At 61.2% G+C, this 222,316-nt stretch carries 234 protein-coding genes, 5 tRNA genes, 1 other RNA gene and 4 pseudogenes (2 of these 244 only partly in view); 115 read left to right on the top strand and 129 right to left on the bottom strand.

Annotated elements, in window-relative coordinates; translation table 11 throughout:
- On the bottom strand, positions 1–1,155 hold the 5' portion of the coding sequence (locus Har1129_RS08695) for a DUF4365 domain-containing protein (RefSeq protein WP_151100301.1). The gene continues 699 nt to the left of window position 1, outside the view; the window shows 1,155 of its 1,854 coding nt (coding positions 1–1,155); it begins with the start codon at positions 1,153–1,155; its stop codon lies beyond the left edge, outside the window.
- 153 nt (positions 1,156–1,308) lie between these two features.
- Between Har1129_RS08695 and Har1129_RS08690 the strand changes: the two genes are divergently transcribed.
- Entirely contained in the window at positions 1,309–2,349 is a 1,041-nt protein-coding gene (locus tag Har1129_RS08690; RefSeq protein WP_151100300.1) for a hypothetical protein, read from the top strand.
- A 47-nt stretch (positions 2,350–2,396) separates the two neighbouring features.
- Here the strand turns inward: Har1129_RS08690 and Har1129_RS08685 are convergent, their stop codons facing one another.
- The 7 genes from Har1129_RS08685 to Har1129_RS08660 all read right to left on the bottom strand — a co-directional run bounded on the left by Har1129_RS08685 (position 2,397) and on the right by Har1129_RS08660 (position 7,354).
- A complete protein-coding gene (locus Har1129_RS08685; protein WP_151100299.1) occupies positions 2,397–3,332 on the bottom strand; it encodes an ArdC-like ssDNA-binding domain-containing protein in 936 nt (311 codons plus the stop codon).
- 87 nt (positions 3,333–3,419) lie between these two features.
- Positions 3,420–3,767 carry a hypothetical protein gene (locus tag Har1129_RS08680; RefSeq protein WP_151100298.1) on the bottom strand — a complete coding sequence of 116 codons (348 nt, stop codon included), beginning with the start codon at positions 3,765–3,767 and terminating at the stop codon, positions 3,420–3,422.
- A gap of 71 nt (positions 3,768–3,838) precedes the next feature.
- Positions 3,839–4,840, bottom strand: coding sequence for a DUF6610 family protein (locus tag Har1129_RS08675; RefSeq protein WP_151100297.1), 1,002 nt, complete (start codon positions 4,838–4,840; stop codon positions 3,839–3,841).
- 122 nt (positions 4,841–4,962) lie between these two features.
- Positions 4,963–5,184 carry a hypothetical protein gene (locus Har1129_RS08670; RefSeq protein WP_151100296.1) on the bottom strand — a complete coding sequence of 74 codons (222 nt, stop codon included), beginning with the start codon at positions 5,182–5,184 and terminating at the stop codon, positions 4,963–4,965.
- A 65-nt stretch (positions 5,185–5,249) separates the two neighbouring features.
- The gene (locus Har1129_RS08665) at positions 5,250–6,410 is read right to left on the bottom strand and encodes a hypothetical protein (RefSeq protein WP_151100295.1); all 1,161 of its coding nucleotides are present in this window, start codon (positions 6,408–6,410) and stop codon (positions 5,250–5,252) included.
- A 129-nt stretch (positions 6,411–6,539) separates the two neighbouring features.
- Positions 6,540–6,668: a hypothetical protein gene (locus Har1129_RS21190; RefSeq protein ID WP_255518340.1), complete on the bottom strand. Its 129-nt coding sequence runs from the start codon at positions 6,666–6,668 to the stop codon at positions 6,540–6,542.
- A complete protein-coding gene (locus Har1129_RS08660; protein ID WP_151100294.1) occupies positions 6,668–7,354 on the bottom strand; it encodes a DUF6166 domain-containing protein in 687 nt (228 codons plus the stop codon). The genes Har1129_RS21190 and Har1129_RS08660 overlap by 1 nt, the downstream gene beginning before the upstream one ends.
- 117 nt (positions 7,355–7,471) lie before the next feature.
- Here Har1129_RS08660 and Har1129_RS08655 point away from each other — a divergent pair, with 117 nt between their 5' ends.
- Positions 7,472–8,839 carry a restriction endonuclease gene (locus tag Har1129_RS08655; RefSeq protein ID WP_151100293.1) on the top strand — a complete coding sequence of 456 codons (1,368 nt, stop codon included), beginning with the start codon at positions 7,472–7,474 and terminating at the stop codon, positions 8,837–8,839.
- A gap of 350 nt (positions 8,840–9,189) precedes the next feature.
- Positions 9,190–9,531 carry a hypothetical protein gene (locus Har1129_RS08650; RefSeq protein ID WP_008458758.1) on the top strand — a complete coding sequence of 114 codons (342 nt, stop codon included), beginning with the start codon at positions 9,190–9,192 and terminating at the stop codon, positions 9,529–9,531.
- A gap of 87 nt (positions 9,532–9,618) precedes the next feature.
- On the opposite strand, the gene Har1129_RS08645 is transcribed toward Har1129_RS08650, so the two are convergent.
- Positions 9,619–10,191, bottom strand: a complete 573-nt coding sequence (locus Har1129_RS08645; protein WP_151100292.1) for a hypothetical protein — start codon at positions 10,189–10,191, stop codon at positions 9,619–9,621.
- A 207-nt stretch (positions 10,192–10,398) separates the two neighbouring features.
- On the opposite strand from Har1129_RS08645, the gene Har1129_RS08640 reads away from it, so the two are divergent.
- A complete protein-coding gene (locus Har1129_RS08640) occupies positions 10,399–11,262 on the top strand; it encodes a hypothetical protein (protein ID WP_225307787.1) in 864 nt (287 codons plus the stop codon).
- 22 nt (positions 11,263–11,284) lie between these two features.
- Here the strand turns inward: Har1129_RS08640 and Har1129_RS08635 are convergent, their stop codons facing one another.
- The 6 genes from Har1129_RS08635 to Har1129_RS21185 form a co-directional block, all read right to left on the bottom strand.
- Positions 11,285–11,680: a hypothetical protein gene (locus tag Har1129_RS08635; RefSeq protein WP_151100290.1), complete on the bottom strand. Its 396-nt coding sequence runs from the start codon at positions 11,678–11,680 to the stop codon at positions 11,285–11,287.
- A 72-nt stretch (positions 11,681–11,752) separates the two neighbouring features.
- The gene (locus Har1129_RS08630) at positions 11,753–12,118 is read right to left on the bottom strand and encodes a hypothetical protein (protein ID WP_151100289.1); all 366 of its coding nucleotides are present in this window, start codon (positions 12,116–12,118) and stop codon (positions 11,753–11,755) included.
- Between the two features lie 3 nt (positions 12,119–12,121).
- The gene (locus Har1129_RS08625; RefSeq protein WP_151100288.1) at positions 12,122–12,613 is read right to left on the bottom strand and encodes a hypothetical protein; all 492 of its coding nucleotides are present in this window, start codon (positions 12,611–12,613) and stop codon (positions 12,122–12,124) included.
- A gap of 103 nt (positions 12,614–12,716) precedes the next feature.
- A complete protein-coding gene (locus Har1129_RS08620; RefSeq protein ID WP_151100287.1) occupies positions 12,717–13,133 on the bottom strand; it encodes a hypothetical protein in 417 nt (138 codons plus the stop codon).
- 74 nt (positions 13,134–13,207) lie between these two features.
- Positions 13,208–13,870 (bottom strand): DUF6735 family protein, encoded by a 663-nt coding sequence (locus Har1129_RS08615; RefSeq protein ID WP_151100286.1) that lies wholly within the window; start codon positions 13,868–13,870, stop codon positions 13,208–13,210.
- Between the two features lie 67 nt (positions 13,871–13,937).
- The gene (locus tag Har1129_RS21185; protein ID WP_255518364.1) at positions 13,938–14,069 is read right to left on the bottom strand and encodes a hypothetical protein; all 132 of its coding nucleotides are present in this window, start codon (positions 14,067–14,069) and stop codon (positions 13,938–13,940) included.
- Between the two features lie 88 nt (positions 14,070–14,157).
- Here Har1129_RS21185 and Har1129_RS08605 point away from each other — a divergent pair, with 88 nt between their 5' ends.
- Positions 14,158–15,123, top strand: coding sequence for a hypothetical protein (locus Har1129_RS08605; RefSeq protein WP_058984734.1), 966 nt, complete (start codon positions 14,158–14,160; stop codon positions 15,121–15,123).
- Positions 15,124–15,129: 6 nt separating this feature from the next.
- Complete coding sequence (locus tag Har1129_RS08600) at positions 15,130–16,725, top strand: hypothetical protein (protein ID WP_151100284.1); 1,596 nt, start codon at positions 15,130–15,132, stop codon at positions 16,723–16,725.
- Between the two features lie 265 nt (positions 16,726–16,990).
- Here Har1129_RS08600 and Har1129_RS08595 read toward each other — a convergent pair whose 3' ends face one another.
- Together Har1129_RS08595 and Har1129_RS08590 are read right to left on the bottom strand one after the other, a co-directional pair.
- On the bottom strand, positions 16,991–17,179 hold the full coding sequence (locus Har1129_RS08595) for a hypothetical protein (protein ID WP_151102118.1): 189 nt from the start codon (positions 17,177–17,179) through the stop codon (positions 16,991–16,993).
- A 138-nt stretch (positions 17,180–17,317) separates the two neighbouring features.
- Positions 17,318–18,199 (bottom strand): hypothetical protein, encoded by an 882-nt coding sequence (locus tag Har1129_RS08590; protein ID WP_151100283.1) that lies wholly within the window; start codon positions 18,197–18,199, stop codon positions 17,318–17,320.
- Between the two features lie 144 nt (positions 18,200–18,343).
- Here Har1129_RS08590 and Har1129_RS08585 point away from each other — a divergent pair, with 144 nt between their 5' ends.
- The gene (locus tag Har1129_RS08585; RefSeq protein WP_151100282.1) at positions 18,344–19,573 is read left to right on the top strand and encodes an RNA-guided endonuclease TnpB family protein; all 1,230 of its coding nucleotides are present in this window, start codon (positions 18,344–18,346) and stop codon (positions 19,571–19,573) included.
- A 126-nt stretch (positions 19,574–19,699) separates the two neighbouring features.
- Here the strand turns inward: Har1129_RS08585 and Har1129_RS08580 are convergent.
- A pseudogene (locus Har1129_RS08580) lies at positions 19,700–19,951 on the bottom strand (transcription initiation factor IIB family protein); the annotation flags it as partial.
- A gap of 119 nt (positions 19,952–20,070) precedes the next feature.
- On the opposite strand from Har1129_RS08580, the gene Har1129_RS08575 reads away from it, so the two are divergent.
- Positions 20,071–22,608 carry a class I SAM-dependent DNA methyltransferase gene (locus Har1129_RS08575; RefSeq protein ID WP_151100280.1) on the top strand — a complete coding sequence of 846 codons (2,538 nt, stop codon included), beginning with the start codon at positions 20,071–20,073 and terminating at the stop codon, positions 22,606–22,608.
- 2 nt (positions 22,609–22,610) lie between these two features.
- Here the strand turns inward: Har1129_RS08575 and Har1129_RS08570 are convergent, their stop codons facing one another.
- The 6 genes from Har1129_RS08570 to Har1129_RS08550 form a co-directional block, all read right to left on the bottom strand.
- A complete protein-coding gene (locus Har1129_RS08570) occupies positions 22,611–22,868 on the bottom strand; it encodes a hypothetical protein (protein ID WP_225307786.1) in 258 nt (85 codons plus the stop codon).
- Positions 22,869–23,010: 142 nt separating this feature from the next.
- Complete coding sequence (locus tag Har1129_RS08565) at positions 23,011–23,835, bottom strand: IS5 family transposase (RefSeq protein WP_151100279.1); 825 nt, start codon at positions 23,833–23,835, stop codon at positions 23,011–23,013.
- 109 nt (positions 23,836–23,944) lie between these two features.
- Positions 23,945–24,631 carry a hypothetical protein gene (locus Har1129_RS08560; protein WP_151100278.1) on the bottom strand — a complete coding sequence of 229 codons (687 nt, stop codon included), beginning with the start codon at positions 24,629–24,631 and terminating at the stop codon, positions 23,945–23,947.
- Positions 24,628–25,350: a DUF429 domain-containing protein gene (locus Har1129_RS08555; protein ID WP_151100277.1), complete on the bottom strand. Its 723-nt coding sequence runs from the start codon at positions 25,348–25,350 to the stop codon at positions 24,628–24,630. Before Har1129_RS08555 ends, Har1129_RS08560 begins: the two co-directional genes overlap by 4 nt.
- The gene (locus tag Har1129_RS21180) at positions 25,337–25,462 is read right to left on the bottom strand and encodes a hypothetical protein (RefSeq protein WP_255518338.1); all 126 of its coding nucleotides are present in this window, start codon (positions 25,460–25,462) and stop codon (positions 25,337–25,339) included. The genes Har1129_RS08555 and Har1129_RS21180 overlap by 14 nt, the downstream gene beginning before the upstream one ends.
- 166 nt (positions 25,463–25,628) lie before the next feature.
- Complete coding sequence (locus Har1129_RS08550; protein ID WP_151100276.1) at positions 25,629–26,015, bottom strand: hypothetical protein; 387 nt, start codon at positions 26,013–26,015, stop codon at positions 25,629–25,631.
- A 108-nt stretch (positions 26,016–26,123) separates the two neighbouring features.
- On the opposite strand from Har1129_RS08550, the gene Har1129_RS08545 reads away from it, so the two are divergent.
- Positions 26,124–28,241, top strand: coding sequence for an AAA family ATPase (locus Har1129_RS08545; protein ID WP_191906263.1), 2,118 nt, complete (start codon positions 26,124–26,126; stop codon positions 28,239–28,241).
- Between the two features lie 31 nt (positions 28,242–28,272).
- On the opposite strand, the gene Har1129_RS08540 is transcribed toward Har1129_RS08545, so the two are convergent.
- Entirely contained in the window at positions 28,273–29,199 is a 927-nt protein-coding gene (locus Har1129_RS08540; RefSeq protein WP_151100274.1) for a hypothetical protein, read from the bottom strand.
- 54 nt (positions 29,200–29,253) lie between these two features.
- Here Har1129_RS08540 and Har1129_RS08535 point away from each other — a divergent pair, with 54 nt between their 5' ends.
- The 3 genes from Har1129_RS08535 to Har1129_RS08525 all read left to right on the top strand — a co-directional run bounded on the left by Har1129_RS08535 (position 29,254) and on the right by Har1129_RS08525 (position 34,548).
- Entirely contained in the window at positions 29,254–30,213 is a 960-nt protein-coding gene (locus tag Har1129_RS08535) for a hypothetical protein (RefSeq protein WP_151100273.1), read from the top strand.
- Between the two features lie 43 nt (positions 30,214–30,256).
- Positions 30,257–30,457 carry a hypothetical protein gene (locus tag Har1129_RS08530; protein WP_151100272.1) on the top strand — a complete coding sequence of 67 codons (201 nt, stop codon included), beginning with the start codon at positions 30,257–30,259 and terminating at the stop codon, positions 30,455–30,457.
- Between the two features lie 314 nt (positions 30,458–30,771).
- Positions 30,772–34,548 carry a hypothetical protein gene (locus Har1129_RS08525; protein WP_225307785.1) on the top strand — a complete coding sequence of 1,259 codons (3,777 nt, stop codon included), beginning with the start codon at positions 30,772–30,774 and terminating at the stop codon, positions 34,546–34,548.
- A gap of 376 nt (positions 34,549–34,924) precedes the next feature.
- Here Har1129_RS08525 and Har1129_RS08515 read toward each other — a convergent pair whose 3' ends face one another.
- The 12 genes from Har1129_RS08515 to Har1129_RS08455 form a co-directional block, all read right to left on the bottom strand.
- A complete protein-coding gene (locus tag Har1129_RS08515) occupies positions 34,925–35,896 on the bottom strand; it encodes a homing endonuclease associated repeat-containing protein (RefSeq protein WP_151100271.1) in 972 nt (323 codons plus the stop codon).
- A gap of 226 nt (positions 35,897–36,122) precedes the next feature.
- Positions 36,123–37,022, bottom strand: coding sequence for a replication factor A (locus tag Har1129_RS08510; protein ID WP_151100270.1), 900 nt, complete (start codon positions 37,020–37,022; stop codon positions 36,123–36,125).
- Between the two features lie 559 nt (positions 37,023–37,581).
- Positions 37,582–37,761, bottom strand: a complete 180-nt coding sequence (locus Har1129_RS20950; protein ID WP_225307784.1) for a hypothetical protein — start codon at positions 37,759–37,761, stop codon at positions 37,582–37,584.
- Positions 37,762–37,901: 140 nt separating this feature from the next.
- Entirely contained in the window at positions 37,902–38,243 is a 342-nt protein-coding gene (locus tag Har1129_RS08495; protein WP_151100269.1) for a type II toxin-antitoxin system PemK/MazF family toxin, read from the bottom strand.
- Positions 38,240–38,605, bottom strand: a complete 366-nt coding sequence (locus tag Har1129_RS08490; protein WP_096396394.1) for a helix-turn-helix domain-containing protein — start codon at positions 38,603–38,605, stop codon at positions 38,240–38,242. Before Har1129_RS08490 ends, Har1129_RS08495 begins: the two co-directional genes overlap by 4 nt.
- A gap of 84 nt (positions 38,606–38,689) precedes the next feature.
- Positions 38,690–39,016: a hypothetical protein gene (locus Har1129_RS08485; protein ID WP_151100268.1), complete on the bottom strand. Its 327-nt coding sequence runs from the start codon at positions 39,014–39,016 to the stop codon at positions 38,690–38,692.
- Positions 39,016–39,306 carry a hypothetical protein gene (locus Har1129_RS08480; protein ID WP_151100267.1) on the bottom strand — a complete coding sequence of 97 codons (291 nt, stop codon included), beginning with the start codon at positions 39,304–39,306 and terminating at the stop codon, positions 39,016–39,018. Before Har1129_RS08480 ends, Har1129_RS08485 begins: the two co-directional genes overlap by 1 nt.
- Before the next feature lie 73 nt (positions 39,307–39,379).
- Positions 39,380–39,925, bottom strand: a complete 546-nt coding sequence (locus Har1129_RS08475) for a hypothetical protein (protein WP_151100266.1) — start codon at positions 39,923–39,925, stop codon at positions 39,380–39,382.
- A gap of 182 nt (positions 39,926–40,107) precedes the next feature.
- Positions 40,108–40,548 carry a hypothetical protein gene (locus tag Har1129_RS08470; protein ID WP_151100265.1) on the bottom strand — a complete coding sequence of 147 codons (441 nt, stop codon included), beginning with the start codon at positions 40,546–40,548 and terminating at the stop codon, positions 40,108–40,110.
- A gap of 738 nt (positions 40,549–41,286) precedes the next feature.
- Entirely contained in the window at positions 41,287–42,171 is an 885-nt protein-coding gene (locus Har1129_RS08465; RefSeq protein WP_151100264.1) for an IS1595 family transposase, read from the bottom strand.
- A gap of 77 nt (positions 42,172–42,248) precedes the next feature.
- Positions 42,249–43,376, bottom strand: coding sequence for a hypothetical protein (locus Har1129_RS08460; RefSeq protein WP_151100263.1), 1,128 nt, complete (start codon positions 43,374–43,376; stop codon positions 42,249–42,251).
- Between the two features lie 249 nt (positions 43,377–43,625).
- A complete protein-coding gene (locus Har1129_RS08455) occupies positions 43,626–44,795 on the bottom strand; it encodes an ISH3 family transposase (protein ID WP_151100262.1) in 1,170 nt (389 codons plus the stop codon).
- Between the two features lie 150 nt (positions 44,796–44,945).
- On the opposite strand from Har1129_RS08455, the gene Har1129_RS21340 reads away from it, so the two are divergent.
- From Har1129_RS21340 to phoU, 9 genes and pseudogenes are all read left to right on the top strand, one after another.
- Complete coding sequence (locus Har1129_RS21340) at positions 44,946–45,488, top strand: transposase (RefSeq protein WP_151102115.1); 543 nt, start codon at positions 44,946–44,948, stop codon at positions 45,486–45,488.
- Between the two features lie 31 nt (positions 45,489–45,519).
- A pseudogene (locus Har1129_RS08445) lies at positions 45,520–45,759 on the top strand (hypothetical protein); the annotation flags it as partial.
- Positions 45,760–45,801: 42 nt separating this feature from the next.
- On the top strand, positions 45,802–46,560 hold the full coding sequence (locus tag Har1129_RS08440) for a helix-turn-helix domain-containing protein (protein WP_151100261.1): 759 nt from the start codon (positions 45,802–45,804) through the stop codon (positions 46,558–46,560).
- 106 nt (positions 46,561–46,666) lie between these two features.
- Complete coding sequence (locus Har1129_RS08435; protein WP_151100260.1) at positions 46,667–48,370, top strand: hypothetical protein; 1,704 nt, start codon at positions 46,667–46,669, stop codon at positions 48,368–48,370.
- Between the two features lie 482 nt (positions 48,371–48,852).
- Complete coding sequence (locus tag Har1129_RS08430; RefSeq protein WP_151100259.1) at positions 48,853–49,533, top strand: hypothetical protein; 681 nt, start codon at positions 48,853–48,855, stop codon at positions 49,531–49,533.
- A 452-nt stretch (positions 49,534–49,985) separates the two neighbouring features.
- Complete coding sequence (locus Har1129_RS21175) at positions 49,986–50,114, top strand: hypothetical protein (RefSeq protein ID WP_255518337.1); 129 nt, start codon at positions 49,986–49,988, stop codon at positions 50,112–50,114.
- Between the two features lie 158 nt (positions 50,115–50,272).
- Complete coding sequence (gene trkA, locus Har1129_RS08425) at positions 50,273–51,604, top strand: Trk system potassium transporter TrkA (protein WP_151100258.1); 1,332 nt, start codon at positions 50,273–50,275, stop codon at positions 51,602–51,604.
- A 54-nt stretch (positions 51,605–51,658) separates the two neighbouring features.
- Complete coding sequence (locus Har1129_RS08420; protein ID WP_151100257.1) at positions 51,659–51,970, top strand: hypothetical protein; 312 nt, start codon at positions 51,659–51,661, stop codon at positions 51,968–51,970.
- 126 nt (positions 51,971–52,096) lie between these two features.
- Positions 52,097–52,777 carry a phosphate signaling complex protein PhoU gene (gene phoU, locus Har1129_RS08415; protein ID WP_151100256.1) on the top strand — a complete coding sequence of 227 codons (681 nt, stop codon included), beginning with the start codon at positions 52,097–52,099 and terminating at the stop codon, positions 52,775–52,777.
- Positions 52,778–53,091: 314 nt separating this feature from the next.
- On the opposite strand, the gene radB is transcribed toward phoU, so the two are convergent.
- Together radB and Har1129_RS08405 are read right to left on the bottom strand one after the other, a co-directional pair.
- Positions 53,092–53,802, bottom strand: a complete 711-nt coding sequence (gene radB, locus Har1129_RS08410) for a DNA repair and recombination protein RadB (protein ID WP_151100255.1) — start codon at positions 53,800–53,802, stop codon at positions 53,092–53,094.
- A 54-nt stretch (positions 53,803–53,856) separates the two neighbouring features.
- On the bottom strand, positions 53,857–54,687 hold the full coding sequence (locus Har1129_RS08405) for a hypothetical protein (protein ID WP_151100254.1): 831 nt from the start codon (positions 54,685–54,687) through the stop codon (positions 53,857–53,859).
- Positions 54,688–54,850: 163 nt separating this feature from the next.
- Here Har1129_RS08405 and Har1129_RS08400 point away from each other — a divergent pair, with 163 nt between their 5' ends.
- The gene (locus tag Har1129_RS08400) at positions 54,851–55,654 is read left to right on the top strand and encodes a hypothetical protein (RefSeq protein WP_151100253.1); all 804 of its coding nucleotides are present in this window, start codon (positions 54,851–54,853) and stop codon (positions 55,652–55,654) included.
- 3 nt (positions 55,655–55,657) lie between these two features.
- Here Har1129_RS08400 and larC read toward each other — a convergent pair whose 3' ends face one another.
- Both larC and Har1129_RS08390 read right to left on the bottom strand, forming a co-directional pair.
- Positions 55,658–56,959, bottom strand: a complete 1,302-nt coding sequence (gene larC, locus Har1129_RS08395; RefSeq protein ID WP_151100252.1) for a nickel pincer cofactor biosynthesis protein LarC — start codon at positions 56,957–56,959, stop codon at positions 55,658–55,660.
- A gap of 71 nt (positions 56,960–57,030) precedes the next feature.
- Positions 57,031–57,432: a universal stress protein gene (locus Har1129_RS08390; RefSeq protein ID WP_151100251.1), complete on the bottom strand. Its 402-nt coding sequence runs from the start codon at positions 57,430–57,432 to the stop codon at positions 57,031–57,033.
- 200 nt (positions 57,433–57,632) lie between these two features.
- On the opposite strand from Har1129_RS08390, the gene Har1129_RS08385 reads away from it, so the two are divergent.
- Both Har1129_RS08385 and Har1129_RS08380 read left to right on the top strand, forming a co-directional pair.
- Positions 57,633–59,858, top strand: a complete 2,226-nt coding sequence (locus tag Har1129_RS08385; RefSeq protein ID WP_151100250.1) for a CDC48 family AAA ATPase — start codon at positions 57,633–57,635, stop codon at positions 59,856–59,858.
- 185 nt (positions 59,859–60,043) lie between these two features.
- Positions 60,044–61,057, top strand: a complete 1,014-nt coding sequence (locus Har1129_RS08380) for an NADP-dependent oxidoreductase (RefSeq protein ID WP_191906116.1) — start codon at positions 60,044–60,046, stop codon at positions 61,055–61,057.
- 19 nt (positions 61,058–61,076) lie between these two features.
- On the opposite strand, the gene Har1129_RS08375 is transcribed toward Har1129_RS08380, so the two are convergent.
- Complete coding sequence (locus Har1129_RS08375) at positions 61,077–62,219, bottom strand: CBS domain-containing protein (RefSeq protein ID WP_151100248.1); 1,143 nt, start codon at positions 62,217–62,219, stop codon at positions 61,077–61,079.
- 109 nt (positions 62,220–62,328) lie between these two features.
- Between Har1129_RS08375 and Har1129_RS08370 the strand changes: the two genes are divergently transcribed.
- Positions 62,329–62,649 (top strand): lycopene cyclase domain-containing protein, encoded by a 321-nt coding sequence (locus tag Har1129_RS08370; protein WP_151100247.1) that lies wholly within the window; start codon positions 62,329–62,331, stop codon positions 62,647–62,649.
- Between the two features lie 180 nt (positions 62,650–62,829).
- A complete protein-coding gene (locus Har1129_RS08365) occupies positions 62,830–63,321 on the top strand; it encodes an HTH domain-containing protein (protein WP_151100246.1) in 492 nt (163 codons plus the stop codon).
- 12 nt (positions 63,322–63,333) lie between these two features.
- On the opposite strand, the gene Har1129_RS08360 is transcribed toward Har1129_RS08365, so the two are convergent.
- Complete coding sequence (locus Har1129_RS08360; RefSeq protein WP_151100245.1) at positions 63,334–63,687, bottom strand: hypothetical protein; 354 nt, start codon at positions 63,685–63,687, stop codon at positions 63,334–63,336.
- A 292-nt stretch (positions 63,688–63,979) separates the two neighbouring features.
- Positions 63,980–64,054: transfer RNA gene (locus Har1129_RS08355), tRNA-Val, on the bottom strand.
- Between the two features lie 178 nt (positions 64,055–64,232).
- Between Har1129_RS08355 and trpD the strand changes: the two genes are divergently transcribed.
- Genes trpD through trpG form a run of 4 tightly spaced genes read left to right on the top strand, consistent with a single transcriptional unit; the run spans position 64,233 to position 68,096 of the window.
- Positions 64,233–65,228 carry an anthranilate phosphoribosyltransferase gene (gene trpD / locus Har1129_RS08350; RefSeq protein WP_151100244.1) on the top strand — a complete coding sequence of 332 codons (996 nt, stop codon included), beginning with the start codon at positions 64,233–64,235 and terminating at the stop codon, positions 65,226–65,228.
- Complete coding sequence (locus Har1129_RS08345; RefSeq protein ID WP_151100243.1) at positions 65,225–65,869, top strand: phosphoribosylanthranilate isomerase; 645 nt, start codon at positions 65,225–65,227, stop codon at positions 65,867–65,869. Before trpD ends, Har1129_RS08345 begins: the two co-directional genes overlap by 4 nt.
- Positions 65,866–67,476, top strand: coding sequence for an anthranilate synthase component I (gene trpE / locus Har1129_RS08340; protein ID WP_151100242.1), 1,611 nt, complete (start codon positions 65,866–65,868; stop codon positions 67,474–67,476). Before Har1129_RS08345 ends, trpE begins: the two co-directional genes overlap by 4 nt.
- Positions 67,473–68,096, top strand: a complete 624-nt coding sequence (trpG, locus tag Har1129_RS08335; RefSeq protein WP_151100241.1) for an anthranilate synthase component II — start codon at positions 67,473–67,475, stop codon at positions 68,094–68,096. Before trpE ends, trpG begins: the two co-directional genes overlap by 4 nt.
- Here the strand turns inward: trpG and Har1129_RS08330 are convergent.
- Entirely contained in the window at positions 68,093–68,278 is a 186-nt protein-coding gene (locus tag Har1129_RS08330) for a hypothetical protein (protein ID WP_151100240.1), read from the bottom strand. The genes trpG and Har1129_RS08330 overlap by 4 nt on opposite strands.
- A 134-nt stretch (positions 68,279–68,412) precedes the next feature.
- Between Har1129_RS08330 and Har1129_RS08325 the strand changes: the two genes are divergently transcribed.
- A complete protein-coding gene (locus tag Har1129_RS08325; protein ID WP_151100239.1) occupies positions 68,413–68,613 on the top strand; it encodes a hypothetical protein in 201 nt (66 codons plus the stop codon).
- Here Har1129_RS08325 and pyrF read toward each other — a convergent pair whose 3' ends face one another.
- Positions 68,614–69,447: an orotidine-5'-phosphate decarboxylase gene (pyrF, locus tag Har1129_RS08320; RefSeq protein WP_151100238.1), complete on the bottom strand. Its 834-nt coding sequence runs from the start codon at positions 69,445–69,447 to the stop codon at positions 68,614–68,616.
- Positions 69,448–69,569: 122 nt separating this feature from the next.
- Between pyrF and Har1129_RS08315 the strand changes: the two genes are divergently transcribed.
- On the top strand, positions 69,570–70,052 hold the full coding sequence (locus tag Har1129_RS08315; protein ID WP_151100237.1) for a hypothetical protein: 483 nt from the start codon (positions 69,570–69,572) through the stop codon (positions 70,050–70,052).
- 51 nt (positions 70,053–70,103) lie between these two features.
- On the opposite strand, the gene Har1129_RS08310 is transcribed toward Har1129_RS08315, so the two are convergent.
- Together Har1129_RS08310 and Har1129_RS08305 are read right to left on the bottom strand one after the other, a co-directional pair.
- Positions 70,104–70,448 carry a hypothetical protein gene (locus Har1129_RS08310; RefSeq protein ID WP_151100236.1) on the bottom strand — a complete coding sequence of 115 codons (345 nt, stop codon included), beginning with the start codon at positions 70,446–70,448 and terminating at the stop codon, positions 70,104–70,106.
- Positions 70,448–70,888, bottom strand: coding sequence for a DUF2240 family protein (locus tag Har1129_RS08305; RefSeq protein ID WP_151100235.1), 441 nt, complete (start codon positions 70,886–70,888; stop codon positions 70,448–70,450). The genes Har1129_RS08310 and Har1129_RS08305 overlap by 1 nt, the downstream gene beginning before the upstream one ends.
- A 90-nt stretch (positions 70,889–70,978) precedes the next feature.
- On the opposite strand from Har1129_RS08305, the gene Har1129_RS08300 reads away from it, so the two are divergent.
- On the top strand, positions 70,979–71,350 hold the full coding sequence (locus tag Har1129_RS08300) for a 30S ribosomal protein S8e (RefSeq protein ID WP_121513295.1): 372 nt from the start codon (positions 70,979–70,981) through the stop codon (positions 71,348–71,350).
- Positions 71,351–71,395: 45 nt separating this feature from the next.
- Here the strand turns inward: Har1129_RS08300 and Har1129_RS08295 are convergent, their stop codons facing one another.
- Positions 71,396–72,394, bottom strand: a complete 999-nt coding sequence (locus tag Har1129_RS08295; protein ID WP_151100234.1) for a phosphate uptake regulator PhoU — start codon at positions 72,392–72,394, stop codon at positions 71,396–71,398.
- A gap of 306 nt (positions 72,395–72,700) precedes the next feature.
- On the opposite strand from Har1129_RS08295, the gene Har1129_RS08290 reads away from it, so the two are divergent.
- The 4 genes from Har1129_RS08290 (at position 72,701) to pstB (ending at position 77,336) form a co-directional block, all read left to right on the top strand.
- Positions 72,701–73,720, top strand: a complete 1,020-nt coding sequence (locus Har1129_RS08290; RefSeq protein WP_151100233.1) for a PstS family phosphate ABC transporter substrate-binding protein — start codon at positions 72,701–72,703, stop codon at positions 73,718–73,720.
- Between the two features lie 82 nt (positions 73,721–73,802).
- Positions 73,803–74,813 (top strand): phosphate ABC transporter permease subunit PstC, encoded by a 1,011-nt coding sequence (pstC, locus tag Har1129_RS08285; protein ID WP_151100232.1) that lies wholly within the window; start codon positions 73,803–73,805, stop codon positions 74,811–74,813.
- The gene (gene pstA / locus Har1129_RS08280; RefSeq protein ID WP_151100231.1) at positions 74,814–76,457 is read left to right on the top strand and encodes a phosphate ABC transporter permease PstA; all 1,644 of its coding nucleotides are present in this window, start codon (positions 74,814–74,816) and stop codon (positions 76,455–76,457) included. It abuts the gene before it with no gap.
- Complete coding sequence (pstB, locus tag Har1129_RS08275; RefSeq protein WP_151100230.1) at positions 76,458–77,336, top strand: phosphate ABC transporter ATP-binding protein PstB; 879 nt, start codon at positions 76,458–76,460, stop codon at positions 77,334–77,336.
- A 25-nt stretch (positions 77,337–77,361) separates the two neighbouring features.
- On the opposite strand, the gene Har1129_RS08270 is transcribed toward pstB, so the two are convergent.
- Both Har1129_RS08270 and Har1129_RS08265 read right to left on the bottom strand, forming a co-directional pair.
- A complete protein-coding gene (locus tag Har1129_RS08270) occupies positions 77,362–78,207 on the bottom strand; it encodes a TatD family hydrolase (protein WP_151100229.1) in 846 nt (281 codons plus the stop codon).
- A gap of 54 nt (positions 78,208–78,261) precedes the next feature.
- Positions 78,262–78,708: an NYN domain-containing protein gene (locus Har1129_RS08265; RefSeq protein ID WP_151100228.1), complete on the bottom strand. Its 447-nt coding sequence runs from the start codon at positions 78,706–78,708 to the stop codon at positions 78,262–78,264.
- Between the two features lie 166 nt (positions 78,709–78,874).
- Here Har1129_RS08265 and Har1129_RS08260 point away from each other — a divergent pair, with 166 nt between their 5' ends.
- From Har1129_RS08260 to Har1129_RS08235, 6 genes are all read left to right on the top strand, one after another.
- On the top strand, positions 78,875–80,671 hold the full coding sequence (locus Har1129_RS08260) for a PAS domain-containing protein (protein ID WP_151100227.1): 1,797 nt from the start codon (positions 78,875–78,877) through the stop codon (positions 80,669–80,671).
- Positions 80,672–80,818: 147 nt separating this feature from the next.
- Positions 80,819–81,913, top strand: coding sequence for a glycine cleavage system aminomethyltransferase GcvT (gcvT, locus tag Har1129_RS08255; RefSeq protein WP_151100226.1), 1,095 nt, complete (start codon positions 80,819–80,821; stop codon positions 81,911–81,913).
- Positions 81,910–82,293 carry a glycine cleavage system protein GcvH gene (gcvH, locus tag Har1129_RS08250; protein WP_151100225.1) on the top strand — a complete coding sequence of 128 codons (384 nt, stop codon included), beginning with the start codon at positions 81,910–81,912 and terminating at the stop codon, positions 82,291–82,293. Before gcvT ends, gcvH begins: the two co-directional genes overlap by 4 nt.
- Positions 82,294–82,398: 105 nt before the next feature.
- Complete coding sequence (gcvPA, locus tag Har1129_RS08245; RefSeq protein ID WP_151100224.1) at positions 82,399–83,742, top strand: aminomethyl-transferring glycine dehydrogenase subunit GcvPA; 1,344 nt, start codon at positions 82,399–82,401, stop codon at positions 83,740–83,742.
- Between the two features lie 82 nt (positions 83,743–83,824).
- Positions 83,825–85,246 carry an aminomethyl-transferring glycine dehydrogenase subunit GcvPB gene (gcvPB, locus tag Har1129_RS08240; RefSeq protein WP_151100223.1) on the top strand — a complete coding sequence of 474 codons (1,422 nt, stop codon included), beginning with the start codon at positions 83,825–83,827 and terminating at the stop codon, positions 85,244–85,246.
- Between the two features lie 76 nt (positions 85,247–85,322).
- Complete coding sequence (locus Har1129_RS08235; RefSeq protein WP_151100222.1) at positions 85,323–89,222, top strand: PAS domain S-box protein; 3,900 nt, start codon at positions 85,323–85,325, stop codon at positions 89,220–89,222.
- On the opposite strand, the gene Har1129_RS08230 is transcribed toward Har1129_RS08235, so the two are convergent.
- The 3 genes from Har1129_RS08230 to Har1129_RS20545 form a co-directional block, all read right to left on the bottom strand.
- Positions 89,219–89,587 (bottom strand): response regulator, encoded by a 369-nt coding sequence (locus tag Har1129_RS08230; RefSeq protein WP_151100221.1) that lies wholly within the window; start codon positions 89,585–89,587, stop codon positions 89,219–89,221. The genes Har1129_RS08235 and Har1129_RS08230 overlap by 4 nt on opposite strands.
- A gap of 38 nt (positions 89,588–89,625) precedes the next feature.
- Complete coding sequence (locus Har1129_RS08225) at positions 89,626–89,829, bottom strand: hypothetical protein (RefSeq protein WP_151100220.1); 204 nt, start codon at positions 89,827–89,829, stop codon at positions 89,626–89,628.
- Positions 89,830–89,897: 68 nt separating this feature from the next.
- Complete coding sequence (locus Har1129_RS20545; RefSeq protein WP_167768497.1) at positions 89,898–90,068, bottom strand: hypothetical protein; 171 nt, start codon at positions 90,066–90,068, stop codon at positions 89,898–89,900.
- 91 nt (positions 90,069–90,159) lie between these two features.
- On the opposite strand from Har1129_RS20545, the gene msrA reads away from it, so the two are divergent.
- The 4 genes from msrA to Har1129_RS08205 all read left to right on the top strand — a co-directional run bounded on the left by msrA (position 90,160) and on the right by Har1129_RS08205 (position 93,756).
- Complete coding sequence (gene msrA / locus Har1129_RS08220; RefSeq protein ID WP_151100219.1) at positions 90,160–90,828, top strand: peptide-methionine (S)-S-oxide reductase MsrA; 669 nt, start codon at positions 90,160–90,162, stop codon at positions 90,826–90,828.
- 101 nt (positions 90,829–90,929) lie between these two features.
- Positions 90,930–91,466 carry a cob(I)yrinic acid a,c-diamide adenosyltransferase gene (locus Har1129_RS08215; RefSeq protein ID WP_151100218.1) on the top strand — a complete coding sequence of 179 codons (537 nt, stop codon included), beginning with the start codon at positions 90,930–90,932 and terminating at the stop codon, positions 91,464–91,466.
- Positions 91,467–91,565: 99 nt separating this feature from the next.
- Positions 91,566–92,540, top strand: coding sequence for a phosphomevalonate decarboxylase MvaD (mvaD, locus tag Har1129_RS08210; RefSeq protein ID WP_151100217.1), 975 nt, complete (start codon positions 91,566–91,568; stop codon positions 92,538–92,540).
- A gap of 73 nt (positions 92,541–92,613) precedes the next feature.
- Complete coding sequence (locus tag Har1129_RS08205) at positions 92,614–93,756, top strand: NAD(P)/FAD-dependent oxidoreductase (protein WP_151100216.1); 1,143 nt, start codon at positions 92,614–92,616, stop codon at positions 93,754–93,756.
- Between the two features lie 29 nt (positions 93,757–93,785).
- Here the strand turns inward: Har1129_RS08205 and Har1129_RS08200 are convergent, their stop codons facing one another.
- Positions 93,786–94,772 (bottom strand): chemotaxis protein CheW, encoded by a 987-nt coding sequence (locus Har1129_RS08200; RefSeq protein WP_151100215.1) that lies wholly within the window; start codon positions 94,770–94,772, stop codon positions 93,786–93,788.
- On the bottom strand, positions 94,769–95,674 hold the full coding sequence (locus Har1129_RS08195) for a ParA family protein (protein ID WP_151100214.1): 906 nt from the start codon (positions 95,672–95,674) through the stop codon (positions 94,769–94,771). Before Har1129_RS08195 ends, Har1129_RS08200 begins: the two co-directional genes overlap by 4 nt.
- 170 nt (positions 95,675–95,844) lie before the next feature.
- Between Har1129_RS08195 and Har1129_RS08190 the strand changes: the two genes are divergently transcribed.
- Positions 95,845–96,330, top strand: a complete 486-nt coding sequence (locus tag Har1129_RS08190; protein WP_151100213.1) for a FlaD/FlaE family flagellar protein — start codon at positions 95,845–95,847, stop codon at positions 96,328–96,330.
- 140 nt (positions 96,331–96,470) lie between these two features.
- Positions 96,471–97,565 (top strand): rod shape-determining protein, encoded by a 1,095-nt coding sequence (locus Har1129_RS08185; RefSeq protein ID WP_151100212.1) that lies wholly within the window; start codon positions 96,471–96,473, stop codon positions 97,563–97,565.
- Here Har1129_RS08185 and Har1129_RS08180 read toward each other — a convergent pair.
- Positions 97,562–97,747, bottom strand: coding sequence for a hypothetical protein (locus tag Har1129_RS08180; protein WP_151100211.1), 186 nt, complete (start codon positions 97,745–97,747; stop codon positions 97,562–97,564). The genes Har1129_RS08185 and Har1129_RS08180 overlap by 4 nt on opposite strands.
- Before the next feature lie 268 nt (positions 97,748–98,015).
- On the opposite strand from Har1129_RS08180, the gene Har1129_RS21170 reads away from it, so the two are divergent.
- Both Har1129_RS21170 and Har1129_RS08175 read left to right on the top strand, forming a co-directional pair.
- Positions 98,016–98,150, top strand: coding sequence for a hypothetical protein (locus tag Har1129_RS21170; protein WP_023843340.1), 135 nt, complete (start codon positions 98,016–98,018; stop codon positions 98,148–98,150).
- A gap of 241 nt (positions 98,151–98,391) precedes the next feature.
- Positions 98,392–100,503, top strand: a complete 2,112-nt coding sequence (locus Har1129_RS08175; protein ID WP_151100210.1) for a GH32 C-terminal domain-containing protein — start codon at positions 98,392–98,394, stop codon at positions 100,501–100,503.
- Between the two features lie 38 nt (positions 100,504–100,541).
- Here the strand turns inward: Har1129_RS08175 and Har1129_RS08170 are convergent, their stop codons facing one another.
- Together Har1129_RS08170 and Har1129_RS08165 are read right to left on the bottom strand one after the other, a co-directional pair.
- Positions 100,542–101,876, bottom strand: a complete 1,335-nt coding sequence (locus tag Har1129_RS08170) for a glycoside hydrolase family 68 protein (protein ID WP_151100209.1) — start codon at positions 101,874–101,876, stop codon at positions 100,542–100,544.
- A gap of 141 nt (positions 101,877–102,017) precedes the next feature.
- Positions 102,018–102,281 carry a hypothetical protein gene (locus Har1129_RS08165; RefSeq protein WP_225307782.1) on the bottom strand — a complete coding sequence of 88 codons (264 nt, stop codon included), beginning with the start codon at positions 102,279–102,281 and terminating at the stop codon, positions 102,018–102,020.
- A gap of 115 nt (positions 102,282–102,396) precedes the next feature.
- Between Har1129_RS08165 and Har1129_RS08160 the strand changes: the two genes are divergently transcribed.
- Positions 102,397–103,443 carry a phytoene/squalene synthase family protein gene (locus Har1129_RS08160; protein ID WP_191906117.1) on the top strand — a complete coding sequence of 349 codons (1,047 nt, stop codon included), beginning with the start codon at positions 102,397–102,399 and terminating at the stop codon, positions 103,441–103,443.
- A 91-nt stretch (positions 103,444–103,534) separates the two neighbouring features.
- On the opposite strand, the gene Har1129_RS08155 is transcribed toward Har1129_RS08160, so the two are convergent.
- On the bottom strand, positions 103,535–103,978 hold the full coding sequence (locus tag Har1129_RS08155; RefSeq protein WP_151100207.1) for a DUF6653 family protein: 444 nt from the start codon (positions 103,976–103,978) through the stop codon (positions 103,535–103,537).
- A gap of 119 nt (positions 103,979–104,097) precedes the next feature.
- Between Har1129_RS08155 and Har1129_RS08150 the strand changes: the two genes are divergently transcribed.
- The 4 genes from Har1129_RS08150 to Har1129_RS08135 all read left to right on the top strand — a co-directional run bounded on the left by Har1129_RS08150 (position 104,098) and on the right by Har1129_RS08135 (position 106,915).
- Entirely contained in the window at positions 104,098–105,339 is a 1,242-nt protein-coding gene (locus Har1129_RS08150; protein ID WP_151100206.1) for a hypothetical protein, read from the top strand.
- Between the two features lie 75 nt (positions 105,340–105,414).
- Positions 105,415–105,792, top strand: a complete 378-nt coding sequence (locus Har1129_RS08145; RefSeq protein ID WP_151100205.1) for a hypothetical protein — start codon at positions 105,415–105,417, stop codon at positions 105,790–105,792.
- 54 nt (positions 105,793–105,846) lie between these two features.
- A complete protein-coding gene (locus Har1129_RS08140; RefSeq protein ID WP_151100204.1) occupies positions 105,847–106,194 on the top strand; it encodes a TRAM domain-containing protein in 348 nt (115 codons plus the stop codon).
- A 106-nt stretch (positions 106,195–106,300) separates the two neighbouring features.
- Positions 106,301–106,915, top strand: coding sequence for a TetR/AcrR family transcriptional regulator (locus tag Har1129_RS08135; protein WP_151100203.1), 615 nt, complete (start codon positions 106,301–106,303; stop codon positions 106,913–106,915).
- A 22-nt stretch (positions 106,916–106,937) separates the two neighbouring features.
- Here the strand turns inward: Har1129_RS08135 and Har1129_RS08130 are convergent, their stop codons facing one another.
- The 5 genes from Har1129_RS08130 to Har1129_RS08110 form a co-directional block, all read right to left on the bottom strand.
- Positions 106,938–107,351, bottom strand: a complete 414-nt coding sequence (locus Har1129_RS08130) for a DoxX family membrane protein (protein WP_151100202.1) — start codon at positions 107,349–107,351, stop codon at positions 106,938–106,940.
- A 94-nt stretch (positions 107,352–107,445) separates the two neighbouring features.
- Complete coding sequence (locus tag Har1129_RS08125) at positions 107,446–108,006, bottom strand: NAD(P)/FAD-dependent oxidoreductase (protein ID WP_151100201.1); 561 nt, start codon at positions 108,004–108,006, stop codon at positions 107,446–107,448.
- Between the two features lie 96 nt (positions 108,007–108,102).
- Positions 108,103–108,852, bottom strand: a complete 750-nt coding sequence (locus Har1129_RS08120) for a pirin family protein (RefSeq protein ID WP_151100200.1) — start codon at positions 108,850–108,852, stop codon at positions 108,103–108,105.
- A gap of 335 nt (positions 108,853–109,187) precedes the next feature.
- Positions 109,188–109,262: transfer RNA gene (locus Har1129_RS08115), tRNA-Val, on the bottom strand.
- 48 nt (positions 109,263–109,310) lie between these two features.
- On the bottom strand, positions 109,311–109,580 hold the full coding sequence (locus tag Har1129_RS08110) for a hypothetical protein (protein ID WP_151100199.1): 270 nt from the start codon (positions 109,578–109,580) through the stop codon (positions 109,311–109,313).
- A 147-nt stretch (positions 109,581–109,727) separates the two neighbouring features.
- Here Har1129_RS08110 and Har1129_RS08105 point away from each other — a divergent pair, with 147 nt between their 5' ends.
- On the top strand, positions 109,728–110,675 hold the full coding sequence (locus tag Har1129_RS08105; protein ID WP_151100198.1) for an MBL fold metallo-hydrolase: 948 nt from the start codon (positions 109,728–109,730) through the stop codon (positions 110,673–110,675).
- 58 nt (positions 110,676–110,733) lie between these two features.
- Here Har1129_RS08105 and Har1129_RS08100 read toward each other — a convergent pair whose 3' ends face one another.
- The 14 genes from Har1129_RS08100 to Har1129_RS08035 all read right to left on the bottom strand — a co-directional run bounded on the left by Har1129_RS08100 (position 110,734) and on the right by Har1129_RS08035 (position 124,404).
- A complete protein-coding gene (locus Har1129_RS08100; protein WP_151100197.1) occupies positions 110,734–112,284 on the bottom strand; it encodes an NADH-quinone oxidoreductase subunit N in 1,551 nt (516 codons plus the stop codon).
- Complete coding sequence (locus tag Har1129_RS08095; RefSeq protein WP_146417130.1) at positions 112,285–113,820, bottom strand: NuoM family protein; 1,536 nt, start codon at positions 113,818–113,820, stop codon at positions 112,285–112,287.
- Complete coding sequence (gene nuoL, locus Har1129_RS08090) at positions 113,821–115,914, bottom strand: NADH-quinone oxidoreductase subunit L (protein WP_151100196.1); 2,094 nt, start codon at positions 115,912–115,914, stop codon at positions 113,821–113,823.
- A gap of 3 nt (positions 115,915–115,917) precedes the next feature.
- Positions 115,918–116,220 carry an NADH-quinone oxidoreductase subunit NuoK gene (gene nuoK, locus Har1129_RS08085; RefSeq protein ID WP_151100195.1) on the bottom strand — a complete coding sequence of 101 codons (303 nt, stop codon included), beginning with the start codon at positions 116,218–116,220 and terminating at the stop codon, positions 115,918–115,920.
- Positions 116,217–116,615 (bottom strand): proton-conducting membrane transporter, encoded by a 399-nt coding sequence (locus tag Har1129_RS08080; RefSeq protein WP_151100194.1) that lies wholly within the window; start codon positions 116,613–116,615, stop codon positions 116,217–116,219. The genes nuoK and Har1129_RS08080 overlap by 4 nt, the downstream gene beginning before the upstream one ends.
- Positions 116,612–116,881 (bottom strand): NADH-quinone oxidoreductase subunit J, encoded by a 270-nt coding sequence (locus Har1129_RS08075; RefSeq protein WP_151100193.1) that lies wholly within the window; start codon positions 116,879–116,881, stop codon positions 116,612–116,614. Before Har1129_RS08075 ends, Har1129_RS08080 begins: the two co-directional genes overlap by 4 nt.
- A gap of 286 nt (positions 116,882–117,167) precedes the next feature.
- Positions 117,168–117,629: an NADH-quinone oxidoreductase subunit I gene (locus Har1129_RS08070; protein WP_004518194.1), complete on the bottom strand. Its 462-nt coding sequence runs from the start codon at positions 117,627–117,629 to the stop codon at positions 117,168–117,170.
- A 46-nt stretch (positions 117,630–117,675) separates the two neighbouring features.
- On the bottom strand, positions 117,676–118,716 hold the full coding sequence (locus Har1129_RS08065; RefSeq protein ID WP_151100192.1) for a complex I subunit 1 family protein: 1,041 nt from the start codon (positions 118,714–118,716) through the stop codon (positions 117,676–117,678).
- Positions 118,716–120,398 carry an NADH-quinone oxidoreductase subunit D gene (locus Har1129_RS08060; RefSeq protein WP_151100191.1) on the bottom strand — a complete coding sequence of 561 codons (1,683 nt, stop codon included), beginning with the start codon at positions 120,396–120,398 and terminating at the stop codon, positions 118,716–118,718. Before Har1129_RS08060 ends, Har1129_RS08065 begins: the two co-directional genes overlap by 1 nt.
- A gap of 6 nt (positions 120,399–120,404) precedes the next feature.
- Positions 120,405–121,097 carry an NADH-quinone oxidoreductase subunit B gene (locus Har1129_RS08055; protein ID WP_004957101.1) on the bottom strand — a complete coding sequence of 231 codons (693 nt, stop codon included), beginning with the start codon at positions 121,095–121,097 and terminating at the stop codon, positions 120,405–120,407.
- Positions 121,090–121,503 (bottom strand): NADH-quinone oxidoreductase subunit A, encoded by a 414-nt coding sequence (locus tag Har1129_RS08050; RefSeq protein ID WP_151100190.1) that lies wholly within the window; start codon positions 121,501–121,503, stop codon positions 121,090–121,092. Before Har1129_RS08050 ends, Har1129_RS08055 begins: the two co-directional genes overlap by 8 nt.
- Before the next feature lie 156 nt (positions 121,504–121,659).
- Positions 121,660–122,310 (bottom strand): AIR carboxylase family protein, encoded by a 651-nt coding sequence (locus tag Har1129_RS08045; RefSeq protein WP_151100189.1) that lies wholly within the window; start codon positions 122,308–122,310, stop codon positions 121,660–121,662.
- Between the two features lie 46 nt (positions 122,311–122,356).
- A complete protein-coding gene (locus Har1129_RS08040; RefSeq protein ID WP_151100188.1) occupies positions 122,357–122,779 on the bottom strand; it encodes a hypothetical protein in 423 nt (140 codons plus the stop codon).
- Between the two features lie 2 nt (positions 122,780–122,781).
- On the bottom strand, positions 122,782–124,404 hold the full coding sequence (locus Har1129_RS08035; RefSeq protein ID WP_151100187.1) for a uracil-xanthine permease family protein: 1,623 nt from the start codon (positions 124,402–124,404) through the stop codon (positions 122,782–122,784).
- A gap of 134 nt (positions 124,405–124,538) precedes the next feature.
- On the opposite strand from Har1129_RS08035, the gene Har1129_RS08030 reads away from it, so the two are divergent.
- Together Har1129_RS08030 and Har1129_RS08025 are read left to right on the top strand one after the other, a co-directional pair.
- Entirely contained in the window at positions 124,539–125,813 is a 1,275-nt protein-coding gene (locus Har1129_RS08030; protein WP_151100186.1) for a HEAT repeat domain-containing protein, read from the top strand.
- A gap of 42 nt (positions 125,814–125,855) precedes the next feature.
- Complete coding sequence (locus tag Har1129_RS08025) at positions 125,856–127,481, top strand: phospholipase D-like domain-containing protein (RefSeq protein ID WP_151100185.1); 1,626 nt, start codon at positions 125,856–125,858, stop codon at positions 127,479–127,481.
- A gap of 18 nt (positions 127,482–127,499) precedes the next feature.
- On the opposite strand, the gene Har1129_RS08020 is transcribed toward Har1129_RS08025, so the two are convergent.
- Positions 127,500–129,413 carry a DHH family phosphoesterase gene (locus tag Har1129_RS08020; protein ID WP_151100184.1) on the bottom strand — a complete coding sequence of 638 codons (1,914 nt, stop codon included), beginning with the start codon at positions 129,411–129,413 and terminating at the stop codon, positions 127,500–127,502.
- 94 nt (positions 129,414–129,507) lie between these two features.
- On the opposite strand from Har1129_RS08020, the gene Har1129_RS08015 reads away from it, so the two are divergent.
- Both Har1129_RS08015 and Har1129_RS08010 read left to right on the top strand, forming a co-directional pair.
- Entirely contained in the window at positions 129,508–130,005 is a 498-nt protein-coding gene (locus Har1129_RS08015) for a Mov34/MPN/PAD-1 family protein (RefSeq protein ID WP_004518205.1), read from the top strand.
- Positions 130,002–130,433 carry an adenylyltransferase/cytidyltransferase family protein gene (locus tag Har1129_RS08010; protein WP_151100183.1) on the top strand — a complete coding sequence of 144 codons (432 nt, stop codon included), beginning with the start codon at positions 130,002–130,004 and terminating at the stop codon, positions 130,431–130,433. The genes Har1129_RS08015 and Har1129_RS08010 overlap by 4 nt, the downstream gene beginning before the upstream one ends.
- Here Har1129_RS08010 and Har1129_RS08005 read toward each other — a convergent pair whose 3' ends face one another.
- The 3 genes from Har1129_RS08005 to ribH form a co-directional block, all read right to left on the bottom strand.
- Positions 130,434–130,859: a hypothetical protein gene (locus tag Har1129_RS08005; protein WP_191906118.1), complete on the bottom strand. Its 426-nt coding sequence runs from the start codon at positions 130,857–130,859 to the stop codon at positions 130,434–130,436.
- 84 nt (positions 130,860–130,943) lie between these two features.
- Positions 130,944–132,104, bottom strand: a complete 1,161-nt coding sequence (locus tag Har1129_RS08000; protein WP_151100182.1) for a pyridoxal phosphate-dependent aminotransferase — start codon at positions 132,102–132,104, stop codon at positions 130,944–130,946.
- On the bottom strand, positions 132,101–132,514 hold the full coding sequence (ribH, locus tag Har1129_RS07995; RefSeq protein WP_151100181.1) for a 6,7-dimethyl-8-ribityllumazine synthase: 414 nt from the start codon (positions 132,512–132,514) through the stop codon (positions 132,101–132,103). Before ribH ends, Har1129_RS08000 begins: the two co-directional genes overlap by 4 nt.
- A 151-nt stretch (positions 132,515–132,665) precedes the next feature.
- Here ribH and Har1129_RS07990 point away from each other — a divergent pair, with 151 nt between their 5' ends.
- From Har1129_RS07990 to Har1129_RS07980, 3 genes are all read left to right on the top strand, one after another.
- Positions 132,666–134,639, top strand: coding sequence for a flippase activity-associated protein Agl23 (locus Har1129_RS07990; protein WP_151100180.1), 1,974 nt, complete (start codon positions 132,666–132,668; stop codon positions 134,637–134,639).
- Between the two features lie 25 nt (positions 134,640–134,664).
- Complete coding sequence (locus tag Har1129_RS07985) at positions 134,665–135,810, top strand: 5-(carboxyamino)imidazole ribonucleotide synthase (RefSeq protein WP_151100179.1); 1,146 nt, start codon at positions 134,665–134,667, stop codon at positions 135,808–135,810.
- Between the two features lie 109 nt (positions 135,811–135,919).
- Entirely contained in the window at positions 135,920–136,363 is a 444-nt protein-coding gene (locus Har1129_RS07980) for a plastocyanin/azurin family copper-binding protein (protein WP_151100178.1), read from the top strand.
- A 57-nt stretch (positions 136,364–136,420) separates the two neighbouring features.
- Here Har1129_RS07980 and Har1129_RS07975 read toward each other — a convergent pair whose 3' ends face one another.
- The 4 genes from Har1129_RS07975 to Har1129_RS07960 are packed head-to-tail and all read right to left on the bottom strand — an operon-like array spanning position 136,421 to position 138,874.
- Positions 136,421–137,062 carry a 30S ribosomal protein S3ae gene (locus tag Har1129_RS07975; RefSeq protein WP_151100177.1) on the bottom strand — a complete coding sequence of 214 codons (642 nt, stop codon included), beginning with the start codon at positions 137,060–137,062 and terminating at the stop codon, positions 136,421–136,423.
- A complete protein-coding gene (locus tag Har1129_RS07970; RefSeq protein ID WP_151100176.1) occupies positions 137,055–137,285 on the bottom strand; it encodes a KEOPS complex subunit Pcc1 in 231 nt (76 codons plus the stop codon). The genes Har1129_RS07975 and Har1129_RS07970 overlap by 8 nt, the downstream gene beginning before the upstream one ends.
- Positions 137,282–138,403, bottom strand: coding sequence for a hypothetical protein (locus Har1129_RS07965; protein WP_151100175.1), 1,122 nt, complete (start codon positions 138,401–138,403; stop codon positions 137,282–137,284). The genes Har1129_RS07970 and Har1129_RS07965 overlap by 4 nt, the downstream gene beginning before the upstream one ends.
- On the bottom strand, positions 138,404–138,874 hold the full coding sequence (locus tag Har1129_RS07960) for a 30S ribosomal protein S15 (RefSeq protein ID WP_151100174.1): 471 nt from the start codon (positions 138,872–138,874) through the stop codon (positions 138,404–138,406).
- A 249-nt stretch (positions 138,875–139,123) separates the two neighbouring features.
- Between Har1129_RS07960 and Har1129_RS07955 the strand changes: the two genes are divergently transcribed.
- Positions 139,124–140,536 carry a hypothetical protein gene (locus Har1129_RS07955; protein WP_151100173.1) on the top strand — a complete coding sequence of 471 codons (1,413 nt, stop codon included), beginning with the start codon at positions 139,124–139,126 and terminating at the stop codon, positions 140,534–140,536.
- A gap of 1 nt (position 140,537) precedes the next feature.
- On the opposite strand, the gene Har1129_RS07950 is transcribed toward Har1129_RS07955, so the two are convergent.
- The 5 genes from Har1129_RS07950 to Har1129_RS07930 are packed head-to-tail and all read right to left on the bottom strand — an operon-like array spanning position 140,538 to position 143,811.
- Complete coding sequence (locus tag Har1129_RS07950) at positions 140,538–141,284, bottom strand: hypothetical protein (protein ID WP_151100172.1); 747 nt, start codon at positions 141,282–141,284, stop codon at positions 140,538–140,540.
- Entirely contained in the window at positions 141,277–141,729 is a 453-nt protein-coding gene (locus Har1129_RS07945) for a hypothetical protein (RefSeq protein WP_151100171.1), read from the bottom strand. The genes Har1129_RS07950 and Har1129_RS07945 overlap by 8 nt, the downstream gene beginning before the upstream one ends.
- A complete protein-coding gene (locus Har1129_RS07940) occupies positions 141,722–142,642 on the bottom strand; it encodes a hypothetical protein (protein ID WP_151100170.1) in 921 nt (306 codons plus the stop codon). Before Har1129_RS07940 ends, Har1129_RS07945 begins: the two co-directional genes overlap by 8 nt.
- Positions 142,630–143,214, bottom strand: coding sequence for a hypothetical protein (locus Har1129_RS07935; protein WP_151100169.1), 585 nt, complete (start codon positions 143,212–143,214; stop codon positions 142,630–142,632). Before Har1129_RS07935 ends, Har1129_RS07940 begins: the two co-directional genes overlap by 13 nt.
- The gene (locus Har1129_RS07930) at positions 143,215–143,811 is read right to left on the bottom strand and encodes a hypothetical protein (RefSeq protein ID WP_151100168.1); all 597 of its coding nucleotides are present in this window, start codon (positions 143,809–143,811) and stop codon (positions 143,215–143,217) included.
- 155 nt (positions 143,812–143,966) lie between these two features.
- Here Har1129_RS07930 and Har1129_RS07925 point away from each other — a divergent pair.
- Both Har1129_RS07925 and Har1129_RS07920 read left to right on the top strand, forming a co-directional pair.
- Positions 143,967–144,038 (top strand) — tRNA-Ala (locus Har1129_RS07925).
- A gap of 303 nt (positions 144,039–144,341) precedes the next feature.
- The gene (locus Har1129_RS07920; protein ID WP_151100167.1) at positions 144,342–148,118 is read left to right on the top strand and encodes a CARDB domain-containing protein; all 3,777 of its coding nucleotides are present in this window, start codon (positions 144,342–144,344) and stop codon (positions 148,116–148,118) included.
- Positions 148,119–148,266: 148 nt separating this feature from the next.
- On the opposite strand, the gene rpl12p is transcribed toward Har1129_RS07920, so the two are convergent.
- From rpl12p to Har1129_RS07895, 5 genes are all read right to left on the bottom strand, one after another.
- Positions 148,267–148,614 (bottom strand): 50S ribosomal protein P1, encoded by a 348-nt coding sequence (gene rpl12p / locus Har1129_RS07915; protein ID WP_151100166.1) that lies wholly within the window; start codon positions 148,612–148,614, stop codon positions 148,267–148,269.
- A 17-nt stretch (positions 148,615–148,631) separates the two neighbouring features.
- Positions 148,632–149,681: a 50S ribosomal protein L10 gene (locus tag Har1129_RS07910; protein WP_151100165.1), complete on the bottom strand. Its 1,050-nt coding sequence runs from the start codon at positions 149,679–149,681 to the stop codon at positions 148,632–148,634.
- A 1-nt stretch (position 149,682) separates the two neighbouring features.
- Positions 149,683–150,321 carry a 50S ribosomal protein L1 gene (locus Har1129_RS07905; protein WP_127014732.1) on the bottom strand — a complete coding sequence of 213 codons (639 nt, stop codon included), beginning with the start codon at positions 150,319–150,321 and terminating at the stop codon, positions 149,683–149,685.
- A 243-nt stretch (positions 150,322–150,564) separates the two neighbouring features.
- Positions 150,565–151,053 carry a 50S ribosomal protein L11 gene (locus Har1129_RS07900; RefSeq protein WP_151100164.1) on the bottom strand — a complete coding sequence of 163 codons (489 nt, stop codon included), beginning with the start codon at positions 151,051–151,053 and terminating at the stop codon, positions 150,565–150,567.
- A gap of 135 nt (positions 151,054–151,188) precedes the next feature.
- A complete protein-coding gene (locus tag Har1129_RS07895) occupies positions 151,189–151,389 on the bottom strand; it encodes a hypothetical protein (RefSeq protein ID WP_151100163.1) in 201 nt (66 codons plus the stop codon).
- 158 nt (positions 151,390–151,547) lie between these two features.
- Between Har1129_RS07895 and Har1129_RS07890 the strand changes: the two genes are divergently transcribed.
- From Har1129_RS07890 to artA, 6 genes are all read left to right on the top strand, one after another.
- The gene (locus tag Har1129_RS07890; RefSeq protein ID WP_151100162.1) at positions 151,548–152,657 is read left to right on the top strand and encodes a GTP-binding protein; all 1,110 of its coding nucleotides are present in this window, start codon (positions 151,548–151,550) and stop codon (positions 152,655–152,657) included.
- A gap of 110 nt (positions 152,658–152,767) precedes the next feature.
- The gene (locus tag Har1129_RS07885) at positions 152,768–153,208 is read left to right on the top strand and encodes a TIGR04206 family protein (RefSeq protein WP_151100161.1); all 441 of its coding nucleotides are present in this window, start codon (positions 152,768–152,770) and stop codon (positions 153,206–153,208) included.
- 72 nt (positions 153,209–153,280) lie between these two features.
- Positions 153,281–154,033: a VOC family protein gene (locus Har1129_RS07880; RefSeq protein ID WP_151100160.1), complete on the top strand. Its 753-nt coding sequence runs from the start codon at positions 153,281–153,283 to the stop codon at positions 154,031–154,033.
- Positions 154,034–154,399: 366 nt separating this feature from the next.
- Positions 154,400–157,177, top strand: a complete 2,778-nt coding sequence (locus tag Har1129_RS07875; RefSeq protein ID WP_151100159.1) for a BGTF surface domain-containing protein — start codon at positions 154,400–154,402, stop codon at positions 157,175–157,177.
- A 701-nt stretch (positions 157,178–157,878) separates the two neighbouring features.
- Complete coding sequence (locus Har1129_RS07870) at positions 157,879–160,707, top strand: BGTF surface domain-containing protein (protein ID WP_151100158.1); 2,829 nt, start codon at positions 157,879–157,881, stop codon at positions 160,705–160,707.
- Positions 160,708–160,854: 147 nt separating this feature from the next.
- Positions 160,855–161,850, top strand: a complete 996-nt coding sequence (gene artA, locus Har1129_RS07865; protein ID WP_151100157.1) for an archaeosortase A — start codon at positions 160,855–160,857, stop codon at positions 161,848–161,850.
- Positions 161,851–161,874: 24 nt separating this feature from the next.
- Here the strand turns inward: artA and dph5 are convergent, their stop codons facing one another.
- Positions 161,875–162,654 carry a diphthine synthase gene (dph5, locus tag Har1129_RS07860; RefSeq protein WP_151100156.1) on the bottom strand — a complete coding sequence of 260 codons (780 nt, stop codon included), beginning with the start codon at positions 162,652–162,654 and terminating at the stop codon, positions 161,875–161,877.
- A 75-nt stretch (positions 162,655–162,729) separates the two neighbouring features.
- Here dph5 and Har1129_RS07855 point away from each other — a divergent pair, with 75 nt between their 5' ends.
- The 10 genes from Har1129_RS07855 (at position 162,730) to Har1129_RS07810 (ending at position 171,122) form a co-directional block, all read left to right on the top strand.
- On the top strand, positions 162,730–163,710 hold the full coding sequence (locus tag Har1129_RS07855; protein ID WP_151100155.1) for a class I SAM-dependent methyltransferase family protein: 981 nt from the start codon (positions 162,730–162,732) through the stop codon (positions 163,708–163,710).
- Positions 163,711–163,756: 46 nt separating this feature from the next.
- Positions 163,757–164,008 (top strand): hypothetical protein, encoded by a 252-nt coding sequence (locus tag Har1129_RS07850; protein ID WP_151100154.1) that lies wholly within the window; start codon positions 163,757–163,759, stop codon positions 164,006–164,008.
- A 61-nt stretch (positions 164,009–164,069) separates the two neighbouring features.
- The gene (locus tag Har1129_RS07845) at positions 164,070–165,617 is read left to right on the top strand and encodes a DASS family sodium-coupled anion symporter (RefSeq protein ID WP_151100153.1); all 1,548 of its coding nucleotides are present in this window, start codon (positions 164,070–164,072) and stop codon (positions 165,615–165,617) included.
- 144 nt (positions 165,618–165,761) lie between these two features.
- The gene (locus tag Har1129_RS07840; RefSeq protein ID WP_151100152.1) at positions 165,762–167,069 is read left to right on the top strand and encodes an amino acid ABC transporter substrate-binding protein; all 1,308 of its coding nucleotides are present in this window, start codon (positions 165,762–165,764) and stop codon (positions 167,067–167,069) included.
- A 5-nt stretch (positions 167,070–167,074) separates the two neighbouring features.
- On the top strand, positions 167,075–167,962 hold the full coding sequence (locus Har1129_RS07835; protein WP_151100151.1) for a branched-chain amino acid ABC transporter permease: 888 nt from the start codon (positions 167,075–167,077) through the stop codon (positions 167,960–167,962).
- Positions 167,959–169,023: a branched-chain amino acid ABC transporter permease gene (locus Har1129_RS07830; RefSeq protein ID WP_151100150.1), complete on the top strand. Its 1,065-nt coding sequence runs from the start codon at positions 167,959–167,961 to the stop codon at positions 169,021–169,023. The genes Har1129_RS07835 and Har1129_RS07830 overlap by 4 nt, the downstream gene beginning before the upstream one ends.
- Positions 169,016–169,801, top strand: a complete 786-nt coding sequence (locus Har1129_RS07825) for an ABC transporter ATP-binding protein (protein WP_151100149.1) — start codon at positions 169,016–169,018, stop codon at positions 169,799–169,801. The genes Har1129_RS07830 and Har1129_RS07825 overlap by 8 nt, the downstream gene beginning before the upstream one ends.
- Positions 169,802–169,803: 2 nt before the next feature.
- Entirely contained in the window at positions 169,804–170,553 is a 750-nt protein-coding gene (locus Har1129_RS07820) for an ABC transporter ATP-binding protein (protein ID WP_151100148.1), read from the top strand.
- 3 nt (positions 170,554–170,556) lie between these two features.
- Positions 170,557–170,970: a universal stress protein gene (locus tag Har1129_RS07815; protein ID WP_151100147.1), complete on the top strand. Its 414-nt coding sequence runs from the start codon at positions 170,557–170,559 to the stop codon at positions 170,968–170,970.
- Between the two features lie 78 nt (positions 170,971–171,048).
- Positions 171,049–171,122 (top strand) — tRNA-Thr (locus tag Har1129_RS07810).
- A 166-nt stretch (positions 171,123–171,288) separates the two neighbouring features.
- On the opposite strand, the gene Har1129_RS07805 is transcribed toward Har1129_RS07810, so the two are convergent.
- Both Har1129_RS07805 and Har1129_RS21335 read right to left on the bottom strand, forming a co-directional pair.
- On the bottom strand, positions 171,289–171,981 hold the full coding sequence (locus tag Har1129_RS07805; protein WP_151100146.1) for a hypothetical protein: 693 nt from the start codon (positions 171,979–171,981) through the stop codon (positions 171,289–171,291).
- Between the two features lie 21 nt (positions 171,982–172,002).
- Positions 172,003–172,167 (bottom strand): annotated as a pseudogene (locus tag Har1129_RS21335) (integrase); the annotation flags it as partial.
- Positions 172,168–172,564: 397 nt separating this feature from the next.
- Between Har1129_RS21335 and Har1129_RS07795 the strand changes: the two are divergent.
- Complete coding sequence (locus Har1129_RS07795) at positions 172,565–172,870, top strand: hypothetical protein (RefSeq protein WP_151100145.1); 306 nt, start codon at positions 172,565–172,567, stop codon at positions 172,868–172,870.
- 51 nt (positions 172,871–172,921) lie between these two features.
- Here Har1129_RS07795 and Har1129_RS20945 read toward each other — a convergent pair.
- The 4 genes and pseudogenes from Har1129_RS20945 to Har1129_RS07775 all read right to left on the bottom strand — a co-directional run.
- Positions 172,922–173,068 (bottom strand): annotated as a pseudogene (locus Har1129_RS20945) (NAD(P)-dependent alcohol dehydrogenase); the annotation flags it as partial.
- Between the two features lie 9 nt (positions 173,069–173,077).
- A complete protein-coding gene (locus tag Har1129_RS07785; protein WP_151100144.1) occupies positions 173,078–173,713 on the bottom strand; it encodes a PGF-CTERM sorting domain-containing protein in 636 nt (211 codons plus the stop codon).
- Between the two features lie 54 nt (positions 173,714–173,767).
- Positions 173,768–174,010, bottom strand: coding sequence for a flagella cluster protein (locus Har1129_RS07780; RefSeq protein WP_151100143.1), 243 nt, complete (start codon positions 174,008–174,010; stop codon positions 173,768–173,770).
- A 42-nt stretch (positions 174,011–174,052) separates the two neighbouring features.
- Complete coding sequence (locus Har1129_RS07775) at positions 174,053–174,916, bottom strand: heme-copper oxidase subunit III (protein ID WP_151100142.1); 864 nt, start codon at positions 174,914–174,916, stop codon at positions 174,053–174,055.
- Between the two features lie 166 nt (positions 174,917–175,082).
- On the opposite strand from Har1129_RS07775, the gene Har1129_RS07770 reads away from it, so the two are divergent.
- The 3 genes from Har1129_RS07770 (at position 175,083) to Har1129_RS07760 (ending at position 177,098) form a co-directional block, all read left to right on the top strand.
- Entirely contained in the window at positions 175,083–176,429 is a 1,347-nt protein-coding gene (locus Har1129_RS07770; protein WP_151102112.1) for a hypothetical protein, read from the top strand.
- A complete protein-coding gene (locus tag Har1129_RS07765; RefSeq protein ID WP_151100141.1) occupies positions 176,426–176,734 on the top strand; it encodes a C2H2-type zinc finger protein in 309 nt (102 codons plus the stop codon). The genes Har1129_RS07770 and Har1129_RS07765 overlap by 4 nt, the downstream gene beginning before the upstream one ends.
- Before the next feature lie 79 nt (positions 176,735–176,813).
- The gene (locus Har1129_RS07760) at positions 176,814–177,098 is read left to right on the top strand and encodes a DNA-directed RNA polymerase subunit L (RefSeq protein WP_151100140.1); all 285 of its coding nucleotides are present in this window, start codon (positions 176,814–176,816) and stop codon (positions 177,096–177,098) included.
- 2 nt (positions 177,099–177,100) lie between these two features.
- On the opposite strand, the gene Har1129_RS07755 is transcribed toward Har1129_RS07760, so the two are convergent.
- The gene (locus tag Har1129_RS07755; RefSeq protein ID WP_151100139.1) at positions 177,101–177,949 is read right to left on the bottom strand and encodes a hypothetical protein; all 849 of its coding nucleotides are present in this window, start codon (positions 177,947–177,949) and stop codon (positions 177,101–177,103) included.
- A gap of 299 nt (positions 177,950–178,248) precedes the next feature.
- Positions 178,249–179,064: an imidazole glycerol phosphate synthase subunit HisF gene (gene hisF / locus Har1129_RS07750; RefSeq protein WP_151100138.1), complete on the bottom strand. Its 816-nt coding sequence runs from the start codon at positions 179,062–179,064 to the stop codon at positions 178,249–178,251.
- Positions 179,065–179,181: 117 nt separating this feature from the next.
- Here hisF and Har1129_RS07745 point away from each other — a divergent pair, with 117 nt between their 5' ends.
- From Har1129_RS07745 to Har1129_RS07735, 3 genes are all read left to right on the top strand, one after another.
- Positions 179,182–179,373: a hypothetical protein gene (locus Har1129_RS07745; RefSeq protein ID WP_151100137.1), complete on the top strand. Its 192-nt coding sequence runs from the start codon at positions 179,182–179,184 to the stop codon at positions 179,371–179,373.
- A 93-nt stretch (positions 179,374–179,466) separates the two neighbouring features.
- A complete protein-coding gene (locus Har1129_RS07740) occupies positions 179,467–180,678 on the top strand; it encodes an FIST signal transduction protein (RefSeq protein WP_151100136.1) in 1,212 nt (403 codons plus the stop codon).
- Between the two features lie 3 nt (positions 180,679–180,681).
- Positions 180,682–181,896 (top strand): HAMP domain-containing sensor histidine kinase, encoded by a 1,215-nt coding sequence (locus tag Har1129_RS07735; RefSeq protein ID WP_151100135.1) that lies wholly within the window; start codon positions 180,682–180,684, stop codon positions 181,894–181,896.
- Here the strand turns inward: Har1129_RS07735 and purL are convergent, their stop codons facing one another.
- Positions 181,897–184,062: a phosphoribosylformylglycinamidine synthase subunit PurL gene (gene purL, locus Har1129_RS07730; protein ID WP_151100134.1), complete on the bottom strand. Its 2,166-nt coding sequence runs from the start codon at positions 184,060–184,062 to the stop codon at positions 181,897–181,899.
- A 343-nt stretch (positions 184,063–184,405) separates the two neighbouring features.
- Between purL and Har1129_RS07725 the strand changes: the two genes are divergently transcribed.
- Complete coding sequence (locus tag Har1129_RS07725; protein WP_151100133.1) at positions 184,406–184,771, top strand: hypothetical protein; 366 nt, start codon at positions 184,406–184,408, stop codon at positions 184,769–184,771.
- Between the two features lie 22 nt (positions 184,772–184,793).
- On the opposite strand, the gene Har1129_RS07720 is transcribed toward Har1129_RS07725, so the two are convergent.
- Entirely contained in the window at positions 184,794–185,117 is a 324-nt protein-coding gene (locus Har1129_RS07720; protein ID WP_151100132.1) for a hypothetical protein, read from the bottom strand.
- Between the two features lie 310 nt (positions 185,118–185,427).
- On the bottom strand, positions 185,428–185,964 hold the full coding sequence (locus Har1129_RS07715; protein ID WP_151100131.1) for a hypothetical protein: 537 nt from the start codon (positions 185,962–185,964) through the stop codon (positions 185,428–185,430).
- Positions 185,965–186,053: 89 nt separating this feature from the next.
- Here Har1129_RS07715 and Har1129_RS07710 point away from each other — a divergent pair, with 89 nt between their 5' ends.
- Positions 186,054–186,287, top strand: coding sequence for a DUF2249 domain-containing protein (locus tag Har1129_RS07710; protein WP_151100130.1), 234 nt, complete (start codon positions 186,054–186,056; stop codon positions 186,285–186,287).
- Entirely contained in the window at positions 186,284–186,601 is a 318-nt protein-coding gene (locus Har1129_RS07705) for a cupin domain-containing protein (RefSeq protein WP_151100129.1), read from the top strand. Before Har1129_RS07710 ends, Har1129_RS07705 begins: the two co-directional genes overlap by 4 nt.
- A gap of 2 nt (positions 186,602–186,603) precedes the next feature.
- Here Har1129_RS07705 and Har1129_RS07700 read toward each other — a convergent pair whose 3' ends face one another.
- Positions 186,604–186,876 (bottom strand): glutamyl-tRNA reductase, encoded by a 273-nt coding sequence (locus Har1129_RS07700; protein ID WP_151100128.1) that lies wholly within the window; start codon positions 186,874–186,876, stop codon positions 186,604–186,606.
- Entirely contained in the window at positions 186,873–187,214 is a 342-nt protein-coding gene (locus Har1129_RS07695) for a DUF2249 domain-containing protein (protein WP_151100127.1), read from the bottom strand. Before Har1129_RS07695 ends, Har1129_RS07700 begins: the two co-directional genes overlap by 4 nt.
- Before the next feature lie 32 nt (positions 187,215–187,246).
- On the opposite strand from Har1129_RS07695, the gene Har1129_RS07690 reads away from it, so the two are divergent.
- The gene (locus tag Har1129_RS07690) at positions 187,247–188,560 is read left to right on the top strand and encodes a hypothetical protein (RefSeq protein ID WP_151100126.1); all 1,314 of its coding nucleotides are present in this window, start codon (positions 187,247–187,249) and stop codon (positions 188,558–188,560) included.
- Between the two features lie 81 nt (positions 188,561–188,641).
- On the opposite strand, the gene Har1129_RS07685 is transcribed toward Har1129_RS07690, so the two are convergent.
- The 3 genes from Har1129_RS07685 to Har1129_RS07675 all read right to left on the bottom strand — a co-directional run bounded on the left by Har1129_RS07685 (position 188,642) and on the right by Har1129_RS07675 (position 189,774).
- Positions 188,642–188,938, bottom strand: coding sequence for a hypothetical protein (locus tag Har1129_RS07685; protein WP_151100125.1), 297 nt, complete (start codon positions 188,936–188,938; stop codon positions 188,642–188,644).
- 156 nt (positions 188,939–189,094) lie between these two features.
- Positions 189,095–189,394 (bottom strand): hypothetical protein, encoded by a 300-nt coding sequence (locus Har1129_RS07680; RefSeq protein WP_151100124.1) that lies wholly within the window; start codon positions 189,392–189,394, stop codon positions 189,095–189,097.
- A gap of 2 nt (positions 189,395–189,396) precedes the next feature.
- Positions 189,397–189,774, bottom strand: coding sequence for a helix-turn-helix domain-containing protein (locus tag Har1129_RS07675; protein WP_004516178.1), 378 nt, complete (start codon positions 189,772–189,774; stop codon positions 189,397–189,399).
- Positions 189,775–189,985: 211 nt separating this feature from the next.
- Between Har1129_RS07675 and Har1129_RS07670 the strand changes: the two genes are divergently transcribed.
- The 5 genes from Har1129_RS07670 to Har1129_RS07650 all read left to right on the top strand — a co-directional run bounded on the left by Har1129_RS07670 (position 189,986) and on the right by Har1129_RS07650 (position 194,905).
- A complete protein-coding gene (locus Har1129_RS07670) occupies positions 189,986–191,137 on the top strand; it encodes a multicopper oxidase domain-containing protein (protein ID WP_151100123.1) in 1,152 nt (383 codons plus the stop codon).
- A 192-nt stretch (positions 191,138–191,329) separates the two neighbouring features.
- Complete coding sequence (locus Har1129_RS07665) at positions 191,330–191,644, top strand: Htur_1727 family rSAM-partnered candidate RiPP (RefSeq protein WP_151100122.1); 315 nt, start codon at positions 191,330–191,332, stop codon at positions 191,642–191,644.
- Entirely contained in the window at positions 191,641–192,876 is a 1,236-nt protein-coding gene (locus tag Har1129_RS07660; protein WP_151100121.1) for a TIGR04347 family pseudo-SAM/SPASM protein, read from the top strand. The genes Har1129_RS07665 and Har1129_RS07660 overlap by 4 nt, the downstream gene beginning before the upstream one ends.
- Positions 192,877–193,124: 248 nt before the next feature.
- On the top strand, positions 193,125–193,811 hold the full coding sequence (locus Har1129_RS07655; protein ID WP_151100120.1) for a PHP domain-containing protein: 687 nt from the start codon (positions 193,125–193,127) through the stop codon (positions 193,809–193,811).
- The gene (locus Har1129_RS07650) at positions 193,811–194,905 is read left to right on the top strand and encodes an asparagine synthase C-terminal domain-containing protein (protein WP_151100119.1); all 1,095 of its coding nucleotides are present in this window, start codon (positions 193,811–193,813) and stop codon (positions 194,903–194,905) included. Before Har1129_RS07655 ends, Har1129_RS07650 begins: the two co-directional genes overlap by 1 nt.
- A gap of 7 nt (positions 194,906–194,912) precedes the next feature.
- Here the strand turns inward: Har1129_RS07650 and Har1129_RS07645 are convergent, their stop codons facing one another.
- Positions 194,913–195,389: an NUDIX hydrolase gene (locus Har1129_RS07645; protein WP_151100118.1), complete on the bottom strand. Its 477-nt coding sequence runs from the start codon at positions 195,387–195,389 to the stop codon at positions 194,913–194,915.
- Positions 195,390–195,433: 44 nt separating this feature from the next.
- Positions 195,434–196,408, bottom strand: coding sequence for a transcription initiation factor IIB family protein (locus Har1129_RS07640; RefSeq protein WP_151100117.1), 975 nt, complete (start codon positions 196,406–196,408; stop codon positions 195,434–195,436).
- Between the two features lie 223 nt (positions 196,409–196,631).
- On the opposite strand from Har1129_RS07640, the gene gatC reads away from it, so the two are divergent.
- From gatC to Har1129_RS07625, 3 genes are all read left to right on the top strand, one after another.
- Positions 196,632–196,910: an Asp-tRNA(Asn)/Glu-tRNA(Gln) amidotransferase subunit GatC gene (gatC, locus tag Har1129_RS07635; protein ID WP_151100116.1), complete on the top strand. Its 279-nt coding sequence runs from the start codon at positions 196,632–196,634 to the stop codon at positions 196,908–196,910.
- Positions 196,907–198,184 (top strand): Asp-tRNA(Asn)/Glu-tRNA(Gln) amidotransferase subunit GatA, encoded by a 1,278-nt coding sequence (gene gatA / locus Har1129_RS07630; protein WP_191906191.1) that lies wholly within the window; start codon positions 196,907–196,909, stop codon positions 198,182–198,184. The genes gatC and gatA overlap by 4 nt, the downstream gene beginning before the upstream one ends.
- Before the next feature lie 72 nt (positions 198,185–198,256).
- Positions 198,257–198,442: a hypothetical protein gene (locus tag Har1129_RS07625; RefSeq protein WP_151100114.1), complete on the top strand. Its 186-nt coding sequence runs from the start codon at positions 198,257–198,259 to the stop codon at positions 198,440–198,442.
- A 28-nt stretch (positions 198,443–198,470) separates the two neighbouring features.
- On the opposite strand, the gene Har1129_RS07620 is transcribed toward Har1129_RS07625, so the two are convergent.
- Complete coding sequence (locus tag Har1129_RS07620) at positions 198,471–199,574, bottom strand: glycosyltransferase (RefSeq protein ID WP_151100113.1); 1,104 nt, start codon at positions 199,572–199,574, stop codon at positions 198,471–198,473.
- Positions 199,575–199,694: 120 nt separating this feature from the next.
- Here Har1129_RS07620 and Har1129_RS07615 point away from each other — a divergent pair, with 120 nt between their 5' ends.
- Entirely contained in the window at positions 199,695–201,017 is a 1,323-nt protein-coding gene (locus tag Har1129_RS07615; protein ID WP_151100112.1) for an MFS transporter, read from the top strand.
- Positions 201,018–201,041: 24 nt separating this feature from the next.
- Here Har1129_RS07615 and Har1129_RS07610 read toward each other — a convergent pair whose 3' ends face one another.
- Positions 201,042–202,091 (bottom strand): glycosyltransferase family 4 protein, encoded by a 1,050-nt coding sequence (locus Har1129_RS07610; protein WP_151100111.1) that lies wholly within the window; start codon positions 202,089–202,091, stop codon positions 201,042–201,044.
- A 379-nt stretch (positions 202,092–202,470) separates the two neighbouring features.
- Between Har1129_RS07610 and Har1129_RS07605 the strand changes: the two genes are divergently transcribed.
- From Har1129_RS07605 to Har1129_RS07595, 3 genes are read left to right on the top strand one after another with little or no spacing between them, the layout of a single operon-like run.
- Positions 202,471–202,758, top strand: a complete 288-nt coding sequence (locus Har1129_RS07605; RefSeq protein ID WP_151100110.1) for a ribonuclease P protein component 4 — start codon at positions 202,471–202,473, stop codon at positions 202,756–202,758.
- A gap of 52 nt (positions 202,759–202,810) precedes the next feature.
- Entirely contained in the window at positions 202,811–203,059 is a 249-nt protein-coding gene (locus Har1129_RS07600; protein ID WP_151100109.1) for a YhbY family RNA-binding protein, read from the top strand.
- Positions 203,059–203,937 (top strand): mechanosensitive ion channel family protein, encoded by an 879-nt coding sequence (locus Har1129_RS07595; protein WP_151100108.1) that lies wholly within the window; start codon positions 203,059–203,061, stop codon positions 203,935–203,937. The genes Har1129_RS07600 and Har1129_RS07595 overlap by 1 nt, the downstream gene beginning before the upstream one ends.
- A gap of 346 nt (positions 203,938–204,283) precedes the next feature.
- Here Har1129_RS07595 and Har1129_RS07590 read toward each other — a convergent pair.
- Positions 204,284–204,358: transfer RNA gene (locus Har1129_RS07590), tRNA-Arg, on the bottom strand.
- A 74-nt stretch (positions 204,359–204,432) separates the two neighbouring features.
- A complete protein-coding gene (locus Har1129_RS07585) occupies positions 204,433–204,708 on the bottom strand; it encodes a DUF5798 family protein (RefSeq protein WP_151100107.1) in 276 nt (91 codons plus the stop codon).
- A gap of 79 nt (positions 204,709–204,787) precedes the next feature.
- Here Har1129_RS07585 and Har1129_RS07580 point away from each other — a divergent pair, with 79 nt between their 5' ends.
- Positions 204,788–205,201, top strand: a complete 414-nt coding sequence (locus Har1129_RS07580; protein WP_151100106.1) for a hypothetical protein — start codon at positions 204,788–204,790, stop codon at positions 205,199–205,201.
- A gap of 79 nt (positions 205,202–205,280) precedes the next feature.
- Positions 205,281–205,593: signal recognition particle sRNA (ffs, locus tag Har1129_RS07575), an RNA gene on the top strand.
- 404 nt (positions 205,594–205,997) lie between these two features.
- Here ffs and Har1129_RS07570 read toward each other — a convergent pair.
- Positions 205,998–207,680 carry an acyl-CoA synthetase gene (locus Har1129_RS07570; RefSeq protein WP_151100105.1) on the bottom strand — a complete coding sequence of 561 codons (1,683 nt, stop codon included), beginning with the start codon at positions 207,678–207,680 and terminating at the stop codon, positions 205,998–206,000.
- A 100-nt stretch (positions 207,681–207,780) separates the two neighbouring features.
- Between Har1129_RS07570 and Har1129_RS07565 the strand changes: the two genes are divergently transcribed.
- The 3 genes from Har1129_RS07565 (at position 207,781) to Har1129_RS07555 (ending at position 210,820) form a co-directional block, all read left to right on the top strand.
- The gene (locus tag Har1129_RS07565; RefSeq protein ID WP_151100104.1) at positions 207,781–208,383 is read left to right on the top strand and encodes a class I SAM-dependent methyltransferase; all 603 of its coding nucleotides are present in this window, start codon (positions 207,781–207,783) and stop codon (positions 208,381–208,383) included.
- A gap of 486 nt (positions 208,384–208,869) precedes the next feature.
- On the top strand, positions 208,870–209,733 hold the full coding sequence (locus Har1129_RS07560; RefSeq protein WP_151100103.1) for a fumarylacetoacetate hydrolase family protein: 864 nt from the start codon (positions 208,870–208,872) through the stop codon (positions 209,731–209,733).
- Between the two features lie 322 nt (positions 209,734–210,055).
- Complete coding sequence (locus Har1129_RS07555) at positions 210,056–210,820, top strand: IclR family transcriptional regulator (RefSeq protein WP_151100102.1); 765 nt, start codon at positions 210,056–210,058, stop codon at positions 210,818–210,820.
- Positions 210,821–211,490: 670 nt separating this feature from the next.
- Here the strand turns inward: Har1129_RS07555 and Har1129_RS20540 are convergent.
- Positions 211,491–211,667 (bottom strand): hypothetical protein, encoded by a 177-nt coding sequence (locus Har1129_RS20540; protein ID WP_191906119.1) that lies wholly within the window; start codon positions 211,665–211,667, stop codon positions 211,491–211,493.
- Positions 211,668–211,757: 90 nt separating this feature from the next.
- Here Har1129_RS20540 and Har1129_RS07550 point away from each other — a divergent pair, with 90 nt between their 5' ends.
- Positions 211,758–212,156 (top strand): hypothetical protein, encoded by a 399-nt coding sequence (locus Har1129_RS07550; RefSeq protein ID WP_151100101.1) that lies wholly within the window; start codon positions 211,758–211,760, stop codon positions 212,154–212,156.
- Positions 212,157–212,185: 29 nt separating this feature from the next.
- On the opposite strand, the gene Har1129_RS07545 is transcribed toward Har1129_RS07550, so the two are convergent.
- From Har1129_RS07545 to Har1129_RS07530, 4 genes are read right to left on the bottom strand one after another with little or no spacing between them, the layout of a single operon-like run.
- A complete protein-coding gene (locus tag Har1129_RS07545) occupies positions 212,186–213,226 on the bottom strand; it encodes a cytochrome b/b6 domain-containing protein (protein ID WP_151100100.1) in 1,041 nt (346 codons plus the stop codon).
- Positions 213,223–213,633: a hypothetical protein gene (locus Har1129_RS07540; protein ID WP_151100099.1), complete on the bottom strand. Its 411-nt coding sequence runs from the start codon at positions 213,631–213,633 to the stop codon at positions 213,223–213,225. The genes Har1129_RS07545 and Har1129_RS07540 overlap by 4 nt, the downstream gene beginning before the upstream one ends.
- The gene (locus Har1129_RS07535) at positions 213,630–214,292 is read right to left on the bottom strand and encodes a 4Fe-4S dicluster domain-containing protein (protein ID WP_151100098.1); all 663 of its coding nucleotides are present in this window, start codon (positions 214,290–214,292) and stop codon (positions 213,630–213,632) included. Before Har1129_RS07535 ends, Har1129_RS07540 begins: the two co-directional genes overlap by 4 nt.
- Before the next feature lie 11 nt (positions 214,293–214,303).
- A complete protein-coding gene (locus Har1129_RS07530) occupies positions 214,304–217,705 on the bottom strand; it encodes a formate dehydrogenase subunit alpha (RefSeq protein ID WP_151100097.1) in 3,402 nt (1,133 codons plus the stop codon).
- Positions 217,706–217,938: 233 nt separating this feature from the next.
- Between Har1129_RS07530 and Har1129_RS07525 the strand changes: the two genes are divergently transcribed.
- Both Har1129_RS07525 and Har1129_RS07520 read left to right on the top strand, forming a co-directional pair.
- Entirely contained in the window at positions 217,939–220,071 is a 2,133-nt protein-coding gene (locus Har1129_RS07525) for a 4Fe-4S dicluster domain-containing protein (RefSeq protein WP_151100096.1), read from the top strand.
- Positions 220,068–220,694, top strand: a complete 627-nt coding sequence (locus tag Har1129_RS07520; RefSeq protein ID WP_151100095.1) for a molecular chaperone — start codon at positions 220,068–220,070, stop codon at positions 220,692–220,694. The genes Har1129_RS07525 and Har1129_RS07520 overlap by 4 nt, the downstream gene beginning before the upstream one ends.
- Positions 220,695–220,701: 7 nt before the next feature.
- Here the strand turns inward: Har1129_RS07520 and Har1129_RS07515 are convergent, their stop codons facing one another.
- Genes Har1129_RS07515 through Har1129_RS20535 form a run of 3 tightly spaced genes read right to left on the bottom strand, consistent with a single transcriptional unit; the run spans position 220,702 to position 221,352 of the window.
- Positions 220,702–220,935, bottom strand: a complete 234-nt coding sequence (locus Har1129_RS07515; RefSeq protein WP_151100094.1) for a hypothetical protein — start codon at positions 220,933–220,935, stop codon at positions 220,702–220,704.
- Positions 220,928–221,203 carry a hypothetical protein gene (locus Har1129_RS07510; protein WP_151100093.1) on the bottom strand — a complete coding sequence of 92 codons (276 nt, stop codon included), beginning with the start codon at positions 221,201–221,203 and terminating at the stop codon, positions 220,928–220,930. The genes Har1129_RS07515 and Har1129_RS07510 overlap by 8 nt, the downstream gene beginning before the upstream one ends.
- A complete protein-coding gene (locus Har1129_RS20535; protein WP_191906120.1) occupies positions 221,203–221,352 on the bottom strand; it encodes a hypothetical protein in 150 nt (49 codons plus the stop codon). Before Har1129_RS20535 ends, Har1129_RS07510 begins: the two co-directional genes overlap by 1 nt.
- Positions 221,353–221,449: 97 nt before the next feature.
- On the opposite strand from Har1129_RS20535, the gene Har1129_RS07505 reads away from it, so the two are divergent.
- On the top strand, positions 221,450–222,316 hold the 5' portion of the coding sequence (locus Har1129_RS07505) for a hypothetical protein (protein ID WP_151100092.1). It continues 351 nt past the right edge of the window; 867 of the gene's 1,218 nt are visible here — the first part of the coding sequence; the start codon lies at positions 221,450–221,452; its stop codon lies off the right edge, out of view.

The raw sequence follows: 222,316 nt of genomic DNA, 5'->3' as shown, positions 1-222,316 counted from the left end.
GAGCGGATGATCGTGCTTCTCTTCGCCCAGCGCAGCCTTGTCCATGATCTGTAGCTGCGTGAGACGCATGATCTGGTTGGAGATATAGTCAAGCACGATAGGCAGACTGACGATGAACTCGTAGAGGTGGTCACGGTCAACCAGTTGGTTCAGCGCATCGTTGATCTCGCCGAAGATACGGATTTTTTCTTCAAGCAACTCGATCAGGGTCTCATTGAAATAATACGCGAAGAACGCATCCGTATCCTCTCCTTGGAACTTCAACGACACCAGTATCTCTTCGGTCTTCTCAAGGAGGATAAACAGCTCTGACTGGTGTTTGTGAATCTTGGTATAGTATTCGAGACCGTCTATGTCCAGATCCTGGGCGAGGTCGATGGCCTCCTCGGAGAGCTCAATGATGGTCACGGCCTCCTCTGGCTCCAGTGAATTGTATGTGTGGGTGAGGCCGACAAGGGCTTTCAGCTTGCCTTCGTCCTTCTCCGGCGCGTTGTAGACATCGATTAGCGTTTCCCGCGCTTCTTCCATGTTCCCCTGCTGCATGAGCTCCTGCGACTTGATCAGGGAATGGCCTTTGAAGCTCAACAGGCTGCTGTTGATCTCCCGATCGAGTTCACCGAGATCCGCGGACGAAAAGTTGACCCCCTCCCCCAGTCCCAGCCCCATGTTTTGACGTCGGATGATTCGCTTCTGGCTGGCAACAACAGCGTCCTTCAGGGCGTCCGTATCCCCGAACGTGTTCTGCTTGTTGACGTGGATACGGTTATAATCCTGCTCCCGCCATCCGGGTGTCTCGTTGTTCAATGTATCCCAGATGTAGTCCTGCGTCACCGTCCAGTAGAACTGGTCTGCTGCGTCGTCGTACAGCGCCAGTACAACCGGCTGTGATGTTTCTACATACAGTTCAAGATCGTCGGTCGTAAGATCGAATGTCGCCCGGTCTCCCTCGAACTCCTCGGATGCCTTCAACTGAATGTAGAAATTAATCGACCGGACTTCCTGATGGCCGTCCTCCCCCTGCTCAGTCACCGTAACCTGAAAGTCAAGCCCGAAGTCGTTATCCAAGGAATTGACGACAAACTCATCTAACCGGGAGATCAGTTCTCCTCGAGAAGCTTGTTCGAGTTGCTGGTTGCTGCTTCTCTTCTTCGCCACTGTTAGAACAGTTTTTGCCGATTATCTAAAAACCTGTGTACACCTGGAATCCTATTACCGAATGTACTCCCCGGATTCCGCCAACTGACTCGGGTACAAGCCGTCGAAACCCCATAACTCAAACTCACCCGCGCCCAACTATTCCTCGTCTGCATGTTCGAGGACTTGGACAGGGAAACGATTGAGGAGATACTCGATGCACCCGAACCCACGCTCGACCGGGACGACATCACGATCATCTACTTCGACCAGAAAATCTGGGGCCAGCTCCACGCCGGCCGCCATGATTCCGAATCAAGGCACACCGACGCCTACGAAACCGTCCGAGAAGCCGTCAAACGCGGCGATGCAATCTGCCCCTACTCTATCGCCCGTTTCCTTGAAACTGATGCGCACCACGACGATACGTTCAAGAGAGAGCTTTATGAGCTGATGATCGACCTCTCCAATAACTTCTGTATGCGGAACTACTTCGACGCCATCGGTGCTGAAATCACGGCGTATATCTTTAGACATGCCGACCTGCTGCCCGAGATCGACCCAAGTGGCCAGATATTCAGCCGCGGCCTCGTCGAACCCCACGGGCACCCTCGAATCACTAGTGACGGCAACCCAATCGATAGCGAATGGAAGGTCCACAAAATCCTTCGATCGGAGCAGGTAACCCGGCAAATGATCAAGTCTGACGATTTCTTCGACGACGTCCCAGAGCCCTGGGACGAGGAGGAGCGTGCCCAGTACGTTGAGACACTGGAATCCATTCGGAAAGAGTACGACGATATCGCCGACACCGACGAGGAACGCCGTGAACAGCTAATAATCGAAAGTTTTCGAAATGATGTACTCCCTGGTCTCCTCCATACTGCTGAGCAGATTCCACTCGACGTGGATTTACTCTCTATTATCGCCCGTGACACTGCCATCAAAGGGTTCGAGGACTTTTTTATGCAGTTTCCCACCTACTTCACCCATCTCGATCTCATCCTCGGCCGCGATTTCCACCGCCACCGCGACATCGAGGGAAACGACCTTAACGACGTTATGGCCCTTGCAGTCGCTATTCCCTACTCCGATTTCGTAGTCACCGAGAAGTTTTTCGCTGGTGTCGCTCACCAACAGAATCTCCCCGATCGGTTCGACACAACCATCCGTACCGATCTTCAGGATCTAGCCATTCACCTCACCGGAACATGAGATTGGGAAAACGACCAACAAACGAGGCGAGAACTGATTGGTGTTGATTAACTCCTAATGTCTTCCAGAACTTCAATAAGTTCTTCTGACGTTCGACTAATCCGGCCAAGGCGCTCGCGAACGACCTCGGGATCGTCCGACTCCCACGCAGCGAGGTAGAACGCTGACCCACTGGTGTCGAGCCCGCAGTACCGCCCGACGACGTACGCGACGGCTTCGGCCTCGACTTCACGTTTCGACCGCTCCGTATCGTCGTCGACATCGAAGTGGAGCAGCGCGTGTGCGTACTCGTGAATCAGCGTTCGCGCGAGGTCGGCCTCGTTCTCCCGATCACGCACCTCGACGAGCGGCTGAACGTCGACGAGGCTCAGTTGCTCGCAGATGCCCTTTGCCTCGCCGTGGGTCCACTCCTCAGTTGGAACGATCCGCACCGTCACGCCGAGGTCGTCAGCGGCGGCAGTCAACTGTTCGACGAGGTCGCCGGCGTCCCCGGTCGCTTCCGTGTCCAGGTCGGGAAGTGACTCGCCTTCGGTCTGGGAGACGTCGAAGACGGGCGCGGGCTTGAACCCGACGAGCCCCTCGGACCACTCCTCGGGCGGCGTCTCGTCGTACTCACAGTCACTGTCCTCGTGGTAGCTCGGCGAATTCTCGCACTCCGGGCACTGCTTGGAGATGATCGGCGCCCAGATCCAGATGGCCGACTCACCCTCCTTGACGTGGCGGTCGAACTCCTCCTGCCACGTCCGGTAGCCCGCCACCCGGCTCGCCTCGGGACACTGCCGCTTGATGAGGAGCGTGTTCCGGTAGGAGTAGTCGTGGAAACGACTCTGGACATCGAGCCACTCATGGAACTCTTCGCTGGCCTGCGCGTCGTCGACGCCGGCGACAAGGTCGTCGATCCACTGTTCGATGGTACTGTTCATCTCGTCTGATCGCGTGTCGGTCTGGTCGAAGGAGACCGACGAGTCTCTGGTCGTAGACATCGTGATCACCGAATCGAGTTCACGGCGACTGCGTCTGTTCAGACCGCGCCGCACCCCTCAGGGGCGTTCAAAAAACCGCTCTGTCGGTCAGCGGAGTTCGTGGCGTTCGTCAGCGAAGCCGACCGTAACGAGGTACTCGAGGAACTCGTCGAACCGCTCAACGTCGCTAGGCGTGTCGGTCGCAAGGTGACGCGCCCACTCGATGGCCCACTGGAAGGCGGGATCCGTGCCGCCCTTGCCGTGAATGTACCACCACCGGGCCGCTTTGAGAACCACTATAGGATTCGTCGGCGGCTGCTCACCGGCGAGCCCACGGGTGATGGATTCGATTTCGTCGGGGACGTCGGCGGGATCGATCTCCGCTGATTGCGTGTTGTCGATATCGACCGGGATCTCGTCGATCGAGACGTTGTCGGGACTCTGTTGTTGACTCACTGGAAGTCACCTCTGAGAGCTTTCGAAGGAGCCCTCGCCCTCTCTGGGGGCACGAAAAACAGGTCGCGAAGTCACGCCGGCGGGAGGTAGACGCTCTGTTCGCCGGCGATCTCCTCCAGGTTGTTTCGATGACGGTGGCTGAAGTAGCACTCGTAGCTGCAGTATCCACAGATAGCGCCGGTATCGTATTCGGCCACGTACGGGCCGCGGCGAGTTCGCCAGACGTTCGTCCCGCACTCGGTACAGGCGGCGTCCTCGAGATCGGCAGGACTCGGACCCTCGTACTCGACTTCGAGCCCCTCGTCTTGCGGTGTCGTTTCGGGCCAGATTCCGTGGACCCTCCAAAACTCACGGACGCGAGCGAGGCTGTGTCGCACCGTCTTTCGCACGGTGACGTGGTCGGCGTCGCGACCGCTGTCGTCCCAGCCGTCGGCCGTCCAGAACTCACCGAACTGCGCGCCGCGATGTAGCCCGTTCCAGTCGACGCCGACGATGTCGGCTGGTGGCTCGTCCGTGAGTGTCGGCCTGGTCAACTGTCGAATGGTGTCGAGCTGCTTGGGCGGACTCCCGCCGAGGATGTGGACGCGCTGGCCTCTCCAATCGGCTGGGTCGGAGAACTCGTGGGCCAGGCGGTCGGCGTATCCCCGTGAATACCCGAGGACGAGGTTCTCGGGTATCGCGTCGATTACTGCTTGGGACTTCGGAACGACGATGAGCTCGGCCTCGGGATAGCTCGCTTGGATCTCGCGAGCAGCAGCGACGTGGGCGTCGACGTCGTCGATTTCGTCGACATCCCCGATGACCCCGACCTGAGGTTCGTACTCGAAGAAACGGTCGACGAACCGCTCCAGATCGGGATTCCGGAAATCGTTGTCGAGCATCCCGACGGGGAGGCTGAGGTTCTGATACTGCGCCTCCTGGTACCCACAGTCCTCGCGAAAGCCGGGAAGGAAGCCGAAGTCGACAGCGTCGACGACAAACGGGGCTCGATGCAGAAACGCCACGTAGTCTGCCTGTCTGGCGGCGGCGATTTCGCGGGCGGTGCTGGCGCTGGAGCTCAGCTCGAGGGACATGATTAGGCTCGCGAGGCCGCTGCTGGCTGCCCCGCACCCTTTCAGGGGCCCGAAAAACCGAGGCACAGCCTGTTAACCAACAATAGGGAAATAACGCGGAGTGTGTTGGTTAAGAACAGAGCTTACTCTTCGTCCTCACGTAGCTCTTCAGCCTTCCACTTGAGCCGGCGCAGGATCTGCGTCCGATTCTGGTGGGCGTTCTCGTAGGCAACACACTCTTGGAGGGTTTCCATATCCGGGATCGTCGTGATACCGGCCTTAATCAATCGGTAATTCGGTGCTTCAAGACGCTTCTCAGGTGGGAATTCGTCGTCACTCCCGTCGCTAATCGTGGACTGTTCCATCTCGGTAGCCCTCACCCATCCAGGGCGAGAAAAACAGAACAGACGACTACATCACCGACGCGGCGTCAGGCCATCGCCTCTTGGAACCGCTCACGCAGCGCGTCCTCTCGATCTTCGAACTGCTCGACTTTCTCCTGCAGGTCGTCGCTGACGCGCTCGATGCTGGCCAGCGCTCGTTCGCCGGCCAGCGACGCCTGTGACCCGTCGTCGCCGTCCGCCTCTAACTGCTGCTCGTACGCCTGCTCGACGCGCTCGATCGTGCCTTCCGGATTGAACAGGATGTCGTTGGCGATGCGGACGTACTGATCGAGAGATGCCCCTTCTTTCCCCTGGAAGAAGTGGGTGAGTGCGTACGTCGCACCGGAATGTAGCGTCCACATATCGATCTCGAAGGGGGACGCCGCATTGGCTTCTGCATCGTCGGCGGCGCGCTCGGCCAGGTAGTCCGGGAAGCCCAGCAGGGTGTAGAACTCCGTGACGGTGAACGGGAGCTCCGAGAAGTCGAGGTCGATGTCCTGAGCGTCCCGGATGAACTCGAAGAGATCGTCGGCGACGAGTTCGACCTGTGCGAGGAGTTCCTCCCACCAGGTCCGGAAGTTCCGGACGTCGCCGACGTGTTTGATGACCTCCTTGTCGGTGAGCGAGCGCATCGTGTTCGAGCAGTAGCCATCCTGAGCGAACCCCTCAACGTAGACGGCGTGCTCGCCGAAGAAGTCGTAGCCCGACGTGACGCCCATCGTAATCGAGTCCGACCGACCGGGAAGGCGCACCTCGAGGCCGTCGAACATGATGTCCATATGGACTTCGCCGCCGCCCCGGTAGCGCCGAATCTCGCCGAACATCACCTCGCCCAGCGGGGTCCCGTCGATCGTCTCCTCGCGGAGGACCTCCTCCAGCGGCCCGTAGACGTCGACCGGGTTGATGATCGCGTACGAGTCGGTGGGCACGTGGAACAACGGATCCGTCTCCGTGTCCTCATCTCGGGCCTGCTCTCGAGCCCGACTCGGCTCGACGAGCGCGTTGAACCGCTCTGTCTCGACCCACTCGTCGGTGTAGGGATTCTGGTACGCCACGGTCGTCTCGACGGCCTGCGGAAGATCACGAACCGCCTCGGCGAAAGTCACGGGGTCTGCATCACCATGGCGCTCTCGATACCACTCGGGTAGTTCGGTGTCGGTACGTCCATCGACGCCAGCGAAGATGGTTCTGGACTCTGGATCTTTCATCTCAGTCACCTCACTTCAGGAATCCTCGTCGACGTGCGACTGCATCGTCTCGCGTCCTGCGCCCCTCTCCCGGGCGCAAAAACAACGTCTCACGAACTACCATTCGACCTTGAGAGTGTCCTCACATCTTCAGCTGTCTCCGTCGGTACGCTCCTGTCGGTCGTTGTACCGCTCCAGTTCACGCCCGATTTTCTCGAGCGCCTCGACACCACGTTCGAGGAGCTGATGGGTGGCTCGCGCCAGTCGAAGCGTCTCCATCAGTGCTCCCCCTCCGGGGGTTCGATGAGGTCGTTGCTCTCTTCGGCGAGTTCTTGGATTACCCGTTCCACGTCAGCCTCCTCGACAACTGTCCGATGTACGAGCGGGGCAGGATATGCCCGGTCACCCTGGCTGCAGAGCACGACCAGCCACTCGTCGCTTCCATCCCCGAGCACGATGTAGTGGTCGCGATCAGCGCGCTGGAACACTCTTCGATCAGGGCGAGAGACGGCTCGCCAGTTCTCGGGGAGCGTCGGTGACGGCCGTCCGCCGTCGGCGAGGGCGACGACGTCGTCGGTAAGGGTCGCCATCGCGGCGTCGATCTCCTCACCGGGGAGGTGCCAGCACGCCGCGGCACCGTCGCACTCCAGCTGTGAGACCACCTGATTCCGGAACGCGATGTAGTGCTCACGGGCGAACTGCTCATCGTCGTAGTAGTCCAGGAGGAGCGCGCACGCGAGCTGGGCGGGCCCGCTACCACTGTACCCCCACTCGAACCCGCTCGGACTGTGGTTGACGAGGTCCAGACTGCGCTCGAGGGAGAGTCGCCGATGCTCCGAGAGGCTCAGGACGACGGCTTGGCCGTCGACGCGGAAGCCGACGTATTCGGCTGCGTCTTGGTGAGACTGAGCGGGCGATGCGACTGGAACCGATTCCGAACTGGCCATAGGTACATTCCCGTTCATCGTTGCTCGCGGGCGGTTCGGTGACCCCCGCACCCCTCTCAGGGGTTCAACAAACAGGACGGCGTAGCGTTCGGCAACGTATTTGGCAGTTGCAACGTACTGTCCACATAATTGAGGATGGCTGTACTGGACGATATCTCGGGGTTCGAGTTCGAGGACGTGATGGAGGACGTGTTCCGGAACCTCGGCTACGAGAACGTCCGCCAGGCCGACCGCACGGCTGACGAGGGTCGCGACGTCATCATGGAGGAGGTCGTCGACGGCACGCGGCGTGCGATCATCGTCGAGTGCAAGCACACGGGGACAGTCGGGCGGCCGGTCGTCCAGAAGCTTCACTCGGCGATCGCGACGTTCGACTTCGACGGCCCGAAACGCGGAATGGTCGTCACGACCGGCCGGTTTACGAACCCTGCTCAGGAGTACGCCGACCGCCTCCAGCAGAACGACGACCCACATCCAATCGATCTGCTCGATGGCGAGGACCTCCGGGAGATCGCCGACGAGATCGGCCTCGACCTCTACAACGGTCGCATCGAGATTCTCTGCGACGAGACGCTCCGCCCGTACGATCCGGCCGCCGACGTCGACGCGCCCGTCATGGAGGCGTTCCGCGACATCGAGAACATCGAGGCTGCCGATCTCCCAGACCCACACTCATCGGTGACGTTCCGCCCGGTGGTCGCGGTCACCGCGGACACGAACGCTGTCTTCGAGACGTCGGTGGGCGTCATCCACCGGATCGACGACCGGACGCGATTCGTCGTCCACGCCGAACGCGGGCAGCCGCAGGTCGTCGATGAGGACGTCGGGACGCTGGTCACCGAGAATCTCCACGCGACGGTCGACCTCGATGCCGAGCAGTTCGGAGAGGTGTTCGACGACGTCGAGGAGCGGCGGTTCGGGCAGACGCAAACGGAGTACAAGGAGTGGGCCGTCGAGCGCCTCCAGCAGCATCACACGACGACGGTCACCTACACCGGCGACAACAACGTCACGTACAACAAGACCTGTGAGCCGAACCGCTCGGACATCTCTGTCCAGTCGATCGAACCAGTGTACCTCCCGGAAGTTCGGCACACTACCGACGTCCAGGAGTACACCTACCCCTACGAGTACTACGCGGCAGGCCCGTCACGAGTGACCGCCGAGAACGGCATCCATCAGTGCGTCCACTGTGACACGAGTGGCGTCACCGAGACGTACACCTACTGTCCGAACTGCGGGGCCATCGCCTGCTCCAGCCACACCAAAACGGAGCGGCTGGAAGGCGAACCGGTTTGTACGGGCTGCGCGGTGACGGAACGGTTCGCATTGAAGACGAAGTACTTCTACGACGAGGAGAATCTCGAGGCCTTCCGCGAGGAGTACGCCGCGATGCCGATCCACGAGAAGGTGATGGAGAATAAGCTCCTCACTGCTGGTGGGGGAGTAGTTACGGCTGTTCTACTACTGCTTGGCATCCTCGCACTTGGAGGTGTAATCTGAGTATCGAGGTGTCGAATTGGTTATCGCTCGGCCCAGGTCCGACGGTATTCAATAAAGTCTCGAGGATGTTGATGATCTCTCGCCCACTCTTTTGCTTCGCCAGGTGAATCACACCGCTCAGCGGTTTCGCAGAGGGTACATTTCGCTGTTACCCGAATCACCATTACAGGATTTTCTGTTTCCGGCGGCTCATCCACGTAATCCATACTGGACCAATCGGACTTATCGATTAAAACGGGTATTGTTCTCTGTTGTCCTGGCAATGGTCTGCTCTGAGCGCAAACACCTCGTTCTGATACGACCCTTTGCTCCCCCTGTCAATTTTATCGAGCAACGACTATTCTACAGGTATGCCTTCCAATCAGGTCGGAGATGAGTGGACCGTCGAGTGGATGACGCCCAAGCCGAACAGCGATGAATACCTCGATAACTTGGTGCTGAGCCCGGAACAAGCAGCTGAATACGGGGACGACCTCGTTATGGCTCTGCGTGTCGACGACGAAATCCTTCGAGAGCGGGGATTAGACCCTAAAGAACCGTTTGGCTGGAAAATCGAAAACGGTGAGCTACTGATGAAACAAATTTCTCGCCAAGCGTTTGAATGGGTCGCGGAAAGCGACCGAGAGGATTCACTCTATGCACAGCAGGTATTGGATTCTCGAGCTCGCCGGCGGATTCGTAACTCTCAGTAGCAATCTGCAAACCATTCGTTCCGAAGAATCCTATACTGGGTGCTCCTTCTCTTCAGAACTCGATCCTTGGGAGTTTCCAATTAACGATTAGCTTGGTTGGGCTAGTAGTTCGTCGACGGCGGCCGAGAGCGGTCCTTCAAACTGCCAGCTAGCCCGATCGAAGGCTTCCTCGGTCGGGCCATCCCAGCGCGGGAAGGCGGAGTGACCACTCACCTTGACAGTCCACTCGGAGGGTTCCTTGAACGGGTTCCGGGTCGGGAGTTCGACGACGTAGAGGTACTCTTCGTCGCCGTGGATGCCGTCGGCCGGATTCTCGACAACGTGTCCCAGCAGGAACATCGGCTGGTCGAGATGCCCCATATTGTCCGGGTCGAGGAGATCCGAGGGTTGGTCAGCGTGGATGCTCCGGTCACGCCCTTCGTCCACGTAGAGGGTCATCGTCGAGAGCGTGTCGAGGAACAGGAACTGGGCAGCGGCGTACGCAGCCCCGCGCTCTGTTCGTGTCTCGTCAAGCAGCTGCTTCAGCTGGTCCAGGTCATGGAGGACGCTATCGGGATACCCGTCCGAGTGGCGGTAGATTTGTGCGATGCGGTCGGTATCGGACTGTTCGCCTGCGGTCTCGATCCGTTGGATGAATCGGAGTTGACTTCGTGTCGACATCGATCACCGCCGGCGCGTGTGCGCTGGCACCCATCGCCGGCGCAGAAACAACTTCTCCTGAATCGAGTGGAGTCGCTGGAATCTCGCCGAATGGCTGTCACTGGACAACTTAAACCCGATTAAAAATGGATTCCGAAATTCGCAAGAGGGCAGTCGGGCGGGGTCCTTGCTCGGAAACTGATGCTGTTCCAGCCCAAAGGTATGCGTATGCCATCGGAGTCTGAGGGGGGCTCACCACTCCCCGATCCAGATGAAATTGCCAGGCGGGCCGAACGGCAGCGTAGTCTGTACGAGGAGGCCGCCGAGAATCCAGACCGGGTGGTACCAGCGATGTTCATCGAGGACTGCGCCCGGTGCGAAACGCTCGCCGACAAGCGGCGTCGTGAGGGCTTCTATAAACACTTCTATCGGACACTCCCTGACCGAGAGACGGCGAAGCTGTCCAGCGACGATCTCCCCGAGGAGATTCAGTCTGCTGCGCCCGTCCATCGTGCAATCGATGATACGACTCTCGAGGACGAAAGCGCCGACGTGGCCTCCGTCTCGGAGCTGTGGGAGCAGATTGGTACTGGTGAGCACCCGGGCAAGCTGTGTCAAGCTCCGTTGGTCCACTACATCGACCGTGAGGACTGCTATATCCACGCAGAGCCAACGCGGGTCGGCTTCAGCTATGGTCTCCCCGTGTTCGTGTACAAACGCCGGCAATCGGACAACCACTACGGAGTCTTCTTCTCGAGTGAGAAGGCGTATCTGTGGCTCTGTGGGTGGATTCTTCACGCAAACGGATTCTTCGACCCGAAAGAGTTCATCCCATCACTCTACTTCTTGAAGGCCTCGGACCCATCCACAGTTGCTCCTGAGCTGGTGTCCAAAACAGAAGATCTCGTGTTTCGTAACGGATTCCCCGGCATAGATGCGCCCGAAATCACAGACCTGCCGGACGGGGTCAATCTGTACCAATTCCCGTACAGCAAGGACACGTATGCGGATCAGTTTGCTCGATGGCGCCGTCTCTACTTCGACGAGCGAACCCCTCGTGGATGCGGGTCCTGCGACGTGTGTCGGGCGTAAATTCACCGCCTTAACGCGTGCTCTACGCCAGATGCGACACCTCTGATGGTTCCTCGACGTCGTCGAACTCGCCGTGCTCGACAGGTTCCCAGTCCTCACCTGGCTCTGGACTCCACCAGTCGACATTGTAGGCGCCCGGTGTGCCGAGGATCTTCACGCGCGCCGACCCATCAGGCAAGTCGCGGCGCAGTTTCTCGTCGACGTGGAGGTTCCAGGTCGTGGTAGAATCGAAGCAGGCGAGCACGGCCTCCTCGTAGCCGCGCGTCTCTCGGGATTCCTGGAGTTCGACCTGGGTGTTGCAGTTCTTGCAGAACACCCCCTCGAAGGGGATGTGAGTGAAGATCTCCTGCCCGCAGACGGGACACCAGAGGAAATCGAACAGTGCCTCACTGTGTCGGTCAAGTACTTCGAGGGTCATTGGTTGACTACCCGGTCGTACCGGGCCACCACCTCGTGCCCGGCCGAAAAACAGCGCCCACCGCTCGCTCACTCACCGTTCGGCGCCGTAGACGATGCGTGAGGGGGCTTCGTACCCACAGTTGGGGCAGTCGTACCACCGCTGGACTTTCGCCCCGTCTGCTGCCTTCTCGCCGACGCGAACGTCGTTGTTCGGACACTCCGGGCAGTTGAGGTCCGGAGCCGGCCGCTCCCGGAGTTCGTCACGGAACGACGTCGCGTCCTTCGTCTCGTACCCCCGCGACCACACCGGATAGCCGTCGACGAGGATTGCCCCACGCCATTTGTACCGGTAGGAGTCCGGGGCTCGATGCAGGACGGCTCGCGCACCGGTCTCGGTGTTCCGATACGCAAGCGTCGGCGAGCGGCTCTCGCGTCGCCAGTTGGTGATGCGAGGCATTGGTTAGAAGTGGACGTCAGCGGGCACGATCCAGAGCTCTTCACTCTCCTCGAGGAGTCGATCCAGCTGTCCACGGTGACGAATGCCGGTTCCGTGTTCGGTGTACAGGAAGATCGTCGGGCCATCGTACGCACCGACCTTGTGGAAGGCGTGCCGGGCGAGGTCCTCGTCGCGCATGATCTCCTCGTCGGCGAGCTCGTCGATGGCCTCTTTCACCCGATCGAGATTCCGTTTGAACTCTTCCTTCGTCGCCTCCCAGCCACGCTCGAGGAGGTCTTCGCCGTCATCAGAGTCGACGGGGGCTGCAGTCGGGAGCTCACCCCATCGCGCCTTCCCAGCAACGGACGTGTCTTCCTCGTCGAAACAGACGTAGTAATCGAAGACGGCGCCGGCGTGTGGGTCCGCGCCGACCAGTCGGTCGAACACCGTCTTTCCGGTGGCCAGCGCGTCGTCGTGCGTCGATGCCTCTACCAGTGCGTAAATCACCATATGCATCTCGAACACCTCGAAACGCCGACGCACCGGGGGTCGTTGCTCGCTCCAGCTGCGCCGGCACCCATCGCCGGCGCTCGAAAAACCTGCTCGTGACCGCGGATTCTCAGGCCTCGTCCGCTCGTTCGACAGTGATAGTCAGGTCGCCCGACGCGTAGTCTGCCGCGAAGTCGACCGCGAACGCGTCCGACTCGTAGGCGGTGTGGTAAGCACGGTGGCGTTCGAGCGAGCCTGTCGCCTTGAAGTGGAAGAACGCGGCCGCCGTGTAGGGCTTGCTCTGTGTTTCGACCTGCGACTCGACGGATGCGGGGAGCACGATTTGGGGCGTTTCCGTGTCGATACTCGCAGCGAACTCCTTCGCTTCCTCGACGGTTGCTTGCGAATGTGCCGGTGTCTCGCCGGTCAGCACGTTCACCGGAGTTTCCGTGTCGTCGGTGAACAGGACGTCTTCGAAGGTGTGTGTTCCGAGGATCGCCTCGGGATCCAACTCGCAGTCGTGAAACGGGTCGTCGTTTGAGGTCATCGAATCACGAGCCTATGGCGGGGCTCACCCATTCCGACCCCTGAAAAACAGCAGTTGCTACGTAGCAGATCCAACTAGGAGTGGTTGAGGCTCGCCTTCTCAAAGGGTGATTCTCCGGTCGGGATGAGCAGCTGCTGCCGGTCTCCGACCCGCTCGGCGAGCTTCCGTTTCAGGTACTGCCTCGCCGTCGACGGCGTGAAGACGCCCTTGTCGAGCATATCGCCGACGACGTCTTTGAGGGCCGCGAACTGTCCCTGTAGGTGGCCATCGCCAACCGGATCGCCGTCGTACCAGCGCACCGTCGCGAGCGCACCGTTCCCGACCGTCTCTCCCTGTTCGACCGTCTCCGAGTCGTACTGGAGTCCGAACCACAGCGTCCGGTAGGCGGTCACCTCGAACGTCGTCGACACCACGAAGAACGCCTCGTGGTGGAGGTAGTCGAGATGGTCAGCGACGATCTCGTCGAGGGTGAGCCCGGTGGCGCGGGGCTTCGGCTCGACGACCGTCGACGGCCGGTCCTCGCCGGCGAGGTAGCCGTCGACGGCTTCTGCCTCGAGGCCATCGGCCAGTTCCGCCAGCAGCTGTTTCGCCCACTTGGAGTCAGTGTCGTCGCCACCGAACGGCGTCTCAGCCGAGATTCGGTGCTTGAGCTTCAGGTTCGCTGCGCCCCAATGGCTGTAGTGGAGCGTGTACTGTCTGTCTGTGCGTTCGTACGCAACGAGCGCGCGGTGTCCCATCGAGCAATCACCTCACGGGGCGACCGCGACTGGATCACCCCGCACCCCTCCCGGGGGACGAACAACGCTACTCGTCGATCGGGTCGGGGGAACTGATGTCCGCGTGGAGGACTTCGCCGTCGCGATCGATGTACCGCTTCGCCAGTACGGAGAAGCAACACTTCGTGAACCCGGCCGTCTGAGTATCGAGTTCTTGCAAGAACTCTCGCCTTCCCCAGATTAGGTGTGACGGGAAGCAAGCGGGACGTTCACACAAGATATAATACAATTTCCTAGAAAATCGTACTATGGTTGAGGTAACGGGTATCGGCGTTTATAGCTGTGTCAAAACGGAAGGTGACGGTAACCCTGATCCTTCAACGGTAGGCGTCCTCGAAAACGAGGATTTTAACGATGACGCCGGCGCCGAGGCCTCCCGTATCTGTGAGGAGCTCATCGATACGGCACTTGGAAAGAAATACGGAGAATCTAAGAGTGCCAGGAACCACCGGTTCAGCGCTGAAGCCGAAGTGGAGCGATCCGATGATGGGGAATCAGTTCTCGATGTACTCGAGGAAGTCAGAAACGACGGGGATCTTGAGAAGTATAGCAAACATATTGCTGACTGGTATATCACCGAAATCCAATCTCGTTCTGACCTAATCATAGTCGCACCGTTCGAAGAACACGACCGCGAATTTGTGGCGGTGATTAAGACCCCGTTCCTCCCTGATGCACACGAAATCGATACCGACGAAATGTTCGTCGAGCACGAGAGAATTATCCGGGAAGAAACAGACAAGAGCATCATCTACCCCTTTTATGATGAATTTGAGGATGAGGCGGACTCTGATCGAGCGCGCGTATATCAACGGGATGGCAGTCAACACTACGCGAAATACTGGTGGCGATTTCTCCGACTCGAAGAAGAGAAACACCCTGACGAACTTGTAGAGAACTCCCTTGGTCAGCGGATGGACGAAGGGGATGGAGAGTTCGATTCGTTGGATGACTTCACCGAATTTGTCGCAGAAGAGTTCGACACCGAGGTCGGACAGGAGGCAACGGTTTCGGTAGAGATCGCGAATACCTCCTTCCAAATTCCACTGAGTGAATTTCAGCAACAAGAAAACGTGCAATTGGCGAAAGAAGGTAATACGTACTATGTCGTTCTATCGGGAACACAACCACAGATGACGGTCGGGTCCGGGAGAAACAAACGCAGCGTGTTCGATGAAATTGACGATTTGCCGCACCCCAGCGACCTCTTCTAACTGGGTATGTCTGCTGAAGTTACTGAAGTATTGCAACAGGTACAGGCCCTTGAGTCCGAGGGAGAGGTAGAAACAACGTTAGCCGACATCGGGTTTACCGTTACAGCCTCCGATCTTGACAGAAACGATTTTATTAGCGTAGTAAAGGCCGTTCACAACCATCCTGAGTGGTTTACGGATTTCGAACTCCGATGTAGTTCCCCCACAATCCGGCTCTTTGGGAAAAGTGGGACAGGGGTCATGACACATAGTGATGGATTTGAGGAACTCACCGAATTAGACTTATCTACCGACCACGACAGAGCTGAGCGCGGTTTCAACAACTACCGTGATTCAGATATTGAGCGAGCAGCTGAGTTCGCTTATACACTTGTTAACGGTCTTCACAACGATGACGGCCAAAGCGTTACAATCACAGGTATTGTAGACAAATCGGCTATTGAGGAGGAGCTGGTATCGACGTTTCCAAGCGTCCTTCAGGGCGAGATTTCCGTGTTCCTCTGGCCTGATCCAGATACTCTTGGCCAGTGGATCCAGACCAAGTCGATTACTGATGTAATTGATGCATTTTTTGCGTTCGAGAAACTGCCTATATTTGTCTTTGAAAGCTCTGTCACTCCTATTTTCGGTGCCTCGGTTGTAACATCCTTAGAGGATATCAACGAACTGGGGGGCGAGGAACTTGCTGATGGTCGTGACAAGTATCAGGAGGCTATGCAGTGTGCCCGAGAGAGCACCGTTTGGCACGACGATCTATCTCCGGTTCCTCCAGCAGCTGTAATCTCGGTCATTGACCTGATTTCTGGATTCCGTCCTGTACTCGTGTACAGCGTTTTCGGGGTGTTCTCTTCGGCAGTTGAATCCAGAAACGGCTTGATTAAGTTCATAGTCACTTCAGAGCCGACAACCTTTACAAAACAGGTCAATCCTCATGAAGTGAGTCAAGACTACGATTCATCCGCAATCGAAGAACTCGTATCTGCATACGAGATCTATGCGGAACATGAGGATAAGGCGGCGTTCCGGGATTTTTGGCGACTTGCAATTGCTAACACCTGCGATGATTTACTCGACTTGCCGAACCACGTTGACGAGGTAAGGGACTACTACAGGGATTTGCAGGTTGATGCTATCGAGAAGAACTTCGACGATCTGAGCGACGCGATTCAGCAAATTCATTCCTTTATGACCGGGCTGACGAACCGGGTTTCTGACGCGGCCACTCAGCTATCCCGCCAGATTCAGACTCTGTTGTTCACGCTCATCGGGACAATCATAGCGAATCTCTTTCTCGTTCTACGCTGGAACAACGTCACCTACGTACCACCATTCAGCCTGTTCATCCTCGCTGTACTGGTCGGCTTCTATTTCCCGCTAATTCAAGATCGGATTGAAGACCTGTCCGAACTGCGGAAGGAGGTTGAGAAAGATTATGAGATGTATGAAGCTGAGATTCGACGATTTAGCGAGCAGATTTTTGACTTCGAGGAGTTAGAAGGACGAAAGGATTCCTACATCAGAATAGCGAAGAAGAAGGAGGGATGGGCACAGGATCGGCTAGATCTGATATTCCGGTTATTGATGACCATTTGGGGGGTTTAGCAATCTGGTCTTTTGTTGGTTATGAGGCTGTGAGTATGCAGACCATCGTAGGCATCGTGTCTCTAGTCGGATTGATCGGTATCTGGTACTACCACTCTAAAAACGAATATTTCGATCTACGGTACATGGTTGGATGTGTTGCCGCAAGTTTAGGCGCTCTAGGGGTACGAATCCTAATGGTACTCGGGATTGGGGGGTTCTAACCGGCTGGCAGGGTGGATAAAACGACGCTAAGGCGATCTCCTGAGCACAACTGGAGACGCAGTTAGGAGTCTGCGTGGGCGTCCGCCCCAGCTCCGTCGCCCGGCCGCGTGAGAAGGCTCACCTCTTCCAGGAGGTCTCTCGCGGTCTCGACTCGCTTTCGATCCGCGTCGTCCAACCGGTCGACGTCGAGTCGGTTGAGATTGCTGAGTATACGATGCATCCGGTAGCCCTGTTTGAACTCTTGCTCCATCGGAAGCGCCTCACCGCTCGCCGGCGCGGAAAGACTCCCTAGCGAGATTGGCATCGGGCTTGCAGGAAATCACAGTCTTAACCAACGAAACTCGACGGTACTCGCAGATTGTTGGTTAATCGACGCCTAGCACTGGCCCTACTCGAGACCAGGTCCGTAGCGAGCCGAGCCACACACCCGGCACTCCCAGATCGGTTGTCCCGTCCATACCTCATCTGGGACTGATTCATGGGTCTTGAACCGGTGGTCGGTTGCCCGGCCACAGTTTTGACAGTCGAGTTCCTGAGCCGTCGGTACCGACCACTCCTGCTGATCAGCCCCAGCTTCGCCAGCGGATTCGGTCAGCGCCATCGCTGGAACCAGCCACACCGCGTCGTCGGCGTCGTCGAGGACCGCGTCGAGACGCGACGCGCCGCGGATGCCGTCCCCACGCTGGTCGTAGAGCCGCGTCGGGGCCTGTTCCTGACGCTCCGACGCTTCCTGCCCGCGCCACCCAGTCCGGTCACGGGCGGCACTGAGAAGCCGCTCTCCCTTCTCTGACGACACCTGTACCGCGTCGGGGAGTAAGGGCCATTGTTCGGCCAGCTGGCGCGCCGGCGCCTCGTCGAGATCGTAGATGAGCGTATAGTCGTCGACGGTCGGCTCCGCCTCGTTGGCGGAAAGGAGGTTCGCCGCGGCGCCGCCCTTCGCCACGGCGCCGTAGAACGTGGTCGACTCGACGACCAGGTGGATGATGCCGAGGACCGTCGTCGACGCTGTCTCGTTGGTGCTAGTGGCGTCACCATCGAGATGGTTGGTGAGACAGAACCGGCATTTCGTCTGGGCATCTGGGACTGACGCCCCACACGACTGGCACTCGCCGTCGGTTACCGTCGGCGCATCAGGGTAGCCACCAGCGCTCGTCGCGACGCGTTGCCGCCGGGGGGCACCTTCACACCCGTCGTCCAGCCTCGTGTCCGGAATGTGGGACGCCTCGCCGGTCGGCCGCAGTTCCTCAAAGTCGGAGTAACGACCGTTCATAGATACCACCCTGTGGAAACCGATTCCCGCAGCTGAGGGAAGGAGTGTGTTCGCTTGCCTACGCTACCGCCGTTGCCGGTGGAGGGCAGCATCCCCCACCTGACTATATTAATACATTTAAGCATAGATTGAGTTGTGAGTTGTATGGAGGTCCGTCGAACTGTCCCGGTCAAACTCGACGTGACCGACGAGCAGGCGGACCTGCTCCACGAGACGATTGACGAGTTCCTGTGGGCGGCCAATTACGTCGTGGACTCCGCGTGGGACGGCGAGTGGGCTGAAACCCGTTCGTCCGTCCTGCATGAGATGACCTATGACGAGGTTCGCGAGCAGACGCGACTCCACAGCAACCACGTCCAATCGGCTCGTAACCGTGCGGTTGACGCGCTCAAGAGCGTCGTCGCCGAGTGGAAGAACGGTGAGTACGCTTCGATTCCGACGTTCTCCTCGGCGTTCTGCGAATACAACCAGCGCAACGCCACGTTCCATGACGACCACGCCGTGTTGTCTACCGTCGATGGGCGTGTCACCGCCGAGTACGTCTTGCCCGACAAGACCCGTGACACGCCCCACTCGAAGTACCTGCGTTCTGAACGATGGGAGACGACAGGCGCGACACTCCACTATCGCCGTGGTGACTTCTACCTCCACGTTCGAACAAAGGCGGACGTGGACGATCCCAAACCGGCCGAGAACGGAACGGTTCTCGGTGTGGACCTCGGGATCGAGAACATCGCCGTCACCTCGACTGGCGCGTTCTGGTCTGCCGACGAACTCAACCACTGGCGAACAGAGTACGTCCAGCGCCGCAAATCGCTCCAAGAGTGTGGGTCGCGGTGGGCCCACGAGAACGTCCAAGCGGTCGGGCGCAAGGAGACAGGGCGTTTCGAGCAGTATCTTCACTGTGTCGCGAACGAACTCGTAGACGAGGCAGCTGAAAATGGCTGCACGGTGATCGCCTTCGAGAACTTGACGGATATCCGCGATCGGATGCCCGATGCCCGTAAGTTCCACGAGTGGGCGTTCCGTCGTCTGTACGACTACGTCTCGTACAAGGGCGAGGGACGCGGGATTCAGGTTAAGCAGGTAAACCCGAAGAACACGTCCCGACGGTGCTCGTCGTGTGGGTTCACCCACGAGGACAACCGCCCGTCGCAGGACACCTTCCGCTGTCAGTCCTGTGGATACGAGAACCACGCGGACTACAACGCAGCGAAGAACATCGGCTATCGCCTCCTTCGCAACCAAACTGGCGGCGAAGGAGGCGCACCCGTAGGCGTGCGCTTGAACACCGGGATGCTGAACGCGAACGGGATCAAACCCGTACCAGATTCGGTTAGAGCGGGAGTCCATGGTGAAAGTCCGCCTCTTTAGGTGGGCTAGGTTACAGAGTAGTCTACAGAGAACTTCGCTCGTCTTCGTGTTTAAATCGTAGCGTGGATAGAACGATGTGCAGTACAGACGGAAAGACAGTGGACTGCGTCAGGCGACCTGTTCCTCCTACGTATCTCGGTGTGCCCGGACAGTCGCCCTCGAGGCGTTCGCCACGTCCGCGGCCTCGAATTGCGTCAGCCATCGGCCCTCTTCGCGACCGGCTTTGTAGAGGCAGGCTGCGGCGAACCCGGCCGGATGGACGCCCGTCGTCACGCCGCGCTCTTCGGCCTGCTCCGCCAGGGTCCGGGCCCGCTGTCGGATTTCGTCCGGACACTCGAGGTCCGACGCAAGGCGGGGCACGAACATGTTGAGGGAGACGCGGTCAAAGCTGCTTCTGACCTGTTTTCTAAGCCCGTGGTGTTGTTGTTCGAAGCTGGTTCGTATCCCCTTGATTGACCTAACGCTGAAGAGAGTTGGTGTCGAAACCTGTGACAATAATGATTCGTGAGCGGTCTCCGGAAATAGATCTTCATTCAGTTTCTGAGGAATTGGAGTCGGTCTCTGAGGTACTATCTGCGACGCTTGATAGAGGCGGTTTAGTCGTCGAGCTGGAGGACCAGTCTCTCCGGGTGATCCCTACAGATCGTTTCCATTCGGCGGAGGGAGAGCCGGAAGACACGGACAATGTGCTGTATGCAACTAAAAACGGCTTTATCGAGCTCAGTGAGGAGGGATTCTTTCAGTACGAACTATCGGACTCCACGGACCACAGCATACTGCTAACCCAGATCGTTACTGGAGAAGGAAGCTCTAGAGAGATAGATTCGTTTGAGATGATGGATTTGCTTGCTGATGCAGGCTATTTGCCGCCTTACACTCCGGAGCCTCTGAGAGAACTGATGGCGGGTTGGGCCGTTTCAGAGAAGGACTATTCGGTGCTCGATATAGCTGCGGGAACAGGATCTCTAATGCAAAAAGCCGCTGAATACACAGAAGGCTCGAAATTGGTAGGCATCGAAATCGAACCACTGTACGCTGATTTAGCCCGTAACAGGCTAAAAGAGAATGAGAACGCCGAAATAGTTACTCAAGACTTCTTTGAATGGCAACTACCTGGGACATCTTCAGGTGACGAGGAGGCGGAGAAGTTTGATGCGGTCATTGGCGACCCGCCCATGGGAAGGCTGTTCCACGTCAGCCCAGAAAGACGTGAAAGGATCCAAAAATGGGCTCCTGGCAGAGGAAAGATCGCTTCAGCAGCCTTTGTCACTAAAGCTGTTTCACACCTGAAAGAGGGTGGTAGAGGGGCGTTCTTGCTTCCGAAAAGTGCATTGAAGCAGGGCTTATTAGAGGAGTTGACTGAAAGCTGCGGGATCCACCGGGTAATTGAACTGCCTGTTGGTCCGATAGGCAGTGCTCGTTCCACGGAGTTGGTACTGCTCACGGTAATCAAGGAAGATAGACCACGAGATGTACGTGAGACAGGGATTGGGAAATTCAATCAGACGGAGTTACCTGAGAACGCTCGGGGATTGTTCGAGCAGCCGCTCGACAAGATACTCCAGAATCGCTACAACCCCTACAACGTGGAGTTGGTAAAGGCGTCCCACGAGGATTTGGAAGGTAGGAACGTGGTGCGGATCCTGTCGAACCCGCCTATCTATGATATCATCACTTCTGACGGCTTCACTCGTTTCGGCGATCTCTCAGGTGTCGAGGCAGGAAGCGGGCTCAGTACAGGTAACAACGACTTCTTCTATTTCAGCGAAGAGGAACGGGAGGACTCCGGTATCGATGACAAGTTCTTCCGACCGGTAATCAAGAACCCATCCAGCGAAATCAGGGCTATCACCTCTGATGACATTGATCTGTACCTTCTAGATCTCCAGTCCTACACGGACGAACTCGAATCAGAGGGAGTAGAGATTACTGAAGCTAATGTAGTAGAGGAATTGAGAGAGGATGGCCACAACGAATTGGCAGAGTATATCGAAAATGAACCAAGGCGCTACAACCAGGAGGGCCCGGTATTCGAAGTAGATTATCGGGGTGTGTTCAGGAATCCAGACCTGGTTATCCCTAAGATTTTCGATAACCCGCGTTGTTACAGGGTTGAGGTTGAGGATGCGTTGTTTGATACTGCTATGATCGGATTGCAGGCAGAGACCGATGAGATACGGGATTCTCTGGCTCGGCTATTGAATACGCCGTTGTATAAGGAATTCTTCCAGACGTATGCCGATCCGATAGACTTGGACTGGTACCGGCTCAATTTTGGATCTCTACGAGATATCCCCGTTATCAAGGGTGCCCTGAGCCAGGCCCTGTTCAACCGTATGGAGCCGTTCTTCCCTCCCGAGGATGACGGAGACCTGGTCAGTTTGAACCAGCTCTTGATAGAGAGCTGTGAGAGTGATAGTGAGAAGGAATCAATCCGCCGGTACCTTGCGTCCAGAGATGATTTCGCATGGTCCTGGTTTATGACTCCATCTGAGTTTGAAGAGTTTCAACAGTTACTGGAGTCAGATGAGGAAGCAGCCCGTGAGTTCATTGTTGAACGATTTGAGGAAGAGCTTCTCGACAAGGCTCGGAATACATTCGAGAATATCGGGTTCTTTGAGGATCGGAGTGAGTTGTTGAACGACTTATTGATGGAGTTTGAGCAGGGGCATTACAGAGGTTTTCTTGCTGGTATTGTTCTCCAATTTGAGGGGGTGCTGGGAGATTTAGTGGAAGAAACAGGCGGGGAGATTATCGAGAAGGATCATGAGACGAAATTCAAGATGCCGGGAAGAGGCCGGACCCAGACGAAGAATCTGGGTAGTCTGATATCGCAGTTCTTTGATGGCGTATTCAGCACTTTCTTAGATGAGACTGTAAGGCAGAGACGTAACAAGATCGCCCACGGCGACATTATAGAGAACAGCCGCGAGCTCTCGATCTACTTCTTCATATCATTCTATGCACTCTGCAACGCTTCTCTGAACGAATACGTGCGGCTAGCTGAGGAAGATCAAATCGGAGTATCCGTCTGATATCATCCGAGCTGAACTATCCGTGACAGGAGACCCTTGTTTTGGTTGATGTTGAAGGGGAACCAGTTTTGGAGTGTTTCGTCGGCTTTGATTTGGATGTGGTTGCCGTCTTGTGTTGCGCGTGCTTCGCTGGGTAGTGTGCGGGCGTATTTTCTGACGCTGCTGTAGACGCCGAGTGAGTCGTCGAATTTGGCGATGAGGTTGCCGTTCCGTCTTTTGAATTCGTCGAAGCCAGTTTCGTAGATATCTCTGGTTGCCATTGTTCTCACCGTGTTCAGGAACTCGCCAGTACGGCGAACCCCTCACCCATCGAGGGGTCGATAAACGCTATCGAGTACGGCCCTCGGCTTAATTGGCTTGTGGTTCAGTAATGTGCTCTGTTGAATAGATGCTGAGTCACAGTTAGAGCGGTTCACAGAGCGGTTCTATGTTTGTGATGGCGAACATCAGGATGATTTCACGGAACTGCCGATACCAGCCAAGCGCTCGCACGGCATCGCCGAGCGAGCGCTTGACCGTCGAATACGAGGTTTCGGCCATCCACCGCTGAAAGTAGCCTTTTGACCGAATGAGCGCGTTATTCGCAGTGGCGTTCAGTGACGAACCACGGTAATGAACGAGGTAGTCGATATCTAGTGCGGCAATCTCGTACTCGGTGTTCCAGTCTTGGAAAGCATTGTCAGCGGCGACGGACAGCAGGTCGTCCGCGTTCCGGCGGACGACCTGCGGTCCAGTCTTGGTGTCGTGTTGCCACCGTGCAGAGATGTGCACGTCAAGCACAGCAAGGGACTCCACATCGGTTAATGTCGTCACTTTCACCGTCTGAACACTGTTTCCAGAGCGTTGGCGGTAGTACGATGAAGAGATGCGGCGGTCGAAGAACGTGCTGTCGAGTGCTGCATGACCGGACTGCGGGTGTTGCTGCGCTGAAACGCGCAGCAACGCCCGCCAGACCCACATTTTCAGCCGGTCGAAGGACTTGTAGATCGTTGTGTAGTCCGGGAGCTCGTCCTGGTCAAGATCAAGAAGCTCACGGAGTTCAGCCATATATTCCAGCCGATTCGGCGTTTCACGGTAGCTGTACTCTTCTTCGACCCGGAAACAGTGCAAGACGACGTGGACCCAGCGGGCGAACCCGCCGCTGGCGGGCTCGCCCGCGTGCTTCCCTAACGCTTGTTTAGCTAGATGCCGACACTGTTCAACGAAGTCGAGGATGTCGATCTCCATGGACAGAGTCGATTTCCTCGGCTTCATCCTTCTACTCCGTGATATCAGTAGATTAGACTGCTATTCAACACAGCACAGTAATGTACCCCTCAGACAGCTGGTTTGCCCGCTACTCCCGTGGATGGATCTCGGTGAGTTTGACGGCCCGCTTTTCACATTCCATCTCTACTCGCTCGTAGCGCCGCTGAGCCTTCGCCGTACTCTGACTATCGTCCTCTCCCTGCTGGAATAGGTTCTTGTTTGAGACGACGATGAGGTGCCTTGATTCGGCATTCGAGAGATCGCCTAGCTTGGCTAAATCCGCGGAGAAATGCGGCCACTCGTCGATATTGTTGCGTTCGAACCTCGCACCGGCGACGTCCACGTTCTTGATGTACTTGAGCTCGATTGCGTGTTTGACCGACGCGGCCGAGAAGTACTTGCTTCCGTCGATCAGGCGGACTGTGACGCTTGGGCTCTCTACAGTCGGCAGGCATTCGAGGTCATCATACTCCGACTCGTGATGCGGTTCTAGAATTGCGATATCGAGGCTCCGATTCCCGTCGCCGGACATGCCGAAATTCACCTCCGGTTGAACACTACTGATGGACTGTGGCTTCGCGATTCGGTCGAGATACTTTCGCTTATACCCGGTTGCATCGGCCGTGTTGTAGCCCCCGCGTACCTGAATCGTCGTTCCCACCTTTGCCCGTAGGAGTTCGAGGAGCCGGGCTTGAAGCGCGGTCTCGACTGTGAACCCCAGAGGTGTCTCTTGAAACTCAGCGTCTAGTCGATTGATTGCCTCCTGAACCGTCATAGTTTACTCCACGAGCTATCTGCAAGCGCGGGTGTGGTCGGGTAGTAGATACGCGGGACCTCCGGATCTGGGTCTTCTGGGACGCTCTGTAACTCCTCACTCTGCGCGGCGAGTGCGAGGGCCATTGAATCGAGAATGTCGTCTCGACGGACGTCCTTCCGGAGAGTGTCGTCAAGTACCTGTTCGTACCCGTCGTCCATGCCAGAGTGCCTCTGTTCGAGGAGGTGCCGACGGAACACGAGTCCTCGCTTCGAAGACTTCGAGTAAGCGATCGGCTGCCCGTTGAGCGCGTAGAAACAGAGCTCCGGATGACTCTCGTAGATTGGCCCGTCGTAGGTCTCGCCCACGACCTCTCGTACCTCGTTGATTTTGTCGCTGATCGCGTGGGCTTGCTGGGAGAGACCGTGCATCATCTGCTCTCGATGCATCGCGTTCGCCTCGTCGTAATCCTCAATGGCGGCTGCAGACTCACACGGCGGAAAGAACACGGAGTTACCACGGCAGCCGAGTAGGTCACGCGCTTTGATGTCGCAGCGGCGCCTACCCCCCGTCGGGAGCCCGACTGGGATATCCACGAACACTCGAGCCTCCTGGAAGTCTGATTGAACTTCCGAAAAGTCCTCGTATAGTTCCGTTTCGATGCTGCCTTCGGTAAGGGCAGTCGCGAACCATCCGTATGGGCAGGCATCGACACCGACCGCGCTCTCAGCCCTTGACATCTTCCTTGATGAGTGCGCCGATGTGCAGCCCGATGATGTCACGGGGGGCGTGGAGCTCCTGTAGCGTCGCCCCCACCTTCGCAGTATCAATCCTTTCTTCGGTCCTTGACATTCTTTCTCACAAATGGATAGACGTGGAATGAGCGTTTCGGCGAAGATTCGGGAGCGCGCTTATGAGGCATTACATGCTAGTCTTGGTTCACTCGTTTTCTGACTTGGAGTGATCATACTCAATGTAGCTGAGTGATTTTGCGAGACCCGCAGAGACAGCCCTCAACTTATCCCTCGGTTTCGGGACTGTATGCCAGTACTTCAGCGTCGATGAGACGAACCGCGTCATCGTAGAATTTTCCCTCCACGGTTCCCTCGAAGTGCTCCAAGGTCCCCTCTACTACTGCTTGTTCCTTGCCCACCTGCCGGCCCTCTTTTGGAAGCCGTCGAGCATCGTTACAGTTCGCACAGAACCGAAACCGTTGATACCAGTCTTCGTCACCCCGTTCGTGGTCTTTGACGTAGGAAATGATGACGCCATCACCACCCTCCATACTCTCCTTGCAGTTGTGGCGACCGTAGTCGACCTTCCCCATCTGTGGGTGCCCCTGACAGTGGACGACACCTCCAGTAGTGTGCTTGACGACATCCCCGATGAATTCCTCCCGATTCATTAGGTTAGAATGTTTCCTTTACACCCATTAACCTAACGAGCAGAAGAGTCGGTGTGTCCGAAGGTTCTTTCTTATCAGGCCAGAACAGTATTCCAAGAAATGCCTCGGATGCGTGAAGACGAGTTCTACTCCGTTCTTCAAGCTGTGGATGACGGTGTCCAGACTGTTCACATCTCGGGGCAACCGGGCGTCGGGAAGAGTACGTTTCTGGAGGACTTGGAAGATGAACTCTCGGAGTGGTACCGAACCCGAGTGCTCTACGTCCGTGAAGGCAACACTCCTACAACACTCTCCCAAGATCTCCTCATCGAAGCCCGAGACGCGGTCGGGACTCTCAGTGCTCTCATAAACAGAGCAACTGGGGTAAGCGTAGGAATTGGTCCTGTAAGTGGCGGTGTCTCCACCGACGACCGCGCACGACACCTTCGAAAGTTAGCCAGTCTCTCGGAGTCCGTCAACGAGTACAAACGACTCATCTTCTTCGTCGACGACGTACACAAGCTCGACGAACCGGAGGTCACACGAGACTTCCTCCGTGAACTATCTTCAACTCTCGGAGAGAACGTTCACCTCATCACGGCAGGCCGCCTGACATTTGAGGACGCTGACTACACTGTCCACCTGGAAACGTTCTCACGCGAGGAGACTGCGAACTATCTCCAAGAAGAGTACCCGAACGTCGACGACGAAACGATTGACGGCGTCTACGAGAATTTAGAGGGCCATCCCTATTATCTCGGTCTACTTAGGGAGGCTGCAGGTGACGACAGTACGTTCGAACTTCCCACAGAGGACACACGAGACTTCATCGAGAGAGCGTACCTGGACTCTATGTCGGCGGAAGAGGAAGAGTTCATTCGGAAGACCGCGGGACTTGCTGAATTGGACGAGGCCATCTGTTCGGCAGTATTGGACGATGTAAGTAGTACACAGGCTCGGCGAATCCTCGACTCTCTGAGCACCAAGGCGGTGGTTCAGGAATTAGGTCGTTCAGAGGACACTGGAGATAGAGTATTCAAAGTCCACGACCTCTTCCAAGAATTCCTCTACGAGCAACTCGATAACCCAGAACAACTCCATCGAGCAGCGTTCCAATACTACGCAGGGAGGCTCTACGATGAGGTTGAGGGGAGTGAAGCACCAATGCTGGAGGGATTCGTGTACGGGTTGCTTGGGAATGCCCACTTGGAGGAGATCTACGACGGAGACCCGGAGGTCGAACAATTTCGTGAGGAAGTAGATCGGTTGGAGTTTGAGCCTCATGAACGTCTCCAGCTCATGTTCGGGTACGCTCCATACGCACCTACTCCTGGAGACCAATCCGCTACACTGCTCGCTCTGGAATTAGATGACTATACGGAATGGATTCGTGGTCTGGAACCAGAAGATGACGGGGAAGAGCTGAAATTCGAGTTCGTCGGAGTACTGTTCGATTTGATGCGAGCCACAGTCCGACCCAATTCCGATGTCGACTTCGAGGAGTCTTCTGTGGAGATCTACGAGTCCACGTTACAGCGGGTCGAGGACTTCGACTTCGTCGCGTTCTTCGATGAAGACGAGCAAGACGCGGCCCAGATTATCCCAGACATGCTCCGTCTTTGTGTACACGTATCTGCCCACAGAGACCTTGAGGAGGGCGAACGCGACGGTGAACATCTGGCTGCAGCATACGACGTACTGGAGAAGTATGGACTGAATCGGGTTGCCATCGAGGGAGTCATTGACAACTGCCGCGAATTGGCTGAGGAGTACGAAGCAGGCGAGCAGGCGGAAGAGATGATAGAGGGCCAGATGGAGGAATTCTTCGGACAGTTTGACCAAGACGACGCGACCCGGAATACCCTCATTCGAATGCAGTCAGACCTCTACAGCGAGATGATGGAACTGGCGAACTCGGCGTTCACTGCGATGATTTCAGAGTCCGACCGCCTACTGGAGTTCATCCACGAGTGCGGTGACAGTCTGGAGCAAGCAGATAATCCATTCTTCGTTGCTGCGTGGTACTCGTTCGCTGCCCACGTCTACCGGATGTTCGCCCCGAATGCGGATTCCACAAGGGAGCTGGAAGAAGCTGCTCAGCACTATGCAGAGGTCCGTATGGAGTACGAAGAAGATCTGGATAATCCTATCTATGAAATCGAAGAGTTCGAAGTCTACGACATGGACTTCCCTGACTTGATGAACGAGATCGCCAGTAGCGATGGAGACCGCCAGCTGACGGAATAAATCAAGATCTTAGCTGCTTGCGGCGGAAAGACTACAGATCCGGATTCCTGTAAGGAGATGAGATTGCGAAGAGATCGATATCCTCAGAGATTTGTGAGATCACATTCTGAATCACCGATTCAAAATTAACATCGGCAGTCACCACCTCGTACGTATTCTCGGCAAATTTCCGGTACTCGTGGACGACTTCCTCTGCCTTGGCCGGAATGTCTTCGAGGCCTAGATCCGAGAATTCGCGGAGTATCGCGAGTGTCTGCGTTGCCATCGAGGTTAGATATGTTACGAACTCATCGGGGGTTCGGAGTGCTGCGGGCAGAATCCCCCGGATCGCGTAATGAATCTCGCTGAGCATTAGGCGATGAAGGCCTTTCAACGCCACATCTACTGAGCCAGAGAACCCACTATGACGAAGCGAGTACAGGAACCTATTGTTTAGATAACGCGTTCCCTTCCAGGCCATCCGATAATTGAGGGGAGTTGTGAACAGAATTGCTTCCGCAACGAACAAACCGATGGCGCGATAGAATTCGTGAAACCGTTTTGCAGCGATATCCTGAACTGACCCGATAGAGGTGTGCGCACGATCTAGTTTGTCTGCGCTTATCAAAAGATTGTGTCCGGCAATCACCAGTGCTACTCCGGAACTCAACTGTGCGCCCGTCATCGCAATACGAGCCAGTTTGCTGTGGCCCAGTCCGATTTGGAGGCTATCTTCTACGACTTCGACCGTCTTCCGTGTCCGTTGTAGATCTCTGTCGACACCACTGAAGAACGCTCTGATGTCTGTAGTCTCGTCAATGGCCGGCAGCTGAGGGTCGGTGATTTGATCATGAACCGAAGCCAGATCATCGGCCAGTCGGACTGACTGAACGCGTCGCTCTCCCCGTGCGTGCACTCGCAGTCCTGATCTGATGGTTGACTGAACATCAGCCACCCGTTCCGGGATCGGTTCTGCCACTATCGGATGGTTGCCCCGGAAGAATTTAAACATTATAGACAGTAGGCTGGAGTAGTGGAAGATCCGGATCGATCTACTGGCGGATTCGATCTCGAAGACCTCCGTGAAGAGGTTGCCCGTCGGAAATTATTGTTGGGTGTGGCCGTGCTGGGCGGTGGGTCACTTCTCATTACCCAATCGGATTCCACACAAAAGGAAGATACCGACGAACTCGCTCAGGCCGAAACCCGGCTTGTAGGCGTTGCTGGGCAGATCCACGACGCAGATCTTGCCAATCCTCGGGAAGCCTCTTTCCTCCACAATGAGATCACCCAAGCGGTGAAATCGGTTACTGATGCTCTCGATCAGTACGACCCGGGTGGACCCCAAACCGAGCAGCGGGTCGCCTCTCTTAATGCCGCGATAGACTACTACAACACGCTCGCGAGGACGCTCAATACAGGGACAACCCTCCTGTCACAGGTGGCTGATTCTGAACTGGAAGTACTCCACCACAAGCGAAGCCTCGGGTATGAACCTGTAACCGCATTCGACCTTGGATCATTCGAGGAGTCTATCACCCGACTTAGCCAGTCAAAAAAGGATCCTGAGACGGTCACCTCAAACGGTCGCAAGCTTGTTCCAAATCAGAGCCAAGTCATCGATTCCCTTCGCATTCAGCGTGATGTGTTCGGCCGACACCTTACTGCGCAGCAAACCTACCTTGGTACGGCCATGACGATCGAATCAGGTATCCGAGCCCACGAACAGTCACGATACGATACGGCTCGGTCCAAACTGAGTCAAGCCCGTGAGACGCTCTCATCAGGAATTCCACGAACTGAACTCTCCTACCGCTTGTCTAATGCCGGTCTTTCGCTCGAACAATACGCGACACTGTTGGACCTGCGACGTGAGGGAGTATCCAAACTGCTCAGCGTGTGTGATGAGTCCATCCCTGAGAAAGAGCGGCGTACAGTGGCCAATACAGCTCTCAATCACTTTTTCGAGGCTCGACAGGCCGTAACTAAATAAAATCCCACAGAAAACTTATGAAGCCTTCCTCAAACATACTGGTATGACCGAACAGATCGTCGAAGCAGCAGTCGCGGCTATGGTTCTAGCTGTTTGTTTCGGTGCTGCCGCTATCATTCTCGGGGCGAATGCGGGAGTTGTGAGCGGCCTGATTACCGTTGTTGTCAAGTTGGCCGCTGGTGTCGCTGTTATTGGTGTCTTTGCGGCTGTCATCCTATCCTTCGTACGGGCTGCTGCTCCCTGAGGGCCATCTAGCCCTCAATTTATCACAGGAAACTCTTTCTTCGAACTCCGAGTACGGTCGTGGCTGCCGGCCGACCGCAGGGAGGCCGGGAGCGGAGGGTGGGCGGTGGAGTCTGGGTCGGTCCGGCGCACAACAAAAAAGAATGGCACCGCACTCGCCTATTCGTCCCACCACCAGCCGCGCTCTGGGAACTATGTGGTCGGTGTAATGAACACTACTCAAGCAATGGGGAGTAAGCCAGTTCCAACCAGCAAAGGCGCTGGACCAGACTCAAAGACCGAGTATTAAACCACTCACCTGCAAAACCATCGAATATGGTTGATCCGGTCTCTATCAGCGCCAGTATTATTGCTTCTTCTACAGCGAAACACCTCTATGGGAAAGGCAAGCGAATGCACTTTCTGAATGAAGCTGTAGAAAACGCAGCTTCTCACGTAGCGGAGAGTCACGAGGGTTTGGATGCTGACGTCTTTATCACTATTTTCGAGGATGACCATGTAGTTGACCTCGTCGAAGAATTTGATGACGGAGGCGACTTGATTACTCCTTCAGATATTGCGGAGTCGTTCAACGAAGAGATGCTCGGCGAAGAGATCGAAGCTACGCCAGAGGACCTCGTGAACGAATTTCTGAATCAACTGGAGGTGGAGATCAGTGAAAACCAGGAACTTGGTCACAAGCTGATCATGGACTATTCGCAGCGAATCCACCAGCATACAGAAGATTTAGAGGAAGGTCAAACGGAGATACTTCTTGAGATCCAGGAGATAGCGGGCCGACTTCCGACGGACAAGAAATACAGGATTTTTCAGTCTATTCCGGAACGATTTCAGGAACGGCTCAACGGAGAACATCCGCATGATAGGTACGATCTCCCGTTCTTTGGCCGGGAAAGTGAACTGAATAAGATCACCGACTTCCCGAACTCCGGGGAAGACGTACTCATTCTCGCGGGACGGGCAGGGATCGGCAAGACAAGGCTCGTCGTTGAAGGCAGCCTACTCTTAGAGGCCGAAAAACCGGACTGGCAGGTATACTGGACAGATATACACGCCGGAAACATCGATGACGGACTGGAGGAACTCGAACTGGAGGATGAGAGGAACACTCTACTCTTCGTAGACGATGCCCGGAACGCGAACCAGATCAAGCGTCTGTTCGACCTCGCAGAACAGTACCAGCCCCATCTCAAACTCATATTTGCAGAGAGACCGCATTTCATCTCCTCACTACAAGATTACGGCAACCGATTCAATGATGTAGAAACGGAGACAGTCGAACTTCAGCCGTTGAACACGGAGGACGTCCACGAAATCTTACGAGAATATTACGGGGTTACTCACCCGACTACACTTGATCAGATCGTATCGATAAGTGAGGGCCTGCCTCTTTTCGCCCATCTCCTTGCGGAGCAGTTCTCCGGCGACGAACATACATCAGACCCTGTTGCCCAGGATGAATCACTTGAAACCGTCTTCGAAGACGTTCTTTCCGACATCCAGAAATTGGGGGAGCAACAAGGAGTTGGCAATCCGCAGAAGCTGGAGACCTACGTCAAGTATCTTTCTGCCATCGGTGAACTGGACACGAACAATGAGGACCTGCTACAGCAGTTCAGAGAAGCTATATCGGTGGACAGGTCCACCGAGATCGAGCTAAGGGAAATACTGACTGAAAACATCGGACTCGTGGCCGAGCATTCGAACCGTCTAACTGTCCAGCCTGATGCGCTCCAAGAATACATTGTCTACAACAGCTTCTTCTCCGACTCCCCACGCGATTACCAAGACGAAATCTACGACAACTTCAGTGAGTTCACCGGAAAGAATCAGATCAACCAGCTAGCGATAATTCACCGACGCTACAACTGTAGAGAGGCCCGGAAAACGATTCGAGACGCTCTAAATACGGAGATAGAGAACATAGGCGAATACGGATTCGCAAAAAGAGTCCGACTTCTTCGCCGGTTCAAGATTCTGGCGTCAACGCATCCCCATTACGCAATAGAACTCGTCAAAGCTGCACACCGCAAAGAACTACCAGAAGACCCGGATGAAGAACAGCTTTTCCGGAGCTCGATGTATACCGCTTCTCCAGCAGGAGATCTCATTATAGAGTCAACCGACCTGCTTTCCAACGCCTTACAGGGAGAGCCAGAAGACGCCACGTGGTGGCTGCTCTGGATTGCAGTTAATTATCCGCCTCAGTCACAGCTCCAGACCGGTAGCGCTGATCAAAAACTACGGCAGGCGCTGCGGCCAGGATTCAATAAATCTCCGGGGGCCCAGCAGAAGATTCTGGGAGTGGTCGGTGAACACTTCCTCTCGGGAGATCTCGACGACGAACTCAGACTTGATCTGCTTGATGTCATCGGAGAGGTTTCAAGCACCGAAATACACGATTTCTCTGTCGACCCAATCAACAGTTCCCAGATGCGATCCTGGCAGGGGAAAGTCCCTGTTACGGAGCCCTGGCTGGAACTCCGCGAACAAGCAGTCGCTCTTCTCATCGAGATAATCCAGGAAGATCCACACCCGGAGATACGGAAAACTGCTGCCGAGAAACTCGGGAGTTTCGAGAACTCGCAGGCCCGGTATTACGACGAACACCAAGAAGTATTCAACCAGAAGGAACTGGCCCGAGTACTCGAATTCGCCGCTGAATACGTCTCCGAAGACGAAGACTTGCCATGTATCGATGCACTGAGCCGGTTAGCCAAGCGAGAAAATGCGGATAAACTTGGAATCGAAGAGGAAACCCAGGAACTCCAGGAAGAATTAGAGGATAACGAGCGGTACCAACTTCTTCAACAAATGCGGCGCGGGGGGCCGAAAAAGATGGAGGAACGGGAAGCTGAAATCCGGAGCTTCGCAGAAGGAATCGATGAAGAGGAACTCGAACCAGGCGACTTCAAGGATATTGTCGCAGGAATTCGGGACTCCTCATTCAATCGGTTCTTCATGATACTCGCAGATGAGCGCCCGGATTTCGGCGAACAACTTCTCGAAGCAGATGATCCCGATCTCACACCCTACAAACCGCACGTCTTGATGGGGATCTGCTCTGCTGACCCTGAGAAGGGAAAGGACTTCGTCAACCAGTATATCGAAGAAGAACGGTTCAGCCTGGCTCCAGCCGGTCTCCGGTCACTAGCCACAGAGGATCTAGACTACGTACAAGAGAAAACCGAAGAACTACTAGAAAACCACTCTCCGTACTCTCCGGAACTTATCTCCGGTCTAAGCCAAGTTTTGAACGGGTACTGGGACGACCACCAAGAATGGACAGAATCAGTGCTTCGCACGCTTCTACACGATGCAGAATCACTTGACTCGCAGTCGGTAGAAATGGTGCTGCGTCCCCTCCCGTTACACAATGATGACTCAGAGAACGTAGATGGAGAAATTCTCGAAGGGGTGTTAGACTACGCCGAGAAAAGAGAAAACCTGGCCTCGGAACCACACAGCGTTCAACTCGTAATCGCAGAAGTCGCTGAGCGAAACCCAGAACAGTTCGTCAACTTCACTCTCCAACGACTGGAAAACGAATACACCGGCCTATCACTCCTACCGACACACCTGGATGTAGAAACAGACCGGATGAAAGAAGCGGACAGCTACGACGCCGCAGTAAACAAAGTCTGCCAACGGATTCTCGACACCGACTACTACACCCCTATGGCGTTTTCAGACCTCACCGCATGCTTCCCCATAGCAGATATTGCTGAACGACTCGTAGCAAGAATCCCAGATTGCTCTGAGGACCAGTTACTCCGAGTCATCTGGTATTGCAAGTTCCTCCCCGTAACCGAGAACACAGAGAAAATCTACCGTAAAGTTGTGACCGAAGGCGTTAACGACATCCGAGATGCAGAATCCGTTTCAAGCGTGATTCATGGAGCTCTATACACAGACGCTCTCGCTACTCGGAGTCTGTCCGGGGTCAGCAAAAAGGAAGACGAGATAGAGATGCTCCGCGACTGGCAAGAAGATCCTTCACTTCCATCCTCTGTCCGACTGTTCGCTGAAGAAGCTGAAGACCACCTCCTAGATAGTGTAGAGAGGCAAGAAGAGATGTACTATGACGAATAAATCCAGTTTCTCCGTAACCGTCTCTGCCTTGTCTCCCGCACCGATGCTGCTGAATTCGTTCGGATAACCCGACCTTCCCACAGACTGGGCACTCCTGCATGTGCGTTGGCGGTTGGGGCTCCCACTCTTCTAACGCGGCTCTAAGATGCTGCTGAACAGCGTCTGATTCTGCACGGGTCAATGCCTGTACCAGATGCATTCGTAGCCGCTCACGGCTTGTCGTTGAATGCTGGTTGTTCATAACGAGTTCCGGAGGACCGAACAGATGCCCTCCAGCCCTCCTGAGGGCGCAAAAACATCTCCATATGCGGATTCACCACAAGTCAACCGCAGATGTGGACTAAGGGTTTAGACGAGTTCTGACGTTATTAGCTGGCTACGAATGTCGAACGTCAGGCTGTAGTGGTGAAATCTGCTCCCACCGCGCGTGATGCTCAATACAGAGTGTGACTAGATTTTCGAGTGCATTCGCTTGCTCGTAGTCGATCTCTCCATTCTCGTCTCGGAATGACCGCAGCGGAACAATATGGTGTACGTGGAGGTCGCGTCCGTACTGGTTCCGGTGGCTTGCCCGTGTGTGGTCACAGTTCGGCCGCTGGCACTCGAACCCATCTCGTTGTACTGCTCGTTCACGCTGCTGACTCCACTTTGGCCCATACCACAAGCGATCCCGCTCTTTGCCACCGACCCACCGCGGATGGTCAGAGCCGCGAAACGGAGTATGTGGTTCGTAGCCTGCCGTCGTGATTGCTGCATCCCATCCACCGAACTCTCGAAGATAGCCCTTGATCGAGTATTGGCCGTGCTCGTCTAAATCAGCAATGGCTGGGACGTGACCGAGCTCCTCTGTGAGTCGGTGAATCTCTGCAAGAAGGTCTTCCCGTGGGATTTCTTCGTTATTTGGTTCGAACCCAGCACTCCGTAGAGCGTCGTTCCAGCTGCCAAACCGCTTGCTGGCGGTCTTCCGCGAGTACTTCCCGTGGTTGTTCATCTCGTCGACCGTTGGTGGATGGCCGAGTTGGTCGGCAAGCGCCTGGATGGCTTCGATAATCCGGTCTTTCGGGACGTTTGTGGGACGTCTGACCTCGAGACCTGCTGCCCGTAGCGCGTCATTCCACGTTCCAAAGTGACTCAGATACGTACTTCGCGAGTACTCTCCCTCGGTGTCCATCTCACTCATCTCCGGCGGATGCCCTTTCTCGGTGGCAAGCCGTTGGAGTTCGGTTATCAAGTCCTCTTCTTGGCGATCATCGCGGTGATACCACGAGATATGTCCGGCTTTCTTGCTCCCTGTTTCGAAGTCTTCCCCACAGAATTCACAGACGTACTCATGCGAATCATTGGACATGGTTGATTCAAGAGCGCGATGTTGTCGCGCCCGCACCCCTCTGGGGCTCGATAAACCCGCTCGGGTCGCACATCCCTTCCCGCGGTTTCCCGGATAAATGTTGGACTGGTGCGTAAGGTCGTGGCTGCGCGCGCAGCGACGGTAGGAGCGAGCACGGAGCGGAGGGTGGGGCGGTGGGGTCTGGGTCGGTCCGGCACACAGCAAAAAAGAAGGCAGCTCCGACTGGCTATGCTTCCCACCAGCGACCGCGCTCCGGGAAGTGGATGATGCTCCACCCCGTCACGGCCACCGAGATCCGGCCCTCGTACCAGTTCGTGGCCGCTTCGTGGATGCGCACCTTCTCGCCTTCCTCGATCCACGGCGCGTCCGATGCCTTCCAGATTGTCACCTTCGTTTGCCCGCTCTCGTCCGCGATTAGCCCGACTTGTTGGATGGCCGGCGAATCACTGTCCCAGAGCGTCTCCACACGACCTTCGATCGTGACCGTGCCGCGATCGACGTCCTCGAGGGCGTCGATGGGCACGGTGCCCCCCGGGGCCGTCTGCAACTCCTCGAACACCCGCACGACCGCACTCGTCATGTCCGTGCCGTCAACGACTGCTTCGGCCAGGCGTCGACTGATCGCCGCACGCGACCAGCCATCCACCCGCGTCGCGAGCCTGTCTGCCTCGGTGTTCACCGTCGCCAGTTCATCCTGGGAAAGTTCCGTGCGAGGATCATCCCGTTCGGGGTCGGCCATCGGGTCCACGATCGCGGCCCGCTTCTGGAACTCCCGCCGGCGCTGCTTGCTTCCTTGCGCGGCGACCTCTCGCGTGCGCTGCTCGCGACCGTCCTGCGTTCCCAGCTCGGCTTGGGCACTGATGCGCTCCAGTTCGGCTTCCCGCGCCCGAATGCGCTCTTCCTGTTCGAGGGTGACACCGTGAATTCGGTCCTCGCTCGTGTCTGCGATTCCGTCCGGGTGGTTCGCATCCACCTTCGCCTGGGTCTCCTGCTCGACCGCGGCCTCGAACTCCGGCGTCTCGTCGACGACTGGGAAGCCGTCTTCATCGACTGCCTGACCGCCCGCTTTCTCGAATGCCTGTTCATCGACCGAAACGACCTTTCCGCTAGCGTTGTTACTAGACATTGGAATCGACCTGATTCCGAAGGCGCTCACGCGCCGACTCCGCGATGCTCCTACATCGCGGTTTTCCGACGACAACGACCGACAGAACCATCTGCGCGCTCTCGCTCGCGCCTTCGCGAGCGCCCTACCGGGCGCGAGCGAGAGCGCGCCTGCATGAGGTGGCCCCAACCAGCACCGCGCGCCGACCCGCCCGAAGCGAGCGACCAGCGGAGAAAGCGTGGGGGGTGAGCAGCCACGCCGCGCAACCCCCCGCGCTTACCCGCTGGCGTCGAGGCCAGATTCACTTTAGCCCGGAACGGGCGCGGGCGGTGCGGAGAGCGCCCGCACGCCCGGAATGGTCGGTCGCGAGCGACGCGGAGGGCGGCAGCGGCGAGCGGGGCGGGCCGCTACGTACACACCTGTCCAACCGGCCACATTGCTCGGTGAGCCATCTACAGTCCTGGCGGACTCAGAAAGGGCGAGGCCGTCTCGATCGTCCCCCGACCCCGCAAGCACCGCAGGGACGAGGAGCGCAGCGGCGGTCGCGGGACGTCGAGCGGCCGAGGGCTTTCAAAGACGGCTACGGGTCCGTGTTCAGTTCACGGAGAACCTGCGTTGCGACAGTTCCGATCCGAACACCATCCAGTGCCGCCACATCGTGATCTGCAGCAGCCGTCCGAAACGGGACGCCGTCGACGAGGATCCGGCGGATGACCGCCTGGACGACTGCGTCCCCGTATCGATCGACAACCGTGGCCATCGTTTCATCGAGATGTGCATCCGGGTGATCCGTTCGCGGAGTAGCCGCACGGTCGAGCAGTCGCTCACAAACCCTGTCGACAGATGCATGCGCGGGATTGCCAGTTCGTTCTTGGACGTCGTACACGGTCGTGTGATCGGTCAGTCCTCGGTCGGTGATTCGAGATACGCTTCGAGTGCGTCGACGACGGTCTGGACGAACGACTCCTCGAGGCGGCCCTGGCGTCGAACAATCGCGGCGTGCTTCGGCGACGCGACGGCCCACGGCGAGGCGTAGCTCTGCCGAGGCATCCCGCCCTCGACCCAGTCGGTGTCGTCGAGGGGAATCCCCTCGTCGTGGGGTGTCGTCGTTAGTGTGACCGTCATATACTCCTCTTCACCGAATGGATGCGTGTCGTTGTTGAGAATCAGCCACGGACGAGGGTTCTCTCCCGACTTGAACGGGTCAGGTCCCCAGACGACATCCCCACGCTGATAGCTCATTCAGTCGCCTCGTCCTCGTCGTCGACAGCGTGCTCCAACCATTCGTCTATGTCCTCTTCACCGAAACGGTCGTTGGCCGCTCGCGTACTCTCGAGCATGCTGGCGTACGCGGCGACATCATCGACCTCACCGAGCGCCCAGTAATTGCCCTTGTGCCGGACGAGCCCTCGGTCTTCGAGGCGGGAGAGGACGACACTGATGCTCCCTGCTTTGACGTCAGTTGCGTCGCGAATCTCGCTCTGCGTGAACGCCTGGTCAGGGTGCGCAGCGAGGAAGCGCATCACGCGGTCCGCGTTCGTCTCCCCGGAGCGCTGGAGGTGGTCCTCGGGGGAGGCTTCGAAGGTCTCGATGTCGATGGGCATATGTATTTCTTTGTCGGTGAATGTATTAGGTGTATCGGCGTATTTCAACGTGATGGTGCGCGGGGCTATCGGGTGAGAAGCCAACTACTGCTCAACCATATGCTCCTCCAGGTCACGTGTCCAGTACGTCGCGAGCCCGCCCGGACTACAGCGGGCGCACAGCTGCAACGGCCCTTCGAGGTGCCCGAGTTCCACCCGGAACCGGGTGAGCGCCGCAAGCGTGTCGACGACCAGCCCACAGCCGTCACAGGCGACGTGATCGCGCTCGTCGGGATCCGGCTCCGCCTGAATCGCGCAGTCGATGCAGATCGGGTGAGTGACCCGTTCGTCCTGTCCCCAGGTGTGGGCTTCGCCAGTCTCAGTACCGGGCGGGGCGTCGCAGAACGCACAGCCGACGAGGGTCTGCTGCATCACTCGCCCTCCCCGGCGGCGTCGCGGCCGGCCGTCCAGCCACGGTGGAAGACGGCCAGCTGTATCGATGAGTCGAATGCGGCGCCGCTCGGCTCGTGGATCAATACTTGGTCCTCGGGAACCGGAGTGACGATGTCCGTGTCGATGAGGTCCTTGACCAGGTTCTGGGCAGTCGCGTCGTCGACGTCCGCCGTGTCGTCGCCGATGGCGTCGCGGTCCTGGGCGAGCTGTTCCTTCTCGAACCGTTCGTAGTCGCGACTCGTGTCGTCGTGCGGATCGGGTCCCGGCATGGTGAGTCACGCAGCGCACGCTATTGCGCGCTGCACGCCTCCTGGCGCAGATAAACAGTCAGCGCCGACAGTATCAGTCCGGTCGCGGGTCGCGATAGCCGATGACGGCGACGTCGTCGATGAACAGGACGCCCTTCATGAAGTCGAGCTTGGTCAGACTGTGCTGGTACAGGTTATGCCGGCCAAGGTAGTTCACCGGCACCACCAGACAGCCGAACTCGATCTTCGACCGGCCGTCCTTCTGGGTGCGGTACCCCTTCTGGAACTTGAGGAGGTCGTCGCTAACGTTCTTCCGTTCGCTCTTCTCGACCTCGATGGCGATGCGGGCGTCGGCGTCGTAGAGGTCGACGCTGTAGTTGAACCCCTGATGCGACCAGAGCTTACAGTTCGGGTTGTAGCCGCCGGCGGCGTCCCCTTCGTACTCGTACTGCGAGAGCTTGTCGGCGATCGCGGCATCGAAGCCGCCGACCTCTGTGTGCTTCGTCGACCCGTCGAAGACGCTTGCTGGGACGGCCTCGACGGCCGACCGAATCGACGCCAGCGCATCGTCCGGAAACGCCTCGGACGAGGTTTGGGTGCGGCGCTCGCTCAGTTTGGTGACCTCATCGACGACGACCATACTCGCTCTCGAAGAGTAGCGGCCCGATAAAACCCGTCGCGACGACCGTTCGATCCGACCGGCCGCCAGGGTTCACTCACTCGAGGAGTCGGGCGGTGGGTGGGGGCGAGGGAGTGGATCCGGTCCCAGCGTTAACCAACATTGTGTCGGTATCGGTTCGGAATGTTGGTTAAGTCTAGCTGCTACGGCGTTCGGAGCTTTCGAACTGACTTCACGACGAAGGTATCTGGCTCGCTGGCTGCTCTCTCACCTGACCGCTCCGCCGACGTCGAAGGCGACCGCGTGAGCTGAGTGATGAGCTCATCGCGAACGGCTCGTCGAGGGACGGTGGTCTCGTACCAGCCCTGCCGGTCGTCGAAGTGTCGTTTCTGGAACTGCTCGCCGACATCGTCGGCGGCGACGTACTGCGTCCGCGTCGACCGCCCGACCTGCCGGGAGATGAAGACGGCCCCCACGGTTTCGTGCGTGAGTTCGACGAGAGCACACTCCACGAGGGCGACGACCGACGCGTGATCCCGGTCGGTCGGAACCGTCATCTCGAGGTCCGCCCACGGCGCCTCACCGTCGGTGGTAGTTCCTGCCTGATGCGCTGCTCGTGACTTGCTGCGTCGTTCCGAAGCCATCGTCTATCGGGGGCACGTGATGCGCCCCGCCAGCCCCTCGCGGGGGCAACAGACACCACCGAAACGCACCCCGTCAACCTATGCGCTATATCTGATACTTCCGCGACTCCGCTACCCCTGTGATGGCCCCTCGGCCTGAGAGAGCCGGCGGCCTTCGCACATTGCATATCGCCTCTTTCTTTGGACGAAAACCGCGATATGCAAGCCGAAATAACGAACTCAAATTGCAGAAGAGGCCCGTCGGGCCGATTTGAGGGCGTAGAAAGTACCTCGACGAGTTCCGGGATAATCCTGTGATTTCAAAAATTGCTCGACGGCGGGGTAACGAAGGTGATTACGGCCGTATCTGGGTACAATGGAACCGGTACCTTACCTGTTCTGAGTCTTTCGAGGTCCTTCTGTTCGGCACTTCGAATCGAGAAATACCGCCAATTCCCCCGGTTTCGGTCGTATTAGATGCTGAAAATAGCTCGACGGGGGTTCAGAAGAATTTGATTCTAGTCTGTAGTTCAATTATTGAAATCCTGAGGGGAGTAGGTCTGTTGAAGCCTTCAGAACTAACATAACCGGCTTGATAGATGTAGAATGCTAACTGGGGAATTAAAATGCAATTAGAACTAAAAACTTGTCTTAAGAGGCTTAGCTGTCACGAATCGACGTCTCCGCCATTGTCTTCTTGGCCGTCCTCGCCTTCTTCGATTTCCTCTTTCGCTCATGGGTAGAGGATTGTTGGTGAAATCACAGCGCAGTTTTGAGGATGGTTTTGAGCGCTTCGTCGCCGGGTTTGCGGCGGACGCGCTTCCGAAGCTGTAACGCTCTGAGGTAGGGTGTGAGTTTGTCTTTGGAGACGCCTCGATGGGGCGAGAGCCACCGTCGCGCCAGCGACGCGTGGCTCTCGCACGTGTTGACGTGCACGTCTCCGTCAACGTATTCACCCTCGCCGTGGACGACGTACTGCCGGTCGAAGGCGTCGTCCCCGTCGAGTGGTTCGTACGCCCGAAAGCCGTCGGTGTAGACAGTCAGCGACTCCTGCTGGCGATCGCCGAGCAGGAGTCGAATTGTCGATTCTTCGGCGGCTTTCGCCGGGTGAACGTACTTCTCTCCTGTGCTGCGGTCGGCGAGAATGAACACTGGTGGCTTGTCCTCATGATACGTTCCACGACCGCGTGTAGACAGGCCACGCGAGCGCGACGGTCGGTCGCGCTCGCGGCCCTTCTTCCCCGCAGACACGTACAGTTCGTCGATTTCTACCGGCCCTTCTAATTGTGGCTGAGGCGCGTCCAGCGCCCGGAGGAAGCGCTGGACGCGCCGGTAGACTGTCTTGTAGGAGACGGCGAGCTCGGCATCGAGTTGCCGAATGCTCGTGTTCAGCCGGATGTAGGTGTAGACGGCGAGATACCACTTTCTGAGCGGTATCGCCGAGTATTCAAAGACCGTGCCGGTCTTGTCGTTGAACGTGCGGCCGCAATCCTTACACAGATACCGTTGAAACACCCGATAGCTGCCGTACCGAATCGCTGATTCGGCACGGCAGCGCGGGCAATAGATGCCGTCACGCCAGCGAATCTGTGCCAGCAGATTCGCGGCTCGACGTTCCGAGACGAACGTCTTCAATGGGAACATTGTTCGTCGGGTGGCGCGGTCGCGCCACCCTTGCCCGCTGTGAATTCCAGCTACTGCTCCAACTCACCAACAATCCTCTACAGAAGAGCGTCCTCTTTAATCTCTTCCTCCGTCCTCTCTACTGAAATCCCCCATCCGGAGGGGCTGTCTGGCATAATTTTCTTTTGATGCTTCAACCACTCTTCGAAAGTGCGGTCTGCGTCAGAGAGGGGCGGCGCTGGATAGCCTGTCTGGGGGGTTTCAATGGGATCGAAATAGCCTGGTAACAAGTCGACTCGGGACCGTGGGTCAAACCGTTCTTGAAGGATATCATCGATAGTCTGCATAAAGGTATCTCGAGAGACATCGAATCGTGCTGAAGAATGAAAATCAGACAAGTGCTGATCGTCTGTCTCAAAGCTGATGTACTCTATATAGAGAAGGGTTCCGAGCCAGAGTCGGAGCAAGTAATCAAAGTTGGAGTTCTCCAGTGTGGAGATACATTGGGACCAGCCGTTCCCTGCTCTCTCCCATTTGACAATCTCTTCACCGTGGTTTAACTCGTACCGGATAACTGATGATGTGGCTTCTGACATTGCGGCATAACAACACCATAACGCCCACTGCTCAGGTGAGGTCACGTGTTCACTGTCTCGGCCTATCAGCCCCTTCTGAAGCTGATTTGTACTTAGATCATCAGGTACACCCTCAACAACTTCCTTCAAGATACTGGGCAGGTATCGGAGGATTAGACTGGTGTATGGCCGATCAAAGTTTTCAGTAGGACCTCGCTGCATAACAGATTGAGCGGCCCGCCAACCCAGGATTCGTGTCCCCGTACCTGTCGCGTCCCAGAGTTTTGCCTCGGCTGCTTCTGTGAGAACCTCTGTAGATTTCTCGACTGCTTCCTTCCGGATTTTCTCACCGGTTGTTTCAAAGTTGACGTTGCTGATGAGTTTTCCGAGGCCTTGTGAACTGTGGACTACGACTGGGCCGTGGCTTTGTTCGACGGCATTGCTTCCGACGGAAGATAGTGTGTCGACGGTTGTGGATCCGGCTTCGCCCAAGTCTTCGTCTGCTGCTTTTTCACCGGCACTTGGCAGCCTATTCGTACACAGTTCCTCAAGGGAGTCTCCTACGGGTGTTTCGTCTTCGACCTGCTCTGTAGATACGAATTTTAGAAGTTCTTCGACTTGGTTGTCGATGACGTTGAGTCCTCTTGTCACAGCGGGAACGTCTCGGTCGTCGATCGCTGACCGTACGATGGATACTGGGACGAGGAAAGGGTCTCAGTACCTCACAAAGCGTCTTCGGCCAACTGCCTCTGACGAGTGAGGTCACTGCTGAAACGGTAGTCGGACCTGGCGTTGACGCTCACTCATAGCCAGTGATACCACGAAACTGTCCGAGTCGGCGGCGGAAAGCCGCCGACACGACAGCGTTGCCACTGCTCAAAGACCCGTCTAGGCCTGTGATTACCGCTCGAACCGATCGTCAGGAGGGCGGTTCGCTGGAATCGACCGCCGAACTGAGAGCGCGTTCCACGCTGCGCGGGTGACCATGCGAATGAATTCTTCGAAGGGCCACCACCAGAGGCGACGCCCGCCCCGGCGGGGCGTCGCCACGTATTCCCAGTGGAGGTACCGCCAGACGTTCTGGACGAGCAGGCTAATCACTACGAACAGCAACCGCCGAGCCTGATCGGTCACTGTCGTGGAAATCAGCGATGACTCTGACAGGCGGTACGTCGCTTCGATCCCGAACCGCTTGCTGTAATGGCGACGAGCTTGTCGCGGTGTGTCGATGAACGGCGCGTCGACGGCGTAGCCGTGACGCGCCACCCCATGGTCGTCGTAGCGCCCCATTCTGTAGGTACAGTCGATCATGACAGGGAATTCGACGGTCCACTCGTGACCGTCGAATTCCGTCGTGAGGTCGTGTTCGCTCTCACGACTCCATCCCTCCGAGAGTTCCTGCTGGATCTCGGTTCCCCATGCGATGACCGGAACCACGTAGGCGCAGTTGTGCGCCTGCATCAGCGTGAGGCACTTCCCATCGTAGAATTCACTATCGACGTACAGCGCTTTGACTTCGAAGTCGAAGTTATCGACGAGCCCAAGAAACTCCGCGAGGACACTGCTGGCGGTGTCGCCGTCGGTGAGACGGCGCACCGCCAGCGTGTAGCGTTTGTTTCGGACCCGGGCGTAGAGTGTTGCGTACGCGTGAAACGCGGTTGTTCCGTCCTTCGCTTCGCTGTAGTAGAGACCGTCTGTTTCGTCTTCGTCACCGTAGTAGGGCCGCAGGTGGAGATCAACGACGATCTCCACCTGCTCGGGGAGTACATCGAGGGTGTACTCTTGGAGAAGCGTGTTGCCAACGGTTTTGACCGTCTCAAGGTCGAATTTCGTTCGGAGGTGATAGAGGATGTCTGTACTGGATGGGCTGTCTTTACTCCGGTCACAGAGCGTGGAGATCGAGGTCCCGTCGGCGGTCGCGCCGACGAGGACCTCGTAGATATCTTCGGGATCGATATCGGCGTTCTCAGCGAGACTCACACCAAATGCGCCAGTGAGCGCGTTGACGAGAAAGTTAAGGAGCTGGTCCTCGTGGATTTCACCGTCTGCTTGCTGCTGTTGTTTGGTCACACTTCAGCAAGCAGACCTCTCAACTAACAGGCTTTGTGAGGTACTGGAGCTTGGCTATCGCCCCGTCAAGCCCAGAGAAGGTGCTGCTGAGAAAGATCCTGAAGAGAAGGAACGCTGGCTCAACGAGGAAGCTGAACAGCTCAAAAAAAGCTGACCGACGGCGAGACAATTCTTTGTATCGACGAATCGCCTTACCGTCACGTCCCAGTGACGAGCGAGCGATGGGCCAAAGAAGACTCGTATCCGACCATTTCGCCAGTCCGGAGCGACTGGCGAAAGGTCTCTGCTATCGGTGCAGTTGCACTTCGACTCGAAGAGGATGACGCACTTCAGACGAGGGTGTTCTTTCGGCTCCATCCGGATGAGAACGTGACAAGCAACCTGATTCGTGATTTTCTCCATCAGGTGCGACTGCAACTGGACGGACAGATGACGGTCCTGTGGGACCGTGCATCTGTCCATACGGCGAACAGAATAGAGCGATTCTTTGAGCGATTCGACCGGATGGACGAGATCCGCTTACCCACGGCGTGTCCTGGGCTGAACCCGTGTGAAGGAGTCTGGGACTGGTCAAAACTGAACGACATGGGGAACGTCACTCCTCGAGGATTCGAGGAGTTGATTTCTCGGACACGCTCCTCCCTTACGAAACTCCAGCATCGTGACCACATCCACCGGTGGTGCTACCACTAGGCAGAGATTGAGCTAATCGAGTCTTAGTGTATACCTTGTTCACTACCGCGATTCGTCACTGAACGTGACCGCGAATAACTCGCTTATCCGGTCAAAGGGAGACACTCAGCGCTGGATGGCTGAAGATTCGTATTTGACAACAAAGCGCTCGCTCGGCGATGCCGTGCGAGCGCTTAGCTGGTATCGACAATTCCGAGAGATTGTCCTAATGTTCGCCATCACAAACATAGAACGGCTTCAATATAGCCTCTCTATCAGAGAGTACTATTAATATAGTGATAATGGCCTTGTGCAAGGTTCGTCTGGTGTCCGTATGCGCAACACCGGCGATCAGGGGTCGACAACCGAGGCGGACCGGCCAGTTGATGGCACGGGCTACGGGCCGGCAAATCCATCGGAGACAGATGGGGAACCACGGGAGAAAAGCCTCGGTGTCGATCTGTGTTTGAGTCATCCGGAGCTGATTCTGACGGATGCAATCGAGAGCAGTCCGGATGTAACAGTCTGTCCGGAGCAAATGGTCGACGACGGTACGTCGAGCTTTCTGGTGATAGCGGCCGCAGGTGAGACCCTCGACCAGTTCGAAACAGCACTGGAGCGGGATAGCACAGTGTGTGCTCCCACGGTGTTAGACTGGACAGAGACGAACCGTGTCTATCGGATCGAGGTAGCTGACAGCGCCGTTCGTATCACGCCTTCGCTCGTCCGTGCTGGGGGACGGGCACTCAACATCGAAGGGACAGGTGGACAGTGGTTGGTACACGCACAGTTTCGGTCGCGGGCGGCACTGTCACAGTTCCGATCCGAGTGTTCCGAGCGGAATGTCACATTTAGACTCGACCGACTGTACTGGACCACCGGCGAAGCAAACGCCGGTGCGTGCGGGCTGACTGCGGATCAGCAAGTCGCACTTGAGACGGCACATAGGGAGGGCTACTTCGACGTGCCTCGCGGCATTTCACAGGCTGAGCTGGCGGACAAACTCGATATTTCCCCATCGGCGATGTCACAACGGATTCGGCGTGGGATGGATCAGGTCGTTGGATCGGAACTCGGACTATCCGATGAGTAAGTAGTTTGTATCTGCCAAGCTACCACTGAATTGTCAGGTGTGGTTAGATATGACAGGGAGGCTATATGGCAAAAGGGATATTGTCTCGCTGTGACACTCATGCGGTATGAGACGCCGAATCGTGAGCGGAATATGCGCTTTGCTTCTCCTGTTGACAGTCGCGTCTGTCTCCGTCGGTGTCGCTGCCGCCGAGAACGCCGGGCAGTATGCTGAATACACAGCACCGGGCAACGAAACAGCGCCAGCGATACAGTCAGCCCAACCCACACAGGCTACTGCGGATGGACCGAACGGGACCGTGTTCGTCTGGGAACAGCTAGACGGCGAGTGGCCCAGCGGGTATCGAATCGCCGTAACCGTTAGTTCGCCACAAGAAAGTCTCTCGGTCTGTACGCGTGCGAACGGGTCGGCGACCTGTACGTCGGTCGGCCCGAACGGAACTGCAGCCCTCACGACACCCGGAACTGCGGGACTCGATAATCTCTCTGTCTCTCTCTACAACACGAGCGCTAATGCCACAATAGATCGGCAGGCGGTGTCTCTGCAGCCGATTCAGCGTGCCGGTGATATTGATGACGACGGACTCAACAACAGCAATGAGGTATCTCAGGGAACAAATCTCACTGATGCCGACACTGACGGCGACGGGCTGTCGGACGGTGCGGAGGTCCACCAGCACGGGACGGACCCAACGGCCGCAGACACTGACGAGGACGGCGTCACCGATAGAATTGAGATTCAACAGGGCACCGATCCGCGACAGGGTGACACGGACGGCGACGGGCTATCGGACGAACGCGAGCTGGCGCTCGGAACGAACCCGACCGTCACTGATACTGACAGCGATGGATTGCCCGACCAGCGAGAGGCGTCCGGAAAGACCGATCCGACTGAGGCGGACACGGACAACGACGGCGTCGTTGACGGCCAAGAGCTAGATGTCGGCACGAACCCGGTGCAGGCCGACACTGACGACGACGGAGTCGCTGACGGGCGAGAGCTGTCTCTGGGCACGGACCCGACGGTCACAGACACTGACGGAGATGGGGTGGCAGATGGGACAGAACTCGAAACAGGGACCGTGCCCACCGAGAGCGATACGGACGGTGACGGCCTCGATGACGGAAGGGAACTGGCGGCTGGCACGTCTCCAACCACCACTGATACCGACGGCGATGGTCTCCGTGACGGGCGAGAGGTTTCGGGCCTCGGAACGGACCCGCTTGCGGCCGATTCGGACGGTGATTTCCTGACCGACCGGCAGGAAGTCGCTTGGGGAACGAACCCGAGCAGCGTGCTGACGCCAGCTTGGGTGACGAGTTCGATTCTCGGGTTCCTCGTCGGGACTGGGTTGACAATCGCGGCGATCAGGCGCGGCTGGATCGCGGGACTTTCTGTGGCGGCCAGACTGTTGATCTATCGCTGCCTCGAACTGGACCGGGAGATCATCGAAGTCAACCGTGAAATTGAGGCCACAGATAGGGCGGCCAAAACTGACGGTGCGGACGTCGACGTGGACACTGCGGCTGAAGCCTTCGAGCAAGCGAACCGGGAACTCACTCCTGACGCGCGACTCGTGAAACTGATGCTGCAAGTCGAGAGCGGCCGCATGCACCAGACCGACATCGTTGAGGCGACGGACTGGTCGAAAGCGAAGGTTAGCCGCCTCCTCTCGAAGATGGTCGACGACGACGAGGTGGTAAAGATCTGTCTCGGCAGGGAGAACCTCATCTGTCTAGAGCGGGCAACGCCCGCAGCGGCGACCTCGCCCCATGCGGGCGATGTCAGACCACCAACGCCCGGCGGATAAACCGGCTCACAGACCGGGATAGCGGATGGATAGTGGTGTCACCGTTCATTACCGGCGTGTTTCCGGCGTGCCCCCGTCAGGTACCTGTTTATCACTAGCACAGCAGTCGTAACTGAAGCCACACCAATAGCCGGCAGACACAGGGAAACAAGCATTTCTGGATTCTGCGCACCGACCACCAGCAAACGGTGGGCTCAGTCCGATATACAACCCCTGCCGCAACCGCGGATATGGACCTTTGGATACACTGTTTCCCGTCGCAGTGGCGAAACAATGCAGTATGCTGTGTGAAACAGCGATGGAACAGGGTTCCGGATCCGCAAACCCGGCATATCGGTGTAAGAGCACTTCACGACATCGTTTTATGACTCGTTGGGCCGAGTAAGGCAGTCGTTATCGACCTATTAAATCAGTGAAACAGTCGCAACCGGCGGAACAGTCGACTCGGTATATGTCGGGTGCCGGAAAAGGAACGAGCGAACATGTCGATAGCTGAAACGACTTCCGAACCCACGACAACGGAGGCCGAGGAGTCCGCGACAGCGGAGTCCACGTCGGACAGCGAACTCACCCGCGACGACCTCTTCCACGTCCTCCAGTGTCGTCGCCGCCGCCTTGTCCTCAAGTACCTCCATGAGTATCCCGGCGATGAGCCGGCCGATATGAGCGACATCGCCGAACACATCGCGGCTCTGGAGCACGACACGACGGTCGACTCGCTCCGCTCGAAACAGCGCCAGCGCGTCTACATCGCGCTATACCAGTCACACCTCCCAAAGATGGACGATGCTGGTGTCATCAACTACAATCAGGACCGCGGACTCGTCGAAGCAACCGCACTTGCGGACTCCTTCGACGGGTATCTCGACGAGGAGCCATCGCTCCTGTCGACGCCGGCGAGCGAATCCGTCGCTGATTGTGGCCGGGCGGATGCTCATACGTCGGCCGATGAGCGGTGGGCAAATAGGTATCTCGGGACTGCGTGTGCCACAGTGATTGCGGCTGGTGGACTCACACTCACTGGGACCACAGTGTCAGGCGTCGCCGTCGCGCTCGTCGTGAGCGGGGTGTTTGTAGCACTGGCGCTGAGCCATCGGCTCTCACTGTCGTCACCGCACTCACTTGCGGACCGCCTACGGGCCGCTTTCGAGACGGAGCGGTAAGCTACGAACTGGACAGATGCGTGTACACAGCGGCACATTCGGCGGGTGATAAGCGCATGCGACCGACGGTCGGACTCGACGGCGTTCTCGATACCGGGGAGACACCCGAGGCCTCAGACCAGAACGGAACTGCTTTTCGGACGCACTGCGGTTCACGCTCTCGGTCTCATATCTCTGTCCGCATCTACAACTAGTCACTGAGCCTGTCCATGTGGCTGGAAATGACAGACACGCTGACCAGCGATGGATAGTAGCCACCTATTACTTTCGTTAGATTTCCGTCTGACAACCGCTGCGTGCTGGACGGGGCCGAAGACCGAAGACCTGTGTAGTAGTTGTAGCACAGTTTTTGAGTGCGCCCTGAATTGACTGGCAGAAGTACGCGTCTACCGGGTAGATAGCGGGCGTAAAGAAGCATATAATCAAACGGTGGGAAGACGGATGAACTGCGTATGACCGACTACGCCAGTATGCGAAAGGCGATTGAAGAGACGAAAGAGTCGTTCGACGCGGTCGAACGGTTCCAACGTCGGTCAGCCCTCTGTCCTTGGTTAGACGTGTCGCTCCGGGATGAACAATAGGCACCTCGAACGCGAGATCTTGACCGATTGATCGGCAGTTGCTCACAGTTGGGTTCAGTAGCCAGTCTGCACGATGAGGCTGGCTCGCCGGCCGGATGAAAATACACTTGACCCATCGGCGGAAACCAGACGGATATGTATCAGGCGGAGGCGCAGCTGTGTATATCGTAATTGTCGGCGCGGGCGAGGTCGGTTCGAACATCGCCGAGAGCCTCGCTGAAAGCCACGAAGTCGCTGTCGTGGACATCGACCCTGACCGTGTTGAGGCCCTGATGTACGAAGCTGACGTCCTCGGTGTCGAAGGGGATGGCGCGGAACTCGACACGCTCGCGGAGGCCGGTATCGAGAAAGCCGACGTACTCATTGCCAGTACCGACGACGACGAGACGAACATCGTCACCTGCGGGACGGCGGTAACGGCTGCTGACCCGTTCACCATTTCCCGCGTCAAGAGCGCGAAGTTTCTCCGGACATGGGAGAAATCTGTGGGCGCTTTCGGGGTGGACCACATGGTCGCAACGAACCTGCTCACTGCGGAGAACATTGCCCGCGTGATCGGGCTTCCCGGCGCGCGTGATGTCGAAACGTTCGTCGACGGGCAGGTCCAGATGGGGGAGTTCGAGGTGCGTGACTCCAGTCCTATCACGAACCAGACCGTCGCGGAGGCTGACCGCTACGAGTCGCTGACGTTTGCCGCCGTCTTGCGCGATGACGAAGTCATCATCCCGCGTGGGGAGACAGTAATTAAAGCAGGTGACGATCTCGTCGTCATCGGCAGCTGTGAAAGCGTTCGCCTGTTTGCGTCTGAGATCACGCCGAAGTCGAAAACAACCCAAAACGTCCTCATCGTCGGCGGGAGTGATGTCGGCTATCACACGGCGCGACTGCTCCAAGATCGTGGCATCAAGCCGCGGCTCATCGAACAGGACCACGACAGGGCGCGCGAGCTCGCTGAGGACCTGCAGGGAACCACTGTGCTGGAGAGCGACGCGACTGACAGCGACTTTCTCGAACGGGAACACATCTCAGACGCCGACGCTGTGGTTGCGACGCTCGACAGCGACGAGAAGAACCTCCTGATGACGCTGCTGGCCAAGCGACTCGGTGCGGAGCGAACCGTCGCGGTCGTCAACTCCGGTGAATACGTCGGCCTGTTCGAGGCTGTCGGCGTCGACGTGGCCGTCAATCCCCGCGAGACGACCGCCGAGGAGATTACGCGGTTCACTCGGGAGTACGATGCAACGAAAGTCGCCATCATCGAATCCGACCGCGCCGAGGTGCTGGAAATCGAGATATCAGCCGACAGCGTCCTTGCTGGGCGGCCGATTCGGGAATCGGTGCAGGAACTGCCGACCGGCGTGGTCATCGGGGCCATCAGCCGCGACGGCGAACTGGTCATCCCCCGTGGTGACACTGTCATCGAACCCGGCGACCACGTCGTGGTGTTCGTCGAAGCTGACTGTCTAGAAGCGGTCAACGACAAACTGTAATCGTGGTAAGGCCACTCCCAAGGGACTAAGCCACGCTCTCGCCTCAGCTAGCGTATGGCTTCCGTTGCGGACCGCATCGTCCTCTCGTTTGCCCCCAGCGCCGCCGATGGAGACCCGTGGTCCGGCGTCGATACCGAGTGGCTAGCCGACGAACTCCGCGGGGACACCTACCAACAGTACCTCAGACGCGCCCACGGCGGCCCGGTAGCCGCCGGCGAGGAGTGGGACGAGTTCGTGAGTTGTGGCTGTGCAACGCCACAAGACGTGGCGCTGCGCGTCGAGCGCGTCGAGGGCGGAACGGTACTCGGCGACGCGACGACGCTGGCCGTTCAGCCCCGTGACGACGCCGAGGCAGTGCCCCAGTAGCCGTTTCTTGCTGTCGAGCGTGCCTGTCTCTACAGAGCACGCCCACCGCCACCGTCACGGCAGTCGGTATCGGGAGATATTGGGAAAAGGGAAAGGCTGATGCATACCACCAGCACATTCCGCACTATGCCACGTGATTCCTATCAGGAGGGACTGAACTCGCTCCGCGAGGATGTCCTCTATATGTCAGAGATCGTCCTCGAGCGGCTCCGGCTTGGTCTTGACGCGCTCGAACAGAAAGACGAGGAGATGGCCCGAGAGGTCATTGAGGGCGATCACGAGATCAACCAACTGTATCTCGACCTCGAACAGGACTGTATCGACCTGCTGGCGCTGCAACAGCCGGTCGCCTCCGACCTCCGCTTTATCGCCGCGTCGTTCAAGATCATTACCGACCTCGAACGAATCGGTGATCTTGCGACGAACCTCGGCGAGTACTCGCTCACTGCTGAACGCGATGTGTATCCTGAAGTCGACATTCAGGATGTCGCCGACGTGACCATCGAGATGGTCGAAAACGCTATGGAAGCCTACGGCGACGAGGACGCCGACCAGTGCTACGCCATCGCCGATATCGACGACGAGGTGGACGAACGCTGTGAAGCCGCCTCGGAGACGGTCGTACGCGACCTCATCGAGCGGGAGATAGACACTGATTCGAGCGAGGAAGACATCGAGCAGTTGATGGCCGATGTCTCGCGGCTTCTGCTGACGATTCGGGACATTGAGCGGGTCGGCGACCATGCTGTCAACATCGCCGCACGCACCCTGTACATGGTCGAGAACGACGACGACCTCATATACTGAGAGTACCTTTTTACGTCACCCCCTCTCCTCGCGCGCTCAGAGAGCGCGCTGCGGGGAGTGGGTTCGCAAAAATCTACGCTAAAAACGACCTCCGAGTCGCGGCCAAGGCCGCGCTCGGAGCGAAACCGCGCTCGCTCCGCTCGCGCGGTACGCCTTAATCACGACAGCCACAAAACCACGACAGCCACACGCCTCCCCAGCCGACTGCGTTGCTCGCCTCGCTCTGCTCGCCTGTGCGACTCGTCCCTCGCGCTTGCGACGCGGCCGTCGCCGCGACGGTGCGCGCCTGACAGCAGTATTTGTTATTGACTGACTTACTGCGGTGCGTCGGGCGTGTCGTCGCCCACAAGTCCCGAGTCGGTGATGCGGAACTGGGCTGTGTCGCCGGCCGGTTTGGCGCGGTGTTTCTCCAGCGTCGCGCGGCGGTTGCCACCCCGGAACCGATCAAGTCGGACGATTGCGCCGGACCAGTGATTCAGGGTGTGGCCGCCAAGCGCCGTCGAGCGGTCACTGTCCGGGTCGGTGAACACCTGATTCGTGTACAGGACGGCGATGTCGTGTTTGCGGGCCAATGAGAGCAGATGGGTTATCTGGCGGGCCACGTCCCGCAGCGTCTCACCGCCGTCCTCGTCATCCCGGCGGAGCCGATAGAACCCAGTCGCGCTGTCTAGCACGATGAGTTCGACCTCGGCGGCGAACTCGGCGGCGTCCTGCACGGCCTCGGACTGCTCGTCGTAGTCAAGCGCCTCAGTGATGATGAGCCGCCCGGCGAGGTCGTCGACGGTCTGGGCGGTCCCGCGTGCGCGGCCGCTGGCGACCTGCTCCATCCGGTCGGCAGAGAGCCCTTCGGTGTCGATGTACAGTGCCGCATCGCCGGCAGCGGCGACTTCCATCACCGCCGACAGGGCGAAGTTAGTCTTGCCGGCCGCCGGCGGGCCGTACACCTGCGTGACGGCGCCGCGTTCCAGCCCACCACCCAGAAGGTCGTCGATAGCGTCACACCCGGTCGGGACGTACTCGCTCACGGGCAGGGCTTGGTCAGGTTCAGATAAAAACACTGGTACCTGACGGCACTGCTGTCAGTCGTCCGAAAGCCGCTCGGCCAGCGTCCATTCGACCAGCGACACATCGTCGATTTCGGCCGTCGCGAACTGCAGGTTCGGCCCCCATCTGCGGGTGATGACGAGCGATTCGGAGTCTAAGTCGTACGACTTCAGGGTCTCCCAAGCGTAGAACCGTCTGGCGACCGGGAGTCTGATCTCCAAGCCGGCATCGGTCGCAACGGCGGTCCGGGTCCCGTCCGTCGGGAGGAGGATGAACCCGAACGGAAACAGTATCTGACCGATGTACTGGAGGGGGGTATGGTCGAACACTGCGCCGACGGCAAAGCCAATGATCGCGACGCCGGTGACGGCCCCACTGAGGTATAAGCGTCGCCGCCGTGCGGACTCGGGCCAGCTCGCTCGCCAGCGGGTCAGTTCATCTGTTCGGGCGGTGACCGCAGCGGTGTACCGCGTCTGTGCCATGACCGCGAGAGCCATTCCTAGCAGAAAGGCCAGCAGGCCGAAAAAGAACGCCAGCACGCCGCTGATTCCAGTCGTTCCCAGTGACGCAAAGCCGGCGGCGGCGTATCCGACCGCAATCGCCATCGGAAGCCAGCGTGTGCGAGTCGCGCCGAGTGTGACGGTCACCGTTGGGCGACTGGAGAGCACCCAGCCCGTCACAGCGGTCACAACGGCGAACGTCCCGATCAGCGCCACGTATAGCGCCCAGACTTCAGTGACGCCGGCCCACTCCAGAGTCGGTATGACTGGCGGTGCCAGAAGCAAGCCCAGATACGCGCCGCTGGCTCCACCAAACAGCGGGTCGGAGTCCGCAGTCTCTCGGTCAGTGACGGCTGCCGAACCCATCACTCACAGTTCACTCACCTGTCACAAAAACCCTCTTAAACGTAACCGATGCTGAGACTGCGCCTATCCGACTGTCTCGCTAAGCTTCTCGCTACTACTTGGAACACAGACGCGGATCACCGGACTCCCATATCTGTAAGTAATCGGCGTCCGAAATCCGGTCGTGATTGTCGTCGCCACCGAAGACTTCGAAGTGTACCACGGTGTCGTCAACGAGCTCCGCGACCGTGGCGTGGCGTTCACGACTATCGAGCCGGGCGACGAATGGCCTGATGGGGCGGATGTCGCGGTCATCGCGGCCGGGGAGGCAGTCGAAATCCCCGACGGCGTAGACTGTGTGCAGGCAGACCCGGACGCACCGCGTCGAGCCGTCGAAGCCGTTATCTCGACGCTCAGGGGTGGCGACGGTCGCACCGTCATCGGTATCGATCCCGGCGAGCGGCCGGGCGTCGCGATTCTCCACGGCGAGATGGTCGTCGCAGCGTTTCAGGTGCCCGCGGCGGAGGCCGGAGAGATCGTCCGTGAGGAGGTCGAGGACGCCGTCGACCCGGTCGTTCGGATTGGCGACGGCGCGCGGCTCGTCGGCGCGCGCATCATCGACGATATCCAGTCCGTGCCGGTGGAGTTGGTCGACGAGACGGGCACGACGCCGTATCTCGGCTCCGGCACGCGCGGCATGGGCGACGTGCTGGCCGCGGTCAACATCGCCCGTCTGGAGGGCGAGGAAATCGAGAGCCGGACAATCGAGCCCACGGCCGGCGAACTCCAGAAAATCAAGGACCGTTCGCGGGAGGAAAGCGACACGAACCGGGCGATCAGCGAGGAACTTGCCCGGCAGGTCGCGACCGGCGCGCTCACCGTCGAGGAGGCGCTGGTGGAACACGACAGCGACAGTTCGACTGACGAGAGCGAGGGGAAAGCCGACGAAGGAGCGGTCCACTCAGAAGACGCAACAGCCGACGAGTAGCGGCTACCCTCGGACCATCTGTTCGGCCCGCTGCATCACTTCGCGGACGGGGAGTCCGGTCGCGTCCGCGACAGCCGCGGCGTCGTCGTACTCTGCACTCACGTCGAACACCGTGCCGTCGGTGTCGCTTGCGATCTTGACCGTGACATCGAACTCCTCGCCGTCGATAGAGAGGGAAACCGTCTCGTACTCCCGGTCGGCGACCCAACGGTGACCGGCCCCGGACTCGCGGACGCCGAGTGTCCCGGTTTCCTCGGCGAGACGACGCGCGACCCGCTCGGCGTCCTCCGGTCTGCAGATGACCTTGACGATGTGGCCGGGGCGGGACTTCTTCATCGTTGTCGGCACTATCGACACGTCGCGTGCGCCGACCTCCGAGAGCGAGCGCTGGAGGTCCCCCAGCACCTCGGGTGGGGCATCGTCGACGTTCGTTTCGAGGACCGTGATTTCGTCGCGACGGAGCCGTCCCGTCCCGTCACCGACTAGCGCCCGCAAAACGTTGGGACGGTCGTCGAGGTTCCAGCCGCCAGCACCGTAGCCCGACGCGTCGATATCGAGCGGCGGCAGTGATTCAGTTCCCGCAGCGATGTGTGCGAGAATCGCCGCGCCGGTCGGCGTTGTCAGTTCCCTGTCGATGGGGCCGCCCTGCAACGACCAGTCGGCCCGTTCGGCAATTTCGACTACCGCGGGAGTCGGGACCGGGTAGCTGCCGTGGCTCATCTCTACGGTGCCGCCACCGGTCGATAGCGGCGTCGTCACGACCCGCTCGGGATTGAGGTCATCCAGCAGGAGACAGGCCCCAACGATGTCAGCGATGGCGTCGTCAGCACCGACCTCGTGGAAGTGTGTGTCGTCGAGATCCGTTCCGTGGACCGACGCTTCGGCCGCACCGAGTATCTCGAAAATCGCCAGCGCGTCCGACCTGACGCCCGCCGGCAGGTCCATCTCCTCGACGAGTTCGACGACCTCGGCGTACGTTCGGCTCGGCCCGTGGCCCTCGGCGTGGGTGTGGTCGTGGTCACCGTGGCTATGGTCGTGACCGTGGGAATGTGAGTGCTCGTCCGTAGCGTAGCCGTGTCCCTCGCTGTGACCGTGTGACTTGCCGTCGCTGTCAGCGTCGGTCAGCAGTACCTCGACACGCGTGGCGGCGATGCCACAGCGGTCCACTTCGGAGACGGCGTACTCGATAGCAAGCGCGTCCTCGACCGGCGACAGGGCCTCACGGTCAGCCCCGGCAGCCAGTAGCGCGCCAAGCAGCATATCGCCGGCAGCACCCATCCGGCCGTCGAAAGCGAGTGTTCGCATACACGGGGCGTCGCGCCCCGCGAGTAAAAGCCCTCATACACGATTCCACTGCAGCGACGCGTTGCCAGCGATCAGGTCCGGCGGACGATGTGCACGTCGTAGTCTTCGCCGATGGGAACGACGATGTCTTCGGTGTCGTCGCTGCCGAGGAACACGACGCTTGCGTCGACGTCGCGAGCGGTCTGCCTGATCGTCGTCGACAGTTCGCTGGTGGAGTGGGCGCTCACGTCGTCATACCGGAGTTCGGAATCGTCGGTCGCCTCCTCGATTTTGCGCCGGAGATCATCAGCGGCGGTCTCGGCGGCGAAGTCCTCGGTGGGGTCAACGCGGCGGCGACGCTCGGCGTAGTCGGCCCCGGTGGGGATGAACGCGACAGCGACGACGTCCTCGTCGAGTGCCGCAGCGTAGGAAACGGCACGGTCGAGTGCGGCGTCTGCAAGCGGTGACCCATCGAAGGGAACGAGAAATACCATATCGGCGCTATCGCGTCCAGCCTTATGAAACGCGGCGATGCCGGCAGCCTGTGTCACCGGCACTCAAGCCGGGAGATATTTGACTCCGCTCCGAGGTGTGTTATTAAGTACCATATAAACCCGTCGCCGTGCGTCTTGCCCGCCGGTAGCATAAAGCATATCTCCGGGGCTACCCGAGTTCGTTGTAAGCAGGCTCTACTATGAACGAAGTCCAATTGGAAGTGGCGAAGGCGTACCCGAACGACTCGGGACGCGGTATCGCCAGACTCGACCCCGATACGTTGTTGCATCTCAAGCTCTCTCCCGGCGACATCATCGAGATCGAAGGGAGCGATACGACCGCGGCCAAGGTGTGGCGCGCCGACCGACAGGACTGGAACACCGATACCGTCCGTATCGACGGCTTCACGCGCCAGAACGCCGACGTGGGCATCGGCGAGCGCGTCACTATCCGGAAGGCCGAGGCCGAGAAGGCCGACAAACTCGTGCTTGCCCCGCCCGAGGAGGCGTCGGTCCAGTTCGGCTCCGACGCCGCTGGCATGGTCAAACGGCAGATCCTCAAGCGGCCGGTCGTCGAGCGCGACATCGTCCCGGTGATGTCCTCGACGAACCACCCGTTCATGCGCTCGCCCGGACAGGCTATCCCGCTCATCGCGGTCGAAACCGAGCCTGAGGGCGTCTGTCTCATCACCGAGGACACCGAGGTCGAACTCCGCGAAGAACCCATCTCCGGCTTCGAGAAGACCGGCGGCGGTATCACCTACGAGGACATCGGCGGTCTGCAAAACGAGATCCAGCGGGTCCGTGAGATGGTCGAGCTGCCGATGAAACACCCCCAGATATTCAAGAAGCTCGGCATCGAGCCGCCACAGGGGGTGTTGCTCCACGGGCCGCCCGGCACCGGGAAGACGCTGCTTGCGAAAGCCGTCGCCAACGAAACCTCCGCCAGCTTCTTCTCTATTGCCGGCCCCGAGATTATCTCGAAATACTACGGTGAGTCCGAACAGCAGTTACGCGAGATATTCGAGGACGCCAGCGAGGAATCGCCCTCCATTATCTTCATCGATGAACTGGACTCCATCGCGCCCAAACGCGAGGACGTGACCGGCGAGGTCGAGCGCCGGGTCGTCGCCCAGTTGCTGACGATGATGGACGGCCTCGAATCGCGGGGTCAGGTCATCGTCATCGCCGCGACGAACCGCGTCGACAGCGTGGACCCGGCGCTGCGTCGCCCGGGCCGGTTCGACCGCGAAATCGAAATCGGCGTGCCCGACGAGGTGGGTCGGGAGGAAATCCTTCAGATCCACACCCGCGGGATGCCGCTGTCGGACGACGTGAACCTCGCCAAGCTGGCGACGGACACGCACGGCTTCGTCGGGGCCGACATCGAGAGCCTGACCAAGGAGGCCGCGATGAAGGCGCTCCGGCGCTACCTCCCCGAAATCGACCTCGACGAGGAGGACATCCCGCCGAGCCTCATCGACCGGATGATCATCAAACGAGACGACTTCAAGGGGGCGCTCAACGAGGTGAGTCCATCGGCGATGCGGGAAGTGCTGGTCGAACTCCCGAAGATGTCTTGGGACAACGTCGGCGGCCTCAGCGGCCCCAAAGAGCAGGTTCAGGAGGCCGTCGAATGGCCGATGAACTCCCCGGAGAAGTTCGAGCGCATGGGCGTGACGCCGCCCTCGGGGGTGCTGCTGTACGGCCCACCCGGCACCGGGAAGACGCTCATGGCGAAGGCCGTCGCCAACGAGACGGACGCGAACTTCATCTCGGTCCGTGGCCCGCAACTGCTCTCGAAGTGGGTCGGCGAGAGCGAGAAGGCCATCCGCCAGACGTTCCGGAAGGCCCGACAGGTGGCTCCGACCATCATCTTCTTCGACGAGCTTGACTCGCTGGCTCCGGGTCGAGGCGGCGAGATGGGGTCGAACGTCTCCGAGCGCGTCGTCAATCAGCTCCTGACCGAACTCGACGGGCTCGAAGAGATGGAGGACGTGATGGTCATCGGCGCGACCAACCGACCGGACATGATCGACCCGGCGCTAATCCGCTCGGGCCGGTTCGACCGCCTGGTGATGATCGGCGAGCCCGACGTCGAGGGCCGCGAGCAGATCCTGAAGATCCATACGGACGACACGCCGCTGTCGCCCGACGTGAGCCTGCGCGAACTGGCCGAAGTCAGCGACGGGTTCGTTGGTTCGGATCTGGAATCCATTGCCCGAGAAGCCGCTATCGAGGCGCTCCGGGAGGACGACGACGCGGAGGAAGTCGAGATGCGCCACTTCCGGCAGGCGATGGACAGCGTCCGCCCGACGATTACCGACGACATCCGCGACTACTACGAGCAGATGGAAGAGGAGTTCAGAGGCGGCTCCAGCCCACAGCGTCAGGCCGGAACCGGCGGCCGGATCGGCTTCCAGTAACGCCGGAGACCTCGATACCTGTTTTTGGCCGCTATTCGAACGCGTTTTCGGCTTCATTGCTTTCGATCAGCGATGTAATCCCCGTGACCGCACAATATCCGTGTATAATTATTAGATAAACTATACAACCGGTGTTTGTTTCTCCTTTCGAAGCCCCCTTTCGGGTCCCAAGTGTATAGGGGATGATGTCGAACACTAACCGCGTTTACAGGCTAGCAAAGCGGCCCGAAGGGACTCCAGACCACGATACGTTCGAACTTTCCGAGGAGGAAATCCCTGAACCGGGGCCGGGCGAGGTGCTCATCAAGACCCTGTATCTCTCTGTGGACCCGTACATGCGCGACCGGATGCGCGACAGCGAATCGTACGAGGAGCCGTGGGACGTGGGCGACCCGCTCAAGGGTGCAGTCGTCGGTGAGGTTGTCGAATCCAACGGTGCACGCTTCGATGAAGGCGACGTTGTCACCGGCGAGCTAGAGTGGGCGGAGTACGCCACAGCACCCGGCCCAGTACTTACAGAGGTCAATCCCGAACTCGCACCGATTTCGACGGCACTCGGTGTCTTGGGGATGCCGGGCCTGACAGCGTACTTCGGCACCCGAGAGGTGGCACAGCCGTCGGCCGGCGATACGTTCGTCGTTACCGGGGCTGCTGGGGCTGTCGGCTCTGTCGCGGGCCAGCTCGCCAAGCTTCAGGGCGCACGCGTCGTCGGCTTTGCCGGCTCTGATGAAAAGGTCTCGTTCCTCGAAGACGATCTGGGCTTCGACGTGGGCATCAACTACAAGACGACCGACGATTATCGGGCCGCGCTGGACGAGGCTGCGCCGGAGGGCGTCGACGCCTACTTCGACAACGTCGGCGGACCGATCACCGACGCGGTGTTCACGCGACTCAACACCGACGCGCGTGTCGCCGTCTGCGGACAGATTTCACTGTACAACAGCGAGGAAGTCCCGATGGGGCCCCGAAAACTGACCCAAGTCATCCAGTCCCGGGCGACCGTCGAAGGGCTTCTCGTCTCCGACTTCGAGCCGCGGTTCGAGGAAGCGACGAAGCAGCTCGGCCAGTGGGTCGCTTCGGGCGATATCTCCTACCGAGAAACCGTCACCGAAGGCATCGAGAACGCACCGGATGCGTTCCTCGGGCTATTCGAGGGCGAGAACATCGGCAAGCAGCTCGTGCAGGTCGCCGAGCGATAGATAAAAAGCGAGTATCCGGTTATAGCTCGCCGAGTTTGCGGAGGAGCTGGCCGCGGTACTCCTCGTCGGCCTGCACGCCTTTCAGTTCGAGCACGTTGCGTTCGAGCTTATCGAGCGCGACGTTGAACGCGGTTTCAGCGCCGTAGCCCTCGCCGGAGCCGGCCGCCTGACCCTTGTTGGTCCGAAGACGGATCTGACACTGGATGAGCGGCGTACCACGGAGCTTCTCCTTGTGCTCGTGGAACCGGACGTGGGCGTGCTGGACCTGCATCGCGCCGTACTTGTCCGCGACCGTCTCTATGTCGGCCCGGATGTCCGCACGGGAGATGGTGTCCAGCAGCTTGATGTTCGTGATCTGGACGTCCATGTGTTCTTCCTCCGTGTAGGTCAGCGCGCGGAGCACGTCGGTCTTCGTGAGGATGCCGGCGACATGGGTGTCCTCGTCTTCCGGCGTGACGACGAGGCCGGCGAAGTCGTTTTCCAGCATCCGCGCGACGGCGTCCTCGACGGAGTCGCCGAGCTTCGCCGTCTCGACCGGGCTGCTCATCACGTCGTAGACCGGCATGTCGAGCACGCGCTCGATTTCGCCTGAGCGGTCGCCCCGCGTCGTCTTGTTCATGTCCCGGACGACGACGTCGACGATGTCGTGGCGCGTGACCATCCCGGTCAGGCCATCGTCGTCACCGAGTACCGGAAGCCGGGAGATGCCGTGTTTCCGGAGGAGGTTGACGACCTGCCCGACGTTAGTGTCTTCCGAGACCGTGATGACATCTCGTGTGTAGATGTCCTCGACGCTTAGCGCGTCGAGGTTGTCGAGAACCGCGTCGAGGATATCGTCCTCGGTGACGATACCCCAGAGTTCGCCCGCCTCGAACACCGGGGCGAGCTTGACTCCACCCTCCACGAGGACGCGCGCGACTTCGCGCACGTCGTCGGTGCGCTCGACTTTCGGCGCCGAGCGCGTCATCGCCCCCGCTTTCGCGTTGTCCTCGACATGGGACTGGACCAGCTGTTTCTGCGTGATAACGCCAGCGTAGTCACCGTCCTCCGTGACGATGATGCCTTTAGGGTTCTCGCGTTCGAAGATAGACCGGACTTTCCCCAGGCGCTTGTTGGCGTCAACCTCGACAAACTCTCTGGTGGCGATATCAGCAATATCCATCGTTCTTCACAGTTCGTAGATTCGACGTGTGGGGTTATCAAGGTTGGTTTAGTCCCCGGAAACCGAGAGACGAACGAAGCTTTAGGCCCTTGGATCTAAGGTTCGGTGTATGCTGCCCGACATCGGCGTCTTTGGCCCCTACACCTATCTGGTCACAGAAGTTGTCTGGGGAACTGTTGCCCTCGCGTTACTCTGGCGTGCGAACGCTCTCAAGATGGCAGCCAAGACGATTGTCGTGCTCTATCCGATTGCGTACGTCTGGGACTGGTACACACTTACTGTCGGTGTCTTCGCAATCAAACTCCGAACCGGTGTTGACCTGCTGGGAATTCCCATCGAGGAGCATATTTTCATGATTGTCGTTCCGGCGCTTATTCTCGGCATCCACGAGAACCTCCACAGTCTTTCGTCCGGGTCAAACACCGAATAGTCAGTAATCGTATACTACTTTCAGCTGTTAACTCCTCCTAGGTTAGCGTTACAACTGGAAGTACACTAATCACAGAAACTGCTTATTTCACGGGTTTTCGGCCCTGATAGCGCCAGCTGTACTATGCAGACATCTCTCACAGTATCTATATGTGTCAGCCGGGAGTGTCGTCTGATAGCTATGAGTGATACTATCCCGACACCTCACATCGAGTTGTATGTCCGGTCGATGCTGCCCGACGGTGCACACGAACGACAGGAAGCGGTCATCGACCGTCTCCAGACGCTCGACGAGAACGACCACATCGACGGGTTCAACGTCATCGTCTGGGGCAAACAGATCGCACCGCAGTCGGCCGCCGCACGGACGGAGGAGGGCAAGTACATCCTGAATCGCGTCGCCGAATTCAAGCAGTGGGCGCTGACGAACAACGTCTCGCTCGAATCGTTCTACCAGAACACTACTGTTGACTCGGAAGTGGCGGAGTCAGCGTACGACGCCATGGCGCTTCCCGTCATGGGGCTGGCTGAGTACGACGGCAGCGAACTCGTCCACGTCGCTCCCTGTACGAAAGACGACGTCGTCCACACGATCATGGACCGTCTCGAACGCCTCGAAGCGGGCCGGCCACCCGCTCTCGATCAGGAGCGCGGCGGTGTGAGTGTCGTCTAACGGGGGAGTCGCTTACGAGGACCAGACTGCCTCGACGTACGGTTCGAACTCGTCCGTCTCCGACAGCGCTTCGAGTACTTCTTCCGGGTCTCCGGCCAGTTCATACCCCGGCCGCCCTTTTCCCGCCGGTGACTCCGTCTTTTCGTCGAGCAACAGCCCCCTGTCAGCGAGCTGGCCCAGCGCCGAAATGACTTTCTGGCGCTCGACACCGCCGAACGGCTGTCGGTCGATATCTGCGAGATGTGCTTTCGCTGTCTGCGTCACATGATAGGAGTGGGCTGGTGTTTCGCCGGCCGTTTCGAGTTCTGCGACTGCCAGCAACACGAACTGTTCGAACGCGTTCGCCGACTGGACCTGATCTCTCATATAGATGACTCTAACGCGGTTAGGGCAAGAAAGTATGGGACGGAATCTGTCAGTCCCGTTTCGATGCTGTTGAAGCGGACACTGCTGTCGGAACAACAGTTTCGATGACAGTAGCCGTGGGTGCAGACGGATTGTGACCCAAAGAAAAACACGCTCTGCTCGTCGATTGTGTCGTCAGAAATGGGTTCAGGCGGATTTGCACCACGGTCGTTCCGCTCCGCTTTCACTCCCTGATTCAAATTCGCACTCATCGACGGATCCGTCGCTCGCGGTTTGCTCGCGACAGAAGTAGTGGGTTCGGGCGGATTTGAACCGCCGGCCTCCTCCATGTCAAGGAGGTGTCATAACCGACCTAGACCACGAACCCTCACTGCGAGGTACACCTCATTGTATCCGGTGGGTATAATTGAAGGTTTCGGATTCCGTATCGGCACGTTGTCTGTTGATTGTCCACACAGATGGGTCAGCGAGGCAGGGTCCCGATAGGCTTAAGTCAATGTACGGATTTGTACATCACAACACGAAATAGTCCATTGGCGAATACAATGAAAGAGTATATCGAACGCGTCACAGACGGCGAGGACCTGACACAGGACGAGGCACGAGCCGTTGCGACGACTGTCTTCGAGGATGCGACCGAGGCACAGATCGGTGCGCTCCTGACGGCACTGCGAGCGAAAGGGGAAACAGAGGCCGAGATCGCCGGCTTCGCCGAGGGGATGCGCGATGCCGCACGCACCATCCGGCCTGATCGAGACGGACTGGTCGACACCTGCGGGACCGGCGGCGACGACTACAACACGATCAACGTCTCCACGACGAGCGCCATCGTCGCGGCCGGGGCCGGCGTCCCCATCGCCAAACACGGCAACTACTCTGTCTCTTCGTCTTCGGGGAGCGCCGACGTGCTGGAAGAGGTCGGCGTCGATATCGAGGCCGAGCCGCCGGATGTGGAGGAGACCATCGAGCGCGAGGGCATCGGTTTCATGCTCGCGCCCGTGTTCCACCCGGCGATGAAGGCCGTCATCGGCCCGCGTCAGGAACTCGGGATGCGGACTGTGTTCAACATCCTCGGGCCGCTGACGAACCCCGCTGATGCGGACGCACAGGTGCTTGGCGTCTACGACCCGGACCTCGTTCCCGTGATGGCGGAGGCGCTGGCTCGGCTAGATGTCGAGCGGGCGCTGGTCGTCCACGGCGACGGCCTCGACGAGATCGCCATCCACGGTGAGACGGTTGTCGCGGAGGTCACCGGCGACCGAATCGCGGAGTACACCATCACACCAGAGGACATGGGTCTGGAAACACACGACATCGAGGACATTTCAGGCGGCGAGCCCTCGGAGAACGCCGCCGACCTCCGTGGTATCGTCACCGGCGAGGTCACCGGCGCGAAGCGGGACATCATCCTCGCGAACGCCGGCGCGGCGATCTACGTCGCTGGCGTCGCCGATACGCACGAAGAGGGAGTCGAACTGGCCCGGCAGGCCATCGAGTCGGGCGCGGCGGCCGACAAACTCGACGACTTGATCGGGGCATGACGCGCGTGAAAGTCTGTGGTGTGACGTGCGATGCGGACCGCGACGCTGTCGTCGCGGCCGGCACTGACGCGGTCGGCGTCATCCACGGCGTCCCGGTCGACACACCGCGCGAAGTCGACGACGAAAGCGCTGAGCTGCTTGTCGATGGCGTCCCACCGTTCGTGACGAGCGTGCTGGTGACGATGCCGACAACGGTTCAAGAGGCCGTCAGGCGCATCGACAGGATCGAGCCGGACGCAGTACAGGTCCACGACGGGCTCTCGCCGGCGGAACTCGGGGCCCTCGACAGCCGAATCACTCAGGACATCGTCGCTGTGGTCGAGGCGGACGCGCCGGCCATCGAGGCCTACGCCGACCACGCCGACGCCCTCCTCGTCGATTCCGTCGACGCCGACGGCGGCGGCGGCACGGGCGAGACACACGACTGGGAGCGCACGCGCGACCTCGTCGACTCGCTGAGCGTGCCCGTCGTGTTGGCCGGCGGACTGACGCCGGAGAACGTCGCAACTGCTGTCGAGACGGTCGGGCCGTTCGCCGTCGATGTAGCGAGCGGCGTGGAATCCTCGGGCGGCACGAAAGACCACGACGCTATCGAGCGGTTCGTCCGGAACGCCACGCAAGCGACGGAGGGCGCGGTATGACTCTCGATATCACCCGCGAGGAGTTTGTCGAACACGCCACGGCAGACCGCCCGGTTGTCGTCCGCGCGGCCGCCGAACTGGACGTGGATGTGGAGCCACTAACCGCGTACGCGGCCCTGACCGGTCGCACAAGCGACGTGGCCGCAAACGACTACACGTTCCTGCTCGAAAGCGCCGAGAAGGTCGCCTCCAGCGACCCCGACGGCGCGTTCGCGCCGGAGACGGACGACCGCCACGCACGCTTCTCCTTCGTCGGCTACGACCCCCGCGCCGTCGTCACAGTGACTGGCGACGAAAGCGAGGTCGAGGCCTTTGACGACCGCTACGCCGACCTCGTGACGACCGACGGCGGCGACGTGGTCGACGACCTCCGGGCCGCGATGCCGGACGTGACCCTCCGGAACTTCCCCGAGATGGACCGCCAGCACCTCGAAGGCGGTCTGGTCGGCTTCCTCTCGTATGACGCCGTCTACGACCTCTGGCTCGACGAGGTGGGGCTCGACCGCCCGGACTCACGGTTCCCGGACGCGCAGTTCGTCCTCACGACGTCGACGGTCCGCTTCGACCACGTCGAGGAGACCGTCTCGCTGGTGTTCACGCCCGTCCTCCGGCAGGACGAGGACGCCGGCGAGCGCTACGACGAACTGGCCGCCGAGGCCGAGCGGGTCGAGGATGTCCTCTCGGACCTGTCACCACTGGAGACCGGTGGCTTCCGCCGCGATGACGAGGTCGCCGGTCCACAGGACGAGTACGAAGACGCTGTCGAACGCGCCAAGGAGTACGTCCTCTCGGGCGACATCTATCAGGGCGTCATCTCGCGGACCCGCGAACTGCACGGCGAAGTCGACCCACTGGGCTTCTACGAGGCGCTCCGGGCGGTGAACCCGTCGCCGTACATGTACCTGCTGGGTTACGACGACCTGACCATCGTCGGGGCGAGTCCGGAGACGCTGGTCTCTGTCGCGGGCGACCACGTCGTCTCGAACCCCATCGCGGGGACGTGCCCGCGCGGGAACTCCCCCGTCGAGGACCGACGCCTCGCTGGCGAGATGCTCGCCGACGGCAAGGAGCGGGCCGAGCACACGATGCTCGTCGACCTCGCGCGCAACGACGTGCGCCGCGTCGCCGAAGCCGGCAGCGTCCGGGTCCCGGAGTTCATGAACGTCCTCAAGTACAGCCACGTCCAGCACATCGAGTCCACGGTGACGGGCCGACTCGCCGAAGACAAGGACGCCTTCGACGCCGCCCGTGCGACGTTCCCGGCGGGGACGCTCTCGGGCGCGCCGAAGATCCGCGCCATGGAGATAATCGACGAACTCGAACGCTCGCCGCGGGGTCCCTACGGCGGCGGCGTCGGCTACTTCGACTGGGACGGCGACACCGACTTCGCCATCGTCATCCGCTCGGCGACGGTCGAAGACGAGGGCGACCGGGACCGTATCACCGTGCAGGCCGGGGCCGGCATCGTCGCGGATTCGGACCCCGAAAGCGAGTACGTCGAGACTGAACAGAAGATGGACGGCGTGCTGACAGCGCTTGCGGAAATCGAAGGGGAACCGACCGACTCGGCGGAGCGTGCCGATAGCCCCGAGGAGGTGACCAGATGAGCGCGGCACAGCCGGCCGGCGAGGACGCTGTCAGGGACGACCTGCGGGTGCTGTTCGTGGACAACTTCGATTCGTTCACGTACAACCTCGTCGAGTACGTGTCCGAACACGCTGAAACGGAAGTCGTCCGCAACACCGCGACGCTCGACGACGTCACGGCGTTCGACCCCGACGCTATCATCCTTTCCCCGGGTCCGGGCCACCCGAAGAACGAACGGGACGTCGGCGTCACGCTCGACGTGCTCCGTGAGGTCAGCCCCGACGTGCCGACACTCGGCGTCTGTCTCGGCCTCGAATCGGCGGTGTACGCCTACGGCGGCACCATCGGCCGAGCGCCGGAGCCCATTCACGGAAAGGCGTTCCCCATCAACCACGATGGGAAAGGCGTCTTCGCGGGTCTCGAACAGGGGTTCCAAGGCGGCCGCTATCACTCGCTGGTCGCCGAGGACGTCCCCGACGAGTTCGTCGTCAGCGCGACCACGGAGACCGAGGACGGCACCGAACTGGTGATGGGCGTCCGCCACCGCGAGTATCCCATCGAAGCCGTCCAGTTCCATCCGGAGTCGGTCCTGACCGCGGTCGGCCACGACGTGATCCGGAATTTCCTCTCCGGGCTTTAGATGACCTGAAAGCCGAGGACTCCGAGGATCCAAAGGACGGCGACCGCGATGATGGCGATGATGACGAGCCGCCACGCTACCTTCATCACGAGTCGCCCGACCAGCAGCACCACGGCGATAGCCAGCAAGCCGACGAGTATCGCTGGCGGTGAGAGTGAGCCGAGTTGGAGGAGTGGTAACATACTAGAGAGAGGAATGTCCACGGGGAAATACTTCGTGGCTGTTTCGGTCGAGCTGTGACCCGTTCATCGGTCGACGAAACACGCCGAAATCGTGTCGCCAAAGATTCAAACACATCGGCGTGCTAACTACTGGCATGAGCGTCGCCGGACTGTGTGAACTCTGTGAGCGCCCTGACGTGGACCACTCCTGTGACAGATGTGGACGGCTCGTCTGTGACCGCCACTGGGACGACGACACCGGGATGTGTGTCGAGTGCGGTGCGGAGGTCGGCCAGCCGAGCGACCATGTCCCGTCGGAGAACATGCCTGACGGCGTCGACACGTATCGGTTCTAGCTATCGGAACTGGTTCAGACGCTGTTTGAGTTGTTTGGCGGACTGTCCGGCGGCCTTGAAGAACGCATCACCTGTGTCGTCACGCCGCGTATCAGCGTCTTCGCCGGCGAAGATAATGCCCCGCGAGGAGTTGACGAGGCCGACGCCGTCAGCGAGGCCGTGTTCGACGGCCGCTTCGGCGTCGCCGCCCTGTGCGCCGACACCGGGGACGAGGAACGGGATGTCCGGGACCAGTTCGCGGATTTCTTCGAGCTCGTCAGGGTTGGTCGCGCCGACGACAAGGCCGACGTTGCCGTTCCCGTTCCAGAGGTCCGCAAGGTGGACCACACGCTCGTACAGTTTCTCGCCGGAGGCCAGTTCGAGGTCTTGGAGGTCCTCGCCGCCGGGGTTCGAGGTGCGCCCGAGGACGAACACCCCCTTGTCCGCGCGCTGGAGGAACGGCTCCAGCGAGTCCCGGCCGAGGAAAGGATTGACCGTGATGGCGTCGGCGGCGGGTCCCTCCTCGTCGTCGAGTATCTGGGCGTACTGCCGCGCGGTGTTGCCGATGTCGCCCCGCTTGGCGTCCAGCAGGACTGGCACGTCTTTCCCGTGGGCGTAGGCGATGGTTTCTTCCAGTGCGCGCCAGCCGTCGTGGTCCTCGTAGAAGGCGGCGTTGGGCTTGTAGCAGGCGGCGTGTTCGTGGGTCGCGTCGATGATGCGGCGGTTGAACTGCCACCGTGGCAGGTCAGCGTCCAGCACGCTGTCGGGGAGACGGTCAGGGTCCGGGTCGAGGCCCACCGACACCACGCTGTCGGCGGTCGCGATGCGGTCCGCGAGGCGGTCGAAGAAGTGCATAGATATCGCGGCGGCTGGCAGCGATACAAGCGTTTCCTTCTCGCACCGCTCCCCGCTTGGGTGGAATCAGATTTGATATTTTCTCCCCGTGGCTATTTGCTACCGCAGGCAGAATCCTGTTTATGGACCGTTTCATGGATGTCGGCCATGTGGCCGAGACGCTCCCAGACCTGAGCGAAGCTCTGGACGACCCACGGCTGCGGCAATTTGGACTCGTTGGTGGTGTCGTGCTCGTGGCCGTCGGTGCGCTGCTATCGCTCGCGCCCACGTCCGGGCAGTGGCTGTTCTGGTCGTACGCTGTCGCCGCAACGCTCGTGTTCATCGGCGTCCCGCTGCTGTGTCTCGGCCTCGCCGCTCCCGACCCGGAGCCCGGGTCGCTGTTCCACCTCGGTATCGAACTGACGACGACACAGCGTCGGGCCGTCGCGCTTGGCTCGCTCTGTATCACCGTGACGCCGATTGTCATCGCTGTCGGAACGCCGCTTGGCCTCCCGACGCTGGTGCTTGCTATCGCTGCCGCGACGGCGATAATCGGTTCCGTGCTCATCCTCACCGGCTTCGTCGCGTGGATGTCTGCGGCTATTGCTGAGCCGAGTCGCCACTGATTGCAGGTATTTTAGCCGCTGTCCAATCGTTTCTGTCCCCGGAAAAACCGTCTACCCCGAGAGGGCTCGCTCCAGTCCGTCGACTGCGGCTTTCACCGCCGCGCCGCTGTGAACAACGATGGTTGTCCCCTCGACAGTGAGATCATCACGCTCCGGCACGGTTCCGGGCTCCTGCTCTAGGACCAACTGAGCCGTCGTCGGCGTTACTTCGACGACTGCTACGTCGGTGTCGTCAGCAGTCACGCGGTAGGCGAAAGCCCCCTCGGGCGTCGGGTCCACGTCTCTGTCCGCATCGACGACAGCAACGTCTGAGAGCGGCCCGCGCTGGAGGCCAGTCAGTTCCGAGGCGAGTAACTGTCCGATCCGTCGGCCGTCAGCAATCCTGTCTTTGACCATTAGAGCTCCTCCCGAACGTCCGCAGCGATAGCTTCGACGTCGACACCTTCACTGCGCGCGTACACCACGGCTGCGGCCTCCAGCGTGACACCGATGTCGGACTGGAGCGTGTTGATGCCAGCGACAGCAGTCTGTTTCTCGATGCCGGCCTCGACGACTGCATCGAGCACCCGCTCGAACGTCGAGCGAGACTGCAGGATTTCCTCGCCCGGCATGAACCCGTCCGGAATCGCAGTGTGTGTCGCGTCGAAAGCGACAACGAGGTCGTCATCGTCTCGCTCGACCAGTCCCTCGCTCGCGGCCACGTCGACCAGCGTCTTGGCCTGATCGGGCGAGAACCAGTTCCGATCTAGCGAGAGCGCGACGACGAACTCGCTTTCCGCCATCCGGTCGGTGCCACGCTGGCGGAACGGCGCGGCGACGGCCGTCTTCAGACTCATCGTCAGAGCAACCGGCCGGCGCGGGGGTAACGATTGCGATAACGAGTCAGCATCGAACGGTTCAAGTAGTCGCTGGGTCTTCCTTCCCGTATGAAAGACCAGGGACGCTCCCCTCGCAAGCGGACCGGCGGACGCCGACGACCGAACCACAAGAAGAAGAAACACGAGCTCGGGAAGGACACCGTCGAGACGCAGGTCGGCGAGCAGCGACTGAAGACTGTCGACTCCCGCGGCAACACCCAGAAGGTCCGTGCAGTCAAGACAGATGTCGCGAGCATCGCCGACGGTGCGGAGACCATCGAAGCAACTATCGAGAACGTCGTTGAGAACCCATCGAACCCGAACTACGCCCGGCGGAACATCATCACGAAAGGCGCAATCCTCGAAACCACCGAGGGACAGGCCCGCGTGACCTCCCGCCCCGGACAGCACGGTCAGGTCAACGCCGTGCTGGTCGAGTAATCCGGCACGCAGCTTTTTCAGCTGTCCACGGACACGGAGCGGCAGCTATGGCCGCGGGGCAGCCTTCTGGAGTGCGCTTTCAGCGATATTGCCGCCGTAGTCGGCGGTCCGTGACAGTGAGTCGACGACGCGGCCAAGCAACTGTGCGCTCTGTGGATCCAGCTCCCTGACCTTCCCGTCGACTTCACGGGCCGTTTCGTCGACCTCAGGGATCCGGGAACGGGCCTCGTTTGCTAGTTCGACAGCCTCGTCACTGTCGTCAGCTAACAGCGCATCCATCGCGGTTTCGGGGACGGCAATAGCCTCGGTTTCCAGTTGGTCGAGGAGGTCGGCAGTTTCACCGGTTATTTCACCGATCTCCTGTGAGAGGCTGGCTATCTTGGTCGCGTGGTCGGCAATGCGCTCGAGCTGGCGGGCGCTTGACTGGTAGTCGAACACTGTCTCACGCGGGAAGCCGATCTCGTTGGCAGCCGTCGGATTGCGAAGGACGGTGCGGAACACGCGTGAAACCATGTACCAGAGGCGGTCCACATCGTCGTCGCGTTGCATCACGTCTTCTGCAAGGTCGTTGTCGTCCTCGATGAGCGCCTCGACAGCATCGGAGAGCATCGTCAACGAGACCAGTCGCATACGGGTAATAGCGTTGAGGACCGATAGTTCCGAGGAGTCGAGCAGGTCCTGCAGAACGACCCGGTCAGCTGTTTCTTCGATCATCTCCAGACCGACCAGCCCCTGTGTCGCATCGCGGATGATACGTCGCTGCTCGGCCGTGATCCGAGCGGCCTCCAGACGGATGATGTCGAAGCCACTGACGTACATTGTCATCACTGCTCGCGTGAGCTCGTGCCTGTTTTCGAGGCCGGTCACGTCCAGCGTTCCCTCGACGTGGTCGTCGCCGTGCTGTGGCGAGACCAGTAACAGGTCGTCTTCGGCGTAAAACTCGACGATACTGCCGCTCTCGACGTTGTTCTCCGTCGCCCACTCCTTCGGTAACGAGACAGTGTACGTGGACCCGCCGGTCAACTGTACTTTGCGCGTCTCCATAGTACTACGAATACGCGCTGTAGATTTATAAAATATGTTGTGGCTATATATTACTGACCAGATATCTGACCTGTGCTGTTATGACACTTCTCAACGCCATAACTGATTAACAAATGTGACTATTCATCACTATTGTTCCGGCATTTCAGCCCTCAATCAGCGTTTCATCGCTTTCTGCCACCTATTGCGTCGGTTTATCGGTAACCTGGTAGCGACTCACAACAATATATAGGAGTATATAGTATTTATATCCGGATATAGGGCTAATAGTAGGGTACTTATCCGCTCTTCATCTTCCAACAGTTGATGACAGATTCACCGAGCGGTCTCTCACGCCGTCGTTTCCTGACAAGTTCCGGTGCGATTGGGGCACTGGCGCTGGCTGGCTGTACCGAACAGTCATCGGGGGGTAGTGACGGGGGTGCCGACAACGGTGGCAGCACCGATGGCAGTGGTGGCAGCCAGCTGTCCGGTGATATCACGATTACGGGGAGCAGTACGGTGTTCCCCCTTGCGACGGCTGTCGCAAACGAGTTCCAGAAGCAACACGGTCAGGTCAACATCAGCCTCTCCTCGACCGGGTCCGGTGGCGGTTTCAGCAACCACTTCTGTGTCGGAAACTCCGATTTCAACAATGCTTCTCGACCGATTTCCAGCGAAGAGGAGCAACTCTGTGCCGACAACGATATCGAGTACCACGAGATTCAGGTCGCGACGGACGCAGTGACCGTCATCGTCAACCCCGAGAACGATTGGGTCGACTGCGTGACCCCCGACCAACTCAGACAGATCTGGGAAGCCGACGGCGCATCTACTTGGGCCGACGTGAACGCCGACTGGCCTGACGAGCAGATCAACCGGTTCGGTGCCGCCGACACGTCCGGGACGTTCGATTACTTCAACGAGGCGATTCTCGGCGAGGAAGCAAATCACACCAGCAACTACGAAGCCACTGAACAGGACAACCTCATCCTGCAGGGCGTCCAGCAGGACCAGTACGCTATCGGCTACTTCGGCTTCGCCTACTACCAGAGCAACACGGACGCGGTCAAGGCACTCAGCATCGACAACGGCGACGGCTGCGTCGAACCCTCGCTGGAGACGGCCAAGGCCGGCGACTACCGGCCGCTTTCGCGCCCGCTGTTCACGTATCCCCAAAAGAGCGCACTCGCCGAGGAGCACGTCGCCGAGTTCGCTCGGTACTTTATCGAGCAGAGCGCCAACACCGAACTCGTCTCCGAGGAAATCGGTTACGTCCCACGAACGGAGGAGGCGATGCAGTCGGAGCTCGACGCTCTCAACAGCGTCATCGACGAGGTCCAGTAGCGGGCCGACAGACAGAGGTAGAGGGCTACAGAGACAACCGAAGTACGCTTTCCCGACTATACAGAATGAGTGAACAACACCGATGAGCAACGAAGGACAGGCACCGGACTTAACGGGAAATCGAGGATTCAGGTCGGTCCGTGAGTCGGCATATAAATACGCGCTGGCGGGCTGTGCTGTCCTGTCGGTGCTGACGACGGTGAGTATCATCGGGGTGCTCGTCTTGGACGCCGCGGCGTTTTTCGCCGAGGTTCCAGTGCTCGAGTTCCTGACTGGAACGACTTTCAGCCCGAACCTCGAACCGGTTTCGTTCGGCGTGTTGCCCCTCATTCTCGGAACGGTTCTCATTACTATCGGTGCGGGCGTACTCGCGCTCCCGACCGGCGTCCTGACTGCAATATACCTCAGTGAGTACGCGAGCGACCGAACGCGGTCGATACTGAAACCGATGCTCGAAGTGCTTGCCGGCGTCCCTACTGTGGTGTATGGCTACTTCGCTATCGTCTATGTCACGCCCGCGTTGAACACTGTGATTACCGGACTCAACGGCCTACTGGGGACTGAATTCGGGACACTGGGCCTGTTCAACGGGCTTTCGGCGTCTATCGTCGTCGGGATCATGATTATCCCGATGGTCTCCTCTATCAGCGAGGACGCGATGAGTTCTGTTCCGGACTCGCTTCGCCAAGCCGGCTACGGCCTCGGAGCGACGAAGTTCAACGTCTCACTGACCATCGTCGTTCCAGCGGCGGTCTCTGGCATCGCGTCGTCGTTCATCCTCGCTATCTCGCGGGCTATCGGTGAGACAATGGCCGTCGTGCTGGCCGCAGGGTCCCAGCCGCCGGACATTCCGCCGGTCCAGCAGGCCTTCGGTATCCCGTATGTGGCCCCAGCGGACGTGATCGGACTGTTTACCGAGAGTTCCGCGACGATGACCGTCGCGATGGTCAACATCGCTCAGGGGGACATCTCCGGCGGGTCGACCGCCTACCAGTCGCTCTTTGCTATCGGACTCACGCTGTTCGTCATCACGCTGGCGATGAACGTCGTCAGCGACCTCGTGGCGAGTCGCTATCGGGAGGTCTACGAGTAAATGGCCACGACATCACCGACAGAAACTGATTTCGGCGAAGTCAGCCGAATCAAGGGCATCGTTTTCAAGTACATCTCGTTTGTCGCCTCGATTATCGGCATACTGGCGCTCGGCGTGTTGCTCGCGTACGTGTTCTGGGACGCGCTCGGGCTGGAGACCGCTGGTACCCGGTGGTATCTCGCGTACACGGGGACACTCCTCGTGCCGTTGCTCGCGTTCTTCGTCTACGCTCGGACCCGCCCAGAGGTCATCGCGGGGGCGTTCGAACTGTTCAGTATGACGCTGGCCGGCGTCCTGCTGACCGGTGCGGGCGTCATTATCCTCTCGATCATCGCCAGTCCGCCAGTGTGGTTTGCGTACTTCCTCACCGTTGTTGGGCCGATTGTCGGTCTGTACGTGTACGGCCAGTACAACCGCGAGGCGACTTGGGTCGGCTTGGCGATGCTTGGGATATTGCTCATTGGCCCGGTCGTCGGGACGCTGGGGCTGAGCGTGTTGACCACAATCGGTGCCCTGCTGGGTTCGCCCGGAGTCTACTTCCTCTCGCTCGTCGTCCCCGCGGCCGCCGTCGCCGCGTATCTGTCGGCGGAACGGCTTGAGTTCTCCCGGCGACGGAGTCTGGGCATCGGCGTCGGCCTGCCAGTTCTGGCAATCGTCGCGGTCCCGCTCGTCGACACCGTCCCGGCCATTTCACGGTCGGTCTGGCTTATCGGTCTCGTGCTGTTTGGCCTCCCAGTCGGGTTCACGGTCGCAAACACGGTCCGGACCCGTGACCGGTGGCCTGCGTTCGCGTTCCCCGCTATTCTCGGTCTCGGGGTCCTCGCGGGCGAAGCCGTCGTCGCCGCTATCGGCGCGACGACGCCGACGCCGTGGCTCGACTGGCAGTACGTCACCAGCGGCCCGTCCCAGACCGCGGCGGAAGCTGGACTGTACCCCGCTATTATCGGCTCGATATTCCTCATCGTGCTGGTGAGCGTGTTCACGTTCGTCTTCGGCGTCGGCGCGGCCATCTACCTCGAAGAGTACGCGCCGGGGACCGGCCCGATTGCGAGCGTCACGCGGGTCATCAAGGTGAATATCTCGAACCTCGCCGGCGTTCCGTCGGTGGTGTACGGTCTGCTGGGCCTAGGCATCTTCGTGAACATCGAGTCTCAGATCGGTCCGTTCACCTACGCCGGGTTCGGTGTCGGGACGGTGCTTACTGCCGCGATGACGCTCTCTCTGCTCATCCTCCCGATTGTCATCATCTCCGCACAGGAGGCGATCAGGTCCGTGCCGGACTCGCTGCGGCAGGCGTCCTACGGGATGGGCGCGACCCGGTGGCAGACGATCCGGAACGTCGTCCTCCCGCGCTCGCTGCCGGGCATTCTGACCGGGACGATTCTCGCGCTCGGGCGAGCTATCGGCGAGACCGCACCGCTTATCATGATCGGTGCGGCGACGACGAAGTTTTCCCCACCGAGTGGGCTGTTCGGCAAGCTCACGGCGATGCCGATGCAGATCTTTGCTTGGGCATTCGAACCGAGCGACGAGTTCCGGTACGGCGTCGTCGCAGCCGGCGTCGTGACGCTGCTTATCGTCATGCTGACGATGAACTCCGTCGCGATTCTCGTGCGCAACAAATATCAACAGGAGGCAAACTAAATGACTTCACAGGACATGGCCAGTGACACCGACGTTGAGACTGACGACGACTCCCTCGTGACGACTGACCCCGGAAAGGGCGGCCTCGATGAAAACGCCGAACGGGGCTCGGTCGAGCAGACTGGGTCGGGGACCGTCATCGAGTCCCGCGGTCTCGACGTATTCTACGGCGAGACGCAAGCCCTGCAGAACATCGATTTGGCCATTCCGGAGAATCAGGTGACCGCCATGATCGGCCCGTCGGGCTGTGGCAAGTCGACGTTCCTGCGGTGTATCAACCGCATGAACGATCTCATCGACATCGCCCGCGTCGATGGTGAACTCACCTTCAAGGGGAAAAACGTCTACGACGCCGATGTCGACCCGGTCGCCCTGCGCCGCCGGATCGGGATGGTGTTCCAGCATCCGAACCCCTTCCCGAAGAGCATCTACGACAACGTCGCCTACGGCCTCCGTATTCAGGACAAGACGGACAACATCGACGAGGTGGTCGAGCAGTCCCTGAAGAAAGCGGCGCTGTGGGACGAGGTCAAGGACCGCCTTGATGGATCGGCGCTGGACCTTTCGGGCGGCCAGCAACAGCGTCTCTGTATCGCCCGCGCCATCGCCGTCGACCCCGAAGTCATTCTGATGGACGAGCCGGCCTCGGCGCTTGATCCCATCGCGACCTCTCAAATCGAGGACCTCATCGAGGAACTGGCTGAAGAGTACACGGTCGTCATCGTCACTCACAACATGCAACAGGCCGCCCGTATCTCTGACAAGACGGCCGTCTTCCTCACCGGCGGCGAACTCGTCGAGTTCGACGACACCGACAAGATATTCGAGAATCCCGACAGCCAGCGCGTCGAGGACTACATCACCGGCAAGTTCGGATAGCGTCTCCTCGCTTTTGCCGTCGCCGTTACCGCTCCAGCGTCGCCTCGGTGTCGATGCCGTACACGTCTGCCGGCGTCTCGACATGGGCAGTTCTGACTGCGTCTTCATGTCCATTTTCGAGCAGCCAGCGGACGCGCCGCGGCACGGTTTTCGGCCCTAACACCGCGCCGGGGCGGTCCGGGTCGTCGATGTAGTCCGTCTCCATCAGGAACGGCGCGTCGGACTCGACGGCGATTTCAAGTTCGTCCTTGTCTGCAAGTACGGACTTGACTGGGCCACGGAGTCGACCGCCGGAGTAGTGTTTGACGACCTGCGTTCGGTCGAGGCCACGGTCTTCGGCCCAGCCAGCCACTTCTTCGAAGTCTTCGCCGCCCTCAGTGTGGAGCTGTATCGCACAGCCTACGTCGGCAGCACGTTCGAACCCATGGCACATCACTTCGTTTGACGCCGCCCAGACCGCATCGTCCACGTCGTAGTGCGGTCGCCCGGATTTCAGCGCAAGCGCGTCGCCGGTATCGACGTACTCCGCTGCCACATCGAGGCCGGTCTGCATGAGGTCCCGCGCCTCCGGCGGTGTGTAGCCGTCCTCGACGAGCTTCGAAATCAGCGCCGGATGGACCCCGAGGACAGGCCAGGCACGTCCATCCAGCACCTCCGTCGCGGCGGTGGCAGCCTCGATAGTGAGGTCGAACACCTCGCGGAACGTCGCCGCGTCAGTCGCCCTCTCGACGAGGTGCCAAGACGGTTTGTTGAGCACTAGCAGGTGTGTTCCGCCCTGAGACGCGAATTCCTCGGCCGCTGCGACGTTCCGGCCGTTGACCGGGTCGAGATGGAGGTGGTTGTCCAGTACTGGCGTATCGTCGATATCCATATGTGGCCAATGGCACTGGTCGAAAAAACAGTTGGCGTCACGGCGTCAGCCGTCTCAGAGCGTCACTGCGTCTTCCGCCGCGTTGCGTAACGCGTCGGAGCGGCCGTACTCACCCGGTGCGATAGCGACTGTTTTGACCCCTTCCCGTGCGGCTACTTCCAGCGCCGGCTTGAAATCCGTGTCCCGCGAGGCGACGACCAGCACGTCGACCTGTCCCGAAACGACGGCGTCTGTTGCGTCGACAGCCATACGGACGTCTACGTCGCCACTGGTCGTCACGACCTCGAACCCGCGAGCCTCGGCAGCCTGAATGAGCCCCGGAGAGGCGTTCTGGTCGACGTAGAGGCGGGTCAACGCTAGCGGGCCGTATTCGACTGCAATGTCGCGGACCTCGTCAAGGTCGACATCGAACTCGGACCTGAGCACGTTCGGTCCGTCAACGAACAGTCCGACGCGACGGCGCGAGTCTTTCTCCCCGAATATCCGACGAAACAGCTCCATGCGCCCCTTTCCCTGCCCAGCCCGTTTATGCGTGCCGTTTCACGTTATAAATCAGTATTCGCTATATTAAACGCGGCTGCACAACACTTAGGAGGGTACACACCTCAGTCTACAGATAGCATTTCCAGATAGAAGCGACTGTCAACACTGTTCGACATCCGGGACCATGAGTAATGAATCTCTTCACAATCGAGACGTTCTAAACAGTCTTTGCGAGATAATTTCCGATCCAGCAGTCGTACTAGATGCTGATGGCGTCTTTGTCGACGTCATTCATAACGCTCACAACGGCGCATTGTTCTTCAAACAGCCGGAAACACTGTTGGGGACGGACCTCTGGGATATCTTCTCTACAGCACAGGCCGATCAGTTCTACACAGTCATCGAGGACGCTCTGCAGGCAGGCAAACAGCAGCAAATCGAGTATCAGCTAACGCTTGACAGCGGGGTTCGGCACTTCGAGGCGCGCGTCGCGCCGGTTGGCAGTGGCAACACGGACCGAGTGCTATGGCTGGCCGAGGATATCACGCAGCGAAAGCGGCGCGAGGAGAAGCAGGCACTCATCGAGCGGGTGTTCGAAATCAGCCCGGTCGGTCTCGTCATCGTTGAGCCGTCCGGCAAGATATCGCGAGCGAATGACCGGGCCGAAGACCTGCTCGGCCTCGAACACAATACCATCACTGAGAGGCGGTACGATCAACCGGAGTGGAATATCTTCTACGAAGACGGGACCCCGATCCCCGACTCGGAACATCCGGTTACGCGGGTGCTCGAATCCGGCGACCCGGTGTTCGGATTCGAGCACTGGATAGAGCTAGCCGATGGGACCGAGCGGTGGCTTTCGAGCAACGCTGCGCCGATACTGGGCGATGACGGGACTATCGAGCGTGTCATCGTGGGTCTAGACGACGCAACGAGCATGAAACAGCGGGAGGAGCAACTGGAGTGGCTTGTCGGGACCGAAACCTTGGCCGACATCGGTGGGTGGGAACTCGATCTGGAAACAGATCTGATAGAGGGAACCACCGGGATGAAGCGTCTATATGGAACATCACAGTACAATCCGACGCTCGATGAGGCCATTGAGCAGTACCACCCAAATGATAGAGCGGCCCTTCGGGATGCTATCGAGACCTGCCGTGAAACCGGCGAACCAATCGAACTAGAAGCACGCCGCAAGACTGCGGGGGAAACTGAGCGCTGGTTCCGACTCCGGGCAGAAAAGACCGTTCAAGACGGGACACCGAAGCTTCGAGGCATCGTTCGCGATATCACCCAAGATAAGGAGCGAGAGCAGCGGATAATGGTCATGAGTCGAATTCTCCGGCACAATATCCGGAACAAATTGACCGTGATACGGGGCAATTCGAGACTCCTCAAAGAAGAGCTCGCCTCGTCCGATTCCTCTGTTGACGCCGCTAGAGGACACATCGACAGAATCGAAAACGCCTCGAAAGAGCTCGATTCGTTGGCCGAGCGAGCACGGTCGTTTGACCGAGTCATCGAGCGAGACCTCCGAAGTGGGACAGTCCATCTCCGGCAAGTCCTCACCGATGTTCAGGAGGCCCTCACAGAACAGCATCCCGAACTCACCATTGAAGTCGCATCCACCGAGGCGGAGGTATCGGGCGATAGGATGGCTATCGACCTGATACTAGAGATTCTTCTCGAGAATGCACTGGAATACAGCGACGTGTCCGACCCAACCGTTGCACTTACAGCAGAAGAAACGCCGGCGGGTCAGGCAACAGTTCGAGTCGATACCGACAAGTCTGATATCCCTGACATAGAGCGCAGAGTCCTGTCTTCGGAGACGGAGGGTCCGATAGCACATAGCCGTGGTCTCGGGTTGTGGGCGGTTACGTGGCTGGTCCGACGTCTTGGCGGGTCTGTGACGCTTGATGAAGACCTCGACGGCGGAACGCGAGTCGAACTGGCGTTCCCATTGGCGCGAAGTGAGTAACGAAGGCCGACAACTGCATTCTCTGTCCCGGTTCTGTCGCTCCATTCAGTGCAGCCGCCGATTTGATATCGTCGTATATGATTTATCAGCGGTCCGCAGGCAGTGAAGGGCCAAACGGTAAGACCACGCGGTACGAGATATCCGCGTATGACACTGCGGGCACCACCGCTCTCTGCGGTTCACCAGCGAGCCGACGCTTCGTTCACTGACTTCGGCGGGTGGGAGATGCCGGTCGAGTTCGAGTCGATCCGTACAGAACACGAGGCAGTCCGGAGCGAAGCCGGGAAGTTCGACGTTTCGCACATGGGACAGATAACCGTGGCTGGTCCGGACGCAGCGACGCTGACACAGCGACTGACCACCAACGACGTGACCGTGCTGGATCCGGGAGAGGCCCAGTACGGGGCCATCACAGGTGAAGACGGGATCATGCTGGACGACACCGTCGTCTACCGGCTCCCGGAAGGCGCGGCCGATGAGTTCCTGTTCATCCCGAACGCCGGTCACGATGGGGAGATGACCGAACGGTGGCTCTCTGAGCGGGACGAACGAGGTCTGGATGCGACGGTGACGAACCGGACCGAGGAGTATGCGATGCTCGCCGTTCAGGGGCCTGACGCACCGGATCTGCTGGCGGCCGAGACGGAGGGCGTCACGCTCTCTGCCCTGTCCCGGTTTGAGGTGGCTGACGGGACTGTTGCCGGCGTGGACTCGCTAATCGCCCGGACGGGCTACACGGGCGAACCCGGCTTCGAAATCCTCTGTCCGCCCGACAATGCCGAGGCGGTCTGGGGCGCGCTTGAGTGCCAGCCCTGTGGGCTCGGCGCGCGTGACACCCTCCGCCTAGAAATGGGCTTTCTGCTCTCCGGTCAGGAGTTCCATCCGGTCGATGAGCCCAGAACGCCCTATGAGGCCGGGATCGGCTGGACTGTCGAACTCGATACGGAGTTCGTCGGTCGGGACGCACTGGAAGGCGTCGCTGCCGACGGTCCTGAAGAGAAACTCATCGGCATCGAACTCATCGACCGCGGCGTCCCGCGTCATGGGTACGACGTGACAACGCCAGACGGCGAGACTATCGGGCACGTCACGAGCGGGACGATGAGTCCGACGCTGGGGTCGCCGATAGCGCTCGCTTACGTCCCGGCAGCGTACGCCCAACCGGACAAATCCGTTCGCGTCCTCGTCCGCGGCGAACCGAAGAAAGCACGTACCAGGAGCACGCCATTCCTCGATAGATGAGCTTCGACGTTCCCGACGACCTGCGATATCTGGAGTCACACGAATGGGTACGCATCTCCGGCGACACCGCCGAGATCGGCATCACTGAGTTCGCACAGGACGAACTCGGCGACGTGGTGTTCGTCGAACTGCCGGACGAGGGAGCGGAACTGACTGCAGGCGAGGACTTCGGCGTGGTGGAGTCTATCAAGGCTGTGTCCGACGTGTACGCCCCCGTCTCAGGCACTGTCACAGCAGTCAACGATCAGCTCCGTGACGAGCCAGAACTGCTTAACGAGGACCCGTTCGGTGACGGCTGGATGCTTGAGGTTGAACTTGACGAAGAGAGCGACATCGACGACCTGCTCTCACCCGCCGCGTACCGCGACCAGATCGAGTAACCCCCGGTGGCAGCGGTCCCGCGGGGGTGAAAGGAGTAACCTAATGTGGACACGGTCGTTAGCTGCGGATATCATGTCACCCCGGCGCTACTGGGTGGTTCTCCAATGAGCGATAGTGATTCACACGCCACAGGCAGTCCGTACGCACCGCAGACGGCCGCAGAGACCGCGGCGATGCTCGATGCAGTCGGGGCCGATGCCCTCGAATCGCTGTTCGACGTCCCCGAGGCTATCGCCTTCGACGGCGAGTTCGGTATCGATGCCCGGAGTGAGCGGGCGACGCGCCGGGAAGTCGCCGGCCTTCTGGGCCGCAACGCCGACCTTACTGAATTCCTCGGTCGCGGCCACTACAACCACTACGTCCCGAGCGTCGTCGACGACCTCGCCAGCCGCTCGGAGTTCCTGACATCCTACACGCAGTACCAGCCCGAGGTCGCACAGGGATTCCTTCAGGCGCTTTTCGAGTTCCAGTCGATGCTGGTGGAACTCACGGGGCTCGGCGTTGCCAACTGTTCGATGTACGACGATGCGACGGCGCTGGGCGAGGCAGCGACGCTCTCTCAGCGAGTCCGGTCGGTGTCCGGCGACCGGATTCTGGTACCGGAGCATCTTCGGGACGGCAAACGCGCCGTTCTGTCGAACTACGCCGATGGACCGGACCTCACGGTCGAGTCCTACCCGATGGCCGATGGCGTCGTCGACGTGGCGGCGCTGTCCGACCAGATCGGCGAGGACACCGCGATGGTGTACGCCGAGTCGCCGACGGTCCGGGGCGTTATCGAGGAACGCCTCGGGGCTATCGGTGACTTGGCTCACGACCACGAGGCGCTGTTCTGTCTCGGCTCGGACCCGATAGCGCTGTCCCTGCTGGAGCGGCCAGCCGATGTCGGGGCCGACGTGGTCGTCGGCGACGCTGCGTCCCTTGGGACCGGCACCGCATACGGCTTCGGCCTCGGTATGTTCGTCACGCGCGAGGAGTATCTGCGGCAGGTCCCCGGCCGGCTGGTCGGGGCCAGCGAGGACGCCGCCGGCCGTCGCGCGTACACGCTGACACTCCAGACCCGAGAGCAGCACATCCGGAAGGAGCGGGCGACTTCCAACATCTGTACGAATCAGGCGTGGGTCGCGCTCCGGACCGCGATGCACGCCGCGTGGCTCGGCCCGGACGGGCTGGTCGACCTCGCCGAGGACTGCGTCACCCGCGCCCGTGACCTCGCCGACCGTCTCGACGATGTCGTCGGGGTGAAAGCCCCGGTCCACGGCCGCCACCACTTCCGGGAGTTCCTCGCCCGCACGGACCAGCCGGCCAGTGCAATAGTTTCCGACCTCGCAAGCGAGGGGTATGCGGTCCACGCGGTCGATGACCACCTCGTGCAGGTGTGTGCGACCGAGACCACCGCCGAGGCCGAAGACGAGTTTGTCGCGGCGTTCCGGGAGGTTGCGAAATGACACTCGCCTCACTGCGCTCGGCGAACCACCGTGGGACAAACCACGTCCCACGAGCTGCACGCTCGACACGGAGGTGTCTCGCGTGAAGTACGACCAAGCCCGCTGGACCGACGACAGCGACGACCGGTACGAGCCGCTGCTCTCGGAGAAGGCGAACGAAACGGTCGACATCGAGGACTCACCGCTGCCCGAGGACCTGACGCGGGACTCGCTTTCCTTGCCCGACCCTGCCGAGCCCGAACTGGCCCGGCATTACACGCGCCTCTCGCAGATGAACTACGGCGTCGAGAGCGGGCCGTTCCCGCTTGGCTCGTGTACGATGAAGTACAACCCCTCCTTCACCGAGGACGTGGCCGCACGGGCCGACGCCGCCATCCACCCGGCTCGGCCCGATTCGACCGTTCAGGGGACGCTGGCGCTGTGTCACCGCCTGCAGGACTACCTCGGCCGTATCGGTGGGATGGACGCGGTGACGCTGCAGCCACCCGCCGGTGCGGCCGGCGAGTTCACCGGCATCCAGATAGCGAAGGCCTACCACGAACACAACGACGACGACCGCTCCGAAGTCGTCATCCCGGATTCCGCCCACGGCACGAACTTCGCGACGGCGGCGATGGCCGGCTACGAGGTCGTGGAACTACCCAGTGGCGACGACGGTCGCGTCGACATCGAGGCGCTGGAGGCGGCTGTCGGCGACGACACTGCCGCGCTCATGCTTACGAACCCCAACACGCTGGGACTGTTCGAGCGCGATATCGAGCACGTCGCTGATATCGTCCACGACGCCGGCGGTCTCCTGTACTACGACGGCGCGAACCTCAACGCACTGTTGGGGCGCGCTCGCCCCGGCGATATGGGCTTTGACGTGATGCACTACAACGTCCACAAGACGTTTGCGACGCCCCATGGGGGCGGCGGCCCCGGGGCCGGCCCGGTCGGCGTCCGCGAGGAACTGGCCCAGTTCCTCCCGAACCCACACGTCAGAGAACGGGGCGGTAACTACGAACACTACGAGCCGGACAACTCGATTGGGAAGGTCCATGGCTTCTATGGCAACTGGCCGGTACTGCTCAAAACCTTCGCCTATATCGCCAGACTCGGCGACGAGGGCCTGCGGGACGCCAGCGCGAAGGCCGTGCTGAACGCGAACTACCTCGCTGAGCAAATCGAGTACGACGTGCCGTTCGGCCCGTTCCACCACGAGTTCGTCGCCAGCGCGGGCGAGCAGGACGCCGCCGACGCGGCCAAGCGGATGCTCGACTACGGCGTCCACCCGCCGACGACGAAGTGGCCCGAAATCGTCGACGAGGCGCTGATGACCGAGCCCACGGAGAGCGAAACCAAACGCTCGCTCGACCAGCTCGCGGCCGCGTTCAACGCCGTGGCCGGTGACTCGGACGCCGAGCTGGCCGACGCGCCGTCGCGGCCGGCAGCGAAACGCATCGACCAAGTCACTGCGGCCCGGGACCCACAGCTCTCTTGGCAGGCGCTCGACGACACGTAACCCGACGTTTCGACATTTGATACTTCCGCCAGAGCGTATATGCCACCCCACGGTATAGGAGTTATAACGCACCGCTATGTCCGACACGCCGCATCTGTTGTACGTTGGTCCTGCCGATGATGACGCGGACACAGCCATATCTGACGCATTAGGTTCGGTCACGACAGTTACCACCGCGGCAGGCGCCCTGTCGGAACTGGCCGACCGCGCCTACGACGCCGTCATCTGTGAACATGATCTTCCGGGAGCGGAGACCGGTCTGGACGTGCTGGCGTCGATACGCGAGCAATACGACACGCTCCCGGTCGTTCTCTGTACGACGGAACCCGACGGCGTGGTCGCCGCCCATGCGACACGGCTCAACGTGACAGAGTACGTCCCTCGTAGCGAAGGAGCGCTGACCGACCGGGTGTACGACATCGTGACCCAGCGGCGCGTGGACCCGAACTCCGCCGCCGACCCCGGCCCAACAGAGGAAGACGACGCCGATCCAGTGACCTCAGAGACGATGCTACCGCCGGAGGTCTCGGATTCGTTCGACGCTATTGCCGGGAGTATTTCGGATGCCGTCGTCACAATTGACGCCGACAGCGAAGTCGTGTACGCCAACGACGAGGTCGCTGAGCTGACGGGCTATGACCGCGCGGAGCTGGTCGGTGACGATTTCGCGAAAGTGATTCCCGAACATCTGCGAGACTCTCACTTCGAGGGAGTGGACCGGTACCGCCGGACCGGCGACCGGAACGTCGACTGGGACTACCTCGAACTGCCGCTCGTGACTGCTACCGGAGACCAGCTAACCGTCGCGGTTTCGTTCGGCGATTTCGAGCGTGACGGGCAGTGGTTCTGTACCGGCGTTCTCAGGGACATCTCCGATCGGAAGGAACGGGAGCGAGCGCTCGAAGAGACGAACCGTCGGCTCGACCTCGCGCTCGACGGAACGAACACCGGCGTCTACGAGTGGAACTTAGCGACCGACGAGATGAGCTGGGACGAAGCGACTGCGGACCTCTTCGGGACAACGCCGGACGCCTTTGCGGGCACCGTCTCGGCGTTCCACGAGTACGTCCATCCCGACGACCGCCCGTCGCTCGAAGGTCGCTTCGAGCGAGTGGCAGAGAGCAACGAGGGGCTCGAAGCCGAGTTTCGGGCCGTCGTCGACGGGGAGACGCGATGGCTCCGGACGAGCGGCGTCGTCGAGGACCGTGATGCACAGGCCCCGCGCCTCGTCGCCATTGTCACCGACGTCACGGAGCGAAAGGAGCGCGAACAGACGCTGCATGCCAACAACGACTCGCTGCAGGCCCTGACACAGCTCGCCACCGGTAACGAACTTAGTGAAACTGAAACCGTCGGCCGAGTCATCGAAATCGGGCTGGACCGACTCGACATGGCGTTTGGCTATCTGAGCCGTATCGACGACGGGGTCCACGAAATCCAGATGGTCACCGGGAACACCCCTCTCGAATCCGGGACACAGACGCCGCTTGAAGACACGTACTGCCAGCAAGTGCTCGAATCCGGTGACCTCTACGCAATTACCGATGCCACCACCGAGGATGGACACGCGGCTGACGTGTACCGGAAAAGCGGCGTCGCGTGCTACGCCGGTGGCCTTATCACGGTCGGTGGCGAGCCGTACGGAACGCTCTGTTTCGGCGATGAGCGGCCGCGGTCGGAGTCGTTCTCCGAGAGCGAGGAGGCGTTCATGAAAGTCCTCGTGGAGTGGGTGAACCACGAACTCGAACGCCGCCACCGCGAGGACGAACTCCAACGCTACGAGAACATCATCGAAGCGGTCGACGATGGCGTGTACGCGCTTGACTCGGAGGGGTATTTCGAGTTCGTCAATCAGGCGATGACTGACCTTACAGGCTACTCCGAGTCGGAACTGCTTGGCTCCTACACCGGCTTCATCAAGAACGACGGCGTCGTCGAGCGCGCCGAATCCATCGTTCAGGAGATGATATTCGAGGACCGAGACGACGAGGAAACGTTCGAGCTGGAGATTCAGCAGGCGTCGGGGAACTCGTTCCCCGCACAGGACCACATGACGCTGCTGTACGACGATGACGGCCGATTCGACGGGACTGCAGGCGTCATTCGGGATATTACTGAGCAGAAACAGCGCGACGAGGCCCTGTCCGGGCTGTTGGATACGAGCCGGTCGCTCATGCAAGCCCAGACGGCTCAGGAGGTCGCCGAAACAGTTATTCAGGCGACCGAGTCGGACCTCGGGTTCGACCACTCGCTCGTCAGGCTGTACGACGCGGAGACGGACACACTCCGGCCGGCCGCCGCCAGCGACAAAGTCCCGGAACGACCGGTGTACGACGCTGACGAGGGGTTCCCCGGCGACGCGTTCCAGCGCGGCGACCCGCTAGTCGTTGACGAGTTCGAGCGGGTCGATAACTACGACTCCGACGTTCTGACAGCGGTGATGTACCTTCCGATGGGTGACCACGGGGTCGTGAGTATCGGTGCACAGCGGGGCCACGAGTTCACCGAATCGGACGTCTCTGTTGGAAAGATTCTCGCATCCAACGCGGCCGCCGCCTTCGACCGGGTCGAGCGTGAACGGAGCCTGTTACTGTACGAGTCCGTGGTCGAGAACGTCCGTGACATGATGTACGTCCTCGACGACGAGGGGAGATTTCAGCTGGTCACCGAACCGCTCGCGGAGTGGCTCGGCTACGAGCGGGCGACGCTTCTTGGCCAGCACCCGCGCATTGTGCTCGACCAGAACGCTATCGACGAGTTCGCCTGCCGTATCGGTGACCTCTGCCAGCAGGGCGGCACCGGCGCGGTCCAGCTGGAAACGGCGCTGGAAACGGCCAGCGGAGAGAAGCGTCCGGCGGAAATCGAGGTGTCGTTGATCGACGCGGACCAGTTCCGCGGCACCGTTGGCGTCGTCCGGGACCTGACCGAACTCAAGCAGGCGCGGGCAGAGCTGAAAGACGAGCGTGACCGGTTCTCGTACCTGTTCAACACGCTCCCCGACGCTGTCATCGAAACGGAGACTGTGGCGGACGAGTCGGTCGTCAGGTCGGTCAACCCCGCGTTCTCTGACGTGTTCGGGTACGGTCAGGACACGGCCGTCGACAGTCCCCTTTCGGACCTCCTCCGGCTTCCGGATACCACTCACGATGACCTGCCCCGATTCGACGACCGACAGGCAAACGGCGACCCCTTCCAGACTGAACTCCGATTGATGACTGAGACGGGGTTCCGTGACTTCCTCTTCCGGGGCGTGCCGTACAGCCGGGACGGTGACAGCATCCGCGGCTTCGGTATCTACACTGACATCACTGAGCAACGCGAGCGCGAGCGCCGGCTGAAACTGCTCAACCGCGTGCTTCGGCACAATCTCCGGAACGACCTGACTGTCGTCCTCGGGATGGCTGACGCGTTAGACGAGCGAATCGACAACGAACACCACCGCTCCATCCTCCACAGACTCCAGCGAAAGGCCGAGGAGATGGCGTCGTTGAGCGAGCGTGCACGCGACATGGAGCGCTCCGTCCGGCGCGACCAGTTCGGCACGGACCCGGTCAACGTGCCCGCGGCTGTCCGGGATATCGTGTCCTCGTATCGCGACGAGCACGCCGGCAAGATCGAAACAGACCTCCCGGATACGCCAGTTACAGCGGGTGACGGGCGATTACACCGCGTTATCGGTGAACTTCTCGAGAACAGCCTCGAACACGGCGGCGACGAACCGTCTGTCCGCATCGATGTGGCGGCCGACCAGCGAATCGTCTCAATCACTGTCGCCGACGACGGCCCTGGGATTCCACAGCACGAACTCGATGTCGTGACCGGCGACGAACCGATCACGCAACTGCATCACGGGACCGGGCTCGGCCTGTGGCTGGTCGTCTGGGTAACCGAAACCTACGGCGGCACAGTTGACTTCGGGAGCGGTCCGGACGGCGGCACAGTCGTCACGCTGGAACTGCCCCGGATCGACGCCTAGATCGTGTCGCGAATCCGGTCGGCGAGCACTCCGTACTGCTCCGTACCCGTCCCTTTCTGGACCACGGCAGTGACGCCGTGTTCCGTGGCGGCGTCTGCGACATCGTCGTGCTCGCGCGCCGTAAACAACAAGAACGGGATGTCAACGCCGTTCTCCCGGAGCGCGGCACATAGCTCCATCCCGTCAAGCCGGGGCATCTTGTAGTCACTGACGACCGCGTCGAAATCGCCGTCAGTTGCCAGGTCCAGTGCCGCCTCTGGGTCGGCCTCTGTTGTTATCTCGAACCCGTCTTCCTGTCCCAGAAACGTCCCGACGATTTCCAGAACGTCTACGTCCTCGTCTACCAGTAGGACCTCGATACTCATCGGTTCTAGGTCTGTGGTTCCCCGATAAAAACTCTCGGTCACCGCATCGCAGCCAGATCGACGACGACCGCCTTGTCCACGGTGATCCATGTCGACAGCTTGGCGACGCCGGAGAGCCCCCGCGGCGACACGGTACAGCGGTCCGGCTCACCGGTGTACTCAACCACGGTCATCGACAGGTCGTGCGGAGCTTGGGCTCGCTCGGCGGTCGCGCTCCCTGCACCGTCCGGGTCGAGACTCATCGGTAATAGACGTCTCTCAGGGGCAGTGTAAAACGGCTGCTAAGAGGTCTCTATACCGCTCCGGAGAGCTATGCCGCCTGTCCGGTATCGACTTCGCCGTCGATGCGGACGAACCCATAATCACACTCCGGGCAGTGCCACTTGACCTTGGTCCCCAGATGCATCGTCGTGCTCGCGACCTTCCAGAAATCGCGGTACTCTTCGCATTCCGGGCAGTAGTGTTCGAGTTCGAGGCTCATACCGCGTAGTTTCCGTGGGGGTACAGTTGAATTTCCCGGTTCCACTTGGGGGGTCGAAGCAGGCAAACCCCTCGAACCCCTGTGTGTGGGTATGACTCCAAGCGCGTACGAGCCGACTCATCCCGCAGAACTGGCCGTCGATGCCGAGGCTCCGCCACCGTCGGCGACAGCAACAGCGACGTTCGGCATGGGCTGTTTCTGGGGACCGGACGCCCGCTTCGGCGCGATACCGGGTGTGGTCAGGACGCGAGTCGGCTATGCTGGCGGGACCGAACCGGACCCCAGTTACTACTCGCTGGGCGACCACACCGAGGTCGTTCAGGTCGAGTACGACCCCGACGCGGTGAGCTACCGGGAGCTTCTGGACGTGGTCTGGGCGAACCACGACCCGTTCTCGGCCCCGCACAAGCGCCAGTACCGTGGCGTCGTGCTGGTCCACGACGACCGGCAGCGCGAGGTCGCCCAGCGGACACGCGAGGACCTCGAATCGCGGACGGGGACATCCGTTGAGACGCCAATCGAAGCCCTCGACCGGTTCTACTTGGCGGAGGAGTACCACCAGAAATACGAACTCCGGTCGACGCCGGTAGTCGCCGACGAACTCGAAGACAGCTACGGCGACGCGTTCGTCGACTCCACGGTCGCCGCGCGGCTCAACGGCTTCGTCGCCGGCCACGGGGATGACGACGAACGCGAGGCGCTGTTTGCCAAGCTGGACCTCTCACCGGCCGCGCTCTCTGAGGTCCGCCGCCGGCTCTGAACACGGCGCTGACGGTCCACAGTCGGACGAGTCTCGGGGCCGCCTACGCTCCCCAACGATTCGCCCACGGCTATAAGACGCTGGCAGTGCCAGATTCAGCTATGACTATCTATACCGGTCGCGGTGATCAGGGCCAGACCGACCTCCGGAACATGGAGCGGGTCTCGAAAGACAGTCGCCGCATCGAGGCATACGGCACTGTCGACGAGGTGAACGCACTGGTCGGTGTCGTCAGGCCAACCGGCCACGACGATATCGACGAGAAGCTCCGTGTCATCCAGAACCACCTCCACATCGTTCAGGCCGACTTCGCCAACCCTAGCCCTGACGAGGACGACCCACAGATACAGGAATCACACGTCGAAACGCTTGAAGACCTCATCGACGAGGCCGACGCGGAACTGGACCCGCTGGAGTCGTTCATTCTCCCTTCAGGGTCGGAGCCGGGAGCGAAGCTCCATCACGCCCGCGCGGTCTGTCGCCGCGCCGAACGCCGCTGTGTCTCCTTCGCCGCCGAGGAAGCCGGCGTCAACGAGACGGCCATCATCTATCTGAATCGCCTCTCAGACGCCCTGTTCACGCTCGCTCGTCTCGTCAACAAGCGCGAGGGCGTCCGCGAGGAGAACCCCGAGTACTGACGCTGTCGGATTTTGCTCGGCGGGAGTCGTCAGAAACTCGGCACCACACCAGCGCCGGCGGTTCGCAATAGCAAAGTGACCGGCCCGGAAGGGTGAGGTATGAAAGCGACCGCGAAGGCACATCCGATTCAGGGGCTGGTCAAGTACCACGGGATGCGCGACGAGGAACTGCGATTGCCGTACCACGACAGCATCTCCGTCTGTACCGCGCCGAGCCACTCGAAGACGACGGCCGCCTTCGAACCGGACCGCGAGGACGACGTGTACGTCATCGACGGCGAGGAAGTCACCGGCCGCGGGGCCGAGCGTATCGACGCCGTCGTGGACCACGTCCGCGACCTCGCGGGTATCGACCACGGCGTCCGCTTCGAGTCGGCGAACAACTTCCCGACAAACATCGGCTTTGGCTCCTCGTCGTCGGGCTTTGCCGCCGCGGCGATGGCCCTCGTTGAAGCCGCCGGACTCGACATGACCCGACCCGAGATCTCGACTGTCGCGCGCCGTGGCTCCTCCTCGGCCGCCCGCGCGGTGACGGGTGCGTTCTCCCACCTCCGGACGGGCATGAACGACAAAGACTGCCGGAGCGAGCGCATCGAGACGGACCTCGAAGACGACCTGCGCATCGTCGCTGGGATGGTTCCATCCTACAAGGAAACCGAGGAAGCGCACAAAGAGGCCGCCGAGAGCCACATGTTCGAGTCCCGGATGGCCCACATCCACGGCCAGATCTCGGACATGCGCGACGCGCTGTACGAGGGCGATTTCGACGCCGTCTTCGACCTCGCCGAGAAGGACTCGCTGTCGCTGGCCGCCGCGACGATGACCGGCCCCGCCGGCTGGGTGTACTGGCAGCCACGCACCATCGAGATATTCAACGCCGTCCGGGAGCTCCGCAACAGCGAGGACGTGCCAGTGTACTTCTCCGTCGACACCGGTGCGAGCGTCTACATCAACACGACCGAAGAGTACGTCGGCCGCGTCGAGGAGACGGTCGCCGACTGCGGCGTCGATACCCGCGTCTGGGATGTCGGCGGTCCAGCGCAGGTTCTCAGCGAGGACAAGGCGCTGTTCTGAGCGGCCCAGCGGCCGGTCGGCGACCACGGCTGTGCACAGGGTTAACCGCCCGCCACCCTAACACGGCGATATAATGCGCGTCGCCGTTTTCGGAGCCGGATACGCCGGTCTCACGCTCGCCAGAAAGCTCGAACAGACGCTCCCTGATAGCACCTCACTGGTCGTCGTCGACGAGCAAACGGAACACCTCGTCCAGCACGAACTTCACCGGGTCGTCCGGCGGCCGTCGCTGGCCGAGGAGATCACAGTCGATCTCGACGCCGTTCTCGACTGCGAAATCCGACAAGCGACGGTCACCGATGTTGACCCGGATGCCGGCGTTGCGACGCTTTCTGGCTCCGAGACGCTGTCCTACGACGTGGGCGCGGTGTGTCTCGGCGCGCGAACGGCCTTCTACGACCTTCCGGGCGTGCGCGAGCACGCGACGCCGCTGAAGCGCCTCGACGACGCCCGCGAGATACGCGAGCGGTTCCACGACCTCAGTGACGGCGACCGCGTGGTCGTCGGCGGCGCTGGCCTGTCGGGCGTGCAGGTGGCCGGCGAACTGACCGAGATGCGCGAGGGGCGCGATATCGAGGTCCTACTGCTCGAACAGGAGGACGACGTGGCACCGTCGTTCCCGGCGTCGTTCCAGTCGGCGGTCCACGATGCGCTGGTCGATGTCGGCGTCACCGTCAGGACAGGGACCGGTGTGGCCGAAGCCGACGCCGACTCGCTCACCCTCGAAGACGGCTCGGACCTGGCGATGGACCAGTTCGTCTGGACCGGCGGTATCGAGGGGTCGCCGGCGCTCAACGCCGACCGCCCCGTCGTCCGGGCGGACCTCCGACTCGGCGAGTCGACGTTCGCCGTCGGTGACGCGGCCAAAGTGGTCGACAGCGACGGCGAGGCCGTGCCCGCAAGCGCATCGGCAGCCATCCGCGAGGCTCGCGTCGCCGCCGACAACATCGCAACACTCGTCGACCACAGGCAGAACGGCTCCGGCGATTTCAAGCCCCGGCTCACCCAGTATCAGTTCGACGTGCCGGGGTGGCTCGTCTCGGTCGGCGACGACGCCGTGGCGAAGGTCGGCCCCTCGATCCTCACCGGGCGGGCCGCGCTGGCGCTCAAGACGACCGTCGGCGCGGGCTATCTGGGCACGGTGGGAGCCGTCGAGAACGCGGTCGACCTCGTCAGTGAGGAACTGGACCTCCACGACGAAGTAGAGAACGAGTGAAAATACTGTGACAACTGTAGAGCGGCGCGTCAGTCCTCGTTCTCTGCCGTCGCGTTCCCGAGCACGTCGTCGGGCTCGATCCAGATGACGAACTCGTCTTCGCCGTCGCGGTCGACGACGCCGTTGATGTACTCGCCGTCGACCGGCGCGGTGTTCACTTCGGATTCGGCGACGGGGACGACCTGCCGGACCTCGTCGACGATCCAGCCCATCGCGCCCTGTTCCTCGAACACACCCGCGTCGAAGACGACGATGAGGTTCTCCGTCCCGTCGCTGTCGATGTCCATCATCGCCTTGGGGTTGAGAATCGTCGTAATCTGTCCCCGGAGGTCGACGACGCCCTCGACGTAGTCGTCGGTGTTCGGGACGCGGGTGACCGTCTCGCGTTTGACGATCTCCTCGACGTAGTCGATGTCGAGACAGTAGTACTCGTCGCCGAGCGCGAATTCAAGCACCCGGACCATCTCCTCGGTCTGTGATGACTCGTCGTCGATAGCTGCGGCGCGAGCGCCACCTTCGGTCGTGGCGGTGTTGTCCGACGCCATCGCCTCCTCGATGAGTTCCTGATCCGGCAACTCGACGCCCGTCGGACCCTGCATCGGGTTGGCCGACGCCGAAGGGTCATCCATCGACTGGTCAGCAACACCGTCGTTGACGTTCTCAGTGGTTACCTGTTCGGAGGCCTCTGCCGCTCGCTGTGCGGCAGCCACCGCGTCGGTGTTACTCTGGTCAGCGGCTTTGCCGTCGGAGTCAGTATCGCTACCGCCGTCGTTGGCGGCCTGTCCAGCAGCAGCGGTCGCTTCGTCAGCCGCGTCATCGCTGTCGGTGGCCGCTGACTCCACAGCGGCTGCCTCGGTTGCTGTCTCCTCGATTTCGCCCGTCTCTGTGGATTGCTCATCGGACCCGTCCGCGGAGGCGTCGTCGGCTTCCTCGGTGTCGTCGGTGGTTTCTGCCTTGTTCCCCTCGCGCATCTGTCGGATGCGCTCCGCCCTGTCCATACGTTCGTCGTCACTCATGCTGGTACCTCTGTGTCGGTAAAGCCGAACTGCTCGTCGAGTTCAGCGGCGATGTCCTCGAAGACAGCCGCCATGTCACACGATTCCTCGGTCGCGAAAATAGACCGGCCGGCGCTGAACGCGCGCTGAAGCGCCACTCGTTTGCGGACCTCCCAGACGGGGCTGTCCGGGAACGCCATGTTGAACCATTCAAGCATCGTCTTGTCTTCGGACGTGGTCTCGACGCGGTTGGCGACGACGCCGAGCGTGTTGATCGACGCGTCGGTCTGGCGCTCCATCGCGGCCATCTGGTCCATCAGCAGTTCGATGGCCCGCTCGGAGGTGGCTTCTGTCAGTGCGGGAATGAGGACGTTCTGTGCGGCGTACATCCCGGTGTCAGTCAGCTTCCCGTAGAACGGCGGGCAGTCGATGATAACGTAGTCGTACTCGGCATCGAGCGTCGACAGCGCCCGGTCGAGCGTATCGAGCGCGTGTGCCCCCGTGACCATCTCCGGCGTGACGTTGATCGCGAACGAGGCCAGCGCGGCCTGATCGATATCCCCGCCTTGGGTGTTGACCCGGGCGATGAGGTCCGCGATGGTCAGTTCGTGCTCGGCCTGAAGCATGTCGATGCTGGAGGGGATCACGTCCATCTCCTCGCCCTCACAGATTAGCTCACCCAGCACCGATGGGTCGCCGGTCAGTGCATCGAACAGCGTCGGCGGGTCGGCGTCGTACGCCTCGACGAGGCCGACGCCTTCCGTGGCGTTGCCCTGTGGGTCGAGGTCGATAAAGAGGACGTCCCGGCCGCGGTCGTTCAGTGCACCGGCTACGTTGATAGCAACTGTCGTCTTTCCGGTCCCACCTTTCGCGTTGGTTACACAGAAGCGGGCTGGACCGGTTTCTGATTGCCGGTTCATCATCTAAGTATCCACAGGTCGACTCCGAGCCACTATAAAAATGTGGTCCCGATTATCAACGTCGCAACTGGGGGACGGAACGCGGACGAGACGGAAACACCCGCGAGCGTGTGCATGACGGCTGTCTGACGGTGTGCAAGATTTATGATTGTGTAGATTGAAGGGTCAGTATCATGACCATCAACCCGCGCGATTACGACCTCGACGAGTTACGGAAGATGGCTCGTCAGCGGGGGAACGGGATGAGCGACGAGGACGTCCCCGACCCGACGGACCTCGACATGGGGCTCGACGACTCCGATGAAGAGGTGCTTGCGGGGAGTTCGTTCCGCTCCGGGCTGTACCGCGAACTGCTGCCGTTCCTCGGTGGCGACGCTCAGGAGAAACCCTATCTCGAAGCACTGCCCGAGACCTACGCCGCGGAGTTCGTCGTCTTCGAGTGGCTCGAGTTCCTGCTGATGCATTCCGGGTATCAGGGGGCCGACGAAGCGCTCGATTACTACCGCTCCATCGACTGGATAACCGAAGACGTACAGGACGATCTCTCGGATTACCTGCTTGGCATCGACGAGTCCGCGACCAACGACGACAACGAGCTCAGCGTCGATGACCATATGCTGAGCCTCGTCTACGTCGCAAAGCTCACCCAGATGACGTAAGCTTTGTTTTCAGCACCAATTCTCCGCTGGAAATCCCTGATGCCGATAGGCGTTCAGTATCAGCTACCTGAGAGGACAGCTATCAGTCCTGAATACTAGGGAGAGGATATATATCGGGCGGTCGACAAGGACGACCGCATATGAGTGACGAGGATGCGGACGACGACACCGGGTCCGAATCGGACGCCGGTGTGTCGTCAGACGGCGTTGCCGCTGTTCCGGTCGGGGTCAAGCTCGGGAGCACCCGGACTGTCATTGCCCTGCCGGGCGAACACGGCACGGAGAACCGAATCATCAAGACACTGACGTGCATGGCAACGTACGAGGACGCCCTGACCGGCGAAGAGAAAATCCTCTACGGCGAGGAAGCGGCCCGCGAGTATCCGGACCGCGTCGAGTATATGCTTCGGTCGGGGCTCCCCGAGGACGCTGACCGGGCCGAGATGACCAAAACCTTCTTCGAGGCGATCATCGACGAGCACGATATCCCGGCAAACAGCGGTGTCGTGTACGCTATCCCGACCATCGACAATCCGACTGGGCTGGAGAACCTGCAGAACGTCATCGAAAACTCCTCTATCGGGCTGGAACTCGTCGAGAGCTATCCGGAGTCGCTGTGTGGCTCCATCCCGGCCTTCGGCGACGACCTCGAAGCTATCGACGAAATCTTCGTCGCGGTCAACATGGGGTCGACGAACCTCGAAGCCTCCGCGTACCGACGGGGCGAACAGCTGTCTCCTTTCACGACGGGAGCAGTGACCGGGAACGAAGTCGACCGGATGATCGCCAACTACGTCGAGGAGGAAACGCAGGGCCGTGTCAATATCGACAATCAGACTGCCCGCGAGTACAAGGAGGAACACGCCGACTTCGTCGATTTCGAGCCCTTTACTGACATCATCCAGCAGCCCGGCGGCGGCTCACACGAGTTCACCATCGAGCGCTCGGTGATGGACGCGGTCAACGAGTACCTCGACGACGCTGTCGACGAACTGGCGAACACGTTCCTGCCGGAGCTGGCGAACGACTACATGAAGGTGTATCAGCTGGCGCTGGACCGGCCGATTGCCATCACCGGTGGCATGGCCTGTATCCCCGGTATCGTCGACGAGTTCGAGAAGCGACTCAGCGCGGAACTGAACCGCGACATCGATGTCATTGCTGCCGACGAGCCGGACATCGCGCCGACCATCGGCGCACAGCGGATCGCGGCGCGTCTCGTCGAGACCAACTAGGGATTTCGCCAGCAGTTCAGCCACCGTTCGATTCTGGGTTCAGGCTGTGCCATCTCGTGCCCTTGATCGATCGAAAGGAGTTCGAACACGTCGGTATCGATTCCGAGGCGGGGCGTGTCGGCCGAGAGAGCACCACCTTGTCGATCCCGGGACGAACCCCCGCCGAGACGGGTACGTGGCATGTGATCGACTATGTCGACATGATACCTAAAGCCAAGTCAGACAGTCGTCTGCCGGCTGACGGACGCGGAACGGGCTAGTACGACTGTATCCTCACCCATCCCCGTTCTACCCCTGCGGTGAACTGTCCGCTCGTGTTACTGATTGAGACTGTTTACCACTCCTCATGAGATGTACTGCCACTAGATAGCTGTTACAGCCTGTCTTCCGCCCAGACCGACTATGGTCAGGAGAAAATTTATATCCTTTAGTGGAATATATACAATTATAATGGATTGCACCAACTGTGGCACGCGGATGTCATACAACGATCAGACGACAAAACTCACTGAGTTCGTCTGTCCCAGTTGTCACGAAACCGTCATCGACTGGAAGGCCGAGGCCCGCAACGCCCGGGTTCACTGACCGGTCCCGCCTGCTTTTCACCGATAGTCTACCCTTTTCAGCCATCGCTCTAGCTATTGACTGCGTCCTTGCTGTCTCTCTCTCCACCGTCACTGACTCTTGCTGACGCTCCGGTGGCGGCCGACGATGGGCCGCTGGACGGTTTGCTGCCCACAGCAACGCCGGAATGCACAAGAGCATGCATATTCGAGCAAAATCGCTTGCCGAATGTTTTTATATTTCAGGCGGGGATAACGGAGCAATGGTAGATTCGCCACGCATTGGCTGTCTCTACGCTGGTTCCTGTACGGACGAGCAGGCGGCGGCGTACGATTGGTGTCAGGAGACAGTCGACAACGCGGAGCGATGCGCGCTCTCTGCTGTCGAACCCACCGAGTACGATGTCCTCTGGTGGCACCGGGACGAGTTGTTCGACGAGCGCGCGCTGGTCGACGCGCCGGCGCTGGCCGCGTACGTCCGCGATGGCGGGTCGTTCCTGCTGACACTGAGCGCGCTCTCGGCCGTCGAGCCGCTCGGCTTCGAGACAGTCGCGCCCGACGCCACCGGCTGGGAGAAGACTCCCGAGCCGACCGGCCATCTCTGGCAGGCCCTCTATGCCGACCACCCGATTCACGCGGACTACGACACGCTGCGCGTTCACACGCGGGGCCCCGGCGTGACCATACCCTATGCGAGATACGAGTCCATCGCGCCTCAGTCCGGGGACGTGCTCGCGAGCACAGTCCGGGGCGACACCGACGTGGTCAAGCAGATGGCGATTCTCTCTTGGGAGCCCGGAGACGGGCAGGTGCTCGGCATCGGCTCGTCGGTGGCGTTCGCACAGCCGACCCACGACGTGTGTCAGGGCAACCGCGAGACACTCGTCGAGAACGCGCTGGCGTACTTAGCGACGGACGAGCGGCATCCGCTGACCGGCCGCCCGAAGGACGCCGACACGTTCGGGCAGCTACGCGACCGACTCGGCGACGACCCGTGTCGCCCGTCCTACCACGTGACGCCCCCGGCGAACTGGCTCAACGACCCGAACGGGCTCATCCACTGGAACGGCCGCTATCACCTGTTCTACCAGTACAACCCGGCCGGCCCGTTCCACAACACGATTCACTGGGGCCATGCTGTCAGCGATGACCTCGTCAACTGGGAGGACCGCCCGGTCGCGCTCACGCCCACGCCCGACGGCCCGGACCGGGACGGCTGCTGGTCCGGCTGTGCGGTTGACGACGGCGGCGTCCCAACCGTACTGTACACTGGCGGTCGTGACAAGCGCCAGCTCCCCTGTATCGCCACCGCCACGGACGACGACCTCACGGCTTGGGACAAGGACCCGGATAACCCCATCATCGAGGAGCTCCCGGCCGAGCCGGAGGTACTCAGGACCGAGGACTGGGAAGGGGAGTTCCGGGACCACTGCGTCTGGCGCGAGGACGGGACATGGTACCAGCTCATCGGGGCCGGGATGGAGGGCGGCGGCGGGGCGGCGCTTTTGTACGAGTCGTCGGACCTCCGGGACTGGGAGTATCAGGGTCCAATCCTCGCCGGCGACCGCGACACCGCCGGGACCGTTTGGGAATGCCCGGAACTGCTCGATTTCGGCGACAGACAGCTCCTCCACATCTCGAACTACGAGGACGTCGTGTACTTCCTCGGCACCTACGAGGACGGCGAATTCGACGTGGACCGCCGCGACAAGCTCGACCACGGCGACTTCTACGCCCCACAGTCGATGTGGACCGATGACGGTCGCATCCTGACTTGGGGCTGGCTCCCCGAGGCCCGCGACGTGAGTGGGCAGTGGGACGCCGGCTGGTCCGGCGCGATGTCGCTCCCGCGGGAGCTGTCGCTGGCCGACGACGGCGGCCTCTGTCAGCGACCGGCCCCCGAACTCACCGAGCTACGGGGCGAGAACACAAGCTACGACGTGGTGCGCCTCGACGCGGGCGACACCGAGCAGTTGCCGGTCGAGAGCCGGTCGTTCGAGCTCCGTGCCACGGTTCGGCTAGAAGACGCCGAAGCCGTCGAGCTGTCCGTCCTCGAATCGCCGGACGGCGAGGAGCGGACGCCCATCCGGTACTCCTACGAGAGCGAAATCGCCGTTGACCGGTCGGCGTCGAGTACCGACCCGCAAGCGACCGGCGATACCCAGTCAATGCGGGTCCGGCCGTACGACGCACCGCTGTCACTACGTGTTTTCGTTGACGGTTCCGTCGTCGAGGTGTTCGCAAACGAACGGCACTGTCTGACCAGCCGCGTGTATCCGACCCGCGACGACGCGACCGGCATCTCGCTGTCCGCCGACGGCGGGCGCGCGACCATCGCGTCGCTGGACGTTTGGGAACTCGATTCCGTCTGGTAAGTGGCTGTATTCCCGCGAAAAGGTCGTCTCAGTACCTCTTACTCCGATTGCGTCCCGGTTCGCGCGCCGTAGTTGCTGGAGCCGGAAACGTTGCTTTTCCCGCGCCGGATCAGTTCACGGTCCGTCGGCGGGAGCGTCTCGCCGTCCAGTGGGATGTGCCAGTGCCCGAGCGTCCCAGTGATCTGTGTCCGGCTCCCTTCGACATCGAGCCGAAGCGTCGGGCCGAGCGAGCCGCCGAACCGGCGCATCTGCTCGGACTCAGACAGATGGGCGATTTCGTCCAGCGTCTCGCCGTCGAAGTCGTAGTAGTTGAAGAAACTCTGGACCAGCACCTCGTCGTCGTGGGGAAACGCCATCCACGAGTACGACTGGAACGGCGCGTTCGCGGGGTTCGTGGCGACGAGGCCGGACTCGTTCAGCGGGACGTAGTCGCCCCGGAGGTCCTCGGCGACGAAGCCGTACAGCGCGTCGAAGCCCTCCAGCCCCGGCGCGAACGTGTGGAGATGGCTGGAAATAAACAGGTAGTACAGCCCGTCGCGGTACACGATATGGGGCCGTTCGAGTTCCTGATTGACGCCGACGGCGTCAAGCAGCGGGTCTTCGAGCTCCCACGCCAGCGGGTCGCCCGTCGGCGAGCGGGCGATGCCCACGCTGCCGTTGAACTCCTGCAATGCGCCGTCGCCGCCACAGACGTCGCTCCCTTCGGGTACCGGCGTATTCGCCTCGAACAGGAGCCACGTCTCGCCCGTCTCGGGGTCCTCGAAGAACCACGGGTCGCGGAAGGTGTATATCATTTCGCGGGACTGATCTTCACGCTCGTAGCGCTCGCCGTCCGGCGTCAGCAGTTCGTGATGGGTCCACGGCCCCGAGAGAGCGAACCCGTCGGCCGTGTCGATGCTGCCGCCGCCGGCCCCGACGATTCGCTGTGTGTAGGTCAGGTCGTCGGCCCCCTCCTCGCCGGCCGCGGTGTAGAACAGATAGATGCTGCCGTCGTCGTACAGTGCGGACCCGGCCCACTGGCGCTGGCCAAGGGCGTCCTCGAACACCGGGCCGGCGTTGTGCCAGTTGCGGCCGTCCTCGGAGTAGAAACAGCGGATAGTCGCCACGTCGTGGCGCTTGCCCGGGAGCAGGTCCGACGGAGCGGTCAGAGAGAAACAGACCCGGTAGCCGTCGACCGTCGCCAGCGTGCCGTCGCGGTTGCGGAGAAACCAAGTGTCCCAGATGTGAACCTCCGGGATCTGTTCGGTCGCGGGCGGGTAGACGATGGGAGCGACGGTGTCGCCGGTCCGCTTGATCCGCTCCGCCTGCTCGCGTGTCCAACCGGCGCGGGCCCCCGTTCCGGGGCTGCCCTCGCCGAGCCCTTCAGTTGTCATAACTCACATTGGGCCGACCACGGCTATAAAGCTTGTCAGGAGGGTACTACGGGTGTTGTATGAAATATATGCAATACGTATGTTCCCGGGAGAGGACTGGCAGAGAAAACTGCTAGCTGGCAGTCAAGGGAAAACAGCGCGTTAGTCGCTTGAGTCCTCGCTTCGGCTGACACCCTCAGGTCCGGTGATATCGAGCGGCCGAACCCACTCGTACCAGATGAAGACGACGCCGAGACCGTACCCCAGCGCCCAGACCGTGCTCCCGACCCAAGGGTAACCGAGCGTACTGAACCCCCAGTTTGCGAGGCCCGGAAGGATGATTGCAGCGACGACCGTCAGCGTCAACACCACTGTGTCCTGACTGTTCACGGTTGCAGCCTCCCCGTCGCCGTGCCGTTCATACATCTAGTTAGAGTCGGATACTGGTGAGTCTGTCGGAATATGGGACCGTGACCGGTACAGAACTGACGCCGTAGCCGTCCCATTTTTATCATCGTATGCCCTACCCCGGATGTCGGGAATGTCTCAGAACCACACAGACCGGTCGTCTTCGGAAGACATCGAGTGGTGCTACGATGCCGTCCATCGTGTGTCGCGGACGTTTAGTCTCACAATTTCGGAACTCAACGAACCGATGGCCCGGGACATCTGTCTGGGCTATCTTCTCTGCCGTGTGGCTGACACGATCGAGGACGCTGGTCACCTCCCTCCAGCGGTACAGACCGAACTCCTGCAGACGTACAGCCGCTCGCTCGAACCATCTAGCGCGACAACTGTCTCATCGTTCCACGACGCCGTCGAAGAGTGGATTCCCACGACGACGAACGCGGACTGGGAAGTCGTCGAGAACGCGGGGCGCATCGTCGACGTGTTTCACACGCTCGATGACCACTCCACACAGACCATCCGCGGGCCGGTCCGGGAACTCGTCGACGGGATGGCGATGTTCGTCGACCGCTACGCCGATGCCGGCGGCCTGCGAATCAAGACGCTCGACGAACTCGAAGAGTACTGCTGGTACGCCGCCGGCACCGTCGGCACGCTGGTGACCGGGCTGGTCTCGCACGAAGCCACCGACGAGCAGATCGCCCAGATGGAGGAAAACGCCCGCTCGTTTGCCCTGCTGCTCCAACTCGTCAACGTCGCCAAGGACGCCGCGACGGACATGGAAGAGGAGAACAACGTCTATCTCCCGCTGGAACTGCTCCACGAGCAGGGGCTCGACCACAGCGACGTGAGTGATACCGACAACGTCGACTCGCTGGTCCCCGTCATCGAGCAGGTCACCGAGCGGGCGGAGGGCTACCTCGACGACGCGCAAGCGTGGCTCGAAGCAATGCCGGAGACCCGCGGCAACACACTCTCCGCGTGGGCGATTCCGTTCCTGCTGGCCGTCGGGACGATTCGTGAACTCCGCGAGCGGCCCGCCGACGTTATCGAACAGGGGAACGTCAAGATCTCCCGCGAGGAGGTCCACTCCGTGACACAGCAGTTTGGCGGCGAGGGCGACCCCTCTATCGGGGAGCTACGGGCTAAAATCCGCCAGCAGCCCCTCCACGAGTACTGACAACTGAGAGAGACATTCCCTCTTTTGTGTTCGGCCGTGGACGGAGTCTCGCACTCACGAACGGACTGGCGACCGGCTCCGCAATCGCCGGTCACTCCGAGCCGCTCGCGTCGTACCGCTGAACTATTTCCCTGAGCCACCAGAGCTTCAGTCCGACCATCGCCAGTGTGCCGGCCGTCGCGATGGCTGGCCGGCGACGCCAAGCAGCGTACAGTGCGACGACCGATGCTAGTGCGCCGCCGGTGTTGTAGGCGTTCGGACGGTCGAGTCCCATCGTTCCGTTCTCCTGCTGCCTGAGCCACCACCGCTCTGCTAACACGGCGCGAGTCATCCAAGCATCCTCGGTGTCCGGCGGCGCGAACAGAATTGGGTTGATAACCGTCCACAGGAGGGAAGCCGTCAGGAGCCGCCAGCGACGCTGATACACCGCGTACACGATGACTGCCCCGGTCGGCACCCGCGACCAGCCGCTCTTGGGGTTCGAATGCCGGGCCCAGAACCAGTCCTGCACGCTGTCCGGCAGTGGTGTTGTCATATGCCCGCCACATCGTGTCAGATAATAACACTACCGCCGGTGGCGCGACCCAAAACAGAAGCCTCGATCTGCTCGTCCGGGGACAGAACACTCATGTCTGCCCTGTGTGAACGCCGCCTATGGCCACAGCGGCGTCGGGGCTCTCCGAGCCACAGGTACTCGCCCGGACGAAAGACCGGATGTTCGCGGAGCGCGAAGACGCCTACGTCGTCGCGGACACGCAGTTCGCACAGCGGCGCTGGCTGGACGATACGCCCATCGAGGCGTCGGTACAGGCGACGCTCGCGCCGTTCAACCACGTGCAGGTCGGAACGGGCTATCCCGATCTCGTCGGCGTGCAGACGCTCTCGACGGACCTGTTGTCCGTTGACCGGCTCGGGGACCGGCCGCCGCTGATCGCCGTCGAGGCGAAAGGCTACACCGGCACCGGTGCCGTTGACGCCGAGCGCGGCGTCGTACAAGCCTATGACCGGCTCAACGAGGCGAACGTCGCCTTCCTGACTGCACCCCGAAGCGGCATCTCCACCGCTGCGCGGACGATGGCCCGAGAGCTCAACGTCGGCGTGCTGGGCGTCGAACGCGACGGCTCGGTCTCCATTCTGGAACAGCCACGTGTGGTCGGCCACGGGTCGATGGACGCCGCGTCGGCCATCCGGTTCCAAGCCAGCGCTCAGGGCGTCGCCGACCAGAACTTCGGGCTCAACCATCCCAAGAACTACGTCGCGGTGCCGCTGGCCGTCCATCACGACGGCGACGCACGGGACCTGCTTGCCTCTCACGTCGTCGGGGCCGTCGACGGCGCTATCGCCGGGGCGGAGTTCCTGCAGCTGATCGACATCGGCGAGGGTTCGCTCACGCTGACACCGCTGGGTCGGGAAGTTGTCCGCTTCGCGCTCCGGACGGTCGGCGACCTCGACGCCGCAATCCGGCGGTTCGAGGACTGGCAACGCTCCCGCAAGCGGTTCATCGACATCGCGCCACGGTGGGGTCAGCTCGTCCGTCGCGTCGTCTCGGACTACCCGGCCACGGAGCTGCTCACCGACGGCCTCTACGCCTGCCACCGGGACGGCTACGACGCCCCGTCGCTCGTCGAGTTCGTCGAGTACCTCCACGCGCTCCACCCGGAGTTCACCGTCGAACTGTTCCTCCGGGGCGACGAAGCCGTTCGCCAGCGCGTACTGACCGGCGACGGCGAGCTCCGCCGCTCGGAACTCACTGACGGCAGTGTCTATCACTCGCCCACCGTCTTCCAACTGAAGGCGATCTACTACCATGCCGGCATTGTGACAGACCGTGGCGCGGAACCCTCGAACCTCGACCCTGAGACGGACGAGTGGGCGCTGTGTGACCCGCTCGTGTAGCGGCGCTGAACTGGTTGATCCCGTCGTGCTACCGACGCACAATGCTGAAACGTGGGTAGCCCCTACAGTCGCGCAATGGTCCGAACTCTGGAACTCCCCAACGGGGATGTCGTCTCGCCGGACGACGTGTTCTGCTACAACGACTATCCGTACCGACTCGTCTGGCTGGAGAGCGACACCCACGAATTTGCGCTCTCCCCACTGTACTGGGGTGACAGCGGTATGGATATCCCGTTTCAGGATCGGGAGGCGCTCGTCGATCAGTGGGAGGCCGATTCAGAAGGTCAGATGACCCCAGAGGAGTGGGCGGACTGGCTCGACGACGCGACGACAGACTCGCGGTACAGCGACGACGAGGTCACATCGCTCGCGGCCGAGCTACCGACGGAATGGGACGCCGATGACGGTGATTCGGACTCCGGTGGCGGCCTTCGGGACCGCCTCGGGCTGTAAGCACAGTTGTCGGACCCTGAAAGCTATTAATCCGTTCGTCCTGCAACTCTTGGTATGGAATCGATCTGGCTCGCCGCCGGCGGGGCCGCCCTCGCCGTGGGCCTCGTACTGGCGTTCGCGATTACTCGCCGCTCATCGAGCAGTGCATCGAAACGCGCCCACGAGGCCGCACAGGAGCGCGAACCGCCGGTCGAACTCGGCGAAACCTACGAGTTCGGCATCACTGAATTTACCGACCACCACTCAGGCGACCGCGTCGCTGTCGGGAAAGTCGAGGGGTTTGTCCTGTTCACCGAGGACGTGCCGTCGTCGGTATCGGTCGGAGACGTGGTCCGGGCGAAGGTGTTGTCGTTCAACCGCGACCACACCTCCGCCGACGCCCGCTTCGTCGAGCGCGCGTGAGTGAGACGCGGCCACAGCCGGGCACCGAGACACACCGCATGGCGGCCCGCCGGCCCCGGTGCGGAGTGAGAAACCGATATGTGTCCACCATGCCAAGACAGTAGCCATGAGTGAATCGGACGGGCAGAGCACGCCACAAGACACCCGTGAGGTCATTATGGAGGCCACCTTTCGGGCGCTGAGCAAGCACGGCTACAAGGACTTGCGGGTCCGGGACATCGGCGAGGAGATGGACATGTCTCGGCAGGTGATTCACTATCATTTCGACGGCAAGTACGACCTGATCTCTTCGTTTCTGGAGTACGTTATCGACCAGTACGAGGGCAGTGTCGAGGTCGACGACGAGACCGACCCCCGAACAGAGCTCGATGTACGTATCGACCGGTGCCTGTTCGGCCCGGAGTTCGACGACTTCTCGCACTGGGACCGCATGAAGGTGTACCACGAACTGTACGCCTACGCGCAAAACGACGACGAGCATCGAGCGCTGTTCAACGAGCACTACGACCGCCTTCGCGAAAGCATCTCGACGGTCATCGAAGACGGGATCGAGCAGGGCACGTTTCGCGATGTCGATGCTGACCTGATGGGCCAACTCATCACCGACGTAATTCACGCGGCCCGAGGTCGGCGAATCGCTCTCGGCCACGACGACGCCCCTGCCGAAGCCAAGCGTGCCGTTGATGACTTCATTCTCGACTCGCTGTACCCGCCGCAGTAACGGACGGCCGTAACAAGACAGCCTAGACGGGGCTGATACCGACGCTGAGCGCCCACGTTCCGGTTGCAGACGCCGCGACGACAAGTGCACCGCCCGCGAGCGTCACGTTCTTCAGGAAACTGTTCAGTTCGTCCTGTCGGTCCTCGTCCGGCACGGCCCAGAAGTCGTGCATCGCAACAGCCGAGACGATCAGGAACGCTGCGAGCGCGACTGCCGCGACGACGGGGAAGATGCCCACGGTCACGCCGATTCCACCGAGGATGAGGAGGCCGCCGGACGCGAGGACGGAGAACTTCGGCGCTGGAAGGCCCTTGTACTCGGCGTAGCCGGCCATCTGCTCGGTCTGCGTGAAGTGGCTCAGGCCGGTGAAGGCGAGCACGCCACCGAAGAGGACACGTCCGACGACGAGCAACACGACGTCGAGTTCGGGTGCCATCAGGCGCTCACCACCGGGGCTGCACGGTAGCTTTCAACGGTACGACTCGAAATAGTATCGTGGCTCATTGTGGGCGTAGATCCTGTCCGCATCGTTAGAGCTCCGGTACGTCCGACGGCATGTCGAAGTCGTGGTAGTACTCGCCTTTCTCCTTCGAGAGAATGTCGAGGACGGCGGCCGCGCCGTCACCGGCTGCGATGACCGCCTGCCACTTCTCCGCTCGACCCATCGCACCGGTCGCGTACACGTTCTCGACGGACGTTTCCATGTCGACGGTCACGTCGACGACATCTTCATCGGTGAACGCACAGCCAAGGTCCGCAGCGAGGCTCCGGTCGCCACCAGTCGCGAGGACGACGTACGCCGCGGTGTACTCGTCGTCGTCGGTCGTCAGGACGAAGCCGTCGTCAGTCTGTTCGATATCCGTGACCTCTGTCTCGTGCAGTGTTGCGCCACGGTCGCGGGTCTGGCCGCGAGCAATTGTGAGGAACTCATCGCCGCTGATGCTCCGCACACCGGGGTAGTTGAACAGGTGGGCCTTGTGCATCCACGACTCGTCCGTGTCGAAGACAATCGTTTCGAGGTCGTTTTTCGCTGCGTACTGTGCCGCACTCAGTCCGGCGGGGCCACCGCCGACAACTGCTACATCTGCCATGTCTCACGGCAAGGGCTGCCAGTAAAAGAGTTTTACCATCTGGTAAAACTCGGCTGGGCGCTCACATATGGCCCCCAGTCAGGTACTGCCACCCAATTACAGAACGTACGGTCCGCGCTGTCGAATCGGCTCCCCGTGTGGACGACCCGAAACGGCGACGATACGAAGCGACTCCTTGCTCCGAAGTGTTACTGACTGGGCGTCAGTGACCGGTAGGACATCACCGGCAGTGAACGACTGTCCCCCGACTGACCCGTCGCCGTCAACACCGTAGAGAAATCCGGACCACTCCTCCGGAACCGACCACGTCCACGCGTCGGTCACGGACACGTCCAGATACTCCATCGGCGTATAGAGGCTTATCGGCGACCCGTCGCCGATAACTGTCGTAACTGTCGCGCCGTTCAGATCTTCTGTCGGCAGTTCAGTAGCTGTCGCGTCGACGTAGTCCGGGTCAGCGTCCTTCGCCGCCTGCGGCAGATTCACCCAGAGCTGCAGCCCGGTACAGGCCCGCCCATCTGCAGGGAACTCGGAGTGACGTATCCCGCTCCCAGCCGTAATTCGCATCACATCGCATTCGTATGCCGTGTTCGTGACGCCGAGTGAATCCTCGTGTTCCATGCCGCCCTCGATCATGTACGAGACTATCTCGAACCCGCGGTGGGGATGCATCGGGAACCCCTTCTCGGGGTCGATGTAGAACTGCTCGAACAGGACGAACGGGTCAAGGTTGTGCGGATAGCCGTCCGTCGGAAACGCTCGGTTCGAATTCACGCCCGTCCCGTGGCGAACCGTCTCTCCGGATATCGGCCTGTCAGCCGGCATCTGCGAGTCGCTCTCGGTCATGCATCTCTTTGTTTACCGAGCGGTAAAAACGGTCGGATACGCCTGAACTCTATCCGCAGTTCAACGTCGCTGACAGTGTTTGTTGGCAGATTTGTGACAATCGAACAGAAGTAGGCCCCGTATGGTTCACGGGCTTATCCGTGTCACTAGGCGTCGCTACGAGAACTGTCTCAGACGGTGTACGTTGTCCTTCAAGCTCGTGAAGCGAGGAATGGGTTGGGGCGGACTCTCACCGAAGAAAGACTCGCTGCGCTCGTCTTTCAGGGTCCGAATCCGCCGGCTCATTTCGATTTCACGGACTTCTCGCTTCGCTCGTCGTTGCGAGAAATCAGAAATGGGTTGGGGCGGATTCGAACCGCCGACTTCCTCCGTGTGAAGGAGGTATCATAACCGAACTAGATCACCAACCCGGTGCACTCGGTTCTATTCGAGCGCATCCCTTAAGAATTGCTTTCCGCCTACGCTTCCGTCTCGCTTTTGCCGCGGTACTCACCGATTTTTTCGCGAGCGTCGGCAATCGCTTCCTCTGCTTCGCCCTCGGCTTTCCCCTGCAGTTCTTTCAGGTCAGCTTTGACGGCTTCTAGTCGGCCGGGCTCTGGCTCTGCTTCCTTCCCAGTGAGTTCGCGGAACCGCTCTTCGACCGGTTCGAGTTCCTCCTTGACGCCTTTGGTGGCGGTCTTGCCGGCGCGTTTCAGGTAATATCGGGCATCTTCGAAGTGCCTGTTCATATCTGTCCCTACGCGAAGGACAGATATATCTCTTGTGCCCGAAAAACACTGAAGCGCACGACTGATCGAGGGATGGCGAGCGCCCACAGTCATAAACGTGTCGTGCGGGTACGAACTGTTTTGCGCCACCACCTGCAACGGGGAGTTATGTTCACACGGGTGTCGATTCCGACGCCGTTTCAGGTCGGACCAGTCAATGCATACATCACACGACGAACTATCGTCGATCCGGGACCCGACAGCGAGGAAGCGTGGTCGCGTCTGGTCCAGACACTTGAAGCACGCGAGCTGTCTCCCGATGACATCGAGCAGGTGCTTGTCACACACCCGCATCCGGACCATTTCGGTATGGCGAACCGGTTTGCCGAGCGGGGGGCGCGCGTCCTCGCCAGCGAACCGGCGGCGGACATCATGCGCGATTTCGCGGCGCAACTGCACACCGAGCAGTCCTATTTCGCGGATTTCTTCGAGCGGTGTGGCGTCTCACGTGAGACTGCCGAGACGGTTACACAGCTACCGGAAGCGTTTCTGCCCTACGCCCAGAGTGTCGACACCAACCGCACGCTCACAGCCGGTGATATCGTTACTGTCGATGATACCGAGCTCACCGTCGATACCGTACAGGGTCACTCTGCGGGCGAAATTATCTTCTCGTACGACTTTCAGGGTCGCCATGAAGCGGTCGTCGGCGACAACGTACTGGGCGATATCACACCCAACCCGTTCCTTCAGGTGCCTGACGAGAGCGGGACGCGCCCGAAGGTGCTGCCGGCGTTCAACGACTCACTCCGGTGGCTCCGCGAGCAGGGTCACGACCGGTTTCTCACCGGCCACCGCGAGCCCGTCGAGTCACCACAGGAGCGGATCGACGACATCCTCGCGGAACACGACCAGCGCACCGCGGAAGTCGCCGACATCGTCTCTGGCGGAGCGACGACGCCAAGCGACGTGATGACAGCGCTGTTCGGCGACTTGCCGGCTACGGAGTACTTCGCCGGGATGAGTGAGGCTGTCGGGCATCTGGACGTGCTCGAAGTCAGGGACCGCGTTGAGAAACGCGAAAGTGGCGGCGTGTTCGTTTACGAGTCGGCGTAGGCCGGTATCTGGACTGTTCTTGAGCGAGCGAGAAAACAGCAGGTGAGTCAGTCCACCGCTACAGCAACTGTGCGGCCTGGAATGCGATTTCGGAGACGCGGTTGAAGCCGGGAAGCAGTAGCACTGTCACGATAGCGGCACCGACAACGGCGGTGTACAGCCCCATCGGATAGGATTCGATGGTGCGGTTGCCGGTCGGTTCCTCGATCCACATCGCCTTGACGACACGAGTGTAGTAGAACAGGCTGAGCGCGCTGTTGATGATAAGCGCGGCGGCCAGCGACCAGGCGCTGACGTTGAGTGTCGCCTGGAACAGGTAGAACTTCGAGAAGAACCCGCCGCCGATCGGCAGGCCAGCGAGGCTGAACAGGAACACCGTCATCGCCGCGCAGGCGACCGGCGCTTCCTTGCCGAGGCCGTTGTAGTCCTCGAAGCGACGGCCGACGCCCCAGTACTCGGCGAGCGCGATGAACAGGAACGCGCCCGTGTTCATGAAGCCGTAGACGAGCAGGTGGGACATGCCGGCGCTCATACTGAGGCTCAGTCCCTCGCCGGAACTGGACACGGCGGCGAGCCCGATGAGGACATAGCCGGCGTGGCCGACACTGGAGTAGGCCAGCATCCGTTTGACCGTCTCTTGGGTCGCCGCGGCGAAGTTTCCGATAAACATCGTCGCGATGGCGAGGATCTGGAACGCCATCACCCAGTTGATCGCGCCGCCGGCGGCGAGCAGGTCACCGATTGGGAAGGCAACAGCGAAGGCGCGGAACGCCAGCACGAAGCCAGCGGCCTTCGATGCCGAGGAGAGGAACGCCGAGATCGGTGCCGGTGCGCCCTCGTACGCCTCGGGGGCCCAGAAGTGGAAGGGCACGGACGCGGTCTTGAACGCGACGCCGCCGATAATCATCAGGATCCCGACGCCGAGAATCGACATCGGCACCGCGGGCTCGCCGGACTGGGCTTGGACCGCCCCGTCGACGATGGTCTGGACCGTGCCACTGGAAATAGCCGTTGCGACACCGTCGAACCGGAGAACACCCGTTGCGGCGTACACCAGTGAGATGCCATAGGCCAGCACTGCCGAAGACACCGCACCGATGAGGAAGTACTTCAATCCTGCCTCGACGCTGCCTTTGTTCTCCTTGAGGAAGGCGACGAGTGCATAGGACGGCAGGGAAACCAGTTCGAGCGCGACGAAGGCCGTCGCCAGACTGTTGGCCGCGCTCAGGAGGCTCATCCCGGTCGCAGACAGCAGGACCAGTGAGAAGAACTCAGCTTGGTAGCTGTGTTCGGCGACGTAATCGTAGCTCGCAAGTACAACCAGCGTTGTGACGCTGCCGACGATGGCCATGAAGAACAGCGCCATCTGGTCGACGACGAGTTGACTGTTGAACAGCGCAACGCCGGTGTTGTTTGCCATTCCGGTGCCGGCGGTAATGAACCAACCAGCGAACCCGAAGGAAAACAGGGAGCCAAGCACAGAGATACCGGCTAGCAGTCCCGTGTTCGTCGTCTCCGGGTTAATTGAGTCCGCTACTAGCAACACTAGAGAGGCGATACCCAGCGAAAGTGCCGGGGCGAGCGCCATCCAGTTAGGGAGTGCGGCCATCTATGCACCACCTCCGATTTCGAGGACCGGTGAAATCGAGTCCTGTATCATGGCAAAGGAGAGATCCGGCGCGACACCGAGTGCGATGACCAGCAGGAGCAACACAGCCAGCGGCGCGACATCGTGGAACGCGGCTGGGCTGACCTCGTAGTCCGTCTCCAGACTGAAGGCTCCGAACAGCGTGCGCTGCATGGCCCACAGCAGGTAGCCGGCGACGATGACGATACCGAACATCGCCAGCGACGTGAGCACCGGCGCGGCCCCGCCCAGCGTCGGCGCGTTGAACGACCCTTGGAAGATGAAGTACTCTCCGGCGAAGCCAGCCATCAGCGGCAGGCCCATGTAGCCGAAGGCGGCGGCGACGAAGATGCCGACCGTCCATGGCATGCGGTCCGCGAGGCCGGACATGTCGCCGACCATGCGCGTGTGGGTCGTGTTGTAGATGACACCGACGCACATGAACATCAGCCCCGAGATGAGGCCGTGGGCGATCATCTGGAAGGTCGCCCCGCCCATGCCGTAGGGCGTGAACGCAACTAAGCCCAAGATGACATAGCCCATCGACGAGATCGAGGAGTAGGCGACGATGCGCTTGAGATCGCGCTGTGCCAGCGCGAGCATCGCGCCGTAGATGACGCTGACGACGCCGATGATGGCCAGCGGTACCGCGAGCTGGCGCGCCGTGTCAGCGAGCATTGTGAAGTTGAACCGCAGCAGTGCGTAGGTCCCCATCTTCAGGAGGACGCCGGCCAGCATGACCGACACCGGCGTCGGGGCCTCGACGTGTGCGTCTGGCAGCCACGTGTGCAGCGGGAAGACGGGCACCTTCACTGCGAACCCGAAGAACATCAGGATAAACGAAATCGTCATCAGGTTCACGCCGGCGATGGTCGGCAACCCGCTCGCGGTGCGGAACGCCTCGGCCATCGCGGGCAGGGACAGCGACGTGAGGTCAGTGCTGAACACGAGCGCGAACAGGCCCGCGAACATGACCAGCGACGCCACGTTCGTGTACACGAAGAACTTGATAGCGGCATACTTCCGGCGCGGGCCGCCCCACACGCCGATGAGCAGGTACATCGGGATGAGGACGCCCTCCCAGAAGACGAACCAGAGGAAGAAATCGAGCGCGGAGAACACGCCGATGAGGCTCACTTCCATGAACAGCATCAGCCCGTAGAACTGGGACTGGCGCTCGTCGATTGGCGTCCACGCCGAGACGATGGCCAGCGTCGTCAGCACCGTCGTCAGCGCGAGCAGTGGCATACTGATGCCATCGAGGCCGACGTAGTACGACACCTCAAGCTCACCCAGCGTGATCCAAGGGATCTGCTGGCCGAAGGCGATGTCGGCGGGTGACAGCAACGCGTTACCCGTGCCACCGTACTGCGTGAGGTACACCCAGTACATGTAGATGCTGCCAAGCGCCGGCACCGCACTGACGGCGGCGGCGAGCTTGCCGGCGTACCGGTCAGGCGAGAGGAACACGAGGCCGGTCCCGAGCAGGGTCACGAGCAAGAGTGCAGCGACCCACATCTAGAACCACCCTCCCATGACGCCGAAGGCGGCAAGCAAGAGCACGAGCCCCAACGTCAGCAGCGTCGCGTAGTTGCTGACGACGCCGGACTGGATGCGTCGGATGCGGCTGCCGCCGAACAGGCTCACGCTGGAGATGCCGTTGACGACACCGTCGACGACACCTTGGTCGAACTTGTTCATCACACGGGCGAGCGGGTAGGTGACACCCGTCGCGAGCCACACCTGATATTCGTCCTGATAGTAGTTGTGCATGAGTAGCGTCTTCAGACCGCCAAGCTTGTCCGTATGCTCGACCGGATCGGCACCGGCATAGAGGCTCCGAGCGACGAGCACACCGGCGAGGGCCAGCCCGAGCGAGACACCTGCGGAAGCGAGCAGCGTCGTCGTCTCACCGAGCGGGTGGCCTTTCGTGACGTGCGCAACATCGTGCAGGAGGCCTTCGTAGTGGTGCAGTCCAGTGTTGAGCGCCGCAGGCCAGCCACCCTCATCGGGGCCAGTCAGCCACTTATGCAGGAAGTCGATATGAGCGCCGGTGAGCTTCGCGACCGGGGCCATGTTGATGAACCCGATCGTTGTCGCGAGGATGCCAAGCACCGTCAGCGGGCCCTTAACGTTCCAGCGAACCGGTTCGGGATCACGAGCGGTGTCCGAGCGCGCGTCACCGTGGAAGGTCAGATACACCATCCGGAAGGTGTAGAAGCCGGTGAAGAACACGGCCAATAGCCCCATCGCGTACGCAATGAGGTAGGCTGTTCCGAGGCCGCCTTCAGTGCCGAAGCCGTGGATAAGCGCCTCGTACAGCACCTCGTCTTTCGACCAGAAGCCAGCGAACGGAACGATGCCGGCCAGCGCGAGCGAGCCGGCGAGGAACGTCCAGTACGTCACCGGCATCCGCTGTTTCAGACCGCCCATGTCCCACATGTTCTCGTTGTGGTGCATGGCGATGATGACCGACCCCGCGCCGAGGAACAGGAGCGCCTTGAACACGGCGTGGGTCGTCAGGTGGAAGACCGCGGCGATGTAGCCACCCGAGCCCAGCGCGAGCATCATATACCCGTACTGGGAGATAGTGGAGTACGCGAGCACCTGCTTGATTTCCTGTTTGACCAGCCCCATCGTTGCCGCAAACAGCGCGGTGAAGCCGCCGATGAGGGCGATAACGGCCAGCGCCGTCGGCGAGAGGGCGTAGAAACCGTACATACGCGCGACGAGGTACACACCGGCTGCGACCATCGTCGCCGCGTGAATCAGTGCCGAGACCGGCGTCGGACCTTCCATCGCGTCGGGCAGCCACGTATGCAGTGGGAACTGCGCGGACTTACCGACAACGCCGCCCAGCACGAGGAGACCCAGCACGGTAAACCATTGCTGTGGCCCCATGCCGACCGTTTCAAGCATTGCGATGCCCGCAACCTCACCGTCGACGATAGCGTGTTCGGCAAGCATCGGGAAGCTCTCGGCGACCACTTCGCCACCCTGTGTGATGGGGGCGAACAGGCCGGTCCCGAAGGTGGCGAAGATGCCGACGACGCCGATGAGGAAGAAGTAGTCACCGAAGCGGGTGACCAAGAATGCTTTCTTCGCGGCGCTCGGCGGCCCGTCGTCGCGGAACCAGAAGCCGATGAGCAGGTACGAACACAGGCCCACCAGCTCGAAGAACATGAACGCCATCAGGAGGTTGTTGGCGACGACGAACCCGAGCATACTCGCCGTGAACAGGCCGAGCCCGGCGTAATAGCGCGGGAGGCCAGTCTCGCCCTCGTCGTTCATATAACCCAGCGAGAAGATGTGAACGAGGAACGAGATGAGACAGACGATAAGCAGCATGAGCGCCGACAGCGGATCCAACAGGAGTCCGAAATTGAGCTGGAGTGACTCGACGCTCGTGGTCCACTGATACAGTATCTCGTTGTGGACCTCACCGCCGGCCACTGTCAGCGCGACCCAGATTGACAGCAGGAGCGATCCACCCGTCGCGGTGATGCCAGCGAGCGCGCCGCCTTTCGGCATGCGGTCGCCGGCAAACAGCGCGACGAGGAACGATACGAACGGCAGCAGGACAATCGCCGGAGCGTATGTGAATGCAGCCATCTGTTACCACCTCATCGTCGTCGCCTTCGTCACGTCCACGTCTGAGAAGTTGCGGTACAGGACTAGGATGATACCGATCCCGATGGCGACCTCCGCGGCGGCGAGTGCCATCGTGAACAGGCTGAACACCTGACCGGTGAGGTTCCCGTGTTGCAGCGAGAACGCGACGAGGTTGATGTTCGCAGCGTTCAGCATTAGCTCGACGGACATCAGGAATATAAGCGCATTCCGTCGCGTGAGGATGCCGAACAGGCCGATACAGAATATCGCCGCCGACAGGAGGAGATACGTCTCAGCCGGAATCACGAGTCGTCACCTCCCGGACCACCGTCAGCGGCAACGGCCATGTCGTCGTCTTCCGTGGTTTCGACACCGAGCGTTACTGACTCGCCAGCGACTTCCCGTCGGGCGAGCATGACGGCCCCGACGAGTGCGGCCACCAGCACGATGTCGATGACCTCGAAGGCGACGAGGAACCCTTCACCGGGAACAGCCGTCTCACCCTCGTCCATAATCGCGCTCGGGGCGATATCGAACATTGCCGCGCCGAGGCTCTTGGTTATCGCCGCTCCCTCACCGAAGCCTGCTGGCGTGGGAAACGAGACACCCATAAACACAGCCCCGAGGACGACAAACAGGGCAACAGCGGCTAGTCCCGCGACGAAACTCCCCTCGGTCTGTAGTTCGGGCTTTGTAGTCATGGTGTCACCTCGATCACCGACTCGTCCTCGCGGGTCAGCATCACCGCGAAGGTGATGAGGACAAGGACGCCGCCGACGTATACCAGGATCTGCATGGTTGCGACGAACGCCGCCTGGTTCATGACGTAGAACACTGCGACGCTGACGAGTGACACGCCCAGTAACAGCGCCGAGTGCCAGACGTCCCGGACTAACACGACGCCCGCAGCGCTGCTCACCGTTACCATAGCGAACAGCGCGAACGCAATTGACTCTGCCAGTGCCATCTTACTTGGAGAGTCTTTGCGGCGTCCCTTTGAAGATTCCTCTTTCGTCTCGCCACTAAGCCACTGTTTTCCGGTATGACCCCCATATTTCGGGCCACTCCCGCCTGTTGGCGAACACCTATCACTGGTTGGGGAGGTTCTCGTGGTGGAGACCGTTGCGCTACTTCGGGGGAGAGTGGAAGGTCTCACTGAGCGGGCGGCCATTTCGGCGAGTCACATCAACACGAACACAGGACAGTCGCGACGCTTGTCCCGGCAGAGAATCGTTGAAAGCCGTCCAGAAGAGTTACTGGTAATCCACTTCGCCGTCGCCCTCGCCGATCCACGCGCCCCGGTCGGGCTCGCGTGACTCAAGCGGGTCAATGTCCTTGTACCACGGCACGTTCTTGAGCTGTTCCTTGTCGTAGGCGAACTCGTCTTTCGTGTCCGCGGTGAACTCGAAGTTCTGGGTCAGCAGGATGGCGTCGGTCGGACAGACTTCCTCACACAGCCGGCAGTAGATACACTGGCCGATGTGGAGGTTGTACTGCTCGCCGTTGCGCTGCTCGTCCATCACGATCTGGATCGTGTTGTTCGGGCAGACGTTCTCACACTGCCGACACCAGATACACCGCTCTTGGCTCCACTTGTGGACGCCACGGAAGCGGGGGCTCACCTCGGGAGCGACGTCCGGGTACTCCACCGTGAACGTCTCCCCGTCGAGGGCGTGTTTCATCGTCGTCGCCATTGATTTCAGGATTCCGATCATGACAGGTCACCTCCGGTCGCTCGTGGGTCGGTTCGCGTGACCGTCATCAGACGGTCACCCCGACGATAACCGCGGTCAGCAGTAGGTTCGCCAGCGACAGCACCAGCATTCCCTTCCAGCCGATCTCGATAAGCTGGTCGATCCGGACGCGGGGCACCGCAGAACGGGCCCACTGCGTGAACAGGAAGACGCCCCAGATCTTGATGAGGAACCAGACGATGCCCGGGAGGACCGGACCGGCCGGCCCACCGAGGAAGATCGTGGCGATGATCGCCCCGCCGAGGAAGATGTGAATGAACTCCCCGAGATAGACGAGGACGAAGTACACCGAGGAGTACTCGGTCTGGTACCCAGCGACAATCTCAGTTGGCGCTTCCGGAATATCGAACGGGTTCCGGCCGACCTCCGCGAGATTCGCGATCATAAAGAGGACGAACGCGAACGGGTTCACGAAGGCATACCACGACGGCAGCGGGCCGATGAGGGACTGCTGCTGGGCCGCGACGATCTCGCTCATCTGGAGCGAGCCGGCGAAGATGACCACCGACGCGCCCGTCAGGATGAGCGGAATCTCGTAGGCGAGGTTCTGTGCGACCGCACGCAGGCCGCCGAGGAACGAGTACTTGTTGTTCGACGCGTACCCGGCCATCACGAGACCGACGGAAGCCATGGAGGCTGTCGCAAACACGTATGCCAGACCGACCTCGGGATCGGCGAGCTGGATGCCGTTCCCCATCGGGATCACGGCAAAGCCAAGCAGTGCGGTGCTCGCAATAATGAGCGGTGCGAGGTCCCATGCCGGTCGGTCGACGCCCTCGGGAACGATGAGTTCCTTCGACAGCAGGCGAACGGCGTCAGCCACGATAATGAACAGCCCGTACGGGCCGATCCGGTCGACGGCGATGCGGTCAGTGAACGCAGCGGTGATCTTCCGCTTTGCCCACGGGCCGGCAAGCGCCGTGTTCGTCATCATGAGCGTCCCGATGAGCCCCGCGCCGATGAGACTCATGACGATCATCACGGCCGTGCTGTTGGGGTCGAGTCCAAGCAGGTTCGCGAGTGTCTCGGGCAACGGCGCCGACTGCATTACCGGTCCACCTCCCCGAGGACGATGTCGAGGCTCCCGAGCGAAGCGATCATGTCAGGGATGTACTCGCCTTGAGACATCTCCGGCAGCGTCTGCAGGTTCGAGAAGCACGGGCTGCGGATCTTGAACCGTGCCGGCTTGTCCGTCCCATCCGAGCGGATGTAGATACCGAGTTCGCCCTTCGCGCCCTCGACGGAGCGGTAGATCTCCTTGTCGGGGTCCGGCCGAAGCGTCCGCGGGACGTTGGCCTGAATCTCGCGGTCGTCTTCCGGCCACTGCTCCAGCAGGTCGACACACTGTTCGATGATGCGGGCCGATTCCTCGACTTCGCGGAGGCGGACGAGGACGCGACTGAAGTTGTCGCCGCCCTGTTCGGTGACGACGTTCCAGTCGAGTTCGTCGTAGTAGCCGTACGGATCGTCGCGCCGGATATCGTAGTCGACGCCCGAACCGCGTGCCACGGGACCGGTTGCACCGTACTGCTTGACCTGTTCTTTCGAGAGGACACCGGTGTCGACACACCGCATCTGGAAGATCTCGTTGCCAGTAACGAGATCGTGGATCTCCTCGAGCTTGTGCGGGAGGTCGTCGAGGAAGTCGCGGATCTTCTCGAAGTACTCCTCGCGGGGTTCGGGCAGGTCCCAAGCAACGCCACCCAGTCGGAGGTAGTTGAACATCAGCCGCTGGCCGGTCAGGTCTTCAAGCAGGTTCTGAACGATCTCGCGGTCGCGGATGCCGTACTGGAAGACGGCGGTGAAGTCGCCGAACACGTCCAGCGCGAACGTCGCCAGCGCGAGCTCGTGTGAGGCGATCCGGCACATCTCCGCGGACATCGTCCGGATGACCTGTGCGTACTCTGGGACCTCGATATCCGCGAGGTCCTCGGCAGCGCGCGCGTACGCCCACTCGTTGAGGATACCAGCGGAAATGTAGTCCCACCGGTCGGGGTACGGCATGATCTGGTGGCGGTAGGTGCCCTGCTGGCACATCTGCTCCTCACAGCGGTGCAGGTACCCGATATCGGGCTCGAGGTCGGCGATCTGCTCGCCATCAAGCACCGTTTCGACGTGGAGCACGCCGTGGGTTGCCGGGTGGTGGGGACCGATGTTGACGAACATCGTGTCCGGGTCGTCCTCGCTTCGCTTGTCGTCCTCAAGCGGGTTCGCGTGCTCGCGCAGCGAGACGATCTGTGGCTGGTCTTGGTTGTAGTCCTTGCTCAGCGGATGGCCCTGCCACGTCTCGGGCAAGAGGATGCGACGCAGGTCCGGGTGGTCGTCGTAGTCGATGCCGACCAAGTCGTAGGCTTCCCGCTCGTGCCAGTCAGCGGTATCGTAAACGCGAGCGGCCGACTCGTTGTGCGGGTCGTCTTTCGGCGACGGGACGACAATCGACAGCTCCTGTGTCGGGTCGTTGTACTTCCGTAGATGGTAGATTGATTCGTACCGGTCGTCGTACTCCTGTGCCGTGACACAGGCGCAGTGGTCGAACCCAGCCTCCTCTTTCAGCGTCGAGAGGACTTCCTGAACCTCGTCGGGACGGATGACGAACCCCTCGGCGTTGAGGTGCTGTTCGCGGTCGAGGACATGGCCTCCGAGAAGGTCCGCGAGCGCGTCGTAATCGAGGCCATCCTCCGTAACGCCGACGTCGAGAGCCGTATCGCGTGATGGTTTTTCTAAACTCATGGCAGGTTATGGGGAGTCGTTCCAGTTGTACCGCATGACGAGATCCTCCTCGTCGATTTCGCTGGCGAGTTTGTCCACGAGCTCGTCCTGTTCGAGGTCGCCGAACTGCTCCAGTTCGTAGGGTTTGACTGTCACCGGCGAGGACTCGCCCTCGGCGATGCGCTCTTGGAGCTTGGCGACGCCGTAGATGAGTGCCTCGGGGCGTGGCGGACAGCCCGGGACGTGGATGTCGACCGGGATGACCTCCTCCGCGCCCTTGATGACGTTGTACCCTTCTTGGAACGGGCCGCCGGAGATGGTACAGGATCCCATCGAGACGACGAACTTCGGCTCGGGCATCTGGTCGTAGACGCGTTTCATCCGCGGCGCGAACTTCGAGACGATGGTGCCCGGAACGATGATGACGTCCGCCTGCCGTGGAGACGCGCGTGGCACCCCTGACCCGAAGCGGTCGAGGTCGTGCTTGATCGCGTAGGTGTGGATCATCTCGATGCTGCAGCAGGCGATTCCGAACTGCAGCATGAACATCGAGGAGCCCCGGACCCAGTTCATGAACTTGTCGAACTTGGTCAGGATGAACGGCGTCGACCCGAACGCCTCGCGTAGCGTCGAGTTGAAGCGGTCGTCGGCCCCGTCACCCATGCGGGCCTCCTGTGTCGATACGTCTTCGACGGCCGGTGGTGTCTGGTCACTACTCATATGTGTCTGCCCCCTTCGTGGCGCGCGGACTGCGCACCCACTGAACTGCGCCGTTACGCCAGGCCCAACCGAGTCCGATGGCGAGAATCCCGATGAATACGACCATCGGTAGCAGTGCCGTTGGCATCCCGACTTCAGCGACGGCATCGCTGTAGATGACCGTCCACGGGAAGATGAAGACGGTCTCGATGTCGAAGACGACGAACAGCAGCGCGACCATGTAGTACTGGATATTAAACTTGATCTGTCGACTGCTGCCAGTCGGCACTTCACCGGACTCGTAGGTGGTGCGTTTGCCTTGTTCCGGCACGCTAGGCCGCAAGAGGCTCGAAACTGCCATCATCGTCAGTGGGATGGCTAGTGCCACGACCGCGAGCGCGCCGATGGCGATCCATGGATTACTCATTCCGGTATCTCCTATCGTCTGCCGGTTAGAAGTACTCGCATATAAGGGTTCATTGTTCGGTTTTTCGGCCCTGTGGGTCTTTAAGAGCCGACGCGGTCTCAGAGGAAAAGTGACCTGTATCCGCCGCGCCTTCTAGAGTGTGACGCGCCTCGCTGCTCACTCGTCCCAGTACTCGCGTTTGAATCCGGGTGTCCCGAGCTCGTGAAGGTCGCGCGACACCTCGCCGACGTCGGTCTGGAGGCCCTCGTGATACGAGACAAGGCGGCCATGGAGTTCGTCGTACTGCCGTGCGAGAATCTGTGCTGCTGAGAGAGCGGCGTTGAAAGACTTCCCTGCATCGACTGCGGTGAGCGGCGCGCCCTGTGGCATCCCGATGACCGAGTCGACGGACTTCTCCTGAACAGGAACGCCGATGACCGGCAGCGGATAGGCGATGCTGGCTGTCATGTTGGGCAGGTCCGCAGATTTCCCGCCAGCGCCGGCAATAATCACGTCGATGCCGCGGTCTTCGGCCGTCTCAGCGTACGCGTACATCAGGTCGGGGGTCCGATGGGCCGAGCAGACAAACGTCTCGAACGTGAAGCGGCTCTCGGGCGCGTCCGTGTAGTCGGTCTGTTCCTCGAAGCCGAGTTCATCGGCGAGCGCCGCGTACGCCCCGGGCCGCTTGCCCTGTCCACCGGCCATCGTCGGCAGGTCCGAATCCGACCCCATGATGATACCGACATCGGGCGTCAGGTCGTTCGGTCGGTCCATCTCGGCCTCTTCGTGCAACTGATCGATGAGCGACTGGACGCTGTCTGCGGGCATACGACCGACTGCGACCGGGACCGGCGTAAGTGTAGGCGGTTTCCGGTCAGTCGGCCAGCGCTGCTTCCAGTTCGGCAAGGAGCGACTGTGGGTCCGCGGGGAAACACTTGAGCGGGTCAGTCCGGCCAGCGACCTGTATCCTGAGTGCGTTCCGCTTGCGGTACGTGAGCGCGAGGCTGACGGCACCGGCGACAACGAAGGCTCCGCCGAGGGGGATAGACTGATCGAGTGATAGCAGACCGAACCCGACCAGTGCAGCGCTCATCACTGCAAGAAACCAGTCGATGTCCTGCAGACTGACCTCGACTACGTCGTCGAGGTCGATTACCACCGGACTGTCGCCGCGGTCGACTACAAGCCGGTCGGCACCGAGGACGACAGTGCCGCCAGTTCGGAGGCTGCCGGCGTACCGCTCGGTACTGACAGGCGACCCGTGGTCTGCAACCGTGCCACTGTTGTCGTCGTCCACGGTCAGTCGTCACTCGGTGCAGGCGGCCGGTCACCGCCGCGTCCGCGGATGCGGTCCAGCGACGAGACGTACTCGCTGTCGTCCTCCGTGAGCGCGGCCCAAGCCGCGAGACCGCGCTCTTCGCGGGTCCCCGGCACAGTGTTGTCGAGGACGAAGGCGACGATGCCGCCGACGACCATTCCGGTACCGCCCATGACGAACAGCGTGGTGGCGACGACGTCGGTCCCGAGGACGCCCCCGAGGACCGGGACGGCTCCGAGGCCCTGCTGGAGGGCTGTCGAACCGCCGACTTCCATTCCCTGCCCAAGCTGGCTCATGTACTCCGGCACTGCGAGGCCGGCAAAGAGCGCGAAGCCGACGATGAAGACGTTTCGGTTGGCGTCGAGGTCGACGTATTTGAGCTGTGAGAGACCGACGGCGGCGATCTGTCCGAACATGACCATGTAGAGGCCACCGATGATGGGCGAGGGGATAGTCGCGAACAACTGACCCGCCGGGCCGAAGTAGCCGACCAGAATCATCACGGCGGCACCGATCTGGACGACGTAGCGGGAGGCGACGCCGGTGATAGCGATTGCACCGACGTTCTCAGTGTAGGAGGTACAGCCGTTGCCGGTTCCCATGATGCCGGCGAACACGTTGCCAACCCCTTCCATCCCGATGCCGTCGTTGATTCGATGACTGTTCGGTGCGCCGCGACCGGCGATGCGAGCCACGGAGTGGTAGTCGCCGAAGCTCTCGACGACGGAGGCGAGCATCCCGGCGAACATCCCGACGATGAACCCCGGCGTGAACTGCGGAAGCCCCCACTGGAACGGGTAGACGGGCTGGACCAGCGGTGCGCTCGCGACCGACCCGAGCGAAACGTAGCTGACCGAGCCCGCGGCGAAGACGCCTGTCACTGAGAGGATGGCCGCGACGGTCCACGCGAACAGGATTCCGAGGAGCACGGGGAACAGCTTGAACGCGCGGTGGCGTCGGTCGAGGTACTGCGAACACGCGACAATCGAGAGCATTGTCAGCCCGAGCAGCCACCAGTTCTGGCCGGTCCCGGGGCTGCCGAAGTTCGGGTTCGATATCTGTGGGACGTTGAAAAGCGCCAGTCCGATGAGCGCGATGACCGGCGCGATGACGACCGGGCCGACGTACCGCTTCAGCTTCCCCATGAGACCGCTATAGCCGATCACAATCTCGACGAGCCCGGCGACGATGACGGCCCCCTGTAGTTCGACGAGCATGGTCTGCCAGTTCGCGCCCTGCTGGGCCAGCACGCCGATGATGGCTAGCCCGGGTGCGAGCATCGAGAACGTCCCGCCCTGAACGATCGGGTATCTGTTGCCGAGCGTCGTCTGGGCGAGCGTCGCGATACCGGAGACGACGAAAAACGTCCCGATGAGACGACCGACCTGATTGGGCGCGGCCTCGAACATCCCCATCGCGCCTGCGAGCCCGAGCGGGATCGCCACGGACGCGCCAATCATCGTCAGGTAGTGCTGGACGCCGAGCAGTATCGCTTGCTTTCGTGGCGGCTTGTCGTCGATGCCGTACTCGACGAAGCCAGCGGTTTCCGGTTCCTCCGGTGTAGTCGGGTTTTGTCCGTCATCCGGTGGTGTCGCGTCAGTCATGCTCGCTACCCATGGCACTGCAACTCCCGACACATATTCTTTGCTCGTTGGCCCAGCGGACGACAGCACTACGACAGTTCGGGGCCCGCCTCGAAAGGAAAACGCTCTTGGCCCGCTCCGACACAGTCTTGGACATGAGCAACGGGGACGACGATGCCGACGCGTCGGACGACGCCGAGGCAGCAGACGAGATCGACGTGACCGCCGAAGAACTGGAATCGCGTCTCACAGAGGCCAGCGAGAGCCTTGAGGCCGCAGCGACAGAGGCCGACCTCGACGACGTTGAGTCGTCCCTCGATGACATCGAGAGCGACCTCGAAGCTGCCGACCTGCCAGAACCCGACGAGGACGATGACGAAGCCGAGGACCCTCGCGAGGAACTGGAATCCCAGCTCTCGGACCTGCGCGAGGACCTCGACGCACAGCGTGGCCCTTACGCCGAGGACGTGGTCGCCACCGTCTCCGATGCGGAAGACACCGTCACCGACAGCGAGTGGACCGACGACGGCGAGGGAGAGGCACAAGAGGCCGTCGAGACGTTCCTCGACGAGAGCGCCGAGTTCGTCAGCCACGACGCCGACACGGGCGGGGATTTCGTCGCCGCCGGGGACGCGCTGGGAACAGTCGCTGATGCAATCGAGTCCGAAAACCTCGACCCCGACGAGGATACGGAGACTATCCAAGGACTCCTCGAAGCAGCGGAGGCGCTGGAAACAGGGCTCGACGAGGCCGAGGTCTGGGACGACCTGACGGTACAGGAGCAACTCGATGCCCGCGACTTCTACGATGTGCTGACCAACGAGAACCGGAAGGACTTCCCGCCGGAGTGGAACGCCGCGAAGCTCCACGCCGAGGCAGGAAACTTCGAGCAGGTCCTGTTCGCCTACGACAAGCTCGGGTCGGAGTTCTTCGACGGCTACATCGTCGACCTCCTGTACAACCTCGGGAGCGACGCCGAACCGGCCTTCGATGCGATGCACCAGAAGGCCCAGAAACGCGAGAAAGGGCCAATCGAGGTACTGGGGAAAATCGGCGACGAGCGTGCGACCGAGACGCTACACGACTACATCGATGGCGATGGCGACCCCGCGCTCCAGAAGGTCACGCTGCGCGCGCTGGGCGCTATCGGCAGCTCGGAGTCGGTCCAGCCGGTCGCCAACCGGCTCGACGCTGACAGCGAGGAAGTCCGCTCAGTCGCGGCCCGAACGCTGGGCCTGCTCGGTGACACCCGCGCTATCGAGCCGCTTGGCGGCATCCTCAAATCCGACGACAGCGATTCCGTGCGTGCCTCAGCCGCGTGGGCGCTTCGGCAGATCGGGACCGAGGCGGCACTCGATGAAGCCGCCCGCTACACCGACGACCGCGCGTATCTCGTTCAGGCCGAAGCTGAGAAAGCGGCAAGCGCCTGAGTCGGAGAACCTTTTTATACGAACGGGCGGCCAGACGCCCCGATGCGGTCGCTCGCTCCATTTGTCTGTTGCTTGCTCGTCCTTGTCGCGATAGGGCCGTATATCGCCACCGGACAGGCGACTTCAGCCCCAACAACAGCCAGCACTCCCGCAGAACCGTCAATTCACGCGGTATACCCTGACCCCATCGCCGGCGGCGACGAGGGGGAGTTTGTCGTACTGGACGTGCCTGCCGGAGCCGAGCCCGGGAACTACGCCATCACCGACGGCGATGGCACCGCCGCCGTTCCGAACACCACCGCCCGCGGGCGCGTCGTCCTCTCGACAGCACCGAACCGGACACGGAAGCTCACCGACTGGCCAGTCGTCAGTCTCGACGGACATCTCGCGCTGGCAAACAGCGGTGAGCGAATCCGGCTTCAGCGTGCCAATCAGACTGTCGACGCCGTCCGATACAGAGACGCCGTAGAGGGGGAACTCGGCGTTGTGAACGGCTCGGTCATTCGCTGGCGGCCGCTGGGTGTGACGGATCGTCCAGTTGTCAGGGCCGCCGGTGGCGAGGTGCGGGCGTTCGCACTCCCGGACTCGCCCGCTGCTCCGATTCGACCGATACAGAACGCCACTGAGCGGGTGTATCTGGCTGGCTACACGCTCTCCTCTGCCAGAGTCGCCGACGCCCTCATTGCCGCACAGCGCCGCGGCGCGACGGTCCGCGTCCTGCTTGAGGGAGAACCGGTCGGCAGCCGCACCGCCGCAGAAGCCAGCACGCTCGACCGGCTAGCCGAGGCCGGCGTGTCCGTGCAGGTACTGACGGGACCACGTGCCAGATACCGCTACCACCACGCGAAGTACGCCGTCGCCGACCAACAGGCCGTCGTGCTGACGGAGAACTGGAAGCCCGCCGGCACCGGCGGCAACAGCAGCCGGGGCTGGGGGGTGGTCACGGCACAGCCGCGGGTCGTCAACGGACTGAATCAGACGTTCCAGTCCGATACCGGCTGGCAGGACAGCGAGCGGTGGAGAGAGTACCGTGAGGGCCGACGGTTCGAGCGGGCCGAGCCAGCGACCGGAACGTATCCGACCGAGTTCCGGGCAGAATCGGTGTCTGTCCAGCGGACGGATCTCTTGATAACACCAGACAACGCTCAGGGTAACCTCGTTGCGACGATAGACGGCGCGGACGACTCCATCGACGTCATCCAGCCGACAGTCGGAGACTGGGAGAGCCCACTTCTGCGGGCGCTCCGCCGGGCCGCGTCGCGCGGCGTCGAGGTCCGCCTACTGCTGAGTGACGCGTGGTACGTCCGCGAGGAGAACACGCAGACAGCACAGCGGTTTCAGGAGTGGGCCGACCGCAACGACGCGCCGCTGACAGCCAAGGTATCTACCCCCGATGGTCGCTACGAGAAAATCCATGCAAAGGGCGCGGTCATCGACGACGAGCGCGTCGTCGTCGGCAGTCTCAACTGGAACGAACAAGCGGCGACCTCGAATCGGGAAGTCCTGTTGGTGCTGCACGGCAGCGACGCAGCCGACTATTTCGGCGCTGTCTTTGACGCCGACTGGGCAGCCGGGGGGTTCGACACGCCGGTCGGAGTCGTTGTCGCCCTGTTCGGACTTCTCGTGGTCGCTGGACTCGCCGCTCGTCGAGTTTCGTTCGGGGGTTAAAAAGGACGTCTGGAGCCGTTACACTTCTTCCGGCAGTGCTGTCGAGCTGCCGAGTTCCTCGTCGATTTCGGCCTCGGCCATTTTCTCGACGAGCGCGTCGATGACCGTCTCGCGCATGCCTTTCACGAACTTGATGGAGCCGACGACGAGGTGGCCGCCGCCGGAGACGCCGCCGCCGTCGACCTCCTCGGTGAGTTCGGTGACCATCCGCGGGATGTCCAGTCGAACGCCGTCCGAGCGCAGGACGGCGAAGTCCGGACCGTAGCCGATGGTGATGACGGGGTCGCCGGTCTCCGCGACCTTCCGGTCGTGGATTTCGCCGGTCGTCTTTCCGGGCGCAGGGTAGGTGAAGCGATGGGCGTGGTTCTCCACGTCGATGGTGTAGAGGTGTGCACCGTTGTCGAGTCGCTCGTGGTCGACGTGGCTCATCGCGGCGTCAAGCTGGTCGGCCACGTCGCGCTCGGCGCGCTCAGCGAGGAACTCGACGACTTCCTCGTGCCGCTCGCGGTCGTCACAGTCGACGTTCAGCACGTCGGTAATGAGCTGTTCACCGGAGTTGTAGCGAAGCCAGTGGGTCGCGTAGTCCAGCGCTTCGCCGATGTCGCGCAGGTCACTCTCGTCGTAGCCCTGCTCGCTCGCCAAGGCGACGTAGTCCCGCATCGCCTCGGCCTCGGATCGGTCCGAAAGCCCGGCGACAGCGGGGACGTGTGTGAGATCATCGGTGAGGTCGGGGTCGATCATCCGGGCGAGTTCGACACAGAGCATGCCCGTGGTGATGCGATAGTCCTCGTCGTGGAGGTAGGGGTTGACGTGCTGCTCGATGAGCGGCTCGACGGCTTCCGGGTCCGGATGATGGTGGTCGACGACGACCACCGGGATGTCGTAGTGCCGGAGGTTGCGGTAGGCCGGCGTGTCTTCCTCGGTGGAGCCGTTGTCGAGCATCAGCAACATCGGGAGCTTCTGGCCGTGGCGGGTGCGGTCCTCCAGCGCGAAGTTGAGGTCCCGCGTCACGTCCTCCATCTCGTAGTAGGGGGCCTTGCTCGGCAGGCGCTTGAGGAGGTGCTGGGGCGCGCTGGCGTCCTCGTACTGGGAGGCGATGAACGATTCCAGCGCGACCTGCAGCGGGACGCTCGCACAGAGCCCGTCACCGTCGGCGTGATGACGCATCCGAATCGGGCGGCCCGAAAGCACCGTTTTGCGGAGTTCCGTCGCCACTTCACGGAGGTCGTCCCACAGTTTCTCGAAGGCAGGCCACTCGACAAGCGGTTCTACGTCGGCCGGTTCGGCGGCCTCGGCCAGCGCGGCGTCGAGTTCGTCCTCGATGTCGGCGGCCGCCTCACCGTCGAGTACCGTCAGCGATTCGGCCTCGACCTGCAGACCGTCGTCGCGCTCCTCGGCGCGCCCGGAGACGCGGACGATGTCGTCGATTTCGACGTCAGGGTGCGCCCGGACACCGGCCTCTTCGAAGGCGGCACAGGGGACGATGCCGGCCTCATCGCGGACCTGAAACACCGTCGGGCCGCCAGTCTGTTTTATCTGAACGACCTGCCCCTCGATGATGACCGTCTCACCGGTCGCGTCGTAGAGGTCGGCGACGGTGGTCGCCTTGCCGTGGGCAACGTGCTGTTCCTCGTAGTCAGCGACCCGTACTTCCTCGAAGCTCAGGTCGCCGTCGGGGCGGATCTCACCGAGTTCAACGATAAGCTCGTCGCCCACATCGTACTGGCCCAAGAGATTAGAGTCGTGGACGAGGCCGGAGACAGCGTCGGAGAGGTCGACGAACACACCGTATTCGACGGTGCCGTTGACAGTTGCGTGGTACAGTGCGCCTTCTTCGAGATCATCGGACGTACATTGGTCCGCGAGATCGTAGACAATGGTCCCGCCGTCGGGGACCGTCGCACCGTCACCGGTGCCAGTTGGCGAAGACATTTGTCAATCCTTCGGTGCTCCCCCGTTTGTACTCTTCGGAATCCACGGAGGGACGAACACAACGCGTAAAAAGCGTCCGACCCGACAGCATGGTATGGGGTTGTTCCGAACGAGCGGGATACTCGGGATCGCGGAGTCCGCACTCGAGTTCGCGCTCGCAGCCTCCGAGGAAGCCCATCCCAACGAGTATATGGGCTTTCTCCGGGGCGATGACGCCAGCAAGCTCGGGCTCGACGACGACGGTACTGTTCTGACCGATGTTCTGGTCATTCCAGGAACAGAGTCGAATCCGGTCAGTGCGACCGTCAAGACGAGTATGGTGCCAAACGACATGCGAGCGGCGGGGTCGATCCATTCTCACCCGAACGGTGTCCTCAAACCCAGCGACGCCGACCTCGCCACGTTCGGCCGCGGCGATGTCCATATCATCATCGGCTATCCGTACGGCCGCGACGACTGGAAGGCCTTCGACAGCGACGGCTCGGTCGTTGACCTCCCGGTGCTCGACGTGGAGCCGCCGGAGGAGTCCTTTTTCGATTTCGATCAGGCCGATATCGACGCGGAGCTCCGCGAGGAGGAGTTTGACCAGTGACACGCGTCGTCGCGCAGGGAACCTTCGACATCCTGCACCCGGGCCACGTCCACTATCTGCAGGACGCTGCCGAGATGGGTGACGAACTCCACGTCATCGTCGCCCGATCGGTCAACGTCACGCACAAGGAAACACCGATTGTTCCGGACGAGCAACGTCGGAAGATGGTCAGCGCGCTCAAACCGGTCGACGAAGCACACCTCGGCCATCCCGAGGACATCTTCGTTCCGATTGAGCGCATCGAACCGGACATCATCGCGCTGGGCTACGACCAGCACCACGACGACGAGCAACTCGAAGCGGCGCTGTCCGCTCGGGGTCTCGACTGTGACATCCGCCGGGCCAGCCCACTAGAGGCCGAGGCGGCTGACCGGCTCCTGTCGACAGGTCGAATTATCGACCGGATTGTCGACGAACGCGGCGAGTAACTACTCGACGGTGACCGTCGCTTCGGAGACGGCCCGCTCGTCGGAGCTGTCGGTTCCTGCCTCCACTGCCATCGTGTACTCGCCAGGCGATGCGTTGTCCGGGACGACGACGGCCAGCGTTCCCGTCACCGAATCAGCGACGGGGTCCCAGACGAGTTCGGGCGGGTAGGACTCCCGAACCGCGGTGGGTTCGGGCTCGAAGCTCTCGTGTGTCACCTGCCAGTTCTCGGGAATCTCGGTCATCTGCCACGTCATCACGCCGACGGACGAGGCCTGCACCTCTATCCGCGCCGTCTCGCCGGGCGCGGCGGTCGCGTCCGACGTTTCGATAGCGAGACTGCCGCCCGAGCCTCCGCCGGGCGCGCCACAGCCGGCGAGACAGAGCGTGCCGGCCGAGAGAGCGAGCATCGTTCTACGGGTTCGCATACCAGCTGTTCCAGCGGCTAACTGATAACGATTCGCCGGAGCGTGGCAACGGTGTGGCCGGGTATGACACCCTGTTCGCCGGTCTTAGATGAGGTCAGCCTCGGCGAGGCGGTCGACGGCCTCCTGCAGGCGCTCCTTGCTGTTGGCATAGGAGATGCGGGCGTAGCCGGGCGTCCCGAACGCGGTTCCGGGGACGGTGGCGACCTGCGCCTCCGAGATAGCCTGATCGCACCACTCCGTGTCGTCGCCATCCGGTGCAATCTCCGGCATCATGTAGAACGCACCCTGTGGTTCGGGGACGTGGACGCCGTGGTCCTCGAACAGGCCCATGAGGAACTCGCGGCGCTCGGCGAAGGCCTGTCGCATCTCCTCGACGGCGTCGTCGGTGTTCGTGATGGCCTCGACGCCGGCGTGCTGGACGAAGTTCACGGCACAGGAGACCGAGTGCGAGTGGACCTTCCCGGCCTGTGAAACTAGTTCTTCCGGGGCCGCGAAGTAGCCCAGCCGCCAGCCGGTCATCGAGTAGGCCTTCGAGAAGCCGTTCAGCGTGATTGTTCGGTCTTCCATGCCTTCAAGCGTGCCGAGCGAGACGGCTTCGACGCCGTCGTAGGTAATCTCCTTGTAAATCTCGTCGGAGATGACCGTGATGTCGTGCTCGACGGCAAGGTCCCGGACACCCTCCATTGCATCGCGGGAGTACACTGCGCCGTGGGGGTTGCCCGGCGAATTGACGACCAACAGTTCCGTCTCGTCGGAGACGGCATCGGCGAGGTCATCAAGCGCGCCCTCGAGCTGGAAGTCGTGGGCGGCGGTGTCGACGCGGGTCAGCGTTCCGCCGGCGAGTTTCGCCATCGCCTCGTAGGAGACCCACGCGGGGTCAAGCAGGGCGACTTCGTCGCCGTCGTCGATGACGGTCTGGAAGATCTCGTACAGCGCCTGCTTGCCGCCGGGCGTGACGATAAGATTGTCCGGGCCGTACTGGGTGAGCCCGTCGTCGTGGAGCTTGTCGGCGATAGCCTCCTTCAGTTCGGGGATGCCGTTGGAGGACGTGTAGCCGGTGTGGCCGGCGTCGAGTGCGTCCTTGGCGGCGTCCTTGATGTTTTCGGGCGTGTCGAAGTCGGGTTCGCCGACGCTCAGGTCGACGACGTCTTTGCCCTCGGCTTCAAGCTCTGCGGCCTTGTTGCTGATTGCGAGGGTCGCGCTCGGTTCTACACGTTCGACGCGGGAAGCGAAGTCCATAGTCATTGTTCGAGTTCCGTGGCGAGTTCGATTGCGCTCCGGACGGCCGAGGCCCCCTTATCGGTACGGGCCTCGGCTTCGTCTTGGCTCATGCCCGGGCCGATGATGCCCAGCGTGACGGGGGTGTCGCGGTCGAGGGACACGTCAGTCAGCCCCTGTGCGGCGGCGTTGCCGATGACCTGATCGTGGTCGGTGTCGCCGCTGATGATCGCGCCGAGGACAGCTACAGCGTCGATATCTGACCGGCGCGCGAGCCGGTCGGCTGCCAGTGGCGTGTCGTAGGACCCCGGGACGTCAAGCGAGGCGACGATTTCGGCGTCGTTGTCGGCGGCCGCCTCGTAAGCCCCGTGCTCCATCTCCTCGATAACCGCCCCGTGTTTGTCGTACTGAGCGACGACCAGCCCGAGCTGCACCATACCTGACACCCGGGGAGGGGCGACTAAAGAACTACCGTTCCGTACCTGAACAGACTTGGGCCGCCGAGCTGGTGTCTGTCATGGGCTGTTAGCTTAAAAACGCGTTATAGAAACCAGAAGGATTCTAATGCCCCATGTGCTTGGGCCGAGTATGGTTTCGTCGTCCCTACTGTCTGCTCTCCACGGTTTCCGGGACCGGAGCCGGTCCTGGTTCGCGGACGACCCCCGCGCCACCGTGAAGCTCGTCGTTGCTGTGACGCTTCTCGGGCTCGTTCTCAGAGTCGGGGCGCTCGGGAGCCGCGTCGCCCACTTCGACGAGGGCCGCGTTGCCTACTGGGCGCTTCATCTCCGTGATTCCGGCTCGTTCGCGTACCGTTACATCATCCACGGCCCGTTCATCCAGCACGTCGATAGCTGGGTGTTCACCGTCGCCGCGCCGACTGATTTCACGATGCGGCTTCCGGTCGCAATCGTCGGCGGCCTGCTCCCGCTGACGGCGCTGCTCTTTCGTGAGCACCTCCGGTCAGACGAGACTGTCCTCATGGCCGCGTTTCTCTCCCTCAACCCGGTTCTCCTGTACTTCTCGCGGTTCATGCGTAGCGACGTGCTGGTCGCGGCGTTCATGTTCACCGCCTTCGGACTACTCGTTCGGTTCGTCGACACCCGGAAGGCGCGCTACCTCTACGGTGTCGGGGCGTTCATGGCGCTGGGGTTCGCCTCGAAGGAGAACGCCATCGTCTACGTGCTGACGTGGCTCGGCGCGACCGGCCTGCTGCTGGCGAAGGTGCTTGTCCTCCCCAACGGCTACCGCGACGCCGCTGGCTTCCTCCGAAGTGTTCCGAGCGCCGGGGCTATCTGGGGGCGAGTGTCGGGCCGCGTTCGGGCGGACGTGGGGCTCATCGTCAACACTGTTCGCTCGTTCCGCAACCGACACGACAGCGCTGCCTCTGTTCTCGCGGCGTATGCGAGTCACATCGTCCTCGCCGCGCTGGTGTTCGGCCTCGTCTCGCTGTTCTTCTACGCCCCTCGCGGAGCCGGTGTCGCCGGCATCGAATACCCGCCAGCGCCTGCCGCCGAGGGCGACGTGAACTTCTGGTCCGGCGTGACGAACCCGTCGCTGTTCCCTGAACTCGTCCAAGTGACTTGGGAGCGGGTCGTCGACCAGTACAGCGAGTGGTTCTCGCCGGCTTCGGAGAAGGCCACGACAACGGACACCGGCCTCGTCGACTCCCTCGAAACGTTCTACGAGAGTGTGGACGGACACTACGAGGTACTGTTGAAAGCGCTGGGCTACACCGCGGCACCGCTGCTCCTGTTCTCGGTGTTCGGCTACGCGCTCGACCGACTCGGAACCGTCGAGCCGCGCCACCTCGTCCCGTTCGTGGCCTATGGCGGCTACGTCTCGATTCTGGGCTACCCCATCGGGACCGATATCGGCGCCCCGTGGCTCGCCGTCCACGTCGTCGTCCCGCTGTCGATTCCGGCCGCCGTCGGGTTGGCTGCTGTAATCCGGTGGGGGAGCGAATCGCTGTCGGCTGACGATGTGACCGGTGCTGCCATCGCCGCCGCCATCGTCCTGCTCGTTACCGCGCTCGTCGTCAACACTGCCGCTACGCGGGTGTACACAAACGAGCATCTGGAGGGGAATTCGCTGGTCCAGTACGCCCAGCCACAGGAATCACTCCGTGAGGATCTGGCGGCGATGGATCGCATCGCGACGGCCAACGGAAACGGCACTGATGTCGTGATGTATCACGGGGAAAGCGGCGACGCCTACGACGGCGATGACGCCTACGTCAAGGAGAACCGCGGCCAGTGGAACGACTCGTGGTGGAACACCAGACCGACCTGTCTGCAGTGGCACAATTCGCTCCCGTTACCGTGGTACTACGCAGCTGACGGCGTGAACGTCTCGTGTGAGAACCGGTCCGACTCCTTAGCCGAACAGGCACAGGAGAGCCAGCCACCGATAGTCATTACCCAGCAGATCGACAGTACGGTTCCCACTGAGCAGCTCGAAGCCGCCGGATACGTGCCTAAAACCCACCGAATGCGGACGAAGTACAGCTCGAACGATATGACGGTGTGGATTCACGAATCATACGGCCGAGAAACGAACGCTTAACCCCGCTGCTGTGAAAACGCGCGGTATGACGCTTACGTCACCAGGACCGACCGTCGGCGTGGTCGGCGGTGGCCAACTCGGCCGGATGCTGGGCGAGGCGGCCGCGCCGCTTGGCCTCGAACTGCTCGTGACCGACCCGACACCGGACTGCCCGGCCGCGCCGGTCGTCCGCGATCAGCTCGTCGGCGACTTCGACGGGGAGGCGACCCTGCGGGAACTCGCCGAACGCGCTGACTACCTCACGTTCGAGATCGAACTGGCCGACCCGGACGTTCTCGAACGGGTCGCCGAGGAGACTGGGACGCCGGTCCACCCCGACCCCGAGACGCTGCGGACGATTCAGGACAAGCTCGTCCAGAAGCGCCGGCTGGCCGAGGCCGGCGTGCCGGTGCCGGCGTTCCGCGCCGTCGACACCGCCGAAGAGCTCCGGGAGGCCTGTGAAGAACTGGGCTACCCCGCGATGCTCAAAGCCCGGACCGGCGGCTACGACGGCCGCGGGAACGTCCCCGTCGAGAGTCCCGACGACGTCGAGGACGCTATTGACGCCATCGCCGGCCCCGCGATGGTCGAGGAGATGGTCGACTTCGAGCGCGAACTCGCGATCATGGGCTGTCGCGGTGCGGACGAACGGGCCACGTTCCCGGTCACCGAGACGATTCACCGCGAAGAAATCCTTCGGGAATCCGTCGCGCCGGCCAGAGCATCAGCGACTGTCCGCGAGCGCGCGAGAGAGGTCGCCGACGACGTGCTGGACGTGATGGCCGGCCGCGGCGTGTTCGGCATCGAACTGTTCGAGACGGCCGACGGCGAGATTCTGCTCAACGAGATCGCGCCCAGACCGCACAACTCCGGGCACTGGACTATCGAGGGGTGTCACACCTCGCAGTTCGAGCAACACCTGCGGGCCGTCACCGGCCAGCCGCTGGGGTCGACTGACCAGCGGTTCCCCACTGTCTCGACGAACATCCTCGGAGACGTGGCCGAGCGCCAGCCGGCGGAGTTGCAGGGCGAGGACGGCGTGCTGGAGACGCCGCGGGCTCACCTGCACTGGTACGGCAAGCACGAGGTGTACGACCTCCGGAAGATGGGCCACGTGACGCTGACTGCTGACGACCGCGACGGCCTGCTGGCCGACGCGCGCGCCCTCCGTGACGGGCTGACCTTCGAGTGACCGCGACGGCCTGCTGGCCGACGCGCGCGCTCTCCGCGACGGGCTGAGCGCCGGGTCCATAGCGGTCCGGAACCGAGCGGTCTTTGGCCGTTCGGTTCCGAGTCCGGGTATGGAACGACGGGCCTTCCTCCGGGCTGTCGGGCCGGCGGCCGCCGCCGGGCTGGCAGGCTGTATCGGCGGCGGCACTGCAGGGAGCGACTACGACGTCGGGATGTCCGCGAAGGCGTTTCGCCCGGTTCGAATCACCGTCGAACCGGGGACGACCGTTCGGTGGCTCAACACGAGCAAGCAGGGCCACTCGGTCACGGCCTACGCCGAGCAGATTCCCGACGACGCCGACTACTTCGCCTCCGGTGGGTTCGACACCGAGCAGGCGGCCCGTGACAACTGGGGAAGTTCTTCCGGTGGGACGCTGTTCGAGGGCGAAGACTTCACGCACACTTTCGAGGGACTCGGCGAGTACCCCTACTTCTGTATTCCTCACGAACGGGCCGGGATGGTCGGGACCGTCGTCGTGACTGAGGACCCGGAAACATCGACGAGTAGCGAGTAGCGGCGCTGTCGGGCGTGTTCTTTCGCGGAAAAATTCGAACGTCGGTGCTGAAACGTGTTAGGCTTCGACGTCGACGTCTTCTTCGTCCACGTCGACGGCCGTCTCCTCTTCGGCGGCGACTTCTTCCGGCCGGGCTTCGAGCGTGGTCTTCTTGATCTCGACGCGTCGGAGCGGGTAGATGTCCTTGGCCTCGCCGTAGATGGCAGAGGAGAGACGACCCTCGACGACGCTGTCGATGAGCTGCTCGAACGTGCGGTCCTTGGCCGTCTCACGAACGAGGTCGATCATCGTTCGGCGGATGGCCTTCTCCTGAGAAGCATCGGCCTTCTTCGTCGTCACGGCGACCGGCTGAATCTGGACGCGGTAGTCGTCCGTGGTCAGCACGGTGATGTAGGCCTCGACCTTCGAGGAGCCGCGTCGAACGAGCGAGCGGAGGTAATCCCGCGTGAGCTCGTGGCGGATGAATTCCGTGTACGCCGAGTCCGAGGCGACCTCGTTGATCTTGAAGGTCAGCTTGGTGTTGTTCTCGCTGGCGTCGTTGGTCAGTTCGCCGAGCGTTGTTTCGATGGTGCGTCCGAGCACCTTGTCCGGTTCGTCTGCCGGTGTCTTACCGAGAACCTCCCGGTCGAACTGCTCGGGAGCCTGCACGGTGTACCACCGTTTCTGTTCTGTGCGCTTGGAAACGCTTCGTTCACTCATGATTAGATTGTGTGTGTTGGTCTGCGAGCTGTGCTGCAACCCGGATGTTGACGACGTAGTCGTCGACGGTTGCCTGCAGGCCGCCGGTCGAGTCACGCTCGACGGTCGTGACCACGGCGTCGCCCTCGACGCGCGTGGTCATCTCGTCGGTGTTGTCCGGCCGCACCGCGCGTGCGACGCGGTCGGGCGAGTCGTGTGTCGTGCGGATCTCGGCCCGTCTCATACTGCCTCCCGGAACGCTTCGATGAAATCCGCCGTCGAAACGTCGAACCGAGCACGCGCCCGGTCGCCCGTCCCGACGGCGTCACCGCCGACCGCACTGGCGGCTGCGTCCATCGTCTCGGCCACGTCCCGGCCGTCCGTGGCACGGGCCGCAGCTTGGTCGTCGGTGACGACGAGCGTCACCGGTTCCGGTGCGCGGTAGTCTGCGAACAGGCGGGCGACGGTGCCGGTCGGCATCGCGTCGCCGCGGGCGACGAACAGGCCGTCGTACCGGCCCGTGGTCGCCTCGGACACTGCTTTGTGGGCGCGCGTGGCGTGACTGCGCCAAGCGGCCAGCGCGTCCTCGCGGACGGCCTCGTGGCCGAGCGCGAGCGCGACGGCAGTCCCCGGCTGTTCGCGGGCGACGGCGTCGAGCACGTCGGCGTAGCCACCGACCGTCTCGAACGGACCGCCCACTGTTGGGCGGAGCGCGCGCTGGACCGCGTCGGCGGCCCGTGGCGGCGCGTCTGCGGTGACAGCCAACGCGACCAGCGACGCGAGGCGTCGGTGGTCGTCTGTCGAGAGATTACCGGCTTGCACCGGATCCGAGCCGAGGCCCAGTTCGGCGAGTTCGGCCCGCACTGTGTCGGCGTCGCCCGAGAAAGGCGCGACGAACAGCGTCGAGTGGGCCAGCCCGTCCACGAGGTCCGCCGTCGGAACGGCGACCCCGGGCCGGCGTTCGAGGCCGGCCTGCTCGGCGGCTTCGGCGACGGTCCCGTCTACGTCCCCGGCGGCAATCGTGCCAGCCAGGGCGAGCGCACGGTCTGCCGTACCGAGTTCGCGGGCGGTCTCGAAGGCTGTCGCGGCGGCGCGGTCGGTCAGCGTCACGTCGGCGGTCGGCTGCGTGCAACCGATTGCGATGGTGATGTCGGTCTCCGTAGTCCGGTCGGGGTCCTCGAACGGGCGGACGACACTCGCCTGAAACGGCGTGTCATCGAGCGCCCGCGCCAGCAGGCCAGTCGCGGCCAGCGCCTCGCCGGTCGCGTCGCTGACGAGGCGCACGAAGGCGGCCTCGCGGAGCGACCCGGCGAGGTCGCCGGGCGACGTGGCTGGTGTCGGTTCCCGACCGGTCGCCGACATCTATTCGAGGCCCAGCGCTTCGACGGCGTTGTCGTAGCTGTAGGTGAAGTCCTCGTCTATCTCGTCGCCACGGTAGTAGTCGATGAGGCGTCGGATCTTCGACTGCGTGTTCTGGAGTGCACGCTTGTTCTGGTAGTCACCGGGGTTCTCGTCCATGTGGTCACGAAGGCGGACGGCCCGCTCGAGCAGGTTCCGGAGGTCCTCCGGGAAGTCCGGCTCGGCTTCGTTCTCTTCGAGGATTTCGGTAACCTTCTTGCCGGTCGCGAGCGAGACGTCAGGGATCGGTGTGCCCTGAACGCCCTCGTCGCGCAGCTTCAGGCCGATCTCGCTGGGCGAGTGGCCCTGTTCGGCCAGTTCGACGACGCGGTCTTCGATGGCGTCTTCGTCGACATCACTCCACTCCGGGGGTTCGTCTGCCGCCGGTTTGTCCGAGTCGGACGAACCGCGACGGCGTGTATGCATTCGTGCCATTGTAATCTGGTTGGAACGGCACAGACCGCTGTGCTGCAACAGGTTTCGATGCGGTGTTGGCGCTGGTGCGCCGAACACGGCCGCAATCCCAAGCCGTTGAAATCAACGGCGAGTCAGATTTGCGGTCGTGCAGTTCCCGTTGTCGAGTCGGCGGTCACGCGACTAAACCGTTTTCATCTCGCCCCGGATCGGCAGCCCGTCGACCCCCTTGGCCGCTCATTTTATACGCGAAGAGATGCTCCTCAGGGTATGCACGGTAATGGTCGGGCAACAAATCGGGGACAAAGTGGTCCGCTCGGGCTCATCCTCGTGTTCGCCCTCGTCATTGCCTCGACGACGGCTGTTGTCGTCGTCGGTGCGGAGGCCATCACCACTACGCAGGGCCGACTGGACGTCGAGCGCACCGAGAACACGATGACGCAGTTCGACTCAAAGGTCGCGCTCGTCGCCCTCGGTCAGTCGAGCGTCCAGCAAGTCGACTTACCAGCCAGCGGTGACTCCGTGTACGACGTCCGAGGGGACGCGGGGTGGATGAACATCACCTACACCAACGCCTCCGGGGACGTGACGACCATCAGGAACGGGTCCCTCGGGGCGGTCGTCTACGACGGCGAGGGGACGGAAATCGCGTATCAGGGTGGCGGCGTATGGCGGACAGACGCCGACGGTCAGGCGGTCATGATCTCGCCGCCGGAGTTCCACTACCGGAGTCGAACGCTGACACTCCCCCTCGTGACCGTCACCGGAGATGAGACCATCGAGAGCCGCGCCGCCGTCACACGCAACGACACGACCCAGTATTTCCCCGATAGGGCCCGGGACGAGGCCTTTCGGAACCCGCTCAACGGGAGTGATATCAACGTCACCGTCCAGAGCGCCTACTACCGCGCTTGGGGATCCTATTTCGAGGAACGGACCGACGGGACAGTCACGTATGACCACTCGAAGGAGACGGTGACGGCCGAGCTCGTCATACCGTTCAACGCGTCCTTCGACAACGTCGCTGCCACAACGGACCCCAGCGGGTTGTCGGTAAAGGGAGCGGGGTCCCCGCCGTCGCCGTACAGTCAGGGTGTCAGTTTCCCCTCCGTCGATTCCAGAATCGAAGACAAGATCGATGACTGTGAAAGCGGTGTGAACTGTGACGACTCACCACCGTCGACGATAAGCAGTTCAGGCACGTATTACTACGACACCGACCCGGGAAGTTTGACAGTCGACAATCCCGGCGGGAACGTCTCGATTGTGGTAGACGACGACTTCACGTCGGATACCGTCGAGATAAACGGTGTCGATGACAACGAAGTCGTGACCGTCTACGTGCGACGGAGTTTCACGCTCACTAATGAGATGAACAAAAACGCCGGCGACCCGACTGACCTCAAAACCCTCGTTCACTCGGACGGGGCTGTCGAACTGAAGGGGAGCACGACGTACGTCGGTGTTCTGATCGCGCCCGGCTCCACCTGCGAACAGCGCGGGTCCGGAACCGTGGAGGGTGGCGTCATCTGCAAACAGATAAGCATCCGTGGAAACCCGTCGAACACATTCGATTACAACCCTGCAATTCAAGAAATGGGGCTTGATTTGACGGACCCCAGCGACACGCAGATCACGTATCTCCACGTCTCCGTCAACGATGTGAACGTGACCGGCAGCTAATCTACCGCTCGATATCGATCTGAATGTCGTGGCTGACGACGTACGCGCGCTCGACTGACCCACTTTTTGGATACTCACAGCGCACCATCGTCTGTGTCTGGGTAGGACAGTCAAAGCCCTGCCCGAGGAAGTAATCGGCCCACAGCGGCGCTCGTGGCGACTCGATTCTGATGGAGACGTTGCTCGCTGCGCCCCCAGTGTTGTTGTACCGGAGGGCGGAGCCGTCGTTGAGCGTCCGGACGAGCGCGGTCGACCCGCCGACGCTGGTCTGGTTCGACGACCGGAGGACGACCATGTTGAGCAGGAGACGTTCGTTCCGGACCACGTGCGGGGGCTGTCGGATGACGAGACCGCCGTCCGGGTTCGTCCTGAAGACGGCCCCCATATTGTACACTAGGCGCTGGTCACGGTTGTTGCGGTAGACGATGGGCGATGAAGTCCGGTTCAGGACGGGCGTTCCGTTGACAGTCACGTTCACTGTTGTCTCCTCGGCGGTGTAGACGGTTGACTCGCCCACGCTGATCTCTGTCCCTCTGCTTGGGGCCCCTCGCATGTACACGTCAGCGACGTTGTCAGCGAGGATGTCGAAAGCCCGCTCCGCGTTGTCGAGTTGTTCGTTCTGCTTCACGTCCTCCAGCGTGCCGAGTCCGCTGACGGAAACGACGGCGACCGCGGAGATGATGAGGGTGAACACGAGTACGTATCCGAGGACTTCACTCACCGCGCGGGTGTCCATTGGCTCACCCATCGTTCACCTCCAGCGCCTTGCTTGACCCGTTGTACGCAACCTCGACGATCCCGCCATCGACAGTCGATTCCTGAAGGGACGTTCGGTTCGTCACGCTCACCGTAACCCTGACTTCAGGCTCAGTCGATGTCAGAACAAGTCGTTCCGTACCCGGGTCGAGAGACAGCCGATAGTTGCTTCCGGATACCCGCTCGGGGAACGTCTGTCGGGTGGTGGCCGTCAACGACGCGCCGCTGCTGTCCGCTGCCACGACCAATCTGTCGACACGGGCGAAGTCCGCAGCCACCTGCTGGCCGATAACCGACAGTTCCTCCCTGATGACGCTCTCTTGTCGTTCCTCAACGAAGCCAGTCCCGGCTATCAACAGCCCGGTCACCAGAATGGCCGTTATCGCCAGCGTGAGGGCGTACCCGAGCGGCGTCGAGACGGCACGGGACTCACGCATCTGGCTCACCCGGTGCGACCCGCATCGTCGTATTGTACCACACGTCCGGTCCGTCGTACACGAACTGGACTTCCGTGTCGTAGATGGCGTTGCTACCGCCATCGTAGGCGACCATCTCAAACTCTCCGCTCGTATCGTTCGTGTTCTCGAAGTGGACGGCGTAGTTGCTCCCGCCAGCGCCGTTCCCGAACCAGAAGTTCGTGCCACTGGCGTTTCGCCGCAGGGCATCGCAGGGCTGGTCGTTTACCAGTCCGGCAGTCACCGCAATGCGGTTCTCCTCTGCTGACGGAACCGAGCAGTGCTCGGTCCGGTTTTCAGACGATGTCGTTCCGTTCCGAAGCGTTTTGATATGTACCTCATCGGTGGTCTCCCAGATTCGTGCGCGCCAACTGTTCCGGTCACCGCTGGCTGCTGTCTCGTTAACCTTCACGACGAGTGGGTCGCTCTCGGCGGGGAGCCCGGAAGAGTTGAACACCAGCCCGCGGGTCCCGTTTGCACCCGGGACTCGCTCTATGCCATCAGCGACAGTGTAGTTGTTCTCCGTTCTGTCGATACTTCCGTTGATCCGTGTACCGCTCCGATGGTCAACGTACGTGACGTTGATGAGTGTCCCAGAGGTGGCCGACAGGGACTCGGTCTGTGTACTCACGTTCCGGAGGCTTCGGTTGAACGCATCGACTGGGGCCGAGGCGTCGTAGTAGTTCGCTTGCGTGATGGCCGTGCCGACGTTTGCCTCCGTGGCTGCCCTCGCTGCCAGCGCGCCGTCGCTTCCGGCTGTCTCGCCCCTGCTCGCGAGGTTCTCCGTGAAGATGGCCGAGTTGACCACCAGCGCCAGCCCGATGAAAACAAGTGCGAGCGCCAGTCCGGCAACAAGTAGTAGCTGGCCTCGGCTGTCGTCTCTCAGATGCGCCACGAAACCACCTCCACACGGACCGTGTTGTAGACATTGGTTCCCCTGTCGGGGACGGGGAACCCCGACGCCTCCGACAGTGTCGTCTCGTTTTGTGTCCCGTCGGTATCGTACAGATGATCGTCGTCCGTCAGCGTGATGATGTACGAGGCCGACACCGCGTTGTCGCTCGGCCGGCCGTTGTACAGGTAGATGATCGGACTCTGGCTCGTGTCACCACGGAACCGGATATAGACGTTGTACGCGATGCCCCGCTCGTCGAAGACCCGCTCCAGCATCGCCCCGAACGTGTTGTCCGGCGGCGTACTGGCGTACACGCCAAGCCCCGTCTCGCTCGCGTTGTGGTACTGGCCACTGCTGTTGTTCCAGTACAACAGCGCCGGCTTGAGTGCGTTCCGTTCCGCTGCGGTCGCTAACAGCCCGTCGCTGATCGCCTGCTGTTGATTCTCGATGTGCTGGCTTGACGTACTCGCAGACAGCGGTGTTACCGCCGTCATCTGCAGCGCGAAGATAAGTCCCGTCAGGAGGACGAGACTGGCGACAATAGCCTCTAATGTGTGTGCTTGCCCCCGCATCTACCACACCTCCACGACGACGGTCACGTCTTCCCCAGCTACCCAGACGACCCGCAACGCCGTCACGGTCGCCTCGTTGTCCGCCGGCACCGGCTGCCCGCGTGTCAGGATCACATTGGCGTTCGTATCGGCGTTCGGACAGGCTGTCGCCGCGACCAACGAGTCGTCGGTGTTGTCCCAGCAGAGCGTGTCCCTCGCTGTCGCCGTCGTCGAGGCGTTCCCGACGACGGTCACGTTGACGTTCTGCGTCGCCGGATCAAGGCCGAGTTGTTCGGCAACGGGTGCTTGCTCGAACCCACATGCGTCCTGTTCGTTGAAGAACTGGACTGTACAGTCTGTCCGCAGCGAGTACGGGCTCCGTGGTGACCCGAGCACCGATTTGGTGAGGTGGTCGACAGCCCGGTCTGCGGTTACGGTCTGGGCCTGTGCGGTGGCCGTAAACGGCGACAGCAACCCAGGGACGAACAGGAAGATGAAGATGATGACCCCGAGAAAGAGGCTAATCCCAATGGCGAAATCGAGGTTCGTCTGTCCCCGTGACGTGGCTCCTGCCCGTGAGTCTTCATCTGAATGCGTCTGTGTCCTGTCCCGTTGCATGCTCACTCGGCTCTGGTAGTGTCTGGTTGTCTCTCACACTGGATACTCTTGTACATTGTGGCCCCCCAGATACAGTGACGAACGGCACTGACTCACACCCCCGCAACGGTTCGATGGCTTTATCAAAAGCCACTGGATACGACTAAGTGCAACGCGGGCTCGTAGATCAGGGGTAGATCACTCCCTTGGCATGGGAGAGGCCCCGGGTTCAAATCCCGGCGAGTCCATCCGTATTTTACCGTCGCCGATGAAGGAACAGCATCTGATAAGCGATCCTACCTTTTTGATCCGAAGCACAAGTCCGTGCGAGATCAGTTCTGGCTATTCATGTGCCTCGCGATCCAGTTATCTCATCGGGCCAATAGCCTCTCAAAGAGATACTCTCTCCGGATAGCTCAGCCGCCTTTACCGAAAGGAACGTTGTTCAGCAACTGAGCGCCTACAGTTCAAGCTCGACACTCTCTGTAGCTGTCCTCTCGAAATGATGTGAAACAGTACATTTATGTGTAATTGTTGGTATGTAATTGAATATGTTCGAGTGGGGCAGCCGGGGGGCTGAAGACCGGGGTGTATCGCACGTTCTGGGTGTGGTGTTGTTGGCGAGCGCAGTCATCATTGGTGCCGTACTGATTGTACAGGTGGGGCAACAGACGATCGGAGATGTCAACGACGACGCGAATGTCGAACTCGCTGAGGAGGTGTTGCTGTCGGTCGATCAGAGCTTCCAGCGGTCAGGCACTAACGAGTCAGTCGAGATTCCAAACCGGGTTCGGTCTGATGTTGCTGTTTCTGACGAGGCGACATACAATCTGACGCTGAATGGCCGTTCAGCCTGTTCAACGGGGAACCGTTCGTTACAGACCATTCGGTATCACGAGAACGGCCAACAGGTCGGCTACCAAGGCGGAGGTGTGTGGCGGATGACCGAATCAGGCGCGACGATGTCGTCGCCCCCAGCCGTGAACTACGACCAAGGGGCACTGTCGGTCTCATTTGCGAATATCTCCGGACAGCAGATTGCGGGGAGTTCGGTTTCGATTCGATCGAATGCGACGGCTAAGCGGTCACACGAGGCTGCACTGCAGATGGCCCTGTTCACTGATGTGTCCTATAACGACGCGCGAACCGACTCAGTTTCGTCACCCAGTTATGAATGTACTCCATCACAGGTCGCCAACGCGACGCTAACTATCGAAAATAGTAGCTATGCTCGGGCGTGGGCAGACTGGGCACGGAGCACCTACGATGATCAGTACGTTGAGGTGTCTCCGTCGTCTGTCGAGCCGGGGGAGACCGTTCACATACGCTTCGCACTCGGCGATGTGACGAACCCGACCTTCGAAGTCGAAGATGTCACGGTCAAGCCGGACCCATCAGACTCTGGTAAAGCAGTTGTGACAGCAACGGTTCATAACACGGGGGGGCTAGAAGATACGCAGGAAATCACGCTGAAGCACAACCAGTCAGGGTCTCCAAGCGAGGTGGACGAGACAGTGACCCTCGCCGGCGGCGAATCGACCACAGCAAGTCAGTCAGTGAGCGTCTCAACAGCGAAACCACACAATTTCACCGTGGAGTCGAAGCAGGACAGAGACTTCAAGATTATCGAGTATACGTCCGTTCACGGAACACCATCGCTAGATATCACTGGCAATTCGATTCCGGCAACAGCACGGCTAAATCAGGTTCCATCGGCGGAGGCCACAGTCACGAACACCGGGCAAATGACGGCAGATCAAGAAGTCGTCTTCCGCGTTAACGGGACGAAAAACGCGACGCGAAGCGTGCTGGTTGACCCGGGACAGAGCCGAACTATCGATTTCGGTCCGTCGATGCCGACTGCGGAGAACGGCACGTACGATCTAGAGGTCAAAACAGCGGATGACACATACTCGCAATACAGTGATGACGGACACTACTTTGTCGTCGGCGATGCAGGTGTGTTCAACATAGCGTCCGTCTCCCCACCGGGTGGGCTGCAAAGTGGGGATACGGCGACCGTTGAAGCAACGGTCGAAAATACCGGTGACATTCGGAAATCCACCGATGTTGAAGTCCGTATCGAGAACGCAACTTCTGGCAGCGTTGTCACGTCAAAGAACACAACGCTCACCCTCAACGGTGCTCGCAGAGGCAGTGAGTCTGGGACTGCTTCAGTGACCAGTGGCCCGCTGGTTGTCGGGTCACCACAGCATTACACGTATGTGGTCGATACACCGGATGACACCGAGTCAGGATCCTTCGTTGTCGGTTCATCGCCACCACCGCTGTTCGAGATCACTGCTGCGGACGTTCAAAACCCAGTCGCACCGGGAAACCAGACGAGCGTTGAATTCACCGTCACAAACACTGGCGGAACAGAGGGGAAACAGACATTACGTGTCGAGTACAATGGAACGACCGCCATAGCGGAGGACGAACGGCTTGACCCCGGGGAGGGCGTTACGCTTGATCGGACTGTTACGGCGCCCGCCGAGCCCGGGAAGTACTCGGTAACCTTCTCGACGGCGAACCGATCGCGACAGTCGACGCTGAACGTCCAGCCAGATTCGCTGCTCGAAGGCAACGGCTCGACGATTACGATACAGCAGTCGGTCAATGCTTCGGTCGCGCTGAAGGGCGCTGACTTGGAAGGATTCTCGAATTACCGGAACGCCATCTTCCACGCACCCGTACAGATGTCGCTATATGTCGACAACGGGTCCGACCCGCAGTCGATTGGACTCTGGCGGGGGTACGAGAACGGTGACGTCAACGGTCCGTATGCGGAGAAACGTCTCGTCTCCGACGAGCACGAGAACCCATACTACTACTCCGATTCGTTCGAACCCGGAACGGAGGTTTCAGTCTTCGCAAAATCCTATGGCTGTGACAGGTACGCCGACACCTCTCCTTCGATTGAGTTAGCCGGTTACGACACGATGTACTGTAGTAACTGGGACACATATGACACGACTACCGTCAGTCAAACGCAGAACCAGCAGAACCTCGTCATTCTGAACGACGGCGATGAACTCCCGGCGTTCGAACAGGCACAGTGGTACCAGCGGGACATTCAGGACACGCTCGGAAGCCGCGTGAACGACACGGGATATCTTCAATTGGGCGACGGGGAACGAGCATTCCTCTATGAACTCTCACAGGAGAACGCAAACCCGGCTAACGCGGCAAATGACGGCGACCCGGACTATAACGACGCCGTTGTGCTGTTCACAGTCAACGCAATCGAGAAAGACGTACAAACGGGCCCGGAGTACAAGCTCATCGACACCGCCGCTCCGAGCAGAGTTGATGAGACAACCGACGCAACGCTGACGGCTGAGGTAATAAACGTCGGCGGAAAGAGCGGTGAAGTTACCTTAGAGAGCAGTTTCGATGGCAACAGTGTCGGGACGAACTCGACGACAATTGAACCCGGTGAGACCGAAACCGTCACGTTCACCCTTCCGACTAGTTCAAAATCGACTGGAGAAAGCTATCCGTACACGGTATCCGTCGCGGGTACGCAACAAAAGGCAGGCGGGAACGTGCGTGTCGGTGATACGCCAGAGCCGTTCATGCAAGTTGACTCAGTCCGAGGCGAGAGTGTTACTGACAACGACGACACGGCAACAGCAACCGTCAACGTTACCAACGTCGGTGGTCAGGCCGGCACAGATACCGTTGTCCTCCGGGCGGAAAACAAAGACGACGCAACTCCGTCGTTTACCGCCATCGACTCAGAAACGATGTCAACGATACTATCACCCGGAGAAACGCGGCAGTTTACGCTCGATATGCCGACTAGCCGCGGCAATTACACCTACTACGTCGAAACATCGAACTCAACAGCCCCCGAGCAGCCGTTCTTTGTAGGGGAGTCGAACGTTGTGGTCAACGACACGCAGTCGGTGAACATCGGCGCGGAGACCTACAACACCTCAGAACTAATCGAGCGGCGTGGCGGCGCACAGCGGATGACCGTAGAGGTGCGCAACAACGGAACCGTGGGTGACGAGCGGGAAGTGAACCTCACAATCAAAAACAAAAGCGACGGGTCGACCGTCTTCGCAGGCTCGAAAATGGTCACTGCGGGGACCGGCGACCTGACAGATACCGATCCGTACCCGGCCTGGGCGGGCTACGATGTTGACCTCGATCCCGGCTACTACACCTATGAGGTGACTGTGTACGACGAAACGGCGAGCGGCACTGTGGCCGACACTGCGACGGGCGAAATATATCTCAAGAACGTCGACGAAACTGGCGCGACCGGGAACGACTCACCGGTTACGGTCGACTCAGACACGGTGACGCTCGGTAGCTAAACAGCCGCAGCGATCCCCCTCTGCAGTCGCTTATACGTTGGCCGATTTTTGCAAGCAGGACGACACGACAGCCTCTAGAATTCGAACGGCAGCGACTCCTCTCACCGGTCGAACGCGCGCAAAAAAAGCAGAGCTGTGTTGAACCGAGTTAGCCGAAGAGTTCGCCGAGGCCTTCGCCGCTTGCCTCGTCGTCTTCGTCGTCATCGTCGTCGCCGCCGTCGTCGGCAGCCTCTTCTTCGGCGTCCTCGTCGGCCTCGTCGGCCTCGTCGGCGTCACCCTCTGCGGGTGCGGCCGCGCCGCCGCTTGCCGGCACCGGTGCCGCAGCGGCCTGGTCGACGGCCTCCTCGATGTCGACGTCCTCGAGGGCGGCGACGAGGGCCTTGACGCGGGACTCCTCGACGTCGACGCCCGCGGCGTCGAGCACGTCGGTGAGGTTGTCTTCGTTGATTTCTTCGCCCGATTCGTTCAGGATGAGTGCAGCGTATACGTATTCCATTGTTGTAGTGTGAGTTGTTAGAACATCGCTCCGAGCGCGTCGCCGGCGTCCTCGTCGTCGTCATCGTCGCCGTCGTCGGCCTCCTCGGCCGCGTCGTCGGCGTCGCCGGCGTCCTCGGATGCGGTGTCCTCGTCTTGGTCGTCAGTCGGTTCTTCTGTCGCCACGTCGGCCTCGACGCCCTGAAGCTCCTCTGGGAGTGCCTCTTCGTCGTCGATCTGTGAGGCGAGCGCACGGACCTGTGCGTCGGCCTTGCTCACGAGGTCAGGGACGACCTCGGGGTCCTCGATGGCCGCCTGGAGCGCGAGGCTCTTGGCGTTGCCACGAGCGGACTGGAGCATCGTCGGGGCCGTCGTCGCGGTCGGGTAGTCTGCGTTGACCGAGAGGTTGAACGCTCGGCCGGCAGCCGCCTGAATGTCGCTCCGGTACTCGTCGATATCGAGTTCCAGTTCCTCGGGTTCGAACAGCACGCCGTCGGCGAAGACGGCACGAAGGTCGAGACCGACCTCCTTCGGTTCGATACCGAGTTCGTTCAGCACGTTCGCGAGTTCCTGAGAGACCTCCTCGCCGGTGTCAAGCACCGTCGAGTCAGAAAGGACCTGAATGGAGCCTTCCTGAATGCGTGCGTCGGCACCCACGCTCTGGAGTTCGCCGACGAACGGACCGGGGTCGACGCCCGTGTCGCCTTCCGGAATCACGATGTCGTTCGGGGCCACCTCGCCGGCACCAATGGGTGCGGGCGTCTTGGAGGCCTCGAGTTCCTGAAACAGCGAGAACGGGTTGTTGTTGGTCCCGATGAGACCGACCTGCCCGGTAACGTAGCCGGTAAGGTCTTCGAGCCCGTCATCTACTTCGGCGAGCGCACGCTCAAGCAGCGTGTTCCGAGAGACGCGAAGTTCGGCGGTCCCGTGCAGGTCACGCCGCATGTCCTGCAGTTGTCGGGACGGGATCCCGGCGATGTTGACGACGCCGACGCTCTCGTAGGACTCGATCATGTCCACGATGGCGTCGACCTCCTCCTGCTTCCACTCGGGGATAGTTTCGGTCTTGCGTTCGGATTCGGCGCTCATATCAGGCCACCTCCATCGCAGGCCCCATCGTCGTCTTCACGTAGACAGTGTCGATGTTGAGCGGGCCCTTCTCGAGGTCCGCGTGCAGACGGCGGAGGATAACGTCGATGTTGTCCGCGATATTTTCGGCGGACATGTCCTCCGCGCCGACCCGCGTGTGGAACGTTCGCCGTTCCCCGCTGCGGAGCTGCACGGTGTTTTTCATGCGTTCGATGACCTCGACGACATCGTCGTCGGGGTCGAGCGGTTCCGGCATCTTCCCACGCGGACCGAGGACGGTCCCGAGGTAGCGACCGATGTCCTGCATCAGATCCTTCTCCGCAATGAAGAAGTCAGTGTCATCGGCGAGGTCCTTGGCGGCGTCGTCGTCGCCACCGAGTTCCTCGAGTTCGTCCTCGTCGAGTACGTCGTCTGCGACTTCCTCGGCACGAAGGGCGGTTTCGCCCTCGGCGAAGACCACAATAGTGGTCTCCTGACCGGTGCCAGCAGGAAGCACGACGGACTCGTCGACGCGGTTCGACGGGTCGTTAAGATCTAAGTCGCGCAGGTTCACAGCGAGGTCGACCGTTTCGCGGAAGTTCCGCTCAGGTGCGTCCTCGAGTGCGCGCGAGACTGCGTTCTCTATTTCCTGATCTGCCATTGTTCACCTCCGTAGTACGCCAATCGGCTTCTACGGGTCAGTGAAACAGGCGGATGCCTGTCTCGTGCGGGTAGACGCCAATGCGACACTTAAACCCGTCGAACCAGCACAAGGACCGCTGACGGGCGTGTTTCCGGTTCGCAGGGTCCGGTCGCTAGTGGGGGATCCGTCGCCTGTGCAGTGGCTCAGCAGCGTCGAAAGCAAGGGAAAACACACGCCAACCGCACAGCAAGCAAGTCCGACTTACGCCTGTGCTTCGGCCGCGAACACGTCGTCGTACTCGCCCGCGTCGATGCGCTCTTTGAACTCGCGTGGGTTCTCGCCTTCGATGGTGACACCGAGAGAGGTGCACGTCCCGACGACCTCTTTCGCGGCGTTCTTCAGATCGTATGAGAGCAGGTCCGTCTGCTTCTGTTCGGCGATCTGTTTGACCTGATCGACGGAGAGGTCAGCGACGAAGTCCTCTTGCGGTTCGCCGCTGCCGGTTTCGAAGCCGGCCTCGTCCTTGATGAGTTCTGCTGTCGGCGGGACACCGACTTCGATCTCGAAGGTGCCGTCGTCGTCGTACTCGACGGTGACGGGGACTTCGGTGCCATCGAAGGCTTCCGTCTGGTCGTTGATGTCCTGTACGACTGCCTGCACGTCCACCGGTGTCGGGCCGAGTTCCGGACCGAGTGGCGGGCCAGGGTTGGCCTCCCCACCGGGAACGAGGACTTCGATAGTTCCAGCCATACATAGTGGAATCCTCGCGGCGGTTTAAAGGATTGCGTTTCACGGATCGCTGCGTGAGGCCTCCACACGCACGCTCACCGTTTGGAACCTTTCGACAGACCGGCCATCTCGACAAAGAATAGGCTCCCCGCTAACTCAGGCGAACGTCACGCCGTGTCGTGCGAGAAAATCGCTTGCGTCTTTGATTTCGACCGGGGAGCCGATTATCCGAATCTGTTCACCTTCCTGATGAACGCTCAGGGTGAATCGCTGTTCCAACTCCTCGCGAATCCCGTCGAGTGCACCGACTGGCAGCAGTATCTGCGTGCTGTCGCGAAACCGACTCGCCGCTCCCATTATCGACATATGACGGAGGGGAGCCTATAGGTGTGTCGAATTACATGAGGGGCGTTTGACCATTCTGAACAGCAGGATGGGGCCAGTGTGCGTACCGTTGAGGTGGCGTCGGCGAGGGAGGAAAGCCTTATTCGGTGTGAGGGGCCGACATACACCTAATGGGGCTCGAAGAGGAGATTCAGGAACTCGAAGACGAAATCGCCAGCACTCCCTACAACAAGTCTACAGAGGCCCATATCGGTCGGCTGAAGTCCAAGCTCGCGGAAAAAAAGGAAAAGCTTGAACAGCAGGCCTCTTCGGGCGGCGGCGGTGGCTACGGCGTCGAGAAGCACGGCGACGCGACCGTCGCGCTCGTCGGATTTCCCAGCGTCGGGAAGTCGACGCTGCTGAACGCGCTGACCAACGCCGAGTCCGAGACCGGCGCATACGAGTTCACGACGCTCGACGTGTATCCGGGGATGCTCAAGTACAAAGGTGCGAACATCCAGATTCTCGACGTTCCCGGACTCATCGAGGGCGCTGCCGGTGGCCGAGGTGGCGGCAAGGAAGTGCTGTCCGTCGTCCGGACCGCGGACCTCATCGTCTTCCTCATCTCCGTCTTCGAGATCGATCAGTATGACCGACTCAGCGAGGAGTTGTACAAGAACAAGATTCGACTCGATCAGAACCCACCGTGGGTCAATGTCCGCAAGAAGGGCAAGGACGGGATCTCGGTCAACACGGCTTCGGGCGTCGAACTCGACGACGAGACCGTCAAAGCCGTCCTGCGCGAGCACGGCTACGTCAACGCCGATGTGACCATCGGCGAGCAGATCGACATCGATCAGCTCATCGACGGCGTGATGGACAACCGCGTCTATCTGCCTTCCCTCGTCGCCGTCAACAAGGCCGACCTCATTGAACCAGACTACCTTCCAAAGGTCGAAGACGAACTCCGTGAGCGGGATATCGATCCCGACGAAGCGATCTTCATCAGCGCCGAGGAAGAGAAGGGACTGGATAGCCTCACCGAACGCATCTGGGAGGAGCTCGGCCTGATCCGGATCTACATGGACAAGCCGGGCCGCGGTGTCGACCGTGAGGAACCGCTGATACTCCGGGAAGGCAATACCGTCGACGACGCCTGCGAGAAGCTCGGTGGGAGCTTTGACGACCGCTTCCGCTTCGCTCGTGTGACCGGCCCGAGTGCCAAGCACGACGAACAGCAGGTCGGTCGCGACCACGAACTCGCGGACGAAGACATCCTACGGATCGTCGCCAATCGGTGATTATACCCGACCGCGCCCGCGTGCGTGGAAGCCACATTTCAAAGGAAGTCCACCGAGTTCGCCGTTTATGAAGTAGATGCGTTCATGGGTCTAGAGTCCTGCCACCACGTATGGACCACGGTCCCCGACGCCGTCTTATCGCCGTCGTCGTTGCTGGCCTCGTCCCTTGGACAGTGGTGCTGATCGGGGCAGAGTTGACACTCGTCTTCTCGTTTGGCCTGTTCAACACGAACCCGCCGGAACTGCTCTCAGTCTATAGCTACTTCATCCGATTTACCGGCGCACTCCCACAGTTTATCGAATCGTGGGGTTCGGGTGTCTTGCTGTATGCCTTTGCCTTGGCCAGCGCCGTTGTCGGCGTTGTCTGGCGCGAGGACGTCCGAATCACCGCCCTCGCTCTCGCAGGTGCAGGTCTAACTCAGATTCCCGTGTTCTTTGGATTCAACAGGCGACTCAACTACGTGGCAGTCCCGGTCGGCTCCATCGTACTGCTTGCCGTGGTCTGGTGGTACTACCTGCCGGCCATCTGGGGCGATACAGCGACGCGGTGACCTGCGGTATCGAAGCCGGACGGAAGCACCTGTGGCGGTAGCCTTTTCGCTCGCTCGCACCATGTGCTGTGTATGTGGTCACTTGATCATACGATGATGCGTGTCGAGGATCTGGACGCATCGCTGGACTGGTATCAGACGTATTTCGATTACGAAGAGAAAGGCCGCTGGGAGGCAGACACCTTTACGAACGTCTTCCTCGGTCCGGAGGATGCCCACGACGAGGGGGCGCTGCTCGAACTCACGTACAACCACGACGGGCGCTCGTACACGATGGGCGACGCGTGGGGACACATCGCCGTCCGCTGTGACGATGTGTACGATGCCTACGACGAACTGATGGACGCCGGCGTCGAGGATTACCGCGACCCAGACTCCTGTGGCGGCTCCTACGCCTTTGTCACAGACCCTGATGGCCACGAAATCGAAATCGTCGAGCGAGACCACGGCGCAAAGTGGTCGCTCGACCACACCATGATCCGCGTCGAAGACGCCGAGCAGGCTATCGGCTGGTACACTCGAAAGCTCGACTACGACCTGTTCCGCCGTGAGGAGTTCGACGACTTCGCGCTGTACTTCCTCAAGCCCGCGGAGGCCCCCGACGAGGCGATGTCAGTCGAACTCACGTACAATTACGACGGCCGGTCCTACGAACTCGGCGACGCCTGGGGGCATCTCGCAGTCCGAACCGATGACCTCCATGGCGCGTGGGAGACACTAATGGGTCGTCACGCTGAGGACTACCGCGATCCAGAGAGCTGTGACGACCGCTACGCGTTCACCAAAGACCCCGACAGCCGTGAAATCGAGATCGTGACGAACTGACGCTCCCGGTCGGTAGTGGTCGTTCAATCCTCTTCTATTCTCATCCAGTGGCTGTCAGGGGGCGATTCTTCTGGGGAGGTATTCTTGGAACTCAGACGGTAGACGCTAGAATGACAGCTAGATCTCATACTTTGTAACCATCTCACACAATCTCTAATCGCCCCGAATGTCGTTTCAGAGCATGACCATTCATGACATCTGAATGTCCTAATCACAAAACATTTGTAATAGACACCTATCGTTTAGACTGTACCCCTACCCATGACGCCAGAAGTGAGTACGCCGGTTCGGTCTACACGCGATTACGGTGATTGCGTTCCGACCAGGTGGAAAACTGCTGGGGTCGCCCGATAGCAAACACAAACTATGACAGGAAATTCAGACAAGATTCGTAGCCTGTTCCTGACGGCGCTGATGGTCTTCTCGGTATTCGCCGGGACCATCGCGTTCTCCGGTGGCGCAGCCGCCGCCGCGAACGTCGAGATTCAGCAGGCAACGGAGTACAACTCCGATACCGGAGATACAATCGAAGTGGTAACGAACAATTCAATACAAACCTCCCTGCAACTCGCCAACTCAAGCAATAATGGTGATGTCCAGGTCGTGGTTAACGGTGTGGACAATCCGGGCGAGTACGTTGAGACTGGCCAGAATGGAGGTAATATCAACCAGAACAGTGAGCAGATCGAGATTACCCTCGAGAAAGACATTACGCCTGACGCTGAGGTAGATGTCCGACTCAACGGTGTCTCTGCCACTGGTAGCGACAATGTCGATCTGGTCCAGAAAGACATCGACGTGACGTCACAGACGATCACGGCCGATGGCGACACCTCAGCTGGCCTCGACTATCAGAACGTGTTCCGTGGTGAGAAGCTCGCAATCGAGCGATCCAGCACGTCCACCGGTGACGAATTCGAGATTGAAGTCAACGATGGTTCGCTCGTTGCTTCTGACTCGGTTAATTCGAATAGCGATGTCTACCGCTACGACACTGAGGATCTCGATACCGGTGAGGAATACAACGTCACGATTGGCGATGAGAGCGCGGGCTTCCAAGTCAGCGACCTCAACCTGAACGTTGAAGCTGATGACAATGATATCAGCGATGAGGACGACATCATTGTCAACGCAACGATCAACCGTGGTGGTGAGGAAGCCAACGCGACGCTGTATGACGACAGCGGTGACAGGGTTTCATCGAAGATCGACACCCTGTCAGGCAACGATGACACTCCGTTCATCTTCAAACCGATCAACCAGACAAACGGCTTCGACGCTGACGATGGCCCGTACACGGTCGAAGTCACTGACCGACAGACGAACATCACGGTCAGTACCGACCAGATCAACGTCTCCGAAGCTGAAGACGGCGACGTTAGCTTCGAGAGCAGTGTCGTCGAGGAGGAGCGCGGTGACGTGGCTAACATCACGTACCAGCTCGACAACGAAGACGAAGCTGTTGTCTTCGTCGGCGACGACGAGGACGACAACTACGCAATCTCTGGCACTATCGAGGACGACGACGGTGACGGCGAAGTCACTGTCTCGTTCAACAGCTATCTCGCCGGCACGAGCGCCAACGTTGCCAATGTCGACGCCAGCGATATCCTCTACGTTGAGGGTGACGATGAGATCACTGGTGTCGAAGAAGCCGGCTCCTTCGACCGTGGTAGCCTTGACGAAGAGACGATCGAAGCCTCCAGCTACAACCTGAACGTCACTGCAGGCACATCTCAGGACGACAGCGCTGACGCCGTCGGAACACTCCGACTGAGCGAGCGCTCCACTGAGAGCATGCGTAGCTGGGTGGCTCCACAGGACGCTGAGCTCGACGATGACGATATCGACATTCGTGATCGTATCGACCAGAACCTGACCCAATCGAACAACATCGCTGACGGTGACCTCGTTGTCCACCAGATCGTTGCTTCCGGTGTCGAAGGCCCGCTCGCCTACGAAGAGGAAGTCAACGGCTCCTCCAGCGGGACCCAAGCGTTCCTCCGGTCGACTGCTGGCGGCGCTAATAACAACGACGCGTTCAACCTCACCGTCAACCGCAGCGATGTCGGTGCAAACGCAGATCAGGACCCCCTTATCCTCAACAGCTCCAACGTTGTTGTTGTCGACGACCCCGACAACAACACGTACTTCGTCGCTGTGGAGACACGGAACGCGGAATTCGAGAGCGGCACACCGATCCGCGCCGATGACGAAGATGACGAGCTACTGGCCAACTTCACTGTGTCGCAGGATACTGGCCTGAGCGACAGCAACGACGCCGTTGAAGACGACTACAGCATCGTCGACCGCGATGCAACTATCGACACGACCAACGGTCTCGTTCTGGTGCAGGCTGCTGCTGACCAGCTAATCACCGGAACCACCACGGTCGCCCCTGGCTCCGAGCTTGAGGTCGAAGTCGAGTCCGAGAGTGAATCTAACCCGTTCCTCGACCGCCCCGAAGCGACTGTCGACACGGACGGGACGTTCACTGCCACGGCAGACTTCAGTGACTACTCGGCAGGGACGAACTTCACCACTCAGACACTCGATGTCGACGGTGATCAGCTGGGTGACGAGGAAGACGGAGAGATCACCGATGCGGACACGGCCACTGTGAGCATCAGTGACCAGGAATCCGACGGTAGCGAAGTCGTCGTCGACAGCGCACAGCTGTCCGCCGGTGGCTTCATCGCAATCCACGCCGGTAACGCATCCGGCGACGTCGTCGGGAACTCCGAGTACCTCGAGGCAGGCAGCCACGAGGACATCACGATCACGCTCGACGAGTCGATGGACGAGGACTTCACCGCGGTCGCGATGCCGCACCTCGACACCAACGGCAACGAAGCGTACAACTTCCCCGGCGCTGACGGTCCGTACACCGCCAACGGCTCCGCCGTGACGGACAGTGCGAACGTGACTGTTGGTGCTGAGGACACGCCTGAGGACACGCCTGAGGACACACCTGAGGACACGCCTGAGGACACGCCCGAGGACACGCCCGAGGACACTCCTGAGGACACGCCTGAGGACACCGAAACCGAGACCACGGAAGAGACCGGTCCCGGCTTCACGGCAGCCATCGCGCTCATCGCGCTGGTCGCCGCTGCGCTCCTCGCCGTCCGACGCGACAACTAACCAGAGCAGTTCTGGTCCCTGAACACCGTTCTTTCTTTCGCGCGCATGTGAGCAGTGCCGACAGTCCGTACACCGTCACTGACTCGCGGCTTGGTTCCCGATCCGGGATTCTGCTGTCCGCTTCCCCACAGCTACTTGCCGGCCGTCAGTCATGACTGGGTATAGTCGAACACTGACTCACTCTTCGAAATGCAGTTCGGAGCGAGATACGACAGTCTGTGGCGTGCCTTGCGCTGACAGTATAACTATATTTCATCCTGATACTCTGCTCTACTTTCAGTATTACCCGCGTAGCAATCACTGCTAGCCGATCCTGATTCACGTTCGTGGCCCCGGATAGCTCTCGCAGGTCACAGCAACATCGGGGCTTTCTTTCCCGCAAGGCAGTGAGGCAACCCGCACTCGAATCAGCGGGTAAAGGCATGTCTCGACCGGATTGTGACCATCCAATCATCTGACAAGTGAACTAAAATACCATGTCAAAGTTAAATGTATGTGCAAAAACATTATTGGCTGACTACTACTTGTAATATACTTACCAGCTTTATTCCACAAAGCATTTACCACACTTCGGGCAATGTACCGATACCCCTACCCATGACGCCAGAAGTGAGTACGCCGGTTCGGTCTATGCGTGGCCTCGGTGGCCGCGTTCCGACCACGTGGAAAACTGCTGGGGTCGCCCGATAGCAAACACAAACATGACAGATACAAACGAAAAAATCCGCAGCCTGTTCCTGACAGCGCTGATGGTCTTCTCGGTATTCGCCGGGACCATCGCGTTTTCCGGTGGCGCAGCCGCCGCCGCGAACGTCGAGATCCAGCAGGCAACGGAGTACAACTCCGATAGCGGAGATATAATCGAAGTAGTAACGAACAATTCAATAAACGACCCTAACACCCTCACAGTCGCCAACGACACCAATGATGGTGATGTCCAAGTTGTGGTTGACGGTGTGACGAACCCCGGCGATGTCGTTACCACCGGAACAACGGTTACTCAAAACGGTGAGCAGCTTGAGATTCCGCTTGATGGAGACATCACGCCTGACGCTGAGGTAGATGTCAGAATCTACGGTGTCTCTGCGACTGGTGGCGACAACGTCGATCTGGTCCAAAAGGACATCGACGTGACGTCACAGACGCTCACGGCCGGCACTACCATCGGCCCAAAGACGAACCTCAACTACGTCAACGTGTTCCGTGGCGAAACGCTCGCAATCCAGCGAGACAGCACGAGCAGTGACAGCTTCAATATTGAAGTCAACGATGGCTCGCTCGTTGCTTCTGACTCGCTTAATTCGAATAGCGATGTCTACCGCTACGACACTGAGGATCTCGATACCGGTGAAGAATACAATGTCACTATTGCTGGTAAGAGCGCGGGCTTCCAAGTCAGCGACCTCAACCTGAACGTTGAAGCTGATGACAATGATATCACTGATGAGGACGACATCATTGTCAACGCAACGATCAACCGTGGTGGCGAGGAAGCCAACGCGACGCTGTATGACGACAGCGGTGACAGGGTTTCATCGAAGATCGACACCCTGTCAGGCAACGATGACACTCCGTTCATCTTCAAACCGATCAACCAGACAAACGGCTTCGACGCTGACGATGGCCCGTACACGGTCGAAGTCACTGACCGACAGACGAACATCACGGTCAGCACCGACCAGATTAACGTCTCCGAATCTGAAGACGGAGACGTTAGCTTCGAGAGCAGCGTTGTCAACGACGAACGCGGCGACGTGGTTAACATCACGTACCAGCTCGACAACGAAGACGAAGCTGTTGTCTTCGTCGGCGACGACGACGACGACAACTACGCAATCTCCGGCACGATTGACGATGACGACGGTGACGGTGAAGTGACCGTCTCGTTCAACAGCTATCTCGCCGGACTTTCCGATGACAGCATCGGCATCTCCGCGGACGACATCCTCTACGTAGAGGGTGACGACGAGATTAACAATGTCAACGAGCATGGTTCATTCACAAGCAACGATCGTAGTAGTCTCAACGACGAAACGATCGAGCCTTCCAGCTACAACCTGAACGCCACTGCAGGTACGTCTCAGGACAGTAGCGCTGATTCTGTCGGTACGCTCCGACTGAGTGAGCGCTCGACTGAGAGCATGCGTAGCTGGGTCGCACCTCGCGACGCTGAACTCGATGACGATGACATCGATATCCGCGACCGTATCGGCCAGAACCTGACGCAGGCAAACGAAATCGCGAACAAGTCGATCGTCGTCCACGAGGTGTCCGCCTCCGGTATCGAGGGTGCCCTCGAATACGAGCAGGAAGTTAACGGTTCGAGCGATGTCACGCAGGCATTCCTGCGGGCCGGTGCGAAGAACACAATCGACGAAGACAAGCCCGTCAATAACAAGTCGCCGATGACGGGTCTTAATGCACTGAACTTCTCGGTCGAAAAGACCAACGTTGGTGCGAACGTCGACAATGAGGAAATGGTCCTCAACAGCTCCAACGTTGTTGTTGTCGACGACCCCGACAACAACACGTACTTCGTCGGTGTGAAGACGGCGAATGCTAAGTACGCTGGCGGCAACTCTGTCCGCAGCCAAGATGACACCGACGAGATCACGGCTAACTTCAGCGTGACGCCGTACGCTGCATTCGATAATGAGAACGATGGCGTTGAAGACGACTACAGCATCGTTGAACGGGATGCATCCGTTGACACGACCAACGGCCTAGTGACGGTTCAGGCTGCCACTGACCAGCAGATCACTGGCACGACCACGGTTGCACCTGGTGCAGAGGTCGAGCTCGAAGTCGAATCCGAGAGCCAGTCTAACCCGTTCCTCGAGCGACCTGAAGTGACTGTCGAACCGGACAACACGTACACTGCAACGCTGGACTTCAGTGAGCAGTCCGCCGGTACGAACTTCACCGCTCAGTTCCTCGACACGAACGGTGACGAGCTGGGTGACGAGGAAGACGGAGAGATCACCGATGCCGCCACGGCCTCCGTGAGCATCAGTGATCAGGAATCCGACGGTAGCGAAGTCGTCGTCGACAGCGCACAGCTGTCCGCCGGTGGCTTCATCGCAATCCACGCCGGTAACGCATCCGGCGACGTCGTCGGGAACTCCGAGTACCTCGAAGCAGGCAGCCACGAGGACATCACGATCACGCTCGACGAGTCGATGGACGAGGACTTCACCGCGGTCGCGATGCCGCACCTCGACACCAACGGCAACGAAGCGTACAACTTCCCCGGCGCTGACGGTCCGTACACCGCCAACGGCTCCGCCGTGACGGACAGTGCGAACGTGACTGTTGGTGCTGAGGAACCGACGGCCACCGAAGAGCCGACGGAAACCGAAACCGAGGAGCAGACCGAAGAGCAGACTCAGGAGCAGACCGAAGAGTCCACCATGGACTCCAGCACTGAGGAAGCCGAGACCACGGAAGAGTCCGGTCCTGGCTTCACGGCAGCCATCGCGCTCATCGCGCTGGTCGCCGCTGCGCTCCTCGCTGTCCGACGCGACAACTAACCAGAGCAGTTCTGGTCCCTGAACACCGTTCTTTCTTTCGCACGCTACGCTGGTTAGCGGCAGCGCTTCTGTAGGCCGGTCTGACGCCGACACCGCACAGTAGCGCAACGACAAAACATATAGGCCGGTTTGGCTAACGTACGAGCAATGAGTAAGACAGTCCTGCAAGCAGGCGTCGACATCGCTGGACTGTCCTTTGATCCGGTCACGGTCTCGGAGCCGCTGATGTGGCTCGTTCTTGTGGCGTTTCTTGGGAGCGCTGCTGTCGCCCAGTACGACGAACGACTGGCCCGCCCTGTCGGGACCATCGGCTGGGGGCTGTTTGCGGCGTACTGGCTCGTTCTAGCTCCACATTTCATCCTGATACAGAAAAGCGTCGTCGAGGGGCTCGGAAGCGTCATCGCCGTCCCGCTGTCGCTGTACACCGGCTATCTGCTCTGGAACGGCCGGGAGTCGCTGCTGGTGTTGACCCGAGCTATTGGCCTCATGGGCGTCATCTACGTCCCCTTCCTTACCATTGGGCCGCTTCGCCAGACCATCATCGAGATTGTCACGGATCAGGTCGCCTTCCTCATGACGCTCATCGGCTACGACCCCGTGGTCGTCGACGGGCTCTCGCACAACGGCATCGACATCACGTCGAAACAGTACCCCTACGAGAACACGTTCTGGTTCGACGGCAACGAGCGACCGATAACGTACACTATCATCTTGGCGTGTACAGGTATCGGCAGCATCTCTATCTTTGCTGGCGGCATACTGGCGGTCGCGGCGCCGTGGCGACGGAAGCTTCGCGTGCTGGTCGCGGCAGTGGGTATCATCTACGTCTTGAATCTGGTCCGGAATCTCGGGATCGCACTGGCGTTTGGCCTCCAGAAGGCACAGTTCTTCCCGGGAACGGTCATGGCGCTGTTCGGTCTGAGCGACGCACAGCTCGTGTCTTACTACATCGTCGACCGGATGCTGGCGCAGTTTGGCTCCGTCATCGTCCTCGTCGGGCTTACGTGGATACTGATGCGGGAGCTACCGGAACTCACCGTTATTGTCGAGGACCTCCTGTTTCTGGTGACCGGCACGGAGTACGACCTCGGTCCGGCATTTGAAAAGAATCAGTCGGGTCCCGCGACGCCCGGCGACGACTGAGCCGCGTTGTGTGACAGTCGGATGTTACTCTAAGTCCGCGCCAGCAAGCGACTCCAGAGCGTCCGCTTCGAGCGGGTGCAGCGAGCCGGGAATCACGAGCAGATGGAGCGGGTCGCCGAACGTCTGCGCGGCGAGTTCGTCGAGGGTATCGGCAACGACGAGTGGGTCCGGGCTGCCGGCTCTAGCCACGACAACGCCGAGCGTGTCCGGGAGCGGCTCCGATAGCAGGGCGGCGGCGTGGCTGGCAGTCATGTACGTGTCGTCGCTCTCATCCCAGTGTGGGTCGTCGACCTTGATGTCGAGGTAGACCAGCGTATGGAGGTCACGTTCTCGGTTGTCCTCGATGGTGGCGACGACGCTGTCCGGAACCCCGTCGCCGCCGTGGGCGTCCTCGAACGGAAGCGTCGTAGCCTTCCCGAAGCGGTAGTTCTGCAGGCCGGTCAGCGAGCCGGCGGCTGTCTGGGCGGTCGTTCCGTGAACGATTCGAGTTTCGATGCCCCGGTCCTCGGCACGGAGCCGGAGGTCGGTGTGAGTCGTCGAGACCATCGTATCGCCGGCGGTACAGAAGACGACGTCTTCGCTCTCGGCGGCCGCGAGAATCGGTTCGGGGTCCTGCTCGATTCCGGCCCGATCCCTGACTTCGATAGTCGTGTCCAGTGTGTCCGCCAGCGTTTCGAGGTCGGTACCGATCAGCCGGCTCGTGTAGAACTCGGCGAACACGCGGTCGGCGTCCCGGATGGCGTCGCGGCCGACGACCGTGGCTGAGCGCTCGTCATAGAGGCCCAGCCCGACGAATGTGAGCATATTCGGAGTGGGTCGTCGTCGGGGATAAAGGGCGCGAAGCGTCAGGCTTACCGCCCACGGTCTGGGAGTGGGTGTATGGGCGTTCCCTGCGTTCGCGTTCCCCGTGAGGCCGGCGAAGAGACCCGCCAGCGCCTCGCTGAGGCAGCTCTCGTTGACGACAGCTACGACATCACAGTCGTCGACGGGCAGCTGTACGTTCCTGTCACCGACCCCGAAGCAGTGCCGCCGGACCTCGGGGTTGTGGAGGCAGACCCGCCGGTCCGCGAGGGCCAGACGATGCCGGCAGACGCTCTCGACTTCGACCCGAGCTACGAGCGCATCGGCGATGTGGCAATCGTGGACGAGGACGACGACGAGCGGGCACGGGCAATTGCCGACGCGATTACGGATTCGGATCTCCCTGTGCGGGCTGTCCTGAACCGCGCGTCGAAAGTCAAAGGCGAGCAACGAGTCCGAGACTGGGACGTCCTCGCCGGTGAGGGCACCGAGGTCACCCACCGCGAGTACGGCTGTACGTTCGATCTCGACCTCGCCGAGGTGTACTTCTCACCGCGGCTGGCGACGGAGCGTCACCGCGTCGTCGAGCAGGTCAGCGAGGACGAGCAGGCCTTCGATATGTTCGCCGGCGTCGGCCCGTTCGTGGTTCCGTTCGCCAAGCGCGGAGCGACCTGCGTCGGAACCGACATCAACGAGACGGCAATCGAGTATCTGTGCGTGAATGCGGAACAGAACGGCGTCGCCGACCGCGTGACGGGCATCTGTGGCGACGTGCGCGAGGTCGCGGGCGAGTATGAGGACTGGGCCGACCGTATCGTGATGAATCTCCCCCACAGCGCCGACGAGTTTCTGGAGACCGCTGTTGCGCTGGCGGGTGACGACTGTGTCCTTCACTACTACGACATCCAGCACGAAGATGACCTGTTTGGCCCCGGTGAGCGAGCGATCCGGGCGGCTGCGGAGCCGGCCTACGACGTGACAGTCGAAACGCGCCACACCGTCCGGTCGTATGCGCCGAAGGAACACAACGTCGTTCTCGACGTTCGGCTGACACGCTAAGACGAACAGTTATATTCATTCGTCTGATGGTGGGGAATAGTAGCAGATGGAGGTGAGCGAGGTTGACGACATCGACATCCACGACATCTCACCGACAGCGTGGCGGCTCCTCCGCGTCGCGGCGGGGTTCGGCCAGCGGGAGGTCGAGGTGGAGATCGACGACATCATGCAGGCTCACATCTCCATGCTGGAGAACAACAATCGGAGCCTCTCGGAGCAGCGGCTCGAAGTGCTGTTCGAACTGTACCAATCGGAGCTGACCAACGAGCAGGTGCGCGTGCTGGTTTCGAACTTCTAACCATGACCGAACAGACATTCAACGGACGCCGAGACGTGGCGGCTGACCAGCGGAGCCGGCCATGAGCTGGACGGGCCGAGCGCGACCGCGGCGAACGGCAGCAGCGATTGCTATGGCACTCGCCTCGACAGCCGCGATAGCCGCCGCCCCGACGCCACCCGGACTCGACATCGCCGCACAATACGCGCTAGCAACGATGGCCTTTGCGGCGATTCTCTGGGTGACGGATGCGCTACCGCTCCCAGTAACGGCGCTGTTGATCCCGGTGGTGCTGACAGTGTTTGGCATCTACACCGAGATGGAGGCCGCGCTCTCGGGCTTTGCCGACCCGCTCATCTACCTGTTCGTGGCGGGGTTCATGCTCGCGAAGGCGCTCCAGACCCACAACATCGACCGCCGGATCGCGCTGTACCTGATTAGCTGGATGGGGCGCTCACCTCGCTTGCTCATTCTGGCGATCATGATTGCGACGGCGTTTCTCTCGATGTGGGTGTCGAACACGGCGACGACAGCGATGATGACGCCCGTCGCACTGGGCGTGCTTGCCGAGGTCGTTGGCCGAGACGTGCCTGACGGTGAGGCCTCGAACATGCGAATTGCGACCTTGCTCGGAACGGCCTACGCGGCGAGCGTCGGCGGGGTTGGAACCCTCATCGGCACGCCGCCGAACGTCGTCGCCGTGGCGTTTCTCGACCGACTCATTGGCGTCGAAATCTCGTTCGTGCAGTGGCTGGCCATCGGGCTTCCCATCGTCGTGTTGACCCTGCCGCTGACGTGGTACGTCCTGACGTTCTGGCTGTATCCACCAGAAGTCGAGGACGTGAGTGGGGCGAAAGCGCAGGCGAAAGCGTACCTCGAAGAGGAGGGACCACTGTCCGCAAGCGGTCGCCGCGCAGCGTACATCTTTGCGGTCACGGCAGCCCTGTGGATTCTCGGTGGGCTCGGGTTCCTGTTCGAGGGACTCCTCCCCGGACCGGTGTTCGTGACGCTGTTCGGCGGCACGGGCGAAACCGTGTTCGGTCTGACGGGTCACCGCGGCGTCCTGTACCTCGTGGTGGTTGGACTGCTCGCTATTCCGGCGCTCGTCCTCTCGGGGGCTGACGACTGGGAGAATCTTGTCGACATCGACTGGGGGACCATCATCCTGTTCGGCGGCGGCATCTCACTGGCGGACGCGCTAGCCGAAACCGAGGCGACGACGTGGCTCGCCCGCACCGTCTTCGACACGCTGATCGGCGCGCCGCTGGCCCTCGTCGTGCTTGCCGTCGTCGTCTTCACCGTGCTGGTGACGGAACTGTCCTCGAACACGGCGACCACAACGATACTCGCGCCGGTCCTCATCGGTCTCGGAAGCGTGCTCGCTGGAACGCTCGGCGTTGACCCGATGCAGGCAGCGATCACCCTCACGGTTACCGGGGCTATCGCTGCCAGCTTCGCGTTCGCACTCCCCGTCGCCACGCCGCCGAACGCCATCGTCTTCGGGAGCGGCCACTTGGATCAACAGGACATGATACGGGCCGGCGTCGTGCTGAACGTCCTGATGACACTCGTGTTGACGGGACTTGTCCTCATTTCCTTCGCAGTCCTCTGGCCCCGCGTGCTCTGGTAGCCCGCCCTTCAGTGTGGCCCGTTCCTGCGGTAGTACTTGTAAGTGAGCACACAGCATCGCTGTACTATCCTTAACATTTAATAGGGTATGTCACAACGGAACGTACAGGCCGTGTATCATTGATACACGGGCGTAAACCGACCTATGACTGGAAAACAAGACCGACGCGCGTTTCTGAAGGTGGCAGGAAGTACAGGTGTCCTCGGACTGACCGGTCTCGCTGGCTGTTCCGGTGACGGAGGCGACGGAGGCGACGGGGGCGATGGCAGTGGTGGCAATGACGGCGGGTCCACCGGCGATAGCGATGGCGGGATGAACGTCATCAAGCTCGGCGGCTCGATGAGCCTCACCGGTGACAACGCCGATCTTGGCCAACTCTACAAGGACGCCTACGAGCTGACCATCCAGCGTATCAACGAATCCGGCGGCGTCGAGGCGGGCGACGGCAACACCTACGAACTGGAGATGGTTCTCCGGGACGACGGCACCGACGCCTCTCAGTCGAAGTCCATCTATCAGGAACTCATCGACCGTGAGGGCATCGACTACCTGCTCGGGCCGTACTCCAGTACGGTGACGCTACCCGCGAGCGCTGTGGCCGCACAGAACCAGAAACCGATGGTCGAAGGCGGTGGCGCGAGCCCGGAGATCTTCGCACAGGGTAACGAGTGGATTTTCGGCCTCCTGCCGACGGCGAACAAGTACGCCAAGAGCTACATCGACATGTGCCTCGCGCAGGATTCAGCGCCGGAGTCCATCGCGATTCTCGCGGAAGACGGTACGTTCAGCCAGTCGACCGCGGAGGGCGCACGCAACAAAATCAGCAACACAGATCTGGAACTGGTCGTCGACCAGACGTTCCCGTCGGACACGTCCGATCTCTCGACAAACCTCGGCAAGGTTCGGGACAGCGATGCGGACGTCCTCCTGCTGTGTGCCCACCAGAAGCACAACATCATCCTAGCCAACCAGATGGAGAGCCAGAACGTCAACGTCGACGCGGCGATGGGAACTGTCGGTAGCCTCAACGAATCGTTCAAGGACGAGGCCGGCGCGAACGGCGATTACATGTACGGGCCGTCCTCGTGGGCAGTCAACGCTGACTTTGACGACCCGGTGTACGGCAAGACCGGCGACTTCGTCTCGGCTATCGAGGAGAACTACGACTACACGCCGGACTACCACAGCGCGGCCGGCGAGGCGGTCATCCTCACCTACATGAACGCCTTCCAGAACGTCGACGAACTCAGTCCGACTGCGGTCCGGGACCAGATACGGCAGGCCGAGTTCTCGACCGTGTACGGGACCGTCGCCTTCGACGACAGCGGTGTCATCGACAAGAACATGCTGGTCTACCAGTGGCAGCCTGACCCGGGCCTCCAGATCACGTACCCGGAGAACGTGGCGCAGTCGGAACCTGTCTACCCGATGCCCGACTGGAGCGAGCGCTGAGAGCGATGGCTGCCACCCAATTCGTCGTCAACGGCCTGCTGGTCGGTGCGCTGTTCGCAGGCGTGGCGGTCGGATTCGCACTCATCTGGGGCGTCGTCGACATCATCAACCTCGCCCACGGCGAGATGGTGATGCTTGGAGGGTACACCTCCTACTGGATGCTGACGCTGGTCACGGGGAACGCAGAGGGATCGCCGCTCCTGTTTCTGGCAACGGTACCGGTCGCTATTGCAGTGCTGTTCGGCATCGGCTACGCGCTCCAGCGTACGCTGGTCTCGCGGGTCATCGGGACGGACATCTTCCTCACGCTGTTGGTGACATTCGGCGCGAGTATCGCCATCCAGCAGCTCGCGATACAGGCGTGGTCGGCCAATCCACGGTCGATTCAGGTCAGCTTCGCGAACCCGTCGATGTCGATTGCGGGTATCGTCGTTCCGAAGATGAAACTCGTCGCCTTCGCTGGTGCCATCGTCCTGACGGCGCTCATGTACGTCTTCCTCCAAAAGACACGGACCGGCCGGGCGATACGGGCTGTCTCGCAGAACCCCGAGGCCGCTGCGCTAGTCGGTATCGACGTCGAGCACACCCGCGCGATGACCTTCGGTGTGTCTTCCGCCATCGCCGGCGGTATCGGCGCGTTCATCGCTGTTATCCTGAACGTGCAACCACAGATGGGGCTCATCTACACGCTCAAGAGCTTCATCATCGTGGTTTTCGGCGGCGTCGGGAGCATCCCCGGCGCGCTCATCGGCGGCCTGCTACTCGGGTCCGTCGAGGAACTGGTCGCAGGGTTCATCTCCTCGCAGTGGACGCTCGCCGTGAGCTTCTCGCTGCTCATCGTCCTGCTCATCCTCAAACCGAAGGGCCTGTTCGGCACGGGGGCTGAGCAATGAGCACGACAGACGAGGAGTCAGGCGGCGTCCTACGGTCGATTCTGCCCCCGGAGCAGGTCGACCGGTTCCTCGGGACCTGTGACGACTACGGCTGGCCGCTCCTCGGTATCGGCACGCTGGTCGCGGCTTCGTTCCCCGTCCTCGGACTGCAGGGCGGCTACTACATGACGGTGCTCACCGAGATGTTCCTGTTCGCCATCTTGGCGCTGTCTTGGGATATTGTCGGCGGACAGACCGGCTACCCCAGTTTCGGGAACATGGCCTTCTTCGGTATCGGCGCGTACGCGACGGCGATTCTGACCAAGGACTTCGCCCTCGCGTTCCCGGTCGCGTTCCTCTTAGCCGGCCTGCTCGCCGTGAGCTTCGCGGGTATTATCGGTGTCATCGTGCTCAGGCTTCGCGGGCACTACTTCGCCATCGCGACGCTGGGTGTCCTACTGGTCGCCCAGCAGGTCTCCCGTATTCTCGACATCACCGGCGGCGCCAGCGGGAAGATCCTGCTCCAGACGCCGTCCGCCGAGACGTTCTACTATCTCTTCTTGGGCGTCCTCGTCGCCGAGATGGCGCTCGTGTACTACCTCTCGGGGACGCGCTTTGGCTTCGTCCTCAACGCCATCCGCGACGACGAAGAAAAGGCGACGGCGATGGGGTTCAATACGACCTACTACAAGACGGCCGCGTGGATGCTGGCCGGACTGTTCACCGGGTTCGCCGGTGCGGCGTACAGCCTGTTCAACACGTTCATTGACCCCCAGACGGCCTACAACGGCGCGTGGAACGTCGAGCTCATCGCGATGGCGTTGCTGGGCGGATCTGGCACCGTTGCGGGACCCGTCATCGGTGCGTTCGGGCTCCATACCATCATCGAGATCGTCGAGACCTACGCCGTCGGGTGGCAGCTCGTCCTGCTCGGTGGGGCCGTCATCGTCACGGTCATCGGCTTCCCCAAGGGCGTCGTCGGCACGCTCAACGAATACGCCAGCCAGATGGACTACTACAAACACGGCGGCATGGCCGCCACAGATACCGACGACGGATCGGAGGTGAGTGCAGATGAGTAAAGCGACGAGTGGCCCGGCGACAGAGGCGGACAGCGACCGTGCGGTGCTACGGACGGACGGCGTCACGAAGCGCTTCGGCGGTCTGACCGCTGTTGACGACGTTGACATCGAGATACACAGCGGCGAGATCGTCGGCCTCATCGGGCCCAACGGTGCCGGCAAGTCCACGCTGTTCAACTGCATCACTGGGACGCTGACGCCCGACGAGGGCCGGGTCTATCTTCAGGGTGAGGACGTGACGGACTGGCCCGAACACAAGATCGCGCGGGCCGGTCTGGGCCGGATGTTTCAGGAGACCCGCATCTTCGGGGACATGACCGTCCGGAAGAACTTGCTGCTTGCGGCTCAGGAGGGTGGCGCTGGCGTGTCCAGTCTCATGCGTCGCCCCGACAGTTCGCTGCTCGCTCGAACAGACGAACTGCTGGACTACGTGGACCTCGGCGGGCTGGCAGAGACCCGCGCCGGGCGGATGAGTTTCGGCCAGCAGAAGCTGCTCGAGTTCGCGATGGAGCTGATGTCGGAACCCGATATTCTGTTGATGGACGAACCGGCCGGAGGAATCAATCCCTCGATGCTGGGAAACCTCATCGACTACATCCGCAACGCCAACGAGGAGCAGGAGTCGACAATCTTCCTCATCGAACACAACATGGACTTCGTCATGGACATCGCCGACCGAATCTACGTTCTGGCACACGGCGAGCGCATCGCTAACGGGACGCCCGAAGAGATACAGAACGACCAGCGCGTCCTCGACGCGTACCTCGGGAGGGAGTGAGTATGGCTTCCACACCAGACGCGAGCGCTGACTCCACCGCCGACCCGATCCTCCAGATGGAGAACGTCACGGCTGGCTACGGAAACACCACCGTGTTACACGACGTGAGCATCGCCGTCGATGACGGACAGGTCGCCTGTCTCATCGGCCCGAACGGCTCCGGGAAGTCCACGCTGATGAAAAGCATCTACGGCTTTGCGGACGTCCAATCCGGGGCGGTATCGTTCCGCGGTCAGGAGATCACCGGTCGGTCGCCCCAGCAGAACCTCGCCAACGGGATGAGCTACGTGCTGCAAGACGCCAGCGTTTTCCCGGGGATGAGCGTCCACGAGAACATGCTGATGGGCGGCTACGTGTTCAACGACGACGACCGCGCCGCCGCCCGCGCCGAGGAACTGTACGCGGAGTTCCCGGTGCTTGACGACCTGCGGAGCCAGTCGGCCGGCACCCTCTCAGGCGGCCAGCGTCGCCTGCTGGAACTGGCCCGCGCGCTGATGGTCGAACCGGACGTGATGATGCTCGACGAGCCCTCTATCGGGCTCGAACCGCGATTCATCGACGACGTGTTCGAGCGCATCGAGCAACTCAACGACCTCGGGACGACCATCCTGCTCGTCGAGCAGAACGCCGAAAAGGGGCTCTCTGTCGCTGACCGCGGTTTCGTGCTCGCAAGCGGTGAAATCAAATTCACCGGCACCGGGACCGAACTGCTTAACGACGAGGAAGTCGGACGCTTGTATCTAGGAGGGTAAAACATGTACACGATACTTGTCCCTGTCGACGCTGACGAGGACCGCGCTCGCGGCCAAGCCGCCTTCGTCGCGGAGCTACCGGCCGCCGACACCGATATCGAGGCCGTCATCACCCACGCACTGACCAAGGAAGAGGCGGAAGCGCCCGAGGAGATACGCAACGTCGAGCGGATCTCGACAGTCAGGCTCGTGCGTGACTACCTCGAAGACCACGATGTCGATGTCCAACTGGCCGAGGGCCAGCAACCGCCTGCGGACGGCATCATCGAACTGGCCGACGAGTTCGACGTCGACCAGATCGTCATGGGGTCCAGAAAGCGGTCACCGACCGGTAAAGCGGTGTTCGGGAGCGTCTCCCAGCAGGTGCTGCTTGAAGCGGACGACCCGGTCACCGTCGTCGGCTCACGAGCGGAGTGAGAACGTCCCTCTCGGTGGTCCCGATTCGCAATCCTTATTGCGGTTATGCGTCCAACAACTGATGTACGCGAGCACGGCGCCGGTGTAGCTCAGACTGGCAGAGCGAATCCTTCGTAAGGATTAGGCCGAGGGTTCAAATCCCTCCACCGGCTTCCCCTTCTCGGAACAGCCTAAATGGATAGACAGCGGCCTGCTTACTAGTTTTTCGGGCTTCGGAGTGAGTAATTAGCCCCTGCTACACGGGCGTTTTTGCCGGTTTGTGGTGCTAATTGTTGCTTTGAGGGCACTGCGGCCCCGCGTTCCCGATGTTTACAGAAATTATTCAATTCGCCATTTATTCTCTCCGGTGAATTTTTGCTTGACGTACCACTCCAAAATATTCTGACCCCAGCGGAATCCTTCATCTTCCGGCGAGGTGATAAGTGACACAATAGCAACACCAATTGCTCCTGTCGCTAACGCAGGCCCGGAGTTCCACCCTTTCAGGATTTGTAACCGCTCAATGGGGTCTGTCCGATGATTTACGCTACGGTAAAATAATGCATCAGTTATTATTATTCTAACAGTAACGAGTAGGGCAACAATCAGTCCAAAGACAGTCAAGACAACCCCACCTATTGCGATTCCAGCTACATTACCAACGATTAGTCCGGCAATCCCTCCGAAAAATGTAAAGACAAATTCTCCATTCTTTAGACGATTCTCCAACTTTTCCTGTGATTCGTCTATCTGCCTTAGGAGTCCCCATCTATCAAGTGTCTCATCTTCGTCAACTTTTGCTTCCAAAATATGTAGAATATCGTCTCTAAGTTGTCTCATTTCCTCTTTGTCAAGAATTGAGAATACAGCTTTTCTGATTGCACTTTCAACTCGTAGATACTGGCCCACCTTCCGAGGAACCTCAAAAATAAACATCACTACCCCCACAGCGAGCAGAACCACCAACAATACCACAGCAAAGAATATTGCCAGAAATATCGAGAGAACTATTTTAATCCACTTTCTTAGCATATCACTTGGTTAAGTAGGCGCTCAAATATCCTTTATGTAGGAACGACGGCGTTCAGCCTTTTGGTCGTGTGTCCCCTTGTCGTAGTGCTTGTCCAGCACCCGTCAAGTCATATTTACCCGCTCACCGGTCACGTCCTTCGGTTGACCGGCGTTCCGAGCCGCAGTTACGTATCCACGACGAAGCGCGAGGGTTCAAATCCCTCCATCGGCGTTCTGTGAGGAACGAACCCGACGAGCAAAAGCTATTGAGCGATTTGAACCAGAGAGAGGCTCGCTTCGCCCGTGGCTCATAATCCCTCTATCGACGTCCCGCTTCGAGTGCCGTTCTGACGAGCAGGCTGTGTTTCCTACTGGCGATGGCCTGATAGTAGCCGCAGGTACTGCGTCGCTTCTCTGGCGGTGCGACGCGGCCCCGTATAAAAACGACCCTCAGCAGTGATGCGATACGGCAACGGACCGTTGGACGGACCGTCTAGCTGTAAACGATGGTCACACAGTACGGATTGCCGGCGGGAACTGCGATGTGCCCGCGAGAGCGGCACGACGGACACACTTGCGGGCTGTCAGATGGGGTGCGATTCTGATGGATTTCAGGAACGCTTGGCACCGCGCCACCGATGAAGAGGTCTGTTGCATCGCCTGCGGTGAAACAGTCGCCCGGTCGGATGCCCGAGAATACGATAAGTACGGCGACCGCTGGGACCGCGACGACAAGTCCTTCGAGTACCTGTGTAAGCCTTGTTATAAGGAGCACTGTCACTTCGACCGGACCGGGCTAGAGGACCGGCTCGAAGCGGCCGGGGCCGGGACCGTAGGCCGAGACGCGTTTCTCAGACGCTATCACGAGCTGGCTGACGAAACAGAACAGACCCGGGCCGACGGTCGGTGAGTCGGACGGCGAGTGCCCAGTCGGGCGACACGGCATCGCAACACAGGCTGTTCAGGGCGTGATACCCACCCGGCCACCGATCTCCCTCTGTGCGACAGTGTGCACGTCGTCGAGTCCGTACTGTGTCGTGTGTGAGTCGACCGCGCCGCGGTCGACAAGAGCGACCAGTTCCTGAAGTTCGGTGTACTGACCGACGATACGACTCGCTCAGTCCCGGCTGGCCAGCAATGCAGCCCCGAGCAGTGCTACGACTGCGACGGGAATCCCCATGCCGGGGCCGAAGGTGGACGATGGGGCCGGGCTGGTCGCGCGGATCGGTTCGTCGACCGGTTCGTCAGCCGCGTACTCCCAGACAGCGGTCTCGTTTTGAACGATATCGGCGTTCGATGACGAGATGTCGGCAGGCATCGTCAGCTGGTACTCGACCGCGACGCCATCACCGAAGGCCACGTCGGTATCCTCATTCGCCGTGAGGAACGTCCGGTCTTCGTACGTGACGTTGCCCTCACTGACGTTAGTCGATACATCGCTTTCCGGGCCGGGGTTCCAGTCCGTGAACGTCATCGAGAGCGTGACGTTCTCACCCTCTAGTTCCTGTTCGTACGTGTGGTTTGCCATCCGGCTGGTGTTCACGTCGGCCAGCAGATACCCCTCGACTGAGTCATAGCCCTCTTGCTGGGCCTGACTCTGGAAACCGTCATACACTGACGGCGACATCTCGAGGGTCAGGTCGTATTCTGAAACTGTGCCGTCGGCGGCCACTGTTGAGTCAACCGTCGCCGTCACGCAGCCGGACAGAACGACGAGGATAGCGAGACCGATTGCAGGGACACTCCGATGCATATCTCACCGAATTGTATCGGGTGGTATAAGCCTTGTTACCGGTGGCGAGGCGGCTCAATGTGTCAGGACCAGCAGCTGGTCGTCGGTCCGAATCAGGCAGAAGGGCGACCCGGGGTTTCCGAAAGTATTCGTCCGCTTTTCACTGATAAAGAGCGTCTCGAACTCGTTGCCACAGGCCGGACAGGCGAACCCCTTCCGGTTCGATAGCGTCATCGTCTCGCGGTCGTCTTTCAGCAGTTTGAGCCCGTGTCGGTACTCGTGGACATCGAAGCTGCCGCTGACATCGAGCTGGTCCATGCGTGTGAAACGGGTGTCGGCCGTCTAAAACTCGTCGACGACTTACACTAGGTTCGCGCCCATGTAGAGCACGACGACGAGGAAGATCCAGACGATGTCGACGAAGTGCCAGTACATCGACGCCGTCGAGACGGAGGTGTGCCGTTCAGCCGAATACTGGCCGTAGTACGCACGGATGAAGACGATACCAAGCAGAACCGCACCCATCGTGACGTGGAGGCCGTGGAGCCCAGTCAGACCGTAGAACGCGGACCCGTAGATGCCACCACCGATACTAAAGCCCTTGTGAACGATGAATTCGTAGTACTCGTACACCTGTCCGCCGATGAAGACGATTCCCAGCAACAGCGTCGCGCCAAGTAGTTTCAGGAATCGGCTCCGGTTCCCGTTCCGGAGCGCGAGGTGACTGAAGTGAAGCGTCACCGAGCTGGCGATCAGAATCAGCGTGTTGACAATGACCAGCGAGCCAAACACCTCGGGCACTGCCGCCTGTGCCCAGACTTCGCCGCCGCGCACGATGAAGTAGTAGACGAAGCCAGCGCCGAATGTAGCGATTTCGCTCCCCAAGAACAGGAGCATCGCGAACTTCAGCGTTTTATCCGAGTGGTAGTCCGTCCCGCGCTCCCAGAAGTCGGAGACGAAGGCGTGATACAGCCAGCCGTAGATGCCGACGAGGAAGAGCCCGACGCTCCCGGCCATTGCTCCCGCCCCGACCGTCTGGCTGACTAGTGCGTTTTCGCCCATCGAGAGCACGAGCAGGGCCGCGCTGACGTAGATGCCCGAACCACCGATCGCCGTCACGAAGGGCCACCAGCTGGCCTCGCCGAACCCGTGGGGCCAGTCCTCCGTCGCCGGGAGGTGATGCTCCCCGTGCCCGTCGTCCGCGTGTTCATCGGAGACACTCATACTAGGGCCCTTGCGAACGGAATACTAAAAGCCCATCCAATTCCCTGCGGCCTGTGCCACCGCAACCCCGATCCGACCGGTGACTCGCCGGCATCCCGGAAGCTACACAGGGGCGAAGGCCCAACTGCCGACGATGACATCTGGGAGGCGTCGTACAGTCGCGCTGGTGGTGTGTGGGCTGGGCTGGCTGGCCGCGACAGGGACGGCGAGCGCACACGGCGGCAGTCTCGCCGGTGGCGGTCGAGAGTCACTGACGATCCCGACGTGGCTCTTTCTGAGTACCGGCGGCGCGGCCGTCGGCGCGTCGTTCCTGCTGGCGTCGTTCGTCACCGACCGGGCGTTCATCGAGCGCATCCACGACTGGGGACGGCCGCTGTCCGGGGACTTCGAGCGCGTCTTGGGGCTCGCCGGCCAACTCATTGGGCTCGCCGGACTCGCCGCGGTGTTCGTCGTCGGCTTCCTCGGGCCGACGAACGCCCGGACGAATCTCGCGATACTGCTCGTCTGGGTCGGTTGGTGGGCCGGGCTGGCGATGACAACGTATCTCGTGGGCAACAGCTGGGCGACGCTCAATCCGTTCAAGACCCTCGCGGGAATCCTCCCGACGCTCGACCGCCCCTACCCGGCCCGCGTCGGTTCGTGGCCCGCCGTCGGCGGCCTGCTCGTTCTAGTGTGGCTGGAGGTCGTCAGCCCACTCGCCGATCAGCCGAGACTGCTCGCGTCGGTCATCGCCGGGTACGCCGTGCTGACACTCGCAGGCGCGTTCGTGTTCGGAGCTGACGACTGGTTCGCTCATGCCGACCCAGTGGAGCGGGTGTTTCGCTACTACGGCCGCTTTGCACCCATCGGCCGCGACGAGACCGGGCTCCGACTTCGGCTCCCCGGTATGGACCTCTCGACGCCGCGGCTGGTCGACGGCCCGGACGAGGTGGCGTTCGTGGTCGCCCTGCTGTGGGTCACGACTTATGACGGGCTGGTCACGACACCCGCTTGGCGGGACCTGACGACGCCACTTGTCGAGGCCGGCGTCCCGCCGCACCTCCTGTACCCGGTCGCACTCGCTGTCGGGTTCGCCTTCTTCCTCGGCGTGTATCGACTCGCGGTCCGGTCCGCTCGTGAGATGTCGGACACGTACTTGGCACCGGCGGTTCTCGCACAGCGGTTCGCGCCGCCGCTTGTCGCCATCGCCGTCGGCTACCACTTCGCGCACTACCTCGGGTACTTCCTCGTGCTCGTGCCCTCGCTTGCCGTCGCGCTTACGTCGCCGTTCGCGAACCCGGCAGTAGTGCCGACCATCGAACTCCCGGATTGGTTCGGCGGGGTCGCACTGGCGTCTGTCATCGTCGGGCATCTGGTCGCTATCTGGGTGGCCCACGCCGCCGCGTACGACCTGTTTCCCGCGCGACTACAGGCGATTCGGTCGCAGTACCCCTTCATCGCGGTTATGGTGTTTTACACGATGACGAGCCTCTGGGTCGTCTCCCAGCCGGAGGTGGCACTTCCACATCTATGACTGACACAGCAACCCAACCGGCGGCTGATACGGCAGCGGCACGCACCGACGACACAGCCTACGATGTCCCGGCCGACGCCACGGCCTATACATGTTCGTACTGCGGCCGGCCGTTCGCCCGCGAGTCTTGGCTCGCGCTCCACCGCGGTCTGGCCCACCCCAATGAACTCGACGACGAGGAGATTGAAGCCTTCCGAGCGGCCCACGACGAGGAGGAAGCGTCGCTTTCGACGTTCCGACTGCAGGCACTGGGCGCGCTCGTACTCATCTACTTTGGCTTCCTGATGGTGTACGCGCTCGTGTAGTTCCCGGGCTTCACGGCGTCACCGACACAGCGGACGGGAAGCGAAGCGTTGATGGGTCGCAGGTGACCAAAGAATGGGTATGGACCTTCGCGTTATCGACAAATCCGATACGGAACTCTCTATCGAAATCGCCGGTGAGGACCACACGTTCATGAACGTCATCAAGGGAGCGCTGCTGGAGACAGAGGGCGTCACGGCGGCGACCTACGACGTGAACCCGGAACAGTCCGGTGGCCAGACCGATCCGGTCCTGACCATCAAAACCGAGGAGGGCGTCGACGCGCTTTCCGCGCTCGAAGCCGGGACTGACGCTGTCATCGAGAAGGCGGATAACTTCACCGCTGCGTTCGAAGCCGCCGCGTAATTCTAACAGAGCACGTACGTGACGAACACGCGTTCGTCCGGACCGACGTGGATGTCGAGACCGATCAGTCCAGCGTCTGCCCGCTGAATCCTGTTGCCCCGCTCGAGGTAGCTGTCGACGAGCGCGGTCGCCAGCGCCGTCTCGTTCCCGAACTGGTCGAGTGACTGGGGCGTTCGGTCGTAGGCCACCTCGTAGCTGACCACGACTGGCCGGTCACAGGGGAGGGAGAACCGGGACACACCCTCCCGCGTGGGCCGCTCCGCGTTGTCGTATCGAGCATCGACACGACCCTTGTTGTAGTAGGCTGCAGCGTCGTCGATGGTCGCGTTCCGCGAGACGGTCCCGCCGCCGATGCCCGAGCGCCGGACATTGTACACATCGACGTAGGTGTCCTCAACCTCGGCCAGCGAGAGCGAGCCGACCGTATCGGCGCTCCCGGCCGGGGACGCAATCTCTGGCGGGCCAGCGGGGGTATCAGCGGCAAAGCCCGGCAACGTGATACCGCCCACAGCAGCGAGCACGATGAGGCCGAGCAACACCGCCACGGCGGCGTAGCCGAGTACGTACTTCGTCTCGACCACGTCCAGCCAGCCGGTCTGTATCTCGTCGAGCGGGTCGTCCTCAGGTGGTCCCGTCCGTCGCTCGAAGTTACTCCCGCCACAGCGCTTGCACGGTGGGGAGTTCTTCTGGTGTTGACGACCGCAGTCAAGACAGACCCATCTGGGCCCACCCTCGACGACCTCCTCGTTGACCTGCGTTACGGCCTCCTCGAAGGAACCGTGTCCGCAGTTGTCACACGGCGGGTCATCCTCTTCGTGGGGTTTGCCACACCATTCACACCGCCATTTCATTGTTGAATCTCCGTGTTGGGCGGATAAAACCTGTCCGATACCGAGCCACAGTGCTTCGATTCTCCGGCTGCGTTCCCCCAACGACCGCTCGGCCACAGGTCGACTTCTTGGGGGTTGTTCGACCCCGTTGACGCCTGCTACCGGTAGCTGGGAGAACCGTGACTGTTGGCAGCGAAAACTGATATCGAGAGTCAGGACACGGCAGAGCTGAGGTATCAGCGGCTTCGGGAGAACTGCGTCATGAACGCGGGATGCCGGGTGTGGGGAGGAACTGTATCAATCCAACGGCAAGAACGGCGTTACAACCGGACCGGAATCCCCTTGCTGTCGAGATACTCCTTGGTTTCGGCGATAGAGTACTCGCCGAAGTGGAAGATCGAGGCTGCCAGACCGGCATCCGCGCCGGCGTCGACGAACACTTCCTCCATGTCTTCCGGGCTGCCACAGCCCGAGGAGGCGATTACCGGCGTGGAGACGGTGTCACAGACGGCCTGCATCAGCGGGATGTCATAGCCGTCCTTGGTCCCATCGGCGTCGATGGAGTTGACGAACAGCTCGCCTGCGCCGCGTTCTTCGGCCTCGGTGGCCCACTCGACGACGTCCAGTCCGGTTCCCTCGCGGCCGCCCTTGACCGTACACTCGAACCAGCAGGACTCGCCGTCGACCTCGGTGTAGTACTCGCCTTCGTCGTCGAAGCGACGGCGTGCGTCGACGGAGATGACGATACACTGGCTCCCGAACGCTGCCGCGCCCTCGTTGATGAGGTCGGGTTCGGCGATAGCGCCGGAGTTTATCGACACCTTGTCCGCACCGGCCCGCAGCGTCTCTTTGATGTCGGCACGGGTGCGGATACCCCCGCCGACGGTCAGTGGAATGAACACCTCGTCGGCGACCGCCGAGACGGTGTCGAGCATCGTCTCACGGCCCTCCGCGGAGGCAGTGATGTCCAGAAAGACGAACTCGTCGGCCCCTGATTCGTTGTAGGCTTTCGCCATCTCCACCGGGTCGCCGGTGTACTCTAGGTCCTCGAAGTTGACTCCCGTATACACCGCTGCGTCCCCGTTCTCGTCTACGTCCACGTCGATACAGGGGATAATCCGTTTCGTGAGCGTCATCAGATACCTGTGGGTTCGCAACAGCGCCGTTTGACCGTTTCGACTGGTGCAAGTGTCTGACCGAGCACCCAGTGGCAATCCGACAGCTACACGTACGACGCCACAGAAGCACCGCCCATGGCAGACGACCACCACGAGGAGGACCGTCCGGATTACGACCCCGCCCACGTCGAACTGCCCGCGCGAGAACCGCCGCTTCGGTCGACGGCTCCACAGAGCCCCTTCACGATGTCTCAGGTCGGCACAGGACTCGGTGTACTACTGGTCGGACTGGTGCTTACGTTCGGCATCGCGCTGGCGCTGGCCTGATCAGTTCGGGACAGCCACGCCGGCCGCCACAGGTATCAGTTCTGATAGCTCTGGCGAGAGTATATACGCCTCCACGCGAATATCTATGGTACAATGCCGCCCCAGTCGGACGCGAGTACGGCGGTCGCAACCGGAACGTCAGTGGCGACCGCTGGTCGGCGCGCTGGCCGGGAGGCGACCAAAGCTGCTCGTGACCGACTGAACACCGAGCGAGTGGATTTTTGCCAAATATTTGTCAGCTCTGACATCAATCCAGAAGCCGCTCTGGCGGGCGTTAATGCGCTCGTCGACGACGAGACAGCCGTTGTCGGCTGTACGGCTAGCGGCACATTCACCGAGGAGCGAGCGATGGAGACCGGCGTGGCCGTCACACTCGTTACCAGTGATTCGTTCCGATTCGATACAGCCCTTGCCAGCGGGCTCAGCGAGAACACTCGCGGGGCTGTCAGGGATGCCGTTCGGGCGCTCCCCGATAATATCGAGGAACCGTACCAGTCAGCAATTGTTCTCCACGACGGGCTGTCTGGCGTCGGCGAGCAGTTGTCGCTGTCTGTCCAGCGACGGCTCGGCCCCTATGTCGAATTTGCAGGTGGGGCAGCGTCTGACGGGCTCCGAATGGAGTCGACACCCGTGTTTTGTGACGAATCGGTTGTCGATGACGCAGTCGTTCTCGTGCTCGTCTCCGGCGAAAAGCGTCCAATCATTACCGTCAACCACGGCCACACCCCCATCTCGGAGCCGTGGGAGGTAACCGACGTGTCCGGAAACGTAGTTCACGAACTCAACGGTGAACCAGCGTTTGCGGTGTGGAAGGACGCTGTCCGGGACCACGTTGCGGAGACCTCGGGGATAGCCGTCGATGACGTCGCAGTCGGTTCAGCGGAGCTCAGGAAGCTCATGGTCGCATACCTGTTCGGTATCGATCAGGGTGAGACATACAAGATTCGCTGGCCCCGGACTGCGATTGAAGAGACTGGCGCGCTACAGTTTGCCGTCGATATTCCGGAGGGGACTGTCCTCCGTGTTATGCATGGGAACAAAGCCGACCAGATCGCATCCGCCGAGCAGGCCGCTGTCGACGCTGTCTCACTGAGCGACGACGCTATCGCTGGCGCGTTCGTCTACGACTGTGCGTGTCGTCAGATTCTCTTCGATGACGCGTTGTCATCGGCTGTCGACGGCATCACATCGACTCTGTCGGCCCCAGTTGCAGGGTTCGAGACCTACGGGGAGCTGTGTATGCAGGCTGGACAACTCAGTGGCTTTCACAATACGACAACAGTGCTTTTCGCACTGCCGGAGTAACAGATGAATCGAACAGGCCTCGTTTCAAAGTTCGCAGAAACGGTCGGAATCGAGAAGGCGTCGGCTATCGTCGACGACGCGATGGCTGACCTTGGTATCGGTGGCGAAACAGAGCTAGACGATACGGACGCACAGGACATCTGCGATATAATCCAGCACAACAACGAGGGGTATGTGGCACTCGTCGCAAGCGAACTCCGGGTGCAGCTGGCGGCGCAAGAACGGTTTGATGCGCTTCTGGGGAACATCCCAAACCCGGCTGTCGTCGTCGAGTTTGAGCAGCGAGAGCCGTACGTCAAGTCGATTAACGAAGCGTTCGTTGACTCGTTCGGCTACGACCAGACGGATGCAGTCGGAACGGAGCTTCGGGCACTCCTCTCGCCACCCGGAGCGGACTCCGATGTCATCAGGGCAGACTGGTGGGAACAGACCGGCCGGTCGGAGCAAGAGGTCAGGCGGATGACCGCGTCGGGCGAAGTCCGGACCTACCTGTTTCGGAGCACCATTGTCACTCGTGACAGCAGCCAGCTGGAAGGGTACGGGATATACACCGACATCACTGAGCGCAAGCGTCGCGAGCAGCAGCTCAAACACCAGAACGAGCGGCTTGACGAGTTTGTCAGTATCGTCAGCCACGACCTTCGGAACCCGTTGAACGTCGCATCCGGCCGCACCCACCTCCTGCTCAACGACATCGAGGACGGGGCTGTTCGGGAAGGGCTAGAGGAGGTCGCCGCGGCACACGAGCGGATGGCGCGGATTCTCGATGACACGCTGACGCTCGCTCGGCAGGGGCGAGTCGTCGGAGAGACCGCGAGTGTCTCCATCGAAACCGTCGCGGCCGACGCGTGGCAACAGGTCGAAACTGAGGACGCGACGCTCACGGTCGAAACCGAAGCAAGCATCGAGGCGGACTCCGAGCGCCTCCAGCAACTCTTCGAGAATCTCTACCGGAACGCCATCGAGCACGCCGGCGCGGAATGCACCGTTGTCGTGTCCACGCCCTCCCATGAACGGAACGGGTTCTCCATTGCGGACGACGGCCCCGGTATTCCGCCAGATGACCGTGAGCTAGTGTTCGAACACGGTTATTCAACGAACTCTGACGGGACAGGATTCGGCCTGTCAATCGTTCAGAGCATCGCTGAAGCGCACGGCTGGTCGGTCACAGTCTCCGAGAGCGAGATGGGCGGTGCGCGGTTCGATATCCGCTGGTAATCAGGCTAGTTCGTCTTCGATGACTGAGCGCAGGTCCGTGATAGCTGCGGCGTCGTATTGCAGCGTCTCGTCGTTGACCGTGATATCAAGCCGGTTCGAGCCGTTTGCCTCGCCCAGTTCTGTCACCGGGGCGACACCGTCGAAGGCCTCACGGACAGCCGACGGGTCGGTCGTCTCGAACACGACGCGCCCGGGCCGCTCGTTGAACAGGAGTCGCTTCCGGGTGCCGCGCTCGACTGTCTCCACCTCGACCGTCGCGCCGGCGTCCTCGTGGACCATCTCCGCGAGTGCCACCGCCAGCCCACCGTGGCTCACATCGTGACTCGCCAGTACGTGGTCGGCGTCGGCGACCTCGGCAATCGTCTCGATGAGCCCTGTCGAATCCGCCGGGAGGGCGGGGAAGCGGTCGGTGCCGCCGAACTGCGAAGTGTATTCGGAGCCGCCGAGTCGCGGGTCGGTCTCGCCCTCCAGCGCAGTGTCGCCGACGACCACCAGCGTTCCCTCGCCGGACAGCGACAGCGGCGGGGCATCGTACCCCTCCTTGACACCGACTAGCGCGAGCGTCGGTGTCGGCGGAATCGGTCCCTCTTGAGAGTCGTTGTACAGCGAGACGTTGCCGCCGACGACCGGCACGTCGAGGTCGCTGCACATATCGGCCAGCCCGTCGACAATTCCCTTGAAGCCGCCGTACACGTCCGGTTTCTCGGGGTTGCCGCCGTTGAGGCAGTCTACGGCCGCGTGGGGCGTCGCGCCTTTCGCGGCGACGTTGGTGGCGTTTTCCAGCGCGACAGCGCGTGCGCCCTCGTACGGCGCGGCGTCGGTCCAGTTGGGGTCCGCGCCGGCCGAAAAGGCCAGCCCGGTTCCGGCTTCGCGAACGGCGAGCAAGGCGGCGTCGTCGCCGGGCAGGACGCTCGTACGGACCTGCACCTCGTGGTCGTACTGGCGGTACACCCACCGCTTCGAGGCGCAATTGGGGCTGGCGACGATACGCTCGAACGCCTCGTCCAGCGACACCGTCGGCAGGTCCCGTTCCTGTGTTGGCGGCGCGTCGCTTGGCAGGTCATTCATCGGCGCGCCGTCGCCGAGGAACGCCGCGTCCACGTCGACGACTGTCTCGCCCTCGAACGTACAGACGTAGTTCGTGCCCGGGTCGGTGAGTTCACCGATGACCGAACAGCCCAGATCGTAGCGCTCCGCGAGTTCGGCCACACGGTCGACGTTCTCGGGTGTGACCTCGTAGACCATCCGCTCCTGACTCTCGGCGAGCAGGTACTCCATGGCGTTCATGTTGGGCTCGCGTTCGTGGACGCGGTCGAGTTCGATGCGTGCGCCGAGGCCGCCCTTGGCGACGAGTTCAGAGGACGCGCCGCCCAGACCGGCCGCGCCGAGGTCGCGGGCGGACTCGACAAGGGCCTCGTCCAGCAGCGCCTCGTTGCACTCGATGAGAAGCTTTTCCGAGTACGGGTCGCCGACTTGGACGGCCGGCCGGTCCTCGGTCTCGGCGTCCTCGGCGAGGTCCTCGCTGGCGAAGGACGCGCCGCCGAGGCCGTCCCGCCCCGTCGCGTTGCCGACGAGGACGAGCTTGTTGCCCGGTTCCTGTGCCTCGGCGGTGATGGTCCGCTCGGGCTCCAGCAGGCCGATACAGGAGACGTTCACGAGCGGGTTCCCCTTGTAGCCGTCGTGGAAGGCGACGCTCCCGGCGACAGTCGGGACGCCGATACAGTTCCCGTAGTGGGAGATGCCTTCGACGACGCCCTCGAAGAGATAGCGGGAGTGTTCCCGGTCGAAGTCACCGAAGTACAGTGAGTCCGCGAGTGCGATGGGGTACGCACCCATCGACAGCGTATCGCGGACGATACCGCCCACACCCGTCGCCGCCCCGTCGAACGGGTCGACGTAGGACGGGTGGTTGTGGGACTCGACGCCCATCGTGATGTACATCTCCTCGCCGTCGTCGTGAGTCGGCAGGGAGACGACGGCCGCGTCGTCGCCGGGGCCGATAACGACTTGGTCGCCCTCGGAGTCGAACGCCGACAACAGGGGACGGGAGGAGCGATACGCGCAGTGTTCGCTCCAGAGGTTCTCGAAGAGAGCGGCCTCCGCCCGTGTCGGCTCCCGACCGATCTCCTCGACCACGAGTTCGTGGTCCGCGTCGGACAGGCTCATTACCTCGTCGTGGCCGCCCACAAGATAAGTCCCTTTCCATGCACCCGCGCTGGTAGTACGCAAACGTACATCCGCACCGGTAGCACGGGACCGGCGACTGCCGAGGGTATCACCAGTACAACAAGTCGATACTCATCCCCAGCAGCTGAGACTCACAGATGAAGACGAGTGGTGACTGCCCACTGGACCTCTATTTCTCAAAAAGCTGAATGCAGCCTTCTAGACATATTTGTCGAGGGATTGTGCTCAGTATCTCACCCGTATCAGACCGAAGTCTTCCCTTTTCAAATCAGATAACTGGCCCTCTGAGTATATATGGCCGCTGCCCATACCCGGATGCAGTATGGGTGCTGCCGACGGTGACTGGCTGACACTGGAGGGGAGTTGCTTCTCCGGTCGGTCCTTCTCCAGCGTATGGGCGGTGGCGCTGGCGACGTACGGTGTCGGCGATGTGGTTACGACGATCGCTATCGTCTATTTCGTTCCGACGTTCACAGAGGCCAATCCCGCGATTCGATGGGCGATCCAGTCGTTCGGCGGCGGCGGTTTCCTCGGACTCAAACTTCTCGTGATCTACGCCTGTCTCGGCGTGAGCATCTGGGGCGGCGTGCTTGAGGAGGACCCGCTGCTCTACTATGGCCCGCCGGTCCTTCTGACAGTGATGGGGCTCGCCGTGACTGGGTTCAACCTCAATCTGCTGTTTTCCTGAGGAACCGCCGTTTTACTGCCGATTATTCAGCCGTCGTGTTGCTGGTGGTGTTCCCGTCCGACTGATTGTTAGCCAGCGTTTCTGTCGGGGTCTCGGACAGGAGCGCACTCGGTGGTGGTGAGGCACTGCCGCCACTCTCGGTCAGGGCGGCGTCGGTTCCGGCCGGTGTCTCTGTCGGGCTGGGCGTCATCTCGGTGGCAGGCTGGGTAGGGACCGAGTCGCTGCTGTCGGTGAGACCGAGGGTCCCAACGCCAGTCCCGACGACAGCGAGTAACACGAGCAGAACCAGTCCCAGAAGCCGCTTGTTGTATGTGCCGTCCGCGTCCCGGAAGATGCCGCTGCTCATCTCAGTGCGGCCTCCGGCCAGCCGTGATGTCGCGCTGGACGCAATCTATTCTCATCGTTTTCTGATGTTTTACTGCTTGCTGTTGTAGGGCATGACTTCACCAGCCCACTAAGCCACCGATATCCCACCCAGTTGGCTCGGTTTACGATATGTCGCCCAGCAAACCATATAACGTTTTCCATGTCCTCAGTCATCGAAGTGAGCGGTTTTTCCAGAATCATGGCAATCTGATTTCGTCGGCTGACCATGCATTCTAGCGACTGTGGCTTCGTGAGTGTACGGAGAAGGCCGCTCTACTGACTATATTCTGTCAGAACGGCACCCCTTCGTCGGACGATTCGGCCTCACCGTCTGTCTGGAGTTTCCCGGTCTGCCGGTATCGCGTTTCGAGTCGCTGGAGTTTGTCGTTGATCTCCGTGCTCTGATGGTGGCCCGGGCTCACGCGGACGCGGACGAGGTCGTACTCGTGGCGGTCCGACAGCCCGTTCCAAGCGCGGAACGCGCCGACAGTCAGCGTGTCGCTCTGGGGGCAGAACTCGGTTGTCGGCGTGAATTCGGCCCTGAGCACACTGCTGTTGTCCGATTCACGGCCGTAGCGGAAGCCCGCGTCCGGGTGCCGGTGGTCGAGATTTAGCCGTGCGAGGTTGTACCCGAAGGTCATGTCGTACACGCCGCGCTCGTCGAATAGGTCCATCGTGAGTCGGTGGAAAGCGGCGTGGTCGGTGCCGGTCAGTACTGCTGTCTCAGACAGGAACGGGCCGGGGTCCGGGTTGTGTTCGGGAACGAAGGTCCCGTAACTATCGAACCCGACGTCTGAGCCGCCACGGAGGCCAGAGAGAAGGCTCATACTGAAACGAACGGACGGCACACATCAGGACCTACTCCCGAACGTGTTCGGGGGAACCCCCTCCCCGACTCCCGGCAAACAATCAGATGATGCCAGCAACCACACTCGACCTGCGCGAGACGCCGCCGCCGGAACGACACTCGAAGATACACGACTCCTTCGCGGCGCTATCCTCCGGGGAGACGCTTCGAATCATCAACGACCACGAGCCGAAGCCGCTGTTCTACGAGATGCAAGCCGAGGTCGAAGCGTTCGACGCGGCGAACTACCGGTGCGAGCAGGATGGCCCACAGAAGTTCGTCGCGGACCTCCCGAAACAATGAGCGAGACCTCACCTGCTGAAACGGAGCGAGCAACGCTCGGCAGCGGTTCGGACGGCCGGACGAGGTTGTTCGAAGGGGCACCGAAGACCATCCAGCTGACGCTCGATGCAGGCGAGTCGATTCCGGCCCACAAGCATCCCGGTCGGGAGATCGTGTTCCTCCTCCGTTCGGGTGCCGTGGACCTGACGCTTGGCGACGAGACGCTATCGCTCTCTCCCGGCGACATCGTCCGGTTTGACGGTGACCAAGACATCTCCCCTGCCGCAACAGCGGACAGCGAGGCACTGCTCGTCCTCGCAGCGTCGTCGAAGTAGGGTCACTCGAACAGGGAAATCGCCGTTTCGATCCGCTCGTCGTCCGCACTCCGCGCCGCGTCCTGTAGACTTTCCCGGGGGACAGCGAGCAGTCGCTCGACGAGCCGTTCGCTCAGTTCTTCAACCGCCAGCCGCTGGTCCGCCGTTAGTTCGCCGTCCTGCTGTAGCTGTGACAGCGTTCGTTCGAGTTGCTCCCGCTGAATCTTCGCACCACGGCCGTCGATACGAGCGATCGCCTCCTCGACATCGACAGGCGGCTCTGTGTTCTGATTCATCTGTGCCAGATAACCGTCACTATTGCGTCGTCGGCCTCAACACTTTCGTAGTCGTAGCCTCTGTCTCTGAGTTTCGGATAGAGGTGCTGTGGGGCGCGGTCGTTGAACTGAACGAGGATAGTCTCGTCGTCAAGGTCTGCAAGCCGCTCTAGCGTCTGCTTGAGCGGCTTCGGTGGCCCCAGCGACTGCACATCGAGACGTTCCGTCGGCGCATCAACGGGTGCAGCCGTCTCCGAAATCAGGGCCGCGACTTGCTCTGTGGACTGGTGGTTCGACGCCATATGTTCGGGTTGGGTTGTGAGCGGGCCGACTGTTTTCCCGAACATATTCGGCCACATTGCCAGCAGGGGCAGGGTCGTACTAGACGATAATGAGTGGAATACCTGCCGACGTGGACGCAGACGCCGGACCACCGATGACGGTTCCACTCCGTCATTTCGTCGTCGCACTGGCGTTTCTGGTCGTCGGTGTCACCGTCGGCGTGGTCGAGGGGCGGGCTGGCCACCTCGCACAGGTCCACCTCCTGCTTGCGGGGTGGGTCTGTCTCACCATCATGGGCGCGCTGACGCAGTTCGTCCCGGTCTGGTGTGGAGTCGACCTCTATTCGCGCCGCCTCGCCGCTGCGCAGTTACCGTTCGCTGCTGCCGGGTTCGCGGGTCTGGCGGCTGGCTTCCTGACAGCAACCCCTACCCTGTTACCGGTTGCCGGAACGCTCGCGCTGGTCGGTGTCTGGACCCTCTGTTACAACGTCGGTCGGACGCTGCTCGCTGCGGAGCCTGACGTTACAGCGATCCATTTCGGCTGGGCGCTGGTGTTCTTTGTCCTCGTGACGGGTGCCGGGATAGTGCTGGCGCTGGACCACGCTGTCGGCGTTCTCCCGGTTCTGGGAATCAGCCGACAGGGGTTCTTGTTAGCCCACGGGACACTTGCCGTGTTCGGTGCGGTCCTGACGACTGTCGCAGGCGCGCTGGCACAGCTCGCCCCGATGTTCACGCAGGCCGACACCGGCAGAATCGATGCAGTGGTCCAGCGGGTAGAGACGGCCGTCTATCCGCTCGGCGTTCTCGCGTTCGCTGGCGGTCGCCTGATCGGAGCCCCCGTTCTGGCCCGGCTCGGCGCGGTTCTGGTCGCTGTTGGCCTTGGCGTGGTGGCGGTACTTCTGGCGCGGCAGCTCGTCGGTGCGCGTGTCGAGTGGTCACCGATGCTGACCCGCTACAGCGTCGCAGCGCTATCGCTGTTCCTCTGGGCAGGGCTGACAGTGGTCGCGTGGTGGAACGACCCGCTGGCGTACGCTGGGCTACTCGGGCAGCCGTCGACGGTGCTACTCATCGGTGGCGTCGGCTTTGTCGTCTTCGGGACGCTGTATCACGTTGTCCCGTTCATCGTCTGGGTCCACCGGTACAGCGACCGCCTTGGCTTCGAGGACGTGCCGATGGTCGATGACCTGTACGACCACCGCATCGCCGCCGTGGACGGCGTGGCGCTAACTCTCGCATACGGTATCCTCGTGAGCAATCAGTGGCTTGAGACGCCGAACGACACAGCGCTGGTCGCCGGGGCGTTTGCGCTTTTCGGGACCGCACTGTTCGCGGGCAACCTCGTCGCCGTCCTCGTCGAACACAGCCCGCACTCGCTGCCCGTACTGCTGACTGGCCGTGAACACACGCCTACCGAGGACTCGTGACTCATACTGTCGGCTGTGACTATTTTGAGGATTTGTCACCGCAGGGTGACAGACTTCTTTCCAGACGTACAGTCGACAGAATCAGTTCGTCGCGGCCGGTTGGTCCGTGTACAGCGAATAGGTCAGAATAAAGAACCCGACCGCAGTGAACAGTTCCTCGACAGTGACGCTCTGTGCCACCGGCATACCGATGAGCTGGTGGAGGCTACCGCCGAGTATTGCGCCCAGCGTGACGAACCCGATGCCGAGACAGAGCGCTCGCATCGCCGGTGCCTGAGTGCGGCGATACGCGCGGTAGGTCAACGTCGTCAGTATCACACCACAGAACAGCGTGACTGTCTTCATCCCGATTAACAACACGGCGTTCGCTCCAAGCATAACTCTGATTGACACGTCCGCGTAAATATACCGTCCGTAGCGTTTCCAGTCGGTGAGAATACCACAGTCACACCGCCACACAGAACAGCTGCCCGCTCCGGCCGAAAGTGAAAGTACGAGGCGAAGCGATTGCCGCGTGGGTACTCTGTGTGAGTGCTACCGAACGTACAGCGAGTACAGAATGATACCCAGACCGATGGCCGTCAGTGAACTCGACGTGAAGACACTCACAGAGAGCAGTTGTTGCCCGAGATACCGACCGACGATGATATCGAGGACGCCGCCGGCAAACGCACCGAGGGTCACCACCCCGAACCCGTAAGTGAGCCACTTGTGTTGCGGGCTTTTCGTTCGGCTGTACGCCTGATACGAGTAGTAGGTTATCAGTCCGCCAAGAATGAGGATCAGTGTCTTCGAGACGACGATTCCGACCTGTGAACTTGGGATGTGTACCATGGTTATGTCTCCTTTCGCACCTCAGACCAGAGGTTTTCGAGCCGTTGGTCCGGCGTCCGAGCGCGGTGTGAGATATCGACGGTGAGCGACAGTTCCTCGTCAAGGCTGATGACGACCTCCTCGAAATCGATAGCGTACCGGCTCGCGTGTTGCCCGTCCGACCTGACCTCGACGCCCTCGTACAGCAACGAGGACTCCGTCAGTAGTTCGAGCTTTCGATAGGTCGTCGATAGCGGTACGCCGCTCCGGTCGGATATCTCACTCGCCGTCAACGGTTCCTCCAGTACGCTGACGATGGCGCGACAGTCCTCGTCGTCGAGTGCGTCGAGGACCGCCTGTAACTCCGGCGTCTCCTCGTCAGCGAAGGGGTCCCGGACCATCCTTGCCCGACAGTGCCCGCCCAAGACGTTTAATGTAACCGACTTCGGAGCGCTTACCGCCTGACACAGCCGACCTTTCCGCCACACAGCACGCAATATATGGGGCACTTATCTGTAACTGGGTCTTCGTTCCCAGTAACTGAGAACGCTTCTGCCGGCCTGAGAATTGCCTTTAGGGGTTTATATTGCGGGACATTACCTTCAATTGCTTATGGAAGACCAGATCGGCGCACCCGGATCGGGCATCTCCCGTCGTGACTTCGTGAAAGCCTCCGGCCTCGGTGGCACGGTCGCGCTTGCGGGCTGTACCGCCCCGGGTGAGGTTCCAACCGAAGAGTCAGTCGACACCAGCACAACCCCAGCACAGTCCGACAGCGACCTCCCGACCACGTCGCCGCCTGAAATCGTCAACGTCGACGAGCAGGGTGGCGAAGTGACGCTCTCCTCTGTCCCAGCGAAACACGAGGCCCATCCCGGCAAGTCGATGGGCGGCCCCGTCGAACTCCCGAAGGTGTGGGCGTTCAAAGCCGACGACGGCGAACCGAGCGTCCCGGGGCCGATCCTCCGGACGACGGAAGGCGAGGACATGGAGGTCACCTTCGACAACACGGACGGCATGCGCCCGCACACGGTCCACTTCCACGCCGTCCAGAAGCAGTGGGAGGACGACGGCGTCCCGACCACGACGGGCATCCGAATCGACCCCGGCGAGAAACACACCTACACCATCCCCGCGAACGTGACTGGCACGCACCTGTATCACTGCCACTACCAGACCCATCGCCACATCGACATGGGGATGTACGGTATCTTCCGCGTCGATCCGAAGGGGTACGAACCGGCCGACAAAGAGTACTTCATGACGCTGAAGGAGTGGGATTCCCGGCTCAACCGCCAGATGGCGGGCATGGACGCCAGCTATGACCCCCGGAACCGCCGGCCCGACACGTTCACTGTCAACGGCAAGTCCGCCCCACGGACGCTTCACCCCGAGGACGGCTCGCCGATCATCGTCGAGCAGGGCGATACGGTGCGTATCCACATGTGCAACAACGGGTACATGGACCACCCGATGCACATCCACAACCACCGGTTCCAAGTGACTCACAAAGACGGCGGGAAGATTCCGGAAGCCGCCCGCCACGATCAGGACATCACCAGTATCCCGCCTGCCGGTCGGCACACTATCGAGTTCGAGGCCGACGCCGACCCCGGTATCTACCTCGCGCACTGTCACAAGGTCAGCCACGCGATGAACGGGACCTCTTACCCCGGTGGGATGATCACCGGCGTCGTCTACAAGGAGGCAATGGACACCGACATCTTCAAACAGCTGATGGAGTACGCGGGCTACGAAGGGTAACTAGGCGTTCGATTTGAAGTAATCACGGCACAGACGCTGTTTCTCCGACGATTTCAAAGGGCAGACTCGATATGGGTCGTTCTCGTACAAACGTCGCAGTAAACACCATACCGCTATATCGAATTCAACTGTGGTTCCCAGTAGCTGAGAACGCGCTAGCCCCGTTTTTTTGAGGGAGTCTAACAGAGGGGTATGGAAGAGTTCGACCACGAGGTAGACGCCCCGCGCGGCGCAACGAGTCGCGAGTGGGAGGTGTTCGTCCGCGAGGACACGGCGAACCCGCTCACCCATGTCGGAAGCGTCAGTGCGCCGTCCGCCGACATCGCCAGAGAGCAGGCAGCGTCGCTGTTCGCGCGGACCGCCGTCACACTGTGGTTGTGTCCCGCCGACGAGACGGAGCGGTACCAGACAGATGCTGCGGCGCTTGGAACGGGAACCACGGACGAGGACGCAACCATGAGCGTCGACGAGATGGAGGCGGAGACGCTCCGGGGTGGGAACCGATGATTTCGGTCTCGAAACTGCTCTGTGACCTCGACGCCGAGGGAGACGGCCTTCGGTACGACGCAGCGAACGAGTCGACCAAGCGGCAGATCCGCGACGAGAAACAGCGCCGGCCGGTTGTCGTCTGGAACGTCACCAAACAGTGCAATCTCTACTGTGACCACTGTTACGCCGCCGCCGATACCGAAATCGCTGACGGAGAACTCTCGACTGCAGAGGGGAAAGCGCTGCTTGATGATCTGGCCGACTACGGCGCGCCAGTGGTGCTGTTCTCCGGTGGTGAACCGCTCGTTCGGCAGGACCTCGAAGAACTGGTCGCCTACGCCAACGAGGTCGGCGTCCGCCCCGTGCTCTCGACCAACGGGACGCTCATCACCGAGGAGCGCGCCCGGTCGCTGAAAGACGCCGGGCTGAAATACGCCGGTGTCTCCGTCGACGGCCTGCCGGAGCGAAACGACGACTTCCGCGGGGTCGACGGTGCGTTCGAGGGCGCGGTCCAAGGGATCGAGAACTGCCTCGACGCGGGCCTGAAAACTGGCCTCCGGTACACAATCACAGAGCGCAACGCCGCGGATCTGGAGGGCGTCGTCGACCTGCTGACCGACGTGGGCGTGGACCGCTTCTGTTTCTACCACCTCGACTACGGTGGCCGCGGGACCGAGATCGTCGATGCGGACCTCACACCTGCGGATCGCCGGCAGGCGGTAAAGCGGGTCTGTGACATGACCCGCGAGTACCACGACCGCGGCGAAGAAATCGAGACGCTGCTGGTCGGAAACTACGCCGACGCGGCCTACCTCGTCGAATACGCCCGTGAGAACATGAGCGAGGCACAGGCCCAGCGGGTGTACGAGTATCTGCGGGTCAACGGTGGGGACCCAACCGGCGAGCGCGTCGCCGACGTGGACTATCAGGGCAACGTCCACCTCACGCAGTTCTGGCAGGGGTACTCGCTGGGGAACATCCGCGACCGCTCGTTCGGCGCAATCTGGGAAGACGAGTCGAACCCGCTTCTCCGGGCGCTCCGGAACCGCGAGGACCACCTCACCGGGAAGTGCGCCGACTGCCGCTACGCCGGAGTCTGCCGCGGCGCGTCCCGGCTTCGAGCGCTCACCGTCGAAGACGACCTGTTCGCTCCGGACCCACAATGTTATCTAGAAGACAGCGAGGTTCACGGGCCGCCGCCGTTCGATACCGGCGAGAACTCGATAGCCGGCGGCAGCTCAGCCGACTGAGCCGGGACGGTCAGCCCTACTTTAACCCCCGCCAATCTGAGGGGGACGACTCATTCCTGCACACCGGTAACTATCACATGCGACCGTCGATTGACGGTCGTATCGTCGGGAAACGCACGCTCAGTCTCGTGGGACAGATGGGCGTTCCTTCGGGCATTCGGCCGCCATGGACACGGCGGCCGGTTTGTTCTCTGTGAGCACAAGGGCGGACCGGGGCGTTTTTGCCCTGCCACCCGCTATCGCCACCTGTGCAGTCGGTTGAGCTACACGCGCACTCGTCGCTGTCGTACGACGGCCGGGACCCGGTCGAGCTCCTCTTAGAGCAAGCCAGTGCCGTTGGGCTGGACGCACTGGCCGTGACTGACCACGACGAGATCGATGCCAGCCTCCGGGCGGCCGAACTCGCCCCGGAGTACGGTCTCGTCGGTATTCCCGGGATGGAGGTCACGTGTGCCGCCGGACACGTCCTCGCTCTGGGGATTCAGGAGGCGATTCCGCCCCACCTTCCCTTTGACGAGACGCTCGACCGGATACGTGATCAGGGCGGACTCGCAGTCGTCCCGCACCCGTTCCAAGAATCCCGACACGGCGTGTTAGAACACATCTCGAAGGCCGAACTCGCCACGGCCGACGCCATCGAAGTGTACAACTCACGGCTGCTGACCGGGCGGTCGAACCGGCAGGCCGAGCGATTTGCTCGCCGAAAAGGGTTACCGATGACCGCCGGCAGTGACGCCCACATCGCGGAGATGGTCGGGCAGGCAGTCACGAACGTCGGCACGGACGAACGGTCGGTCGACGCGATTCTCGACGCCATCCGCGAGGGCAAGACGACCGTCGAGGGCAAACGGACGCCGTGGCGGATCAGCTTCCGGCAGGCTGCTGGCGGTGCGAAGCGACGCGTCAAGAACGGCATCGCGGAGCTCCTACAGTGATGCAGGGGGTCGACGCGGTCACCGTCGCCGACGCTCTCGCAAGCGGCGACGCGCTTCCGGGCACCGGCGGGTTCGCGGGCGAACTGGACGGGACGCTCGTCCGCGACGTACTTGGGCGATATCCGCTGTTCGTGGAGCGTGCCGTTTCTGACGAGAAGCGACTCGGCCCCGGGCAGTGGAGCCACGACCCGACGACGCTGGCCGACCCGCGGTCGTTCCCCGCCGGCCATATTCGAACCGACAGCGGGACGCGACAACGGTGGTCGCTCCCGTCGCCGGAGCCGTTTGGAGACCGCGAAACGGCTATTGAGCGGGTCCGTGCCGCTGTCGAGACGAGCGTCGACGCCGTCGACACCGACGGCCTCGCAATCGCGTTCTCCGGCGGCGTGGACTCGGCGCTACTTGCAGCGCGGCTCGACGCGCCGCTGTACGTCGCTGGGTTCCCGGACAGTCACGACGTCGAGGCGGCGCGGTCAGCCGCGGACCTGCTGGGAACCGAGGTCCGCGTGGTCGAACTCACCCACGACGCCATCGAGCGGGCGGTGCCCGAAATCGCCCGCGCGACGAAGCGGACGAACGCCATGGACGTGCAGATAGCGCTCCCGCTGTATCTCGCCGCCCAGCGGGTCGCCGCCGACGGCTTCGACCGACTGGCGCTCGGCCAAGGGGCCGACGAGCTGTTCGGCGGCTACGCCAAAGTCGCCAAAGCCCCCGAAGACCCCCGGGTTGAGGCCGACACCGTCCGCGGAGCCCAGCGAGAAGTCATCGCTTCGCTCCCGGACCAGCTAGAGCGGGACGTGCTCGCCCTGCGGGCCGCCGGTGTCGAACCGGTGACGCCGCTGTTGCACGACCGCGTTGTTGATGCTGCCCTGCGTCTGGCCGGTGACCTGCTCGTCGACGGTGAGAGGCGGAAAGTCGCGCTCCGGGCGGCAGCCAGCGAGTCACTGCCCGAGGAGATAGCAACGCGTGACAAGAAAGCCGCGCAGTACGGCTCGCTCGCCGCACGGGAACTCGACCGTCTGGCCCGGCAGGCCGGCTACAAGCGCCGGATGGACGACCACGTCACCCAGTACGTCAAATCGCTCGTGCAGTGAGTCACGTCTAGGCCTCGCGCACCGCATCGATGGCCTGCTGGCCGATCTCGACGACATCTGCGGGGAGTTCATCGCTTCGGTCCTGCAGATCACTAGCAGTAAACCATTCCCAGTCATCAGCTGGCTGTTCGCCCGGTCCCGGCGTGATGTCGCGGCTGTCCGCGTGGCCGTAGAAGATAAAGTCGATGTGCTGGTGGCCGACCTCGCCCTCGGCGTTGACGTTGATGTCTTCGAGCAGAAAGTGCTGTGGCTGGGGCAGCGACTGGACCGTCTCGCTCTCGATGTCCTGCTGGGGTGCGATGAGGTCCACGTCGAGGCCCAGTTCCTCGCGCGTCTCGCGCAGCGCGGCCTCGTGGGGGAGTTCGTCGCGGTCGATGTGTCCGCCGGCGGGCAGCCACATGTCGAGCTTGCTGTGTTCGTGGAGCGCGACGCAGCCATCGCTGACGACGTAGACCGTCGCGACAAAATGCCGAGTGGTCTCCATACCCCCCGAAAGGGCGCAGTCGGTGGTTTAGGTTACGATACCGGTTACGGGTGGATGTTGTCTTCCGCTTCCAGCAGTTCGTGGTAGCGGTTGCGGATGGTGACCTCGGAGATGTTGGCGACTTCGCTGACCTGACTCTGGGTCACCTTCTCGTTGGTGAGCAGCGAGGCGGCGTAGACGGCAGCGGCGGCGAGGCCGACCGGCGACTTGCCGGAGTGAACGCCCTCTTGCTTTGCGTTCTGGAGGAGCTGGCGGGCACGGCGTTCGACCTCCTCGGAGAGGTCAAGGTCCGACGCGAACCGCGGGACGTAGCTCTCGGGGTCGGCCGGCTGGATTTCGAGGCTGAGTTCGCGGACGACGTAGCGGTAGGTGCGGGCGATTTCGTCTTTTTCGACGCGGGAGACGCCTGCGATTTCGTCGAGCGAACGCGGCGTCCCGGCCTGACGCGCGGCGGCGTACAGCGACGCCGTCGAGACGCCCTCGATGGAGCGGCCGGGAAGCAGGTCCTCGTCGAGTGCGCGGCGGTAGATGACGCTGGCCGTCTCGCGGACGTTCTCCGGCAGTCCGAGCGCGGAGGCCATGCGGTCGATTTCGCCCAGCGCCTGCTTGAGGTTGCGCTCCTTGGAGTCACGGGTACGGAACCGCTCGTTCCACGTTCGAAGGCGCTGCATTTTCTCGCGCTGGCGCGAGGACAGGGAGTTGCCGTAGGCGTCCTTGTCCTGCCAGCCGATATTCGTCGAGAGGCCCTTGTCGTGCATCATGTTCGTCGTCGGCGCACCGACGCGGGATTTCTCGTCTTTCTCCTTCGAATCGAACGCGCGCCACTCGGGGCCGGGGTCGATCTCGTCCTCCTCGACGACCAGCCCACAGTCTTCACACACCGTTTCACCGCGCTCGCTGTCGGACAGTAACGACCCGTTACACTCCGGACAGACGAGCGTCTCTGACTCCTCTTCGTCCGTCTGCTCTGTCTCCGTTTCGCGCTCGTTCGAGTATCGGCGGATGCTGGTATCGGTCATTTGTTGGATGGGGGCAACCGGGTATCGTACCCGAAAAACGTGTTGTATCCTATTGTTGTATCTACGGCGACTTAAAACTTTTGTCTGTTTCAGAAGTCCAATTTTCCGAAGGGAAAACAAGAGTTGGCAAATCTTGTGTATTCACTTCCTAAACTATTAACTATGCTATATTTTCGCCCAGTGTTTCGAAACGCTTACCGCGCATCCAGCACTCCGGCCCGACATGAGCGACCCCGCCGTCGATCCCGAGGAGGTCCGGCATGTTGCCGACCTCGCCCGTGTCGACCTCGCAGACGACGAGATCGAGCGGTTCACTGAGCAGTTTGGTGACATCCTTGATGCATTCGAAGCGCTTGACGATGTCCCAGAAACAGAACGAGAGGCTGAACTCTCGAACGTGATGCGCCCCGACGAGACACATGAAAGCCTCTCGCAGGAGGAAGCGCTCCAGAACGCCAACGACTCAGAAGAGGGGCAGTTCAAAGGGCCGAAGGTGTCATAATGGAGTACAACGGCTACATCTCCGACGAGACCATCGAGGGCGCCGAGGACGGCCCGCTGGCAGACAAGACCGTCGCGGTCAAGGACAACATCTCCACCGAGGGCGTCCGGACGACCTGTGGGTCGGCGATGCTTTCCGACTACGTCCCGCCGTACGACGCGACGGTCGTCGAGCGCCTGAAAGCCGCCGGCGCGACCATCCCCGGCAAGACGAACATGGACGAGTTCGGGATGGGGACGACCACCGAGACTTCCGCGTTCGGCCCCGTCGAGAACCCTGTCGCCGAGGGCCGCGTGCCGGGCGGCTCGTCCGGTGGCTCGGCCGCTGTCGTCGCCGCCGGCGACGCTGACCTCGCACTTGGGAGCGACACCGGTGGCTCCATCCGCTGTCCGGCCGCGTTCTGTGGCGTCGTCGGCATCAAACCCACGTACGGACTGGTCTCACGGTACGGCCTCGTCGCCTACGCCAACAGCCTCGAACAGATCGGCCCCATCGCGCCGACCGTCGAGGACGCCGCCGAACTACTGGATGTCATCGCCGGCCCGGACGAACACGACGCGACGACGCAGGAGGCCCCTGCGGCCGACGGTTCCTACGCGGCAGCCGCCGACGGCGATGTCGACGGGCTCTCTATCGGCGTCCCGACAGAACTGCTAGACGGGGCCGACGAGGCCGTCGTCGAGACGTTCTGGGCGGCGCTGGACGACCTCGAAGCTCAGGGTGCGAGCTACCACGAGGTCGACCTTCCCTCGGTCGAACACGCCGTCGAGGCGTACTACGTCATCGCCATGTCGGAAGCTTCCTCGAACCTCGCGCGGTTCGACGGCGTCCGGTATGGTCAGTCCGGCGGCTACGACGGCAACTGGAACGACTCGTTCGCCAACGCCCGCGAGGAGGGCTTCGGCGAGGAAGTCAAGCGACGGGTCCTGCTCGGCACCTACGCCCTCTCGGCGGGCTACCACGACAAGTACTACAAGAAGGCTCAGGACGCTCGCGCGTGGGTCAAACAGGATTTCGACGAGGCGCTGGACGATGCCGACGTGCTCGCCTCGCCCACGATGCCCGTCCCCCCGATGAAACGCGGCGAGAGCCTCGACGACCCCCTCACGATGTATCTGGCCGACGCCAACACGACCCCGGTGAACCTCGCGAACCTCCCGGCCATCTCCGTCCCGGCCGGCGAAACCGACGACGGGCTGCCGGTCGGACTACAACTGGTCGGACCGGCGTTCGGCGAACGGGAGATTATCCGGGCCGGCAGCGCGTTGGCCTGAGAACGCACGTCGAGACCGGCGCGGTCGCTCGCGAATGGGTACAGTTTACTCGCCGGCGACCCGAGAGAGCGTATGAGCGACGACGCTAACGGGCGATTGAGCTGGCTTCACTGGCCGACAGTCCTGAAGGGACTGGCACTGGGAATCGGGGCCGGCCTGATACTGGCCGTCTCACTGGGTGATTTCTATCTCGGGATACTGCTTGGCACGCTCAATGGCCTCGCCTTCGGTATCGGCTGGTCGCACTCGCGGGCCTGAGCTGCGCGAATTAAACGCCGGGGGACGGCTACAGCACGCTCTCGTACACGTCGGCGAGTTTGTCGATAGCGTGCTCGACGCTGATCACGCCGCGTCGGGCAAGACAGCGCTCCCGGAGCCGCGCCCGTTCGTCGAGAACGCGCCCGATAGCCCGGCGGAAGCCGTCGATGTCCCCTTCGTCGTAGGAGTATCCGGTTTCGCCGTCCTCGATGGTCTCACTGAGTGCGCCGGCGTCGACGCCGGCCACGGGCGTGCCACAGCAGTTGGCTTCTAGGGCAACCAGACCCTGTGTCTCGACGGGACTCGGGAACGCGAACACGTCCAGCGTCGAGTACAGTTCGGGGAGTTCCGCCCGGTCGAGAAAGCCGAGAAAGCGCACGTCGGCGTCGCTGCGTTCGGCCGCCGCTTCCAGCGATTCGCGGGCCGGCCCGTCGCCACCGAACACGACAGTCACGTCCAGTCCCTCGCAGGCCGTGATGATGTCTTCGAGGCATTTCTCGTAGCCGTGGCGGCCGGTGTAGCCGACGATGGGGCCATCTGGCAGGTCGTAGCGGTCTCGGAAGGCGGCGGTGTCGACCGGTTCGAAGACGGTCGTGTCGACGCCGTTCGGGACGACCGCCACCCTCGTATCGAGGTCGATAGACTCCCGGAGATGTGTGGCCGCGCGTTCGCCCGGCGCGATGACGGTGTCGGCACGGCTCAGAAACCAGCGTTCGTAGCTCTCGGCGCTGGACCGGACCGCCGATTCGACAGCCCCGTTGAAGGAGACGTACTCGGCGTACTCGCTCGTCGGCGTGTGATACGACGCGACAAAGGGTATATCGAGTTTCCCCGCAAGTCGCTGGCCCGCCATTCCGAGGCTGAAGGGGGTGTGGGCGTGGACCAGTTCGGCGTCCCGAACGCCCTTCGGTATCTGGGGCATCCCGAGGCGAAACCCCTCGTAGAAGGGAAACGGGAGGCTCCGGACCGGATACTCGTTGTCGGACGGTTCGTGGTCGCTTTTCGGGTAGACCACGTCCATGCGACCGCCGCGGTCGCGCCAGCGGTCCCGCCACGTCTCGACCGTGTAGGTCACCCCATTGACGGTCGGGAGGTACGTGTCGGTAAACGTCGCGACGTGCGGCAGTGTCATCGCCGCGGCGTAACAGTACCATGGGTTAAACCGTTGCCATTGGCACGCCATTTGTCAGACAGCTGTCTATAACCGGTAGACGCCAGAGTCCTTTTCAGAGACCGTGGCGGATTGTCGGTAATGGACCGAGACGGTTGGCTGTACGCTTGGGCACTCGCATCGGTCGCGTTGGGCGCGGGTTCGCTGCTTGTTCCGCTGTACTTCGTCGCCATCGGCGGCGAGACATTCATGCTTGGTGTCCTCGCCGGGGTGGCCGCCGCCGCGGGTGCGCCGGGTGCCCTCATCTTCGGGCGCGTCGCCGACAAAACGGGGAAGCGACGGTCGCTCGTCCTCCTCGCGCTGGGACTGGCGACCCTCGCGCTGGTGCTCGTCTCACTCACCGAGGAGCCGTGGCTGGTCATCGTCGGCAACGGCCTGCTGTGGTTCGCGGCGGGCGCTATCGCACCGGTGCTGACGTTGCTTGTCACCGTCGGAACCGTCGAACGGGACTGGCCGGCGCGGTTCGCCGTCCTGAACCGCTATCAGGGCTGGGGATGGGCTGGCGGCCTCGTCCTCGGGTTGGTATGGACGACGCTGCTCTCGGGACCACTCGGCCCCCTCGTCGCCCAGCAGTCGCTACTATGGGTGTGTGCGGCCGCGGTCGGCCTGTCGGCGTTTCTCGCTGCGAAGTGGCTGCCGACCGACCCCGCCGAACTCGACCGCCCGCGGGCCAGCCGGATGGCGCGGGCTATCGCACGGTCGCGTCGGCTTCCGGTCAGGAGCGCGACGTTCCCGGTTGGTCCGGGGCGACTGTACTGGCTCACGCGGTCGCTGCACCCACGGGAAGTCGCGGCCCGGTTCTCTCCGGCACTGACGATATACTTTGGCGGTGTCGTCGCCTTCTTCGTCGGCTTCGGCGTGTTCTGGGGACCGCTCCCGCTGTATCTCTCGCGGACGCTCGGCTACGAATCGGGACTCGTGTTTGCGCTGTATCTCGTCTCCAGCGTCGGCTCGGCGCTGTGGTACGACCGCGCTGGCTCGCTCGCCGAGCGGTACAACCCGAGCGGGCTTCAGGTCGGAAGCCTGCTCGCCCGCGCGGCGCTCCATCCGGCCGTTGCCGTCGTGGGACTCCTGCTGTCAGCGACGCTGCTGGGGACAATTATCAACGGCATCGTGTTCGTTCTCATCGGTGTTGCTTGGGCCGTCATCGCCGTTACCGCAGCAAGCGTCGTCACCCAGCTCGCACCGTCGGCCATCCGCGGCGAGGCGCTCGGCATCTACACCGCCGTCTCCGGGCTGGCAAGTGGCGTCGGGTCGATACTCGGCGGCTGGCTCGGCGGTTACGACTTCCTGTTTGCCTTCACCGTCGCCGGTGCGCTGGTACTGGTCGGCGCAGTGCTGGTCACGGTCGTCTGGCGGCGCTCGCCAACGGTATCGGTCGACAGCGAGCCGCTTTCGGCATAACACTCGCTCTGCTTCGAACGGCGCTTAGGCCAGTTCTTCGTACGTTTCGACGAGTTTCCGGCCGACCCGGTCCAAGCTGTGCTCTCTGGCTGTTTCCCTTGCGTTCTCGCCCAAGCGCTCCCGCAAGTCGGGATTCTCGGCGAGGCGCTCCAGCGCTTCGCGGAACTCAGCCTCGTCCTCGCAGATGAGGCAGTCATGGCCGTCTTCGTAGTACTCTCGGAAGACGGGGATGTCCGAGAGGACGACGGCCTTCCCACAGGCCATCGCCTCCAGCACGGCGATACCCTGATTCTCGGCCTTCGTTGGAAACAGGTACACGTCGCCGGCCCCGAACGCGCCGCGGATGTCGTCGACCCAGCCGGTAAACGTGACGTTTGCCGGCGGGTCGTTCACCCACCGCTTGACCGTCTTCGAGGCCTGCGGACCGGCGTCGTAGGGGCCGAACCACGCGAAGTCGTAGTCGGTCTGCTGTGCGAGCTCGCAGAACGTTGTCAGCCCTTTGCGCTCGAAGACGTTGCCGACGGCGAAGACGACCATCCCGTCGAGGTCGTAGCGCCGGCGGTAGTCCTCGCGCAGGCCCTCGAAGCCGTCGAGCGCGTCGATGTCGACGCCGTTTGACATCGGCCGTATCGGTGCGTCGACGGGGTACGATTCGAGGATATTCTTCGTGTACTCGGAGGGACAGAGGACCATATCGGCCTGCGAGTAGAACCACCGGAGGTACCGGCCCAGTGCCGGCGCGACCAGATTCGACCCGCGGAAGCTGTCCCGGAAGTCCTCGCGGGTGACGTGAGCGTGGAGGATCAGTGGAATGTCCGCGTGTGCCGCGTACCGGGCCACGGCGACGGAGCCCGGCCCGATCATGTTGCAGTGGGCAATGTCAAACTCGCGGAACATCGGGTCGTTGAAGGCGATATTGCCACCCAGTGCCCACGCCGGATGGCCCTCCTGCCAAGGCGTCGTCTCCACCTCGATGTCGGTCCCGGACAGCGCCGCCCGCTGGTGGTCGACGGCAGTGCCGATGCCCGACCGGTCGAGGTGGTCGGCCAGTTCGAGATAGTTCAGGACGCGCACGCCTCGGGACACTCCGGCCGGACCGAAAATCCTACCGACTTGGTCTGTAAGGATATGGGTGGACGTCTTTCGACAGTAGCTTAGAACAGCCAGACGGTCCACCGGTGTCGCCTGATCGCCCAACTACAGGGTGGACTGCAAGGGACGAGATGCTGGGCGTTCGAGAGCGTCCGAAAACCTTCGATTTTCGGGATGGCGAGAGAGCACTGCTCTACCGGACCACGACGGAAGCACTGCGAATAGGTGCGCGAACCGCGCAGCGAGTCGCAGTAATCCAGCGTCTCGGGCTTTCTGGCTGTTCACAAAGCGACCAAATGGTGCGTCGACTGTTGCTAGCTCGTCCGGAAGGCATTTTCCCGCCGCCGACCCAGTACCGTCTATGACGGACGAGGCGACCATCGCCAGCGAGCGGATCGAGCGCCTCCAGTCGCTCGCTCGTGAGGCGGTTCAGGTCGGCAACGGGGAGCGTGCCCGGTCGTACGTCCGGCGCGCTCGGCGTGTCGCCGAACGCCACCGCCTGCGCCTGCCACGGTCGTTCGAACGGTCGACGTGTGACGCCTGCGATACGTACCTGCTACACGGTCATAACGCCCGGTCCCGGACCCAGTCCGGCCACGTCGTCATCACCTGTGACTGTGGGTCACAGTCACGCTACCCGTACGACTGATGATTCTTTACGACTGCTGGTTTTAAGGGGCTGTCCTCGCTAAACGGTGTACATGAGTGACTCATCTCGACAGTCGCGGATACACGACCTCGACGCGACGCTCCGCGTCGGCAAACACGGTATCGAATCCGTAGCGGACGAACTCGACGACCAGCTGGAAAACACGGATCTCGTGAAGGTGAAGTTCCTCCGGTCGTCCCGGGGCGGCACAACGGCCGAAGAACTCGCTGAAGATCTGGCCGAGATGGTCAACGCCGAGGTGATTCAGGTGCGGGGCCACACCGCGGTGTTCAAGAAATGATGCAGGTCCAACCACTCGCCAACCTGCTTCAGGGCTTTGGCGTGCCGGCAGCCGGCTCAATCGCCTCGGCGATTGTCTTCGTCGTCGTCTTCGTCCTCGTCTACATTCTCGGGAAGGCGGTCGTGCTGCCGATTGTCGACCGGTCGCTCAAGTCCCGCGACCTCGATACCCATGCTCGGCGACCGCTGAAGAAGGTCGTCAGTATCGGTATCATCTTCGTCGCCATCTCCGTCGCATTCGGGATGGCCGAGTACGGGAACTTCCTGCAGTCGCTGGCAACCATCGCCGCCGCGGCGACGCTCGCTATCGGTTTCGCGATGCAGGACGTCATCAAGAACTTCGTCGCCGGCGTGTTCATCTACACCGACAAGCCGTTCCGGATCGGTGACTGGATCGAGTGGGACGGCAACTCCGGCGTCGTCGAGGACATTAGTCTCCGTGTTACTCGCGTCAGAACCTTCGACAACGAACTGCTGACCGTGCCGAACTCGAATCTGACCGACGGCGTGATCAAGAACCCAGTCGCCAAGGAGCAACTTCGACTGAAGTTCATGTTCGGCATCGGATACGACGACGACATCGACAAGGCGACCGAGATTATTCTGGAGGAGGCCCGGGACCACCCGGAGATTCTGGACGATCCCGAGCCGTCTGTCCGACTGACTGAACTCGGTGACTCCTCTGTGGGACTCCAGTCCCGCATCTGGATCGACGACCCGAGTCGTGCCGACTTCGTCAAGACCCGCGGGGAATACGTGACATCGGTCAAAGAGCGGTTCGACGCAGAGGACATCAACATCCCGTACCCGAACCGGACCATCGGCGGCGGGCTGGAGATGACCGGCCTCGACAGCGTCGTGGAACCGGCCGACGACTGAACCACACCGGGACTCCCCTGTGGGAGACCACGATACACGACTCCCAGTGCCCCCGTGCTCGTCTCGTGGCCTGTGTGAGGCTACGTCCCGTGTGCACTCTCGCTAGTGATTCTTGGTACGTCTGTCCCGCCCAAAGCTACGGGTGCTGAAGGGTTTGAGCCGCCTGCACTTCGCTCGCGACACTCGCACGTTCCGTCCCACAAATTACCGTCGCAGTCGCTCACGAATTTGTTCGCGACAGCAACGGGCGCTGAGGGATTTGAACCACGGTCGGAGCAAGCTCCTCCCTGATGCAAATCACTCAGCCGACGCTCATCAGCGCTCACTGTCGGTCGCGCAGAAGTCACGGGCGCTGAGGGATTTGAACCCCCGACGGTTTGGTCCGAAGCCAAGCACTCTGTCCAAGCTGAGCTAAGCGCCCTACGTACAATGGTATGATGACGTTATGGTTTAAACCAACCGGTTCCGCCGCGTCGTGGTACCGCAGTCACGGGATTACTCCGAAACCGCTTCAGCTGTGTCAGAATCAGTGTCAGCGGCGACCTCGGCCACGACCGCCTCCGTGTCGATGCCTCGTTCTTCGGCGAGCGCCTCGATGAGCGCGCGCTGTTCGGCCAGTTCCCGCTCCATCCCGTCGACGCGAGTGTTCGTCTCGTCGACAGTGCTTCGCAAGTCCTCGAGCTGTGTCTTCAGCTCGTTGACCTTCTTGTAGAGGTCCTCAGCGATGTCTGCGACCTTCTGTATCTTTTTCGCGGTGGAACCCAGTCCCATGGGCACAGGTACGGAGAGCCGACATTTCCTCGTTTCGCTCGAACGTCGCTGTTAAGACGCCGCCGGACCGAGCGACGGTATGGACGACTTGCGGCTCGCTCCGACTGTCGGCATCGTCGGCTGCGTTCTGTATCTCCTTGTACTCGCGGTCCCGTACGGGCTCGTTGAGACGGCGAGCGCCGTGGGAGCGTACTACAGTTCGGGCGCGCTCTCCCCGCTGCTGTCGGGCGTGTTCGCGCTTGTCTGCATCATCGTGCTGGCGGCCGGCCGCGAGGGTCGGTCGGACCCGAGTATCGCAGCGGGGGCCAGCATCGGCATAGGCGTGTTCATCGTCGCTCTCAGTGTTCTCTGGGCAGTCACTGTCCCCGAGAGCCTCGTGCTGGGGCTGACTGAGTCGACGCTGATGGAACACCACCGCTGGGGCGTCGTCCTCGCTGGCCTGCTCATACCGCTCGGTGGGACATGGTTCGCACGAGCGCTGGACCTGCTGTAAGCCGGTCTGCCCACCGGCGCGTCGTCCAGCGGTCTCTGGGCGCATCCGAAAGGCCCTTATGGGGCGGCGGCGGAATTTCAGATGGACTAGGTCGGGGGGCTAGGCCCCCCTCCTTGCCCGCACTGTGGTCTTGAGCGGGGACCGAACACCGGGGGCGTCCGGTCTGACGGACGTGGACCCCGTAAGCTAACATGGAAGCCTCGTCCCACGGGGACGGCGGTCCGCGTGGTCGCACCTGCAGGGGTGTGCCCACGTGGTTAAACGATGGCACTCCGCCAGGCACGGAAGTGAGCAGCGGACCATCGAACACCCGTCGCTCGTGGGGTCGCGGGGTGGAGGAGGCAAACGGGATTACCCGCGTCCGAACGCCGGGCCATCCGGGCTGTCCGTTCCATTCATACCTGCGTTTAATTCCCCTGAGTAGCCGTATCGCGGACATTTTTGCGGAGCACTATCGACTCAATCTGTAAGGAGTTCGCTAGCCAGCCCGCAGCGGTATTAGCTGAAAGAGCCTGTTACACACCGTTCTATCCCAAGTCAAAGTTCATACACCGATATATGCAAATATGACTTCACAACTATAGATGTTTCAGATCAACACCATGACTTTACTTTCGAAGCACACTAAATAGGTGTCGGAGATAGTATATAAATCCAAAATCACCATATACGGAGATATTTTCTCTTTCGGTCGCGAGATCGGCTTACAAATCCGATTTTCTACATACCGTCGTCAATATTCGGAGTAGTCTACTGTTTTCATACAACTGACATCTGCCGATGCCAACACCGGCGACTACGGTGACTCGTTGGCCCTGTCGTCGGCATCCCACTCCTGCAGTTCTTTCCGCCGGATTTTCCCGCTCGTCGTCTGTGGTAGCGCATCAGCAAACTCGATTTCCCGGGGATATTCGTACTCCGCGAGGTGCTCTCTGACGACGGACCGGATTTCCGAACGGAGCGTTTCGTGGGCCGGTGCGTCCGCGGCAGTTTCGACGTAAGCCTTGATAATTTCACCGCGCGTGTCGTCCGGCACGCCGATGACACCCGCCTGAAGCACGTCAGGATGTTCGAGGATGGCACTCTCGACCTCCATCGGCCCAACACGATAGCCGCTGGTGATGATTACGTCATCCTTTCGAGATTTGAACCAGACATAGCCGTCGTCGTCTTGTCGGGCCAGATCGCCGGTCACAAACCAGCCCTCGATCTCCTTGGCTGCCGTCTTCTCCGGCATGTTCCAGTACTCGTCGAAGAATACCGAGCGGTTGTGGGGTCGCAGGGCTATCTCGCCGAGCTTGCCGCTTTGGAGGGGTTCGGCAACACCGCGGTCTGTGGCTTCGGGGTCCAGTATCGCGAGGTCATACCCCGGCAGTGGCTTGCCCATGCTTCCCGGCTGGGTGTCGAACCAGTTCGAGTTGTTGGCGACGACAAGATTCAGCTCTGTCTGGCCGTAGAACTCGTTGATCGTGACCGAGTCGAACGTCTCCGCTACCCGGTCGACGATTTCTGGCGTCAGCGACTCGCCGCCGACGGCGAACGTCTCGATAGCGAGGTCGTACGTCGCAGTCGGATCCTCAACGTCCATCAGCAGCCGCAGGGCCGTCGCCGGCATGAACGACCGGGTAACGCCGAACTCCGAAAGCAAGCCGAACGCCTCGTCGGCCTCGAATCCCGAGTCCGGGTAGCCGACGACAGTCCCGCCGTGGTGCCACGTCGCGAAGAGCGTCCCCCCGAGCGCCGCACCCCAAGCCCAGTCCGCGGGCGTCCAGACCGTCGCGTCCGGTCCCAGCCCTTGGTCGAAAAAGTTGTACGCCGCTGCAGCCCTTCCGAGCCAGAGTGCATGTGAGTGGCGGACGCCTTTCGGCGGCCCCGTCGACCCGCTGGTGTACAGTATCGCCGTGTCGGTGTCGAGAGTCGATTCATACGGCTCGATGTCGGTATTTTCAGGCGCGGCGAGCACGTCCTCGAAAGAGTGGACACTATCTGCCGGCGCGTCGGTTTCGATTTCGACGACGTGTTCCAGCGCTGGACAGTCACCCCGGACTGCGTCGATATCGTCGCGCACGGCCGGATCGATAACGGCGACGGTCGCGCCAGCGTCGTCCAGCCGATACCGGAGCGCGTCCGTCCCGAACAGAACCGTCAGCGGGACCGAGACGGCCCCGAGCTTCCAGTTTGCCAAGTGCGTGATCGGGTTCTGTGGCTTCTGTGGCACGACGACGCCGACTCGGTCACCGGCCTCAACGCCGAGCCCAGCCAACCCCGCCGCGAGCCTGTCCGATAGCTCGTCCAGTTTGCGAAACGTGTACTGTTCGCGCCGTCCGTCGGGATACGCCTGTTCGAGCGCCACCCTGTCAGGGTCATCGTGTTTTCGCAGAAAATCGACCGCCGGATTGTACGACGTCGGCGGGCCCCAATTGAACTGATCGCGGGCCTCCTCGTATTCCTCGAAGTCCGGCATCACTGTCCAGACCATGGCGCACCGGTCGTATGGGTGGCTGTTGCGTCTTTCGGTCGAACCACCCTCGCTGCAGCCGAGCCGGCAGAACTTTCCGTCTCCCCGTCCCGACTTCACCGTGGACTCTACCGACATTCGCGAGGAGTGGGCCGACCGGTCCGGTGAATACTCTCCCGCGTATTATGCCTACTATGGAGCGGACGAGACGAGTGAGCTGGTGCAGTCGATACTTGCAGAACATGTCGAGCGGGACGCGGCTGTTCTGGAGGTTGGCTGCAGTTCCGGACGGCATCTCGCCGCATTGTCTGAAGCTGGCTACTCGGATTTGACCGGCGTCGACATCAACGCCGACGCGTTAGATGTCCTCGCCGAGACGTACCCAGATCTCGCGGACAGCGGCTCATTTCACGCGATGGCTATCGAAGAGTTCGTCACAGATGTTCCAGACGACACGTACGATGTCGTCTTCTCTGTCGAAACACTGCAGCATCTCCACCCAGACGTCGACTGGGCCTTCGAAGAACTGGCACGGATCGCAGATGATCTGTTGATAACTGTCGAGAACGAAGACGGCGACGCAGGTGAGGTAAACTACGTCGATGACAACGTTCCGCTGTATTACCGGGACTGGAACGCGGTGTTCACAGAGTGTGGACTTACTGAAGTAGATTCAATGGATGGGAAGCGAGACACTGTTCGCATATTCACGACTCCTGAGTGAGAAATAGCACAAATAAGTCTGTATAGAGGGTAACCAGCGCTAAAATCTAGAAAAAGACAGTCAGGCAGACACAATCGGATGGGGGATACATTCGTATGGTTGTAAAACGGAGTGGCGCTGCGACACTCAACTGTAGATTCAGATGTTGTTGTGGCTCGGTAAAAACCCAGATCGAACAGACAGTGACAGAACGGGACGTGTCTCACGACACGCTCACTGGGATACCAGAATAACGTATGTACGTCTGTCATTCGTAATGTTCCATATTATTGAACGTCGGTCTGCCTGAATGGAGGTGGATTGCCGACCGATAGTAGGGATTTCCCCCTGTGTGTCCCTGTCGAGAGTGCCGTTTGTGCCGAACTATGTGTCTACTGCCGGACACCCGATGCACTCCACACCTAGTGCCAGTGTCTCCTTGTGACAGGCAGGAAGTATGCCGTTGGCAGCACAAGATTGATATATTGTTGCAGTTTGCTACTCTGTATGAGGTATTATCAGCTACGGGACGGTAACTCACACCGGTTAGCGGTCGAAACTGGGGACGGTGCGTACGATTTGACCAGTGTCAAACCGCAACTCCGGACGTTCCGTGACCTCCTCAAGTCGGCCTCGATTGCGGAGACCGCACCGGACGAACTCACCGCCCGGCACCTCGATGCCGCTGAAGCGGTGTCCGAACAGCGACTCGAAGCCGATGCTACCGATCCAGTTACTGCCGACGAAGTCTGGGCCGCTGGCGTCACGTACCAGATCAGCGAAGAAGCGCGGACAGAGGAAAGCGACACGCCGGAGATGTATCTATACGTTCATGATGCGGAGCGACCGGAGATTTTCTTCAAATCGACACCGAATCGGACCGTCGGTCCGGGCGAAGCTGTCGGTATCCGGGCGGATTCAGACTGGGACGTGCCTGAGCCCGAGCTTGCGATTGTCCTCTACGAGGGAGAAATCGTCGGCTACACCGTCGGCAACGACATGAGCAGTCGGTCTATCGAGGGGGAGAATCCGCTGTATCTCCCTCAGGCGAAGGTGTACGACCGCTGTTGTTCAGTCGGTCCAGCTGTCGTCACGGACATCGAAGACCCGCACTCGCTGGCGCTCTCGATGTCGATCTACCGCGGCGGGGACCGTGTCTATCACGGGGAGACCAACACCAGCGAGATGAAACGCACCTGCGAGGAACTTGTCTCGTACTACACCGCGCACAACGCAGTCCCCGAACTGTCAGTGCTCTTGACCGGGACCTCGCTCGTTCCCGACGACGACTTTACGCTGCAGGAGGGGGATCGAGTCACCATCGACATCGAGTCTATCGGAACACTGAAAAATTCCGTCACGGTCGTCTGAACGGTTTCGGACGGGGAGCAGGACCGCGGTCTCTCTGGGACCTGCTGTACACAGGTTTTCAGCGCGATACGCCACCCGGTCCTCGGCTGGGTTCGGTTGCTGGCCTGTCTGTGGGTTTGCGGCGACGGACAGTATGGTCATTACTTTGCTCGACTGCACGCCCGGTGGATACATCTGGGACAATCGGTCGGAGCGTACGTGCCTCAATGTGCGGCGATATGCTATCGATGTGTTGTGACAGAGGCCGGTGTGTCGTCGAGGCCATGGCTCTGTCCCAGATGTTTGAACAACTGTTTAATACGAGGGCAAACCATAACCGGGTATGGCAAAGACCGCTCAAAACCCAGTCAAATCCGCTGAGACGACGTTCGAGGTGCTTGACGCGCTAAAAGACCTCGACGGGGCCGGTGTCACCGAACTGGCCCAGCATCTCGGCATCCCAAAGAGTACGGTTCACAACTATCTGAGTACGCTGGAACAGGAAGAGTACGTTGTCAACAGAGACGGTGTGTACGAGGTAGGGCTCCGGTTTCTGGAACTGGGAGCATACGCCCGCCACCGGGAGAAACTGTTCGAGATCGCGAAGCCGGAGGTCGACCGGCTGGCCACAGAAACCGGCGAACTCGCGAATATTCTCGTCGAAGAACACGGCCGCGGGTCGTATCTGTACCGCGCTCGGGGAGACAAAGCCGTACAGGTCAAAGCCCACGTCGGAACACGCGTTCCACTGCATACGACAGCACTGGGAAAAGCGATTCTCGCGCATATGTCGACCGAACGGGTCGATGCAATCGTCGACCGACACGGACTCGGCGGGGAGGTCAGCAAGTCGATCAGTACCAGAGAGGAATTGGAGCAAGAACTCGCAGACGTTCGGGAGCGTGGCGTTGCCTTCGACGACGAAGAGCGTCTCGAAGGGCTCCGCTGTGTCGCTGCCCCGGTCCTCAACCATGATAACGAAATTATCGGTGCGATCAGCGTTTCAGGACCGACAAACCGGTTCCGTGACGATCGGTTCCGCGAGGAACTGCCACAGAAAGTACTGGAAGTCGCCAACGTTATTGAGCTGAACGTGACCTATTCGTGACGGAACTGTTCAGAAGGAGTGAACGACATTGCAGTTTTATGCAAGCGCCAATCGAACAGTCGGTTTTTCACAATAGCCCCGTACTCGGCTAGCGATTGCGAAACAGCACAGAGCAGTCAGAAGATTGCTCGAAATATGACTCGAAAACGTTTGCATCAGTCCCATCCCGCGACGTGCACGAGTAGACACGAGTTCTGCGTTCGTCTCGTGAATACCAGTTCTTGGTTTTGTTTTATGACTAGTAGCCATACGTATATTCATAATGAGTGAACGCCCTTCCAACGCCACGTTACATCGTTCGGTACTAGATACTACAGCGACCCTGACACAGTCCCATCTCGATAATGGATGTACGACTGTTACTCTAAACGAGGGACAGCCACTATAGATTTCCTATTACTAGATCTGCTCTAAGTAGTAGCCAAACCTACCGATATTCGAATTAGTACAGGCAGATACTGATATTGTATACAGACATTCGAGATATAGTACTCGTTCAGATATCGACGGATAGACTTGACGAAATCCACTCATATTTTCGGGTGGATAGAATTATCTTGGGTTGGTATTGAGATAGAGTCCGAGCCATCAATCTATAGATCTTGCTTGGTAGAAACACAACGGTAGCCATCGCTCCAGCAGTGTCTCCGGGCAAATCGGGCTTGTACGGTTATGCGAGGAACTGGACGCCCAGAGCCAGCAGGAACAGGACCACTATCCCGACCGAGGACAGTTCGAGCCACCGGGATCGTACGTCAGCGGACCTAATACTCGCGACGAACAGTGTTCCGACGACGCCGACGACTACGACCAGTGCCAGATACACCGCGTTGAGCGCTGATGCCATATGGTATCATTTCACAGCAGGACAGTAAACACTAGTGGTTGAGCGGTCCCCGCCACAACGGTAATGAGAGCCAATCACATAGACAGGGGCATGCGTCTCGAACTGCGAATCTGTAAACACTGCTTCGAGGGCGATCACGGCAACGATCAAAAGACGGCCGTGACACAGGACATGGTCGCCTGTGCCGAACAGGTCCGCGAGTACAAGGATCTCATCGGGCTCGATGCGCTCTACATCACGAAGGTGACAGAGGGTGACCCCGGCGGCGCGGAGGCGCTGGATGTTATCGTCGCCAGTATCGAGGGCGATCAGGTCGCGCTCTCGGACACACAGTTGGTCATGGAGGACGGCGACGGCAATATGCTCGTCTACCCGGAGCCGAAAGATATCCTGCAAGTCCTGACAAGAAATCTGAACCAGATTCAAGAGCAGACCCGGCAGGACGTCGATGTCGAGCTATCGCCGGAAGGACAGGCACTGATCGCGTAGGTTCGCGGCAAAAACAAACGTCGGTCGGTTCAGTTCTCGGCGTCGTCTGATTCGGGGAGCCCGCCGTCTGTCTGGGGCTCGCCCCCGTCGGCTGCGGTCGTCGGTTCTCGCTCCTGCTCTAGCTGTTCCCAGCGGATTCGCAGGACGTTCCCGTACATCGACAGCACGAGTCCGACACCGAGGACCACCATCCCAACGTTGATGCCGATAGTTAGCAGGATGCTCGACGGACCACCGCCGATAGCCAGTTCACGGGGGACCGGATACCCCTCGTCGAAGATGCTCCCGATGAGCACCGAGACGATGCCGATGACGGTCATCGCGCCGAAGACCGTCGAAACGGTGCGCCACGACGGCGACAGCGAGAGCCGTTCGATGCCCGTGGTGTCGGGCTCCTCGTCGTCGTCGCCGTGATGTTCGGGAACCATGCTTCGAGGGATGAACGCCTTCGTCTCGACGGGGTAGAAGGCGGGGTGCATCCCGTGCTCGAAGATGTGGAACATGACCCCCATCAGCATGATGACGCCCAGCAGGCCGTGGAACGTGACGAAGGCCATCGCGGCCGCCTTGGTCTGGAACATCGCGGCGAGCCCGGTCTTGCTCCAGATGAGCAGCCCCGAAATCGCAAGCAGGGTCAGCTCGATAGAGAAGATTGCCACGACGCCCTTGCCGATGTAGGACAGCAGCGGGACCTCGTCGGCTTTGTAGCCGGCGAACTGCCGCGCGCTTGGGTGGCGTTCGTCGGCCCGACCGAGCACGAACTGGATGTCCTGAATGAACGCGTCGACGTCGTCTTTCGCCGGGAGAATCTTCGAGAAGTTGCTCCGGCCGGTCGAAGAGATTACTTGGAGCGTGATCCAGAAGACGACGAGCGCGACCAGTCCGATGCCGGTGATGCGGTGAATCGCCGTCACACCCGAGGCCCCGCCCATGAGCGTCAGCATCCACCATAGTTCGTCGTTGAACATGATGGCGTAGCCGGTGAAAAACAGCAAGAACACGTCAAGGCCCAAAAGCGAGTGGAACAGGGTCGTCACGCGGGTAAATTTCCCGTGGTCGAGATTACTCATGCACCGTCACCCCCCTGTCCGTCGCCGCCGGCCGGCGAGCCGCCATCAGCCGCGACGGCCTCGTTTACGTCCTCGCCCGGCTCACGCATCTGGCCGGCGAGGCGCTGGAATGCCGCCCAGTGAATGAACACCATCACGAGGATGAACGCTCCCAAGATGACGTCGGCCGCGTGGATGAGCGCGATGAGGAAATCGAGCGCGGGGATGGTGTTGCCGAACACCCAGTCCGCCCCGATACCGCCGCCCTCCACGGTTGGATTGACCCGGTACAGCGATTCGTAGCCGAGTCTGAACCCCTGTGCCCAGACGACGGCCAGCGCCGCGACGACGAGGCCGACGACTGCGCTGATGACCACTGAGACGCGACTGTAGCCGCTTACGTCCGGAAGGTCCTCTTCTGTCGTCATTGGAACTCACTGGCGTCTTCGCCAAAGATGATGTCCATAGCCACGTCGTTGAAGAACGTGCCGCTGTCCCTGTTGTCCAGTTCGTCCGATATCTGGGCGGGCGTCCCGACCAGAATGGCGTCGGTGGCACACTCCTCGGCGCAGGCCGGCCCCTTGCCGACGTCTTGGCGTTCTTCACACATCGTACACTTGTCCATGTTGCCACCGCTGCCGACGAGATCGGCGACGCCGCTGTCCTCGTCCGGGAACTGCGGCGCGCCGAACGGACACGCCGAGAGGCAGTACTGGCAGCCGATACAGAGGTCGTCCCGGACCCGCACGAAGCCGTTCTCCTTCGAGATGAGCGAGTCTGTCGGACACACTGAGACACAGGGCGCGTTCGAGCAGTGATAACACTGCATCGGCACCGCAGTCTCACCCGGAGACTCGCCTTGTTCCATCGCCTGCCCGCTGCTGGCGTTGAGCCCCGACGCGGCCTCCTGCCCTTCGAGCATCGTCGCGATGCTGATTCGCTGTTCGTCACGTGGGACGTCCCACGTACGCTTACAGGAGACGACACAGCCGCCACAGTCGATGCACGCTTCGACGTCCGGGAAGATACGCGCGTCCTCGCCGGTACTCATCACGCCGTCGTGCATTACTTCGTTACCTGTTGACATACTAGCTCACCTCATTGCACCGTCGAGTTGTCGCGGACGTCGAAGTCCTTCTGTGTCCCGACGTCGTTCACGTCTTGCGGGAAGTCGAAGTCGAGGTCCACGTCGATGTTGTACCGCTCCAGTACCTCCGGCGTGGCCGGATTGACCGCGACCATCGATACCTTCGTCTCCTGCATCTGGGTTTCCACGTCGTAGCCGCGGGACGTGATGGCGTTGGCAGAGTCCCCGATGGCGTAGGGAACGTGGCCGTCGGGATACTTGTCCTCCAGACTCTCGCCTTTGAACACGCCGCCCCAGTGGTATGGCAAGAACACTTCTCGGTCGTTCGGTCGGTCGGTCACGCGGGCTTTCACCAGTACGGAGCCGCGGTCGGTCGAGGAGATGACGACGAGGTCGCCGCCATCGACGCCGAGTTCCTCCGCCTTGTTCGGCGTTATCTCAGCGTACATGTGTGGCTGGAGGTCGGCAGTGTGGATGTTGTTCCGCGTCTCCGCACCGCCACCCTGATGTTCGACCTGCCGACCGCTGGTCATGATGGTGTCCAGATCGGGCCCGTCGTCTTGGTTGTGGATGATGTCCGTGGCCTGTTCCTGCTCGACCAGATTGTTCTGGTCGAGGCGGTAGAAGTTCCGCTGCTGGCCGTTAGCCGGCCACTCGTTCAGCAGTTCCGTATCCGGCCCCTCGATAGGTTCGCGGTGGACCGGCACCTTATCGAGGAAGCTCCAGACGACGGCGCGTGCCCGTCCGCGCCCGGTCGGCGCGTCGGGCTGTTTGAAGTCGTACTGCTCGTAGAACTCGGGGTCGACTCCCTCGCCGATCATCGTTTCGAGGTACTCGTCGAACACCGCACTCCCCGTGTCAGGGTTATTGAGCGCCTGCGCGGCGGTGTACACCGACTCCTGATTGTCGAGCGCGTACTGCTGGGGGATGGTGAGTTCGTCCGGCTGGACCTCCTGCTCGGGGTCGACGAGGCTCTGTGGCGGCGTCACCTTCCAGCCCGGGTACTCCGGAATACCGTGTATCATCCCGTCTGCGGCCGTGTCGTCCGAGTCAGCCCATGCCGGATTGTATGGTGCACGGGTCAGGTCGAGGGCTTCCTCTTGGCTCTCGTACCGGTCGCCGACAGCGTCGAGCGTCTCCTGCATCGGGTACTCGTCGTCTGTCGGCATCGCGTCCCAGTCGTCCGGGGTCGGTGCTGAGACGCCCCAGCGGGTCCGGAAGTCCTGCCCTCCGTTGTTGGGATCCAAGTCGTCGTTCCAGATGATCGGGGTGCCCGGATGGTCCTCGCCCCAGCAGGGCCAAGGGAGCATCCAGTACTCGCCCGCAACGGGCGTCCCCTCGGCCCCTTTGAGGTCCTCGTTGGAGAACGCCCAGTCGTACTCCAAGTGTTGCTGGAGCCGTTCGGGGGTCTGCCGGTAGCCGATGGTGTTGGTCCCGAGGTTGAACTCGCGGACAACACCTTCGTAGCTCGATTTACCGTTGTACAGCTCCGAGCCCGCGCCCCAGTCGAAGTGCTCGCCGAAGCCGAGATAGCCGGCCAGTTCCTGCATGATCTGGAGGTCCGGCTTGGAGTTGTGTGCCGGCGAGCGGACCGGTTCGGACCACTGCACCGACCGGTTCGTGTTGGTCAGCGAGCGGTGGTGTTCGTACTGGCTTGACGCCGGCAACAGCAGCACTGGCGGTCCGTCCTCGTAATCCGGGAGGACGCTTGCAACCGAGGGGAACACGTCGATGACGACCAGCAAGTCGAGGTTCTCCATCCCCTCTTTCATCTGTTCCATCTCGCTGATGGAGTTCGCCGAGTGCCCCCAGAAGAACGCGATTTTCGTCTGGTCGGGCTGGTAGATCGGCGTCTCCTGATACCGGTTCTCTTTGTCGAGCGCCGATTCGAACCAGCGGGCCACCGTCAGCCCGTTCTGGAACATCATCGAGTTCTCCGCCGGATTGTTCGGGCCGTGGTCGCTGTTCGGCGGCAGCGAGTTCGCGTCCTCGCTGCCCTCGTAGGTCGGGCTCTGGCGGACATACTTGTCCGGCGGCATCAGCTCGAACCGGTTATACATGTCCGCAAACGACGTGTCGCCGCTGGTCTCTGGCGTCCGGTCCCAGATCTCAGCCCACCACGACCAGCCGCCGGCTGAGAGCCCGTAATACCCCGGCAGGATGTGGCTCGCGACCGCGAGGTCGGTTGCCCCCTGAACATTTGCGTGGCCGCGCATGACCTGCAGGCCGCCGCCGCTCCGGGCCGCGCTCCCGGAGGCGAGGCTCGCCATGGCGTACGAGCGGATGTTCTGAGTGCCGTTGTTGTGCTGGGTTCCGCCCATCGCCCACTCGATCTGAACGTGGGGCCGGGCCTCATCGATCATATCCGCGATGCGCTCGATGTCCGCTGCGGACACCCACGTGATTTCCTCGACAGTTTCCTTATCGTATTCGTCCAGTTCCGCGTCGACGTCCTCCCAGCCCTGCACGCGGTCAGTGAGCATGTTCTGCCCGCTCTCGTCCGCGTCAGGGTCCATCGCGAGCCCGTGTTTGTCCCGTAGCTCTTTGATGATGCCCATCATCAGGGCCACGTCGGTTCCCGGACGGAACCGCATGAACTCGTCGGCGTGGGCCGACGTCTTCGTGAATCGCGGGTCCAGATTGAGGATGGTCCCGCCGCGTTTCTGCCCTTCGAGGATGTGCTGCATCGCGATGGGGTGTGCTTCGGCCGGGTTCTGGCCGATGATGATGTTCAGGTCGAAGTTCCGGTAGTCCTGAACAGTGTTGGTCATCGCGCCGTAACCCCAAGTGTTTGCCAGCCCCGTCACCGTCGTCGAGTGGCAGATACGCGCCTGATGGTCGATGTTGTTGGTGCCCATGAACGCCGCCAGCTTCCGGATGGCGTAGGCCTCCTCGTTGGAGTGATGGGCGCTGCCGAGCAACATCACGCTCTCGCGGCTGTGTTCTGCCTCGACGTCGACGGCCTCTGCCGGGGCGGTGTCGTCGTCGGGCCACAGCGCCCGGATGTCGGTCGACAGACGGTCGTAGGCCTCGTTCCAGCCGAGCTTGCGCCACTCCCCGTCCTCCTGTATCATCGGGTGTTTGAGGCGCTTCTCGGAGTGTTCCGTCTCGTAGATGCCGGCCCCTTTCGAACACAGCGACCCGGCATTTATTGGGTGTTCATGCCACGGTTCCATACCGACGAAGGAGTTGCCCTCCTTCTCACCGCGGAAGCCACAGCCCACCGAACAGTAGTTACAGATCGTCTTCGTCAGTTCGGTGTCCGTATCTGTCCCGTCCGTTTCCTCGCCGTCCTCCTGAAGTGCCCGACCAGCGCCGCTGACGCCGAGGGCGACGCCCCCTGCGAGCGCACTCGCCTTCATGAACGAGCGCCGGTCGAGATCCAGTGAGACTGGTTCCTGTTGTGTACTCATGGTGAATGGTGCCCACCCATTACCGATGCTGTCCGCGTTTGCCACGCAATTTGGTTTGTCATTGTCTGTCTAGACGTGGCACAAATTCTCAGTCATCCATGATAAAATGTGACATAGTTTGGAACGAGAATCCCTGAAATTTTTCCCCTGTCCAAATATTTGGGGTTATATTCACGAATAGATGTGTGAACACTCCGCAAGGTCTATTACTGGGACAGGATTTTGCATCATTAATGAATACAGGTGCCTTTGTGTGTTCCTGTGGGGGCTCGTGTGACATCGATCTCGAAGCGGTTCGGGACGGTGTCGACGATGTCGATGTGGTGGCCAGCTCCGAACTGCTCTGTCAGGACGGCTTGGCTGGAATGTCACAGGTCATCGAGGAGTACGACCTCGATCAGGTCATCGCGACGACGCCGGAACCGTCGTGTCAGGACCGCATCCGCGGGCTGGCCGACGAACACGACCTGCATCCAGAGGCGTCGGTGTTCGTTGACCACCGTGAAACCAACGCTTGGGTCCACGACGAGACTGCGGCCACCGAGAAGACGGCCCGGCTCATCAACGCGAAACAGGCCGGCCTGCGCGAGGAAGCGCCGTCGCGAACGGTGTCGAAAGACGCCGGCAACCGCGTCGCCGTCGTCGGTGATCCCGGGGCCGCGCGCTCGCTGACCGACGACGCCGAGGTGACGTTCATCGCGGATGGCCGGGACTTCGCCGACGTAGAAGGGCTCGGTGGCGTGACGATGGAGCGCGGGCGCGTCGTCGACATCGAGGGGACCTACGGCGAGTACGAACTCACGCTGGAAGCCCGCGTCACCGACGACTGCATCGATTGCATGGACTGTGTTCGGGAGGGTCCGGACGGGATGGTGACGGAGTTCCCCGTCGACATCCACCCGGACGCCCCTGACGGCGAGTGGACGGACACCTGCCCGACCGATGCCATCGATCTGGACGGCGTCACCCGCACCGTCGAAGTCGATCAGGTCATCTACCCCGATGGCCGCGATGATGCCCGCGGTGGTCGACTGGGCTTCTACACCGGGCCGGTCGACGCCGGCACTATCGCCGCCGTCGAATCGCAACTGGGCGGCATCGAGAAACCGCAGTTCCTCGACCTCGATATGGACGTCTGTGCCGCCGGCGCGTCCAGTCAAGAGGGGTGTACGGCCTGCGTGGACGCCTGTCCCCACGGCGCGGTCGACCGCCCGACTATCGACTCCGTCGAGTTCGACGAGACCGCCTGCGAGAACTGTGGGGCCTGTACGAGCGCCTGCCCGACGGGCGCGACACAGCTCCGCGAGCCCTCGAACCGACGGCTCGCGCGCGAGGTCGAGGCGATGCTGGAAGACGACGCGGACGGAGGCCTGCTCTCGCGGGGTGACAGCGGCATCGACACGCAGGTCGTCGCGTTCGTCTGTTCGGAGTACGCCGCGGAACGGCTCAAGGCGCACGGACGCAAAGCCGTCCAGTCGGGCACCCTCGACTACCCGCCCATCCTTCCGGTACAGGTCAATTGTACGGACACCGTCGGCGAGGCCCACGTCATGCACGCGCTCGCGGCCGGCGCGGACGGCGTCGCCATCGTCGGCTGTGGCGGCTCGTGTCTTCACTCTGGCCCGGACCCCAAACAGGACTTGGTCGACCGGCTCAATCAGGCGACGACCGACCTCGGACTGGGTGACCGAGTGGGCTTTTTCGCACCCGAGGCTGGCAACCCCGAAGCCTTTGTCGAATCGCTGTCGGGCTTCGTCGAGTTCGGACTCGATGAGTCGCCGATTCCAGCCGGCGACTACGAGGCGACCGGCCGCAGCGACGCCGACCGCGAGGAGCCCCGCCCCAACCCTGACTTCGACAGTCACGGCTGGACGCTGGAGAGCGTCCGAACAATCCTCAATCACGTCGAGCCCGAACGCGAGGTGATTCGCGGGCTGAAGGACTTTGGCGTCATGGACGTCAACGACGCGTGTACGCTGACGCCGACCTGTACGAACCTCTGTCCGACTGACGCCATCCAGCGGACCGGCGAGGGCGAACTGGCGTTCAACCACGCTGACTGCGTGAACTGCGGCCTCTGTGAGGAGGGCTGTCCAGAAACGGCGATTACGATGCACGACGGGCTCGACCTTTCCTTGCTCCCCGAGAACCGGGGCGGCGAGGCTTGGGTGACGGTCCACGAAGGCGACATGCTGGAATGCGTTCGCTGTGGCAAGCCGTTCACCAGCGTCGCTTCCGCCGACAAAATCGAAGAGGAGGTCGGTGAGCAGGTCGAGGGGCTGGCCCCTGATGCCGACCACAGCGTCTTCGAGTACTGTAGCGACTGTCGGAGTCGCCTGCTGTTCGATCAGGGGGAGAAGCGATGAACGACGCGGCCGTCTACGAGGCCCGCCTCGAACTGGTGGATTTCGTCATCGACGTGTTCTGGGACGTGCCGGAAGAAGCGTTCGTCGAGCGGCTATTGGGCGGCGATATCCAGCTGCCGGAAGACTCCATCAACGACCAGCTCGACGAGGGCTTCGAAGTGCTTGCGACGTGGATAGACGAGAACATCGACCGACCGGTTTCGGCGGTGCAGGACGACCTCGAACGGGAGTACACGAACCTGCTCGTCGGCCCGCGGCCGCCAGTGTTGCCCCACGAGACGAACTACCGCGAGGACACAGAATTCATCGGCGAGGGGCTCGCCGAGGTCGATGCCAGCTACGCCGCAGCGGGATGGGCTCCCCCCGAGGAGTACCCCGAAGAAGACGACTTCATCGCCGTCGAGCTGGCGTTCCTGCGGTATCTCATCGAGCGCCAGCGCGAGGGCGACGAGGAGACCGTCGGCTACGAACGGGTGTTCATCGAGCAACACCTCAGCGAGTGGGTCGTCGACTTCACCGACGAGATGCGCGAGGAGTCCGATGACGGACTCTTCCTCGCGGCGGCGCTCATCTGCGAGGGGTTGGTCCGCTTCGAAGACGAGATCGTCGCTCAGGTCGGGTAGCAGGCGGCTACCGGATACGGAGGACGAGCCCCATGCTTGCGATGAGTCCGATACCCAGCAGGATCTTCACCGCGGGCAGCAGGAACGCCATTGTCTGTTCCATCAAAAAGAGCGACTGCCAAGAGTTGACCAACCGTGCGATGACCGCGACGGCTCCCGCAGCCGCGACGAGGACGCACAGCAGCGTCACCGAGGCGGCCGCGACGACCCCGAAAGGGTTCGCACGCAGTCGCTCACGCATCGGGCACCACCCGCCGACCGACGACGAGGACCACGAACAGCGGGATGAGGACGACCAGCAGTCGGCTGACGAACAGGCCGATGTAGCTGAGCGTCGATTCGAGGTGGATCGCCCAGTGCCAACTCCCCTTGAGTTCCGCGATGAGACCGATTGTTCCGACGACAAGCAGTGACAGCGCAAGGAGCGTGGCGAGAGTGTAGACCAGAATACGGAGATATCCGAGAAGTGACACAGCAGTCAGCCGGGAGTTCGATTGTTCGGCGGCCATCAGGTTCCCTCCCCGGCCCAGTGCTGCTGATAGATATCGTACGTGATGACGGCGAGGACGACCAGCCCAACACCGAGGATTGCCGCGCCCATATCGGGTGGAAACGGGAGATTGAGCCCCGATTCCGAGTGCATGAGGATAGTTAACATGAACTGTGGTACGGACTGGCAAGTAAAAAACCGTTGCGACCTGTTCTCTTGAGACAAAGTTTTTCTCCGCGTAGCCCTACCCCTGTGATACCTTACCATGACATCCCGCCGCAGCCTGTTGCTCAGACTCTCCGCACTCGCCGGATCGGCCGGCCTCAGCGGCTGTTCATCCCTGCTGGCCAGGCAGGCGGAGTCGCCAACGGGTGATCTGAACCCGAACCCCCGAGCCGACGAACTCCCGATACGGCAACACGCTTGGAACGAGCGCCTTCGAAGCGATGCCGCCGGTAACGACCTGATACCACGTCATTTCCGGCTATTCATGCTCGACCTCGATAGCGCTCCCTCGGAGTCGGCCGCGGAGACTGTCGAGTTGGCGATGCGAACACTGGAAGACGCCTACGAGTTCGACAGTGGGGGACTCCTCCATATGCTCGCTTGGGGAACCAAGTACTTCGACACCTACGGGTCGCTTGATTCGTCACCGATACGTAGCCCGCGGGTCCTCTCTCGGACGGACGACCCCGACCTACAGGCCTTCGACGCGATGCTCGTCCTCGCGAGTGATGTTCTGTCGACCCTCACAGCCGCCGAGTCAGCGATGTTCGACACGCGGCCGATGCTCGCGGACGCGGCGATTCAGGGACGACTCGGCGACGTGTTCTCCGTCGCCGACCGCCGTGGCGGTTTCATCGGCGGGGGACTCCCGGCGGCCCACGCCGACGCGGAGGGCGTCCCCGCAGATATCCCCGAGGAATCCTATATGTTCTCCGGCTTTTTCGCCGGCCGGTCCGGCACGCAGGCCAGCGAGGACCGCGTCACCATCGACGCCGGCCCCTACGCCGGCGGGACGACGATACACCTCTCGCGAATCAACGAAGCCTTCGATAACTGGTGGGAACTCGCCCAGTCTGACCGCGTCAAGCGGCTGTTCTCGGCGGAGTTCTCCCCGGAGGACATCGGC

This window comes from Haloarcula sp. CBA1129, from assembly GCF_008729015.1.
GTDB lineage: Archaea > Halobacteriota > Halobacteria > Halobacteriales > Haloarculaceae > Haloarcula.
The sequence above is the reverse complement of the archived record's forward strand: the minus strand, read 5'-3'. Positions and strand labels throughout refer to the sequence as shown.

Excerpts from the sequence above, each read along its gene's own strand:
- Har1129_RS08690 (WP_151100300.1), top strand. The coding sequence starts at position 1,309 with ATGTTCGAGGACTTGGACAGGGAAACGATTGAGGAGATACTCGATGCA.
- Har1129_RS08685 (WP_151100299.1), bottom strand. The coding sequence starts at position 3,332 with ATGTCTACGACCAGAGACTCGTCGGTCTCCTTCGACCAGACCGACACG.
- Har1129_RS08675 (WP_151100297.1), bottom strand. The coding sequence starts at position 4,840 with ATGTCCCTCGAGCTGAGCTCCAGCGCCAGCACCGCCCGCGAAATCGCC.
- Har1129_RS08670 (WP_151100296.1), bottom strand. The coding sequence starts at position 5,184 with ATGGAACAGTCCACGATTAGCGACGGGAGTGACGACGAATTCCCACCT.
- Har1129_RS08665 (WP_151100295.1), bottom strand. The coding sequence starts at position 6,410 with ATGAAAGATCCAGAGTCCAGAACCATCTTCGCTGGCGTCGATGGACGT.
- Har1129_RS21190 (WP_255518340.1), bottom strand. The coding sequence starts at position 6,668 with ATGGAGACGCTTCGACTGGCGCGAGCCACCCATCAGCTCCTCGAACGT.
- Har1129_RS08660 (WP_151100294.1), bottom strand. The coding sequence starts at position 7,354 with ATGAACGGGAATGTACCTATGGCCAGTTCGGAATCGGTTCCAGTCGCA.
- Har1129_RS08655 (WP_151100293.1), top strand. The coding sequence starts at position 7,472 with ATGGCTGTACTGGACGATATCTCGGGGTTCGAGTTCGAGGACGTGATG.
- Har1129_RS08650 (WP_008458758.1), top strand. The coding sequence starts at position 9,190 with ATGCCTTCCAATCAGGTCGGAGATGAGTGGACCGTCGAGTGGATGACG.
- Har1129_RS08645 (WP_151100292.1), bottom strand. The coding sequence starts at position 10,191 with ATGTCGACACGAAGTCAACTCCGATTCATCCAACGGATCGAGACCGCA.
- Har1129_RS08640 (WP_225307787.1), top strand. The coding sequence starts at position 10,399 with ATGCCATCGGAGTCTGAGGGGGGCTCACCACTCCCCGATCCAGATGAA.
- Har1129_RS08635 (WP_151100290.1), bottom strand. The coding sequence starts at position 11,680 with ATGACCCTCGAAGTACTTGACCGACACAGTGAGGCACTGTTCGATTTC.
- Har1129_RS08630 (WP_151100289.1), bottom strand. The coding sequence starts at position 12,118 with ATGCCTCGCATCACCAACTGGCGACGCGAGAGCCGCTCGCCGACGCTT.
- Har1129_RS08625 (WP_151100288.1), bottom strand. The coding sequence starts at position 12,613 with ATGCATATGGTGATTTACGCACTGGTAGAGGCATCGACGCACGACGAC.
- Har1129_RS08620 (WP_151100287.1), bottom strand. The coding sequence starts at position 13,133 with ATGACCTCAAACGACGACCCGTTTCACGACTGCGAGTTGGATCCCGAG.
- Har1129_RS08615 (WP_151100286.1), bottom strand. The coding sequence starts at position 13,870 with ATGGGACACCGCGCGCTCGTTGCGTACGAACGCACAGACAGACAGTAC.
- Har1129_RS08605 (WP_058984734.1), top strand. The coding sequence starts at position 14,158 with ATGGTTGAGGTAACGGGTATCGGCGTTTATAGCTGTGTCAAAACGGAA.
- Har1129_RS08600 (WP_151100284.1), top strand. The coding sequence starts at position 15,130 with ATGTCTGCTGAAGTTACTGAAGTATTGCAACAGGTACAGGCCCTTGAG.
- Har1129_RS08595 (WP_151102118.1), bottom strand. The coding sequence starts at position 17,179 with ATGGAGCAAGAGTTCAAACAGGGCTACCGGATGCATCGTATACTCAGC.
- Har1129_RS08590 (WP_151100283.1), bottom strand. The coding sequence starts at position 18,199 with ATGAACGGTCGTTACTCCGACTTTGAGGAACTGCGGCCGACCGGCGAG.
- Har1129_RS08585 (WP_151100282.1), top strand. The coding sequence starts at position 18,344 with ATGGAGGTCCGTCGAACTGTCCCGGTCAAACTCGACGTGACCGACGAG.
- Har1129_RS08575 (WP_151100280.1), top strand. The coding sequence starts at position 20,071 with ATGATTCGTGAGCGGTCTCCGGAAATAGATCTTCATTCAGTTTCTGAG.
- Har1129_RS08570 (WP_225307786.1), bottom strand. The coding sequence starts at position 22,868 with ATGGCAACCAGAGATATCTACGAAACTGGCTTCGACGAATTCAAAAGA.
- Har1129_RS08565 (WP_151100279.1), bottom strand. The coding sequence starts at position 23,835 with ATGGAGATCGACATCCTCGACTTCGTTGAACAGTGTCGGCATCTAGCT.
- Har1129_RS08560 (WP_151100278.1), bottom strand. The coding sequence starts at position 24,631 with ATGACGGTTCAGGAGGCAATCAATCGACTAGACGCTGAGTTTCAAGAG.
- Har1129_RS08555 (WP_151100277.1), bottom strand. The coding sequence starts at position 25,350 with ATGTCAAGGGCTGAGAGCGCGGTCGGTGTCGATGCCTGCCCATACGGA.
- Har1129_RS21180 (WP_255518338.1), bottom strand. The coding sequence starts at position 25,462 with ATGTCAAGGACCGAAGAAAGGATTGATACTGCGAAGGTGGGGGCGACG.
- Har1129_RS08550 (WP_151100276.1), bottom strand. The coding sequence starts at position 26,015 with ATGAATCGGGAGGAATTCATCGGGGATGTCGTCAAGCACACTACTGGA.
- Har1129_RS08545 (WP_191906263.1), top strand. The coding sequence starts at position 26,124 with ATGCGTGAAGACGAGTTCTACTCCGTTCTTCAAGCTGTGGATGACGGT.
- Har1129_RS08530 (WP_151100272.1), top strand. The coding sequence starts at position 30,257 with ATGACCGAACAGATCGTCGAAGCAGCAGTCGCGGCTATGGTTCTAGCT.
- Har1129_RS08525 (WP_225307785.1), top strand. The coding sequence starts at position 30,772 with ATGGTTGATCCGGTCTCTATCAGCGCCAGTATTATTGCTTCTTCTACA.
- Har1129_RS08515 (WP_151100271.1), bottom strand. The coding sequence starts at position 35,896 with ATGTCCAATGATTCGCATGAGTACGTCTGTGAATTCTGTGGGGAAGAC.
- Har1129_RS08510 (WP_151100270.1), bottom strand. The coding sequence starts at position 37,022 with ATGTCTAGTAACAACGCTAGCGGAAAGGTCGTTTCGGTCGATGAACAG.
- Har1129_RS20950 (WP_225307784.1), bottom strand. The coding sequence starts at position 37,761 with ATGGCCACGGTTGTCGATCGATACGGGGACGCAGTCGTCCAGGCGGTC.
- Har1129_RS08495 (WP_151100269.1), bottom strand. The coding sequence starts at position 38,243 with ATGAGCTATCAGCGTGGGGATGTCGTCTGGGGACCTGACCCGTTCAAG.
- Har1129_RS08490 (WP_096396394.1), bottom strand. The coding sequence starts at position 38,605 with ATGCCCATCGACATCGAGACCTTCGAAGCCTCCCCCGAGGACCACCTC.
- Har1129_RS08485 (WP_151100268.1), bottom strand. The coding sequence starts at position 39,016 with ATGCAGCAGACCCTCGTCGGCTGTGCGTTCTGCGACGCCCCGCCCGGT.
- Har1129_RS08480 (WP_151100267.1), bottom strand. The coding sequence starts at position 39,306 with ATGCCGGGACCCGATCCGCACGACGACACGAGTCGCGACTACGAACGG.
- Har1129_RS08475 (WP_151100266.1), bottom strand. The coding sequence starts at position 39,925 with ATGGTCGTCGTCGATGAGGTCACCAAACTGAGCGAGCGCCGCACCCAA.
- Har1129_RS08470 (WP_151100265.1), bottom strand. The coding sequence starts at position 40,548 with ATGGCTTCGGAACGACGCAGCAAGTCACGAGCAGCGCATCAGGCAGGA.
- Har1129_RS08465 (WP_151100264.1), bottom strand. The coding sequence starts at position 42,171 with ATGTTCCCATTGAAGACGTTCGTCTCGGAACGTCGAGCCGCGAATCTG.
- Har1129_RS08440 (WP_151100261.1), top strand. The coding sequence starts at position 45,802 with ATGCGCAACACCGGCGATCAGGGGTCGACAACCGAGGCGGACCGGCCA.
- Har1129_RS08435 (WP_151100260.1), top strand. The coding sequence starts at position 46,667 with ATGAGACGCCGAATCGTGAGCGGAATATGCGCTTTGCTTCTCCTGTTG.
- Har1129_RS08430 (WP_151100259.1), top strand. The coding sequence starts at position 48,853 with ATGTCGATAGCTGAAACGACTTCCGAACCCACGACAACGGAGGCCGAG.
- Har1129_RS21175 (WP_255518337.1), top strand. The coding sequence starts at position 49,986 with ATGACCGACTACGCCAGTATGCGAAAGGCGATTGAAGAGACGAAAGAG.
- Har1129_RS08420 (WP_151100257.1), top strand. The coding sequence starts at position 51,659 with ATGGCTTCCGTTGCGGACCGCATCGTCCTCTCGTTTGCCCCCAGCGCC.
- phoU (WP_151100256.1), top strand. The coding sequence starts at position 52,097 with ATGCCACGTGATTCCTATCAGGAGGGACTGAACTCGCTCCGCGAGGAT.
- Har1129_RS08405 (WP_151100254.1), bottom strand. The coding sequence starts at position 54,687 with ATGGGTTCGGCAGCCGTCACTGACCGAGAGACTGCGGACTCCGACCCG.
- larC (WP_151100252.1), bottom strand. The coding sequence starts at position 56,959 with ATGCGAACACTCGCTTTCGACGGCCGGATGGGTGCTGCCGGCGATATG.
- Har1129_RS08390 (WP_151100251.1), bottom strand. The coding sequence starts at position 57,432 with ATGGTATTTCTCGTTCCCTTCGATGGGTCACCGCTTGCAGACGCCGCA.
- Har1129_RS08385 (WP_151100250.1), top strand. The coding sequence starts at position 57,633 with ATGAACGAAGTCCAATTGGAAGTGGCGAAGGCGTACCCGAACGACTCG.
- Har1129_RS08380 (WP_191906116.1), top strand. The coding sequence starts at position 60,044 with ATGTCGAACACTAACCGCGTTTACAGGCTAGCAAAGCGGCCCGAAGGG.
- Har1129_RS08375 (WP_151100248.1), bottom strand. The coding sequence starts at position 62,219 with ATGGATATTGCTGATATCGCCACCAGAGAGTTTGTCGAGGTTGACGCC.
- Har1129_RS08370 (WP_151100247.1), top strand. The coding sequence starts at position 62,329 with ATGCTGCCCGACATCGGCGTCTTTGGCCCCTACACCTATCTGGTCACA.
- Har1129_RS08365 (WP_151100246.1), top strand. The coding sequence starts at position 62,830 with ATGAGTGATACTATCCCGACACCTCACATCGAGTTGTATGTCCGGTCG.
- Har1129_RS08360 (WP_151100245.1), bottom strand. The coding sequence starts at position 63,687 with ATGAGAGATCAGGTCCAGTCGGCGAACGCGTTCGAACAGTTCGTGTTG.
- trpD (WP_151100244.1), top strand. The coding sequence starts at position 64,233 with ATGAAAGAGTATATCGAACGCGTCACAGACGGCGAGGACCTGACACAG.
- Har1129_RS08345 (WP_151100243.1), top strand. The coding sequence starts at position 65,225 with ATGACGCGCGTGAAAGTCTGTGGTGTGACGTGCGATGCGGACCGCGAC.
- trpE (WP_151100242.1), top strand. The coding sequence starts at position 65,866 with ATGACTCTCGATATCACCCGCGAGGAGTTTGTCGAACACGCCACGGCA.
- trpG (WP_151100241.1), top strand. The coding sequence starts at position 67,473 with ATGAGCGCGGCACAGCCGGCCGGCGAGGACGCTGTCAGGGACGACCTG.
- Har1129_RS08330 (WP_151100240.1), bottom strand. The coding sequence starts at position 68,278 with ATGTTACCACTCCTCCAACTCGGCTCACTCTCACCGCCAGCGATACTC.
- Har1129_RS08325 (WP_151100239.1), top strand. The coding sequence starts at position 68,413 with ATGAGCGTCGCCGGACTGTGTGAACTCTGTGAGCGCCCTGACGTGGAC.
- pyrF (WP_151100238.1), bottom strand. The coding sequence starts at position 69,447 with ATGCACTTCTTCGACCGCCTCGCGGACCGCATCGCGACCGCCGACAGC.
- Har1129_RS08315 (WP_151100237.1), top strand. The coding sequence starts at position 69,570 with ATGGACCGTTTCATGGATGTCGGCCATGTGGCCGAGACGCTCCCAGAC.
- Har1129_RS08310 (WP_151100236.1), bottom strand. The coding sequence starts at position 70,448 with ATGGTCAAAGACAGGATTGCTGACGGCCGACGGATCGGACAGTTACTC.
- Har1129_RS08305 (WP_151100235.1), bottom strand. The coding sequence starts at position 70,888 with ATGAGTCTGAAGACGGCCGTCGCCGCGCCGTTCCGCCAGCGTGGCACC.
- Har1129_RS08300 (WP_121513295.1), top strand. The coding sequence starts at position 70,979 with ATGAAAGACCAGGGACGCTCCCCTCGCAAGCGGACCGGCGGACGCCGA.
- Har1129_RS08295 (WP_151100234.1), bottom strand. The coding sequence starts at position 72,394 with ATGGAGACGCGCAAAGTACAGTTGACCGGCGGGTCCACGTACACTGTC.
- Har1129_RS08290 (WP_151100233.1), top strand. The coding sequence starts at position 72,701 with ATGACAGATTCACCGAGCGGTCTCTCACGCCGTCGTTTCCTGACAAGT.
- pstC (WP_151100232.1), top strand. The coding sequence starts at position 73,803 with ATGAGCAACGAAGGACAGGCACCGGACTTAACGGGAAATCGAGGATTC.
- pstA (WP_151100231.1), top strand. The coding sequence starts at position 74,814 with ATGGCCACGACATCACCGACAGAAACTGATTTCGGCGAAGTCAGCCGA.
- pstB (WP_151100230.1), top strand. The coding sequence starts at position 76,458 with ATGACTTCACAGGACATGGCCAGTGACACCGACGTTGAGACTGACGAC.
- Har1129_RS08270 (WP_151100229.1), bottom strand. The coding sequence starts at position 78,207 with ATGGATATCGACGATACGCCAGTACTGGACAACCACCTCCATCTCGAC.
- Har1129_RS08265 (WP_151100228.1), bottom strand. The coding sequence starts at position 78,708 with ATGGAGCTGTTTCGTCGGATATTCGGGGAGAAAGACTCGCGCCGTCGC.
- Har1129_RS08260 (WP_151100227.1), top strand. The coding sequence starts at position 78,875 with ATGAGTAATGAATCTCTTCACAATCGAGACGTTCTAAACAGTCTTTGC.
- gcvT (WP_151100226.1), top strand. The coding sequence starts at position 80,819 with ATGACACTGCGGGCACCACCGCTCTCTGCGGTTCACCAGCGAGCCGAC.
- gcvH (WP_151100225.1), top strand. The coding sequence starts at position 81,910 with ATGAGCTTCGACGTTCCCGACGACCTGCGATATCTGGAGTCACACGAA.
- gcvPA (WP_151100224.1), top strand. The coding sequence starts at position 82,399 with ATGAGCGATAGTGATTCACACGCCACAGGCAGTCCGTACGCACCGCAG.
- Har1129_RS08235 (WP_151100222.1), top strand. The coding sequence starts at position 85,323 with ATGTCCGACACGCCGCATCTGTTGTACGTTGGTCCTGCCGATGATGAC.
- Har1129_RS08230 (WP_151100221.1), bottom strand. The coding sequence starts at position 89,587 with ATGAGTATCGAGGTCCTACTGGTAGACGAGGACGTAGACGTTCTGGAA.
- Har1129_RS08225 (WP_151100220.1), bottom strand. The coding sequence starts at position 89,829 with ATGAGTCTCGACCCGGACGGTGCAGGGAGCGCGACCGCCGAGCGAGCC.
- Har1129_RS20545 (WP_167768497.1), bottom strand. The coding sequence starts at position 90,068 with ATGAGCCTCGAACTCGAACACTACTGCCCGGAATGCGAAGAGTACCGC.
- msrA (WP_151100219.1), top strand. The coding sequence starts at position 90,160 with ATGACTCCAAGCGCGTACGAGCCGACTCATCCCGCAGAACTGGCCGTC.
- Har1129_RS08215 (WP_151100218.1), top strand. The coding sequence starts at position 90,930 with ATGACTATCTATACCGGTCGCGGTGATCAGGGCCAGACCGACCTCCGG.
- mvaD (WP_151100217.1), top strand. The coding sequence starts at position 91,566 with ATGAAAGCGACCGCGAAGGCACATCCGATTCAGGGGCTGGTCAAGTAC.
- Har1129_RS08205 (WP_151100216.1), top strand. The coding sequence starts at position 92,614 with ATGCGCGTCGCCGTTTTCGGAGCCGGATACGCCGGTCTCACGCTCGCC.
- Har1129_RS08200 (WP_151100215.1), bottom strand. The coding sequence starts at position 94,772 with ATGAGTGACGACGAACGTATGGACAGGGCGGAGCGCATCCGACAGATG.
- Har1129_RS08195 (WP_151100214.1), bottom strand. The coding sequence starts at position 95,674 with ATGATGAACCGGCAATCAGAAACCGGTCCAGCCCGCTTCTGTGTAACC.
- Har1129_RS08190 (WP_151100213.1), top strand. The coding sequence starts at position 95,845 with ATGACCATCAACCCGCGCGATTACGACCTCGACGAGTTACGGAAGATG.
- Har1129_RS08185 (WP_151100212.1), top strand. The coding sequence starts at position 96,471 with ATGAGTGACGAGGATGCGGACGACGACACCGGGTCCGAATCGGACGCC.
- Har1129_RS08180 (WP_151100211.1), bottom strand. The coding sequence starts at position 97,747 with ATGCCACGTACCCGTCTCGGCGGGGGTTCGTCCCGGGATCGACAAGGT.
- Har1129_RS21170 (WP_023843340.1), top strand. The coding sequence starts at position 98,016 with ATGGATTGCACCAACTGTGGCACGCGGATGTCATACAACGATCAGACG.
- Har1129_RS08175 (WP_151100210.1), top strand. The coding sequence starts at position 98,392 with ATGGTAGATTCGCCACGCATTGGCTGTCTCTACGCTGGTTCCTGTACG.
- Har1129_RS08170 (WP_151100209.1), bottom strand. The coding sequence starts at position 101,876 with ATGACAACTGAAGGGCTCGGCGAGGGCAGCCCCGGAACGGGGGCCCGC.
- Har1129_RS08165 (WP_225307782.1), bottom strand. The coding sequence starts at position 102,281 with ATGTATGAACGGCACGGCGACGGGGAGGCTGCAACCGTGAACAGTCAG.
- Har1129_RS08160 (WP_191906117.1), top strand. The coding sequence starts at position 102,397 with ATGTCTCAGAACCACACAGACCGGTCGTCTTCGGAAGACATCGAGTGG.
- Har1129_RS08155 (WP_151100207.1), bottom strand. The coding sequence starts at position 103,978 with ATGACAACACCACTGCCGGACAGCGTGCAGGACTGGTTCTGGGCCCGG.
- Har1129_RS08150 (WP_151100206.1), top strand. The coding sequence starts at position 104,098 with ATGGCCACAGCGGCGTCGGGGCTCTCCGAGCCACAGGTACTCGCCCGG.
- Har1129_RS08145 (WP_151100205.1), top strand. The coding sequence starts at position 105,415 with ATGGTCCGAACTCTGGAACTCCCCAACGGGGATGTCGTCTCGCCGGAC.
- Har1129_RS08140 (WP_151100204.1), top strand. The coding sequence starts at position 105,847 with ATGGAATCGATCTGGCTCGCCGCCGGCGGGGCCGCCCTCGCCGTGGGC.
- Har1129_RS08135 (WP_151100203.1), top strand. The coding sequence starts at position 106,301 with ATGAGTGAATCGGACGGGCAGAGCACGCCACAAGACACCCGTGAGGTC.
- Har1129_RS08130 (WP_151100202.1), bottom strand. The coding sequence starts at position 107,351 with ATGGCACCCGAACTCGACGTCGTGTTGCTCGTCGTCGGACGTGTCCTC.
- Har1129_RS08125 (WP_151100201.1), bottom strand. The coding sequence starts at position 108,006 with ATGGCAGATGTAGCAGTTGTCGGCGGTGGCCCCGCCGGACTGAGTGCG.
- Har1129_RS08120 (WP_151100200.1), bottom strand. The coding sequence starts at position 108,852 with ATGACCGAGAGCGACTCGCAGATGCCGGCTGACAGGCCGATATCCGGA.
- Har1129_RS08110 (WP_151100199.1), bottom strand. The coding sequence starts at position 109,580 with ATGAACAGGCACTTCGAAGATGCCCGATATTACCTGAAACGCGCCGGC.
- Har1129_RS08105 (WP_151100198.1), top strand. The coding sequence starts at position 109,728 with ATGTTCACACGGGTGTCGATTCCGACGCCGTTTCAGGTCGGACCAGTC.
- Har1129_RS08100 (WP_151100197.1), bottom strand. The coding sequence starts at position 112,284 with ATGGCCGCACTCCCTAACTGGATGGCGCTCGCCCCGGCACTTTCGCTG.
- Har1129_RS08095 (WP_146417130.1), bottom strand. The coding sequence starts at position 113,820 with ATGTGGGTCGCTGCACTCTTGCTCGTGACCCTGCTCGGGACCGGCCTC.
- nuoL (WP_151100196.1), bottom strand. The coding sequence starts at position 115,914 with ATGGCTGCATTCACATACGCTCCGGCGATTGTCCTGCTGCCGTTCGTA.
- Har1129_RS08080 (WP_151100194.1), bottom strand. The coding sequence starts at position 116,615 with ATGACTACAAAGCCCGAACTACAGACCGAGGGGAGTTTCGTCGCGGGA.
- Har1129_RS08075 (WP_151100193.1), bottom strand. The coding sequence starts at position 116,881 with ATGGCACTGGCAGAGTCAATTGCGTTCGCGCTGTTCGCTATGGTAACG.
- Har1129_RS08070 (WP_004518194.1), bottom strand. The coding sequence starts at position 117,629 with ATGATCGGAATCCTGAAATCAATGGCGACGACGATGAAACACGCCCTC.
- Har1129_RS08065 (WP_151100192.1), bottom strand. The coding sequence starts at position 118,716 with ATGCAGTCGGCGCCGTTGCCCGAGACACTCGCGAACCTGCTTGGACTC.
- Har1129_RS08060 (WP_151100191.1), bottom strand. The coding sequence starts at position 120,398 with ATGAGTTTAGAAAAACCATCACGCGATACGGCTCTCGACGTCGGCGTT.
- Har1129_RS08055 (WP_004957101.1), bottom strand. The coding sequence starts at position 121,097 with ATGAGTAGTGACCAGACACCACCGGCCGTCGAAGACGTATCGACACAG.
- Har1129_RS08050 (WP_151100190.1), bottom strand. The coding sequence starts at position 121,503 with ATGAGTAATCCATGGATCGCCATCGGCGCGCTCGCGGTCGTGGCACTA.
- Har1129_RS08045 (WP_151100189.1), bottom strand. The coding sequence starts at position 122,310 with ATGCCCGCAGACAGCGTCCAGTCGCTCATCGATCAGTTGCACGAAGAG.
- Har1129_RS08035 (WP_151100187.1), bottom strand. The coding sequence starts at position 124,404 with ATGACTGACGCGACACCACCGGATGACGGACAAAACCCGACTACACCG.
- Har1129_RS08030 (WP_151100186.1), top strand. The coding sequence starts at position 124,539 with ATGAGCAACGGGGACGACGATGCCGACGCGTCGGACGACGCCGAGGCA.
- Har1129_RS08025 (WP_151100185.1), top strand. The coding sequence starts at position 125,856 with ATGCGGTCGCTCGCTCCATTTGTCTGTTGCTTGCTCGTCCTTGTCGCG.
- Har1129_RS08020 (WP_151100184.1), bottom strand. The coding sequence starts at position 129,413 with ATGTCTTCGCCAACTGGCACCGGTGACGGTGCGACGGTCCCCGACGGC.
- Har1129_RS08015 (WP_004518205.1), top strand. The coding sequence starts at position 129,508 with ATGGGGTTGTTCCGAACGAGCGGGATACTCGGGATCGCGGAGTCCGCA.
- Har1129_RS08005 (WP_191906118.1), bottom strand. The coding sequence starts at position 130,859 with ATGCGAACCCGTAGAACGATGCTCGCTCTCTCGGCCGGCACGCTCTGT.
- Har1129_RS08000 (WP_151100182.1), bottom strand. The coding sequence starts at position 132,104 with ATGACTATGGACTTCGCTTCCCGCGTCGAACGTGTAGAACCGAGCGCG.
- ribH (WP_151100181.1), bottom strand. The coding sequence starts at position 132,514 with ATGGTGCAGCTCGGGCTGGTCGTCGCTCAGTACGACAAACACGGGGCG.
- Har1129_RS07990 (WP_151100180.1), top strand. The coding sequence starts at position 132,666 with ATGGTTTCGTCGTCCCTACTGTCTGCTCTCCACGGTTTCCGGGACCGG.
- Har1129_RS07985 (WP_151100179.1), top strand. The coding sequence starts at position 134,665 with ATGACGCTTACGTCACCAGGACCGACCGTCGGCGTGGTCGGCGGTGGC.
- Har1129_RS07980 (WP_151100178.1), top strand. The coding sequence starts at position 135,920 with ATGGAACGACGGGCCTTCCTCCGGGCTGTCGGGCCGGCGGCCGCCGCC.
- Har1129_RS07975 (WP_151100177.1), bottom strand. The coding sequence starts at position 137,062 with ATGAGTGAACGAAGCGTTTCCAAGCGCACAGAACAGAAACGGTGGTAC.
- Har1129_RS07970 (WP_151100176.1), bottom strand. The coding sequence starts at position 137,285 with ATGAGACGGGCCGAGATCCGCACGACACACGACTCGCCCGACCGCGTC.
- Har1129_RS07965 (WP_151100175.1), bottom strand. The coding sequence starts at position 138,403 with ATGTCGGCGACCGGTCGGGAACCGACACCAGCCACGTCGCCCGGCGAC.
- Har1129_RS07960 (WP_151100174.1), bottom strand. The coding sequence starts at position 138,874 with ATGGCACGAATGCATACACGCCGTCGCGGTTCGTCCGACTCGGACAAA.
- Har1129_RS07955 (WP_151100173.1), top strand. The coding sequence starts at position 139,124 with ATGCACGGTAATGGTCGGGCAACAAATCGGGGACAAAGTGGTCCGCTC.
- Har1129_RS07950 (WP_151100172.1), bottom strand. The coding sequence starts at position 141,284 with ATGGGTGAGCCAATGGACACCCGCGCGGTGAGTGAAGTCCTCGGATAC.
- Har1129_RS07945 (WP_151100171.1), bottom strand. The coding sequence starts at position 141,729 with ATGCGTGAGTCCCGTGCCGTCTCGACGCCGCTCGGGTACGCCCTCACG.
- Har1129_RS07935 (WP_151100169.1), bottom strand. The coding sequence starts at position 143,214 with ATGCGGGGGCAAGCACACACATTAGAGGCTATTGTCGCCAGTCTCGTC.
- Har1129_RS07930 (WP_151100168.1), bottom strand. The coding sequence starts at position 143,811 with ATGCAACGGGACAGGACACAGACGCATTCAGATGAAGACTCACGGGCA.
- Har1129_RS07920 (WP_151100167.1), top strand. The coding sequence starts at position 144,342 with ATGTTCGAGTGGGGCAGCCGGGGGGCTGAAGACCGGGGTGTATCGCAC.
- rpl12p (WP_151100166.1), bottom strand. The coding sequence starts at position 148,614 with ATGGAATACGTATACGCTGCACTCATCCTGAACGAATCGGGCGAAGAA.
- Har1129_RS07910 (WP_151100165.1), bottom strand. The coding sequence starts at position 149,681 with ATGAGCGCCGAATCCGAACGCAAGACCGAAACTATCCCCGAGTGGAAG.
- Har1129_RS07905 (WP_127014732.1), bottom strand. The coding sequence starts at position 150,321 with ATGGCAGATCAGGAAATAGAGAACGCAGTCTCGCGCGCACTCGAGGAC.
- Har1129_RS07900 (WP_151100164.1), bottom strand. The coding sequence starts at position 151,053 with ATGGCTGGAACTATCGAAGTCCTCGTTCCCGGTGGGGAGGCCAACCCT.
- Har1129_RS07895 (WP_151100163.1), bottom strand. The coding sequence starts at position 151,389 with ATGGGAGCGGCGAGTCGGTTTCGCGACAGCACGCAGATACTGCTGCCA.
- Har1129_RS07890 (WP_151100162.1), top strand. The coding sequence starts at position 151,548 with ATGGGGCTCGAAGAGGAGATTCAGGAACTCGAAGACGAAATCGCCAGC.
- Har1129_RS07885 (WP_151100161.1), top strand. The coding sequence starts at position 152,768 with ATGGACCACGGTCCCCGACGCCGTCTTATCGCCGTCGTCGTTGCTGGC.
- Har1129_RS07880 (WP_151100160.1), top strand. The coding sequence starts at position 153,281 with ATGTGGTCACTTGATCATACGATGATGCGTGTCGAGGATCTGGACGCA.
- Har1129_RS07875 (WP_151100159.1), top strand. The coding sequence starts at position 154,400 with ATGACAGGAAATTCAGACAAGATTCGTAGCCTGTTCCTGACGGCGCTG.
- Har1129_RS07870 (WP_151100158.1), top strand. The coding sequence starts at position 157,879 with ATGACAGATACAAACGAAAAAATCCGCAGCCTGTTCCTGACAGCGCTG.
- artA (WP_151100157.1), top strand. The coding sequence starts at position 160,855 with ATGAGTAAGACAGTCCTGCAAGCAGGCGTCGACATCGCTGGACTGTCC.
- dph5 (WP_151100156.1), bottom strand. The coding sequence starts at position 162,654 with ATGCTCACATTCGTCGGGCTGGGCCTCTATGACGAGCGCTCAGCCACG.
- Har1129_RS07855 (WP_151100155.1), top strand. The coding sequence starts at position 162,730 with ATGGGCGTTCCCTGCGTTCGCGTTCCCCGTGAGGCCGGCGAAGAGACC.
- Har1129_RS07850 (WP_151100154.1), top strand. The coding sequence starts at position 163,757 with ATGGAGGTGAGCGAGGTTGACGACATCGACATCCACGACATCTCACCG.
- Har1129_RS07845 (WP_151100153.1), top strand. The coding sequence starts at position 164,070 with ATGAGCTGGACGGGCCGAGCGCGACCGCGGCGAACGGCAGCAGCGATT.
- Har1129_RS07840 (WP_151100152.1), top strand. The coding sequence starts at position 165,762 with ATGACTGGAAAACAAGACCGACGCGCGTTTCTGAAGGTGGCAGGAAGT.
- Har1129_RS07835 (WP_151100151.1), top strand. The coding sequence starts at position 167,075 with ATGGCTGCCACCCAATTCGTCGTCAACGGCCTGCTGGTCGGTGCGCTG.
- Har1129_RS07830 (WP_151100150.1), top strand. The coding sequence starts at position 167,959 with ATGAGCACGACAGACGAGGAGTCAGGCGGCGTCCTACGGTCGATTCTG.
- Har1129_RS07825 (WP_151100149.1), top strand. The coding sequence starts at position 169,016 with ATGAGTAAAGCGACGAGTGGCCCGGCGACAGAGGCGGACAGCGACCGT.
- Har1129_RS07820 (WP_151100148.1), top strand. The coding sequence starts at position 169,804 with ATGGCTTCCACACCAGACGCGAGCGCTGACTCCACCGCCGACCCGATC.
- Har1129_RS07815 (WP_151100147.1), top strand. The coding sequence starts at position 170,557 with ATGTACACGATACTTGTCCCTGTCGACGCTGACGAGGACCGCGCTCGC.
- Har1129_RS07805 (WP_151100146.1), bottom strand. The coding sequence starts at position 171,981 with ATGCTAAGAAAGTGGATTAAAATAGTTCTCTCGATATTTCTGGCAATA.
- Har1129_RS07795 (WP_151100145.1), top strand. The coding sequence starts at position 172,565 with ATGGATTTCAGGAACGCTTGGCACCGCGCCACCGATGAAGAGGTCTGT.
- Har1129_RS07785 (WP_151100144.1), bottom strand. The coding sequence starts at position 173,713 with ATGCATCGGAGTGTCCCTGCAATCGGTCTCGCTATCCTCGTCGTTCTG.
- Har1129_RS07780 (WP_151100143.1), bottom strand. The coding sequence starts at position 174,010 with ATGGACCAGCTCGATGTCAGCGGCAGCTTCGATGTCCACGAGTACCGA.
- Har1129_RS07775 (WP_151100142.1), bottom strand. The coding sequence starts at position 174,916 with ATGAGTGTCTCCGATGAACACGCGGACGACGGGCACGGGGAGCATCAC.
- Har1129_RS07765 (WP_151100141.1), top strand. The coding sequence starts at position 176,426 with ATGACTGACACAGCAACCCAACCGGCGGCTGATACGGCAGCGGCACGC.
- Har1129_RS07760 (WP_151100140.1), top strand. The coding sequence starts at position 176,814 with ATGGACCTTCGCGTTATCGACAAATCCGATACGGAACTCTCTATCGAA.
- Har1129_RS07755 (WP_151100139.1), bottom strand. The coding sequence starts at position 177,949 with ATGAAATGGCGGTGTGAATGGTGTGGCAAACCCCACGAAGAGGATGAC.
- hisF (WP_151100138.1), bottom strand. The coding sequence starts at position 179,064 with ATGACGCTCACGAAACGGATTATCCCCTGTATCGACGTGGACGTAGAC.
- Har1129_RS07745 (WP_151100137.1), top strand. The coding sequence starts at position 179,182 with ATGGCAGACGACCACCACGAGGAGGACCGTCCGGATTACGACCCCGCC.
- Har1129_RS07740 (WP_151100136.1), top strand. The coding sequence starts at position 179,467 with ATGCCGCCCCAGTCGGACGCGAGTACGGCGGTCGCAACCGGAACGTCA.
- Har1129_RS07735 (WP_151100135.1), top strand. The coding sequence starts at position 180,682 with ATGAATCGAACAGGCCTCGTTTCAAAGTTCGCAGAAACGGTCGGAATC.
- purL (WP_151100134.1), bottom strand. The coding sequence starts at position 184,062 with ATGAGCCTGTCCGACGCGGACCACGAACTCGTGGTCGAGGAGATCGGT.
- Har1129_RS07725 (WP_151100133.1), top strand. The coding sequence starts at position 184,406 with ATGGGTGCTGCCGACGGTGACTGGCTGACACTGGAGGGGAGTTGCTTC.
- Har1129_RS07720 (WP_151100132.1), bottom strand. The coding sequence starts at position 185,117 with ATGAGCAGCGGCATCTTCCGGGACGCGGACGGCACATACAACAAGCGG.
- Har1129_RS07715 (WP_151100131.1), bottom strand. The coding sequence starts at position 185,964 with ATGAGCCTTCTCTCTGGCCTCCGTGGCGGCTCAGACGTCGGGTTCGAT.
- Har1129_RS07710 (WP_151100130.1), top strand. The coding sequence starts at position 186,054 with ATGCCAGCAACCACACTCGACCTGCGCGAGACGCCGCCGCCGGAACGA.
- Har1129_RS07705 (WP_151100129.1), top strand. The coding sequence starts at position 186,284 with ATGAGCGAGACCTCACCTGCTGAAACGGAGCGAGCAACGCTCGGCAGC.
- Har1129_RS07700 (WP_151100128.1), bottom strand. The coding sequence starts at position 186,876 with ATGAATCAGAACACAGAGCCGCCTGTCGATGTCGAGGAGGCGATCGCT.
- Har1129_RS07695 (WP_151100127.1), bottom strand. The coding sequence starts at position 187,214 with ATGTGGCCGAATATGTTCGGGAAAACAGTCGGCCCGCTCACAACCCAA.
- Har1129_RS07690 (WP_151100126.1), top strand. The coding sequence starts at position 187,247 with ATGAGTGGAATACCTGCCGACGTGGACGCAGACGCCGGACCACCGATG.
- Har1129_RS07685 (WP_151100125.1), bottom strand. The coding sequence starts at position 188,938 with ATGCTTGGAGCGAACGCCGTGTTGTTAATCGGGATGAAGACAGTCACG.
- Har1129_RS07680 (WP_151100124.1), bottom strand. The coding sequence starts at position 189,394 with ATGGTACACATCCCAAGTTCACAGGTCGGAATCGTCGTCTCGAAGACA.
- Har1129_RS07675 (WP_004516178.1), bottom strand. The coding sequence starts at position 189,774 with ATGGTCCGGGACCCCTTCGCTGACGAGGAGACGCCGGAGTTACAGGCG.
- Har1129_RS07670 (WP_151100123.1), top strand. The coding sequence starts at position 189,986 with ATGGAAGACCAGATCGGCGCACCCGGATCGGGCATCTCCCGTCGTGAC.
- Har1129_RS07665 (WP_151100122.1), top strand. The coding sequence starts at position 191,330 with ATGGAAGAGTTCGACCACGAGGTAGACGCCCCGCGCGGCGCAACGAGT.
- Har1129_RS07660 (WP_151100121.1), top strand. The coding sequence starts at position 191,641 with ATGATTTCGGTCTCGAAACTGCTCTGTGACCTCGACGCCGAGGGAGAC.
- Har1129_RS07650 (WP_151100119.1), top strand. The coding sequence starts at position 193,811 with ATGCAGGGGGTCGACGCGGTCACCGTCGCCGACGCTCTCGCAAGCGGC.
- Har1129_RS07645 (WP_151100118.1), bottom strand. The coding sequence starts at position 195,389 with ATGGAGACCACTCGGCATTTTGTCGCGACGGTCTACGTCGTCAGCGAT.
- Har1129_RS07640 (WP_151100117.1), bottom strand. The coding sequence starts at position 196,408 with ATGACCGATACCAGCATCCGCCGATACTCGAACGAGCGCGAAACGGAG.
- gatC (WP_151100116.1), top strand. The coding sequence starts at position 196,632 with ATGAGCGACCCCGCCGTCGATCCCGAGGAGGTCCGGCATGTTGCCGAC.
- Har1129_RS07625 (WP_151100114.1), top strand. The coding sequence starts at position 198,257 with ATGAGCGACGACGCTAACGGGCGATTGAGCTGGCTTCACTGGCCGACA.
- Har1129_RS07620 (WP_151100113.1), bottom strand. The coding sequence starts at position 199,574 with ATGACACTGCCGCACGTCGCGACGTTTACCGACACGTACCTCCCGACC.
- Har1129_RS07615 (WP_151100112.1), top strand. The coding sequence starts at position 199,695 with ATGGACCGAGACGGTTGGCTGTACGCTTGGGCACTCGCATCGGTCGCG.
- Har1129_RS07605 (WP_151100110.1), top strand. The coding sequence starts at position 202,471 with ATGACGGACGAGGCGACCATCGCCAGCGAGCGGATCGAGCGCCTCCAG.
- Har1129_RS07600 (WP_151100109.1), top strand. The coding sequence starts at position 202,811 with ATGAGTGACTCATCTCGACAGTCGCGGATACACGACCTCGACGCGACG.
- Har1129_RS07595 (WP_151100108.1), top strand. The coding sequence starts at position 203,059 with ATGCAGGTCCAACCACTCGCCAACCTGCTTCAGGGCTTTGGCGTGCCG.
- Har1129_RS07585 (WP_151100107.1), bottom strand. The coding sequence starts at position 204,708 with ATGGGACTGGGTTCCACCGCGAAAAAGATACAGAAGGTCGCAGACATC.
- Har1129_RS07580 (WP_151100106.1), top strand. The coding sequence starts at position 204,788 with ATGGACGACTTGCGGCTCGCTCCGACTGTCGGCATCGTCGGCTGCGTT.
- Har1129_RS07570 (WP_151100105.1), bottom strand. The coding sequence starts at position 207,680 with ATGGTCTGGACAGTGATGCCGGACTTCGAGGAATACGAGGAGGCCCGC.
- Har1129_RS07560 (WP_151100103.1), top strand. The coding sequence starts at position 208,870 with ATGAGGTATTATCAGCTACGGGACGGTAACTCACACCGGTTAGCGGTC.
- Har1129_RS07555 (WP_151100102.1), top strand. The coding sequence starts at position 210,056 with ATGGCAAAGACCGCTCAAAACCCAGTCAAATCCGCTGAGACGACGTTC.
- Har1129_RS20540 (WP_191906119.1), bottom strand. The coding sequence starts at position 211,667 with ATGGCATCAGCGCTCAACGCGGTGTATCTGGCACTGGTCGTAGTCGTC.
- Har1129_RS07550 (WP_151100101.1), top strand. The coding sequence starts at position 211,758 with ATGCGTCTCGAACTGCGAATCTGTAAACACTGCTTCGAGGGCGATCAC.
- Har1129_RS07545 (WP_151100100.1), bottom strand. The coding sequence starts at position 213,226 with ATGAGTAATCTCGACCACGGGAAATTTACCCGCGTGACGACCCTGTTC.
- Har1129_RS07540 (WP_151100099.1), bottom strand. The coding sequence starts at position 213,633 with ATGACGACAGAAGAGGACCTTCCGGACGTAAGCGGCTACAGTCGCGTC.
- Har1129_RS07535 (WP_151100098.1), bottom strand. The coding sequence starts at position 214,292 with ATGTCAACAGGTAACGAAGTAATGCACGACGGCGTGATGAGTACCGGC.
- Har1129_RS07530 (WP_151100097.1), bottom strand. The coding sequence starts at position 217,705 with ATGAGTACACAACAGGAACCAGTCTCACTGGATCTCGACCGGCGCTCG.
- Har1129_RS07525 (WP_151100096.1), top strand. The coding sequence starts at position 217,939 with ATGAATACAGGTGCCTTTGTGTGTTCCTGTGGGGGCTCGTGTGACATC.
- Har1129_RS07520 (WP_151100095.1), top strand. The coding sequence starts at position 220,068 with ATGAACGACGCGGCCGTCTACGAGGCCCGCCTCGAACTGGTGGATTTC.
- Har1129_RS07515 (WP_151100094.1), bottom strand. The coding sequence starts at position 220,935 with ATGCGTGAGCGACTGCGTGCGAACCCTTTCGGGGTCGTCGCGGCCGCC.
- Har1129_RS07510 (WP_151100093.1), bottom strand. The coding sequence starts at position 221,203 with ATGGCCGCCGAACAATCGAACTCCCGGCTGACTGCTGTGTCACTTCTC.
- Har1129_RS20535 (WP_191906120.1), bottom strand. The coding sequence starts at position 221,352 with ATGTTAACTATCCTCATGCACTCGGAATCGGGGCTCAATCTCCCGTTT.